Origin of the sequence: Demequina zhanjiangensis (assembly GCF_030418315.1) — a bacterium.
In the GTDB taxonomy this organism is placed as follows: Bacteria; Actinomycetota; Actinomycetes; order Actinomycetales; family Demequinaceae; genus Demequina; species Demequina zhanjiangensis.
In genome coordinates, this window is sequence record NZ_JAUHPV010000003.1 from 1 (window position 1) to 226,414 (window position 226,414).

Below are 226,414 nucleotides of genomic sequence, written 5' to 3' on the forward strand. Positions count from 1 at the left end.
TGTGTGGGGCGGCCCTTCGACGTATACCCAGGTAGATCCCCATGTCGGCCGCAAGGACAGGCCGCCACGATCAGACGCCAGACGCTCGTCCAGTCGGCGCATCCTTGGCGCCACCGGGCCTTCGGTGGAGCCTGCACACGCCACGTAGACTTGGCCCATGACCGACACCGTTGCCGCTGTGGACACCGAGACCGCCGTCCTTGACGCCTGCCGTCAGGCCAAGATCGCCTCCCGCTCCCTCGCCACGCTCACGCGTGCCGCGAAGGACCAGGCGCTCCACGCGATGGCGGACGCTCTCGTCTCGGAAGCGCCACGCATCGTCGAGGCGAACGCGATCGACGTGGAGCGCGAGCGCGCCGGCGGGATGAGCTCCGGTCTCCTCGACCGCCTCACCCTCACCGAGGATCGCGTCGCCGCCATCGCCGGAGCGCTCCGCTACGTCGCAGGCCTGCCCGACCCGGTCGGCGAGGTCCGCCGCGGATCCACGCTTCCCAACGGTCTCCGTCTTCTGCAGAAGTCGGTGCCCATGGGCGTGGTCGGCATGATCTACGAGGCACGTCCCAACGTGACAGTGGACGCCGCCGCGCTATGCCTCAAGTCAGGAAACGCCGCGGTGCTTCGCGGCGGTTCCGCTGCCCAGCACTCCAACGAGGTCATCGTGGACGTGCTCCAGGGCGCGCTCGAGTCCTGCGGGCTTCCTCGTGACGCCGTCCAGTCCATCGACGCCTACGGTCGTGAGGGCGCCAAGGTGCTCATGAATGCGCGAGGACTCGTCGACGTGCTCGTCCCCCGCGGTGGTCATGGACTCATCCAGACCGTCGTCAAGGAGTCGAGCGTCCCCACGATCGAGACCGGCGAGGGCAACTGCCACGTCTACATCGACGCGTCCGCCCCTACCGAGCGTGCGGTCGCGATCGCTGTGAACTCCAAGGCACAGCGCGTGGGAGTGTGCAACGCCGCTGAGACGCTGCTCGTGCACAAGGACGCCGCCGCCCGCGTCATGCCTGCGCTGCTCGAGGCGCTGGCCGCAGAGAGCGTCGTCCTGCACGGCGACGAGGCCACGTCGGCGCTCGCTCCCGAGACGGTGAGCATCGTCGCGGCGACCGAGGAGGACTGGGCCACCGAGTACCTCAGCCTCGACCTCGCCGTGAAGGTCGTGGACTCGCTCGAGGACGCGATCGACCACATCCAGCGCTACACGACCGGCCACACCGAGGCGATCGTCACTGACGACATCAACGCGGCCGAGGCCTTCTCAAGCCGACTCGACACCGCGGCAATCATGGTCAACGCCTCCACCCGCTTCACCGACGGCGGCGAGTTCGGGCTCGGCGCCGAGATCGGCATCTCTACACAGAAGCTCCACGCGCGCGGCCCCATGGGCCTCGGCGAGCTCACCACCACCAAGTGGATCGCCTACGGGGACGGTCACGTCCGACCTTGACATCGCTTGGGGCGCTGTACGTCGGCGCCGGGCGGTTCGCGCCTCGCCTCCGGCCCACGTGGCCCAGTCGGCTCGACCTTGTGGGGAGCGCAGCCGCAACGTCGTGGGCGTCTCTGCTCTAGCGTGACCCGACACTTGTCTGTAGGTTCCGAGATGGGGAGAAGACCACCTATCGCGAGGAACGTCATGAGTGAGCAAGACACTGCATCCAGGACTGCGTGGTGGACTTTCACCGGTGACGAAGCGCTCTCGAGACTAGGTGTCACGGCCGACGGGCTCTCCGCGGAGGGTGCCGCCACCCGGCTCGTGGACCACGGCCCCAACGAGCTGACAGCCGCGAAGTCCGCGAGCGTGTGGCAACTCGCGCTCAGGCAGCTCGTCGACCCCATGAACCTGATGCTTGTCGGCGTCTGCATCGTGTCCGCTGTGATCGCGGAGACGTCGACCGCGATCATGATCGGGCTGCTCGTGGTGGCAAACGTGTGGTCTGGAGCCGCGCAGGAGCGGAAGGCTCAGGCAAGCGTCGACGCGCTTGCCACGATGCAGGTGCCGACGGTGCGTGTGAGGCGAGGGGGCACGGTCGTCGAGGTGCCGGCGGTCGAGATCGTCCCGGGTGACGTGATCGAGCTCGAGGCGGGGGACATCGTCCCGGCCGACGCAAGAATTCTGCGATGCAGCACCTTGGAGGCCCAGGAGGCAGCGCTCACCGGAGAGAGCGCCCCGGTCGAGAAGGCGGCGGACGCCGATCTGACGGACTCCACAGGGCTCGGCGATCGGGTCACCATGCTGTACCAGAACACGTCGGTGACGCGCGGCACCGGGACGGCAGTCGTCGTCGAGACCGGCATGGGCACGGAGATGGGCGCGATCGCCACCATGCTCTCGACCGTGGAGCGGGTGCAGTCGCCGCTTCAGAAGGAGCTGGGCTCGCTCACCAAGGTGATCGGCGCCGTCGCGTGGGGTGCGGTGGCGGTGATCATCCTGCTGGGCCTTGGCAGGGGAGACTCCTTCTCCGACCTGATGTTCCTCGGCACCGCGGTCGCGATCTCGGCGATCCCCACGGGTCTTCCCACCTTCGTGCAGGGCATGCTCGGGTGGGGCTCGAGGCAGCTGTCGTCGGCCAAGGCGATCGTGGCCTCGCTGAACGACGTGGAGACCCTCGGCGCGACGAGTGCGATCTGCTCGGACAAGACCGGCACGCTCACCATGAATCAGATGACCGCACGCACCGTGTGGATCGCTGGACGGACCTTCACCGTCGACGGCGCCGGCTACTCGTTCGAAGGCACGATCAGGAGCGCAGACGGGGAGCCCGTGGAGCCAGGAGGACCGCTCGCCTACGCTCTCGCACTGCCGAACGACGCCACCGTCACCGCCGACGGCACTGTGGTCGGTGACCCGACCGAGGCGGCCTTCGTGGTGCTCGCAGAGAAGCTGGGAGTCGACGTGCCCGAAGCGCATCGGCGCTTCCCCCGCGAGGCCGAGGTGCCGTTCGATTCGGACTACAAGTTCATGGCGACGTTCCACCACGTCGAGTGGCAGGGGCAGCGTCGTCTCCTAGCCGCGGTCAAGGGCGCGCCGGACGTGCTGCTGAAGCGCTCCGAGGAAGCGGTGTGGGGCAAGCACGAGACAGTACCGGCCGCGCAGGTGACGGCGGACGTGACCCAGGAGATCGAGTACCGGTCGTCGCAGGGGCTGCGTACGCTCGCGCTCGCGGTGAAGGTCATCGACGAGAAGGACGAGGCCGCCGCGCTGGCCGATCCCATGTCCGCGATTGAAGACCTGACGTTCGTCTCGGTCGTCGGCATCGTGGATCCGCTGAGGCCGGAGGCCGCGCAGGCGGTCGCCGAGGCGTACGAGGCAGGGATCACCGTCAGGATGATCACCGGCGACCACGCGGTCACGGCGGCTGCGATCGGGCGCGAGCTCGGCCTGGAGGGAGAGGCGGTCTCGGGCGCGGAGCTCGCCGCCATGGACGACGCGACGCTCGACGGCAGACTCGCCGGGCTCTCGGTGTTCGGTCGTGTGACGCCGCAGGACAAGCTTCGGCTGGTGCAGCACCTGCAGAGCCAGGGCAAGGTGGTCGCGATGACGGGCGACGCCGTCAACGATGCGGCCGCGATCAAGCAGGCGGACATCGGTGTCGCCATGGGCAGCGGCTCAGAGGTCACCAAGCAGGCCGCGAAGCTGGTGCTGACCGATGACAACTTCGCGACGCTCGTCAGAGCGGTCAAGCTGGGGCGAATCGTCTACGGGAAGATCACGAACTATCTGACCTTCCAGATGGCACAGCTGATCGCGCTCGTCGTCCTGTTCCTCGCCGCGAGCGTGCTGAACGTGAACGGCGGAGTGGCCCTGACTCCCGTGATGACACTCGTCCTGAACTTCGCCGTGGTCCTGTTCCCGGTCATCATGATCATGACCGACCCCGCCCCTGACGGGCTCATGAAGCGGCCCCCAAGGGACACGTCTGAGGGGCTCGCAAGCCGTGCGGCCCTCATCCGCTGGTTCCTCTACGGCACGGCACTGGCGATCGCTGCGTTCCTGCCGCTCCTGGTGCTCGACGACCTGCTCGCATCCGACGGAGGTGCGTCGGTGCCGATGACCATGGCCTTCGTCATCGTGTCGTTCGCCACGGTGGGCACAGGGGTCGCACTGCGGCGTGACCCCGAGTCGGGGCTGAAGGGTCCGTGGGGTGCAGTCGGCAAGCTTGCTCCCTGGCCGATCATCGCCACGGTGGTCGCCACCGAGCTGCCGTTCCTGCAGAGCTGGCTCGATACGACCTCCCTCAGCGGCGGGCAGTGGCTGGCGGCCATCGCGCTGTCGCTCGCGGTCGTCGCGGTCGTGGAGGCCGACAAGTGGTGGCGTCGCCGTGGAGAGCCCGCCGCATCTGCTCCCGCGCACGTGACGGAGACCGTCGCGCCCGCTCGCGCCCGCTGACGCGGCCCGAGCGTCAGGAATCCCGGAACCGGGGCCGTCCATGGAATACTGAGGTCCGACGAAGAAGGAGTCATCGTGATCTTCACCGAGGTTGCCCCGGTCGCCGAGGCCGTGCACGAGTCCAGCATCAACGCGCCCGCGATCGGCGTGCTCGCGTTCGGCGCGCTGGTCGGACTGCTGCTCATCACCTACTCGTTCCGGAGCGTCGGTTCGCGCCACTGAGCGTGCCTGACCTCCGCGTCGGCGTCCTCGGAGGGACGTTCGACCCCATCCACCACGGCCATCTGGCCGCGGCAAGCGAGGTGCGCGCCGCCCTGGACCTGGACCGGGTGCTTCTGGTGCCCACCGCCGCGCAGCCCTTCAAGGACGCTCACGGGCATGCCCCCGTCGAGCACCGTCTCGCGATGTGCAGGCGCGCCGTCGCTGAGGACCCGTACCTCGAGGTGTCGACGGTCGACATCGATCGGGGCGGCACCACCTACACCGTCGACACGCTCGCGGACCTTCAGTCGCAGCAGCCCGAGGCACGGCTGTTCTTCATCGCTGGCGCGGATGCTCTCGCCCGGCTCTCCGAGTGGCGGGACGCCGATCGCCTGCTCGAGCTCGCGACGTTCGTCGCCGTGACGCGTCCTGGCCATGTGATGACCGACTCATCCGGGGCTTTCGCAGTGGTGGAGGCTCCCGCGCTCGATGTATCCTCGACGGATGTCCGGCGACGGGTCGGCGAGGGACGACCCATCCGGTATCTCGTCCCTCATGCCGTTGCCGATTACATCGAAGAGCACGATCTCTACAGCGGAGGACGGGATGACTGACGCGGGTGCGCCGCTGTCGCGGCGCGAGCGGCGCGAGCGTGAGCGACGCAACGCCGCCCCGGAGTTCGACGACCTTGCCACGGGTGAGACCGAGGCGCGCGGGGGCGAAGGCCGGACGTTGAGCAGGCGTGAGCGTCGCGCGCTCGAACGCACCATGCATCCCATGGAGACGTGGACCGCCGAAGAGGAGATGCTCGCCACCGGCCAGCTCCCGGCGATGACGCCCGACGTGATCGCCGCCGAGGAGCGCAATGCGCGCGAGCGTGCCGAGCAGGCCGCGCTCGAGGCCCAGGCGACCTCGAGCGAGCTGAGCCGTGCGGACATCGAGCGCGAGCGCGCTCGGGCGGCCGGTCAGCTGCCCGAGTCCGAGGGTCCGGAGCGGCTGTCCACTGCGCTCCCGTCCCCCTCGGCCGACACCGAGCCTGCGCCAGAGCCCGCGGCCCCGCAGGCCCCCGGCATGTCCTCACCCGCGCCGCAGAGCGAGCAGCAGTCCGCTGCGCCGGCGTTCTCCTGGCCCGAGCCGCAGTCGCCGTCTCCCGCGAACGCGCCTGCCGCCGCGACGAGCGAGCCCTTCACCTGGCCCGCCGCGCCCGAGGCACCGCAGAGCGCGCCGGGGACGTCTGAGCCCGACGTGCAGGGACAGGCTCCGGCATGGCCGACGCCCGACTCCGAGTCAGTTCTTCCGCAGCCTCCTGCGCAGGCCCCTGCGCCCGTCGTCGAGACCGAGGTCACGCCGCCGGCAGAGTCCTCGCGGCAGCGGTTCACCGGGCTGAGCCGCCCCACCCCCGAGGCGGCGACGAGCCCTGCCGAGGCGTCGTACGTCCCTGAGGCCACGCACGGTGGCGAGCAGGCCCCCGGAGCTCATGATGTCGAGTCGGCTGCTTCGGCGGAGCCCGTCGCGCCGACCACCGCGTCCCCGGGCGACGCGCCTGCGAGCCAGGAGTCCGCCGACGACCCGGCGGCCGACTCGGCCGCGCCCACGGGCGTTGCCGAAGCGGATCCAGGTGCGCTCCCGGACATCCTCAAGGACCTGTTCCCTGCGGGCTCACCGCAGGCACGCATGATGGAGGAGGGCGCCGCCTACGCGCGTGCTCAGGCCGAGCACCCGGTGGCGCGGACTCCGATCCCGCTTCCCGAGACGGCGACGCCGGCAGACTCTGAGCCCGCGCGGGACGCGCAGCCTGAGGAGCCAGTCGCCGCCGGGGAGCCCGCTGTTGCCGACGAACCCGCTGAGACGATCGCCGCGGACCCGCAGGCCGCTGTGGCTCCGCCCGAGGCCCAGCAGTCTCAGCCGACGCCGACGTCGACGCCGACGCAGGCGCCGCGCGCGGAGGACCCGGCCGCGGAGATGCGACGGCTCGCTGACGAGGCCATGGCGAACCTCATGAACGCCGGGACGTCGCTCGACTCGCACACTGTCGACGACGCGGCGCGCGCCGCTGGTGAGGCCATGGCGGAGAGCCGCGGTGAGGTGGCCCCTCACGACCGCGAGCTGCCGGAGGGCCTGTTCCACGACGCGCCCGCGACGCCGACGCCTGCAACGGCGCAGCCGTTCGTGAACCTGCACGGCGACAGCAGCACGACGCAGGTGCTGCCCCCCGTCGCACCGTTCGGTCAGTCGGCGGTGGAGCCTGCGGAGAGCGCGACCGGAACCGTCGCTCCCTCCTGGGAGCAGGGCAACCTGCAGCCGGCCACGCCTGCGGGCTTCAACCCGGACGACTACGTGCCGAGCAGCGACATCCCGCTGCCGGACCTCAGCGCGCTCGAGCAGGCGGCGCACCCGAACACGGCGTCGGGCGCGAACGGCTCGGGCGAGATCCCCTACGTGGCGGCTCCTGTGACCGACGGCATCGAGGTGCCTCGTCGCGAGGTGCCGCAGCTTCAGCCCGGCCACGGTGCGCGAGACATGCACTGGGCCCACTTCCTCGTGATCGGAGCCGTGGCTTTCGTGCTCGGACTGCTCGTCTATCAACTCGCTGGACTCGGCTCGTGACGGCGTCGTCCCGCGCCGTCTCCCTGACGGAGGCGGCCGCTCGTGCTGCGGCCGACAAGAAGGCGGAGGAGGTCGTAGCGCTGGATGTCTCCGAGCACCTGCCGCTTGCGGACATCTTCCTGATCGCGTCGGGATCGAATGAGCGGCAGGTCACCGCGATCGCCGAGAGCATCGAGGAGGCCCTGCTCGATCAGGGCGCGAAGGCGATCCGCCGTGAGGGCATGCGCGAGGGTCGGTGGGCGCTCATGGACTTCAACGACGTGATCGTCCACGTGATGCATCAGGAGGACAGGGCCTACTACGAGCTCGAGCGGCTGTGGAAGGACTGTCCGGTGGTGCCGCTCGCCGACGAGCAGTGACCCGCCTCTACGTCGTCCGGCACGGCCAGACGGACTGGAACCTCGCTAACCGGCTGCAGGGTTCGACCGACATCCCGCTCAACGACACGGGTCGCGCGCAGGCCGCGTCGGCGGCGCCCGGGCTGCTCGCGCAGCTCGGCGAGAGCCCGACCGTGGTGGCGTCCCACCTGTCGCGGGCCATCGAGACTGCGGAGATCCTGTTCGCGGGCATCGGCGCGGCGATCCACCGCGACCCTCGCATCGGTGAGCGCTCGTACGGCGTATGGGAGGGCCTGGAAGCGGATCTGCGCCAGGTGCACCACCCCGAGGACTATGACCGCTGGAAGGCCGGGCTGGAGCCTCGCATCGAGGGCTACGAGACCCACGCCGAGCTCGCCGCGCGCACGGTCGAGGCGGCGCAGGAGTGGTCCGCGAAGGTCGAGGCGGCGGGTGGAGGAGACCTCGTGTTCGTCTCTCACGGCTCCGCGGGTCGGATGCTCTTGGCAAGCCTGCTCAGGATGCCCGTCTCCGGGCGCGCGCTGGGAACGCTCGAGAACTCGTGCTGGTCGCGTCTCGTCCCGTCCGGCGACGGAGGCTGGTCGCTCGACCGGCACAACGTGGGCGCGGAGCCGGTGAGGGTCTGACATGACGACGCTGATCCTGCTGAGGCACGGGCGTACGGACTACAACGCCGACGGCCGCCTCCAGGGCAGCCTCGACGTGCCGTTGGGCGACGAGGGGCGCAGTCAGGCGCGTGCGGCTGCGCGCCATCTGCACGCCTCGTATGGTGCGCCGGACGCGCTGCTCTCGTCCCCGCTGCTGAGGGCGTTCGACACTGCACGTGAGCTCGGCGTCGTGTCCGGCGTAGAGCCCCTCGCAGACGAGAGGCTCACCCAGCGCTCGTACGGCGCCTGGGAAGGGCGAACGTGGGACGAGGTGCGGGAGCGGTGGCCCGAGCAGTACGCGGTGCGGATGCGCGGTGAGGACCCGGACATCGAGGGATGGGGACGGTCGGGAGACGTGGGAGCGCGCGTCGCTGACTGCCTTCAGGAGGCGTGCCGCGGCAGGAGCCTCGTCACGGTGGTCAGCCATGGCAGCGCCCTCATGCTGGGCGCCCTCACGTTGCTCGGCCTGCCGCCGCTCTCGACCTCGCTGGGAAAGCTCCCGCACGGGCACTGGAACGTGATGACGCGGTCCTCCACGGGCGCGTGGTCCATGGAGCGCTATGCGATCGATCCCTCTGGCGCGCGGCTGCCGCGTGGCCGGGAGTCGCAGGACGTCGATTAACACTTTGGCTCAGATCTGGGCTATGCTCTTACTCGCCCTTCGGGGCACCAGGTCGAAAGATCTTGGGGCTGTGGCGCAGCTGGTAGCGCACCTGCATGGCATGCAGGGGGTCAGGGGTTCGAGTCCCCTCAGCTCCACGTGGTGTGGAGACAGCACCGCAAAGGCCGCTCTTCGGAGCGGCTTTTCGCGTTTCTGAGCAGGTCTCCCTGGCGCAGGTAGCGCTGCCCACCGGACGGCGCGTCGCGTGATGGCTCCGTGTGCGCGTCCTCTTGTGTGGACGGGGGCAGGCGGAGACGGCGGAGCCGGCACCGCTGGTCTGCTACCCAGGGGCGTAGACGTGCGATGCCGGCTCGTGTCCGGTGCTGAAGACGGGTCAGCGCGGCTCGACGCGCAGGGTGGTGGCGCGCGCCTGGGCGTTCGTCATTCCGTCGCTGTACATGTTCCTGCCGTACTTGGCGACGTAGGCCGCGTCGATCTCGTCGTCACGGCTTGCGTCGGGGATGTAGGTGACCGGTGCCGGGTCGCCGTCCCAGGACATGAATCCCTCGCCGTGGCGCATGACGCCCTTGTACCACTGGCCGTCAGCGCCATGCCAGGAGCGCACGTAGACCTGATCGTCGACGACGACCTGCCAGATCGTGACGAGGGTGCGGGGGGAGCCGTCCTTGCGGCGTCCGGCGACCTGAACCTCGCTCTTGGAGGCGAGGCTCGCGAGATCGTCGGGGTTCCATTCAGTCATTCGAGCGTCCTTTCACGTGGATGTCCGTGGGGGGAAACGCGTGCCGAGGCGGCGCGCATTCCATCGGCGGCCGCGAGGCCGAGGGTGGGGTTCGTTCGGGTGCCGGACGTGGTCTCAGCGCAGCGACATGCCCCACGAGAGCGAGTGGGACGCGCCGGGCTCGAGCGTGATCAGGCGCTCGCCGGTGCGGAAGGCGTCGGCGATGCATGACATCGGCTCGATGGCGACGCCTGCGCGGCGCACGCCGCCCACCTCGTCGCCTGTGCAGATCTGCCATGCCGTGACCTCGGAGTCGGCCCAGATCTCGGTGACGGCGCCGTCGGCCGCGGTGAGGCGGGACCAGGAGCGGCGGTCGTCGTCGAGGATCGGGTCGACCCACGCGTCGTCGAAGGCGACCCCGGCGAGCGAGGTCGGGGTGCGCAGGTCGAAGTTGCCGTCGACCGGGACGACGCCGGTGGGGAGCAGTCGTTCGTCGACGGTGACACGCGAGGCGGCGTCGAGCTGCAGGGTGCAGCCGTCGAGCGGGCCGTCGCCGGGGGAGAACCACGGGTGGAAGCCGACGCCGTAGGGCAGCGCCTCTGGGCCTTCGTTGCGCGCGACCGTAGTCACGGTGAGCCCGTCCTCGGCGAGCGCGTACGTGGTGGTGAGCGTCAGCTGGAACGGGTAGCCGGGGCTGGCCGGGAGCTCGAGGCCGAGGGTCACCGCACTGGGGCTGACGCTGTCCACCTCCCAGCGTTCCCACGAGACGAGCCCGTGCAGGGCGGTGCCTCGGGCGGGCTCCGAGACGGCGACCTGCAGGTCCTTGCCGTCGAAGCTGTATCTGCCGTCTTGCAGGCGGTTGGGCCAGGGCGCGAGCACCATGCCGTGGAAGGCCGGCGGGATCTCCTCGGCGCCATAGGGGAGCACCACGTTGCGTCCTGCGACGGTGTGCTCGCGCAGCGCCGCGCCGACGGTGGCGATCGTGGCGACCTTGTCGCCGTGGGAGAGGGTGATCTGCTGGCCGGACCTCGGTGTCATGCCTCGACGCTACCGCTGTCGGACCAGGACGTGCGAGCGGGCCGAGGCGTGTCCTGCGGCAATGTCCGCTCTCAGCGGGTCAGCAGTCCCAGCTCGGCGAACGCGGTGGCCAGTCCGGCCTCCTCAGGGCCTGCGCACGTGCGGTCAGCGACGGCGAGGAGCTCGGGGGCGGAGCCCTCGATGGCGACCCCGATCCCGGCGAAGTCGAGCATCTCGATGTCGTTGGGCCCGTCGCCGAAGGCGAGCACATCCTCCCGGGTCATGCCCAGGTGGGCGATGACCGCGGCGATCCCCGTGGCCTTGTGGACGTCGGCCATGTAGAGCTCGCCTGCGCGGTCGCCCATGCCGGGGATCGAGCTGCTGATCGAGGCGAGGTCGGGCCCCACCTCGGCAGCGATCTCGGTCAGCGGCACGTCGGCGTGCATGATCGTGATCTTGCCGACGCGGACGTCCGAGAGGTCGGAGAGGATCGTGAGGTGCTCGAGCACCTGCGCACGGGCCCGACCATTCGTGTCGTGCTGCTTCATGTGGGCCGGCAGGTGGTCGTCGACACGGTCGAGAGTCGGCTGGCGCGCGTAGGTCGCCTCGGGAGTCTCGAGCCAGTAGACGGCGTCGTGGGCGTCGAGCGCGGCGATGGTGCGTGCAGCGAGATCCTCGGGGAAGCGCAGATCCAGCAGCGTCTCCTCGCCGATCCTCACGTGACCACCCGCCGCGGCGACGATTCCGTCGAAGCCGGCCTCGGTCATCTGCTCGAAGATGAGCGACTGCGGACGCCCCGTGCACAGGAACACGAGGTTTCCCGCGGCGCGTGCCGCGCGCACTGCCTCCTTGTGGGCCTCGGGGACCGTGCCGCGATGGGCGTAGGTGCCGTCGATGTCGAGGAAGATGGCCTTGCGGTCGGATGCTGCAGACGTATCGGTCACTTGTCGAGGGTAACGGCTCCGCGGCCGGCCCAGTGCAGGCTCCCGAGGGCGACGAGTGCGGAGACGATCATCACGACGGCCATCGGACCGGCGCTCAGGGCGCCGCCGACGCTCACCAGCGGGGCGACTGCGCCCGCGAGGATGAACTGGCCGAGTCCGAGTGCGGCAGACGCCATGCCAGGCGCGTTCCGTGCGGAGTCGAGCGCCATCGCGGTCGTCGTGCCGAACACGAGGCCGAGCGCGCCGATGGCGATCGGGAGCGGCAGGGCGAGCGACCATGCAGGCGTGCCTGCGAGCACGAGGGCGCCGAGCACTGCGGTGGCCGCGAGCGAGATCGACAGGCCGATGGTCGCGAGCCGCACGGGGGCGACGCTGTGCGCGAGTCGAGCGGAGATCGCGCTCGCGACCATGATGAACAGTGCGTTGAGTCCGAATGCGAGTCCGTAGCCGATCGTGCTGAGTCCGATCATCTCCTGATAGAGGAAGGGAGAGGCGGAGATGTAGGCCATCATCACGGCGAAGGCGAACGCGAAGGCAAGGGTGTAGCCGACGTAGCGACGGTTGCGCAGGGACGCGAGCGACTGTCCGACCTCGGTGCTGAGGCGCGGGCGCGGAGCGTCGGTCCGGGTGGGGCGGGTCTCGGGCACGATCGTGAGGACCGCGACGATGGCGGCGGCGCCGATGATGGCGAGGGTGCCGAGCAGCCCCCTCCAGCCGAGAGCCTCGGTAAGGAAGGAGCCGAGGAGCGGCGCGACGACCGGCGCGGCACCGCCGACGAGCATCAGCAGGGTCTGGGCGCGGGCGGCGGCAGCTCCGGTGGCGCGGTCCGCGATGATCGCGCGGCCGATGACCATTCCGGCGGCGCCTCCGAAGCCCTGGAGGAGGCGCAGGGCGATGAGCGCTCCGACTGACGGCGCGACGGCGGCGGCGATGGAGGTGACGAGGAACAGCGCAGTGCCCACGATCAGGGGGATGCGGCGTCCGTGTCGGTCGGAGAGGATGCCGAAGGCGACCTGTCCGACGCCTGCGCCGACCATGAATGCGGTGAGGGAGAGCTGGATCGCGGTGGACGTGGTGGTGAGGTCCACGGCCATCGAGGGGAAGGCAGGCAGGTAGAGGTCCATCGAGAGGGGCGTGAGGGCCGAGAGCAGCGCGAGGGCGCCCAGCAGTCCGGCGGTGATGGTCGCGTTGCGGTGCTGTGAGGTGGGTGCGTCGGGCTGCGTCGAGTGCTCGGTCGTGGTGCTCATCCAGGTCTCCTTCAGCGGCGAACCGCTCCCCAGTAGTTATGAAACGATAATTATCGTACTATAGACGAGAACGAGGAGGCTCCCGACCATGACCGACATTCCAGCCGCCGACGGTGCAGCCGACATCGCCGACCTCGCGGCCAACGTCCTTCTGCTCGCACGACGCCTGCACGCTGCGGAGGCCGACGTCGAGGGCATCGTCCAGCTCGGCGGCGTCGAGACCCTCGTCATGCACCACGTGGACCGCAACCCGGGCGTCTCGCCCACTGCGATGGCCACCGCCGTCGGCCTGCGCCCGAGCAACGCCAGCGCCGCGCTTCGGTCGCTTGAGCGTCACGGCATGGTCGAACGCCGCAAGGCCGCCGACGACGCGCGCCGGATCGAGTTGTGGGCGACCGCGACGGCGCACAGCAATCTGCTCGCGCTCCGGGACCACTGGCGCGACATTCTCGCCCCACACGTCGAAGACGCCGCAGCCGCGTCTGCAGCGACGCAGCTTCTCGAGTCGCTCGACCACGCCCTCGCGACCGCCTGCACAGGCACCGCGGACGCCTGACACGGCGATATTGTGACCCTCATGCATTACGCGGCAATCGGTGACAGCTTCACAGAAGGTGTAGGAGACGAGGTCGACGGGGGCGAGGTACGCGGCTGGGCCGACATGGTCGCCCTGGGCCTCGCGGCTGCATCAGACGAGACCGTCCACTACGCGAACCTCGCCATCCGGGGACGTCTGCTCGCGCCGATCGCGACCGAGCAGATCGACGCGGCGCTCGCGCTGAGCCCGCAGCCTGACCTCATCACGGTGGACGGGGGCGGGAACGACATGCTCCGCCCGGGCTGGGACCTCAACCGGATGATGGAGCTGACCCGCCGCATGGTCGACAGGTCGGGCGAGGAGGGGGTGCGCCTCATCATCCTCACCGGTGCGCCGCCGTCGTCCCTCATGCCGCGCGCCGACGCGATGTTCGGGCGCGCTCGCGAGTTCACCGACCTGGTCGGAGAGCTCGTGGAGCCTCTCGCGCATGCGAGCCTGATCGACAACCTCACCGACGACGAGATGCGACGCCCCGCCTACTGGGCGGACGACCGGCTGCACCTCAACGAGCTGGGACACTCGCGCATCGCCGCACGCGTCCTCGGCCACCTGGGAGTCGAGACGGAGCTCCCGTCCGCGCTCGATCCGGATCCGGGGAGACCTGGACTTGCGGCAGAGCTCCGGTATGCGCGCCGTCACGTGCTGCCGTGGATCGGGAGGCGCCTCACCGGCAGATCCTCAGGAGACGGACGCGTGCCCAAGCATGCGGACTGGGCGCCGGTGCCTGCGTCGATGGGCTGAGCTGACGCGAAGCCCCCGGGCTGAGGTCAGCGTGCCGCAGGTGCGGCGAGCAGCCGGGGCAGCGACCACTGGATCGCGACGGTCGCGGCACCGCGAGCCCAGCGGGTGAAGCCCTCCGGATCGATCCTCAGGTCCAGAGGCGTCGCCTCCGGGTCCCTCTCGGCGGCGAGCTGCGTGAGCAGCGCCTCCTCGGCGATGTCGCGGACGGCGAGACCGTCACCGCTGATGACGATCACGTCGACCATCGCGATGTTCGCCACCATCGCGATCAGGCGGCCGAGCGACGTTCCCGCCGCCGTGAGGATGTCGAGGGCGACAGGCTCGCCCTCCCGGGCAAGAGCGACGATCTCGTCGAAGGTGAGGTCACGGTGGAGGGCCACGGACGCCTGCGCCTCGATGCTGGGGATCGTGAGCATGGCGGTCGAGCAGCCTCGGTGGCCCAGGAAGCAGCGCGGGCCGGTGGGATCCAGCGGCACATGGCCGGCGGTTCCCAGGCCCATGTCGTGGGTGCGCACCACCCTGTCGTCACGGACGAGCCCCAGGCCCACGCCCGCGCCGATCGTCACGACCGCGAAGTCGCGTTCGCCCCGCGCGACGCCGAACCAGTGCTCGCCGGCTGTCAGCGCCGTGATGTCGTTGTCCACGACGACGGGGACCGCGACCAGCGGTTCGAGCATGTCGGCGAGCGGCACGTCCCGCCAGTCGAGGAACGGTGCACGGGTGACCGTCCGGCCGTCGACCGCCGAGCCTCCGAGCGCCACGCCGACGCACTCCAGCTCCTCCGCGCTCGCGAGCGCGTGGACCGCCTCCGCGATCGTCGCGGCGACATCGACCGGGTCGTGGCTGCGCAGCGCCATGGTGGTGTGGGCGATCTCCTGGGCGAGGAGGTCGGTGGAGACGGCGAAAACTTCGTCTCCCGTGACCTTCACGCCGACGAAGCGCTGGGCGCCGGGGGAGCCGACGAGAGGGCGTGAGGGGCGGCCGGGGCCCTCGAGCTGGTCCTCGGTCTCGAGCACCAGGCCTCGGTCGAGCAGCGGCTTGACGGCGCGCGTCATCGTGGGCTGCGAGCCTCCGAGCCGCGCCGTCAGCTCGGTCCGAGACACGGGACCATGCATCAGGATGCTGGTGAGCGCGGCGAGCGACATGTCGCTGCCGTACGAACCGTCGACCGGTGCGGTCATCGCTCCTCCTCGTCTGGCGCCAAGCATGCCACAGGCCTCCGCGCGCGAGATCAGGCGTCGACTCGAGTGAGGGAGACCAGGATCGCCTCCTCCGGCCACAGGATCGGCGGGTGGAGGCCGACGCTGGCGAGCGCTGCACCCGTGGCGGTGACGGATCGCTCGATCCAGGCCGGTTCGCGCCTCTGCACCGTGGCGGCACCGCCCAGGTCCTCGAGTCGGATCTCGTACCTCGAGTCGGGGTCGAGCCCCGGGAGGCGGAACGCGGCGGGACGGTTCGCGGGCGTCGTGGTGCACTGCACGTAGGCGAACAGCGCCTCGGACCTGTCCTGGGCGACGACGCCGTGCACGAGCGCGCTCGGGTCCGGGTGCTCGACGCGGACGCCCCGGCCGCGGTGGAGGAGGTCACGCCGGTCGCGGTACAGCGCCGTCCACCGACGCAGCGCCTCGAGCTCGTCGTCCGTCGCCTCGAGCAGGTTCCACTCGATGCCCGCGTGGCCGAACAGCGCGGTGACGGCGCGCATCTGGATGCTGTGGCGTCGTCCCGTGCCGTGGGAGTCGGTGGGGCCGATGTGGGTGCCGAGCATCTCCGGGGGGATGACGAGCGTGGTCCAGCGCTGGATCTGCTGACGTTCGAGCGCGTCGTTTTGGTCCGAGGTCCAGAAGCGGTCGGCGTGCATCGCCATGCCGAGGTCGATGCGTCCGCCACCGGAGGCGCAGGACTCGATCTCGAGGCCGGGGTTGCGGCGACGGAGCTCGTCGAAGAGGGAGTAGATGGCCTCGGTCTGTCGCCTCACTGCAGCGACGCCCAGGTGCGCGGGGTCGGTGAGGAAACGGTTGTGGTCCCACTTGATGTAGTCCACGCCTTCGGCGGACACGACGGCGTGCACCTGCTCGAGGACGTGTGCGTAGGCGTCCGGGTTGGCGAGGTCGAGCACCAGCTGGTGTCGCGCGAGCGGCGGGGTCCTGCCAGGGACCTGGAGGATCCAGTCGGGGTGCGCGCGGTAGAGGTCCGAGTCGGGGTTCACCATCTCGCCCTCGAACCACAGGCCGAACTGCATGCCGAGCTCCTTGACCCGGGAGACCAGGGGAGCGAGGCCCGTCGGCCACGCGTCGGGAGAGACCCACCAGTCGCCGAGGCCCGACCAGTCGTCGCGCCGCGAGCCGAACCAGCCGTCGTCCAGCACGAACCTCTCCACGCCGACGGAGGCGGCGCGTTCGGCCAGGGCGAGCAGCCTGTCGAGATCGTGGTCGAAGTAGACAGCCTCCCAGACGTTCAGGGTCACAGGACGAGGCGAGGAGGGATGGGTCGGCCGTGAGCGCAGCCAGGCGTGGGAGCGGGCGCTGATGCCGTCGAGGCCCTCAGCGGAGTAGAAGGCGGCGACGGTGGGCGTGCGGTACACCTGCCCGGCGGCGAGGACCTGCTCGCCGGGCTCGATGAGCTCTCCTGCGGCGAGGGCGCCGCGTCCGGCGGTGTCGCGCTCGGCGAGATGCCTGCATCCTCCGCTCCAGAGGAGGCCGAGAGCCCAGGCCTCGCCGGACTCGGTGCCCGTACGTGAGGTGAGCGCGCACTGCACGATCGTGTGGTCGTGGCCGGAGCGTCCCTCACGGCCTTCGCGCACGCGCAGGCCGGGAGCGAAGGGCAGTCGCTGGGGCTGGCGCTCCTTGAGCCACCGGCCAGTGAAGTCGAGGGTCTCGTCGGCTCGCTCCGGCACCGGCATCCAGACGTCCAGTGCGTCGAGCGTGTAGTCGTCGGTGCCGTCGTTGCGGACGGACGCGTCCACCAGAAGGACGCCTTCCGGCGTCAGCGTGAAGGTCCATGAGAGCGTCAGCTGCAGGGCCTCGTCGACGAGCACGGCGAGGCAGCGCGACCCGTTCTGGACGAGGGAGTCGACGGTGAAGAGCGGGGAGAAGCCGGTGCGGCCCCGATGCCCTCGGAGCGCGGGGGTGCAGGTGAGCCCTCGTGCGCTCTCCCGCATGAGCCCGGGTACCGCGGACTCGTCGAGGTCGCTGTGGGGGACGCCCGAGTCGGTGAGCGCCTGAAGCGCGTCATGGTCGAGGTGGCCGAGCGGTGCGCCCCAGTGGGCGATGACGAGCTGGCCGGTGGACGCGTCGATCACGACCTCGACATCGGCGGCGGTGAGGGTCGCGACGAGGGGCGCGGCGCTGGTGGGGTGGGCCATGAGAGCTCCAGTGGTGGATCGACGGGGTGCCCCGCCCCGGGGTGACGAGTCCCGGGGCGGGGCGGGTGGAGGAGAGGTCAGTTGAACAGGGCGTTGACCGACTCGTTGGCGGCCACGAGGGAGTCGGTCCCCGTCGAGCCCGACATGATCGCCTCCATGGCGGGCGCCATGATCGCGTTCACGTCCGACTTGAAGTCGGTGATCGGGAACAGGACGGTGGTGCCGGCGTCGACGTGGTCGGTGAAGGCGCTGACGCCCACTCCGTTCGCCTCGAAGGCGGCGACGGCCTTGTCGGTCGACGTCTTGATCGCGGGGAAGACGACGGCAGCGTCGGCCACCACGTCCTGGCAGTCTGCCGAGCCGAGGTACTTCACCCAGGCCCACGCGGCGTCGGGGTTGTCGGTGGTGGCGGAGATGTTGTCGGCGAGGCCGTTCAGCATCGACCAGCTCGAGCCGTCAGGGCCCACAGGCGTCTCGGCGACGGCTGGGGTGAAGGTGTCGCTCGCGGAGCCGAACACGTAGCCGGTCATCCACGAGCCGTTCGGCACGATCGCAGCCTTGCCGGCGATGAGCTGGTCGGCCCAGCTGATGCCCTCCTGAGCGGCGTACGACGGCATGTAGCCCTTCTCGACGAGCGAGTACCACCAGTCGATGGTCTCCGCGAAGCGCGGGTCGTCGAAGTGGTACTCCTCCGCCCACGCACCGTCGGTCTGCGTCCAGCCGAGCGAGGCGGTGAGGAACGACCACTGCGTCTGTCCGTCGGCGCCGCCTGCGCCTTCCATCCAGAGGCCGTAGGTGTCGACGTTGTCCTTGTCGAACCCGGGCTCGTCGCCTCGCACGCCGTTGGCGTCGATCGTGAGGTGCGCGATCGCCTGCTCGTAGGTGCCGCCGTCGTCGGGGTTCCACGTGAGGCCTGCCATGTCCTCGGCGCTGAGGCCCGCAGCCTCGGCCATCTGCTCGTTGTAGAACAGCGCGATCGTGTCGAAGTCCTTCGGGAGTCCGTACTGGACGCCGTCCGGGCTCTGCCACAGGTCGACGAGGCCGTCCTGGTAGACGGACAGGTCCACGCCGTCGGCCGCGATGTACTCGTCGAGCGGCAGCACCTGGTTGTTCTTCTGGAACTCGGGGTAGTAGGCGACGTGGCTGGTGAACACGTCGTAGTTCTCACCGGACACGAAGCCGGTGGTGATCTTGCTCCAGTAGTCGTCCCAGCCGATCTGCTCGATGTCGACCGTGTACTGCGGGTTCGCGGCGGAGAAGTCCGCGGCGCACTGCTGGTACGCGGGCAGCTGGTTGGAGTCCCAGAGGCCGTAGCTGATGGTGGTGGCGTCGCCGCCGCCGCCCTCCGAGGACGAGGATCCGTCGTCTCCGCCGGTGCATCCTGCCAGGAGGGCGAGCGATGCGGCCGCGGCGACCGGGGTGATGAGGGACTTCTTCATTGAGGTCTCCAGGTGTGTGTGATGGGTGGGTGTGTGGGTGGATGGGAAGGGGATGCGGCGTGTGGGTGGCGCGCCGCGCCGGGAGAGGGCGGGTGGCCCTACTTGACCCCGGACGACTGGATGGATCCGACGATGCGTCGGCCGAAGATGACCACGAGGATGAAGATCGGGACAGCGGCGATGAGGGAGCCGGCCATGAGGCCCGCCCAGTCGGGGCTGCCCTGCGGGGTCTGGGAGCGGAAGATGCCGAGGCCGACGGTGAGCAGCGTGGACTCGTCCGTCTGGCCGACGAGCAGCGGCCACAGGTAGTCGTTCCAGTAGAAGATGAACTGCAGGATCGAGATGGTGACGATCTGCGGCATCACGATCGGCAGCGCGATCTGTCGGAAGATGCGCCACTGGCCCGCGCCGTCGATCACGGCGGCCTCGATGAAGCTGCGGTTCACTCCGAGGAAGAACTGGCGGAGGAAGAACACGACGAACGGGGAGAAGAACATCGCAGGAAGCGCGATCCCCAGGTAGGAGTTCAGGAGGCCTAGGTCGCGCACCAGCAGGAAGTTGGGCAGCAGGGTGAACATGCCGGGCACCAGGAGGGCGATCAGGAAGATCGCGAAGACGGTGTCGCGGCCACGCCACTCGAGCAGGGCGAACGCGTAGGCGGCCATCGCGCTGAGGGCGACCTGGAACACGGTGATCAGCGTGCACACGATGATCGAGTTGATCAGGTACTGCCCGAAGGCGATGTTGCCCACGGATCCGCCCTCGGCGAGGGCGTCCGCGGTGCTCTGGAGGCCGAGCACGCGCTGGAAGGCGCCGAGCGTGGGCTCCACCGGCAGCATCGACAGCGGCTCCGAGAACATCGCCCGGTTGTTGCTGAGCGCGGTGCGGAGCATCCAGTAGAAGGGGAACAGCGTCGCGACGATGACGAGGACGATCGATGTCCAGCCGACGACCCGTCCGACCGGGCTCGTACGGGGGAGCGGGTCGCCTGAGCCCTTGTTGCGGGACTTGCGGGGCGTGGGTGCGGAGATGGACATGTCAGCGCTCCAGGTCGGACTGGTCGGCGCGGAGGACGCGCATCTGGACGAGCGCGATCACCGCGAGGATGGTCATGAGGACGACGGACAGGGCGCTGGCGTAGCCGAAGTCGAACCGGGTGAACGCGCGATCGTAGATGTAGTACGTGATGGCGTTCGTGGCGTCGACCGGCCCACCTTGGGTGGTGACGGCGATCGTGTCGAAGATCTGGAACGATCCGACGACCGTGACCACCAGCACGAAGGCGAGCACGGGGCGCAGCAGCGGGAGGGTGATGCTGCGGAAGGTCCGCCACTCACCCGCGCCGTCGACGCTCGCGGCCTCGTAGACGTCCTTGGGGATCGCCTGGAGTCCCGCGAAGATCAGCAACGTCGTGTAGCCGAGGTGGCGCCACACGTTGACGAGCGCGATGGTGGTCATCGCGATGTTCGCGTCTCCGAAGAACCCGACGCGGTCCAGACCGATCGCATCGAGCACGGAGTTGATGAGGCCCAGGTTGTAGTCGGCCAGCCAGTACCAGACGAGCGCGACCACGACGTTGGCGATCAGGTACGGCAGCATGACGACGCCGCGGATGACCATCGACCGCGTGAAGCGGTGGAGCAGGACCGCGAGCCCGAGGGCGGCGATGGTCTGCACCGTGATGTTGATGACCACGTACTGGAGCGTGACGACCATCGAGTTCCAGAACACCGGATCGCTCGCGATCGCCTGGTAGTTCTCGAGGCCCACCCAGCTCGGTGCGCTGAGCAGGTTGTAGTCCGTGAAGCTCAGGTACACGCCGCGCACGACGGGCCAGGCGAAGAAGACCCCGAAGCCGAGGATGGCGGGGAGCAGGAAGAGCAGTGCTGGGACCGCCTGTCCGCGTCGCGGCCTCGTGGGCTTGGTGCGACGTGGTGCTGCGGAGAGGGGCATCGTTGCCACTCGGATCACCTCCGAATTACTTTCAAGATGAATGTAACACGACCTGGATTGGGGCGCAAGAGGACGGTTTCGACGTCTTTCGATGGTTGATTAAGTGCACAATGAAACTAAATGACAGGTGTGAAGTGGACCCCTGAGCGCGGCGGAGGTCGATCCCAGCTCTGTCCGCGAGCGGTGTCGCGACGCCACGAACACGCAGGTAGGCGCGCCACCGGCACGCAGGTAGGTTGGATGCATGCCGACGCCAGACTTCGTCCTCGCGCTGCGCGAGAAGATCGGACACGACCTGCTGTGGCTCTCGGGGGTCACCGCCGTCGTCCTTCGGGACGCGTCCGGCGGGCGCGAGATCCTGCTCGTCAAGCGTGCCGACACCGGCGCGTGGACGCCCGTCACGGGGATCATCGACCCGGGCGAGGCGCCCGCCGTCGCCGGAGCGCGCGAGTGCCTCGAGGAGGCCGACGTGGTGGCCGAGGCGGAGGCGCTCGTGCGGGTGAAGACGCTGCCTCCCATGACGTACGCCAACGGAGACCGCTCGCAGTACCTGGACCTGGTCTTCCGCTTCCGCTACATCAGCGGAGAGCCCTACCCGGCCGACGGTGAGAACACAGACGCGCGCTGGTTCCCCATCGACGCGATGCCGGAGATGTCGGAGGACATGCTCGACAGGGTCCACGCGGCTCTCTCCGGTTCCGACGTCGCCACCTTCGAGACGTGATCGCGTCCGTCGGCATCGTCGGTGCGGGCAGGATCGGCTGCGCTCTCGCGCGGCTCGCGCTGGCCGCTGGGTCGGACGTCGTGGTTGCCGGCTCGGGCGACGCCGCCCGCACGGCCGCGACGCTCGCGCTCGAGGCGCCCGGGGCTCAGGCTGGCACCGTCGCCGAGGCGGCGCGCTGCGACGTCGTGATCCTTGCGATCCCGCTCGGCCGCTACAGCGAGCTCGACTCCGCCGTGTTCGACGGTGCGCTCGTCGTGGACGCCATGAACTACTGGTGGGAGCTCGACGGGGCGCGTCCGGACCTGGATGACGCCACCACCTCCACCTCAGAGACGGTCCAGGCGCACCTCGCGGGCGCTCGCGTGGTGAAGGCGCTCAACCACATGAGCCTGTACGAGCTCGACAACCTCGCCTTCCCCTCCGGGCATCCTGAGCGGCGCGGCGCCGCCATCGCAGGCGACCGATCCGACGACGTCGCGACCGTGTCGGCTCTCATCGATCGACTCGGCTTCGACCCGGTGCCCGCAGGCGCGCTCGCGGACGGAGTGAGGTTCGAGCCCGGGACCGAGATCTTCGGTGCCGACGAGGATGCCGAGGAGATCGCGGACATGCTTGCGCGCTTCTGGGACTCTCAGCGGGGGAGGGTCGTCGCGCGAGCGCGGGCGTCGGCTCAGTGACCGACGGGTGCGGGTGCGTCCTCGCTCGTCTCCGGTCGCTGCACGAAGAACGCGAGCACTGCGCCGATCGCGGCAATCCCTGAGGCGATGAAGAACGCCGCCTGAATGCCTGACGCCTGTGCGGCCTCGGCGGACATCGACCCGTCCGCCATGCCGGACACCGTGAGCGCGGTCATCACCGAGATGAAGAGCGCGGTGCCCGCGGCCGCGGCGACCTGCTGCAGCGTCGACACCGTCGCGGAACCGTGCGAGTAGAGCTTGCCCGGGAGTGAGCCGAGGCTCGCAGAGAAGAGCGGCGTGAAGGTCAGTGCGAGGCCCATGCTCATCACGACGTGCGAGGCGAGCATCTCCCACCACTGGCCGTCGACGCGCGCGGAGAGCGCCATGAGCAGCATCGCCGACGACACGAGGATCGTGCCGGGGATGAGCAGCGGGCGAGGACCGATGCGGTCGTAGAGGCGGCCGACGAACGGAGCCATGAGGCCGCTGACGAGTCCGCCGGGCAGCAGCATGAGGCCCGAGGCGAGCACCGTCATGCCGAGCACGCCCTGCGTGTAGAGCGGAAGCAGGATGATCGCGCCGAACAGCGACATCATCGCGGCCGCGAACATCACGACGGCGAGCGAGAAGGTGCGCGTCTTGAACGTCCGGAGGTCCAGCAGCGCGCGGTCCTCGCGCTGAAGGAGAAGCTGCCGCCAGCCGAAGAGGGCGAGCGCCACGAGTCCTACGGCGAAGGAAGCGTAGGCGAGCGTGTGGTCCTCGCCCGCGCTCTCGCCCAGCCGACTCAGGCCGAAGACGATGCCGCCGAAGGCGACGGCGGACAGCGGCACCGAGAGAAGGTCGATGCGGGCGTGGCTCGGCTCGTTGACGGTCTTCATGCGCAGGAAGCCGAGCACGAGCACGGTGATCGCGACGGGCAGCACGGCGACGAACAGGAAGCGCCAGCTCGCGACCGAGAGCACGAGGCCGGAGACGGTCGGGCCGATCGCCGGTGCCACGGAGATGACGACGGCGATGCTTCCCATGCGTCGTCCGCGCGTGGCCGGCGGCTCGAGCTCCATGACGGTCGTCATGAGGAGGGGGAACATGATCGCGGTGCCGGACGCCTGGATCACTCGCGCGACGAGCAGCACCTCGAACCCCGGGGCGATCGCGCCGAGCACGGTGCCGGCAGTGAAGAGGCCCATGGCCACGAGGTAGAGGCCACGCGTCGGGTACTTCTGCAGCAGGAAGCCCGTGGTCGGGATGACGACGGCCATGGTGAGCAGGAAGGCGGTGGTGAGCCACTGAGCGTCGCTCGCGGAGATCCCCAGGTCCGTCATGAGGTGGGGGATCGCCACACCCATGATCGTCTCGTTGAGGATCACGGTGAACGCCGCGACGATCAGCATCCAGATGACCGTCGTGTTCCGACGCGCCGTCGCTGCCGCATCGAATGCGGGGACGTCATCGATCACGTCGGTGTCGACGGCGGTGCGGGAGGTGGGCTCGGTCATGCGGCTGCGTGCGCCTTCCTGGGGAGTGGTGAGGTGCGGATGTCGCGAGGGCGACATTCGAATATACCTGTCGAAGAGACCAGGCGGAGGCGCCGAGGTGGTGGACTCAGGGCTGAGCGATGCGCGCGCCCGGTACCTCGTGCGTGGAGAGCCAGCGTGCGGTGTAGGGGCACTGCGGGACGATCACGCGGTCGCGTGCCACCGCATCGCGGACCGCCTCGCCCACGAGCGTGGATCCGAGGCCGCGGCCCTGGTAGTCGTCGTAGACCTCGGTGTGGGTGAAGACGGTCTGCTCGTCCTGGTCGACGAACTCTGCGACCCCGGCGAGCGCGCCGTCGACGTGAAGCTCGTAGCGGCCGGACTCGTCGGAGCGCGTGACCTGGATGGAGTCGGTCGTGGTGTGGGCGTCAGTCGTGTTGCTCATGATCGTGCCAACGTCACGGGCGGCGCGGTGCTTCCCGGCGCACCGCAGGGGCGTGCGATCTAGGCGGTGCGCGGGTCGAACGGGTCCTCGGAGTCGACGAGCGAACCGCCTGCGGCGAGGCGCATGAGGTCCGTGTCGGTGTCGATCCCGAGCTCGCGGCCCGCATCCGACCCGAACGTGTGCTGGTAGCGCTTCCACGACTCGTTCCGCACGGCGCGTGCGAAGCCCGACTCCATCAGCAGCACGAGCTCGTGGGCCGCACGGTCGAGGCGGCCGTTGAGCGCGTCGTCGGCCCAGTCCTCGGTCGAGGCGAAGAGGCTCGTCGGCACGGGCAGGGCCCGGAGGTAGGCGAAGAGCGAGCGCATCTCCTCGTCCACCACGAGCGCGTGACGTGCCGTGCCCGCGGTCGCCGCAAGGGCAACGGGCCTGCCGATCAGCAGGTCGTTGTCCAGCACCTGGAAGAACGAGGTGAACAGGCCGGAGGCGCCCGCCTTGTACACGGGCGCGGCGGCGATCACGCCGTCGGCCTCGGACAGGGCGTCCACGGCGCGCTGGAAGCGAGGGCCGAGCAGCTGGCTCGACAGGGCGGTCGGGAGCTCGGGGAGGAGCTCGCGAAGGTCGACGACGGTCACCGTCGTCTCGCGGCCTCGCTCCTTCGCCGCGGCGACGACGCGCGAGGTGAGGCGGTCGGCGAGCATGCGGGTGGACGACGGGTCGGAGACGCCGGCGCTGACGACGACGAGGCGGAAGGCCTCGGTGGTGTCGGTCATGAGGGGGCTCCAGGGGTGACGGGGGAGAGCTTGGAGGCGAGGGTCCGCAGCTGGGCGAGCTCGTCGTCCGTGAGGGCGTCGGTCATCGCCTGGGCGACGGAGCGGCCGTGGACGCGGCCGATGCGACGCTGCACGTCGCGGCCGGCGGCGGTGAGGCTGAGGTGGGAGGCTCGGGCGTCGGCCGGGTCGGCGCAGCGCGACACGAGACCTCGGTCGACGAGCCTGTCGACCAGGCGGGACAGGCCCGGCTGGCTCAACAGCACGTGGCGACCGAGCTCGGACAGGCGCTGCGGTCCGTCGCACTTGCTCAGCGTGTAGAGCACGTCGTACTCGCGCATCGAGGCGTCGGACCAGATGTCCTCCTCGGCGAACTCCCGCATCAGGTGGGAGTAGGCGGTGAGCACTGCCTCCCACGTCTCGTTCGCGAGCCGGGTGCGCGCGGCCCCGACCGGAGCGGTGGGGGCCGCTCCGGTCGGCGCGGGCGTGGTCTCGGCGGTCACAGCGTCGGGTAGGCGCTGACCTCCGCCTCGGAGTCCTGGTAGGGCGAGCCGCCGGTGACGTTGTCGCCACGGTTCGCGTTCGGGCGGGGCTGGCGGGGCTCGTCGTCGCCGTACTTGGCCTTGACGAGGTCGGCGTGCGAGGGCGGGTTGGCGGGCGCCTCGGGGTCGCGCTTTGCCTCAAGCTCCTTGCGCAGCACGGGCACGACGTGCTCGCCGAGCAGGTCGAGCTGCTCGAGCACGGTCTTGAGCGGCAGGCCGGCGTGGTCCATGAGGAACAGCTGACGCTGGTAGTCGCCGAACGCCTCGCGGAAGGTCAGCGTCTTGTCGATGACCTCCTGAGGCGAGCCGACGCTCAGCGGCGTCATCTCCTCGAAGTCCTCCATCGCCGGGCCGTTGCCGTAGACGGGGGCCTCGTCGAAGTAGGGGCGGAACTGGGCGTGCGCCTCCTGCGAGCTCTTCGCGATGAAGGCCTGGCCGCCGAGGCCGACGATCGCCTGCTTGCCGGTGCCGTGGCCGTAGTGCTCGAAGCGCTTGCGGTAGTAGTCGATGAGGCGGCGGTAGTGCTCCTTGGGCCAGAAGATGTTGTTGGCGAAGTAGCCGTTGCCGTAGTACGCGGCCTGCTCGGCGATCTCGGGCGTACGGATGGAGCCGTGCCAGACGAACGGGGGCACGTCGTCGAGCGGGCGCGGCGTGGAGGTGAAGCCCTGGAGCGAGGTGCGGAACTTGCCCTCCCAGTCGACGACGTCCTCGCGCCACAGGCGGTGGAGCAGGTTGTAGTTCTCGAGCGCGAGGTGGAGGCCCTGGCGGATGTCCTGGCCGAACCACGGGTAGACCGGCGCGGTGTTGCCGCGGCCCAGCATGAGGTCCATGCGGCCCTTGCTCAGGTGCTGGAGCATTGCGTACTCCTCCGCGAGGCGCACCGGGTCGTTCGTGGTGATGAGCGTCGTGGAGGTGGTGAGGATGAGCCGCTCGGTGATCGCGGCGATGTGCGCGAGCAGCGTGGTCGGCGAGGAGGAGAAGAACGGCGGGTTGTGGTGCTCGCCGATCGCGAAGACGTCGAGGCCGACCTCCTCGGCGTGCTTGGCGATCTTCACGATCGCGTCGATGCGCTCGGCCTCCGACGGTGTGTAGCCGCTGACCGGGTCGCGGGTGATGTCCGAGACGGACATGATGCCGAACTGCATGGTGACTCCTAAGCTCCGAGGGCGCTTGCTGCGTCCGATTATATGCAGATGCATGTAATCAACGCCAGTTTCTGCACGACATTCCCTCGCCGGAGATGCCGCGCGGTCTCCCGTGCTTCGACATGGTGAGATGATGAAGTCATCAAGTCATGGCTGGAGGGCTCGACGATGCACACAGGGAGACCGCTCAACGAGGTCAAGGCCGACCTGTTCAAAGGGCTCGCGCACCCCGTGCGGATCCGCGTGCTCGAGCTCCTCGCCGAGGCCGACGAGCGCACCGTCGCGGAGCTGCTCGAGCTCACCGGCATGGAAGCCTCGCATCTCTCGCAGCATCTCCGGGTCCTCCGTGGCTACAGCCTCGTGGTCTCCGAGCGGCGCGCGAGCACCGTCGCCTACCGGCTCGCCCACGAGTCGGTCGCCGGACTGCTCCAGGCCGCTCGGCTGCTGCTCAACGATGTCCTGCTGGCCCAGCAGGCCCACGCGCCAGCAGACGCCCAGGCCAAGACGAGCGTCGACGCGTGAGCGGAACCAGCTGGAGGTCCCTGCTTCCCGGCCGTGACGATGTGGCCGCGCTGCCCCGCACCTGGCGAGGCGACCTGCTCGCCGGGCTCTCCGTCGGCGTCGTCGCGCTTCCTCTCGCGCTCGCCTTCGGCGTCTCCTCAGGTGCGGGAGCCGAGGCGGGCATCGTCACGGCGATCGTCGCCGGCATCGTGGCGGCCGTCTTCGGCGGATCCCACATCCAGGTGTCGGGTCCCACCGGCGCGATGGTCGTCGTCCTCGCGCCCGTCCTCGCCGCCCACGGTGTCTCCGCCCTCGCCATCGTGACCCTCATGGCAGGAGTGCTCGTCGTGGTCGCGGGCCTCGCACGGCTCGGCAGGCTCGTCGGCCTCATCCCGTGGCCGGTGATCGAAGGCTTCACGGTCGGCATCGCGATCATCATCTTCCTCCAGCAGGTGCCGGCCGCCGTCGGGTTCGCCGCGGGGGAGAGCGGCGTCAAGGCGTGGAGGGCAGCGGTCGACGCAGTGCTCGCCGCGGACTGGAGCGTCGCCTGGCACTCGCTCGCCGTCGTGGTCGCCGTGATCGTTCTCATGCGTGTGTGGCCCCGCGTGACGACGGCGGTGCCGGGAGCGATAGTCGCTATCGTGCTCGCGACCGTCGGCGTCGTCGTGGTCGGGTCGACGATCCCCACGATCGGAGTGCTTCCGGCCGGTCTGCCCGCCCCGGCCATCCCGGCCCTGGGCCTCGAGACCGTGCGCGCCCTCGCGGGCCCTGCGGTCGCGATCGCCGCGCTCGCCGCCATCGAGTCGCTCCTCTCAGCCCGCGTGGCCCACAGCTACACCGACGTCGGCGGGTACGACGCCGACAGGGAGCTCGTAGGCCAGGGACTCGCCTCGCTCGCCTCCGGACTCTTCGGAGGCATGCCGGCGACCGGCGCGATCGCGCGCACCGCCGTCAACGTCCGCGCGGGTGCCCGGACCCGCCTCGCCGCCGTCACGCATGCGCTCGTCCTGCTCGCCGTGGTCGTCGCGGCCTCGGGCCTCGTCGCGCGGATCCCGCTCGCTGCGCTCTCCGGCGTGCTGATGGCCACGGCTGTCTCGATGGTGCGGCCGTCAGTCGTGAGATCGGTCGTCAAGGCCTCCCGGCCCGACGCGCTCCTGTTCCTCATGACAGCGCTCATCACCGTGAGCGTGGACCTCATCTACGCGATCGTGATCGGCATGGCGGTCGCGGCGCTGCTCGCGCTGCGCGCCGTCTCGCGCGCCGCGGGCGTCCACCGCGAGGAGCTGCCGGGCGATCCTGTACCCGGCGACGAGCGGATCGCGTTGCTGCGCATCGATGGAGCGCTCTTCTTCGGCACCGCGGACCGCGTGCTCGAGCGTGTGGCACGCGTGCACGGAGTGCGGGTCGTGATCCTGCGCATGTCGCAGATCAGGGTGCTCGACGCGACGGGAGCCCAGGTGCTCGGCGAGGTCGTCGCGGCGCTTGAACGCCGGAACGTCACCGTGCTCATCAAGGGCGCGCAGCGGCACCACCTCGGCCTCCTCGAGCACGCGGGCACCCTCGCCGCGCTCGCAGACGACCGACACCTCGTGGACCGGCTCGACGAGGCGGTGTCACGCGCGCGAGCCCTGGTCGCCGACGATGTGGCGCAGCCGGACGGCGCTCCCGGATCCGTCGGAGCCTAGGTCACGCCCCCCGCAGCGCGACCGCTTCGTTCGTCGAGTCGAATGCGCCCGGCATGTCCCGGACGTCCTGCCCGAGCGTGCGGGCGGTGCGGGTGCCTCCCCACGGAGCCCATCCAGGGTCCCCGTCGGTCACGAACCTGACCGCGGCGCCGTGGAGCTCGTCCGCGAGGCGCTGCGGCGGTTCGGCGCCCGCGAAGGCGTCGACGTCCGGCGCGCTGAGGCAGTCGAACAGGGATGGGAGATCGTGGCAATGCTCCGCGAGACCCGAGGCGATGCTCGGAAGCGACCACCGGTACGCCCACGTCGTCTCGGGGTCGCGGTGCTGCGCGACGAGCGGCACCACGGTCCGGAACATCGCGTCGGTCACGGCGCGTCCGGCAAGTCGCACCGCCCCTTGCGTGGCGGCGTCAGCGTTCGCCTCCGCGTAGCGGACTGCCGCGTCCGGCGTCATGCCCAGCGCCGCCAAGGCTCCGAGGTTGCCCAGGGGTTCGAGGTCGGACGCCGCGGCGCGCGCCATCGGGGAGAACTCGTCGTCGGCTGCGCCCATCATGAGCGGGACCCCGGCCCCCGCTCCGCTGGCGAAGGCGTCGAGCGGGGCGGTCGGAACCACCTCGCCGTCGACCACGGGGCTCGGGATCGCCGAGTCGGCGACCGCTTGACGAAGCACGTCGATCCCCGTGACCTCGGGGACAGCGGCGGCCTGGGCGTCGAGCAGCTGGTCCTCTGTGAGGGAGTGGAAACCCTCAAGGGTGCACGGCACTCCTGCCGCGCGCGCGACTCGCTCGGCCCGCCTGCGTCCCTCATCCGCCGAGAGTGTGCGGGTCACTCCTGACGCGGAGAGGGCGCTACGGAAGAGGCCCTGACCCGAGGCGAGGGCGAGGAGGTGCAGCACCGCTCCGCCGCCCGCGGACTGGCCCGCGATCGTCACCTTGGACGGGTCGCCTCCGAATGCCGCGATGTTGTCCTGCACCCAGCGCAGGGCCGCGAGCCAGTCGAGCACTCCGCGGTTCGCGACGGCGCCCGGCACCGTGCCGAAACCCTGGTGGCCCAGCCGGTAGGAGAGGTTGACGGTGACGACGCCGTCGCGGTTGAAGGCCGCCCCGTCGTACCAGGGGCTCGCGGGCGAGCCCGCGAGGTAGCCGCCGCCGTGGATCCACACGAGCACGGGCAGGCCGGCCGCGCCCGGATCGGGGGTGAAGACCGACACGTTGAGGATGTCATCGCCCGGCACGGACGGTTCCGGGATCGTCGTGACGTCCGCGAAGGGACGACGCTGAGGCGTCGAGCCTGGCATCGTCGCGTCGAGCACTCCGTCCCAGCGCCCACGCGGCTGAGGGGCGGCGAACCGCAGCGGACCGACCGGTGGCTCGGCGTACGGGATGCCGAGGAAGGCGAACGAGTCGAAGCCCGGAAGCTGGCGTCGCGTGCCTCGGACCTGGCCTGACGTCGTCGTGAGGAGAGCGTCCATGGTGTCCATCCTGGTCCGTGCGCGGCGTGGGTGCTGACATGGCCTCGCGCGTGTCGCTCGGTGACACCATGAAGGGACCCGCTACCAGGTGCAACATCTGTCCAGGAGCGTATGGTGGCAGGGAGTGCTCCACCGACGGAAGGACCACGATGCGCCTGACGAAGCACGTCCACGCCTGCGTCTCGATCGAGGAGAAGGGGAGGACGCTGCTGATCGATCCAGGCGTCTTCGACCCGCGCACGCCGGAGCTGCTCGAAGAGGCCGACGCAGTCCTGATCAGCCACTCCCACGTGGATCACATGAACCGGCCGGCGCTTGAGGCGGAGCTCGCCAAGCGGCCCTCGCTTCCCGTGTATGGCTTGGAGCCGGTGGTCGGCCCGCTTGCCGAGATCGGCAGCCACGTCAGCTTCGTGAAGCCGGGTGAGACGTTCACTGCCGCGGGCTTCGACATCACGACCTTCGGCGGCACCCACGCGGAGATCTATCCCCATGTGCCGCTCGACCCGTCGGTCGGGTTCCTCGTGGACAACAGGGTCTACCACCCGGGCGACTCGTACGCCCTCCCTGACCTCGCGATCACAGCCCTGCTGGTGCCCGTCAGCGGCCCGTGGACGCGCTTCGCGGACGCCGTCGCGTTCGTCAACGCGATCGCGCCTCGACGAGCGATCGTCATCCACGATGCCGCGTTCAGCGAGATAGGCCTTGGCATGGTGCGCGCACACCTCGGAGAGGGAGGGCACACCAAGGTGCCCGTCGAGCTGCTCGAGGTCGGGGAGACCACCGACATCTGAGTCTGCCGGCGCGCTCAGTGCGAGTCGAGCACCACGGCGGCCGCGCGCGCAAGCGCGAGTCCGTACATGCGGCCATGCCCCACCGCGTGGACCGCGAGCGGGTGCATCTGGTGCAGCAGCACACGGGTCCGCCAACCGGCTCGGAGCGGGGAGACCTCCTCATAGCCGGTGAGGACGTCGTCCAGGTGGGGTGCGCCGAACAGCGCGAGCATCGCGAGGTCGGTCTCCGCATGACCGCCGTGCGCCGCGGGGTCGATCATCACGGCGCCGTCCGGCCCGAAGAGCACATTGCCCGACCATAGGTCCCCGTGGATCCTCGCGGGCGGATCGTCGTCGTCGAACGCGCCCTCGGCGATCAGGTCGCACGCCTGGCGCACCAGCCGTGTCTCCCGCACCTCGAGGTTGCCTGCGGCAAGAGCGTCGTCCAGGAAGGGCAGGACGCGGCCGAAGGCGTAGAACTCGCCCCACGAGTCCGACTCGATCCGGGGCATCTGTCGTTCGCCGATGTACAGCGGGCCGTCCCACCCGTCGGGTGCTGAACCGAACCTGTCAGCCCCTGCGAGGTGCGTGCGGGCGAGCCCTCGTCCGAAGGCATACGCGGCGTCGGGCGTCGCCGTGACGGCGGGCACGCGCGCGACCGCGATGCGGCGCGCGCTCACCTCGATCACATCGACGCAGCGCGCTCCCTGCGCCTCGGCGAGCCAGCGCAGGCCCGCAGCCTCCACCTCGAAGTACCCGGGCAGAGGGGCGCCACGCTGCTTGACGACTGTCTCCACGCGTCCCATCGTGCCCGACACGAGGTCATTTGCCCAAGGGGGGCGCGCGTCAGAGGGCGCGTGCGGCGTCATCTGACAGACGGTCCGCCGTGCCGCGACGGCGTGTGGCGGGTGGCAAGCACCCCTGCGAGCGCCAGGACGAGCACCGCGGACAGCGGCATCATCAGGAGCCCGATGCGGAGGCCGAAGGCGTCGGCGATCGCCCCGACGACGGGCGGCGACAGCAGGAAGCTGGCGCGCAGGAGGCCGCCGAGGATCGTGAGCGCGCTCCCGGGCCGGAAGCCAGGAAGCTCGTCGGCGGCGTGCATGGCGCTCGGGATCAGGGTGGCGACGCCGAAGCCCGCCGCGCCGAATCCGAGGATCGTGCCCCACAGCGTCGGCCACAAAAGCGCGGAGCCCATCCCGACAAGCCCGATCACGGCGCCGACGCGGGCCACGTTCCGCTGGCCCCACCGGTCGACCATCCTGTCGCCCAGGAGCCGGCCGACGAACTGCATGCCCTGGAGCGCCACGAACCCGAGTGCGGCCACGGTCACGCCGGCCGAGAACTGGTCGGTGAGGTAGCTCGCGGCCCACGTGGCGCCCGCGTCCTCGACCCACGTGCCTGACATCGCGATCACTCCGAGTGCGAGAAGCACGAGCCAGGTGCGTGGGGTGACGATCCGCGTCACGGGCGTGCGGGGCACGGCCGCCTCGTCGGTCGCGTCGTCGACGTCCTCGGGCCGCTCCGGGCCGCCGAGCAGCAGCCGGTGCCCGGTGAGGTTGACGGCGGCCATGAGCACCGCCACCGCCACCAGGTGGACCTCGAGCGGGACGTCGAGGCCGGCCGCGGCGCCGCCCATGAGGCCACCGGCCACGGCGCCGATGCTCCAGATCGCGTGAAAGCCGTTGAGGATCGAGCGGCCGTAGAGCCGCTGCACGCGCAGCCCGTGGGCGTTCTGCGCGACGTCAGCGATCGCGTCGAGACCGCCGACGAGGAACAGCGCGCACGCGAACAGCACGACGTTCGGCGCGAGCCCCGCGAAGGCGACTCCCACCCCGAGCGCGACCATTCCCGCCGTGCCCACCGCCGCCGATCCGAATCTGCGCAGCAGGTGGCCGGAGACGAGCCCCAGCAGCAGCGCCCCGACCGCCGTCATCGAGATCGTCACGCCGTACGCCGTGTAGCTCAGTCCGAACGTGGTGCGCACCTCCGGCAGCCGCGGCACGAGGTTCGCGAAGCCGACCCCGTTCATGAGGAACAGCAGCGCGACGCCCACGCGGGCGCGCCGGACCTCGCGCGTGGGCGCGGCAGGCGACATGGAGGCGGTCATCCGGGTCCTACGAGACGTGGAAGGGCGCCGAGAGGAGGTCGGCCGGCCGCGATGACGGGCCGACGAGCAGCGCGAACTCGCCCGGCTCGACCACGCGGCGCTCGCGCGCGTCGACGATCGCGCACTCGGCGACGGGCACGGCGATCTTGACCCGTGCCTCCTCCCCGGGCTCGAGCGACACGTGAGTGACCGCCTTGAGCTCACGGTCCGCCCAGGTGGACGAGGTGTGCACGTCGCGCACATACGCCTGGACGGTCTCCAGGGTCGGGCGGCCGCCCGTGTTCGTGACGGTCACCTCGGCCTGGATCGTGCTGTCCGCCGAGACCTCCGGCGTCAGCATCCGCAGGTCCGAGTACTCGACCGTGGTGTAGGAGAGCCCCTCGCCGAACACCCAGGCAGGCTCCTGCGTCAGGTCGGCGTAGCGCACGCCGTGCTGGGCATCGATCTGGTTGTAGAACGTGGGCTGCTGTCCCACATGGCGCGCGAACGAGATCGGCAGGCGGCCGGTCGGCTCCACGTCGCCGAAGAGGATCTCGGCGAGCGCCGTACCTCCCTGCATGCCGGGGTTGGCGGCCCACACGATCGCCGCGGCCCGCTCATGGACGGAGGCGGGGAGGACGTGCGGCTTGGACGCCATCAGGACGACGACGGTCGGGGTGCCCGTCGCGAGCACGGCGTCGAGCATGGCCTGCTGGCCGCCGATCAGCTCGAGTGTGGCCGTCGACTTCGCCTCGCCCACGAGCTCGCCCCTGTCGCCCACGACGGCGATCGCGACGTCGGCAGCCTTCGCCACCGCGACAGCGTCCGCGATGAGCGCCTCGTCCGGCGCGGAGGGGACGACGATCTGCGCGCGCGGCTGCCCGTCGGCGTAGAACCCTCCTGCGGGGTCCACCTCGGTCGTGAGGATGTCGGCACCGCGGGCGTGCGCCACGTGAACCGTGTCGCCCCCCACGGCGCGAAGCCCGTCGAGTGCTGTCACGATCTGCTCGCGCGGGTGGCCCTCCATGAGCCAGTCGGCCTGACCCGAGGCGCCCGCCCAGTCGCCGAGCGTGACATCGGGATCGTCTGCATTGGGGCCCACCACGGCGAGGCGCGGTGAGGCGGCCCGGTCCAGCGGCAGCAGTCCATCGTTCGCGAGAAGCACGATCGAACGGCGGGCGACCTCGAGGTTGAGCGCGGTGTGCTCCTCGCACGCGATGACCTCCGCCTGGCGTGCGGGATCGGGGCGTCGCTGATCCTCGAACAGCCCCATGTCGAACTTCACCGTGAGGATGCGTGCCACCGCCGCGTCCACGAGCGACTCGTCGAGCAGGCCTCGCGCCACCGCCTCCTGCGCGCCGGTGAAGAAGTCAGGGGTGGTCATGATCATGTCGTTGCCGGCCTTGACGGCCGCGGCGGCCGCCTCTGCGTAGCCAGGGAACAGACGCTGCTCGCGCACCAGGTTGCCCACGTTGTCCCAGTCGGTGATCAGCATCCCGTCGTAGCCCCACTCGCCGCGAAGCACGTCGTTCAGCAGCCAGTCGTTGATCGTGATCGGGGTGCCGTCGATCGCCTGGTAGCCGAGCATGAAGGTGCGGCAGCCCTCGCGGGCCACGCGCTCGAACGGCGGCAGGAACCACGATCGAAGCTTGCGGCGCGATACATCGGCCTCGGAGGCGTCGCGCCCTCCCTGGGTCTCGGAGTACGCGGCGAAGTGCTTGGCCGTCGCGAGGATGCCCTCGCGGTCGCTCGCACCGTGACCCTGGTATCCCTGGAACAGGCCCGACGCGAGCTCCCCGATCAGCCACGGATCCTCGCCGAACGTCTCGCTCACGCGCCCCCAGCGCAGGTCGCGCGAGATGCATAGGACGGGGGAGAAGGTCCAATGGATGCCCGTGGTCGAGACCTCGCGGGCCGTCGCCCGTCCCACGCGACGCAGGAGCTCCGGGTCGAAGCTGGCCGCCATCCCGAGCTGCGTGGGGAAGATCGTCGCGCCCTTGAAGAACGAGTGGCCGTGGATGCAGTCCTCGCCGACGAGCAGAGGGATGCCGAGCCGCGAGCGGTCGGCCAGCGCATGCGCCTTCGCGAGGTTCTCTGGCGAGGCGTGCAGGATCGAGCCGACGTGCCAGTCATCGATCAGGTGGTCGACGCCCTCGTACGTGTGCATCTGCATCATCTGCCCCACCTTCTCGGGCAGGGTCATGCGAGACACGAGGTCGGCGACCCGCTCGGGCGTGGGACGGCTCGAATCGAGGTAGAGGGGTGCGGTCATGGCGCTGTCCTTGTCATGCGTCGTCGGATGTGCGGACTGTTCGGCTCGCGCCGGGGGACCGTGCCGCGCTCCCCGCAAACTATCACTCGGTATGGTGGGACAGCGGAGACGGAGGGATGCATCATGGACGATGCGCATGAGGGCCCCGCCGCGGGCCGCGCTCACTCGCGCTCAGGCACGCGCGAGACGATCCTCTCGACCGCCACCCGGCTGATCCAGGAGTCCGGGGTGCGCGCGCTGACGCTCGACAAGGTCGCGGCCGCCTGCGGCATCGCACCCTCGGCGCTCACCCATCACTTCGCCTCGAAGGACGAGCTCCTGACCGCCCTGATCGCGCGCCGTGACGAGGTGCAGGAGGCGCGCACCGTGACACGCGACATGCCTGGTCGCGAGGTGTTGCGCGCCTGGGTGGGGCTGTCCGCGCACAACGTGCAGGATCGCCACATGGTGGAGCTGTTCGCCATGGTGTCGGTGGCGGCGGGGGCCGAGGACCATCCGGCGCATGACTTCTTCGCGGCGCGGTACGTCGCGCTGACCGAGATGCTCGAAGGGTCGTTCGCGCAGGTCAAGGAGAGCGGGGGCCTCCGGGACGGTGTGGATCCTGGGGTCGCCGCCCAGCAGATCGTCGCGCTCACCGACGGTCTGCAGGTCCAGTGGATGCTCGATCCGTCGGTGGATATGCCGGCGATCCTGCGCGCCCACCTCGACGACCAGCTCGTCGACCCGCTCGGCCGCTGAGCGGTCCGGCCGGGCGGTGACGCGCGGCCGTCAGAGGCTCGCCAGCCAGTCCTCGTAGGCCCGGGTCGAATAGGGGCGTCCCAGGAAGTCCTCGCACAGCTCGGCCGCGGGACGCGTGCCGCCCGGCGCGAGGATGCGCTCACGGTAGCGGCGCGCAGGTGCCGGGTCGAGCAGGTCGTCGGGGTCGAACGCGGTGAACAGGTCGCGGCAGATCGAGAGCGACCACTGGTACGTGTAGTAGTTCGACGAGTAGTCGGTGAGGTGCCCGAAGCTCGCCCAGTCGTGCGTGCCGGGGATCGGCTCGCGCACGTCCAGCTCGCGCTCGATCGCGTCGTAGAGCGCGTCGATGTCCTCGGGGTGGTCGCGGTGCAGGCGGAAGCTGAGGTTGCCGTAGACGAGCTGGCGGCAGGTCAGCAGGCCCATGCAGGTGTCGCGTGCCGCTCGCATCGCGTCGACGAGCGCGGTGGGGATCGGCTGGCCGTCGTCGTCCGTCGCGAAGCGCTGCAGCACGGTGGCGTCCCACGCCCACTCCTCGAGCAGCTGCGAAGGTGCCTCGATGAAGTCCCACTCCCAGCGGTCGCCGAAGCCGGCGGTGCGCACGTAGGGGTGGTGGCCGCCGAAGATCGCGTGAACCAGGTGGCCGAACTCGTGGAGGAAGGTCTCGAGCTCGTCGTGGGTGAGCAGGCCGCGGGAGAAGTTGCACAGCAGAGTGGACTCGGGCAGCTGGCGTCCTGCGATGCCGGGCACGACGCCGAAGCAGGCCGCGTGGCCGAACTTGCCGTCGCGCGGGTGCATGTCCAGGCGGATCCGGCCGATCGTCGTGCCGTCGTCGATCACGTCGTACGCCTCGACGTCCGGGTGCCAGCTGACGGCGTCGACGGGCGCGAACTCGACCCCGAACAGGTGTCCCATGAGGTCGAGCACGCCGTCGCGGACCTTCTCGTAGCGGAGGTAGCGGCGGACCTCCTTGGAGTCGACGCCGTGCTCCTCGGCCTTGAGCTTCTCGGTGTAGTAGCGCGAGTCGGCGGCGGTGATCGCCTCGAGCTCGGGGTGGTCGCGCCGCGCGAGCTCGAGCAGGCGTGCCGCGTCGCGCTCGCCCGCAGGTAGCGCGGCGGTGGCCACCTGCGCGAGGAACGAATCGATGCCGTTGCCGTCGCTCATCATCATCGCGTCGGTCGCGTAGGTGGGGAAGTCGGGGAAGCCGAGCAGGCGTGCCTTGCGGTCGCGTAGCTCGAGCATCTCGCGCAGCACCGGCTCGTTCTCGGGGTAGGCGCGGTTCCGGTCGGCGATCGTGAGCGCGATCCGGGCGTCACGGTCGTCAGCCATGTCCAGGAACGGCAGCATGTCGGGGTACTCGGTGGTGATGCGGACCAGACCGTCCTCTGCGACGGGGTGGGCGTCGATGTAGTCCTGGGGGAGTCCGGAGAGCCTCTCGGGTGCGATGCGGATGTCGCCGACGGCGTCCCTGATGTGCTCGGAGAACTCGACGCTGAGCGCGGTGAGGCGTGCGTCGATCTCGGCGAGCGTGGCGCGGGTGTCCTGGTCCAGGTGGGCGCCCTGTGCGCGGAAGTCACCCCCGAGGCGCCTGGCGACCTCGGCGGCCTCCGGGGTGAGGGTGGCAGTGTCGAGCGCGCTGAGGGAGGCGTAGACGTCTGCGTCCTGGAAGCGGGAGAGCGCGAAGGTGCGGGCCTCGGTCGAGAGCGCGTCGGCGTGCGCGCGCACGTCGGCGGAGCCGTGGGCCTCGGAGATGACCGAGGAGAGCTCGAGGACGTCGGCGAGCGCGATGTCGCCCTCGTTCCAGCGCTCGATCCACGCCCGCGCGTCGGAGGTGTCGGCACTCCGGAGGGCCGTGATCGTGTCGCGTGCGGCGGCGAGCCGTGCTCCCAGGTGGGTGTCGAGGAAGGCGGGCCACTCGGCGTCGAGCGTGGGCATCGTGAGGAACGCGTCGGTCATGCGGATCAGCCTAGGGGAGGGGGGTCGGTGTGCGCGGGCAGCGCGCGATAAACCCCGGGGGGTATTTCTCCCATGGTGCCTGCTAGCGCGTCATTCTCGTATGCGGGACCTGCGTCCCGTGCGAGGTCTGGTTGACAGGTCTACCGTCGTTACCAGGTGGTCAATGACGGATCATCTATTGGCTCGAAACCGGATTCGAGGAGAACATCATGGCAGTGCACGACGAGGTCGCCACCACCTCCACCAAGGCTGGCTCCAAGTTCGGGTGGTCGATGCTCAGCATCACCCGCATCGCCCTGGGGTTCTACTTCCTGTGGGCATTCCTGGACAAGCTTCTTGGCCTCGGCTTCCAGACCTGCCGCCAGGTGCTTGAGGATGGCAGCATCCAGATCGACGCCTTCTGCGACAGCGCATGGGTCAACGGCGGCCACATCACCGAGGGCTACCTCGTGTACGGAGGCAACCCGAACAGCCCCTTCAACGAGTTCTTCGTGAACCTCGGTGCTGAGCGCTGGACCGACTGGCCCTTCATGTTCGGCCTCCTCGGCGTCGGCCTCGCGCTGATGCTCGGCATCGGCACCCGCGTCGGCGCCATCGCCGGCTCGCTCATGCTGGTCTTCATGTACATGACCCAGATGCCCGTGTCGACCAACCCGTTCCTCGACGAGCACCTCATCTACGCCCTCGCGATGCTGGCCATCGTGTGGGTTGAGCTGAGCCGCCAGTCGATCGGCCTCGGGAAGTGGTGGCGCTCCCTGCCCGTCGTTCAGAAGAACGGCTGGCTGGTCTAGAGACCTTCCCGCACGAACGGCGCCCGGATCGTCCCCTGACGGTCCGGGCGCCGACGTATGTGCAGGCGCCGACGCACGCGCCGTCAGGCAGAGCGCGCGCAGCGCTAGGCGGGCGCGTGCCGCCTGCGGCGACGGTCCTCGAGCAGCTCATGCGTGACGACCGCAGCCACCTGAGGGATGAGGTCCCGTGAGCGCTTGGCGACCCACGGCGTGCCGTGCCGGAGCAGCCACCACACGCGGTCGTGCGCGCGAGGCGAGCCGGGCGCGGGCATCGGCGTCGTCTCGTGGTCGGCGGTGCCGAGAGTCTTCAGCACGTGGCGGGCCAGCGCGCGGTGGCCCAGGGCCGACGGGTGAACCCGGTCCACGTGCCACCCGCGCGCGCCGACGCGTGCGAGCGCCGCCGCGCCGTCCACCACGATCGTCCCGGTGCCGATCGCGGCCGACCGCAGCGCGCCGTTGGCGGCACCCACCCGGCGGGCCATGACCTCGGCGATCGCCCCGCCGAGCAGGTCGAAGAGGCCGATCCTGTCGAGCGACACCAGGACGACGATCCTCCCGGGCCTCTCGAGGCGCACGAGTGCGTCGGAGACGCATGCGCGGACCTCCTCCGGGCTGAAGTCCCCTCGCAGCACGTCATTGCCTCCGATCGTGAGCAGCACCACGTCCGGAAGCTCCATGAGCGCGTGGGGCACCTGGGACTGCGCCAGATGACGCGCCCGGGCGCCGTTGCATGCGAGGTTCACGAACCGGGATGCGCCCAGCGCCCGAGCCACGTGCGCCGCCCAGCCGACCGGGATGTCGGCGGTCTCGGGCCTCTGAGTCCCATCGCCGACCCCGAACGTGATCGAGTCGCCCATCGCCACCACTACCGGTCCCCGCATCAACGCCCCCTCGCCGATCGTCGTGGCTGCGGCTCAGCCTGCGATCCGTTCCCTCGCGCCTCGATGGATCTCGAGCATCCGCTCCACGGTCACGGACCAGGGCATCTGCTCGGCGCGGGCCCTCGCCGCGTCTCGACGTTCCGAGACGGGGCGCGCGAGCGTCGCCTCGATCGCATCCGCGAAGTCCTCGGCGGTGCCGCGCGCGGCGATGCCTGCGTCGGCGACCACCTCGGGCAGCGCCGACGCGGCGTTCACCACCACGGGGGTGCCTGACGCGAGCGCCTCAAGGGCTGCGAGCCCGAAGGTCTCGATCGGACCGGGTGCGACCACCAGGTCGGCGCTCGCGAGCAGAGTCGCGAAGCGCTCGCGGCCCGAGACGAAGCCGAGGAAGTCGATCGGGGCTCCCTCGGCTCGCGCGCGCATCTGCTCCGCCAGGGCGCCGGAGCCGGCGCAGACGAGCCTCAGCCTGGTACCTCGGTCCGCGAGGATCCTGACCGCGTCGATCGCGAGCTCGGGCCGCTTCTCCGAGGACAGCCGCGAGGCCATGAGGATCAGCGACTCGTCGGGGGCGGCGAGCTCGGCACGCACGGCGTCGTCGCGGCGCGCGGGCTGGAAGGTCTCCAAGTCCACGCCGAGCGGCACGCGCTCCACCGGTACGCCGATGCGGTCGAACTCCTGCGCCGCGAAGTCGGTGGTGGAGACGATGGTCGTGAACCTGCGCGCGGTACCTCGGTTGTGCCAGTCGGCCATCGCCTCAAGCGGCAGGCGTTCGCCCAGCGCATCGGGAAGGTTGGCGGCGAGGATGCCGTCGGCCCGCTCATGGGAGAAGAAGACCGAGGGCACACCCTGCGAGGCCGCCCAACCGCCGAGCGAGCGCAGCGTCGTCCTGTCAGAGACCTCGAGCACGTCTGGTCGGAACCCGCGCAGCACTCCGCGCAGCTCGCGCAGGCGGGAGATCATCCTGTATCCGCCGCTGAGCGGGAGGACGGGGCTGCGCAGAGTGATGCGTCGGCCGAACTCGGTGAGCTCATCCGTGTCCTCAGCGCCCGGGACCACCAGGAGCACCTTGTGCCCGTGCTCCACATAGCCCTTGCCCAGGGCGTGCATCGCGGTGCGCAGGCCTCCGGACGTGGGTCCGTAGAAGTTGGCGATGTGCGCGATGCGCATCAGCGCAGCACCTCCTCGTCCTCCCAGTCCCACGGACGGTGGGGGAGCGAGGTGTGCATGCGCACGGCCTCGGCGTACAGATCCATGAGGCTGTCGCAGACCTTCTCCCAGGTGCGCCCCTCGACGGAGACCCGCGCGTGGTTGCCGAACCTGGCGCGCTGCTCGTCGTTCTGGACCAGTTCGCGCACGTAGCCGACCATCTCGTCGAGCTGGCCGGGCGTGTAGAGGTAGCCGGTCTCGCCGTGGTCCACCAGGTCGATCGGCCCGCCGCGCCGGGGGGCGACGACGGGAACGCCGGACGCGAGCGCCTCCTGGATGGTCTGGCAGAAGGTCTCCAGCTCGCCGCAGTGGACGAACAGGTCGAAGGACGCGGTCGCCTCCGCGAGCTCCTCGCCTGACAGGAATCCGGTGAAGACCGCGTCGGGGAGCATGGCTTCCAGCTTGGCTCGCGACGGGCCCTCGCCCACGATCACGACGCGGATCCCGGGGATCGCCGCGAGCCGGCCCAGATCCTCGACGCGCTTCTCCGCCGCCAGCCGGCCGACGTATCCGACGACGATCTCGCCGTGCGGCGCCCACTGCTCTCGCAGCGAGGCGGAGCGCTTCGCGGGGTTGAAGCGTGCCGCGTCAACGCCTCGCGGCCACAGACGGAGGTGGTCCACGCCCAGGTGCTCCAACTGCAGCATCGCGTAGGTGGACGGCACCAGGTTCAGGTCCGCGCGCTGATGGATGTTGCGCACGCGGTTCCAGAGGATCCCCTCGCCCCAGCCCATGCGGTACCGGTCCGCGTAGGACGGCACCTCGGTCTGATAGACCGCGACGGTGGGCAGGCCCAGCTCGTGGCAGGCCTTCACGGCGGTCCAGCCGAGCACGAACGGGCTCGCCAGGTGCACCACGTCAGGATTGAAGTCCTCGAGGATCCGCGACAGCCGACCCGTGCCGGACAGTGCGACGCGCACGTCCCGATACCCCGGCCAGCCCATCGCGGGCAGGCGCGTGATGGACGCGATCCCGTAGCGCACCGGGCCTCGCGCCCCGCGGGACTCGGGAGCGATCACCATCGCCTCGTCCCCGCGACGGGTCAGATGCTCGATGACGCGCAGCAGCGAGTTCGTCACGCCGTTGTTGTGCGGCAGGAACGACTCGGCGACCAGAGCGACCTTCATGTGGACCATTGTCGCGCCGCTGGGTGTCGGATGCGTGTGCGTCCGCTGTGTGGCGCGTGAACGGGGGATGACGAGCAGGTGTCGGCGAGGACCGTGGACAATGGAGGTATGCGTTCCCGTCTTCTCCGTCCGATCCTCGTCCTGCTTCTCGCGCTCGCGGCCGTCGTGCCTGGTACGGCTGCGTCGGCCCACACATCGCTGTCGAGCACGGATCCCGAGCAGGGTGCCGAGGTGTCCGACCTGGAGCAGGTGACGCTCACCTTCACCGGTGCGGTGCTCGACCTGGGGACGACGCTCGTGCTCGTCCAGGGTGAGGAGCGGGTCGAGCTCGAGCCCACCTTCCCCACGGAGACGACGGTCGTGGCCGACGTGCCCGAGCTCGCCTCTGGCGCGTGGTCGCTCATGTACAGGATCGTCGCCGAGGACGGCCACCCGCTCGAGGGCCAGGTGGACTTCACGGTCGCTGGTGGCGCCGCTGAGCCCACGGCCGAGGCGACGGAGACCGCTGAGGCGGCGCTCCCGAGCACATCGGCCGAGCCGGCGCCGATCTCCGCTGAGCTGCCGTCTGCCAGCGCCTCGCCGGAGGCTGTCCAGGCAGACGAGCCGCGCACGGGCGGCTGGGTGCGCTTCGCTGGCGCCGCGGTCCTGGTCGCCGTGGCCGCCGCGGTGATCGTGTGGCTCCGACGGCGCGACGCGTCGGGCCCGGCAGGTGACGACGCCGCTGAAGCGCCGCGTGGCGAAGGCGAGGCCTGAGCCGGTGACAGGTGAGCCCCGATCCTCGTCGGTCGAGGACTATCTGAAGGTCATCTGGACCGCAGGCGAGTGGACTGGCGAGCCCGCCACGACCAAGGCGATCGCCGACAGGCTTGGCATCAGCCCGTCGTCCGTGTCTCAGCGAGTCCGCCGGCTCGTCGCGGACGGCCTCGCCCGGCACGAGAGCTACGGCACTGTCGAGCTCACCGACGAGGGCGCGGCGGTCGCGCTGCAGATGGTGCGCCGCCACCGCATCATCGAGACGTTCCTCGTGGAGAGCCTCGGCTACGGCTGGGACGAGGTCCACGACGAGGCCGAGGTGCTCGAGCATGCGTGCTCGGACAGGATGATCGACGCGCTCGACGCGATGCTCGGCCACCCCACCGTCGACCCGCACGGCGACCCGATCCCCAAGCCCGGAGGCATCGCCCGCACGGTCGACGCGGTGCGCGGCACCGACGCGGCACCAGGCGCCTGGACCGTCGCCCGAGTCTCCGACTCCGACCCCGAGGCCCTGCGCGAATGCGCGCGTCTGGGACTGGTTCCCGGCGCGAGTATCGTGATACTCGACCCCGATCCCGGCGGGGCAGTCAGGTGCCGCATCGACGGCGCCGACGCGTCGTCCATCCCGCCCGCGTGCGCCAGCGCGCTGTGGCTCGTCGAGAATCGGTAGCCCATGACTGCATTGCCCCCGCTCGCGCCTTCGGGGGTGCCGCGCTGGCGCCTGCCGCGCAGCGCGCGATCGCCGCACCCCGCCGCCGTGCTGGCCGGGTTCGTCGTCGCTGGGCTCGGCATCGGCCTGAGCCAGGCGGGCGCCTCCGCCGTGATCCAGGATCAGGTGCGCACGCTCGACACCTCGGTCGACATGATCGGCTACACGATCATGGCGTACGCGCTCGGCGTCGTGGTGGGCGCGCCGCTGCTCATGGTCGGCCTCGCGGGATGGGGCCGCCGCAGGCTCCTGCTCCTGATGTCGGGCATCTTCGTCGTCACGTCCGCGCTCACTGCGATCGCTCCCGACGTGTGGAGCCTGCTCGTCGTCCGCTTCCTCGCCGGGCTCCCGCACGGCGCTCTCCTCGGCACCGCCAGCTACGTCGCGATGCTGGCGGTCGGCCGCGAACGGCGCGGCATGGCGATCGCGACCATCATGTACGGGCTCACGGCCGCCACCGTGGTCGGTGTCCCCGCCATGCAGTGGGGATCCGAGGCGTTCGGATGGCGCTGGATGTACTGGGCCGTCACCGCAGTCGGCGTCGGCGGGCTGCTCCTCATCTGGGCGTACACGCCCCGCGTCGCGGGAACCAAGGGAACCTCGTTCACGCGAGAGATGTCCACGCTCACCGGCCGCCCGCTCTGGATGGCGATCCTCACCATCACCACGGGCTTCGCCGGTCTCGGTGCCGTCCAGTCGTACATGGTCCCCCTGCTCGAGGAGACGAACGGCTTCACCTCCGGCGCCGTGACCGTCACTCTCGTGCTCTTCGGAGTCGGCATGACGATCGGTGCGACGGCAGGAGGCAGGCTCACCGACCGAGGCCCTGCGCTCGCGGCGCGCGTCGGGCTCTCGGGCGTCGTCGTCTCGCTCGCCCTGCTCGGGCTGTTCGGCGACTCGGGCTGGCCCACCGTGATCTTCCTGGTCTCGCTCGGCGCCTTCGTGCAGGTCTTCAGCCAGTCGGCGCAGACGCGGCTCATGGACGTCATCCACTCCTCGCCTTCGCTCGGTGCCGCTCTCTCACATTCGGCGCTCAATGCCGCGACGGTGCTCGGCTCCGGCCTGGGTGCCGTCGTGATCGCGTTCGGGTTCGGGTTCCTCGCGCCCGCATGGCTCGCGCTCGTCGGTGCGATCGCCGCGCTGGTGCTGGTCGCCTGGGGGCCCGGCTACCGCGACGCCGAGTGAGCGGCCAGGGCGAGGCATCGTCGTCGGACGTGGGACGATAGAGGGATGCATCTGAGACTCGGCACCCGCGGCAGCGCGCTCGCCACCACGCAGTCTCAGCACGTCGCCGATGCCCTCGCAGCGGTCGCTGCCGAACGAGGCATCGATGCGCAGGTGGTCCTGGAGATCGTCACCACCCACGGCGACGTCTCACGCACCTCGCTCGTCGGCCTCTCCACCACCGGGGTCTTCGTCAACGCGCTGCGCGACCACCTTCTGGCCGGCGACTGCGATCTGCTGGTGCACTCGCTCAAGGACATCCCCGTGGAGCCGCACCCCGAGCTCGACATCGCCGCGATCCCCGCGCGTGAGGACGTCCGCGACGCGCTCTGCACCACCGGCACCTCGCTCCTCACGCTCCCGGAGGGCGCCAAGATCGGCACCGGGTCGCCGCGCCGCGCCGCCCAGCTGCGCAAGGCGCGCCCCGACCTGGAGGTCGTGGACATTCGCGGCAACGTGGACACCCGGCTGGGTCGCGTGGGCTCTGACCTGGACGGCGTGGTGCTGGCAGCCGCGGGCCTCAGCCGCCTCGGCAGGATCGGGGAGGCCACCGAGCTCATTCCCGTGGACGTCATGGTCCCCGCGCCGGGCCAGGGTGCGCTCGCCGTCGAGATCCGCCAGGACGCCGACCCGCAGCTGCGCGAGCTCGTGCACGCGCTCGACGACCCCGCGACCCGAGCGGGCGTCACCGCCGAGCGCACGGCGCTCGCCGTGCTTGAGGCGGGCTGCTCGGCGCCCGTCGGCGCCTACGCCACGGTCGCCGACGGCGAGCTGAGGCTCCACCTCCGAGTCACCGACGCCTCGGGAAGCCTCCAGCTGAACGAGATGGCGCGCGGACCCTTGCGCGAGGCTGCGTCGATCGGCCGTGCAGCGGCGTATGCGCTCCTGGGACGAGGTGCGGCCCGGCTGATGGGGGCACGATGACGTCGACGTCCTTCCAGGGCGTGCGCGTGATCGTTCCTGTCACGGAACGTCGCCGCGCGCTGGCGGAGCGCCTCCTGGCTGAGGGAGCGGTGGTGCACGAGGTGCAGTTCATCGCCATCGACGGTCCCGAGGACCCCGCGCCGTTGACGCAGGCGGTGCTCGACTGGTGCGACGGGCGCTACGACTGGCTCGCGGTGACGAGCCGCAACGCCGTCCTGCAGATGCGCGCTGTCGCCGAAGCGCACGGGCGCTCCCTCGCTGAGCCGCAGCCGCGTGCGCGCGTCGCGACGGTGGGGGAGGCGACGCAGCAGATCTGTGCGGAGTCCGGGCTTGAGGTCGCCCTGGTGCCCGAGGGTCGCCAGACGGCGCTTGGCATCGCGAAGGAGTTCCCCGAAGGAGAGGGCCGCGTGCTCGCGCCGGTCGGGAACTTGGCGGCTCCGACGCTCGAGCGGGGTATCGCGCGCAAGGGCTGGACGGTCGATTCCATCGAGGCGTACAGGACCGTCGACGGTCCCGGTGCCTCGCCCGAGGTCGCGGCCCAGGTGCGTGCTGGAGAAGTCGATGCCGTGCTGCTGACCTCCGGCTCCGTCGCCGAGCGCTTCGCCTCACAGTGCGCGCCGGTGCCCGAATCCACGATGATGGTGGCGATCGGGGAGACGACGGCCGCAGCCGCCCGCCAGGCGGGACTGCGCGTGGACGCCGTCTCCGCCGCGCCGAGTTACGACGGCATCGCGGACGCCCTTGCGTCGGTGATCGCCTCGAAGGGAGACCGATGAGCCTGAGCCGCAGGCCTCGAAGGCTGAGGACGACGCCTGCGATGCGTCGACTGGTGCGTGAGGTGCGTCCGCATGCCGCGCAGCTCGTGCTGCCGCTGTTCGTGCACGAGGACCTGGATGCGCCGCGTCCGATCACGTCGCTGCCCGGCGTGGAGCAGCTTCCGCTCAGCGGGGTGCGCGCCGCGGTGGAGGCCGCCGCGGAGGCGGGGATCGGCGGCGTCATGCTGTTCGCGATCCCGTCCGTGCGCGATGCCGAGGGCAGCGCCGCGTGCGAGAGCGACGGCATCCTCAACCTGGCGATCGCCGAGGCTGTCGCTGCCGCGGGCGACCAGGTGGTCGTCATGGCCGACCTGTGCCTGGACGAGTTCACCGACCATGGCCACTGCGGGGTGCTCGATGCGCGCGGGAACGTGCACAACGACGCGACCGTGCTCGTCTATCAGCGCATGGCGCTCGCGCAGGCGCGCGCCGGTGCCCACGTGCTCGGGCTCAGCGGCATGATGGACGGCCAGGTCGCCGCGATCCGCGATGCGCTCGATGAGGAGGGCTTCGAGAGTGTCTCGCTCCTCGCGTACGCCGCGAAGTACGCCTCGGCGTTCTACGGGCCGTTCCGTGAGGCCGTGGACAGCCAGCTCCAGGGAGACCGCAGGACCTACCAGATGGACCCCGCCAACCGTCGGGAGGGTGCCCTTGAGGCCGCGCTCGACGAGGCCGAGGGTGCGGACATCGTCATGGTGAAGCCTGCGCTCCCGTACCTCGACGTCGTCGCCGACGTCGCTGCCCAGTCCTCCGTGCCGGTGGCCGCGTATCACGTCTCGGGCGAGTACGCCCAGATCGAGGCCGCCGCCGCGAACGGCTGGATCGACCGTCGCGCCTCGCACCTCGAGGCGCTCACGTCGATGGTCCGCGCAGGCGCGGACATCGTCGTCACCTATGCCGCTCTGGATCTTGCGGCCTGGCTGAAGGAGGACGCATGAAGCCCATCTCGTCGACCCTGAAGACGAAGGTGCAGCGCCTGGGACTGCGCACCCTGCGCGGTGAGAAGGCGTGGGAGGAGCGCGCGGCTGACATCATGCCGGGCGGCGTCAACAGCCCCGTGCGCGCCTGGAACGGTGTGGGAGGCCACCCGCTGCCGATCGCATCCGCGAAGGGCGCCACCATCACCGACGGAGCCGGCCGCGAGTACCTGGACCTTGTCGACTCCTGGGGAGCGGGCATCGTCGGTCACGCCCACCCGCAGGTGGTCGCCGCCGTGCGCGCGGCCGCGTCGCGAGGCCTCAGCTTCGGCGCGACGACCGAGGCCGAGGTGGAGCTCGCGGAGCTGATCCGCGAGCGCTACGAGCCCGCGCAGAAGGTGCGCCTCGTATCCACGGGCACCGAGGCGACCATGACCGCGCTGCGCATCGCCCGCGCCGCCACGGGCCGCGACGTGATCATCAAGTTCGCGGGCTGCTACCACGGCCACTCGGACGGCCTCCTCGTCGCTGCAGGCTCGGGCCTCGCGACGTCTGGCGTCCCGGACTCGGCGGGAGTGACCGCCTCGGTCGCGAAGGACACCATGGTCCTTCCGTACGGAGACGTGGATGCGCTCACCGACGCCTTCGCCGAGCACGGTTCCCGCATCGCGGCCGTGATCACCGAGGCGGTGCCCGCGAACATGGGCGTCGTCGCGCCTCCCGCCGGCTTCCACCGTCTCGTGTCGGAGCTGTGCCGCAACGAGGGCGCTGTCTTCATCGTCGACGAGGTGCTCTCGGGCTTCCGTGCCGGACCCGCTGGAGGATGGGGACTCGAGCGCGACGCGGACATCGCCGCGGGCCGTGAGCCTTGGACCCCGGACCTCGTGACGTTCGGCAAGGTCATCGGTGGCGGGCTTCCCGTCGCAGCGGTGGCAGGTCGCGCCGATCTCATGGACCAGCTCGCACCCGTCGGTGCCGTCTATCAGGCGGGCACGCTGTCGGGTAACCCGGTGGCGGTCGCCGCCGGGCTCACCACCATGCGCCTGCTCGACGACGACGCGTACACCCACCTCGACCGCATCTCGACGCGGCTCCGGACGGGAGTTAGCGCCGAGCTCGACGCCGCAGGCATCACGCACGCCGTCGGGCATGCGGGCACGCTCTTCTCCGTGTTCCTGGGCCTCGACAAGGCGCCCGTCACGTTCGATGAGGTGTCCGACCAGGACGCGCTCGCGTACTCCGACATGTTCCACTCGTTCCGCTCGAGCGGGATCGCGCTGCCCCCGAGCGCGTACGAGGCGTGGTTCGTGTCGCTCGCGCACACCGACGAGCACGTGACGCGGATCGTCGAGGCAGTGAAGACCTGGGGCGGTCGCGAGGCCAAGCAGCCGTGAGCATGCTGCTGTCGCTCGACGTCGCCGACCGCGAGGTCGTCGTCGCGGGCGGCGGCGCCGTGGCCGCACGGCGCGTCCGTGCGCTGCTCGACTCGGGCGCACGGGTGACCGTCATCAGCCCTGAGGCGGGCGACGACGTCACGCGTCTCGCCTCCCACGGGGACATCCGCTGGGAGCGGCGTCGAGTCCGTCCCGAGGACCTTGACGGCGTGTGGCTCGCGATCGCTGCGACCGACGACCCCGACGTGAACCTCATGGTCGCGCGCTGGGCGTCCGACCGGCGCGTGTGGTGCGTCAACTCGTCCGACGGCTTCTCCACGTCGGCGCGCGTCGCTGCCGTGTCGAGGCACGGCGACCTGGCCGTCGGCGTCGTCTCCGAAGGGGCGCCTGACCCGTCCCGCGTGGCCCGGGTGCGCGACTCCCTCGGTGCGCTGCTGGACGAGGGTCAGGTGGATCTGCGGCGTGTGCGCGGGCGTCGTGGTCGTGTGGTCCTGGTGGGCTCCGGCCCGGGAAGCTCGGACCTCATCACCGTGCGCGGCGCCCGCCTTCTCGCGGAGGCCGACGTGGTCGTCACCGACCGGCTGGGCGCCACCGGACTGCTCGCTGCGCTCCCCGAGACGGTCGAGGTCATCAACGTCGGCAAGTCGCCCGACAACCACCCCGTCCCGCAGCACGAGATCAACGACATCCTCGTGGACCGCGCGCGCAAGGGCCTCACCGTCATCCGCCTCAAGGGCGGGGACCCTTTCGTGTTCGGCAGGGGAGGCGAGGAGGTGCACGCGTGCGTCGAGGCGGACATCCCCGTCGAGGTGGTGCCAGGCATCACCTCGGCGCTGTCGGCGCCCGCGCTCGCCGGCATCCCGCCCACGCAGCGCGGCATCGCCGCCTCGGTGCTCATCACGTCGGGCCACGCGGGGCCTGAGCCCGCGGTGCGCGCCGCGCTCGGGCACGGCGTCACCGTCATCGTCCTCATGGGAGTCGCGGCCCTTCCCGCGTTCGTGGAGGCGGCGCTGGAGGAGGGCGCTGACCCCTCCACACCCGTCGCGATCCTCGAGTCCGCGACCACCGCACGCGAGCGTGTCACGCACGGAACCGTTTCGGACATTGTTCGTATCGCCGGGGAAATGGCGGTGAAACCTCCCGCGGTTATCGTCATCGGCAAGGTCGCTGAGCCGGAGCTTCTCGCCTCGGCTCTCGCAGCGACTCCGCGCCCGTGATGCATGACCTGGAGGTCCGCCGATGACGTCGCCGATCCTGATCGGTTGTGCCCATGGCACTCGGAGCGAGGCAGGCCGTGAGGTCGTGCGGGAGCTTCTGCAGGAGGTGCGGGCCGCGCTGCCGGACGTGGACGTGCGCGAGGCCTACGTGGACGTCCACGGCCCTGATCTGAACGACGTCGTGGCGGAGATCGAGCAGGGCGAGGGCCTTCAGGCCGTCGTCGTCCCGCTGCTGCTGGCGGGCGGCTATCACGTGTATCACGACATCGCGAACGCGGTCGCTGACAGGCCCGACGTGGTCGCCACGTCGGCGCTCGGGCCCGACTCGCGGCTCGTGAAGCTGCTCATGGCGAGGCTCGCTGAGGCGGGCGTCCCTGAGGATGCGACCGTCGTGCTTGCGCCCGCGGGATCCTCGGACGAGCGCTCGCAGGCAGACACCGAGAAGACGGCGGAGATGCTGCGCACCGCCTGGCACGGGCCGGTGCGTGTGGGCTTCGCCGCTGACTTCACACCGACCGTCTCGGAGGCCGTCGCGACGGCGCGTGACTTCGGCGAGGACGGGGCGGTGGCCGTCGCGTCGTATCTGCTCGCGCCTGGAGTGTTCCAGGATCGGCTCGCGGAGTCGGGGGCCGACTGCGTCACGAAGCCGCTCGCGCCGCACCGTGTCCTCGTGGACATCGTCGTGGGTCGGTATCGTGAGGCGTGTGGTGTCTGACCCCTTCCTTCGTCAGCGCATCGTCCCTGGTATCGGAGATGAGGGGCAGGCGCGTCTGCGAGGCGCGCGCGTCGCGATCGTGGGCGTGGGCGGTCTCGGATGCCCCGCCGCGCAGTATCTCGCCGCCGCGGGCGTAGGGTCGCTGACGCTCATCGACTCCGACTCGGTGCAGACTTCCAACCTTCACCGTCAGATCCTCTTCGGCACGCCCGACGTGGGGCGCCCCAAGGTGGAGGCCGCCGCAGACTCCCTGGCCGCGTCGTCCCCGTGGTGCGAGGTCGTTCCCGTGCGCGAGCGCCTCGCGGACGGTGGGGTCGACCTGCTTGCCGACCACGACGTCGTGCTCGACGCGACCGACAGCTGGGTCTCGCGGCGGGACGTCGCACGTGCTGCGTCGGCCGTGGGTGCGCCGCTCGTCTGGGGCGCTGTGCAGGGCTGGCACGGTCAGCTCACTGTGTTCGACCGGGCTGTCGCGCTCGACGACGTGTTCCCAGACCGCGGCGATGACCCGCTCGACGGCTGCGAGGGCCAGGGCGCGGTGGGTGTCACCTGCGGTCTCGTGGGGGTCGCGATGGCGGGCCAGGCGATGGCGGTCCTGCTCGGTCTCGGCACGCTCGAAGGAACTCTGAACGTCGTGGACGGTCGCACGGGACGCTGGCGCGAGGCGCCGCTGCGGTCCCGCGCGGGTGCCCGTGCGTAGCGCCACCGACCACGTCGCCCAGGCACTGGCGCTCGTGGAGCCGTTGGGCGTGGAGCGGGTGCCGCTCGCGTCGGCTTTGGGCCGTGCCCTCGCGGAGCCCGTGCGGGCCGCTGCTGACGCCCCGCCCTTCCGGACGACGTCCATGGACGGCTACGCGGTCCGCTCCAACGAGGGCGCGCCTGGCCTCTGGGAGGTGAGTGCCGACGTTCCCGCGGGCATTGCGCCCGCGCCTCTGGCTGCCGGCACGGTCGCCCGCGTCATGACCGGCGCACCCATGCCCGACGGGGCCGACGCCGTGGTGCCCGTCGAGGACACCGATCGCGGCGTCGACCGGGTGGAGATCCACCGCTGGCCGGCCGCTGGTGCCTTCGTGCGCGAGGCGGGGGAGGACCTGCATCGCGGGGACGAGGTGTTGGGAGGCGCCCGACTGCTCAGGGCCGTTGACCTGGCCGCGTCCGCCGCCGCGGGCGCCCCGGACGTGTCCGTGGTGCGGCGGCCCCGCGTCGGCGTGCTGATCACGGGTGACGAGGTGCGGCCTCCCGGCTCCGCCCTCGAGCCCGGCCAGATCTTCGATGCGAGCTCCACCACGCTCCCCGCGCTCGTCGAGGAATGGGGCGGCGAATGCGTAGGCGTGCGGGTCGTGGGTGATACCGACCAAGCCGTCGTGGACGCGCTCGACTCGCTCGAGGCCGACCTGCTGATCACCGCAGGCGGCGTGAGCGCGGGCGCCTACGACGTCGTGAAGTCGGCCCTGGTGCCGCACGGCGTCTGGTTCGGGCCCGTGGCGATGCAGCCCGGCAAGCCACAAGGTCTCGGACTCTGGCGAGGGGTGCCGATCGTCTGCATGCCCGGCAACCCGGTCTCCGTCGTCGCCACCTTCCTGGTGGTCGTCGCGCCGATGATGCGCGAGATGCTGCGGTTGCCCTCGCCCGCCGTCGGCACCGCGGTGGCAGGCGTCGGATGGCGCTGCCCTCCCGGCCGCGCGCAGCTCATGCCGGTGAGGTTCGAGGGCGTCCGCGTCGTACCCGCGACGGCCGGCGGCTCCGGCTCTCACCTCATCGGCTCGCTCGCCCAGGCCGAGGCCTTCGCCGTCATCGCGGCCGACGTCTCCGAGGTGCTGCCCGGCGATACTGTGGGCCTCATGGGGATCACGCCATGACCGACTTCACGCACCTCGACTCCTCCGGGCACGCCCGCATGGTGGACGTCACCGCGAAGCAGCCGACGGTGAGGGCCGCCACCGCGTCGGCCTTCGTCTCGTGCTCCGCGACGGTGGTCGCCGCCCTGCGCGACGGCGCGGTGCCCAAAGGCGACGTGCTCGCCGTCGCCCGCGTCGCGGGGATCGCCGCTGCCAAGCGAACGCCCGAGCTGCTGCCGCTCGCCCACGTGATCGGCGTGCACGGCTGCACCGTCGACCTGACCGTGGAGGACGACGGGGTCGCGATCGAGGTGACTGTCTCGACGGCCGACCGCACCGGCGTCGAGATGGAAGCCCTCACCGCGGCATCCGTCGCCGCGCTCAACGTGGTCGACATGGTCAAGGGGCTCGACCGCGCCACCTCCATCCGCGAGGTGAAGCTGCTCAAGAAGAGCGGCGGCCGGTCCGGCGAATGGGTGCGCGCATGAGCGTCGCCGTGCGGCTGTTCGCCGGCGCCGCCGAGGCCGCCGGCGTCGAGGCGACCACCGCGTCGGCCACGACAGAGGATGCGCTGCGCACCGAGCTCGCCCTTCGCTTCGGCGAGGGTTTCGGTCCCGTGCTCGCCAAATGCTCGCTGATGGCCGACGGAGAGCTGCTCGAGCCCGGGGAGGCGCTTCCGCCCGGGGCGACAGTCGACGTGCTGCCACCGTTCGCGGGCGGATGACATGGCCGACTTCGACAGCGTCGTCGTGGGGGCAGGGGTTGCGGGGCTGACGGCCGCGCGCTTGCTGGCGCGCGCGGGTAGATCCGTGGTCGTGCTGGAGGCGCGCCGACGCATCGGCGGGCGCGTGGTGACCGACCGGTCCGACGGGTACGTCACCGACCGCGGCGCCTCATGGATCCATGGCATTGACGAGTCGCCCGTGGCCGAGGCTGCGCGCGCCTTCGGGATGCGGATGCAGGAGTTCACCGTCGGCGGGTATCAGGTCGATAGCAGGCCGATCGCGTACTACGGACCCGACTGTGAGCGCCTCTCGGCCGGGGAGGCCGCTGCGTTCGCCGCAGACGTGCACGCCGTCGACGAGGCGCTCGTGGCGGTCGTCGAGGCGTCCGCGCCCGACGCGTCGTACCGCGACGTGACCGACGCGGCCCTTGCGTCGTTCGGCTGGGAGCCGGCGCGGGCCGCGCGGGTGCGTGAGTACCTGGAGCACCGCAGCGAGGAGCAGTACGGCGCATGGATCGAGGACCTCGCGGCCCACGGGCTCGACGATGACCAGATCGAAGGCGACGAGGTCGTGTTCCCCGACGGGTACGACGTGCTGCCCGCGAGACTCGCCGAGGGGTTGGACGTGCGGCTCGGCGCGGTCGTGTCACGAGTGACCTGGGACGAATCGGGGGTGACCGTCGCGTCGTCCGGTGGGGTGGTGCGGGCCACCCACGCGGTGGTGACGGTGCCGGTCGGTGTGCTGCAGAGCGGGGCCTTCGAGTTCGATCCGCCATTGCCGGCTGAGGTCGCCGAACCGCTCGCCCGGCTCAGGATGAACGCGTTCGAGAAGGTGTTCCTGCGCTTCGACGAGCGGTTCTGGGACAGCGACGTGTACGCGATCCGGCAGCTCGGGCCCGAGGCCCATTGGTGGCACTCCTGGTACGACCTCACCGGGCTCGACGGCATGCCGACGCTGCTCACGTTCGCCGCTGGCCCGGCCGCCGTCGAGACGGCGAACTGGACCGATGAGGAGGTGGCCGCGTCGATCATGGCGCAGCTGCGTCGGCTGTATGGCGCGGATGTGCCGGATCCGGTGCGCGTCGACCGGACCGACTGGCAGGGCGACTACTTCTCGCGGGGCTCGTACGCGTACATGACGCTCGGCTCGTCGACGTCGGATCACGACGCGCTCGCGACGCCGGTCGGGGGAGTACTGCACCTCGCGGGCGAGGCGACCTGGACTGACGACCCCGCGACCGTCACGGCGGCCCTCATGTCAGGGCACCGCGCGGCGTGCCGCATCGTCGGCCAAGATCTGCCTATTGACGGACTCTGGAGGTAGCGGGATGGCGCGGGTGCAGTGGAGGTTCATCGGTCTGGCGGTGGGGTTCCTCGGCGTAGGAATCGCGCTCCTCATGGCGCAGTCGCGGTACTCGTGTGCCGCAGGCGGCGGTGAGGAATGCGGGCCGATCGCTGTCGACTACGTCGGGTCTGCGGTGATCGTGCTCGCGACGCTCGGGCTGGTCGCGTACTCGCTCGTCAGGGCGTTCCGGCCGCGCCAGTAGGTGCTCGGCGTCAGCGCGACTGGAACGCGAGGCGGCCCGCGAGCAACACATACGTGCCCGCGAACGTCCGGCGCATCCACGCCATCACCCTCGGTCGCGTGATCACCTGGTCGCGCATCACCGACGCGAACAGGCCATAGATCGCGAACACCAGGAACGTCGCCGCCATGAACACCAGGCTCAGGTAGGCCATCTCGAGCGTCGCATGCGCTGCCCCCGCTGGGACGAACTGCGGCAGGAACGCGAAGAAGAAGATCGTCAGCTTCGGATTCAGCAGGTTGATCAGCACAGCGGTGCCGACCACCTTGCGGGCCGAGACCTCGCGCTTCGACTCATCGACCTGGATCGCCGAACGATCGCGCCACGTCTGCCACGCCAGATAGAGCAGATAGGCGACGCCCAGCCACTTCACAGTCTGGAACGCCACGGCCGACGCGTTCAGCACCGCCGCGAGGCCCGTGATGGCCGCCAGCATGTGGGGCACGACGCCCAACGTGCAGCCGAACGCCGCGATCATGCCCGCACGGGCGCCACGAGTCAGGCCCGCCGAGATCGTGTACACGGCGCCGGTGCCAGGCGTGGCCACCACCACCAACGTCGTCAACAGAAACGCGATGCCCAACAGGGGCCTCCTCCGGGTAGGTGCCTCGCACGCTACTGAGTGTCACGAAATGGGGCAAGTGTCCGATGCGGGGCGCGCGCCAGGTGGTGCCGCGGGAGGTGAAGTGGCTCCGGAGCAGGCGTCGGACCAGGGGTGTTGGTGCGGTCGCGGGAGCGCGGAGGGCTGGGGTGCGCGCTCGCCGTGCACAACTGACTGAGAACCGGACCCGCGTGATTCTGGGACCTGCGGGTTTGTTGACTCCGTGTCGCTGCGTCAGTCAGTTCTGCACGCGGGAGCTGAGTGGACTCGGCAAGCCCGCTGGTTGTTAATCCACCCCGTGGTGACCTAATCATGTGAGGTCTCTCGTGTGGACTCGGAGCTCGCCCATACGATGGTGCGGTGGGGACCGTCTCAGATGAACTCGATCCAGTCTCGTTTGAACTCAATGAACGCTGCGTGATGCCGTTCTATGGGGATCTCATGGGTAAGAATGCGACTCGGCTGCAGTTCGATCTCGACCTGTTCTCCCGTGTCGCTGCTGAAACCACCGATGACGAAGTGATCGGGCTGCTGTCGGCTGATTGGCGGCCAAGGGCGGTGGGGGCATGGCTTGCGATCGGTCGCTCGAGTGAAGCGGTGGATCAGGCGTTGCTTGACAGCGTCGAGTCGTCAGAGGGTGCCTATTCGGCACTGCCGCTTGCGGTGGCCGCTGCTTTCGCCGTGCCTGATCGAGCGATTGCCTCACTGCTGCGCTACCGGGAGAAGGATCGTCGCGAGCAGGGTGGAGCCGCGGCGTTCGTGGAGGCCGCTGTGGCGTACCTCGGCGGTCCGATCGACTCCATCAGCGTCGTACCGGATGCTCGGGCCGACTTCGAGCAGATGCTCGCGGTCGCCGTAGAGGTTGCGGGGCGTGTCCGACCCCGTCAACAGTGAGTCGCATGTCGGGACAATGCTCGGCAAGCCCGCTGCGCGCCAATCCACCCTCTCGTTGAGGTGGCGGCAAACCGGCAGTTCGAAGGCGATGTCAGGCGGCGATGTGTTGGCTGGCCTCGTACTGAGAGATCCCGAGCCCGTGGCTCAAGGCAGCGAGGTGGCGAGGACGATCGGGAGAAGGAGGAGCAGCGGAGCGATGTCCCTCACGCGCGGACGAATCCATGTACGGACGATCGGCGTCTCAGAGGTCGCGTGCTCTGCTTCCGGGGCGCTGAGGAGCAGATTCTTGAGGTCTGCTGCGCGTTCACGGTGGCGCGCGCGGGTCGTTTTCGGTACCAGGATGGATCCGGAATAGGGCATCTCCCAACGAAGTGGTGGCTTCGCGTGGACCCGGACGGAGTCGTTGGTCTGGAAGTACTCGACGTTCTCAACGCGCGACGCGGGAACCTTGGTCTCCATGAATAGGCCGAAGACGCGTAGTTCGCCGGGCTGGACGACCCACCGGCTGGTGTCCATGCGCGCTATGGCGTAGGCGCCAACGAGCATTGGTAGCCACAGTAGGAATTCGCCCCACCACGGTCCTTTCTCGAACGAGGTCACGCCGACAACCGCCAGCATCGCGGGGACAATCGCAACGCGCCAGAAGGCGGTGCTCCACTTGGGGTGCTGCATCTCAATGACATCGAGGTCGCACGACGCGCTCACAGGCACCTCCTTCCGACCGCCCTGCCACTTTGGTCCGAACTTGTCCGTCATCGGTTGGCCGTGAAGAGTGGCGCGGCCATTGGTGGGCGTCCGCGAGCAGGCTATCGCAGCGATCTCTTCACCTGGGTCGGCAAGCCCGCCTGACTCCCGCCCCAGGGGCACTCACTCACTCCTCAGATGCGCCGAGTTCTCAGATCGGGCACTCACTCACCCGAACGGCCTGTTTACCGCCGGTTGACCGTGATGTCGCACGGTGGCCTCGACAGAGCGTCAGCAGAGTCGGGGGAGGCGAGCATGAGCGCTGTCGAACGGAGCATCGCGACCGAGCGAACCGTGGAGGTGGCCCGGGGGGATAGGCGTGCGGTCGCCATCGTCGGGACATGGCGGCTGACCGCCGGGGCGGTGATCGCCATCGCCCTGGTGGCTGACGCGCTGACGGTGATCTCCGAGGGAGGTTTCGTCTTCTGGGACTACTTCGGCTACTTCTCGGTCCAGACGATGGGTCTCGGAGCGGTCGTGCTGCTCGGCATGACGGGGCTCACCGGGAGGTCGCGTCCGGCACTCGTCGAGCACATGCGGCTAGCAGTGACCGCGTATCTCCTGCTCTCAGCCGCCTTCTACTGGGCGCTCATCTACCCCGTGCAGGCTGCGTCGTCCCCCTGGATCAACATCGTGATGCACGGTGGTGCGTCTGTCGTGCTTCTCGTCGACTGGCTTGTGGAGGGCCCACGCAGAGCGCCGAGCCGGACGGCTCTCTGGACTGGAATGATCTATCCGATCGTGTGGATGGTCGTGTTCCTCGTCCGTGGCGCGACCGACGGATGGACGCCTTACGAAGCCCTTGACCCGGTCAACGGCTATGCCATGGTCGCGGTCCAACTGGGCGGAAGCTTCCTCGCCATCCTCATCGCGCTGGTCGTGCTGCGGAATCTGACCCGGTGGCGGTGGGTGGACCCCGAAGCCGCGAAACGGCGCTGAAAGCGACGGTGAGTGACCCGAAACGAGGGGTCAGCCGCCTATGGCGCTCATCGGGCGGGTCGGCTGGAGGAACGTCGGGTCGTCGATGTCGTGTCCCGCCTTCTTGCCGAACAGGCAGCGGCGGATCGCGGCGTCCACGTCGGCGTCGGAGCCTCCCGAGCGGAGCACGGCGCGCACGTCGGTCTCGGTGCGCGCGAACAGGCACGCGCGCACCTGGCCGTCGGCGGTGAGGCGGAGTCTGTCGCAGTCGCCGCAGAACGGCCTGGTCACTGAGGCGATGACACCAACGCTCGCGGGGCCGTCGTCCAGCAGCCACGTCTGCGCCGGCGCGGCACCGCGGCCGGGACGCTCGGTGAGCGTCCACTCGCTCCGCAGGGTCGAGAGGATCTCGTCCGCGGTCACCATCTGCTCGCGCTTCCACGTGTGCCCGGCGTCGAGCGGCATCTGCTCGATGAACCGCAGGTGCAGTCCGCGGTCGGCGGCGAAGCGCGCGAGGTCCACGATCTCGTCGTCGTTCACCCCGCGCATCGCGACGGTGTTGATCTTCACGGGAGCGAGCCCGGCGGCTTCGGCCGCGGCGATGCCCGCAAGCGTGTCGTCGAGCCGGTCGCGGCGGGTGAGGTCCTTGAAGCGCTCGGGCCGCAGGGTGTCGAGCGAGATGTTCACGCGGTCGAGTCCCGCTTCGCGCAGCGGCTCCGCCAGCTCGGGAAGCTTGAGCGCGTTCGTGGTCAACGAGAGCTCGGGTCTGCCTGCAGGGCCTTCGAGCGCGGCCATGCGTGCCACGACATCCACGACGTCCGGGCGCAGCAACGGCTCCCCGCCGGTGAGCCTGATCGAGGAGACGCCCGCCTCGACGGCCACGCGCGCCACGCGCACGAGCTCGTCGGTGCTCAGCAGGCTGTCCTTCTGCAACCACGGCACGCCGTCCGCGGGCATGCAGTAGGTGCAGCGCAGCGAGCAGCGGTCGGTGAGCGAGATGCGGAGGTCGCGGTGCACGCGTCCGAACGTGTCGGTCAGCGGAGCGGGCGCCGTCATAGGCCCACCCAGGTGTGCGAGCCGTCGGCGAGGATCTCGCGCTTCCACACGGGCAGCTCTGCCTTGACGTGCTCGACGAGCGCGCGGCACGCGTCGAAGGCCTCGGCACGATGCGCGGATCCGGCGGTCGCGACGATCGCCGCGTCGCCCACGGCGAGCAGGCCGACGCGATGGGTCACCGCGAGCGCGACGTCAGGGTGGTCGGCGGCGACCGACTCGGTGATCCGGGTGAGGAACGCTGCGGCGTAGGGGTGGGCGCTGTACTCCAGGTGCGTCACCTCGCCGACGACGGACGGGTCGTGGTCGCGGACCACCCCCACGAACGTCGCGACGGCCCCGTGCGACGCCGAGGAGACGGCAGCGACGTGCGCGGCAAGGTCAAGGGGCTCGGCCGAGATGCCGAGCATGGCGACGCTCATGCGCCCTCGCCGCGCGGCGCGTGGTCGTCGCCGCGCACCTGGCCGAGCGCGTGGGGGAGGAGGCGTCCGAGCACGTCGGCGCCCGTGCGTGCCGCACCCACGGAGCCGGGCAGGTTCACGATCAGCACGCGCTCCGCGGTGAGCCCCGCGAGACCACGCGACAATGCTGCGGCGGGTACCCCGGCGTCGGCCGCGCGCACGGCCTCGGGGATGCCGGGCAGGAGGGTCTCGAGAAGCGGCGCGGTGGCCTCCGGGGTCACGTCGCGAGGCGAGATCCCGGTCCCACCGGTGGTGACGACGGCGTCGGACGACTCCACTGCCTCAAGCAGCGCCTCCCGCACGGGGACCACACCGTCGGGCACCAGGACGCGTGTCACATGAGCGTCGAGCGCCTCGAACGCGTCGGCGAGGATCGGACCCGACAGGTCCTCCGCCTCGCCCGCCGAGCAGCGGTCGGACACCGTGATCACGGTGAGCCGTGAGCCTTCCAGGGACATGTCCGCCAGTGTAGGCACGCCACGTTGCGCGGAGGTTGCCCGGACGTCAGGTAGCGGCGACGGGCTGCCGCAGGATCGTGCGCAGCTTCTCGGGCGCGGTGCGGCGCATGTCGCTCAGGTAGATCTCGTGATGCTTGCCCGTCATGGTCAGCCCTTGCGAGGGGACGAAGTCGTGGTGGAGCGCGTGAAGCACCGGCGCTTCGGCATCGAATGGGCCCACGTGCAGGGTCTGGACCGCAGACCCTTCGGACAAGGTCTCGAGCCGCACGAGGGGCAGTGCCGCCGGATCGCTCTTCGCTGCCACGGCGTCGCGCGCCGTCTCGACGTGCTCCGCGGTGATCCAGTCGGGCGTCATGATCATGGCAGTCCAGTCCCACAGCGACTTGTCGCGCGCCGACGTGAAGGTCTCCATGTCGTCGGCCCACCACAGGCCCTCGAGCGGCATGACCGTGTAGTCGCGGTCGAGCTCCTTCTTGCTGAAGAACTTGAGCCAGTAGGCCAGGGGGAACAGTGCCTCGATCGCGTCGCCGAACGGGCCGTCGGTGTTCGGGTCGCCGTGCCCGTCGATCATGAGGAACTGCAGGTCCGGGACGTCCACGAGCTCGAATCGTCCCCGGGGTGCCTTGTAGGTGGGGATGGTCTTCTTGAAGTCTGTCTTCATCGCGTGCCCCCGCCCTGTGGTGACCCCCGTCAGGTGACAGCGTAGGCGCGTGGCGGGTCGCCTGCCGGGGCAAGGTGGATCCTCGCGCCGGGCACAAGGCCGACGGCCTGCTCGGGGTCCACGTCGGTGGCGAGTCGCTCTCCGTGGATCCGCACGCCGTCGCCGTGAGGCTCGACGGCGCGGACGCGGTCAGGGATCGCTCCGGGCGTGGGCTCGGACACCAATCGAAGCTCTCGGGGCCGGGGCGCGATCGCGGCGGGCTCGCCCTCGCGCGGCTTCTCCTCGGAACCGGCCGACGCGGGCACGGAGTCTCCCTCGGGCGTCACCAGCGCGTGCCCCGTCCACGTGCCGACGAGCAGCGAACGTCCCGCCATGCGCGCGGCGAAGGCCGTCCGGGGCCGGGTGAGCACCCGCTCCGTGGGCCCGTGCTCGACGACCCGTCCCGAGTCGAGCACCGCCACGTCCTGGGCGAGGGCGAACGCGTCGAGCACCTCGTGAGTCGCGAGTACGGCGGTCCGCTCGGCAAGCACCGATCCGACGAGAGACCGCATCGCCGTTGCTACCTCCAGGTCCAGCGCGGCGAACGGCTCGTCAAGGAGCAACAGGTCGGGGGTCGCGGCGAGGGCGCGGGCCAGCGCGACCCTGCGCGCCTGCCCGCCCGAGAGCGAGTCGACGGTCCGGGCAGCGAGGTCCGTCGCGTCCACTCGTGTGAGCCAGCGATCCGCCTCGGTCCGCGACGCTTCCCGCGTCATGCCGGATGCTCGCGGCCCGAAGCCGACGTTGTCGCGCACCGTGAGCGACGGCAGCAGCGCGGAGTCCTGCGTGACGATGCCGATGCGGCGACGATGCGACGGGACCGGTCGAGGGCCGCCCAGCAGGAGCCGGTCTCCCAGAGCGATCCGGCCCTCGGCGGCGACCATCCCTGCGAGCGCCTCCAGGACCGTGGACTTGCCAGCGCCGTTCGGGCCGAGCAGCGCAAGCGTCGTCCCGTCGGGCACGGACAGGGTGACGTCCACGCCTCGCGCGGCGACGGTCAGGGCGGCCTCAAGCCTCATGCGGCCACCCCCTGGCGAGCGCGGCGGAACGTGAGCGCCACGACCGCCACGGCGACGATGACGAGCACGAGCCCGAGCGCGACCGCGGCGTCGGGGTCGGCCTCGCGCGCCAGGTAGATCTTGAGCGGGGCCGTCCGGGTGACGCCCTCAAGGCTGCCCGCGAAGGTCAGGGTCGCGCCGAACTCGCCGAGCGCCCGCGCGAACGCGAGCACGGTCCCCGTGACGAGCGCAGGGATGAGCGCGGGAAGGGTCACGCGGCGGAACACCAGCCACGGCCCGGCGCCGAGCGTCCCTGCGGTTGCCTCATGCCGGCCCGACCGCGAGGCGAGCGCCGTCTCGACCGCGAGCACCATGAACGGCAGCGCGACGAACGTCTGCGCGATCACGACGGCCGCGGTCGTGAAGGCGACCTCGATCCCGAGCACCTCGAGCGTGCCGCCCAGCAGGCCGCGTCGTCCGAAGGCGTAGACGAGAGCGAGGCCGCCGACCACCGGTGGCAGCACGAGCGGGGCGAGCACGAACGCCCGCACCACGGAGATGCCGTGGAAGCGCGCGCGGTGCAGTGCCAGTCCCAACGGCACGCCCAGCACCAGGCACAGCGCCGCGGCGACGCCTGCGGTGCGAAGCGACAGCCCGAACGCCGCCACCGCCGACGGCGAGGTCACCAGCGGGACGAAGTTCGCCCAGTCGACGCGCGACGCCAGCGCCACGAGCGGCACTGCCACGAGCAGCGCGCCGAGCACGGCGAGCGGCAGGAGGCGCCGGGGGTACGTCACGGCGTCGTGAACCCTGCCGACTCGAGCACCTCTCGGCCCGCGTCCGAGAGCACGGCGGCGACGAACTCGTCGGCCAGCATGGAGGGGCTCTGGCCCACCCGAGGGAGTGCGGCGATGGGGTAGAGGTTCACCGCAAGGTCGGCGCCCTCGAGCGGCACCTGCTGCACGCCGTCGGCGCGGGCGATGTCGGTGACGTAGACGATGCCGGCGTCGGCCTGCCCGGAGGCGACCTTGCCGAGCACGTCGGTGACGTTCGACTCCTCGGAGACGGGCGAGAAGGACGTGCGGGTGGCCTCCTCGACGAGCTGCGTCGCCGCGCCGCACGGCACCTGAGGCGCGCACACCACGAGCCGCACGTCGGGACGCGTGAGATCGGTGATGCCGGTGATCCCGGCAGGATTGCCCTCCGGCACCGCGATGGTCAGCGTGTTGGACGCGAAGATCAGAGGCTCGATCCCGATCTCCTCCGACACCTGCGCCATCGTCGCCTCGTTCGCGGTGGCGAGCACGTCCGCAGGGGCACCCTCGAGAACCTGCTGCGCAAGCGTCGAGGACCCGGCGAACGACAGCGAGACGGTGACCCCTGGATGTGAGGCCTCGAACTCGTCGGCGATCTCGGTGAAGACGTCGGTGAGCGAGGCCGCCGCCAGCACCGTCACGGTCCTGTCCTCAGGCTCCCCGTCGGGCACCGCCGCGCACGCCGCCAGGCTCACGGCGACAGCGGCCGCCAGAGCGGTCAGCGACGCGCGGAACCGGGGTCGGGGCATGAGGGCGATGCTATTGCCCTCGGACGGGGTCAGCGTTCGTCGTCGCCCTCGAGGGCATCGTTGAGCAGCTCGTACAGCCGCGCATGCACCCTCTCGACGTTCGGGATGTCATCGAACGACAGCGGATCGTCGGAGGCGGACTCGATGATGAGCGTGCCCGTCTTGAACATCTGATCGATCAGCCCATGCCGGAACTGGACCGTGTTGATCCGCGCGAGCGGGATGTCGATGCCGCTCTTCGTGAGGATCCCCGTGCGGTAGATCACGCGCCGATCCGTGATGACGAAGTGCGTGGTCGCCCAGCGGATGTACGGGGTCACGGCGAGCCACACGACGAGGATCACGAGCACGACCGCCACGGCGATCCCGATCCCGTTCTCGACCCCGGCGCTCCACTCGACCGAGTCCATCCACCACCATGCGAGCACGCCCAGCGCGATCGCGAGCACGCTGCTCAGCACGGCGCCGACGAGCGCCTTCCAATGCGGATGCGCGTCGATGACGATCTCCTCGTCAGGCGCCAGAAGATCCCGTGGGTATGCCATGGCTCGAGCGTATCGGCGTCGTCCCCGTCGCGGTAGGGCGGACCAGGGGAGACGCGTGCACGAGGACCGCCGCGGAGACGCGATCGACACGCATGCGAAACACGTCATGACTATGTTGGAGGGCATGAGCGACGACAGGTCGACCCCGTGGACCGGGTATGCACCGGTCCAGGCCTGGGACGAGGCGATGGACGTGCACGGCGAGGTGCGCGAGCCCTACCAGCGCGTGTACGCCGAGATCGATCGGATGTCCGGTGACGATCTCTACTCACGAGCGGAGGCCCTCGCGTCCAGCTATCTGGCGCAGGGCGTCACGTTCGACCACGCGGGCGAGGAGCGGCCGTTCCCGCTCGACATCGTGCCCCGCGTGGTCGGCGCCGACGAGTGGGATGTCATCGCGCCCGGCATCGCCCAGCGCGTCCGCACGCTGGAGGCGTTCCTGGCCGACGTGTACGGCTCGCAGCACTGCGTGACCGACGGCGTGATCCCGCGCGCGCTGATCGCGTCCTCCAAGTACTTCTACCGGGCCGTCCACGGCGTCGACCCCGCCAACGGCGTGCGCGTCCACGTGTCGGGAATCGACCTGGTGCGGGACCAGCACAACATCTGGCGCGTGCTCGAGGACAACGTGCGCGTCCCGTCAGGCGTCAGCTACGTGCTGTCCAACCGCCGCGCGATGAGCCAGATGTACCCCGACATGTTCGGCGCGATGGGCGTGCGGCCCGTGCTCGAGTACTCGCAGCGGCTGCGCGCCGCGCTCGCGAAGGCCGCCCCCGACGGCGTCGACGACCCGACGATCGTGGTCCTCACGCCCGGTGTGTTCAACTCCGCGTACTACGAGCACTCGCTGCTCGCCCGCACCATGGGCGTCCAGCTGGTCGAGGGGCGCGACCTCGAGACGCTCAACGGACGCGTCTACATGCGCACCACCGCCGGCCGCCGCCGCGTGGATGTCATCTACCGTCGCGTGGACGACGACTACCTGGACCCGGTGCAGTTCCGGCCCGACAGCGCGCTCGGTGCGCCGGGCATCGTCACCGCCGCGCGTCTGGGCAACGTCACCATCGCCAACGCGATCGGCAACGGCGTGGCCGACGACAAGCTCATCTACACGTACATGCCCGACCTCACCCGCTACTACCTGGGCGAGGAGCCGATCCTGCCGATCGTCGACACCTGGAGGCTCGAGGAGAAGGACGCACGCGAGGAGGTCATGGACCGCCTGCACGAGCTCGTCGTCAAGCCCGTCGATGGCTCCGGCGGCAAGGGCGTCGTGATCGGCAGCAAGGCCTCGCCCGAGGAGCTCGACGCGACTCGCCGGCAGATCCTCGAGGATCCGCGCGGCTGGATCGCGCAGCCGATCATCCAGCTCTCCACGGTGCCGACCCTCACCGACGGCGGCCTCGAGCCCCGTCACGTGGACCTGCGGCCCTTCGCCATCAACGACGGGGACGACGTCTGGGTCCTCCCAGGCGGTCTCACCCGCGTGGCGCTCCAGAAGGGCCAGCTGATCGTCAACTCGTCCCAGGGTGGAGGCTCCAAGGACACCTGGGTGCTCGGCGGAGTGCGGCATCGAGGCGCCGCCGCACCGCCCCCCGAGGCGAAGGTCGAGCTCGAAGGCGTCGACGCCGTCCCGCAGGACGCGCACCCCGAGGACTGGTCGCACGGCCAGCAGCAGCAACAGCAGCAACAGCAGCACGACGGCGGGGAGGTGAGCGGCTCATGATGCTCAGCCGGATCGCCGAGTCCCTGTTCTGGATCGGACGCTACGTGGAGCGCGCCGACAACACCGCCCGCGTGCTCGACGTGCACCTCAACGTGCTGCTCGAGGACCAGTGGGTGGACGAGCCGAGCGCCAACGCGTCGCTGCTCACCGTGATGAGCGTGCCGTGGGAGGCTCCCGTGACCCGCGGGGATGTGATCCACGCGCTCGCGTTCCAGCCGGACTCGCCGTCGTCCATCGCAGGCACCCTGGCCGCGGCCCGCGAGAACGCGCGCCGCGCTCGCGAGGTCATCTCGACCGAGGTGTGGGAGTCGCTCAACACCACGCACATGCAGCTCGGCCGCTGGTCCCGCGCCCCGAGGCCGCACGACTACTTCGTGTGGGTCAGAGAGCGCGCCGCTGTCGTCTGGGGGCTGATGTCCGCCACGACGACGCGCGATGACGCCTGGTACTTCATGGAGCTGGGCCGCTCGCTCGAGCGGGCCGACATGATCGCCCGCCTCCTCATGACGAGAAACCTCGAGGGAACGACCGGCCCCAACTGGACGACGCTGCTGCGCTCCTGCTCGGCACACGAGGCGTATCTGCGAACCGTGCGCGCGCTCGTCACCGAGGACAGGGCCGCCGAGTTCCTGCTCGTCGACCGACTCTTCCCGCGCTCGATCGCCTACAACCTGGAGCGCGCCGAGACGATCCTCCAGCAGATCGAGGGAAGCGAGCAGGGAAGGGCGCTGTCCCACAAGGCGCGCCTCGCGCTCGGACGCGCCCGCACCAACCTCGAGTATCGCGACGTCCGCGAGATCCTCACCGACCTCACAGGTCAGATGCAGGAGGTGCAGCGCGCCTGCGCCACCGCCTCCAACCTGATCCGTGACCGCTACTTCCTCCCAGCGTCCACGACGCTGTGGAGTCAGGAGGCGCTGTGAGCACCCTGCGCATCGAGCACCGCACCCGCTTCACCTATGCGAGCGAGATCGTCAGCTCGTACAACGAGGCCCGACTCACCCCCGCCTGGCTCCCACGTCAGCGCGTGCTCGACTCCAAGGTGGAGATCGAGCCCGCCACGTGGCGCTCCACCTACCGCGACTACTGGGAGACGGACGTGGTCGCGTTCGAGGTGCTGCAGCCGCACAAGGCGCTCACCGTCGTCGGCACCTCGATCGTGGAGGTGTCGCCCCTGCGCCAGCGCGATGAGCGCGTCGGCTGGTCCGAGATCCAGGGGCCGCGCTTCCAGGATCTGCTGTGCGAGTACCTGGGCAACACCGAGACCACGGAGCCGACGGACGAGCTCAAGCAGATCGCGGAGGACGCCGCCGCCAGGCTCAGTCCCGACCTCACGGCCCGCGCCATCTGTGACGTGCTCCACGAGCGCATGGACTACGTGCCGGGATCGACCACGGTGCATACGCCCGCGATCGATGCGTGGGAGGCGAACTCGGGCGTCTGCCAAGACTTCGCGCACCTCGCGATCGGCGCGCTGCGCCACGTCGGCATCCCCGCCCGCTACGTGTCCGGCTATCTGCACCCCAAGCGCGACGCTGAGATCGGTGAGTCCGTCGCAGGCGAGTCCCACGCGTGGATCGAGTGGTGGACCGGCGACTGGCACGGCTTCGACCCCACGAACGACCGCGAGGTGGCGGACCACCACGTCGTTGTGGGTCGCGGCCGCGAGTACCGCGATGTGCCGCCGCTCACCGGCGTCGTCGCGGGGGAGACGACGTCGCTGGACGTGCGTGTCACCGTCACGCAGACCGCCTGACCATCGCCCGGCGCGGGCTCGTGCCTCGTGCGGCGCGCGCCTCGGTAGAATCCTCGGGTGACCACGCCTGCTGAGACTTCCGACGAGAACCGCTACGACTTCCGCGCGCTCGAGGAGCGCTGGCAGCCGGTGTGGGAGGAGCGACAGCCCTTCCGCTCGGGCCGCGAGGGCGACGACCGCCCCACGAAGTACGTGCTCGACATGTTCCCGTACCCCTCGGGCGACCTCCACATGGGTCACGCCGAGGCGTACGCGCTCGGAGACGTGATCGCCCGCCACTGGGTCCAGAAGGGCTTCAACGTCCTCCACCCGATCGGCTGGGACTCGTTCGGCCTGCCCGCGGAGAACGCCGCCATCAAGCGCGGCATCGACCCGTACGGCTGGACCGAGGACAACATCGCGCAGCAGAAGGCGTCGATGAAGCGCTACGCGTGCTCCTTCGACTGGGACCGCGTGCTGATGACGCACCGCCCCGACTACTACCGCTGGAACCAGTGGCTGTTCACGCGCCTGTTCGAGCGCGGCCTCGCCTACCGCAAGCCCAGCCAGGTCAACTGGTGCCCCCACGACCAGACCGTGCTCGCCAACGAGCAGGTGGTCGGAGGACTGTGCGAGCGGTGCGACACCCCCGTCACCAAGAAGAAGCTCACGCAGTGGTACTTCAAGGTCACCGACTACGCCGATGAGCTGCTGGACGACCTGGAGAAGCTGCGCGACACGTGGCCGTCCAAGGTCATCGCGATGCAGCGCAACTGGATCGGCCGCTCCTACGGCGCCGACGTGACGTTCAAGATCGAGGGCCGCGACGAGCCCATCGACATCTACACGACGCGTCCCGACACCCTGTACGGCGCGACCTTCATGGTCGTCGCCGCGGACTCCGACCTGGCCACCGAGCTGGCCAACGGCGCCGACGGTGAGGTGCGCGAGGAGTTCGACCGCTACGTCGAGTCCGTCAAGAACGCGTCCGAGATCGACCGCCTGTCCACCGAGCGGCCCAAGACCGGCGTGTTCCTCAAGCGCTACGGCATCAACCCCGTCAACGGCGAGCGCCTGCCCATCTGGGCGTCCGACTACGTCCTGGCCGACTACGGCCACGGCGCGATCATGGCCGTGCCCGCGCACGACCAGCGCGACCTCGACTTCGCGCGCGCCATGGAGCTGCCGGTGCGCGTGGTCGTCGATGTGCTCGACGAGGACGGTGTCTCGCTGCCCGACCCGAACGAGTCCGGCATCGCCACCACGGGCGAGGGCACCATGGTGAACTCCGGCTCGCTGAACGGTCTGGGCAAGACCGAGGCGATCGACAAGGTCATCGAGGAGCTCGCGGCTGACGACGCGGGCGCCAAGTCCGTGAACTACCGCCTGCGCGACTGGCTGATCTCGCGCCAGCGCTACTGGGGCACGCCCATCCCGATCGTCCACTGCGATGCCTGCGGCGAGGTCCCGGTCCCCGACGACCAGCTGCCCATCACCCTGCCCCCGGCCGAGGGCCTCGACCTCAAGCCCAAGGGACAGTCGCCGCTGGCGGCCGCCACCGACTGGGTCAACACCACCTGCCCCCGGTGCGACGCGCCCGCCAAGCGGGACACCGACACCATGGACACCTTCGTCGACTCGTCCTGGTACTACCTGCGCTACCTGTCCGTCGGCAACACCGAGGCACCGTTCGAGAAGGCCGACGTGGCCAAGTGGGCGCCGATCGACCAGTACGTCGGCGGAGTCACCCACGCGATCCTCCACCTGCTGTACTCGCGCTTCTTCACCAAGGCGCTGCGCGACATGGGCATGCTGGACTTCGACGAGCCGTTCTCCGCGCTGCTCAACCAGGGCATGGTCCAGATGGACGGCTCCGCGATGTCCAAGTCGCGCGGCAACCTGGTGCGCCTGTCCGAGCAGCTCGACGAGTTCGGCGTGGACGCCGTCCGTCTCACCATGGCGTTCGCCGGCCCGCCCGAGGACGACATCGACTGGGCCGACGTCTCGCCCGCCGGCTCCGCGAAGTTCCTGGCACGCGCCTGGCGCCTCGCCCGCGACGTCACCAGCGAGCCCGGCGTGGACCCCGCGACCGGCGACCAGGAGCTGCGTGCCCACACGCACCGCACGCTCAAGGAGTCGCAGGAGCTCGTCGAGGGCTTCCGCTTCAACGTGGTCGTCGCCAAGGTCATGGAGCTCGTCAACGTCACCCGCAAGGCCATCGACTCGGGCGCAGGCCCGGCCGACCCCGCCGTGCGCGAGGCAGCCGAGACGGTGTCCATCCTGCTGAGCCTCTTCGCCCCCTACGCGGCCGAGGACATGTGGGCCATGCTCGGGCACCAGGACGTGGCGCTCGCCACCTACCCGGCCGTCGACGAGTCGCTGCTCGTCGAGGAGACCGTCACCTGCATCGTCCAGGTGAAGGGCAAGGTGCGCGACCGCCTCGAGGTGCCGCCGAGCATCGGCGAGGACGAGCTCAAGGAGCTCGCGCTCGCGTCCGACGGTGCCAAGCGCGCGATCGGCGACGCGGGCATCCGCACGGTCATCGTGCGCGCGCCCAAGCTCGTCAACATCGTCACCGCGTAGTCGCTGAGCCCGCCACCGAGCCTGGGTTTCTCCACAGGCTCGGTGGCGGGCTCACGCGCGCCCTGGGTACCGTCGTCCGGTCGAGGTATCGCTGTGGCCGCCCGCGGCGACCGTCGACGCGGCTGACAGGTGCCCGCACGTCGCGGGTTCCGCGCCGCCTCGCACACCGGGGGAGTCCATGGCAGAGCGGACCGTCGCCGTCGTCGCCGACTCGTCAGTGGGACTGGACCTGCTCGTGGCCGCGCACTTCGGCGTGTGCGTCGTCCCGCTCCGCATCGTGATCGGTGAGGAGACCTACGGCGACACCGCGCTCACGCCCGCCGAGGTGCGCGGCGCTGTCGCCTCGAAGGACCCGGTGCGCGTCGAGGCGCCTCATCCTCTCGCCTTCCTCACGGCCTTCAAGGACGCCGACGAGGCCGGTGCGACCGAGATCGTCGCCGTCGTCTCGCGATCGCAGGTCTGCGACGTCGTCACCGCCGCCGAGGCAGCCGCCGACGGCTCGCCCATCCCCGTCACCGTGGTCGACGCGGGCGAGGCCTGGCTTGCGCTCGGACTTGCGGCGGTCGCGGCGGGTGCCGTCTCGCTTGAAGGGGGAGACGCCTCAGAGGTCGCCGACGCAGCTCGTGGCGTCGCGCTCTCCGCCCGGCTGTGGTGCACGGTCGACAGCCTCAAGCCCCTCCGACGCTCGAGATGCCTTCCCGAGCTGGTCGACTCGTTCGACGGGCTCAAGGGGGCGCGGCCGATCATCGAGGTGTCCCACGACTCCGCCGTCGACGCGGGCCGCGCCGACGGCACCAAGGCGGCCCGCGCCGCAGTGCTCTCTCACGTGGACAAGGCTGCGCGTCGACTGGAGGCGCCCGCGGTCGCGCTCGCCGCCGCGAAGGGCAGCCTTGAGCGGGTCAGGCTTCCCGCCGCGCCCGATCTGCCCGTGCTCCGCGCGCGGCCTCCTGCCTCGCACGTGCTCAGCCTCGGCCCCACGCTGTTCCACGCGGTCACCGCCGAGATGCCCCGCGAGTTCTTCGCCGTGCATGAGACTCTCGCTGAAGGTGTCCAAGAGATGGAGCGGTCGCTAGCCTTGGCGTCATGACGCAACGGGTGGCGGTGGTGACCGACTCAGCCGCCTCCCTTCCCGCTTCCGTGCGCGGCCTTCGTGAGCTGACCGTCGTCCCTCTCACGATCGTCGTCGGCGACCTCGCCTCCTCCGAAGGTGAGGGCATCTCGCCCGACGACGTCGCCGCCGCCCTCGACTCGCGCGTGCGCGTGACCACCTCGCAGCCAGGCGTCGAGGCGTTCGCTGAGGCACTCGCCGACGCTGCGGTGCGGGGAGCTGATGCCGCTGTCATCGTGACGCTGTCACGCCATCTCTCCGGAACCTTCGAGTCGGCGAGGCTCGCTGCACGAGATGCTGAGATCCCTGTGGAGGTCGTGGACTCCGGCACCGTCGCGATGGCACAGGGCTTCGCCGCTCTCGCCGCTGCCGACCGGGCGGCGCACGGTGGCACTCTTGCTGAGTGCGCGCGGAGCGCGCGTCAGGTGGCCACCTCCTCGACCTGCGTGTTCACCGTCGACTCGCTCGAGCCGCTGCGACGCGGCGGACGGCTCTCCGCCGCTGCTGCCGCGGTCGGCACCGCGCTCGCAGTGCGCCCGCTCCTGGAGGTGCACGACGGCGAGATCGTCGTCGGCTCCAGGGAACGCACCACGCGTCGCGCCCGCGCGGCGCTCGTCGCGCAGGCGGTCCGCGCGAGCGGCGCCGCGCCGCGCCATGAGTGGGAGCGGGACGCGCTGCCGGTCGCCGCCGTGCTGGGCCTTCAGCGAGAGTCCGTGGAGCACGTGCGCACTCTCCTCACGGGCTCGGATCCGGACGTGGTCGTGGTCGACGGACCCATCTCCGCGGCCCTGGCCGCCCACGCAGGCAGCGGCGCCGTCGCGATCGCCACGGCGCGCGTGCCTCGTACGCTCGCTGACGCTCTGCGCACGTCGTAGCTCGTCGAGTTCGCCCGGCTCTCGAGCCGCGCCTCGCCCTTGGTGCCTGCCCCGCTTCACGGTCGCCATACGTCGCAGGAGGCGTCGTCCAGGCGCCGTCGTCCCCAGGACTCGGGCGGCCGGTGGGTCTCCCATGGTTCGCCCGGCTGGCCGTTGCGTGCTCGGAGACCTTCCTAGCCTCGGCCCATGAGCACGCCTCCGACCGGAACCGAGAATGAGGACGTCCGCGCGCGTTGGAAGGACTCGCTCGCGCATGCGGCCGAGTCCGCGTACAGGCGCGCGAGCGCCGACGAGATCCCCACCGAAGCGCGCCGGATGCGCTGGCGGGTCGATCGTCGCACGGCCGTCTCCGCCGCCTTCATCCTCGGCGTCGTCGGGCTGATCGGGTGGGCGATGCTGACCGGCGATTCCGAAGCGACCGAGGAGCCGACGACGCCGACGCCAAAGCCCTCGGTCGTCGCGGCGGCTCCCGTGCCCGTCGTGGTGCATGTCGCGGGAGCGGTCGCACATCCGGGACTCATCGAGCTGGCTTCCGGGCAGCGGGTGGGAGATGCGATCACGGCCGCGGGCGGCGCGCTGGAGGACGCGGATCTCTCCGCGGTGAACCTCGCGCGGGTGCCACAGGATGGTGAGCAGATCCGAGTGCCCGTGGTCGGGGAGCAGGCCGTTGACGGTGGGGCCGGGCTGATCAGTCTCTCGACGGCCGACTCCTCCGCGCTCGAGCAGCTGCCGGGCATCGGGCCAGCGCTCGCACAACGGATCATCGCGGACCGCGAGGAGAACGGTCCGTACGCGACGCTCGAGGACCTCGCGCGAGTCTCCGGCATCGGCGAGTCCCTGGTGGGTGGACTCGATGGCCTCGCGGTGCCGTGACACCTCGCCACGACCTCCGGCTGCTGCCCGCCGCACTCTGCGCGTGGCTGTGCGCCGCGGCGCTCGTCCTGGGGCTGGAGCGATTCGCGCTGCTCGCATGCGGCGTGCTCATGCTCGCCGTCGTCGCGGCATGGGGGAGCCGAAGCGGTGCGGCAGCAATGCTCCTGCTGCCGCTCGCGGCGAGCGCCTCGGTACTGCTGATCGGCCACGCGAGCCTTGAGTCGGAGGAGGGACTGGAGGAGCTCGCGCTGGCAGGAGGCGGCACCGTCACAGCCACCCTCGCGGCGGACCCACGCGAGCGGGAACCCGACGTGTTCACCGGCGAGCCGCAGGTCATGCTCACGCTCTCCGTCCACGAAGCCGCTGCCCCGGGTCAGCCGACCCGCAGCGTCGGCGGTGAGGCGATCGTGATCGCTCCCGCCTCGTGGGGCGGTGCGCTGTCACTCGGCGAGCGAGTGACGCTCGAGGCGACGTGGACGCCCGCTGGCAGCGGTCGCGCCGTCGTGCTCGGCTTCGACCCGACGCTGCTCGAGCGATCTCCGCCTTCCGGCGCGCTCGCCGTCGTCGCCCATACCCGTGCTGCCTTTCGCGATGCCACCGAAGGGCTCAGCGACCAGACGCGTGGGCTCGTGCGGGGCATGGTGATCGGCGACCGCTCCGAGATGCCCGAGGAGCAGGCAGACGATATGAAGACGGTCGGCCTCACTCATCTCACCGCGGTGTCCGGGACGCATCTATCGATCGTTGCGGGCCTGCTCGCGCTCGCACTTCGATCGCTCCGGTTGAGGCGAGGGGCCAGGGTGCTCGGCCTCGCCACAGGGATGATCGCGTTCGCCGCGCTCGTGCTCCCGCAGCCGTCCGTCTTGAGGGCGCTCGCCATGGCGCTCGTGGGCGGGCTCGGTGCGCTGTGGGGGCGCCCGGCTCAGGCGATGCCTGCCCTCTTCACGGCGATCATCGTCCTCGTGGCCATCGACCCGCATCTGGCTCTCGAACCAGGCATGATGCTCTCCGCGAGCGCGGTAGTCGGCATCGTGCTGCTCGCGCCGGCCATTCGACGTCGGCTCACGCCCATGCTCGGAGGCATGGCAGCCACCGGGATCAGCATCCCCTTGGCTGCGCAGGTGGCATGCGCTCCCATCCTCGTCATCCTCGCGCCCTCGGTGTCCTTGTGGACCGTGCCGGCCAACATCGCAGCGGTGCCCTTCGCTGCGCCCGTCGTCGGACTCGGCGCCGTGACGGTGCTCAGCACTGCGCTGGGACTCCCAGGGGCGTCTGCTCTCGTCGCCGTCCTCGGCCTGGCCGCAGCCCCGATCGCGAGGATCGCTCACGCTCTCGCCGGGCTCCCGGGCGCGACGCTGGCCTTGCCCGAGGGGGTGTGGGGCGTCCTCCTCGCGCTCGCGGTGCTGGCAGGAACGGCGGGAGCGGTGAGCGCCCTGCCCTCGGCTCTGAGGCTGGCGAGTGTCGGGCTCGCGCTCGTCGCGCTTGTCGTGGGCATCAGGGCCGGATCGCCCGCCTCGTCCACGCCGATCCCCGAGGGGTGGCGGATCGCGAGCTGCGACGTCGGGCAGGGCGACATGACAGTGGTGCGCGCGAGCCTGCACTCCGCGGTCGTGATCGACACGGGCCCTGGCGGGGGCGCCGCCGAGTGTCTCGCCGCACTCAGGGTCACGCACATCCCCCTGCTGATCCTCAGCCACCCGCACGCCGACCACGACGGCGCGATCGCTGAGCTCGCTCAGGTGGCGACCATCGACGAGGCGTGGTGGTCCGCAGCGAGCGAAGGCGAGGCGGGGAGCCGGGCCAGCGTGGCGCTCGTCCGACTCGGCATCAGTGCAGAGGTACCTGCAACGGGGGATCGGGCGAGCGTCGGCGACGCAGTGATCACGGTGCTCCCGACGCCAGGAACGCGAGGACATGGAGCCGCGACGGCCGGCGACGAGTCCGCGGTGAACGACCAGAGCCTCGCGCTCGTGGTCGAGTCCGGCGGTGTGTCGGCGCTGCTGCTCGGAGATCTCGAAGAGCGGGCGCAGGAGGCGCTCGCCTCGGCCATGGGAGAGCTCCGCGTCGACGCGGTCAAGGTCGCGCACCACGGCTCCTCAAGTCAGAGCGCCGACCTCGCCGCGCACATCGACGCGGCCGTCGCTCTCGTCTCCGTCGGAGCGGGCAACACGTACGGTCACCCGACCGCACGCGCCCTCGCGCTCTACTCTGACCCCGGCACCGCCATCGTCAGGACCGACGAATGCGGCACGATCGCGCTCTACCGAGACGGAGGGCTCGGCGTGGCCTCGCGCTGTCCCACGCCCATGGCAGGCTAGGCACATGCCTCCCGCCCGCTCCTCCTCGGACCGTCCCTGGCACGCCGCGGCGCCCGCTCCGATCGTGCTGATCTCCGGGCCCGAGCAACTGCTCGCGGGACGTGCCGTCGAGCGCATCGGAGCGGCCCTGCGCCGCGCAGGAGCCACCGTTGCGACCACCACTCTCGATGCCGGTACGTACACCAAGGGGGCGCTCATCGCGGCGGCCAGCCCATCGCTCTTCGACGACCCGGGTCTGGTGGTCGTCGAAGGTGCGGAGCGGATGAACGACGAGTTCCTCGCGGACGCTCTCGCCTACGCGCAGTCGCCCGACCCGGACGTGACCGTCGTCATCCGGCACGGGGGAGGGGTGCGAGGGAAGAAGCTGCTCGACACCCTCAAGAAGGCCGACGTGCCCATCTACTCATGCCCGGCCATCAAGAAGGACTCCGAGGTCGTCGAGTTCGCGATGGGCGAGTTCGCGCGCGCCTCGCGGCCGATCGCCGCGCGCGCAGTGCGCGCGCTCGTCGACGCTGTCGGCACCGACGTCGCCGAGGTCGCCGCCGCATGCAGGCAGCTCATGAACGACGTGGACGGCTCGCTCACCGAGGAGCACGTCACCCGCTACTACGGCAGCCGCGTGAACGCGACCGGGTTCGCTGTTGCCGACGCGGCGATCGCCGGGAAGACGGGCGACGCGCTTGCGCTCGTGCGTCATGCCGTCTCCACCGGCACCGACCCGGTCCCGCTCGTGGCAGCCATGGCGATGAAGCTGCGGACCCTCGCCAAGGTCGGCGCGGCACGCGGCCGTCGGCTTGACCCCGTGAAGGACCTGTCCATGGCTCCGTGGCAGGTGGACCGCGCCAAGAAGGACCTGCGCATGTGGGACGCAGACCGCCTTGCCTCCGCGATCGAGGCCGTCGCGGCCGCCGACGCCGAGATCAAGGGCGCGTCACGCGCCCCGCACTTCGCGCTCGAGCGAGCGGTCCGCATCGTCTCCGAGCTCGCCCGCGGCTGACGCGACGAGAGGCCAAGCAGGCGCGTCATCAGCGCTCGCTGCATCCGTCGGACCGAGTCGCGACACCACGCAGCACTGTTCCACCTCGCACAGCGAAGCCCCAGCGCGCAGCCAGACCCGGCGGACAGTCAACTCCCCGTGCACAGCAAAGCGCCCCGTGCCAGAAGGCACGGGGCGCTGAAGTCTGCTGGAACGCTTAGAGCGCCGCGACCTGCTTCGCGAGAGCCGACTTGCGGTTCGCGGCCTGGTTCTTGTGGATGACGCCCTTGGAGACGGCCTTGTCGAGCTTCACCGACGCGGTCGACAGAGCGGCCTCGGCCTTCTCCTTGTCACCGGCGGCGATGGCCTCGCGGACCTTGCGCACGTTGGTCTTGAGCTCCGACTTCACGGCGACGTTGCGCAGGCGGGCCTTCTCGTTGGTGCCAATGCGCTTGATCTTCGACTTGATGTTAGCCACGGGTATCCTCGGGTAGTTGGACTAGAAGTTCAGGGGCGGCGCGTACGACTCGCGCGCGCACGGCCTCCCACTCTACCACCGATGCCGCTCGGATAGCGAACGTGAGACCTCGTCGAACTGACGCCTGTTGAGCGTGGCGCCCTCACGGCGCACCGCGCCGGGATCGACCCTCACGATTCTATCCAGCCGTACCTGGCTCGGACGACCACGGCGGTCCCAGGGGCCTGAGCCGATGTCGAGCCAGCGTCGGCCCCTCTGCGCCACATGACGCGGGTCCTCGACGTGCTCCTGCGAGCTCAGCTGAAGTCCGAGCAGCCACCGGCCGTCGCGTCCGATGAGCAGCACCGGCCGGTCCTTGCCTCGGGAGTGATCCTCCTCGAACGGCACCCACGTCCACACGACCTCGCCAGGGTCGGGCGCACCGTCGGGGCGGGGCGCGTAGTGGATGTCGACCTTGCCTCGGTAGTCGCCCGGGTAGCGTGCCGGGCGTGTGGTGGGGCGAGGGGCCGTGCGAGACGACGTGCGGCGCTGCAGCCCCAGCGCCACGGCGATCTCATGCCAGAGGCGGGAGAGCAGGCTTCTGCGGGGTCGCGACATGGACGTGAGCCTGCCACACGTGGCATCGCGATCCGATGGGACTCGCGCAGGGCCTCGTCAGCGGTGGAGGTCGAACCCGCTCGGGTCGATCCCGTTGCGGTGCATCCAGGCGAAGGGGTCGCGATCGTGCTCGATCGACATGAAGGCGCCCCCGGCGCCGTGCCGTGCCGAGCCCGGCCCGGAGGCCGCGCCCGCATCCGTGCGGGGGACAGGGCCGAGTCCCGCGTCGTTCCGCGGCTCGACGGCGCGCTCCCGGGGAGGGGTGGGCGTCGGGTCGGTCAGCGGGCGCGGGGTGGGGGTCTCGGGGCGCATCGTCGGCGGGTGGCCGGCGGCAAGGGCGGCGCTCCGCTCGCCGCTCGGCACCTGCGCGGATCCGTCGGGCGAGAAGATGATCTCGTGAGCGGGCGTCGGGTGCCCGAAGAGGTAGCCCTGGCCGTACGTCCAGCCGTGGCGACGCGCGACGGAGTACTGCGCCTCCGTCTCGATGCCCTCGATCACGCCGTACATGTCGAGCGAGAGCGTCAACGTCGCCATCGCGAGGGAGATGCGGTCGCCGGTCGAGCGGTCGCCGAGCCGCAGAGTGAACTCGCGTGCCAGCTTGAGGCCGGACACGGGGTTCAAGAGGATCGAGGACAGCGCGGAGTAGCCGGTCCCGAAGTCGTCGACCACCAGGTCGATGCCGAGTGCGGTCAGCGCCTCCAGGTCCGACTTCGCGGCGTGGGACGCCATGAGCATGCCCGTCTCCGTGATCTCGAGGCCGAGCCGCGACGGATCGATGCCGGACTCCGAAAGGGCGGAGCGCACCACTCGCGTGAGGTCGGCCGCGCCGATCTGCTTCGTGGAGACGTTCACGAGCACGCGGCCATTGAACTCGGGGTGCTCTGCGATGAACGCGCACGCCTGGTGGATCACGTGCGCGCCGAGCGGCACGATCAGGTTCGAGTCCTCGGCCACGCCGATGAACTCGTCGGGCTGCAGCAGCCCGCGAGACGGGTGGTGCCAGCGGACGAGCGCCTCGAACGCGATGATGCGGCGCGTAGGGAGGTCCACGATCGGCTGGTAGTAGACGTCCAGCTGGTCGTCGCGGATCGCGGTGCGCAGCTCCGCCTCGACGGAGAGCTTCGACATCGCGTCGCGTCGCATGCGGGGGTGGTACGCGGCGACGCGCGCGCGGCCCTCCTCCTTGGCGGCGGACATCGCGGTGTCGGCGGCGCGCACCAGGCCCTCCGCGGACGAGTCCTCGTCGGCCATCGCAAGGCCGATCGAGACGGTCGGCACCAGCTCGTGCGTCTCCAGCAGGATCGGCGACTGCACCGCCTCGGTGATCGCGGTGATGACGCCCTCCGCGACGGCGCGGCTGCGGATGTTCTCGAGCACGACGACGAACTCGTCGCCGCCGAGCCGAGCGACCGTGTCTCCCGGACGCACCGAGTCCTGGATGCGTCGTGCGATCTCCACGAGCATGATGTCGCCGGCCTCGTGGCCGAGCGAGTCGTTGACCACCTTGAAATGGTCCACGTCCAGGAACAGGCACGCGACGGTCGAGATGCGGTCGCGATGCGAGTCGATCGACAGTGCGAGGCGATCAAGCAGGAGGGTGCGGTTCGCGAGCCCCGTGAGGTGGTCGTAGTGAGTGCGCTGGGTCAGCAGGTCCTTCGCGCGGCGCTCCTCGGTCACGTCCTCCACCTGGACGACGAGCCGGTGGCGCGGGTCCGCGTGCGATCCCGGGGCGTCGGACACCGTGATGCGCGCCCAGATGGTGTCGCCGGAAGCGCTGCGGTAGCGCTTGAGCAGCTTCGCAGAAGGAGCGGCGCCCGAGCGGATGCGGGCGAGCGCCTCATGCGACTGCGCCAGGTCATCGGGGTGGGTGAAGTCGGTGAACGAGCGGCCCAGCACGTCCTTCAGGCTCAGCCCGAGCGTGGACGCGAAGGCGGCGTTCACCTCTTCGTAGCGACCGGCGTCGTCCAGGATCGCCATGCCGATCGGCGATTCCTGGAAGGCCTGCCGGAACAGATTCTCGGTGCGAGACACGTTTCCCTCCAGCTTGCGAACCTCGGGGGTGTGAGGTTTGCCACACTGGATATCGGCAGGATCGCCCAGTGCATGAGCACCGAAAAACGTGGGAACATTGAGAACCTGCCCCTGGATATCTCCGACGAGGACGCCTTCACACTGTGACCGACACCCGCATCGAGCCTGCCGCCACTGCGCCTGAGCTGATCCGCAACTTCTGCATCATCGCGCACATCGACCACGGCAAGTCGACCCTCGCCGACCGCATGCTCCAGCTCACGGGCGTCGTGGAGCCGCGTCAGATGAAGGCGCAGTACCTGGACCGCATGGACATCGAGCGGGAGCGCGGCATCACCATCAAGTCGCAGGCCGTGCGCATGCCGTGGGAGGTCGCGGGCGAGCCGTTCGCGCTCAACATGATCGACACCCCAGGGCACGTGGACTTCACCTACGAGGTGTCGCGCTCGCTCGCCGCATGCGAGGGCGCGATCCTGCTGGTCGACGCTGCGCAGGGCATCGAGGCGCAGACCCTCGCCAACCTGTACCTGGCGATGGAGAACGACCTCACGATCATCCCGGTGCTCAACAAGATCGACCTCCCGTCCGCGGAGCCCGAGCGGTATGCGGCCGAGCTCGCGCAGCTGATCGGCTGCGAGCCCGACGATGTGCTGCGGGTGAGCGGGAAGACGGGCGAGGGCGTGGACGCGCTGCTGGACCGCGTCGTCCGCGAGATCCCCGCCCCGGTCGGTGACGCGTCGGCCCCCACGCGAGCCATGATCTTCGACTCCGTGTACGACACGTACCGCGGCGTCGTCACCTATGTGCGCGTGGTCGACGGCTCCCTCAAGCCGCGCGAGCGCATCACCATGATGTCCACGCTCGCGAGCCACGACCTGCTCGAGATCGGCGTCATCAGCCCCGAGCCGAAGCCCACCAAGGGGCTCGGCGTGGGCGAGGTCGGCTATCTGATCACCGGCGTGAAGGACGTCCGCCAGTCGAAGGTGGGTGACACCGTCACCCTGGCCTCGCGTCGTGCGGAGAAGTCCCTGGGCGGCTATCGCGACCCCAAGCCGATGGTCTACTCGGGCCTGTTCCCCGTGGACGGCTCGGACTTCCCGGTGCTGCGCGACGCGCTCGACAAGCTCCAGCTCAACGACGCCTCGCTCGTCTACGAGCCCGAGAGCTCCGTCGCGCTCGGCTTCGGCTTCCGATGCGGCTACCTCGGCCTGCTCCACCTCGAGATCGTGCGCGACCGCCTCGAGCGCGAGTTCGGGCTGGACCTCATCTCGACGGCGCCGAACGTCGTCTACGAGGTCGAGATGGAGGACGGCAGCGTCGTCACTGTGACGAACCCCTCCGAGTTCCCCGGCGGCAAGATCCGCGAGGTGCGCGAGCCCGTCGTCAAGGCGTCCATCCTCGTGCCCAGCGAGTTCATCGGCACCGTCATGGAGCTGTGCCAGGAGCGCCGCGGCACCATGGGCACCATGAACTACCTGTCCGACACGCGCGTCGAGATGCACTACACGCTGCCGCTCGCCGAGGTCGTGTTCGACTTCTTCGACCAGCTCAAGTCCCGCACCCGTGGCTACGGCTCGCTCGACTACGAGCCCGCAGGCGACCAGGCGGCGGACCTCGTGAAGGTCGACATCCTCCTCCAGGGCGAGCAGGTCGACGCGTTCTCCGCCGTGGTCCACAAGGACAAGGCGTACTCGTACGGCGTGATGATGGTCGGCAAGCTCAAGAACCTCATCGACCGCCAGCAGTTCGAGATCCCCGTCCAGGCGGCGATCGGCTCCCGCGTGATCGCGCGCGAGACCATCCGCGCCATCCGCAAGGACGTGCTCGCCAAGTGCTACGGCGGTGACATCTCGCGTAAGCGCAAGCTGCTCGAGAAGCAGAAGGCCGGTAAGAAGCGCATGAAGAACATCGGCTCGGTCGAGGTGCCGCCGGAGGCGTTCATCGCCGCGCTGTCCACGTCGGACGACGGCTCGGACAAGGGCAAGAAGAAGTAGCGGTGCCCGCGCCCGCGTCGTCCCCGACCGCCGCGTCCTCCGACGCCGGAACCCGGCCCGCGAGCCCGCGCGACCTGGGCGTCTACATCCACGTGCCGTTCTGCCGCGTCCGCTGCGGCTACTGCGACTTCAACACGTACGCGCCCTCCGAGGTGGGCGGCGCGACCCGCGAGGGGTACGTCGAGTCCGCGCTCAAGGAGATGGCGCTCGCGGGGCAGGTGATGGCCGGCGACGGGCGGGAGGTCTCCACCGTCTTCCTGGGGGGCGGCACCCCCACCATGCTCGACGCCGACGCGCTCGCGGCCCTGCTTGACGGCGTGCGGACCACCTGGGGTCTCGCTGCCGACGCAGAGGTCACTACCGAGGCGAACCCGGACTCGGTCTCGCGCGCCTCTCTGAGCCGACTTGCCGACGCTGGCTTCACGCGGGTCTCCTTCGGGATGCAGTCGGCGGTGCCGCACGTGCTCGCGACCCTCGAGCGCACGCACGACCCGGAGAATGTGGCCCGCGCCGTCGCGTGGGCGCGCGAGGCGGGGCTCGACGTGAGCCTCGACCTCATCTACGGCACGCCTGGCGAGTCCCTCGAGGACTGGCAGGCGAGCCTCGACGCGGCGATCTCGCTCGAGCCCGACCACGTGTCGGCGTACGCGCTCGTGATCGAGCCGGGCACGCGGATGGGCGCTCAGCTGAAGCGCGGCCAGATCGAGGCCGTCGACCTGGACACTCAGGCCGAGATGTACGAGCTGGCCGACGCTCGGCTCTCCGCCGCAGGGTACGGCTGGTACGAGGTGTCGAACTGGGCGCGCGGCCGCGAGCACGCCTGCCGCCACAACATCGCCTACTGGCGCAGCCAGGACTGGTGGGGTGTCGGGCCGGGCGCGCACTCGTACCTGGGGCCGCGCATCGGGGCCTCGGGGGAGGCGGTCGGGGCCGAGCGCTGGTGGAACGTCAAGCACCCGCGCGCCTACGCTGACCGGCTCGCGTCAGGCGAGGACCCGGCGGCCGAGCGCGAGCCGCTGACCGAGGACGACCTCGCGCTCGAAGCCGTGATGCTGCGGCTGCGGCTCGCTGACGGCATGCCGGTGGGGGATCTGCCGGAGCGTCGGGCGCCGCAGATCGCGCGCCTCGTGGCCGACGGCATCCTCGACGGCCGAGCCGCGATCGGCGGGACGCTCCTTCTCACCCTCAAGGGTCGGCTGCTGGCCGACGCGGCGGTGCGCGACCTCACCTGAGGCGCACGCGTCGTCGGCTGCGCCCACCCGCTGGGAGGCCCGAACCGATCGCGAACCCGCTCGCTTGAGCCGACCCCGTTGGCTCGAACCGACCCCGCCGCCGCGAGCCGCTCCGTCGACCCGAGCTGCTCCGTCGGCCCGAACCGACCCCGCCTGCCCGCCGGCCGACCCCGCCGACCCCGCCGCCGCGAGCCGCTCCGTCGACCCGAGCTGCTCCGTCGGCCCGAACCGACCCCGCCTGCCCGCCGGCCGACCCCGCCGACCCCGCCGCCGCGAGCCGACCCCGCCTGCCCGCCCGCCGACCCCGCCGCGGCCGGTTGCCTCCTGGCATCGCATGAGTGCCGATTTCGTGCCCTCTTTCGGCACTCATGCGATGCCAGGGCGCGTCGGGTCTCCACAGCGTCGGTCCAGGCTCCGGGCCCTCCACACATCCGTCGGGTGCTCGGCCCGGACTCAACGGTGGTGGTCGAATCCCACCATGCGAATCCTGCTGGGGCTCACCGGGCTTGACCTTCCTCTCGCGGAGTTCCTCGACGTCAACCGGCGCGCATTCAGCCGCAGGGAGATGCTCGAGCGGGGGAGCCGCTATGCGCTTGACTCGGCACTCGCAGGCGGCTCGGCGATCAGGCTGCTTCCCGGCGTCTACTGCGGGGCGGCTCACTCGACCGTTCCGGCCGTGCTCGGGGAGGCCCTCAACTTGTGGGCGCCGCGGACCCTCGTCACGGGCCGGCTCGCCCTGCACCTCAGCACGAGCATGCTGCCAGCGCCGACGGTCGCGGACCTGGTGGCGGGCAACGGTCGCGCGCTGCGCCCGCCGCCGTGGGTCCGTGTGCACCAGAATGCGGTGCCGCGCACTGCGACGAAGCTTGACGGCGTGAACTGTGTCACCGCGCCACGCGCGCTGCTCGACGCCTGGCGCTTCGCGCCCTCGAACGAACGCCGCGACATCCTGTGGGAGTCCCTCTGGGCGCGCGTGTGCACCTGGCGGCAGCTGAAGATCGAACTCGACCGGGCCCCTCGGGTGGCGGGTCGGCGCGACCTGGAACGGATGCTCGGATGGTTCGCGGAGGGTGCGACGACGCCACTGGAAGTGCGCGCGAAGCACGAGGTCTTCACGGGGGCTCGGTTCACGGAGTTCGAGTGGCAGGTGGAGCTCGTCCTTCCGGCGCGCAGGTCCACGGTGGACATCTTGCATCGACGAGCGAAGGTGGTCGTCGAGCTGGACGGCGACACCTATCACTCGACCCGGATGGCCCGCGATGAGGACCGCAACCGCCAGACGGATCTGACCGCGGCGGGCTTCGCCGTGATCCGATTCGGTTGGCGCGACATCGTGGACCGACCCGCGTGGTGCCGCGAGCGAGTGCTCACCACGGTCGCTGGCCGTCTGAGGCGTCCTGTCATCGCCTGAGTGCTGGAATCGCGGCGCTCTTCGGCACTCATGCGATGCCAGCGCGCACTCGTCGGCTGCTGCCGGGTCGGCGCGCACGTGCATGACCGAAGTCGGCGGTCAGGAGTCGTCTGCGCGCACCGAGGCCACGAGCGGGCCCGCGACCCAACGCTCCACCTCGCGCTGGGAGCGCAGGCGCACGATCGCGAGGTCCGGATGCTCGGGCGGCAGCGTGGGGATGAGCGTTCGGTAGTAGCCGCGTCGCGACCACGCCCAGCGGACGATGTGCTCGCGGTCGGTGAGGATCGTAGGGAACGGGCGCTCGATGTTGCCGCTCCACAGCTCCTCGCGTCGGAGTCTGCGCCTCACGGTCCGCCTGATCACACGTGGCAGCGTCACGGTGAGGAACGGCAGGTCGAGCCAGATGAGGAGGTCCGCCCGCTCGGCCAGCAGCGGCCTCGCTTCGCGGTACTGCCACTCGGTGATCCACGCGTCGGCGGAGGCGAGTGCCCGCACGTCGTCCATGAACTCGTCCCGCCTGGTCCACTCGGGTCCGTGGAACAGGGCGTCGATCTCGGTATGCGGAAGCCCGACGATCGGGGAGAGCCTCCCGGCGAGCGTCGTCTTGCCGGTCCCCGAGACTCCGGCGATGAGCACCCGCTGAGGGCGCCGGGGCAGGGGGTCGGCGAAGGTCAGCACGCAAGCGATCGTATCGACCGCGGACTATCGCGACGCCGGGCTTCCTGTGAGGTGCGGAGAGCTCGTGAAGTGACTCTCGCGTCGTCCCTGCGTGGGGTCTGAGGCGTCCTGGCATCACATGAGTGCCGAAAGAGGGCACGAGATCGGCACTCAAGTGATGCCAGGGCGCGATCAACGTGGATGACGGCGAGCGTCCACCGGCGCTCGCGCCCAGGCGAGCGGACGCCTCCGCCCGGACACGCCGATGCCCCACGACCGGGTACGGAGCGGTCGCGGGGCATCGGGTGAGGTGCGCTGGGCTGCGGGTGCGGCGAGAGGGGTGTCGCACCCGCGAGCGGGTCAGCGCAGGAACGGGATGATCAGGGGGATCCTGTAGTACTCGCCGTTGCTTGCCTTCACTCCGGCGACGAACGAGATCACGATCGCGTAGAGCACGTACACGCCCCACAGCGGCAGGGTGACGGCGAGGCCGACGACGAACAGCATCAGGCCGAGCACGACTGCGGCGACGCCGCTGACGAGGATCGTGAGCTGCAGGTTGAGGTTCTGCTTGCCGTGGTGGTCGATCAGCGCCGAGCGCTCACGGAAGACGAGCCACACGACGAGCGGCACGAGCCACGAGATGGTGCCGGCCGAGAGGAGCACGGCGACCGCGGCGATCATGTGGATCGCCATGGACCAGTTGCGGGCCTCGGATTCGAGCATGCGGGTGGGCCCGGCGTAGGGCGGGACCTGGCCCGTCGGCGCGGTGCCCGCGGGGGGAACTGTGCCTCCGGGAGGGATGGTGCCCTCGGCGGGTGGCACGTAGCCACCGGGCTCGGGCTGGGGGATGGACTCCGGTGCAGGAGAGGTGGCGGACGGCCCGGCCTCGAGGGCGGGGGCCTGGCCGGCGTCGCCGACGGTCGGCGCGGCGGCGTCCTGAGTGGCGTCATCGGGCGTCGTGTCGACGCCCTCGGTGCGGTCGGTGTCGTTCATGGCTTCACCGTCCCATGACGCGTCAGGGCCCCGCATCCCTCTACGGAAGGAGCGGGGCCCTGATTGTGCGGTCGGGGTTGACCCTGACTGCTACTTGATGATGCGCCAGTTGAACGGGTACTGGTAGTCCAGCCCCTTGTTCACGGCCATCGCGGCCTGGATGCAGAACACGAGCGAGATCACAAGCACCGCGAACCAGGTCACGAAGCCGATGAGCACGACCATCAGCAGCGACGAGACGACGTAGCCGATCGTGATCAGGATCGAGAAGTTCAGCGCCTCCTTGCCCTGGCGGTCCACGTAGGCCGACTTGTCCTTGCCGATGAGCCAGATGATCAGCGGCGGCAGGAAGCCGAAGAGGATGATGCCGGCGTGCGCGAGCGTCGCGTAGAGGCGCTCATCGCTCTGCGACATGGAGCCGGAGGGCTGAGGCGCCGGCGATGCGGGCGGCGGCGGGGGAGGAGGGGTCTGGGACATTCGAATCACCACTTCGTGTGTTGGGACATAGCGTGGTGTCGCGGCTCCGCGGACACGCGCCGAGGGCGTGCCCCCCGGCCGTCGATGCGTTGCACGACGTACCCAATGTAGTCACTTGGTGCGCCCTTTTGTCAGATTCTGTGGACTTCCGCGTGGTTGGTCCTGTCGCGCCTGAGGGGAGAGGTTGCCACCGACGCTAGAATTGGCACTCACGAGTGCCGAGTGCCAATGTCGATCGGGAGGTGGAACGGCATGACCGAGGAGCGCAGGCGGGCCGTGCTGCGCGCGATCGTGGAGGGCTACGTCGAGACGTCGGAGCCGATCGGGTCCAAGGCCCTGGCGGCCAGGACCGGCCTGGGCGTCTCGCCCGCGACGATCCGCAACGACATGGCGATCCTCGAGGAGGAGGGGCTTATCACCCAGCCCCACACGTCGGCCGGGCGCATCCCCACGGACAAGGGCTACCGCTCGTTCGTGGACTACCTCGCGCGAGCCGCACTCCCTGACAGCCACAAGCGCGCCATCACGACGTTCCTGTCGGACGCCGTGGACCTCAACGACGTGATCGAGCGTTCGGTGCGCATGCTCAGCCAGCTCACGCGTCAGGTGGCGGTAGTGCAGTACCCGTCGTTGCGCGAGAGTGCGGTGCAGCGTGTGGAGCTCGTCGCGCTCGGCATGGATCGCATCCTCGTGGTCGTGATCAGCGCCGACGCGCGGGTCGAGCAGACCACCGTCGTCCTCACCAGCCCGGTCTCCCAGGAGGAGCTCGCGCGGGCGGTGCGTGAGGTCAACGAGATCACCGTGAACCGCACCCCGACCGTGCTCGAGCCGCCCTTGCGCGCGTGGGCCGAGCGTGCCAACCAGCCGGTGTGGGTGGGTGCTGTCGCCGAAGCCGTCATCCAGGCGGCGAGGGGCGGCACCGTGCAGCGCGTCGTCTTCGCCGGAGCGTCGAACCTGGCCCGTGGCAGCGACCTTGAGGCCGACGCGATCGGTCCCGTCCTCGACGCGCTCGAGGAACAAGTCGTGCTCCTCCGACTGTTGCATGAGATGACCGCGGGCGACTCGGACGTGGCGGTCCGCATCGGACATGAGACTCAGAACGAGGCGCTCGCTCGCACCTCGATCGTGGCCGCCGGCTACGGCAGCGGCCCTTCCGTATCCCTGCTGGGGGCCCTCGGCCCCACCCGCATGGACTATCCCTCGACGATGGCCGCCGTTCGCGCGGTGGCCCGATACCTCTCCAAGGTGGTTGATTCTTGAAGGACTATTACGACGTGCTCGGCGTCTCCCGGAACGCCAGCGAGGCCGAGATCAAGAAGGCCTATCGCAAGCTTGCACGTGAACTTCACCCTGACGTCGCCGGACCGGAAGGCGAGGAGCGCTTCAAGGAGGTCGGCGCGGCCTACGAGGTGCTGTCCAATCCTGACAAGAAGGCGATGTACGACCGCGGCGTGGACCCGCGCGCGGCCTCTGGCTCCCAGGGCGGTGCGCAGGGCTTCGGCTTCGAGGACATCTTCGAGTCCTTCTTCGGTGGCGGCAGCCCGTTCGGCGGCCAGCAGCGCGGGCCCGCGTCCAGGACCCAGCGCGGAGGCGACCAGCTCGTCGCGGCCGAGGTGAGCCTCGAGGAGGCGGTCTTCGGCGTGAACCGGGAGGTCGTGGTCGACCTGGCCGACGTGTGCGCCACCTGCTCCGGTTCGTGCTGCGCGCCGGGCACGCAGCCGGTCACGTGCGGTAACTGTCGCGGCTCCGGCTCGGTCCAGCGCGTCGCACGCTCGCTGCTGGGCAACGTGATGACGACGTCGCCGTGCCCCGAGTGCGGAGGCTTCGGCACGATCATCCAGTCGCCCTGCACCGATTGCGCCGGTCGTGGGCGCACGCACTCGCGCCACACGATCAAGGTGGACATCCCCGCGGGTGTCGAGACCGGCACGCGCATCCGCCTGCCCCACATGGGCGACGCGGGTGTCGGCGGCGGCCCCAAGGGCGACCTGTACGTCGAGATCCGGGAGAAGGCCCACAAGACGTTCGAGCGCCGCGGCGACGACCTTCACTGCACGCTTGAGGTGCCCATGACGGCGGCCGCGCTCGGCACCGTGCTCGGGGTCGAGACCTTCGACGGCGAGCAGGAGGTGGACGTCCCCCGCGGCACCCACGCGGGCCACACGATCCGCCTCAAGGGGCTCGGCGTCGGCAAGCTGCAGCGTGCCGGGCGTGGCGACCTGTACGTCCACCTGGACGTCCAGACGCCCACGGAGCTCACGGACGAGCAGCAGGAGCTGCTCGAGAAGCTCGCCTCGCTGCGTGGCGAGGAGATGCCGCAGGCGCGCCTCGCGCCGATCGGCGGGGGCGTGTTCTCGCGCCTCAGGGATGCGTTCAAGGGTCGCTAGGCGCGGATGACGTCCGTGCGTGCTCTTGGTGGTCAGGCGAGGGAGGCCGGCAGGCTGGTCCTCGCGAGCTTCCGGACGTGGCTCACGGACCCGAAGGCGATGCTGATCGGCGCGCTTCCCGCCGTCGTGGCGGGCGCCATCATCGCCGCCCTGATCGCTGTGCTGCTGGTCGCCTCGCCGAGCGTGGAGGACGCGATCCTGGAGGCCACCGGCCTCGAGGGATCGCTGGGCCGCACAGTGTCCGTGCTCCTCACCGTGCTCGTGGTCGTCGCCGGCTCCGTTGCGGCGGTGCTGATGTTCACCACCCTCGCGCTGATGATCGGACAGCCCTTCTTCGAGCACCTGTCACGGCACCTGGACGAGCGCGACGGGATCGAGACGGTGGGCGCCGACGAGGCGTGGACCAGGTCTGTCCGCAGGGGAGTGACGGAGGGGCTCGTCACGCTCGCCACGTCGGTCGGGATCCTTCTGCTCGCCGCGCTCCTTGGACTCATCCCTGTGGCCGGGACCGTCGCGGCATTCCTCGCCTCGGCGATCCTGGGAGGGCGCATGCTGGCGATCGAGCTCACCGCGTACCCCATGGCGTGCAGGGGAGTGATCGCGCGTCGGGACCGCATCGCATCGCTGCGCCCCGTGCGAGCCACCGCGTACCTGTTCGGCACCTTCGTGTTCCTGATCTTCATGATCCCGTTGGGCACGCTCCTCGCCATGCCCGTGGCGGTCGTGGGTGCGAACATGCTCACGCGCCGCGCGATCGAGCCTCAGCTGGAGGGTGCGTCGTCCTAGCGTCGGCACGGCTGCACGCGCTCGGACTGTAGATTCGTGTGATGTGACAGCACCCGTCTTCCTGTGCCCGGCGGCCGCCGACGCGGCGGTCGGCGATCTCGTCCCCCTTGACGGTCCCGAGGCGCGCCACGCGCTCACCGTCCAACGTCGCGGTGTGGGTGAGGTCATCGACCTGGCGGACGGTCACGGTCGACGCGCGGGCGGCCCCATCCACGAGATCGGCGATGGCTGGCTCAAGGTCCAGGTCCAGCAGGTGTCCGACGATGCCGACCCGTCGGTGACGCTCGTGCAGGCGCTCGCGAAGGGTGGGCGCGACGAGCAGGCGGTCGAGTCCTGCGTGGAGCTGGGCGTCACGGGCGTGGTGCCCTGGCAGGCGGATCGTTCGATCGTGCAGTGGCGCGGCCCCAAGGCGGAGAAGGCGCGCGCCAAGTGGGAGTCCCTCGTGCTGGCGGCGATGAAGCAGAGCCGGCGGGCCTTCCTTCCCGAGGTCGACTCAGTCGTGACGACGGGCGAGCTCGTCTCGCTCGTGAAGGCGTCCGTCGCCGCAGGAGAACGGGTGCTTGTGCTGCACGAGGTCGCCGCTCAGCCTCTCACCCGTCTCGCCTGGGAAGGGCCGACGCAGCCGATCACCATCATCGTCGGGCCCGAGGGCGGAGTCTCCGACGCGGAGATCTCGCGCCTCACGGAGGTCGGTGCCGAGCCCGTGCTGCTCGGCCCACACGTGCTGCGCGCAGCCAACGCCGGTCCCGCCGCCGTCGCCGCGCTCGCGGCGCTGCGTTCCACCTGGTGACGCGGTGAAGCGATCAGTCCTCGTACGCAATACCCTGGAGTCATGACCGACTGCCTGTTCTGCCGCATCGTCGCAGGCGAGATCCCTGCGGACATCGTCGCCGAGACCGATACCGTGATCGCCTTCAGGGACATCGCCCCGAAGGCGCCTCTGCACGTGCTTGTCGTGCCGCGCAGCCACCTGGAGAACGTCGCCGAGGTGGCTGCTGCCGACCCGAAGCTGCTCGCCGACATGGCTGCGCTTGCGCAGGGCATCGCCGATACCGAATGCGGCGGCCAGTACCGGTGGATCTTCAACACCGGCGCGGAGGCGGGCCAGAGCGTCTTCCACGCGCACGGACACGTCCTGGGCGGCGCGCCGCTCGGCTGGGAGCCTGCGTGACAGCGAATCGCGAGATCCTCATCGAGGACGCCTCGACCATGCCTGAGCTTCTCGGCACCGGTGACTCCGTGATCCGGGAGGTCGAGAGCGCGTACCCCGAGGTGGACATCCACGTGCGCGGCAACCGCATCATGCTGAGCGGTGACGAGGCGCAGGTGGCGGCCGCCGCGACGGCCGTCGACGAGCTCCGTTCGGTGCTCGCCGCCGGAGTCCCGCTGACGCCAGACATCGCTCGCGAGTCAGTGCGGATGCTGCGCGGCGTGCAAGGCGTGGCCTCAGCTGCTGCGGCTGCCGCCGGAGGCTCGGGTGCCTCGGATCGCCCGACCCAGGTGCTGTCACGCTCGATCCTGTCCTCCCGTGGCCGCACCATCCGCCCGCGTACTGAGGGCCAGGCGGCGTACGTGGCCGCCATCGAGCAGCACACGATCACGTTCGGCATCGGCCCCGCTGGCACGGGAAAGACGTATCTGGCGATGGCTCAGGCCGTCGCCGCGCTGCAGGCGAAGCGCGTCAACCGCATCGTCCTCACCCGACCGGCCGTCGAGGCGGGGGAGAGGCTTGGCTTCCTGCCCGGCACGCTCAACGAGAAGATCGATCCGTATCTGCGGCCGCTCTACGACGCGCTGCACGACATGATCGACCCCGAGTCGATCCCGCGCCTCATGGAGGCCGGCACGATCGAGGTGGCGCCGCTCGCCTACATGCGCGGACGTACCCTGAACGACGCGTTCATCATCCTCGACGAGGCGCAGAACACCACGCGCGAGCAGATGAAGATGTTCCTCACCCGCCTGGGCTTCGGCGCGACGATGGTGGTGACCGGAGACGTGACTCAGGTGGATCTGCCAGGGGGGACGCAGTCGGGCTTGCGCGCCGCGAGCGGCATCCTCGAGGGCGTGGACGACATCGCGTTCTGCCGGCTCGGCGCCGACGACGTGGTCCGCCACCGCCTGGTGAGCGACATCATCAACGCCTACTCCGCGAACGAGCAGCGCCCAGAAGGCGAGCGCCCGATGGGTCAGCAGCGTCGCTTCGAGCGTCGAGACAGCCACGACCGCCACGGACGCGAGCACCGCGACCGCCCGGCCCGCACGCAGGAGGACGACGAGTGATCGAGGTCAACAACGAGACCGACGCGACGATCGACGAGGTCGAGTTCGCCGAGCTCGCCAAGTTCGTGCTGCGCGAGATGCACGTGGCGGAGGAGGCCGAGCTCGCGATCCTGTTCGTGGACGAGCCGGCGATGGAGCAGCTCCACATCCAGTGGATGGACGAGCCGGGACCGACCGACGTGCTGAGCTTCCCCATGGATGAGCTGCGTCCGGGAACCGCCGACGAGCCGACTCCCGCCGGGCTGCTCGGTGACATCGTCGTGTGCCCCACGGTCGCGGCGGCCCAGGCGGTGAAGGCCGGCCACACGGCTGAGGAGGAGATGCTCCTGCTCACGACTCACGGCATCCTGCACCTGCTCGGCTACGACCACGTGGAGCCTGAGGAGGAGAAGGTCATGTTCGCGCTGCAGCGCAAGCTCCTCCTCACCTTCCTGGCGAACCGCGGCGAATGACCGCGCGACCGGCCTGACGTATGGAGTCATTCCCCTGGGCGACGCTGATCCTGCTTGCAGGCGTCTCCGCTGTCGGCGCGGGCGTGATGCACGCTGTCGTCGCCGCTTTCGAGCAGGTGCCGTACGCGCGTGAGCGGGAGATCGAGGCGGCACGTCGTCCCGACGGTCGTCCCACGTCGGCCGCGAGGCTGGCGGCGCTTCCCGACCATGCCGACGCCGCGTCGTCCGTCGTCTACTCGCTGCTGGAGGCACTGGCTCTGGTGAGCTGGGCCTTCATCGCGTGGGAGCTCGCGGACGGCCTGGGGTGGAGCTGGGGCTGGATGGTCGCCGGGGCCGCAGGCATCGGCGCAGCGCTGTCGCTGCTGGTGGTGAGGGCGCTGCCGCGCGGCGTCGCGCGTGCCCACCCGGAGAACACGCTGAGGGCGCTCGCACCGGTCGCCTGGTCCCTGATCTGGCTGACGACGCCGATCCGTGCCGTCATCCCCGCGCTCAGCTATCCCGAGCTCACCGAGGCCGAGGACCTCGTGGAGCAGGCCGAGGACGCACTCGAGGCCGACGAGGCCGAGCTGCTGCGCTCGATCGTGAACCTGGGCGACACGCTCGTGCGCGAGGTCATGGTGCCCCGCACCGACATGATCACCATCCAAGCCGGAGTGCCGGTACGCAAGGCGATGGTGCTGTTCCTGCGGTCCGGCTACTCGCGCATCCCGGTGGTGGGCGACGGGACCGACGACGTGCGCGGCGTGATCTACCTCAAGGACTGCGTGCGCGACACATGGGACCGCTCGGAGCGTCTCGAGGAGCCCGTCGACGCGCTGATGCGCGAGCCCGAGTTCGTGCCCGAGTCCGTGCCCGCCGACGACCTGCTGCGCCGCATGCAGGACGAGGTGTTCCACATGGGGATCGTGGTCGACGAGTTCGGCGGCGTCGCCGGGCTCGTGACCATCGAGGACGCGCTCGAGGAGATCGTGGGCGAGGTGGTCGACGAGCATGACCGCACCGCACCCGAGGCCGAGGAGCTGTCCGGGGGCGCCTATCGGGTGCCCGCCCGCATGGGCTTGGACGAGCTCGCCGAGCTGTTCGACGTGGAGATCGACGACGAGGACGTCGAGACCGTCGCGGGCCTGCTCGCCAAGGCGCTCGGGAAGGTGCCGATCCCCGGCGCCCACGCGAAGGTGCACGGACTCGAGCTGCTCGCAGACCGAGCCGAGGGCCGACGCCGACGCCTCACCTCCGTCGTCGTGCGGCGCGAGGACCCGCCGGAGGACACTGATACGGGAGAGCGCCGCACGGTGCGCGCGGGCCGGTCCCGCAGGAAGGACCATGACGATGACTGACACCACCGAGGGCCACCGTTCAGGCTTCGCCTGCTTCGTCGGCCGCCCGAACGCGGGCAAGTCGACGCTGATGAACGCCCTAGTAGGGGAGAAGGTCGCGATCATGTCGTCGCGTCCGCAGACCACCCGCCGCGCGATCCGCGGCATCGTGAACCGGGACGACGCGCAGCTCGTCGTGGTCGACACCCCCGGGCTTCACCGGCCGCGCACGCTGCTGGGAGAGCGGCTCAACGACCTTGTGCGCGAGACCTTCGCCGAGGTCGACGTGATCGGTTTCTGCCTGCCTGCCGATGAGAAGATCGGCCCCGGCGACAAGTGGATCGCCCGCGAGCTGTCCGAGGCGCGCGCGCCCGTGATCGCGATCGTCACCAAGGTCGACAAGGTCCCGCGTGACAAGGTCGCCGAGCACCTCCTCGCCGTCTCGCAGCTGGGTGACTGGGCCGACGTCGTGCCCGTCTCGTCGGTCAAGGACATCCAGGTGGATGTGCTCACCGACGTGCTTGTGGGCCACCTGCCGCAGGGACCGGCGCTGTACCCGTCCGGCGAGGTCACCGACGAGCCCGAGGACGTGATGGTCGCCGAGCTCATCCGTGAGGCCGCTCTCGAGGGCGTCCGCGACGAGCTGCCCCACTCGCTGGCCGTGGTCGTCGAGGAGATGATCGAGCCCGGCGACGAGACCTCCACGAAGGACGTGCTCGAGATCCGCGCCCACGTGTTCGTCGAGCGCGACTCCCAGAAGGGCATCGTGATCGGCAAGGCCGGGTCACGTCTCAAGGAGGTCGGCGCCACGGCCCGCCAGGGCATCGAGCGGCTACTCGGACGCAAGGTCTACCTGGACCTTCACGTCAAGGTCGCCAAGGAGTGGCAGCGCGACCCGAAGCAGCTGGGACGCCTGGGGTTCTGACGGTCTGACCAGCGCCCGGCCGCGGAACTGCTCGGTCCCGCGTCGCTCCGTCTGCTCCGACCGTGCCCGCAGGTTCGAGAATGGATCGGTTTCGGGATGGCTCCGGTGGGTCCCGGGCTTGATCGCTCGCGTGCGTGAGGTTTCGTCCCGAAAGTCTGGTCCGAAATGCTGGTGGCCCGTTACTGTGGAGTGACCGTTTCTGGTCCCGATGTGGCGGGTATGCGGGGGAGTGGGGGGAGTGGCGTGATGGGCAATGTGATCGGGTATGCGCGGGTGTCGACGCGTGAGCAGAATCCGCAGTCGCAGGAGGCGGAGCTTGAGGCTGCGGGTGCGGTGCGGGTGTTTGTCGATCATGGTGAGTCGAGTCGGATGGCGTCGCGTCCGCAGTGGGATGCGTGCCTTGACTATCTGCGCGGGGGTGACACGTTGCTGGTGCGGGCCTTGGATCGTGTGGCGGGCTCGGAGAGGCTGGCGATCGAGATCATCCGGGACCTTGGTGCGCGTGGGATCCGTCTGCGCAGCTTGACGGAGCCGTTCCTGGATGTCGACACGTCGACGCCGATGGGTGAGGCGATCGTGGGGATCATGGCGGTGCTTGCTCAGTTGCGGGTGGCGACGATTCGGGAGAACACGATGCGTGGTCTGGCTCATGCCCGTTCCCAGGGTCGTGTCGGGGGGCGTCCCACGGTGATGACTCCCGAACGTGTCGCTGCCGCGAAGAAGATGCGTAGTGGCGGGCAGTCGCTGGCGCACATCGCGGCGGTGTTGGGGGTGGGAAAGTCGTCGGTGTCCCGCGCGCTGTCACGCGATCCCGAGTGAGGTCGCCTGCTCCAAGCCGGGCTGTCGGCGAAAGGGCAGCAGCAGCCGGCTTGGTGTCGGCGATGGGCGCTCGGTCGCGCCGATACGCGGTGGGGTGTGTCGCATCTGGCTTGCGTTTTCGGTTCTGGTTCTGCTAAATATCTGCCAGCCCACGAGCGGGAGTGTTGCCGATGTTGGCGGCTACGGGGCGGCGGTTGGCGGGGTGCCAGTTCCGCTGTGTCGGACGCGCATGCGCGTTCCTGGGGGCTGTGGGGCTGGATCGCTGTGGCGTTCTCTCTTTCTTCCGCATACATCAACGGCGGCTGGACGCGCGGGGTGCGCACGGCCGCGATCACTGTGGTGGCCGCGTTCGCCGCGCTTGGCGTGAGCGAGGGTGGCGCTTTCGCCGCGGAGGGCGCAGACGAGGTCGACTGGACCGAGCAGGGCGCTTGGAACGGCTTGACGGCTCCCGATGCGATCTCCGCATCCATGCTCGCGGTGCTGAAGGACGAGGCTGTCGAGGATCTGTCGCAGCGCACCGAGACGTCGCAGACGTTCGCGCTACCCGACGGGCTGTGGCGCAGTGAGATGTTCGCCGGTCCCGAGTGGGTCGCCACCGGTGAGGACCCCACCACGGAAGAGGGTTGGGAGGCTCTCGATACCGAGCTGGTGTCGTGGTCGGACGGTTCGTACAGGCCTGGCGCGCATCCGGCAAACCTGATCTTCTCCGGTGCAAGCAAGGGCCACACCGCACTGGTGACCGGCACCGATGCCGAAGGCGGCGAGTTCACCCTGTGGTGGGACGGCACGCTTCCCGACCCGATCGCCGCGGACGACGCGATCCGCTATGTCGACGTGGAGCCGGGAATCGACCTCGTGTTCTACGTCACCGCCACCGGCTATGAGCAGTTCTTCGTCGCCAAGACCGCAGCGGCCCTGGACCGCGCCGAGACGCTGTCGCTGCAGTTCGACTCCGAGGATGTCGATCTGACGACTGACGGTGAGACGTTGACGGGCACCAGTGAGGACGGCGAGGAACTCGTCCAGGTGTCCGAGGTGCTTGCCTGGGACGCTGACAACGACGCGCTTCGCACCGTGCCGGTGGCGCAGATGGCTCCCGAGCCCGAGGTCGGCGCTTCGGCGTCTGCCCCACCATCACCGTCAGCATCGCCATCGGGTTCGCCGTCGCTGGCGGACGTGAACGCGCTGCCTGTCGAGGTGGAGGTGCCCGCCCAGTTCGATGTGGCCGGCGATGCCGGCACGGTCTCGATTGACGCCGACGATGTGCCATTCGATTCTGGTGACGTGTTCCCCGTCGTGATCGACCCGTCGGTGAACCTCTCTTTGTCGTTCGACACGTATCTGTCCACCGCGTGGGACACGGACCGTTCAACGCAGACGGATCTGCTGATCGGCACGTGGGATTCGGGAACGTCGAAGTACCGGTCCTACATCAACGCGAACGTGATGCCGATCCTGGGCACTGAGGTGATCTCCGCAGAGTTGAAGCTGTGGAACTTCCACTCGTGGTCGTGCACGGCAAGGTCGTGGGAGGTGTGGTCGACGTCGTTGACGTCCTCGTCGACGCGGTGGGACACCAAGCCGAGCTTCTACGACAGGTACGCGACCGTGTCGACCACGAAGGGCTACTCGTCGTCGTGTGCCGACGGCTGGGTCAGCGCGGACGTGACGACGTTGGCCGCGAACTGGGCCAAGGGCACCACCACGGGCAAGGGCATCGGCATCAAGGCGAGCTCGGAGACCGACAACACGTATTGGAAGAAGTTCAACTCCGGCAACGCGGCAACTAACAAGCCGGTGCTGAAGGTGGTGTACAACCGCTATCCCAGCAAGCCGTCGACGCTCCAGGTCAACGGTGTCACGCCCGCGTCGGGCACGACGTACTACATCAACGACACCACGCCGATCCTGTCTGCGAAGGTGTCGGACCCTGACGGCGGCCTGGTGAAGGCCCGCTTCACGATCATGCAGGGATCCACGACCTTCAAGTCGCTGGCGTCGGGCTCGTCGGTCAAGTCTGGTCTGCGGTCGGAATACGAGTCGCCGGCATTGACGAACGACAAGACGTACTCGGTCTCAGCGGTCGCCAACGACGGCTCCGTGGACTCCAAGTCCGCCAACGAACCCACCTGGACCATCGTGGTCGATACCGATCCGCCCGGCGTGACGGCGATCGACACGACAGGTGTCACCGAGGACCAGTGGATCGAGACGCCACCAGCCAACGCGTCCGCGACGCTGACCGCAACCGATGCTGTCAGCTTCGAGTACACGATCGATGGGGGAGCGACGCAGACGGTGACCGCAGTGGCGGGCACCGCGTCGATCGCGCTACCTGTGACCAAGGGCGGCCACCAGGTGTGGGCCCGCGCGATCGACCGCGCCGGCAACCCCGGTTCCGAGGACGAGGCCGAGTACGGCGTGGGATCAGTGGGGATCTCCGCACCGAACGCGAACTACACCACGACAGGCAACGCACCGGTCGTAGCCACCGCCCCCAAGGGCACCGAGGGCTCGGTCGAGCGCACCGTGTATGCGCGCGTGGCAGGAACCGACGTCGATGTGGACTACACCGACGGCACTGGCGTGAACACCGACTGGATCGAGGTCGAGCAGCTCGACCCCGTAGCGGCTGGCGTCGACCCGAAGGTCGAGTACACGTGGGCGGCCTCGGCGTCAGTACCGGCCGGCAAGGAACGCGTCCCCAACCGCATCGACGTGCAGGTGTGCTTCACCTACCTCGACGGCGATGACAACCCGTTGACGACGCGATGCACCTGGCAGGACGACGACACGCACACCTCCGTAATCGTGATCCCGCACGCCTTCGGCGGCGGCTTCCCCACCGCGACGGCAGGGCCTGGCCAGGTGGCGTTGTGGACTGGCGAGTTCAACACCGCCGTCACCGACCTCGAGGTGCCGGCCTACACCGGCACGATGTCCCTGTCGCGCAGCTACAACTCCTTCGCAGGCGGCACCGAGACCTCCGTGTTCGGTCCGGGCTGGACGGCATCGTTCGAGGGCTCGGATCTGGGACAGGCGGGCTTGACGGTGGTGGACTCCACCGGCGACGACGGCGTGCTCGCCTTCCAAGACGTCGACGGCTCCTACCTGCTGTACGTCCAGCCAGGCGGCGGCAACACCGCACAGATGAACGGGACCTATGAGCCGTTCGACGACGACACCGCCGCATTGGGCTTCACAGTGTCGATCACCGGTCAGGGCACTGATGCGGTGCTGACGATGGTCGACGACCTGGGCGTGACCACCACCTGGGAACACCTCGAGGCAGGGAAGTGGGTCGCCAAGTCGATCACCGAGCCTGCCGCGTCAGGCAAGACGACGTTCTCCCACGACGAACAGGGCCGCATCACGCAGATCCTCGCCCCCGTACCCGAGGGCGTCACCTGCTCGGCCACACCGGTCGAGGCAGGATGCCGGTACCTCACCATCGACTACTACACCGCCACGAATGCTGCCACCAACGCATACGCAGGTCGTGTCAGCGAAGCGACGTTCCACACCTGGGACACCGCCGCGGAGGCGATGGATGACACCGTCGTCGCCCGCTACGGCTACAACAGCGACGGCTACCTCACCTCCGTCACCGACCCCCGCTCAGGGCTGAACGTCGTCTACGGCTACGGCGACCTCACCGATGCCGGCGTTCCGACGCTCACGTCGGTCACTCCAGCCGGGCTTGCCGCATGGGGCATCTCCTACGGCACGTCGAGCCAAGGCAACGACTCGGTGCTGGCCGTCACCCGTGAAGGCGCGACCGACAATGCCGCCACCACGGTCGTGTCACGCTTCGTGTACGGCCTGGATGCGACCGCCATGCCGTCGGGAAGCCCCGACGTGGCAGCCGCACAGCACGCGTGGGGCCAGTCCCGCACCCCGACACGAGGGTTTGCGGTCTTCGCCCAAGGCGACGACCCCGGCAGCTCCGACCCGGCCACGGTCAATGCCGCCCAGTGGCTGGACGGAGACTTCCAGTTCACCGACGACGAGGGCTACACCGTCAACACCGCCAGCTACGGCGCCGGCGCATGGCAGTACACCGCCGACGAGTACGACGACGGCGGACGGATCGTGCGCAGCCTCGATCCGGCAGCGACCGCCTACCTCATCGACCAGTCCGCCCTCATCGACGGACAGACGGTGCCAGCCGCAGAGGTCAACGCTGTCGCGACCCTCACCAACTACAACGCCACCGACATCACCGCCACCACGGACCTGACGTGGGATGACGGCTCCGAGAGCGGCGCTACCATCACCGCGGGCACCGTGCTGGTGCCGGCAGGCACCCTCGTGACGGACACGTGGGCGCCGGCCGAGGACGGTGAGGACGGGCAGCGCACCCGTATCCACACCCAGTACACGTACGACGAGGACGCCCCCAACGGCGGCATCAACCCCCGCACCGGACAGAAGTTCAACCTCGTCACCACCGTGACCGAAACCGAAGCGGCCGCCACAGACGGCGGCTGGGGCATCGTCTCGCCCGACATCGCCGGCGAGACGCTGCTGTCGCGTACCGAGACCGGCTACGACCCGATCGACGCCGCCACGGCGACGTCGGACACGTCGGGCTGGATCCTGTCCGCAGCCACCACCACCACGACCGTGATGGACTCGCCGGCAGACAACATCACCACCCTCACCCGCTACGACAGCCTGGGCCGCATCGTCGAGACCCGCCAACCCGGATCCGACGGCACTGACGCGGGCACCGAGCTGACCGTGTACTACACGGCAGGGGCCAACACCGACGACGCCGCCTGCGGCAACACGCCGCAGTGGGCTGGACTGACCTGTGTCATCAAGACCGCAGAGGCGGACCCGGCGGTCCCAGAGGCGCGCACCACCGCGTACTCGATGCTGCTGGCAGCCAAGACAACCGTCGAGACCCTCGACGCGGTCACCCGCACCACCGACACGACCTACACCGCCGACGGACGGATCCTCACGTCCTCGACCGCCACGACGGGCCTTGCTGACTCGCAGCCGCTCGAGACGACCACGTACGTCTACGACGAGACGACGGGGCTGCTGACCGACACCCACGCCGTGGACGCGACCGACACCATCACCTCGACCGTGTCGACCGGCTACGACCTGTGGGGTCGCACCGTGACCTACACCGACACCGACGGCGCCGTCACCACCACCACCTACGACTCGCACGGCCGTACCGGCACCGTCGACGACGGCGTGCAACGCACCGAGTACACGTACGACGGCACCGACGCGGCAGGAAACGACGAACATCGCGGCCTTCCCACCGCGATGACGATCACGTCGGACACGTTCGACGAGACCACCGGCACCTACCCGACCTACACGTTCACCGCAGCGTTCGACGCGGGCGGGAACATGACCGTGCAGACCATGCCCGGCAACCTGACCCAGACCACCACGTACACCCGCACCGGACACACGATCGGGCTGGCGTACTCCGGTGTCGACACCGCTGGCGAGACCGTCCCGCTGATCGCGTGGAGTCAGCAGCTGGACCTGTATGGGCGCGTGGTCGCCGAATCCACTCCCAGCGCGGGCGTGAGTCCCGAGGCCGTGTCGGAGTACAACCGCACCTACAGTTACGACATGGCAGGACGGCTCGTCGAGGTCACGGACCGCACCGCCGGCATCGGCGCCAGCGTCAACACCGACCCCGAGGCCGGCGACGTCACCGCCTGCGCCACCCGCGCCTACACGTTCGATAAGCGCGGCAACCGTCTTGCCCGCACCACCGGGATCTCCGGCACCGACGGCGCGTGTGTCAGCGCCGGCACCGGCGAGACAGACGCGTGGGTGTACGACGACGCGGACCGCATCCAGTACGCCGCGAACACGACCGACGCATACGTGTACGACGCACTCGGCCGGCAGACGCTCATCCCCGCCGCCGACACCCCCGCAGGAGCCGCGGCAGGCGACCTGCAGATCGGCTACTACGACAACGACCTCGCCGCATCCCTGACCCAAAACGGTGTCACCACCAGCTACAGCCTGGACGCCCTGCAACGGCGTGCGACCGCGACGACCACGTCGAGCTCGGGCACGACCACCCTGGTGCGCCACTACACCGACAGCTCAGACAACCCAGCCTGGGCCATCTCCACCGACACCACCGGCGAGCAGACCACCTCCTGGTACGGATCGTCGCTCGGAGGCGACCTCGGAATCACCATCACCAACGGCATCGCGCAGATCCAACTGTCCGACATCCACGGCGACATCGCACTACCCCTCACAGTCGCTTCGGACGACACGATCGAGGCCATCGGCGGCTACTCCGACTTCGACGAATACGGCAACCCACTCACCGGGATGACCGACCCCGACACCGGAGCCATCACCTACGGATGGATCGGCGCCAAGGAACGCGCCACCGACACCACCGGACTCATGCTCATGGGAGTCCGCCTGTACAACCCCGTCACCGGACAATTCACCTCCGTCGACCCCGTCCCCGGCGGCAACACCACCGCCTACACCTACCCCCAAGACCCCATCAACAAATACGACACCTCAGGCAAATCCTGGTGGTCCAAGATCAAGAAGGGCGCAAAGGCGGTCTGGAAGGCCACCGGAACTGCCTCGAAATGGTTGACCGATAGCAAATGGGGCAAGCGAATTGGGGCGGCGTGTTCACTCGCGTGGGGCATCGTCGGCAACGTGTGCAACGGCGTATATGCGGCCGCTTACGCGCGTCAGGGGAGGTGGAAGGAAGCGGCCGTCACGGCGGTCGCAGCAGTTGCCGGGGGTGTTGCAGGAAAGCTGGCCAAGACTGCCGTTCTGCGGGGCGCTGCAGGCTTTCGAGGATCGTTCTCGCGTGCAATCGTGCGGAATGGGATCGGCAGCCGAAGGTACATGACGCGCTACGATCGAACGTTTAGGAGCGTTGCGTGGAAGGCTGACTTAGTTGTCGGCTACAGCGTCAGCGAGAGGGTCAACTGGTAGGACTAGGGTGATTTCAATTCTACGAAGTGCTCACCTCGTGCGCACCGGCCCAATCGGTTGGGCGTTTGTGGCGATGCTCGCAATGATCGGGCTCGCCTGCGCGGGCGGAGTGATCGAAACCGATGCCTGGCCCGGCTGGTTCGTCGTTGCGATTGGATGCTCGGCTGCGGTGATCGGACGTGGCGCGGTCGGGGGTGTTTGGCGTGACCGCAGCGGTCAACTTGTCGTCCGTGACTGGCTTCGTACGCGGAAGTATGACGTGGAATCTGATCTAAGCATCGCGTACATTCCCTACGACGGATTCGTGAACACATACCAGGACTCACGGGTGTGGGCGACATTGACGTTCGCAAGCTCAGGCCGGCGCGGCCGTCCCTGCAGGTTGACAGTGGCTTCATACGCAACGACCAAGCGTCGCGTCCGCATGCTCAGAAGCCTCCTCGAGCTCCCCTCGGGACCCGGGCGCCTGGACTGAGGCGAGGAGTTTCCTTCGACGTGAACTGGCCCGAGTCTCGTTCCGCCTGGTCGACAAGGGTGGAACCCATGACTCGTTGCACCCCGGAGATGCGTGAGCGCGCGCATCGACGAAACGCCGATAATTGAGAATATGTCCGCCTCGCAGCGCTTGCGGGCACGGGGCAGCGAGCCCCCCCAGCCGCCCGAAGCACTGAGGTCCGGGAGCGCACCCATCGATGACGGGGTAGCGCTCCGCATCCAGTGCGCTATGGTGGCCGTATGCGTGCACGCTCGCTGCTTCTTAGCTGCCGCGACGAGGCCTAGAACAGGCTGGCTCCTCGTCGCGGCGGTTCGTGTGCCGGCCCACCGACGAGTCGAGACCCTGAGAGAAGCGACATGACAAGCGAGCAGACCACTTCTGAGCATTACACCGGCGGCGACCAGAAGGCGTCGCGGATGCCGATCCACAAGTATCAGCCGTTCCACGAGCAGATCCGTGTGGACATGCCCGACCGTACGTGGCCGTCCAACGTGATCGACAAGGCGCCGCGGTGGTGCGCCGTCGACCTGCGCGACGGCAACCAGGCGCTGATCGAGCCGATGAACGCCGAGCGCAAGCTCCGCATGTTCGACCTGTTGGTCCGCATGGGCTACAAGGAGATCGAGGTCGGCTTCCCGTCGGCCAGCCAGACCGACTTCGACTTCGTGCGCAAGCTGATCGAAGAGGACCGGATCCCCGACGACGTCACGATCCAGGTCCTCACCCAGGCGCGAGAGCACCTGATCGAGCGCACCTACGAGTCCATCAAGGGCGCGAAGCAGGCGATCGTCCACCTGTACAACTCCACGTCGATCCTGCAGCGCGAGGTCGTCTTCCGGGCGAACGAGGACGAGATCCTCGACATCGCGACGCACGGCGCGATGCTGTGCCAGAAGTACGAGGAGACCATCCCGGAGACGAAGGTCTTCTACGAGTACAGCCCCGAGTCGTACACGGGTACCGAGCTCGAGTACGCGGTCCGCGTCTCCAACGCGGTGCTGGACGTGTGGAAGCCGACGCCCGACCGCAAGGTGATCATCAACCTGCCCGCCACCGTCGAGATGGCGACTCCGAACGTGTATGCCGACTCGATCGAGTGGATGAACCGCCACCTGGACTACCGCGACTCGGTGGTGCTGAGCCTGCACCCGCACAACGACCGCGGCACCGCGATCGCGGCAGCCGAGCTGGGCTACATGGCCGGTGCGGATCGCATCGAGGGCTGCCTGTTCGGCAACGGCGAGCGCACCGGCAACGTGGACCTGGTGACGCTCGGCATGAACCTGTTCAGCCAGGGCATCGACCCGGAGATCGACTTCTCGGACATCGACGAGGTACGCCGCACCGTCGAGTACTGCAACCAGATCGACGTGCACCCCCGCCACCCGTGGGGCGGCGACCTGGTCTTCACCGCCTTCTCCGGCTCCCACCAGGACGCCATCAAGAAGGGCCTCGAGGCGATGGAGGACAAGGCGGCCAAGAAGGGCGTGGGAGTCGACGACCTGGTCTGGGCCGTGCCGTACCTGCCGATCGATCCGAAGGACGTGGGCCGCTCGTACGAGGCCGTCATCCGCGTCAACTCGCAGTCGGGCAAGGGCGGCGTCGCGTACCTGCTCAAGTCGGAGCGTCATCTCGACCTCCCGCGCCGCCTGCAGATCGAGTTCTCCCGCGTCGTCCAGCACCACGCTGACGAGCTCGGCGTCGAGATGACCGCCGACGCGCTGTGGAAGATCTTCGAGGACGAGTATCTGCCGTCGCCCGATCCCGAGAGCCAGTGGGGCCGGTTCGCGCTCCAGGGCACCCGGACGTCGTCGTCCGACGCCGGTCCCGACACCCTCGCTGCCGACGTCGTGGACAACGGCGACGAGGTGACGATCGAGGGCGACGGCAACGGGCCCGTCGACGCGTTCGTCTCCGCGCTCGGAACCCGCGGCGTCAAGGTCGAGGTGCTCGACTACGCCGAGCACGCGCTCACCGCCGGCGGCGACGCCCGCGCGGCTGCCTACGTGGAGTGCCACATCGGCGATGAGATCTTCTGGGGCGTCGGCATCGACCCCTCCATCACCACGGCCACGCTGAAGGCCATCATCTCCGCGGTGAACCGCCAGGCGCGGTAACGCTGCGGCGTCCCGGCCGAGCCACGCCAGCCTGTCGACCACAGGGGACGCGGGGTCGGGACCGGACGCGCCGGGGGTGACCATCGACCATGGTGGAACCCGGCGCGTCCTCATTCCTCTTCTCCGCTCGTCGCGCTGCGCGCCACCTCCCGCGGCGCCCGCCGGCCTGAAGCGCCCTGGCATCGCATGAGTGCCGATATCGGCATCAAGACCGGCACCCATGCGATGCCAGGGCGCACGGCGCGCAGCAGAACGCCCCGTCGACCCTCAAGAAGAGGGCCGACGGGGCGCTGTCGTCTCCGCGTCAGGCGGCGACGAGCTCCGGCTCCTTGCCGGGGAGGGTGGCCACCGTCCGCGGTGCGCGGACCAGGAGCCAGATCGTGAACCACACCTCGGTGACGATGGATGCCGTGGCGACGATCGCGAGGAACGCGCCGCCGAAGTCGGCGTAGTTGGCCATCAGGAGGTGGGCGAAGGTGTCGGCGATGTAGGCGCCGCCCGCGATCCACAGGCCGATGCCGAGCGGGCGCGGTCCGATGCGCGAGGCGACAAGGATGCGGCCCAGGACGATCAGGTGCAGGCCGAACGCCACGAGCGCGAGCAGCCACGTGATGTCGAAGGCCTCCATGGCGAGCCCGGTCCACGCCTCCCTCTGGCCTGCGTCGAGCCCGGCCACGGCGTCGCCGCCGACCGAGAGCTGAAGCGCGAGGACCATGAAGGTGATCGCCGGGATGAACGCCACCGTGTAGGCGACGCGCAGCCACGCGGCGAGGAGCGAGCGGCGCTCACCGGTGCCCCGCAGCAGGACGTGGAGCGCCCAGGCGATGCCGATGTCGATCATGGCGATCGCCGCGAAGCCTGCGATCCCGAAGCGGAAGGTGGTCGCGTTCTCCGCGATGTTGCTCATGGTCATGGCCGGGTCGTCGGGGATGACGAGCTGGTTGCGGACCAGGAAGTTGGCGCTCATCGCGAGCAGCACGATGGCGATGTAGCCGACGCCGGCGAGGCGCGCGGCCGTGGCGGGGGCGAGTTCGTTGCGAGTGGTCATGAGAGGTTCTCCAGTGTGGGGACGATGCTGTGGTCTGTAGGTCTTGTGCCTGCTGTGGCGGTCAGTGGGCGTCGCGGACGGTGACGACGGCCTTGCCGGCGACGCGGCCGTCGGCCAGGTCGGAGACGGCGTCCGACGCGCGGTCGAGCGGGTAGGTGCGGTGGATGGCGGCGCGCACGTCTCCCTGCTCGACGAGCGCGGCGAGACGGTTGAGGCGCACCGCGGTGGTGGCGGACATGAGGCCCATGAGGCGCTGCTTGCTGAACAGCGAGACGAGCGGCGCGACGAGCGAGCGGCCGGAGCCGCCGATCAGGGAGTCGCCGCCCTCGCCGCCGACGATCACGAGCGCGCCGGTGGGGGAGAGGATGCGGCGCAGCCGACGCAGCGGGGTGAGGCCGCCGGTGTCGATGATGACGTCGAACTCCTCCTGAAGCGTGGTGACGTCCGTGGTGCGGTAGTCGAGGACGCGCTCGGCGCCGAGCTCCGTCACCAGGTCGGCCTTCGCTGCTGACGCGACACCGGTGACGTGGGCGCCTGCCGCGACGGCGATCTGCACGGCGTACGAGCCGACGCCGCCTGAGGCACCGAGGACGAGCACGCGCTGGCCGGCCTCGACCTGCGCAGAGTCCACGACCGCCTGCATGGCGGTGACGCCGGAGACGGGCAGCGCGCTCGCCTCGACCATCGAGGTGCGTGTGGGCTTCGCCGCGAGGCGCTCCTCCTTGGCGACTGCGAACTCGGCGAACGTGCCGTCGGCGCTGCCGAAGACCCCGTCGCCGACGGCGAAGCGCGTGACGCCCGCACCGATGGCCTTGACGACGCCCGCGACGTCCGAGCCCTGGACGGGCTGCTTGGGCCGACGGAGGCCGAAGCCGATCATGCGGATGACGAACGGACGGCCGGTGGCCAGGTGCCACACGCCGCGGTCGACGCCGGCGGCGTGGACCTCGAGCAGGACCTCGCCCTCACCGGGCTGGGGCATCGGGACGGTGTCGAGGTGGATCTGCTCGGGACCGGTGTAGGCGCGCTGGACTGCGGCGCGCATGGTCGCGGTCGGAGTGCGGTCGGTGGAGCCGTGCGAGGCGGATGCCGCGGCGGCGATCGATGCGGCCGAGGTGGCTGCGGTGGCGGTGGTGCTGGCGTTCATGGTTCCCTCCCCGGGATCTGGTGTTGTCGTACTTAGTACGTCTGCCACGATGAACGCTAGGCGTACTTAGTACGATAGTCAAGCCGAATCGCAGAAATAGACATTCTGCCAGGGGTGTTGACAGTCGTACTTAGTACGTCTAGCCTCGATGTCGTACTAAGTACCACTCACTGAAGGAGAACGCACATGTCCAGCACCGCCACCCAGTCCATCGCCGCCGCTCCCGCGCAGAAGAAGGAGTACCCCTGGTACGCGATCCCCGCGATCCTCTCCATGCTGATGCTCAGCTCGGGCGGGATGGTCGCTCTCCTCGGATACGGCATCGCCGCGATGTCCTCCGCCACGTACTGAGCGGGCCGGCTGCCGTCCGACACGCACTCGACCGACGGCAGCCGCCGCCCCTCCATCTGTGAGACTTGATCAGATCCACCGCCCGCGACCGACCGAAGGAGCCGTCATGGCCGCCGACCCAGCGCCCCGCGCGAAGCTGTCCAAGGAGCGCATCATCGATGCGGCCATGGAGCTCGCAGATCGGGACGGCGTCGAGGCGCTCACCATGCGCGCGCTCGCGTCGGAGCTCGGCAGCAAGCCCATGACGCTCTACCACCACGTCGACGGCAAGGAGACGCTGCTCGATCTCATGGTCGAGCGAGTGTTCTCCGAGATGGCGCTCCCGCCCGAGGACCTCGAGTGGCGTGAGGCGATCCGCACGCGCTGCCGCTCCGCGCGCACCGTCCTGGTGAAGCATCCCTGGGCCGTGCCACTGCTTGAATCGAGGAGGTCGCCGGGGCCAGAGCTGCTCCGGCATCATGAGGCGATGCTCGCCACGCTCGACCGCGGCGGGCTGCCGCTCCCGTTCATGGCCCACGGCTACGCGATCCTCGACAGCTACGTCTACGGATTCGCCATCGAGGAGGCCAGCCTGCCCGGCCAGGGGGAGCAGGAGGGGCTCGCGGAGGTGGCCGAGGAGATCGCGCACGTCTTCGCGTCCGGCGAGTACCCGCAGATGACGAGGCTTGCGATGGAGCACGTCGCGCAACCCGACTACTCGTTCGGGGCGTCGTTCGACGTGGGGCTCGACATGATCCTCGACGGGCTCGAGGATGCCGTCGCCTCACCTTCAGAGTAGCCGCCGTAGGGGGACTTGCCGCAAGGCCCCCGTCCGGAGGGACAATCGCATGCTCCCGCCGCCCGACGGGATGCCGCCAAGACCCCCGGAGCGTACGTGTCAGCACCGATCTTCGACCTCGAGTCCCATCCTGCTCACAAGGCCGACCCCGCTGCCGTCGAGGCTGACGAAGCCCACCTTGTGAAGGTGCGCGACGCGCTCGACTGGCATGTCGCGGACTTGCGGTCGCGTCTCGCCGCCGAGTTCGAGCAGGGTGGAGGCGCATGGCAGGGCGCCGTCGAGCGCGAGCAGACGGTGCAGTACCTGGGGCGTCGTCTCCGCGCGCTCGAGCGGTACGGCGCCGAGCTGTGCCTCGGGCGCTTCACGACCGACGACGGTGGCGCCGTCTACATCGGCCGCCTGGGCCTGACCGATGCCCAGGGTGCCCGCCTTCTCTACGACTGGCGGTCGGGCGCGGCCGAACCGTTCTTCGGCGCGACGGCCGCGCACCCCATGGGGGTGGTGACCCGGCGTCGCTTCCGGTGGAGGGGCGGCCGCATCGTCGACCACTGGGACGAGGCCGTCAACGGCACTGCCGTCGCGGACGACGCGGCTCTCGACGACGATTCGGCGCTCCTCGCCTCACTGGGCGAGAGCCGCACGACGCGGATGCGCGACGTCCTTGCGACCATCCAGTCGGATCAGGACGCCATCGTCAGGGCAGACTCCAGCGGAGTCCTCGTCGTCGACGGCGGGCCCGGCACGGGCAAGACCGTGGTCGCTCTGCACCGCGCCGCCTTCCTCAACTACTCCGACGCGCGCCTCAGGGCGCAGGGCGGCAAGGTGCTGGTGGTCGGCCCGCATCGGCCGTACCTCGAGTTCATCGCCGACGTGCTGCCCAGCCTCGGCGAGGAGTCGGTCCAGACGTGCACCTACAGGGACCTGGTGGTCGAGGGTGCCGACGCGGTGCCGGAGGAGCAGGAGGCCGTGCGGCTCAAGGCGGACCTGGACCTCGCGATCGACGCTGCAGTGCGCCTCTACGAGGAGCCGCCGACGGATTCGCTCGTGGTCGACGCAGGGGAGACGGAGGTGCGGATCGTCGCCCCCGACTGGGCCGAGGCCTTCGAGGCCCCCACGGGGGAGCTGCCCCACAACGCTGCGCGCGAGGAGGTGTGGACCGCCCTGCTCGACATCGTCGCGCGCGCGGTGCTCGGAGAGGACCTCGACGATCACGAGGACGCCGACGAGTTCGACGCCTACGGGCTCTCGGTCACGAGCCGTGCCGCGGAGATCAGGCGGGCTGCGGGTCGCGATCAGGGTCTGCGGGACGCGCTCGGGAAAGCGTGGCCGATCCTCGACCCGCAGGAGGTCGTCGGTGACCTCCTCTCGGTGCCCGCCTATCTGCGCATGTGCGCGCCCTGGCTCACTCCGGACCAGGTCGCGTCCCTCCAGCGTGACGAACCGGCGCGGTGGACCGACGGAGACCTGCCCGTGCTCGATGCGGCACGTGCGCGCATCGGCGACCCCCACGAGCCCGCGCGCAAGGCACGTCAGCGCGCCGCGCGCGCCGCCGAGCGTGCCCGCATGGACGACGTCGTGGCGGACCTCGTCGATCAGGACGACTCCGAGATGGGCGTGATGTCGATGCTTCGCGGCCAGGACCTGATGAGCGTGCTCGACACTGACGAGGGTGGGCCAGGCCTCGGCGACCTCTCCGGACCTTTCGCGCACGTCATCGTGGACGAGGCGCAGGAGCTCACCGACGGTCAGTGGCGCAGCCTCATGCGGCGATGCCCGTCGGGAAGCTTCACCGTGGTCGGCGATCGTGCCCAGGCGCGTGCCGGCTTCCCCGAGGCCTGGGAGGACAGGCTTTCCCGCGTCGGCCTCACGAAGGTGCGGCGTGTGCCGCTCACCGTGAACTACCGCACGCCCGAGGAGGTGATGGCGGAGGCTGCCCCCGTGATCCAAGCGGTGCTGCCCGACGCGAACGTCCCCGTCTCGGTGCGTGCCGGTGGGCATCCGGTCGTGCACGGCTCCCGCGCTGACCTCGACGGAATCGTCGACGGCTGGCTGCAGGAGAACTCGAGGGGGGTGGCGTGCGTCATCGGCGACCCCGCCTACGCGCCCAGGCCCCGGGTCAGCTCGCTGAGCCCCGCGCTCGCGAAGGGCCTGGAGTTCGACCTGGTGGTGCTCGTGGATCCCGCCGCCTTCGGGGACGACGTCGCGGGTGCTGTCGACAGGTACGTCGCGATGACCCGCAGCACCAGCCGGCTCGTCGTGCTCGACGCCTGACACGACGCGACGCGCCTGCGACTTCGTGTCGGACGGAGGAGGAGAATAGGCGGGTGCCCCTCTATCGTGACGATGCCATCGTCCTCCGCACCCACAAGCTGGGTGAGGCGGACCGCATCGTCACGCTGCTGACCCGTCACCACGGGAAGGTGCGCGCCGTCGCGAAGGGCGTCCGGCGCACGTCGTCCCGGCTGGGCGCTCGCGTGGAGCCGTTCATGCTCGCGGACATCCAGTTCTACGAGGGCCGGAACCTGGACATCATCAGCCAGGTGGAGACCAAGGAGCCGTACGCGCGGCGCATCGCCGAGGACTACGCGCTGTACACCGCGGCGACGGCCATGGTCGAGACGGCGGACAAGCTCGTCGACCACGAGAAGGAGCCGGCGTACCCGCAGTACCGGCTGCTGCATGGTGCTCTCGGGTCGCTGAGCCGGCGGGAGCATGAGGCGGGCATGGTGCTCGACTCGTTCCTGCTCCGCTCGCTCGCGATCGCGGGCTATGCGCCGAGCTTCGATGACTGCGCGTCCTGCGGCCGGCCCGGACCTCACCGCGCGTTCGCCGTCGCTGAAGGTGGCGCGACGTGCGAGGAGTGCAGGCCGTCCGGCGCTGCCGCGCCGTCCGAGGAAGCGTTCGTCCTGCTCTCGTCGCTGCTCTCTGGCGACTGGGCGGTGGCCGACGCCTCCGAGCAGCGCGCGCGGCGCGAGTCCGCCGGGCTGATCGCCGCGTACGCGCAGTTCCACCTGGAGCGCAAGGTCCGCTCGCTGGGCCTCGTCGACCGCGCCTGAGCGCCAGCCGGGGGCGCGTGACGCCTCTTCACGCACCTGTGACTCGCGTGACTGCAGCGCGCCATGTGGTTCCGCTCCAGGCGCACGCGCCTCATGGGTCACAGGTGCGTGAAGCTCTGCACGCGGGTCGACCCCGTGGCGCGCCGTCCTGTGCCCGGCGCCGCGCGCCGCGCTGACTCCGACACTTCGCACCACTCCGGTTCGCGACACCCCGGCGACACTCCGTGAGGGGCGGCGACACGCTGGCGTGTCGCCGTCGGGATTGGTTCGGACTGTCGGGAGCCGCGCGGTGGAGCGCCCTCCGTCCCGAGTCGCGGCCGTCGGCGTCGGGATTGGTTCGGACTGTCCGATGCCGCGCGGTGGAGCGGCACTCAGGGGCGCCCATGAAACACAGTGTTCTTCTGATGTTCACCTGTTCGTGGCCCATCCGTCCATATCGCTCGCATAGTCTGGACGCGTCGTCCACGAGGGGCGGCGGGAAAGGACCAGATGCGCCCCACCGTGATCTTCGACTTCGACGGCACTCTCGCCTTGGGTGACGGTCCTCTATGGGCCTACGCACGCGGCGTCGCCGAGGCCGCAGGGATCCCCGAGATCGTCGCCGCCTCAGAGGAGGCTGTCGCGAGGTTCGAGGCGGGGGATGAGGAGCGCATCGACGGGTACGACGCCGTCCGTGCCGCGGCAGTCGAGCTCGGCGCCGACGACGAGGCGCTCTCGGCCGGCTACATGGCCAGCCGCGCTGAGCTCGCGACCGACTCCGCTCCGATCGCGGCGCCCGAGGGCCTCGAGGACTTCCTGACGAGGCTCGCCGAGTACGCGGATCTGCTGCTCGTCACCAACTCGCCCGACGTGCGCATCACCGAGGCTCTCGAGGCGCTCGGCGCCTCAGCGATCACCAGCCGCGTGTGCTCCGCGCGCAAGCCTGCCGGCCTCGGCCCCGTGATCGATGAGATGCTCACGCGCGGCCCAGTCATGAGCGTCGGCGACGTGTACGTCAACGACCTCGAGCCGGCCATCGCCCGGGGAGCCGCGACGGCCCTCGTCGGCGCCACCTGGGAGGCACACGCGAGCCAGGTCACCATGGCCGCCGCGACCCTCCCCGAGCTCTACCCCTCACTCGAAGCGTGGGCGGCCGCTGAGGCGACCGCTCCTCAGATGCCAACCGGCACCGGAACCACTCAGGAAAGGCAGCAGTAGCATGCGCAAGACCCTTACGACGACCGGACTGGTCGGCGTCGCGCTCCTCGCCCTGGTCGGCTGCAGCACCGCCGACGGCGACACCACCGCCACCACCGACGGCTCGGCCCCGGCCGACGCTCAGGCCGACTGGCCCTCCGAGATCACCCTCGCGCTGATCCCCAACGAGCAGGTCAACGACCTGGTCACCTCCGTGTCGCCGCTCACCGACTACCTCACCGAGGAGCTCGGCATCGAGGTCACCGGCGTCGTCACCAAGGACTACCAGGCCGCCGTCGAGGCGATCGGCTCGGGTCAGGCGCAGATCGCCATCGCCGACGCCGGCTCGCTCGCCGCGGCCGAGGACCTGTACGGCGCGCACGCCGTGCTGCAGGACGTTCGCTTCGGAGCCTCGTCCTACGCGTCGCAGTTCTTCACGAACATCGACAACGCCGACAAGTACTGCGCCGACGAGCCCGTCGAGGCCACCTACGCCGCGAGCGGTCAGACGTTCCTGTACTGCAACGGCGTCGCCTCCGGCGAGGAGAACACCGGCGTCGGACCCGTCTCTGTCGATGCGCTCGGTGCCATCGAGCCCGGCACGAAGGTCGCGTTCGGCAACACCACGTCGCCGGCCGGCTATCAGCTGCCCGTCCTCATGCTCGAGGAGCTCGGCACCAGCATCGACGACCTGGAGCAGGTGCCCGTCACCGGCAACGACACCCTGATCATGGCCGTCTACAACGGCGACGCCGAGGTCGGCTTCTCCTACTGGGATGCCCGCAGCTCGATCGACGAGTCCGAGGTGCCCGACCTCGCCGAGAAGATCGTCGTCTTCGGCCTGTCGGAGATGTACCCCAACGGCGGCGTCGTCCTCTCCGACGACCTTCCCGAGGACCTGCGTGCCGAGATCACCGACCTGATGGACGGCTACGCGGACGTGGACCCCGACACGCTCAGCAACATCTTCGGCCAGACCGACTGGGTGCCCGCCGACGCGGCCGCGATCGACCTGGCCCGCCAGGTCAACGCCCGCTTCAGCGGACAGTAAGGACACTCCTCACATGCGTCAGCACACGACGCAGCCGGAGGCCGAGGGCGCCACGCCCTCGGCCTCCGTGCCGTGGCCCATCGCGCTCGACCAGGTGACCGTCCGCTATCCGAACGGCGTGGTCGCGCTCAAGGACGTCTCCCTGCGCGTCGAGCCGGGCGAGATGATCTCCGTCGTCGGACTCTCGGGCTCCGGCAAGTCGACGATGATCCGGACGATCAACGGCCTGGTGCCCGCCACGAGCGGCACGGTGACGGTCGGCCCGCACACGGTGACGGGCCTGTCGGGTCGTCAGCTGCGCCAGCTTCGCGGCCACGTCGGCATGATCTTCCAGCACTTCAACCTGGCCGATCGCGCGAGCGTCTACCAGAACGTGCTCGTCGGCCGCTTCTCCCACACGCCCACGTGGCGCACCCTCCTGGGCTCGGCACGCCCCGCGGACCGTGACATCGCGATGCGTGCGCTCGACTCGGTCGGGATGCTGGAGAAGGTGTGGCAGCGGGGCGGCGCCCTGTCCGGTGGTCAGAAGCAGCGCGTCGCGATCGCCCGCGCGCTCAGCCAGGAGCCGGCAGTGATGCTCGCCGACGAACCCGTCGCGAGCCTCGACCCGCCCACCGCGCACTCCGTCATGGCGGACCTGCAGCGCATCAACCAGGAGCGCGGCCTCACGGTGCTGGTCAACCTGCACCTCATGGACCTCGCGCGCCAGTACACGACGCGCATGATCGGCCTGCGCGAAGGACGGCTCGTCTACGACGGCCCCGCCGCCGACGCGACCGACGCCGACTTCGAGGAGATCTACGGGCGTCCGATCCAGGTGAAGGACCGGCTGGACCGATGACGACCGCGCCGCAGCTCGACATCCCGCCACGGCCGCGCACCTGGCCGCGCCGCGCGCTGATCGCCGGCGCCGTGCTCGTCGTGACGGTGCTGACCACCACGCCCGCACTCGGCGGCGTCGAGATCGACCTCGACTCGATCGCCCGCAACTGGGGCAACGGTGCGTCGCGGATCGCGATGCTGTTCCAGCCTGACTGGTCGATCCTGCCGCGCACGTGGGAGCCGATGCTCGAGACGCTCGAGATGGCCCTGATCGGTACGGCGGTCTCCGCGGCGCTCGCGATCCCGCTGTCGCTCTGGGCGGCGCGCCCCACGAACCCCGGCAATCCGCTGCGCATGGCGGTGCGCTTCGTCCTCAACGTGGTGCGCGCGGTGCCCGACCTGGTCTACGCCACGATCCTCGTCGCCATGGTCGGAGTCGGGGCGCTGCCCGGCATCATCACGCTCGTGCTCTTCGACCTGGGCATCGTCGTCAAGCTCGTGTCCGAGGCGATCGACTCCTCCGACTCCTCCTACATGGAAGCGGGACGCGCAGCCGGCGGCACGCAGACCCAGATCAACCGCGTGACGGCACTGCCGCAGGCGTGGCCCGCCTTCGCGAGCCAGGTGCTCTACTCGCTCGAGCTGAACGTGCGCGTCTCCGCGATCCTCGGCCTCGTGGGCGCGGGAGGCATCGGCCGACTGATCGACGAGGTGCGTGGCTTCTACCGCTACGACGCGCTGTCGACGATCATCCTGCTGCTGCTCGTGGTGGTGATCCTCATCGAGGTCGCCTCGAACTACCTCAGGAAGAGGCTGCGATGACGGCGACCACCACCACCCGTGCCGCGACCGGCGCGCTGCAGATCCCGGTCCGGCCGCGCTCCTGGCCAGTACGGCTCGCGTGGGCCGCCGTCGCGGTCGCGATCGTCGCGGCGTTCTGGGATCTCGGCATCGAATGGTCCAAGCTCGCCTCCCTCCCGTCGGACCTGGCGCACTACACGCGCCTCATGTTCTCGGACCCCGACTGGTCCAAGCTGCCCGAGGCGCTCTATCAGACGTGGCGCTCGGTCGCGATGGCGTGGACGGGCGCGCTGCTGGGCGTCGTCCTGTCGACTCTGCTCGGCATCCCCGCCGCTCAGGGGGTAGGTCCGCTGTGGGTCCGCCTGCCGCTCAGGTGGGTCTTCGCCGTGATCCGCGCCGTGCCTGAGGTGGTGATCGCGATCATCATCCTGACCGTCACCGGCCTCACGCCGTTCACGGGGGCGCTCGCGCTCGCGATCGGCGGCATCGGCACCCACGCCAAGTGGACCTACGAGACCATCGAGTCCGTCCCGCAGGGAACCTCTGAGGCGGTGCGCGCGAGTGGAGGCAACGTGCTCGAGGTCGCGCGCTGGGGCCTGTGGCCTGCAGCCTCTCCCGAGCTCATGTCGCTCGGGCTCTACAGGTTCGAGATCAACGTGCGCACGTCGGCCATCCTGGGGCTCATCGGAGTGGGCGGAATCGGTGACATGCTCACCGGCTACACCCAGTATCGGGAGTGGGATACCGTGGGCGTCCTCATCATCGTGGTGATCGTCGTCACGATGAGCATCGACGCAGTGTCCGGCCGGATCCGCCGTCGGATCATGGAGGGGGCGAAGGCTCGTGACCTGGACAGGAGCGCCTGACGCGCCTCCCACCGCACGGATCGCGGCGCTCGCCCCGTCGCTCCAGCCGAGCGAGCGGAGGGTCGCCGAGGCCATCGCGGCCGACGTGGCGCGCGCCGTCGACATGACCGCGCAGGAGCTCGCCGAGGCGGCGGGCGTCGGCCGGGCCTCGGTGGTGCGCACCGCCCAGTCGCTCGGGTACGACGGGTATCCCCAGCTCCGCGTGGCCCTCGCCAGGGAAGGCGCGTCCGACGCGGTGGCGGCAGAGAGCGTCGGCGGCAGCCTGGGCGTGGTCCAGTCCGCGCTCGACCGCTTCGGGCGGGCGCTGCCCGCGACGGCGTCGGGCCTCACGCATGAGTCCGTCGACGCGTTCGTGGCCGCGCTCGACGAGGGAGGTCGCGTGGTCGTCACCGCGAACGGGCTCTCCGCGCCGCTGGGGTACGACGTCGCGCTACGCCTCGCCAGCGCCGGCCGGCCCGTGGAGTACATGCCCGACGCGTTGGCGCAGCAGATCGCGGCCGGCCAGCTGCGCGAGGGCGACGTGCTCCTCGCGATCTCCGGATCGGGTGCCAGCCGCGCGACGCTCGCCGCCGTCGAGGCCGCGCTCGCGGGCGGGGCGACCGTGTTGGGCCTCACGGCCTTCTCTCGCTCCGCGCTCGTGGAGCGCTCCACTCTCTCGCTGGTGGTGCCTTCCGCGGGCCAGTCCTTCCAGAACGAGCTGCTCCAGACCTCTCGGGCGGGCATGGCCCTCGTGATCGAAGGCCTCGTGGAGGCGCTCGTGACACATCGGGGTCCGCGCGCCCGCGACGCTCGCGCGGCTACCCTTGGGGCGGTCTCCGACAGCCTCCGCGAGTAGCGGCGCCGCGCCAGTAGGCTTGCCTGCGTGAGTCCGACGAAGCCCTTCCCGCACGCCGGCGGTGCGACCGCGCCCGACCTTCCGAAGGGCGCGGTTCCCAAGCACGTGGCCGTCGTCATGGACGGCAACGGACGCTGGGCCAAGGAGCGCGGCCTTCCGCGTACGGAGGGTCACACCAGGGGAGAGGCCTCCCTTCTGGACGTCGTGGCCGGTGCGATCGAGGTGGGCGTCGAGCACATCAGCGCCTACGCGTTCAGCACCGAGAACTGGAAGCGCAGTCCCGAGGAGGTGCGCTTCCTCATGGGCTTCAACCGCGATGTCATCCGCCGCAGGCGCGACGAGATGCACTCGTGGGGCGTGAGGGTCCGCTGGGCCGGGCGCAGGCCCAAGCTGTGGAAGTCGGTCATCACCGAGCTGGAGAAGGCCGAGGAGATGACGCAGGACAACAAGGTCCTCACCCTCACCATGTGCGTGAACTACGGGGGGCGTGCGGAGATCGCCGACGCCGCGCGAGAGATCGCGCGCAAGGTCGCGGCGGGACAGCTCGACCCGGAGAAGGTCACGGAGAAGACCCTCGCCGCGCACCTCGACGAGCCCGACATGCCGGACGTGGACCTCTTCTGGCGGTCAAGCGGCGAGCAGCGCTCCAGCAACTTCCTTCCGTGGCAGGCCGCCTACGCCGAGTACGTGTTCAGCGACGTGCTGTGGCCCGATGTGGACCGCACCCACCTGTGGGCGGCTATCGAGGAGTACGCGCGTCGGAACCGACGCTTCGGCGCAGCCTAGTCAGACCCCACGCGAGGGCGACCACGCCCACGAGGATGCCCGCGCCGAGCCACGGCGAGCGCGCGAACGCATCGAGCAGGCTGAGGCCCAGCAGCGAGTAGATGATCGCCCAGGCGATGCAGCCGGGGATCATCGCGACCGTGTAGAGGTCCCATCGCATCCGCGTATACCCCGCGGCCGCGTTGACCATCGTCTGGAAGCCGATGGTCAGGAAGGACAGGGGCACTCCGACGAAGCCCCACCGATCGAGGAAGCCTTGCGCGCGTTCCCACGACGGGCCGGACAGGTGCTGCGCGAACCGCGCGCGTCGGCCGTGCACCTCGTCGTGGGCGGTTGCCTCGGCTCCGCGGCGCACCCAGCGACCGGCCCAGTAGGTGCCCTGCGCGCGCAGCAGGACCACGCAGAACAGGAACGCGAACAGGCCCAGCCACGGCCCGTCCGAGATGAAGGACGGCACACCTGCCATCAGTGCTGCGCCTTCGCCGCGCAGCTGCTGCACACGCCGGTCAGCTCCACCACGTGCTCAAGCTCGATGAAGCCGTGCTCGGCGCCGATGCGCGCGGAGACCTCCTCGAGGTCGGGGATGTCGATGTCCTCGGCGGCACCGCAGACTCGGCAGCGCAGGTGGTGGTGGTGCACCTCGGGCGTCTCGCAGCGCCGGTAGAGCGTCTCCCCGCCCTCGGTCACCACGGAGTCGACGTCCCCCGACTCGGACAGCGCCTGCAGCGTGCGGTAGACGGTCGCGAGGCCGATGTTGGAGCCGTCGTGGCGCAGCAGGTCGTGCCACGACTGGGCGGAGCGGAACCCTCCCTGGTCGAGCGCGTCAAGCACGGCGGCGCGCTGCTTCGTCATCCGGGGTCGGGGAGCGGTGGCGTCGTTCATGAGCGGGGCCTCCTGGTGAACGAGGTGGCGGCGGCGACGATCACGTAGAGGATCACGCCGAGCACGACGATGAGCGATCCCGGCTGCAGGTCCTGGAACACGGTGATCCAGATGCCGGTCAGGGTGAGCGCGGCGCCAAGGCCCATCGCCAGGTACATCGTCCGCGAGAAGGACCGGGTGAGCAGCTGCGCGATCGCGACGGGCACGATCATGAGCGCGCTGACGAGCAGGACGCCGACCACCCGCATCGCGACGGTGATCGTGATGGCGGCGAGCACGGCGACGACCATGTTGAGCAGCTCGACCGGCAGACCCGTCGACCGCGCGAACTCCTGGTCGTGCGTGACGGCGAAGAGCGCCGACCGCAGTCCGAGACCGACGATCAGGATCAGCGCCGCGAGCCCCACGCTCATCCAGACGTCCATCCAGGTGACCGTGGAGATCGACCCGAACAGGTAGCCGAGCAGGTTCGCGTTGGAGCCGCCGGCGAAGCCGATCAGCAGCACACCTGACGCGATTCCGCCGTAGAAGAGGATCGCCATGACGACGTCGGCACCCGTGCCTCGCGCACGCATGCGCTCGATGATCACGGCGCCCGCGATCGCGAAGACCACGGCGCCTGGGATGGCAAGGGCGTCCTGCTGCGCGAATCCGGCGGCGGATCCTGCGAGCCAGCCGGCAGCGACACCGGCGAGGGCCACGTGACCGATGCCGTCGCCCAGCAGCGCCATCCTGCGCTGGACCAGGTAGGTGCCCATCACGGGAGCGGCGAGTCCGACGAGCAGGCCGACGAGCAGCATCCGCTGGATGAGCGGTTCGGAGAGCAGGCTGATCATGGCCCCTCCAATCCGAGCGCGCCACCATCCGGAGGCGGCGGGTCCTCGTGCGGGTGTTCGTGGTCGTGGCCGGGGAGCGCGTGCACGCCCAGGTCCTTGGGCGGCGGGCCGTCGTACGTGACGCAGCCCTGCTCGAGCACGACGGCGCGGTCGATCAGGCGGGCAAGCGGTCCGATCTCGTGGAGCACGATGACGACGCCGACGCCGTGCTCCTTGAGGTGGCCGATCGTGTGCGCGAACTGCACCTGCGATTCGAGGTCCACTCCTGCCATCGGCTCGTCGAGGAACAGCAGCTCGGGATCGCGCACGAGCGCGCGGGCGATGAGCACGCGCTGCTGCTGGCCACCCGACATGCGTGCGCAGTCGCGCGTGGCGAGGTCGGGGATGCCGACGGACTCGAGGGCCTTGAGCGCGCGTTCCTTGCGGTCGCGCGGCGGGACGAGGCCGCGGATCCTGCCCGCGACTCCGGCACTGTCGCCCCGGCTGCCGAGCAGTCCGGACATCACGACCTCGAGCGCGGTGGCGGCGACGCCTCCAGAGGCGGTGAGCCTCTGAGGCACGTAGCCGAGCCGGGCGCGCGCCTGCGCGGTGGCGGGAGCGCCGAAGAGCTCGATGGCGCCGGCCGATGCGGGGATCGCTCCGACGAGCGTGCGCACGAAGGTGGACTTTCCGGAGCCGTTGCCGCCCATGAGCGCGACGACCTCTCCATGCGCCGCGCTGAGCGAGACGCCGTGGAGGATCTCGGTGCCTTGCAGGGAGACGCGGACGTCCCGCGCCTCGACGAGCGAGGGCGGGACGTCGCGTGGGGCTGTCGGCTCAGGCACAGCCGAGCGCAGCCTGAAGGGCTGAGAGGTTTCGGGTCATGACAGCAATGTAGTCGTCTCCGTCGGCCACGTTCTCGACCGGGTCGAGCACTGCGGTGTCGACGCCGGTGTCGGAGGCGAGCGCCTCGGCGACGGAGCTGCTCACCGCGGACTCCGTGAAGATGGTGGTGGCGCCCGTCTCGGCGATGATGTCCTGGATCTCGAGGATTCGCGCGGGCGACGGCTCGCTCTCGGGGTCGAGCCCGGCGATGCCTTCCTGGTGGAGGCCGTAGGCGTCAGCGAGGTAGCCGAAGGCTTCGTGGCTGGTGACGATCGTGTCGCGCTCGCACTGGGCGAGGCCGTCGTTGAACGAGGTGTCGAGCGCCTCGAGCTCGCTGCGAAGGGTCGCGGCGTTGGCGGTGTAGGTGTCGGCGTTGGCCGGGTCGGCGGTCGCGAAGGCCTCGCCGACGGCGTCGCCGAAGTCAGCGAGGAGCGTGGGGTCGAGCCAGAAGTGCGGGTCGGAGGAGCCGTGGTCATGCTCGTCCTCCGAGTGCTCGTCCTCGTCGGCGTGCTCGGCGTGCTCCTCCTCGGTCTCGCCCTCCGAGCGCTCATCGGCCTCGTGGAGCGCGACGGTGCTCGCTGCGTCGAGCGAGTCGACACCCGTCGTGTCGATCGCGTCGTCGACCGCGGGCTGGAAGTCCGACAGGTAGAGGGCGAGATCGGCGTTGCCAAGCTCGCGGACGGTCGAGGGGGACAGTTCGACGTCGTGCGCCTCGACGCCCGGCGGGGTGAGAGAGACGATCGAGATGAGGTCGCCGCCGACCGCGCTCGCGACGAACTCCAGGGGGTAGAAGGACGCCGCCACGCTCAGTGCGGCGTCGTCGGAGGAGGTGCCGTCGGCGGCGTCGGTCGAGCATGCCGCGAGGGTCAGCGCGCCGGCACCGGCAAGCGCGGCGAGGGTGAAGGTCTTCGTTCGCATGCCGACAAAGTTAGTCATAATGAGAATCATTGTCAATTGCGGTGAGTGACGGCTCGCCGCCGCTGGACCGCGAGAAGCACGATCGCAGTGCCGAGCGCGAGCCTTCGCCGGGCACGGGCAAGGTGCGCGCGCTTATAGACTGACTCGAGCACTTCCCGACCCTCTGAGGAGCCTCACGTGGCCGCACCAAGCCGTCTCGACAACGTCATCTCGCTCGCGAAGCGTCGCGGGTTCGTCTTCCCCTGCAGCGAGATCTACGGCGGTACCCGCTCGGCGTGGGACTACGGACCCCTGGGAGTCGAGCTCAAGGAGAACATCAAGCGCCAGTGGTGGCGTGCGATGGTTACCAGCCGCGACGACATCGTCGGCCTCGACTCCTCCGTGATCCTGGCCCCGCAGGTGTGGGAGGCATCGGGTCACATCAAGGCGTTCGTCGACCCGCTGGTCGAGTGCCTCAGCTGCCACAAGCGCTACCGCGAGGACCACCTCCTCGAGGAGTTCGAGGAGAAGAAGGGCCGCGCTCCCGAGGGCGGACTCGCCGAGATCGCGTGCGCCAACTGCGGCACGCGCGGCCAGTTCACCGAGCCCAAGATGTTCAACGGACTGCTCCGCACCTACCTGGGCGCCGCGTCCGACGACTCGGGCCTCCACTACCTGCGCCCCGAGACCGCGCAGGGCATCTTCGTGAACTTCGAGAACGTCATGCGCGCCTCGCGCGTGAAGCCCCCGTTCGGCATCGCCCAGGTCGGCAAGTCGTTCCGCAACGAGATCACGCCGGGAAACTTCATCTTCCGCACCCGCGAGTTCGAGCAGATGGAGATGGAGTTCTTCGTGGTGCCCGGCACCGACGAGGAGTGGCACCAGACCTGGATCGACACGCGTCACGCCTGGTACACCGACCTCGGCATCGCTGCCGACAACCTGCGCCTGTTCGAGCACCCGCAGGAGAAGCTCTCGCACTACTCCAAGCGCACCGTGGACATCGAGTACCGCTTCGGCTTCCAGGGCTCCGAGTGGGGCGAGCTCGAGGGCATCGCGAACCGTACGGACTTCGACCTCAAGACGCACTCCGAGCACTCCGGCAAGGACCTCAGCTACCTGGATCCCGCCACGAACGAGCGCTTCACCCCGTACGTCATCGAGCCCGCCGCCGGACTCTCCCGCAGCCTCATGGCGTTCCTCGTCGAGGCCTACGAGGAGGAGGAGGTCCCGACCGCCAAGGGCGGCACCGAGACCCGCACCGTCCTGCGCCTGGACCGTCGCCTCGCGCCCGTCAAGGCCGCGGTGCTCCCGCTGTCCAAGTCCGAGGAGCTCGTGCCCACCGCCAAGAAGCTGGCGGACGAGCTGCGTGCCCACTGGAACGTCGAGCTCGACGTCACCCAGTCCATCGGCAAGCGCTACCGCCGCCAGGACGAGGTCGGCACGCCGTTCTGCATCACCGTCGACTTCGACACGAAGGACGACCAGGCGGTGACCATCCGCGACCGCGACACCATGCAGCAGGAGCGCGTCTCCCTCGACAAGGTCGCGGAGTACCTCGCACCCAAGCTGCTCGGCGCCTGAGCCTATGGGCGCCGGCCACACCCACGTCGAGCTCGACGGGCCGGCGCCCCGCGCGAGCGAGCGCGCGTCGATCGTGCTCGGCTCGTGCGTCGCCGCGGTCCTGTTCCTCACCATCGTCGGCGCGATGGTCGTCTGGCCCTCGAGCTGGGACATGCTCGGATCCGAGCCGACCGTCGATCCGAGCTCGCGCTGGGTGACCGCCGAGGTGACCTCCGAGCGCGCCGATGGCACCTACGGCGCCGTCATCCAGGGCGAGGAGGACGCGGGCGAGGTGACCCTCCTCGAGACCGGCGACCCGACCCTCGTGGTCGAGGTGGGCGATGTCGTGCGCGCGCTCGAGCTTCCCGAGGGCGAGCTCGTCTTCTCCGACTTCGAGCGCGGTTCGCCCGTGCTGCTGCTCTTCGTCGTCTACGCGCTGCTCGTGGTCGCGATCGCGCGCTGGCGCGGTCTCGGCGCGCTTCTGGGGCTCGTCGCCGCATTCGGGATCATCATCTTCTTCACGACGCCGGCGCTGCTGTCCGGCGGCGACCCGTTGATCATCGGCCTCGTGACCGGGTCGGGGGCGCTGTTCGTGCTGCTCTACCTGGCGCACGGGGTGAATGCGCGCACCACGACCGCCTATCTGGGCACCCTGGCCGGTCTCTCGATCACCGCGCTGCTCGCCTGGTGGGCCGTCGACGCCTCGAAGCTCACGGGCATCTGGAGCGAGGAGGGCGTGCACCTCGAGTTCTGGACGCGAGGGGTCTCTCTGTCGGGGCTGGTGCTGTGCGGCATCATCCTTGCCGGACTGGGGGTGCTGAACGATGTGACGATCACCCAGGCCTCCGCGCTGTGGGAGCTGCGCCGGGCCCGCCCGGACATGAGCCGGCTCGAGCTGTTCCGCCGCACCATGCGGATCGGCCGCGACCACATCGCGTCGACCGTCTACACGATCGCCTTCGCCTATGTGGGGGCCGCGCTACCGACGATCCTGTTCGTGAGCCTGTACGACCAGAGCGTCGGCAGGACGCTGACGAGCGCGGACATCGCGGAGGAGGTCGTGCGCACGCTCGTCAGCTCGATCGGCCTGGTGCTCGCGGTCCCGCTCACCACCGCGATCGGTGCGGCAGTGGTCGGCAAGGACGCGGTCGTGGAGCCGATGGTGGAGAAGGCGGACGAGGACGCAGACGGGTCCGAGTCGGTTGATCTCGATGGCGCCCCGGACGCCGAGGAGGGGGACGCGCGCAGGCACGGTGGGACGTCAGGGACAATGGAGACATGACGTCCAGCCCCACCACCGCACAGCGCCTGCTGCCTCCGCTGCGCCTCGGGCCGCTCGAGGTCGACACCCCCGTGATCCTCGCGCCCATGGCGGGTGTGACCAACGCGGCCTTCCGACGCCTGTGCCGAGAGCACGGCGGCGGCCTCTACGTGGCCGAGATGGTGACCTCGCGTGCCCTCGTCGAGCGAACCCCTGAGAGCCTCAGGATCATCCACCACGAGCCTGACGAGACTCCGCGCTCAGTGCAGGTCTACGGCGTGGATCCCGCGACCATCGGAGCGGCGGTCAAGATGATCGTGGACGAGGACCGTGCCGACCACATCGACATGAACTTCGGCTGCCCGGTGCCCAAGGTGACTCGCAAGGGCGGGGGAGCGGTGCTCCCCTGGAAGCGGGACCTGTTCAGGGACATCGTTCGCGCAGCGGTCCGCGAGGCCTCGCGCAAGGACATCCCTGTGACCGTGAAGATGCGCAAGGGTGTCGACGAGGACCACCTCACCTATCTTGAAGCCGCCCGCACCGCCGAGAAGGAGGGCGTCGCCGCCGTGGGGCTTCACGCCCGCACCGCTGCCGACTACTACTCGGGCACCGCCGACTGGAGCGCCATCTCGCGCCTCAAGGACGCGATCAAGACGATCCCGGTGCTTGGCAACGGCGACATCTGGGCCGCCGAGGACGCCGTGCGCATGGTCGAGGAGACGGGCTGCGACGGCGTGGTCGTCGGTCGCGGCTGCATGGGCCGCCCGTGGCTGTTCGCAGACCTGCAGGCGGCCTTCGAGGGCCGCGAGGATCGGGTGCGCCCCGGTCTCCGGGTCGTGGCCGACACGATCTACCGTCACGGTGAGCTCATGGTCGACACCTTCGGTGGTGACGAGGGAAAGGCGATGCGTGAGATCCGCAAGCACATGGCCTGGTACCTCAAGGGATATCCGGTAGGCGGCGACGTCCGACGCTCTCTCGGGCTCGTCGAGACGCTTGGCGAGCTCCGGTCCCACCTGGACTCGATGGATCTTGATCTGCCGTACCCGGGGGCTGACGCCGAGGGCGCGCGGGGTCGACAGGGAAGCCCCCGGCAGCCCGCGTGCCCCGAGGGATGGCTCGACACCCAGGACATCACCCCGGACCTGGAGCTCAAGCTGCGCGAGGCCGAGCTCTCGGTATCGGGCGGCTGATCCACACCGGCACGTCACGTTCGCCGTCGCGCGCCCGAGTGCCGCTAGGTTGGGGTCCCATGGACCACCCCGACGGCGCCAAGCGCTTCCCTGTGGACGGCGAGCTCGGCCAGCATGAGCCCGAGGCGCTGCCCGAGTACGCGGAGATCGTGGCGTTCTTCGGCCACATCGCGTACGTGATGCCGCCGCTGCGCGAGGTGCTCGCGGAGCACCTGCGCGTGGCGGAGGGCGAGATGCTGCCGATCCTGCTCATGGAGGACGTCACCGCGTGGCTTCTGGAGACGTTCCGCACGACGGGTCCCGACGGCAGGACGCTTCAGCTCCTGTCGATCCTGGACGCCGGCTATCACGAGGCGTCGGATCAGCTGCGCTCGGTGATCCTGCTCGGATTCCTCGAGCGGATCCCAGGCTTCGCGGGCCAGACGACCGACGCCGACGGGGCGGGCATGCTCGTCCGCTCCGGGCTCGGGCCCACCCTCTCAGCGGTGCTCGCGGAGGTCGAGAGCTGGCGCGACGATAGCATCGGTACGTGAGCGATGTGAGCGCGGGCTATACCGAGTCCGACAAGGAACGGCTGGTACCTGAGCCCGCGAAGACGGCGAACCGCACGTCGTTCGCCCGCGACCGCGCCAGGATCGTCCACTCGAGCGCCCTCCGCAGGCTCGGCGCGAAGACGCAGATCCTCGGCGCAGGCAGCGGCGATTTCGTCCGCACCAGGCTGACCCATTCGCTCGAGGTGGCCCAGGTGGGTCGCGAGCTGGGCAAGGCGCTCGGATGCGATCCCGATGTGGTCGACGCGGCCTGCCTGGCCCACGACCTGGGCCACCCGCCGTTCGGACACAATGGCGAGCGCGCGCTCGACGAGGCCGTGCGGCACGTCGGGGGCTTCGAGGGCAACGCGCAGACCCTGCGGGTCCTCACCAGGCTCGAGCCCAAGACGGTCCACCCGGAGACGGGGGAGAGCATCGGACTCAACCTCACGCGCGCCGTGCTGGACGCGACCGTGAAGTACCCGTGGGGCGAGCAGGAGCTCAAGCTGGACGCCCACGGGCGCCCGATCCGCAAGTTCAACGTCTACGAGGACGATCGGGCGGTCTACGACTGGCTGCGCGCCGACGCGCCGGAGCGTCAGCCCAGCTTCGAGGCGCAGGTCATGGACCTCGCCGACGACATCTCCTACTCGGTGCACGACGTCGAGGACTCCGTGGTGCACAAGGGCGTCTCGCTGTCGGTGCTGCAGGACCCGGGGACTGCGCGCGACGTCGCCGCGCGCGCACGTGACTGGTACGGCTGGGAGGACGAGGAGGGGCTGCTGCAGGCTCTCGAGCGGCTCCGCACCTTCGGGTGGTGGGCCGACGAGTACGACGGATCGCGCAAGGCGCTCGCCGCGCTCAAGGACATGACCAGCCAGCTCATCGGTCGCATGTGCACCGACACGATCGCGGCGACGCGGGCCGTCCACGGCGAGGGGCCCTTGACGCGCTACAACGCGAGCCTGGTGCTCCCGCAGGAGACGCATGCTGAGATCGTCCTGCTCAAGGGGATCGCCGTGCACTTCCTCATGGCCCCGCGTGAGGCGTCGCCCTCGTACGCGAAGCAGCGGCGCGTGCTCAAGCAGCTCGTCGCGGCGCTCGCCGACCGGGGGCCCGAAGCCTTCGAGCCGCAGTTCGCCGCTGACTATCTCGCGGCCTCGGACGACGCCGGCCGGTTGAGAGCCGCGGTGGACCAGGTGGCGTCGCTCACCGACAAGTCGGCGTACGACTGGCACCACAGGCTCGTGGTGAGCCCCCGACGCCACCGCGGCGACGCCTGAGCCGCGTCAGCGCGCGTCGGCCTCCACACGGCGCGCCCGCAGAAGCGCGACAAGCGCGAGGATCGGGAGCACGAGCGGCACCCAGCCGTAGGCGGAGCCGAATCCGGTCCACACCGTCTCGTCGGGCCACCACGAGGACTCGACGTAGCCGAGCGTTCCCACGAGCAGCACGCCCGCCAGCTCGACGGCCGAGCCGATGACGGCGGTGCGGCGCCAGCCTCGCCACAGCGCGAGAGCGATGACTCCGTACAGCACCGCGGAGACCGCGGAGATCGCGTACGGGAGCGGGGCCTCGGAGAACTTGGTGGAGATCTGGTAGACGGACCGTCCGGTGGCGGCGAGGCACAGCACCGCATACACGGCGATCAGCGAGATGCGGGCGACCGGGTTCACGACCCGGCGCTCGTCGCTCACGCGGCCCCCATGATCACGGCGACGCGCCAGGCGACCACGGCGATCGCGATGCCGATGATGATCGCCGCGATGGCGTCCAGGCGCATGATCTGGTCAGGGCGCAGCACCGGTCGATCGGGGTCGACCGTCTCACCCGGTGCGGGCGGCTCGCCCAGGCGTCCGATTCCCAGCAGGGGCAGGAGCGCCACGGAGGCGAGCAGGTAGCCGAGCGTGAGGACGACTCCGGCATCGTTCCCGCTCAGCAGCGCGACGACGACGGTGATCAGGTGGACCGCCGTGGCGATCCATGCGGCCGTGACCACCGCCTTGAGCAGCCTGTGCCCTCGACCCGAGATGAGGACCGCGAGCCCGACGACGACGAGCGCGCCCGACACGATCAGCACCGCCGGGTAGGCGATGACCGCGTAGAAGTCCATCAGGCCTGCGGGGCCTGCTGCACGCGCATGGGAAGGCGGGCAGCCTCCTCGCCGTCGATCGTGATCAGCCAGGAGAACATGCCGGCCTCGTTGAAGCGGAGGCCGTCGAACGGGAAGGCGAAGGGGGCGACCTGCTCGTCGCCGTCGACCAGGTGAGCGGGGCGGCCGAGCGTGAACTCGCCGCCGACGCCGAACACCGGCACAGGCTTGCCGTCCTCGCCCATGCGCAGGCCGATGGGGTGGTCCTTGCCGTCCTCGGTGAGGAGCTTGACCTCGAACCGGTGGGCGGTGCCCGTCGCAGTGAAGGGGACGTGCACGGTGGCAGCGAGCGTGAGGCGGCGGTGCACCGCAGGGAAGCTGCGGACGTTGATGGCGTTCCAGCCGGCGCCCAGGGCGTAGATCTTGCCCTGCACCACCTCGGCGGAGTCGCACAGGAAGGAGTTGACGCGCACGGGGAAGTCCTTTCGTCGTTGACCGCAGACCAGCCTACCCACGTCCGGCGCGGCTGCGGACAGTTGGCTCCCGGTGCCGTGACGGTCATACCGGCCGCGCGCCGGTATCGTGAAGCCGTGGCGGGCACAATCAACAGGGAAGACATCGCGGCTGTCCGTGAGCGCGCCCCCCTGGAGGACATCGTCGGCCAGCATGTGGCGCTCAAGCCCGCCGGCGTCGGCTCGCTCAAAGGCCTGTGCCCCTTCCATGACGAGCGCAGCCCGTCGTTCCATGTGCGGCCGCAGGCCGGCCGCTGGCATTGCTTCGGCTGCGGCGAGGGCGGCGACGTCATCGAGTTCGTGATGCGGATGGACGGGCTCACGTTCGTCGACGCGGTCGAGTACCTGGCGGAGCGTGCGGGCGTCACCCTGCGCTACGAGCAGGGCGCGGCGCCCCGCAAGGAGGGCACTGCGGGCCAGCGCAAGCGGCTGCTGGACGCCCATCGTGTGGCTGCGGAGTTCTTCGTGGCGCAGCTCGCGACGCCCGAGGCGAAGACCGGGCGCGACTTCCTGATGGAGCGCGGTTTCGGCCGGGAGGCGGCGGCGCAGTTCGGCGTCGGCTATGCGCCCCAGGGATGGCAGGCGCTCACCGACCACCTGCGTCGGAACGGCTTCACCGACGCGGAGCTGAGGACGTCCGGCCTCGTGTCCGAAGGGTCGCGCGGCGTCTATGACAGGTTCAGGGGTCGCCTGGTGTGGCCCATCCGCGACGTCACCGGCGAGGTGATCGGGTTCGGCGCGCGCCGGCTCTACGAGGATGACCAGGGCCCCAAGTACCTCAACACGCCGGAGACCCCGCTCTACAAGAAGGCGCAGGTGCTCTACGGCCTTGACCTCGCGAAGGGCACGATCCGCTCCGAGCGGACCGTCGTGGTCGTCGAGGGCTACACCGACGTGATGGCGTGCCATCTCGCGGGCGTCACCAACGCCGTCGCCACCTGCGGCACCGCCTTCGGCGAGGACCACGTGAAGGTGGTCCGGCGCCTCATGGGGGACACGGGCGGCGCCCAGCTCAAGATCGGCTCGACCGGCTCCAAGGTGATCTTCACGTTCGACGGGGACGAGGCGGGCCAGAACGCTGCGCTCAAGGCGTTCTCGCTCGACCAGCAGTTCCTCGCGCAGACGTTCGTCGCGGTGGACGCCGACGGGCAGGACCCCTGCGAGATCCGCCAGCATCGGGGCGACGAGGCGGTGCGTGCGCTCATGGAGTCGCGCGTGCCGCTGTTCGAGTTCGTGCTGAAGACGACCCTGGCGACGCACGACCTGAACACCATCGAGGGTCGGGTCGCCGCGCTGAGGGCTGCTGCGCCCGTCGTGGCAGGCATCCGCGACCGTGTCCTGCAGCCCGAGTACGCGCGCAGGCTCGCCGGCTGGCTGGGCATGGACGTGCAGCCGGTGCGCGATGCCGTCTCCGCCGCCGCGCGTTCGGGGGCGGGCCGCCAGCAGGTCTCGCGGCCGCACCAGCAGACGCGTCAAGGAGCGCCGCAGCAGGGCCGCCCGACGGCGCAGGGCGGGGGAGGCCAGTCCCCCCAGGAGCCCTACGACGACGGTCCGCCGCCGATCGACCCCGAGACCGGCGCGGTCATGCAGGTGGTCGCCGGACCCGCGCGCCCGTCCCGCCGGGACCCCGTGGTGCGGCAGGAGGCGCTGTCGCTCGGCGTCCTGCTGCAGCTGGCGGGCGCGATCACGCGCGATTCGACGGCGGCGCGCGTGCACCGCGAGCTGGCGCCCGATGCCTTCACCGTCCCCCAGTACCGCGCCGTGTTCGAGGCGATGATGGCGGCGGGCGGCCCCACGCCGTCGGCCGACTGGGTCGATGCCGTCGTCGAGCAGGCAGGACCCGAGCTCGCCCCCACGATCTCCGAGCTGGCCGTCACCCCGCTGCCGCACGAAGGCGGCGACGACGGCCCCTACGCGGCCTCCGTGCTCGCGCGGCTGCTCGATTTCGCGCTCACGCGACGCATCGCCGAGACCCGCGGCGCGATGCAGCGGGCGGGGGAGGGCAGCGACGCAGCACAGGAGGCGTTCGCCCGGCTGCTCGCGCTCGAGAGCCAGCGCCGCGCGCTGCGCGGAGAGTGATGGCCCGGCGCCTCGCCGTGTCCGAATCGCGCCGCTTGGCCGGTTCGGACACGATTCGGTGAAGGCCAGGTAACCGTCACGTTAAATCTCGCCCGTGTTGTTAGCGAGAGCAACATCGTCGGATAGCGTCGAGGGGTCGCCCAGCGACTGCCGCCGCCCGGGGGGGTTGCGCGCATTTCGAAGAAGATGCAGAGGTAGAAACGTGATTCAGTTCCCCAAGCGCTTTGCGGTCCCGGCACTCGTCGGCGCCAGCGCGCTGCTCCTGGCCGCCTGCTCGTCCGGCGGCGACACCGAGGCCACCGACTCGGCCGCCCCCACGACCGACACCGAGGCCGGCGCTGACCTGCCCGACTCGCTCACCCTCGCGCTCGTCCCGTCGGACGACGTGGAGCAGATCACGACCGACGGTGAGGCGCTCGCCGCCGCGCTGTCCGACGAGATCGGCATCCCCGTCGAGGTCTTCGTGCCCGACAGCTACAACGCCGTCGTCGTCGCGCTCCAGACCGGCCAGGCCGACATCGGCTTCCTCGGCCCGATCGCCATGTGGCAGGCCCACGAGGAGGCTGGCGCCGAGATCGTGCTGCAGGCCGTCCGCTACGGCTCGTCCGAGTACGTCGGCCAGTGGTTCACCAACGACCCCGACACGTACTGCCTCGACGACGTCACCACCGAGGCCGACGACGAGGGCATCAACTACTCGTACTGCAACGGCGCCACCGGCTACTCCGGCCCGCAGGGTGAGGACGCGCTCGCGCTCGTCCCGGCCGACGCCTCGATCGCGTGGGTCGACGCCACCTCCGCGTCGGGCTACTACTTCCCGGCCACGCAGCTGAGCGGCCTGCTCGGCATCGAGGACCCGATCACCGGGTTCCCGAACGGCACCTTCGCAGGCGGTCACCCGCAGGCCGTCCAGGCCGTGTACGACGGTGACGCCACCATCGGCCTGTCCTACAACGACGCCCGCGGCAACCTCGCAGAGGAGTTCTCCGACGTCGGCGAGCAGGTCGTCGTCTTCGCCTACACCGAGAACATCCCGAACGACGGTGTGGTCCTCAACGGCGAGCTGTCGGCCGACGCCCAGCAGACCCTGACCGACGCGCTCCTCGCGCTCGCCGGCACCGACGAGGGCCTCGCCGCTCTCGACGCCGTCTACGAGATCGAGGGCCTCGAGGCCGCGAACCTCGGCGCCTTCGAGGGCATCGTCGCCTCGACCTACGCGAACTTCGGCTCCGAGTAAGCCAGAAGCACTCCGAAGGACATCCGCACCGGCGGCCAGCTCCCGTGGCTGGCCGCCGGTGCCATTCCCCTGGTAGGCAAGGAACATGATCGAGCTCAAGGACGTCACCGTCCGCTACCCCAACGGCGTCGTCGGACTCGACAACGTCTCCCTCACCATCCCTGACGGCCAGTTCGTGGTCGTCGTGGGACTCTCCGGCGCCGGAAAGTCGACGCTCATCCGCACCATCAACGGGCTCGTGCCCGTCACCGACGGCAGCCTCGTGGTGGACGGCGTCGAGGTCGCAGGCGCCTCCGACCGCAAGCTGCGCGAGGTCCGCTCCGACATCGGCATGATCTTCCAGTCGTTCAACCTGGTGAAGCGCACCTCCGTGATGAACAACGTGATGGTCGGCCAGATGCACGACATCCCGCTGTACCGGTCGCTCTTCGGCGCCTGGACGGCGGAGGAGAAGGAGCGCGCCTACCAGTCGCTCGAGCGCGTCGGCATCGTCGAGAAGGCATGGACCCGCGCCTCGCAGCTCTCGGGAGGCCAGCAGCAGCGCGTCGCGATCGCGCGTGCGCTCGCGCAGGACCCCAAGGTGATGCTGGCCGACGAGCCCGTCGCCTCGCTCGACCCGCCCACGGCACAGATGGTCATGAAGGACCTGCAGCGCATCAACCGTGACCTGGGCATCACGACGCTCGTGAACCTTCACTTCCTGGACCTCGCCCGGCAGTTCGGCGACCGCGTGATCGGCATGCGTGCCGGCAAGGTCGTGTTCGACGGCACCGGCGCCGAGGCGGACGACTCGGTCTTCGAGGACATCTACGGCCGCTCGCTCACCGCGGACGACGTGCTGCCGGGGCAGGCATGACGGTCGCGTCACCTGCCCCCGCCGGGGTCGCACGTCCCAAGAAGCCGGCGCCCAGCCGGTTCCTGATCGCGGGCTTGGCGGTCACCGCCGCCATCACCGTGTGGGCGGCCTGGGAGATCGACTTCACGCTCGGCCCGCTGTTCGAGAACTTCGCGAACGGCTGGGTCGTCGTCGAGCAGTTCCTGCGGCCCAACTGGGGCTACCTGGACAACGCGTGGACCGCGTGGCTCGAGACCATCTCCATCGCGATCGTCGCGAGCTTCTTCGGCGTCGCCGTGGGCCTCATCTTCGCCTACATGGCGTCGAACGTGACCAACAGGTCCACGAGGCTGTACCGGCTCACCAAGTGGTTCCTGTCGGTGCTGCGCTCCCTGCCCGACGTGGCGTACGTGCTGATCTTCGTCGCACTTGTCGGCGTCGGTTCGCTCGCGGGAATCCTCGCCCTGTTCATCTTCAACATCGGCATCGCCGCGAAGCTCACGTCGGAGACGATCGACGCGGTCGACCCGGGCCCGCTCGAGGCGGCGGACGCTGCAGGCAACGGCACCTTCTCGCGCGCCCGCTGGGCCGTGCAGCCGCAGATCCTGCCGAACTTCCTCTCGTACGCGCTGTACATCTTCGAGCTCAACATCCGCTCGTCGGTCGTCATCGGATATGCGGGCGGTGGCGGTATCGGCTACCTGATCCAGGTGCAGTTCGCGCGGTTCAACTACGAGAACGTCTCGGCGATCGTCATCAGCATGTTCCTCGTGGTGCTGCTGATCGACCAGCTGTCCCAGTACCTGCGAAGGAGGCTCGTGTGAGCGCCGAGACCACCGCGTCCACGACGCGCACCGCACGCCCGCAGGAGCCGGGCAAGGCCCGCGCCACGATCGGCGCGATCGTCCTCGTCGTCCTCGTGATCGGCGGAGGCTTCTTCTCCAACGCCCAGTGGTCCAAGTTCCCGGATATCTTCACCGAGGGCGGGCGGTACTTCTACCTGATGCTGCGCGGCATCGTGCAGAACCCGTTCTCCGAGCCTTACAGCGAGTACTGGGTGCAGGCCTTCAACGGCATGCTCGAGTCCATCTCGATGGCGTGGATCGGCACGATGATCGGCGCCGCGATCTCCATCCCGATGGGATTCCTCGCGGCGCGCAACGTCTCGCACCCCGCTCTGGTGCAGGTGACGCGAGTGATCCTGAACGCGATCCGCACGCTCCCTGAGCTGATCTTCGCGATCATCCTGCTGCTGCCGATCTTCGGCTTCGGCCCGAACGCGGGCGCGCTGGCGCTCGGCATCGGCGCGGTCGGCACGCTCGGCAAGCTGACGGCGGAGGCGCTCGAGGGCATCGATCCTGGACCCGTGGAGGCGGCGCGCGCTGCGGGAGCGCCTCGCAGCGCGATCCTGCGCTGGACGTACTGGTCGCAGGTGCTGCCCGAGGTGCTGGCCTTCTGGCTGTACCGCTTCGAGATCAACATCCGTGCCTCGGCGATCCTCGGTGTGATCGGCGCGGGCGGTATCGGATCGGTCCTCTCGCAGGCGTTCCGCTACCGCGAGTGGGACTTCATCGGCATCCTGCTGTTCGTGATCATCGTGGTCACCGTGGTCGTCGACTCGGTCTCGGGCGCGGTCCGGCACCGCATCATCGCGGGCACCGGCAAGACGGACAAGGACATCGACACGGAGCCCGTCGGACTCTGACGCTCCCGAACGACGTGAGGCGCGGAACCGGGAGACCGGGGCCGCGCCTCACGTGCGTGTGGGTTTGGGGTCGCGCTGCCTCGGGTGTGTCTCGGGTCGGGGCTGGCGCCGCCTCGCGGCAGGTTCACCCGACACTGCGAACCAATCCGGGCGGCTTCGCGTCGGCGTGTCCGCGGACGGGTGGTCTCTCTGCGGCGTGTCGGATCCGGGATGGTTCGCACTGTCGGAGACGGATGGGGGTGGGCCAGGCGGGACTTGAACCCGCGACCGATGGATTATGAGTCCACTGCTCTAACCGGCTGAGCTACTGGCCCGTGCGTCGCGCCGCGACGCGCCACACAGCCTAGCGGCCCCGCGACCGTGGCCTCTGTCACTTTCGGAGGCTCAAGAGTCGAAAGTGGTTCAAACCAGCCTCTGGGATCGTGTAGAGTTCTACAGCGCGATCCTCCGTAGCTCAATTGGCAGAGCAGCCGACTGTTAATCGGCAGGTTACTGGTTCGAGTCCAGTCGGGGGAGCCACACAGAAGGCCTTCTACCAGCGGAAACGCGGGTGGGAGGCCTTTCTGCTTCTCTATGGCATGCGTCACCGGGAACGCGGTTCCTGCGGCGTCGCCATCTCTGTGCGACGCTCGGCCGCTTCCGTCTTGCCGCATGCAGTGTCCGACGCTCGGTGTACGTTCGAGCGATGGCGCACTTCACCTTCGACGCTGACCTCTACCTCTGGGAGGCGCGTCAGCAGACCTGGGTCTTCGCGGACCTGCCGCACGATGCGGCGGACGCCATCGAGGACGCGCAGCGTGGGCCTCGGCGCGGCTTCGGCGCCGTCAAGGTGGAGGTCACGCTCGGTGAGACGGTGTGGCGCACGAGCATCTTCCCGTCGAAGGATCGCGGCACGTACATCGTGCCGGTGAAACGCGCGGTGCTGGACGCGGAGGGCGTGAAGCCGCCCGAGACCGTCACCCTGCGCGTGGAGACCGTCTGAACGCCGGCTGAGCGGTCGTCAGGCGGACTTCAGGAGCCGGACGGCCCGAGGAATGGCCACGGCGACGTCCAGGGCAGTCACGGGGCCGCCAGAGCCGTCGGGCCGCTCGGGGTCGTCGCCTGAGGCGAGCGCCGCCGCCCTCGCGTGCACCCACGCGGCGCAGACGCCTGCGTCCGCTGCGTCGAGCCCCGAGGCGAGGAGCGCGCCAGCGATACCTGCCAGGACGTCGCCGGAACCGGCGGTCGCGAGCCAGGGGGTCGCCATCGGGAGCGTGCGCGTCTGCCCACCCGGCGCGACGACGACGGTCTGCGACCCCTTGAGGAGCACCGTCGCGCGAGTCGTCTCGGCGAGCAGCCGTGCATGACCCTCGCGGTCCGCCTGCAGGTCGGCCCGAGTCACGTCGTGCCCGATCGCGGCCAACGCGCGGATCAGCTCACCCTCGTGCGGGGTCATGAGGACGCGGTCGGGCGGGGTGGCGCGGTAGCCGGCCTGTCGTGCCCTCGCGAGGTCCTGCAGGGCTCCCGCGTCGACGACGCAGGGCGCGCCGCTGTCGAGCACCGCGCCGATGACGGCGTCCTGGCCGGGCTGATCGGCAACGCCGGAGCCCATCGTCCAGGCGGAGGCACGCGGCAGCCGGTCGATGGCGTCGGAATCTGCATGGACCACTGTCTCGGGCCGCGCGGCGAGCACCAGATCCTGGGCTCGGCGCGGGCCCACGTAGCGCACCATCCCCGCGCCGGCACGCGCCGCGCCCGAGACGCAGAGCACCGCTGCGCCGGGGTAGGCGTCGGATCCCGCGACCACGCCGACGACCCCTCGTGAGTACTTGTCGTCGTCAGGAACGGGTCGGCGCCACAGCGACGCGACCATCGCAAGATCGACGTTGCGCTCTGTGCCCATATGCCCAGCCTGGCACAGCCCGAGTCGTGGAAGAATAGCGGCATGGCCATGCGAGAGATCCGAGTCACAGGCGACCCTGTGCTGCGTACGCCCTGCGACCCCATCACCGAGATCGACGACAAGGTGCGAACTCTCGTCGAAGACCTCCTCGAGACGGTGGACTACGAGGGCCGTGCGGGCCTTGCGGCGCCGCAGATCGGCGTGAGCCTGCGGGCGTTCTCATGGAACATCGACGGGGACATCGGCTACATCCTCAACCCGGTCATCACCGAGAACTCCGACGAGCTGCAGGAGCTGGGGGAGGAGGGCTGCCTCTCGGTCCCCGGTCTCTGGTACCCGTGCGAGCGCCCGGCGTTCGCGCGTGCGGAGGGCACCGACCTCGACGGCAACGTGGTCGTGGTCGAGGGTGAGGAGATCTGGGCGCGCCTCATCAACCACGAGTGCGACCACCTGGACGGGAAGCTGTACCTGGACCGGCTTGAGAAGGGCGTGCGCAAGAAGGCGATGCGCGAGCTGCGCGAGTCGCTCGAGAAGGCCTGATCCGTCACCTCTGACGCCCGGCTGCGGATGCCCCTCAGGCGCTGCGCCACCCCAGGTCGATCCCTACGTCGGCGATCACGACGTTCCCAGCCGCAGCGGCGGCCGGTTGCTCCAACAGGCACCGCTTGGGAGCCGTGAACGTCACAGTGGACGTCGCGCGCACGTGCGGTGCGTCGGCCGTGGGTGAGTCGGCCTCGAGCCCGCTCGGCAGGTCGACCGACACGACCGGAACCGAGCGCGGGATCAGAGGCACCAGCGAGAGGGCCGGCTCGCGAAGCCCGGGTCGTCCCCCCAGGCCCACGATGCCGTCGATGATCAGGTCCGCCCCCGCGACCAGCACGGGACCGGCCGACGCCTCGGTCCGGACGCCGCCCGCGGCGCTCAGCCTGGCCGCTCCACGCTCGTGCAGCCGATCCGTGCAGGGCACCACCCTCACGAGCGCCCCGGCCTCAGCGAGCAGCGCCCCCGCGAGAAGCGCGTCGCCACCGTTGTTGCCGCTGCCTGCGAGCACGACGACCGCCGCGCCCTCCACGCCTGCCTCACGCGACTCGAGGAGTCGAAGGCACTCGCCGGCGACCTCCACGGCTGCCCGATCCATCAGATCTGACTCAGGGACCGTCATCATCGTCCAGTCCTCGGCGTCACGGATCTGTGCTGCGGAGAGCGGCTCGTCGGTGATGGCCATGCCCTCAGAGTCGCACACCCGTGCGGCGCGTCTGCGAGCCACTGCGGGGCTTGCTGGCATTTCTCCCGGTATTGGGGCACGATAGAGACACACCCGGTTCAGCCGGATCGCCTTCGAGGTCGTAGGGGAAGACGCACCTCACAGGAAGGAAGGGTCATGGCTGCCATCACCCGTGGTGTTCTTTTCGTGCACTCGGCCACACGCGCGATGTGCCCGCACATCGAGTGGGCGGCGCAGGGAGTGCTGGGTCCGCGCGCCCATTTCGAGTGGACCGATCAGCCCGCCGGCCATCGCATGTTCCGTGCGGAGGTCGCGTGGCAGGGGCGCCCCGGCACCGGGGCCTCGCTCGCCTCCGCCCTGCGCGGGTGGGAGCACGTCCGCTACGAGGTGACCGAGGACCCGTCCTTCGGCTGCGACGGCGGGCGCTGGATGCACACTCCTTCGCTCGGCATCTTCCACGCGGTCACCGACGTGCACGGCAACATCGTGGTCCCTGAGGACCGCATCCGCTCGGTCATGGAGGCCGGCGGTACCGCGGCCGACTTCTCGCGCGCGATGAACCTCGCCCTGGGGAGCGCGTGGGATGAGGAGCTCGAGCCGTTCCGCTACGCCGGCCACGGCGCGCCAGTGCGCTGGCTGCACCGCGTGGGGTGATGGTGGAGATCCCTCGGGACGACGTGCTGCTCCTCCAGGCGATGGAGGAGGCCATGTGGCGGCCTGAGACGCGCTTCGACCGCGCCTACATGGAAGCGGTGCTCGCACCGGAGTTCGTGGAGATCGGCCAGTCGGGACGCATCTGGGCACGCGAGGAGATCGTCGGAACACCGTTCCAGGAGATCGACGTGGTGCTTCCCCTCACGGACTTCCATGTCCAGGGCGTGTGCGAGCACGGGGCGCTCGTGAGGTACACCTCCATGCCGGCGCACGGTTCGCGGGGAGCCGCACACCGGAGCTCCGTATGGACGCGCACCGACCGGTGGCGGCTGAGCTTTCACCAGGGCACGCCTGTCGCGCTGTAGCCGCGGCTGCCCGGACAGCCGTAGGGCCGGACCCCGCCGGGGTCCGGCCCTACGGCGTATGTCGGATCAGACGGTGGTGAACACCAGCGCCACGTTGTGGCCGCCGAATCCGAAGGAGTTGTTGATCGCGGCGAGGTCTCCCTCAGCAGGAAGGGCGCGCGGCGTGTCGCGCACCAGGTCCACCTGGAGCTCCGGGTCCGGCTCGGTCACGTTGATCGTGGGGGGAGCCGTGCGGGTCTCGAGCGCCTTCACGGTGAAGACCGACTCGAGCGCTCCGGCACCACCGAGCAGGTGGCCGGTCATCGACTTCGTGGCGGAGAGCAGCACGTCGTCCGCGTGGGAGCCGAGCAGTGCGCGGATGCCACGCGCCTCGATCATGTCGCCGACGGGGGTGGACGTGGCGTGTGCGTTGACGTGCACCACGTCGGCAGTGGTGAGGCCGGAGGACTCGAGCGCGAGCTCCATGGCACGCGTCTGGCCGGCGCCGTTGGGCTCGGGCGCCGCGATGTGATGCGCGTCGGCGGTCATGCCGCGGCCCATGAGGCGCGCGTAGATGCGGGCGCCACGTGCCTTGGCGTGCTCCTCGGACTCGAGGATGACGACGCCGGCGCCCTCGCCCAGGACGAAGCCGTCGCGGCTCACATCGTAGGGACGCGAGGCCCCGGCCGGATCGTCGTTGCGCTTGGACAGCGCCTGCATGGACGCGAACGCGGAGATGGGGAGCGGGTGGATCGCCGCCTCGGTTCCTCCTGCGATCACGATGTCGGCACGGCCCGACTCGATCATCTCGAGTCCCATGCCGATCGCCTCGGCGCCGGATGCGCACGCCGAGACGGGGGAGTGTGCGCCCGCGCGTGCCTTGAACTCGAGCGACACGTAGGCCGTGGGGGAGTTGGGCATCAGCATGGGCACGGTGAGGGGAAGCACGCGGCCTGCGCCCTTCTCCTTCACCGTGTCCCATGCCGAGAGCAGCGTCCACACCCCGCCGATGCCCGAGGAGACGATCGAGCCGAGACGCTCCGAGTCGACCTCGGGCGAGCCCGCGTCGGCCCAGGCTTCGCGCGCCGCCACGATGGCCATCTGGGCCGACGGGTCCATGCGCTTGGTCTCCGGACGGCTCAGGACCTCCTCGGGGCGCACCGCGAGCTGGCCTGCGAAGTGGACGGGAACCCCGTACTTCTCGGCCCAGTCGTTGTCGAGCGTGCGCACGCCGGAGCGTCCGGCGAGCGCGGCCTCCCAGGTGCTGGCCACGTCCCCGCCGAGCGGGGACGTCGTGCCGAGTCCGGTGACGACGACGGTCATGGTGTGCCTTTCTGGTGGGGAACTGCGGTGCGGTGCGTCAGAGCCTGAAGGTCAGGCCTGCGCGCCCGTGATGTAGGTGACGGCGTCGCCGACGGTGACCAGGTTCTTGACGTCCTCGTCGGGGATGCGGACGTCGAACTTCTCCTCGGCGAGGGTGACGATGGTCATCATCGACAGCGAGTCGATGTCGAGGTCGTCGGTGAACGACTTCTCGAGCGTGACCTCGGCGGCGTCGATGCCGGTCTCGTCGACGACGATCTCGGCCAGGCCCTCAAGGACCTCGTTCTCAGACAGAGCCATGTTTCTCTCCTTGTTCGTCGGTGCCGGGGCGGCACCGTGCTCGTGGGTGAACTCTTGAAGACTAGTGGTGGCGCTCTACGGCAGGGCGATGACCTGCGCGGCGTAGACCAGACCGGCGCCGAAGCCGATCTGGAGCGCCAGATCGCCCGACTTGGCGTCGCCGTCGCGCAGCAGGCGCTCGGTGGCCAACGGGATCGATGCGGCGGACGTGTTGCCCGAGTCGACGATGTCCTTGGCGATCGCGACGTGCTTCGGGAGCCCGATCTGCTTGACCATCTGGTCGATGATCCTGACGTTCGCCTGGTGGGGGATGAAGGCCTTGATGTCTGCCGGGGTGACGCCCGCCGCCTCGATCGCCTCGAGTGCGATCTTGGGCATCTTGAACGAGGCCCACTTGAAGACGCTCGGCCCCTCCTGTCGGAGCGTGGGGAACGGTGTCTCGCGGTCGTCGCGGATGTCGAGCCAGGACGACGTCTGGTAGATCAGGTTCGCACCGTCGCCTTCCGAACCCCACACCGTCGGGCCGATGCCAGGCGTGTCGGACGCGCCGATCACCACGGCGCCTGCACCGTCGCCGAGCAGGTAGGAGATGGAGCGGTCGGCCGGGTCCACCCAGTCGCTGAGCTTCTCCGCGCCGATCACGAGCGTGTACTTGGAGGCGCCCGAGCGGACGAGCGCGTCGCCCTGCCCGATGCCGTAGCAGTAGCCCGCGCATGCGGCGGAGATGTCGAACGCCGCAGCGTGCGTCGCGCCGAGGCGGTCGGCGAGGATCGGTGCGCCACCGGGAGTGATGTGGGGGTAGGAGATGGTCGACAGGATGACGGCATCGATCTCGGACGGGTCGATGCCGGCCTGTGCGATCGCGTCGCGTGCGGCCCGTTCCGAGAGGTCGAGCACCGAGGTGTCCTGGTCCGCGCGCACGCGCGTCACGATGCCCGTCATCTTGCGGATCCACTCGTCGGAGGAGTTGATCGGCTCGATCAGGTCATCGTTGGGGACGGCGTTCTCGCCGCGGGCGACGCCGAGGCCGAGGATGCGGGTGTACTCGGGTCCTCGACGGACGTTCATGGTGGTCACGCGTGCGCCTCCAGCAGCTCTCGTGCGGCCGGCAGATCGTCTGGCGTCTTGAGGGCGACTGCCGGGACGCCCTTCATGCCGCGCTTGGCGAGACCGGTGAGGACCCCGCCGGGCGCTACCTCAAGGATGCCCGTCACTCCGAGCTCGAGCATCCGCTCCATGCACAGATCCCAGCGCACGGGGCTTGCGACCTGCGACACCAGGCGCGCGAGCACCTCGTCGCCGGAGTCGACGGCGGTGCCGTCGGCGTTGGACAGGAGGGTGGCCGTCGGGCGGGTGCGGGCCACGCCTGAGGCGGCGTCGGCGAGGATTTCGACAGCCGGCGCCATGTACGAGGTGTGGAAGGCGCCGGCGACCTGGAGCTCGACGACGCGAGCGCGGGCGGGCGGCTCCGCGACGAGGGCATCGATCGCGGACTTCGCGCCGGCGGCGACGACCTGGCCGCCGCCGTTGGCGTTCGCGGGGGTGAGACCGAGCGACTCGAGCTTCTCGGCGACCTCCTCAGCGACGCCACCGAGCACGGCTGCCATCGAGGTGGGCTCGGACTGTGCGGCTGCCTGGGCCATGGCCCGGCCGCGGACGGTCACGAGCGAGACGGCGTCGGCGTCGGCGAGCGTGCCCGCAAGTGCGGCCGCGGCGAACTCGCCCACGCTGTGGCCCGCGACGACTCCAGGCGTGAGCCCCGCGAGGGCCTCCCGGCCGGTGGCGATCGCGGTCGCGACGAGCAGGGGCTGCGCGATCGCGGTGTCGCGGATCGTGTCAGCGTCGGACGTGGTGCCGTGCGCGATCAGGTCGACCTCTGTGGCATTCGACAAAGCGTGAAGCCTCTGAGCGACCGAGTCTAGCTCGAGCCAAGGAAGGAGCATTCCGGGCGTTTGGGCGCCCTGACCGGGGCACAGAACAGCAAGCATGCCTCTAGCGTGCCCCACTTTCGGGGTCTCGAAGTTCAGGCGCGACGAAGAAAGCGGCGCAATGTTTTGTGGATGTCCTACAAGGATGGCGGGGTGGACTCACGAAGGCGCCCGAGAGCGAGCGCGGTGTGAAGCACATGGGCGTCGCGCGTGTGCAGGACATCCCACCCGGTGATCTCGGCGACCTTCTTGAGGCGATACCGCACGGTGTTCGCGTGCACGAACATGGTGCGCGCCGTGAGCTCGAGAGACCTCCCGCAGTCCAGGAAGGTGGCGACGGTCTCCTGCAGGGACCCCCCGGCACGTTGGATCGGGTCGTACGCCACGTCCAGCAGCCGGTCGCGCGCGTGCGGATCGCCGACGAGCACGCGCTCGGGGAGGAGGTCGTCGGCGTGCACCGGGCGCGGCGCGAGCGCCCATGCGGGAGCGGCAGTCGCTCCCGCGATCGCCGCGCGCGTCGCGCGCGCGACCTCCTGGAGCGTCGCCGCGGGAGGCCCGAGCACCACGGGGCCGGGACCGAACACCTGGAGCAGCTGCTGCGCGATCGCCTCGTGGTCCTCATCCGACCGTGCGACCACCACGAGGTCGTCGCCGTGGATGCCCACGAGCGCGTTCCCCGCGGCACGCCGGATCGCGCGGCGCACCTCCGCGGACTCGACCTCACCCAGAGTGCTGCCCGTGGTGCCGACCATGACGAGGGTGGGTCCCGGCTTCCAACCCAGAGCTGCAGCGCGGGACGGGATCGCGTCATCCACCTCTCCGCGCACCAGGGCGTCGACCACGAGCGCCTCGATCCTGGCGTCCCATGCGCCGCGGGACTCGGCGGCGCGCGCATAGACCTCGGCGGCCGAGAAGGCGATCTCGCGCGAGTAGCGCAGCACAGCCTCGCGGAGAAGCTGCTCCGCGCCGGGTGCGGCGAAGTCGTCGGCGTGGCCCTCCACGACCTTCACCGCGGTGCGCACGATCGCGAGGGCGTGCTGGAGCGAGATCACACGCGTCAGCTCGGGCGGCGCCGCGGCGAACACCTCCATGGCGGACCGGGTCGTCTCGGACCTGTCGGCGAACCACGTGACGAAGGAGTCGATGCCCGCCTGGGCGACGATTCCCACCCAGGAGCGCTCGCGCGCGGGAAGCTCGCGGAACCAGTGATAGTCGGCGTCGAGAGACTTGAGCGCTGCGGTGGCGAGCTGTCCGCTGCCTGCCCTCAGCCGGCGCAGCGTCTCCGCACGGGGATCGGTCGAGGACATGACGACGATCCTAGACCCGACTTGTGCGGACCCCACAAGTCGGTGCCCCCCATTTGGGGGGAAAACTTGTGGCGGGTGACACGAAGTGCCTGGTCTGGGGACTGCGCTTTCCCCAGGATGCTGTGGAAACCACCAAGTCTGGAGGTCCGGTCGCCTGTCCTCGGGACGCATCGGGTGCGGCACCGCCGTCGTCCGTCTAGCGTGGGCTCTGACGGAGGTGGTGCGATGCGAGCGCGGCCCAAGCCCTGGGTGGGCGCGACCCTGGGTCTGCTGCTCGCGCTGACCGGCGTCGCGTTGCTCAGCGTGCTCGGCGTGTACCCCGCCGAGCGGGTGCTCGTCTGGGGTGCCTCGGCCGTCGGCGTGCTGCTGGGAGGCCTGTTGCTGACCCAGCGCCCGTCGCTCGCACGGCGCAGGATGCTCGTGGTCACAGTGGTCGCTGGAGTCGCCGCCTCGGTGGCCGTCACCGGCGCCTCCGCGGCGACGCAGGGCGGGGCGATCGCCGACGGATGCACGCTCACGGCGACCTCGAACCTCGAGAGGGAGCCGGTATCGCCGTCCGACACGACGGCGCTCGATCCGTTCGAGGTCGCGCCCGACGGGTGGATCGCCTGGGAGGCAGGGTCGCAGACTGTGCTCACGGACGCGGCGACAAGCATCGGCCTGCGCGTGGGGGGTTTCGACATCACGCTCTGGGAGGGCGCCTACGAGAACACGGAGCAGGTCACCGAGCTCTCAGGGACCGAGCTGGTGCAGCGCCGCATGTCGGCGTTCTACGACCGCTTCGGCGTCCCCTTCAGCGGCGTGTACCGGGCCGTCGGCACGCTCGACGCGAGGCAGGGGTCGTGCGAGACCGACCTGTATCTGCGCGTCGCGCCGGAGACGCCGCTCAGCGGATGGTTGCTGCTGAGCCTGTGGGCGGGCCTCGCTGCGGTGGCGCTCGCGCTCCTGGTGCTCACCTGGGATGTGCGCAGCTCGATCCGCGACGCCGACGCGTACGAGCGGGCAGCGCACGGGCCGGGCGACGCGGAGAGCGCGCCTTCGGGAGTCTGGCCTGAGCTCGACGAGGGCGACTGAGCGCACCGCAGGTGGGAACGGCGCTCCGGACGCATGGTGACGCGGGAGTGCACGGGCACCTACGACGGGAGCCCCGCCGCGCTGTGCGCTGACGGGGCTCCCGAGGTGTGACGTGAGGTCAGGCGTCGCCGCCCGAGTTGCCGGACGTGCCCTTCGTGACGTCGTGCAGCTCGTAGCGTGCGATGGCCTGGCCCACCAGGGCCGGGTCGATCTCGCCGCGGCGAGCGAGCTGCTGCAGGACCTTGACCGCCGTGGACGGGCCGTCGATCTTGAAGTAGCGACGCGCCGCCGCACGGGTGTCCGAGAAGCCGAAGCCGTCGGCGCCGAGCGTGGCGTACGTGCCGGGGATCCAGGCGCGCACCTGGTCGGGGACCAGGTGGTCGTAGTCCGTCGTGGCGACGAACGGGCCGTTCGCGCCGGCGAGCTTCTGCGTGAGGTAGGGCGTGCGGGGCGTGGCCTCGGGGTGCAGGAACGCCTGCTCCTCGGCCTCGAGCGCCTCACGACGCAGCTCGCTCCACGACGTGACCGACCACACCGAGGCGCGGACGCCCCAGTGCGCGGCGAGCAGCTCCTGAGCCTCGAGAGCCCACGGGACGGCGACGCCGGACGCGAGGATCTGCGCCTCCGGGCCGGTGCCCTCAGGAGCGTCGGCGAACTTGTAGATGCCCTTAAGGATTCCCTCGATGTCCACGTTCTCCGGCTCGGCCGGCTGCTGGATCGGCTCGTTGTAGACCGTCAGGTAGTACATGACGTTCTTGTCGCGGCCGTCCTCCGGGCCGTACATCCGCGCGATTCCGTCCTTGACGATGTGGCGGATCTCGTAGCCGAACGCGGGATCGTACTGCACGATCGCGCGGTTGGTGCCTGCGAGGAGCGGGGAGTGCCCGTCGGCGTGCTGGAGGCCCTCACCGGTCAGCGTGGTGCGTCCCGCGGTGGCGCCGATGATGAACCCGCGCGTGAGCTGGTCGCCTGCGGCCCAGAACTGGTCGCCGGTGCGCTGGAAGCCGAACATCGAGTAGAAGATGTAGAACGGCACGAGCGGCTCGCCGTGCGTGGCGTAGGAGGTGCCGACGGCCTGGAACGCGGCGGCGGAACCGGCCTCGTTGATGCCCGTGTGCATGATCTGCCCGGAGGTGGACTCCTTGTAGGACAGCATCAGCTCGCGATCCACCGGCAGGTAGTTCTGGCCCTGCGTGTTGAAGATCTTCGCCGACGGGAAGATGGCGTCGAGCCCGAAGGTGCGCGCCTCGTCGGGGATGATCGGCACCAGACGGTCACCGAACTGCTTGTCCTTGACCAGGTCCTTGAACAGGCGCACGAGCGCCATGGTGGTGGCGACCTCCTGCTTGCCGGAGCCCTTCGCGAGCAGCTCGTAGGCCTTGTCGTCGGGCAGAGCGACCTGCTTGCCGGGGTCGCGCCGCTCGGGCACCCAGCCGCCGAGCTCGCGACGGCGCTCCAGCATGTACTGGATCGCGGGGTCGTCGGCGCCCGGGTGGTAGTACGGCGGGTTGTACGGGTCAGCCTCGAGCTGCTCGTCCGTGAACGGGATGTCGAAGGTGTCGCGCAGGACCTTGAGGTCCGCCATCGCGAGCTTCTTCATCTGGTGCGTCGAGTTGCGCGCGGCGAAGTTGGAGCCGAGGCCGTAGCCCTTGATGGTCTTCGCGATGATGACCGTCGGCTTGCCGTTCTTCTCCTGCGTGGCGCGCGCGTAGGCGGCGTACAGCTTCTGATAGTCGTGGCCACCGCGCTTGAGCGCCCAGATCTCGTCGTCCGTCATGTCCTTGACGAGCTCCTTGGCGCGCGGGTCGCCGCCGAAGAACTGGTCGCGGATGAACGCGCCGGACTCGGCGCGGAACGTCTGGAAGTCACCGTCGGGGACGGTGTTCATCAGGTTGACGAGCGCGCCGTCGTGGTCCTGCTGGAGCAGCGGGTCCCACCCACGGCCCCAGATGACCTTGATGACGTTCCAGCCGGCGCCGCGGAAGTACGCCTCGAGCTCCTGGATGATCTTGCCGTTTCCGCGCACCGGGCCGTCGAGGCGCTGCAGGTTCGCGTTGACCACGAACGTGAGGTTGTCGAGACCCTGGTTGGCGGCGAGCTGCAGCATGCCGCGCGACTCCGGCTCGTCCATCTCACCGTCGCCGAGGAATGCCCACACGTGCTGCTGCGAGGTGTCCTTGATGCCACGGTGCTGCAGGTAGCGGTTGGTCCACGCCTGGTAGATCGCGGATGCAGGGCCAAGGCCCATCGACACGGTGGGGAACTCCCACAGGTCGGGCATGAGGCGCGGGTGAGGGTAGGACGAAAGGCCACGGCCCGGGCCGGACTTCTCCTGGCGGAACGAGTCGAGGTCGTCCTCGCTGAAGCGTCCTTCGACGAGCCCGCGTGCGTACACGCCCGGGGCAGCGTGGCCCTGGAAGTAGACCTGGTCGCCGCCGCCGGGGTGGTCCTTGCCCTTGAAGAAGTGGTTGAGGCCCACCTCGTACAGGGTCGCCACGGAGGCGTAGGACGAGATGTGGCCGCCGACGCCCTTGCCTGCCGCCTGCGCGCGCGTGACCATGACGGCCGCGTTCCAGCGGATCCAGCCGCGGTAGCGACGCTCAAGCGCCTCGTCGCCCGGGAACTCGGGCTCGTCGTCGGCGTGGATGGTGTTGACGTACGGGGTGTTGAGGCTCAGCGGGACGGACAGCTGACGCTTCGCCGCGTGATCGACCATGCGATCGATCACGTACTCCGCACGGCTCTCGCCACCATGCTCGATCATGTCGTCGATCGATTCGAGCCATTCCGCGGTCTCGTTCGGGTCCTTGTCGATAGCGCCGTGCTCTGTCACGGGTCCTCTTCCTGTCGCGGGCGCGGGGTGCTGCGCCGCCGTGTATCGGGGAATGCGGGTATAGCCGCTCTCCGAGCCATTCTGGTCATCTTCGGTCGCGTTGTCACGCCGGGCCAGGGCCGGAGGGTCGTGCGGGGACCGACGCACAGTATCACCGTTGGGCCCTTGGTCCCGTACCCGCTGATTGCACGCCTCGGGCGCTGACCTCTACGCTGTCCTGAAGACGCGTCGGACGGCGCGGCTTCGACGAGGAAGGGAGCGCCGCCACCGTGGCGACACAGGAGGACGCGACGGCTGCTGACAGCAGCGTCGCCGCAAGGCTGGGCCTGAAGCACGGCCATGTCATCCAGGAGTTCGGCTACGACGACGACGTCGACTCGAATCTGCGCGAAGCGATCGAGAAGGTCACCGGCGAGTCGCTCGCCGACGAGGACTACGGGGACGTCACCGACGGTGCCCTCGTGTGGTTCCGCGACGGCGACGACGACCTCGCGGACCTGCTCATGGACGTTCAGTCGTTGCTTGACGACGGACGTCCCGTCTGGCTGCTGACGCCCAAGGCGGGCAGCGCTGGCGCGGTGGAGCCGCGCGACGTCGAGGAGTCCTCGTCGCTCGCAGGGCTTCACGCCACCTCGACCTTCGTGGTCGGATCCGGCTGGTGGTGCACCCAGCTCGTCGAGAAGGGTCGCAGCAAGTGACGAACCCGCTCGTCGGCCATCCCGCCCCGGCCTTCGAGCTCACGGACCAGAACGGGCGCACCGTCACGCTCGCGAGCCTCAAGGGTCGCGCCGTGCTGCTCGTGTTCGTGCCGTTCGCCTTCTCGGACACGTGCACGAACGAGCTCGTGGATCTGCGAGACGCAACGGACCTGCGCGAGCGAGACGACCTCGAGGTGCTGGTCGTGTCCTGCGACTCGATGTATTCGCTGAAGGCGTGGGCCGACACCCACGGCTACCGGAGCCTGCTGCTGAGCGACTTCTGGCCCCACGGCGACGCCTCGCGCGACTACGGGGTGTTCAACCCGCGTAAGGGCCTCGCGACCCGCGGCACCTTCCTCATCGACGCCGAGGGCGTGGTCCGCTGGGCCGTGGTCAACCCCACCGGCGAGGCGAGGGACGTGGACGACTACCGCCGAGAGGTGGCCGCGCTGCTCGACTAGCGTGCGGTGCGGGCGGCACCTCCATCGCCGTCCGCGATAGGGGACAATAGGTCCCCGCGGGCCCTTAGCTCAGTTGGTTAGAGCACTGCGTTTACACCGCAGGTGTCGTCGGTTCGAGTCCGGCAGGGCCCACTGCATTCATCTCCCACATGCCGTAGCGCAGCGTTCTGCGCGCCGGCGTGTGAGATATCTGCGATTCAGTGACATTCGGCGCCGTGCTGCCGAAGGGAACACCGCTATGGGTTCTCACGACACGGCCAGGCGCCGCACCGCACCGAAGTCCCCGCACGTCCGCGGCATCGTGTCCGCGCGCGTGCCCGTCCTGCGACGCGCGCGTCCCGCGATCAGCGCCGCTCTCGCTCTCGCGCTCGCGTCCGCGGGGCTGGCGACGGCTTCCGCAGACACCTGGGACGGTTCCGTCTCGGGCGAGCTGCTGGAGGTCATCATCGAGACCGACGGCTCCCCGACCGAGGAGCACGTGGTCGTCGCCGACGACGGTGAGGTCTCGCGGGTGCAGGGAGAGGTCCTCGACCAGATCGACCCAGGCTCCACCGTCGAGGTGACGGTGTCCGGCGCCGACGTCGAATCGGCGACCGTGCTCGGACCCGCGTCCGAGACTGTGGCGCTCAGCGCTCACCACGCCTATGTGGTGGCCATCGACGATCCGAGCGCCTCGGGTGACGTCGCGCTCTCGAGCGCGGTGGCGAACACCGAGTACGCCGCCGACTACTGGGTGCGAGAGGCGCGTGGAGCGATCACGGGCTTCGACGTCGCCGACTCCACCACGCTCACGTGGAGCGGCTCGTGCTCGGCCACGTACTCGCAGCTGTGGAGCACTGCGGCCGCCGAGTTCCCTGGGGTGAGCTTCTCAGGTTCCGGGAATCACCTGATCGTGTACACCCCTAGCGCCTGCTCGTACAGCTATGCGGGCGTCGCGACAGTCGGGTCGATGCCCGCCGGCGGCTATGTTCACATCTCCTCGCTCAGCCCGTCGACCACGGTCCACGAGCTCGGGCACAACCTCGGCCTGGGCCACTCCAACGCTCTGTGGGGCGACCCCTACGGCGCGTACGGCTTCGCTGAGTACTACGGCGTGTACGGGCCGCAGGCCGGATCGATCGGCTCCCTCCAGCCGGGTGCGCTGGACGCCGCGTACCGCGCCTTCCTCGACCTGCCGGGCTGGCAGTCCCAGACCGAGACCGTGACGGTCGACCCCGAGCTCCGGGAGGAACGCACCCTCACGCTGACGGAGACCACGTCCGGCACGGGCATCACTGCGATCACGCTCGTCGACGACTCCGACGGTTCGCGGTACTTCCTCGACTTCCGCAGCGGCCAGGGGGTCGACTCCGGCGCGTTCTACCCGCTGTCCTACTCGAAGCTCAGCGTGCAGGGCCTGCTGGCGGACTACTCGCCCGGAGTGGTGGTCACGTGGGTGCCGGGCGGCCGGGACGTCGAGATCGTCGGCGTGGCCGACGGATCCGACCTGTGGACGTCGTTCCAGGTCGGTGACACCTACACCGCCCCCGACGGTCTGTTCTCGATGACGGTGACCTCCGCCACCGCGAGCACCGCCACCGTCGAGGTCGTCACCAGCCCCGGCGCGATCCCGACAGTGCCGTCCACCACGACCGTGACCGTCCCTCCCGTGTATGCCGGAAGCGCGCCGCAGGCGTCGGTGACGGTGAGCTCGGACGAGGTCCCCACCGGGACCGTCGACATCTATGTGGACGGCGTGCTCCGCAGGTCCGGCACCCTCGTGGCCGGCGAGGCGACGCTGTCCCTGCCGACCACGCTCACGGTCGGCGACCACGCCGTCCGGGCCGTGTACTCCGGGGCGCCAGGCATCGCCGCGTCCGAGTCGACCGCCACCGCGACCGTGCAGGCGCGTCCGACCCTGTCCGTCGCGGCGAGCGCACGGCCCTCGTGGGAGGGCAGAGGGATGCGCGTCGAGATCTCAGTGTCCGGCACGCAGGGCAAGGGCGGCGTCGTGACCGTCTCCCACGGAGGTCGGTCGTGGAGCGGCAGCGTCGACGTGGACGGCAACGCTCTCGTGACGCTGCCGAAGACCTGGACCGCCGGTATCCGGCCGCTGACCGTCGTCTACAAAGGCCCGTCCTCCGTCGGTTCCGCCCAGACCTCGCTCGTGGGCATCACGCTGCAGGTGAACCGACCCGTGGTGCTCGACAAGGTGCGCGGGCCGGCGCCGTCCCAGGACCTGTCCGCGACCAGCGACGGCTCAGATCAGGCTGGCACGTGGCAGGACGAGGCGATCGCGTCCGACGCGGCTGCGGGCCGGAGCACGGATCTGTACGGCGAGGTCGAGCCGACCACGGCGCCTTCGGATCTCACGGCGGAGGGTGCCCAGTCGTTCCCGGAGGCCGTGTCCGCCGCCCTGTGCACGACCGAGGCGGGCTGCGCCGACGCACGTGATTACACGATGCGGTTCATCCTCCGCTAGTCGCGCGAGAGATCAGTCCTGGAGGCTCGGAGCGGGGCGTGACGCCTCGTGGCTCACCACGTCGAAGCCATGCGGCGGGCGGCTCTTCGCGATGTAGAGGGCCATCGCCGCGGGGTACGCGAGTCCGCACGTGCCGAGCACGACAGCGAGGACGCTGAGGCGTGCGTCGCCTGGCTCCACCACGGCGGCCACGGCGATGGCTCCGATCACTCCGATCGCCGCCGCCGCGAGGGACGGGGCGAGCTCGGTGGTCCAGAAGCGGGCGTGATCGCGTACGTTCCATCGGCGCACGGACAGGGTCACTACCGACTCGGACGTCATCGCGAGGGCTCCAGTCTGCGGCATCGTGCCGCGTCGTTCGCTGCCTCCCTGGCCGGGAGGCGGGTACCCCGCCCATCGGCACGCGGCGCTCCGATGCAAGTGAAAAAGCCAGGCACATTCATGCGAAGCGGCACCGGCTCGGATCGCCTTCCCCGCCGCTGGGCCTGAGGAACGCTAGCCTCGGTGGAGACGGCCGACGCGGGAGGGACCGATGGCGCTGAACCAGCTCAGCGAGCTGACGAGCGGAAGCAAGTACGAGGCGTACGCGCGTCGGTTCGACCCCGCGATGGCGGCCCTGGCCCTGGTCTTCCTCGGCGTGTGGTCGGCCAGGATCATCGCCTACGAGGTGCTTCCCCACAGCGTGCGGGTCACTTTGCTGGCGGTCCAGGGGTGGATCTGGATCGTCTTCCTCGTCGACCTGATCATCCGCACCGTCCTGTCGGAGAAGTCCTGGCGCTACCTCTGGACCCACCCGCTGGACGTGATCGCGGTGCTCCTGCCCGCCGCGCGGCCGCTCAAGATCCTCTCCGTGTTCACGCAGGGCACGTCGATCCTCTCCTCTCAGGGGCGGATGAAGACCATGCAGGCGGTCGTGCTCTCCACGATCCTGCTGCTCTGGATCGGCTCCGTGTGGGTGCTGTCCGCCGAGCGCGAGGTGGCGGACTCGGCGATCAACACTTTCGGCGATGCGCTGTGGTGGGCCTTCGTGACGGTGACCACCGTCGGCTACGGCGACTACGCACCGGTGAGCGTCACCGGTCGCATGGTCGCCGGAGGGATGATGCTGCTTGGCATCGCCCTCATCGGTGTGGTGACGGCCTCGGTCGCCGCCTGGTTCGTCTCGGTCACCTCCGGGGACGAGGAGGAGAAGCGGGATGCCGAGGAGGCCGACCGGGACATGGAGGCTCTCCAGATCGCTGAGGAGCGCCAGGCCGAGATGCTCGGTCGCATTCAGACGCTCGAGGCGAAGATCGACGTGCTGCTCGCCCACGGAGAGCACCCCGACGCCATCCGCGGTACGCGGTCCGCCGGCTCGACCTCCGCCGGCGCCTCACCCGAGGCCCCGAAGGAGGGCGAGGGGCAGTAGCGTGGAGCCATGGTCCAGGTATCCGACGTCATCGCCGCACTCGACCAGCGCTACCCGCCCCGGCTTCAGGAGTCGTGGGACCGCAACGGTCTTGTCGTCGGCCGGCCCGACGCCGTGGTCGAGAAGGTGCTCCTTGCCGTCGACCCGGTGATCGCGATCGTCGAGGAGGCCGTGGACGAGGACTGCGACCTCATCTTCACCCACCACCCCCTGCTGCTGCGAGGCGTCACCTCCGTGCGGGCCGACACGTCCAAGGGCGCGGTCGTGCACGAGCTGATCGAGCGGGGGATCGCGCTCTTCAACGCGCACACCAACGCCGACGCCGCCGCCGGGGGAGTGGCCGACGCGCTCGCGGCGGACCTGGGCGTCACGGACACCGTGCCTCTCGTGCCCGACGCGGAGGACCCCTCGCTCGGCTCGGGTCGCCTCGGCCGGCTCGTGGAGCCCATGACGCTGCACCAGTTCGTCGAGCGGGCGGCGAACGTGCTGCCGCCCACCGCGCACGGCGTGCGCGTCGCAGGCGACCTGACCGCGACGGTCGAGACGGTCGCGGTGCTCGGCGGAAGCGGAGACTCGTTCCTCGACCTGGTGAGGACCACCGGGGCCGATGTCTACGTCACTGCGGACCTGCGACACCACCCCGCCTCGGAGGCGCGCGAGGAGGCGCTGCTGGGCGATGGTCGGCCGTTCCTCGTGGATGTGGCACACTCCGCCTCGGAGTGGTCGTGGCTCAAGGACGCGGCCACGTATCTCGAGGAGACGCTCGGCATCGAGACCTGCGTCAGCACCGTGACCACCGACCCGTGGACCGCCCGCTTCGGCGCGACCGGTTCCTGAACCTGAAGGAGACCCATCGTGGCCACCGCCCCCGTAGCCGATCAGCGTCGGCTGCTCGACGTCCAGGACGCCGACCTGCGAGCGCAGCAGCTCAGGCACAAGCGGGACACCCTCCCGCAGCTCGCACAGCTCGAGGAGCTCGCGGCACGACTCGCCGACCTGCACGAGGAGCGCATCGCCCGCACGGCCGAGGTCGGGGACCTCAAGCGGGCCGTGACCAAGGCGGAGGACGACGTGCAGTCGGTGCGAGCGCGTGAGGAGCGCGACCAGCAGCGGCTCAACTCGGGTGCGGGCTCCGCGAAGGACCTGCAGGCGCTCCAGGGCGAGCTCGAGGTGCTGGCGAAGCGTCGCAGCGACCTCGAGGACGTCGAGCTGGAGGCCATGGAGCGTCTGGAGGCCGCGGAGGCGACACTCGCGTCGGCGACGGAGCAGACCGAGGCGCTCGAGACGCAGGTCGCCGAGGTGACCGCTGACCGCGACGCTGCGGTGCGCGAGATCGATGAGCAGCTCGTCGCGATTCACGACGAGCGCGGGACGGCCGCACGTGACCTCGATGCCGCGCTCCTGGCGCTGTACGACAAGCTCCGCGAGCAGCACGGCGGCGTGGGTGCCGCCTCGCTCGTGGGGGGCGCCTGCCAGGGCTGTCACATGACGCTCAACGCGGGTGACCTCGCTGCGATCCTGAACGCCCCAGCGGACCAGATCGTCCGCTGCGAGGAGTGCGGGCGCATCCTCGTGCGCGGCGCCTGACCCATGGCGGGATCACACGCGTCAGGGGGCGCTGCGGCGTTCGCGCCGTCCGGAAGGCAGGACCTCGTGGCACCGCTCACGCTGGTGATGGTGCGCCACGGCGTGACGCCGATGACGCTCGAGCATCGCTTCTCGGGCTCGGGAGTGCCCGGGCCGTCCCTGACCTCGGCCGGCCGTGTGCAGGCCGCCAAGGCGGCTGACGCCGTCTATCAGATCGGCCGCCGCTCCTGGCAGGACCTTCCCTCCGTGGATCGCGTGCTCGCGTCGCCGATGACCCGCACCCAGGAGACGGGCGGAGCCATCGGCCGTCGCCTCGGCGCGCACGTGTCGACCGACGCGCGTCTCAAGGAGGTCGACTTCGGCGCCTGGGAGGGGCTCTCGGCGCAGGAGATCGTCGCGCGCGACGGTGACGGCCTCGTACGGTGGCGCGACGGTGAGATCGCGCCCCCTGGCGGTGAGTCGCTGGACGACGTGGCGGACCGGGTCGAGTCCCTGGTGGTCGACATCGCGGGCACGCACGCCCGCGAATGCGTCGCCGGTCCTGATGCGGCGAGGTCGGTCGCGCTCGCCTCGCACGCGGTCGCGATCAAGTCCTTGGTGGGTCGCTCCCTGGAGGCCCCGCCGGCACGCTGGTCCAGGCTCTGGCCTTCGCCTGCGTCGCTCACGATCCTGCAGCTGCGCGTGTCGCAGGAGGGGGAGATCGTGGAACGGCATCTGCTGTGCGTGGGGGCACCCACGAGCTGATCCGGCGCGGTGCTGGGCGGCCCCTCCTCACGCGTTCTCACTCGGAAGAATTGCCCTTGACGGGGAACTAGGATGGTCCGTGCGACGTTCCGCTCGTGACACCCCCAACACCTTGGAGCGAATGATGCCCGATGCCGCCATGCCCGCCTCCGACAGCACCCTCGCTGCGTTGCAGGGAGCGCGAATCCTGGTGGTCGGTGGGACGTCGGGATTCGGCCTGGAGGTGGCTCGCTCCGCGGCGACCGCCGGTGCACGCGTCGTCCTCGTCGGACGTGATCGGGGCCGGCTGGAGGGCGCCGTGTCCGCGCTCCGCGCGATCGGTGCGGCGGCGGGCGGCGCCACCTTCGACGCCACCGCCCCCGGCGCGCTCGAGCAGCTCGGCGAGCAGCTGGGAGAGATCGACCACGTGGTCTCCACGCTCGGCGGCGCGATGGGCGGCGGTTTCCTTGACGCCGACCCCGCGCTGATCCGCGACACGATCGAGGGCAAGCTGTTCGCGAACCTTCATGTCGCGCGTGCGCTCGCGCCCCGCGTTGCTGCGGGCGGATCGATCACCTTCACCGCGGGATCAGGAGGATCCCCCTCCACGTCCTCGGGCGCCACCATCGGCAACGAGGCGATCGAGACGATGGTCAAGGGCCTCGCGGTCGAGCTCGCCCCTCAGGTGCGAGTGAACGCTGTCGCCCCGACGTGGACGGAGACCGGACTCTGGCGCGCGCTCGACTCGCAGGCGCTCGAGGAGACGCGCACCTCGATGGCGAACGCCATCCCTCTCGGGCGCACCGCAGAGATCCGCGAGGTCGCGCAGGCCTACCTGTTCCTCATGACCTGCGGCTTCGTCACCGGACAGACCATCGCGGTCGACGGCGGCGTCTCGCTCGTCTGACCGGCTCCAGGGCTCTCAGCCCGCGATGACGAGCGTGAGCTCGGCGGGGCCCTTCGCCTTCGCGGCGAGCGTCACATCGACGAGGCCCTCTCCGATCATGCCGGCCGCGGCGTCGGCGAGGTCCTGAGGCGTCTCCGGCGTCGCATCCGAACGCACCAGGTGAGCCGTCAGCAGGCCGCGCGTGTGCTTCGCCATGTGGCTCACCACAGCCCGCTTGCCGTCGAGCTCTCGCATCACCTTCACCGCGACCCACGGGCCTGTCGGCCGGTAGGCGGCGACATACGAGGCGCTGCGGCAGTCGACCACGAGGCCGCCGTCGGCGAGCGAGTCGAGCTCGGGTGAGAGACGTCCGCGCCAGAACGTCGCGAGACCGCCGAGCCGCCCCAGCGTCGTCCCCATGGACAGGCGATACGCCGGGATGCGGTCGGCGGGGGAGACGGCGCCCCAGAGTGCGGAGACCACCCTCACGCGATCCTGCGCCCTTCCGAGCAGCGCGTCGTCCCAGCCAGCCATGCCCGCGGCGTCGTACAGGACCCCCGTGTAGATGCGGGCGGCGGCGTCGGCCGGGTTGTCCCACACGGTCCGATTCCGCGCGACCTCGCCTGCGAGGCTCGCGCCCACGTCGAGCACCTCCAAGGCGTTGCGCTGCCCGCTCACCTTGGCGAGCGTGTCCGCGACCCGGCGGCGCGCGTCGGCCAGCACGGGGTGGGACAGCGAGTCCAGGTCGACGGGGGCGCCGGACGACGGCGCGGTCTTGCCTTCGGAAGGGGGGAGGAGGACGAGCACGCAGACAGGCTAGCGGTGGTCAGGCCCGTCTCCGCACGGCGCGGACGCCTCAGCCGTCCTAGCCTGAGGCGATGACGGAGCATGCCGAAGCCTCGGCCTGGCGTGCCGCACCCGCAGACGCCGACATGGTGGCGCGGCTGCTGCACGACTTCAACACCGAGTACGACGCCGCGAGCCCGGGCGTGCAGGTGCTGTCCGAACGGCTCGCGCACCTGCTCGCAGGGGACACCACGCTGGCCTACCTGGTCGGAGAACCCGCGACAGGCGTCGCGCTGCTGACGCTCCATACGAACGTCTGGCTGTCGGGGCGCGTCGCGCTGCTCGACGAGCTCTACGTGCAGGCCCCGCGCAGAGGTCACGGGCTCGGCACGGCGCTCATCCGACGGATCCTCGACGACGCTCCGGCGCTGGGCATCGAGTCGATCGAGATCCACGTCGACGCGCCCGACGTTGACGCGCAACGCTTCTACGAGCGCCACGGCTTCCGCGGGCTCATGCCGGACACGGGGGAGCGGGCCTACTACTACGTCCAGGACCTGTGACCGCGACCGCGACCGCGCCGTGACTGACGACGCGCCCGGCGCTGCCCAGGCACCCGGTACCCTTGAGACGCGGATGAGCTGGCCAGGCGGCCGCGTGATCTTCGGATCCCGAGGAACGTCCGGGCTCCACAGGGCAGGGTGATGGCTAACGGCCACCCGGGGTGACCCGCGGGACAGTGCCACAGAGAGAAGACCGCCCTCGCCTCACGGCGAGGGTAAGGGTGAAAGGGTGAGGTAAGAGCTCACCGCGCGACCGGTGACGGAAGCGGCAAGGTAAACCCCACCCGGAGCAAGGCCAGACAGGAAGCGCTTGAGGGCTGCCCGCCCGATGCTTCCGGGTAGGCTGCTCGAGCCCTGGAGCAATCCAGGGCCTAGATGGATGGCCGCCCCTCGCGCCTCGGCGCGAGAGACAGAACCCGGCGTATCGGCCAGCTCATCCGCCTCAGCCGGCCGTGCGGCCGCGTGGCTACGCGTGCGCGTTCTCCGCGATGTTCTCGATCACTGCGGGGATCATCGCCATCGGTCCGGGACGCGCCAGCAGGTAGCCCTGCCCGTAGGCGCATCCGGTGGCGCGTACCTCGGCGAGCTGCGACTGCGTCTCGATGCCCTCCGCGACCGGGGTGAGGCTCAGCGTGCGGACGAGCCCGATCAGTGCGCCGAGGAAGTCCCTGTCGCTGTCGCTCGAGTCCGCGAGGCCGACGAAGGCCTGGTCGATCTTGATCATGTCGACCGGCAGATCGCGCAGGTAGCTGAGCGAGGAGTAGCCCGTGCCGAAGTCGTCGATGGCCACTCGGATCCCTCCCGCGCGGAGAGTCGCCAGAGTGTCCCGACTGCACTCCTCGAGGAGGAGTCCCTCCGTCACCTCGAGGATGAGGCTCGCAGGCTCGAGCCCGCGATCCTCCAGCACCGTCATGACGAACTCGGGGAACAGCTCGTCCTCGAACTGCAGGGGGGAGACGTTCACCGTCACGAACGCGACGTTCCCGGTCATGTCGCGCCATTGGACGAGCTCGGTGCACGCGCGGACCAGCACCTGGCGGCCCAGCTCGTGGATCAGCCCCGCCTGCTCAGCGGCAGGGATGAAGACCGACGGTGGCACGACGCCCAGGTTCGCGTCGTACCAGCGGGCGAGCGCCTCGACGCCGACCACGCGGCCCGTGCCGAGATCGGCGATCGGTTGGAAGGCGAGCGAGATGGTGCCTGCAGCGACAGCGAGTTGAAGCGCCTCGTCGAGCTTGAACTGCGCCACTGCGCCCTGATGCATGTCGGACTCGTACGTCACGTGGCGACCGCGTCCTCGCGCCTTCGCCTGGTACATCGCGAGGTCTGCGTTGCGCAGCAGCGTCTCGGTCGTCTCTCCGTGCTCTGCGATGGCGATGCCGATGCTCGCGCCGACGAGCGCGGTGCCTCCGCTGAACGCGATCGGGGAGCCCTGGAGCCCGTTCAGGATCCTGTTCGCGAGCGCCTCCGCCTCCTCGGCGGTGGAGTGCGTGAGCATGACCGCGAACTCGTCGCCGCCGAGCCGTGCCGCGATGTCGTTCTCGCGGGCGCTTGAGCGGATGCGCCTGGCCGCGGCGACCACCACCTCGTCGCCTGTGGCGTGGCCGAACGTGTCGTTGACCGCCTTGAAGTTGTCGAGGTCGATGAAGAGCACCACTGTGCGGTGCTCGCCGCGGACGGGTTCTGAGAGCGCCTCAGCCACCCGGTCGCGGAACAGGGTCCTGTTCGGGAGCCCCGTCAAGGCGTCGTGGTAGGCGTCATGCCCGAGCTTCGCCTCGAGCGCCTTCTCCTGGGTGACGTCCACGATGACCCCTTGGATCATGGGTCGTCCCGCCTGGTCGTAGAGGACGATCGAGTCGTCCCTCACCCACAGCGGCGTGCCGTCGCGCCTGAACATCCGGTAGGTGTCGCCTCGGCGCTCGCTCCGGGGGCCTTCGGCGAGCATGGCCGCCTCGGTCTCCATCAGCCGATCGCGGTCGGCGGGGTCCACCTGGTTCCACCACAGCTCGGGATCCGCGATCCATTCCTGAGCCGTGAATCCGAGCATCTCCTCGATCTGGGGGCTCACGTAGTGCCATCTGCCCCTCTGGCCCGGCTCGGCGGAGTACACGACGGCCGGGACCCGTTCGACGAGCATCCGGTAGCGCTCCTCAGCGGCCCGGAGCTCGCTCTCGAGCCGCTTGCGCTCGGTGATGTCAGTGGTCATGCCGATCTCGTAGGCGGGGGTTCCGTCCTCCTTGCGCACCAGGGAGACCGTGAGAGCGGTCCAGACCCAGCCCCCGTCCTTGCGTCGGAATCGCTTCTCCATCTCGAACGTCTCGATCTCGCCTGCGGCGAGCTGACGCGAGAACTCAGCGTTCGTCTCGACGTCGTCCGGGTGCGTGTAGTCGGCCCACGACAGGCTCGCGAACTCCTCGGGCGTGTAGCCGAGCATGCGGTGCAGGGCGCCGTTCGTCATGGTGGTGCGTCCGTGGGAGTCGACCAGGCCGATGCCGACGGGTGCGAGCTGGAGGATCGCCTCGAGCTGCGCAAGGCGCGAGGCAGCGTCGTCGGCGTCGTGCGCCGGCGTGCTGGCGTGCGGCTCGCTCACGAGATCCCTCCTCCTCCGTGAACTGGGAACCCCATCGTCCCCTGTGCGGCCTTTGTGAGCTCATCGGCGCGCCCCATCTCACATTCTCGCGGGAGTGAGAACGCTCCGCAGGCGCGAACCGGCGAGACTCCGCGGTCAGCGGGATGCTGGAGGCGTGGAGAACGTGGACGGCGTGACGCTCGCGGTGCTCGCAGCCCTGCTCACCGGGTGGGCGCTCGTAGGGCGTCGCGCCGAGGCATGGGGGATCACGGCGCCGATCGTGTTCCTCGTGTCCGGCATCGTCCTCGCCGAGTCCGTGGGAGCGGACCCGGGCGCGCCGACGGTGCACGCGCTCGCAGAGGCCACCCTGGTGCTCGTGCTCTTCCACGACGCCAGCACGGTGCGCTTCCGCGAGCTGCGGCATGACCCCTGGGTGGCGGTCAGGCTGCTCGCGGTCGGATTCCCCGTGGCCGTGCTCATGACCGCGGGTGTCTCGTGGTGGCTGCTGCCGAGCCTCGGCTTCGCGGGGGCGCTGCTCGTCGGCGCGGCGCTGAGCGCGACGGACGCGAGCCTGGGAGCTCCGACCGTCCTCAACCCTGCGGTGCCGGTGCGCGTCAGGCGTGCGTTGAATGTGGAGAGCGGGCTCAACGACGGGCTCGCGACGCCGTTGGTGATCGTGGCGATCGGAGCGCTCGCCGCGAACGCCGACAGCGCCGACGGGGTGGCGGAGTCCGTGGCGCTCGAGCTGCCGTCGGGCGTGCTCGGCGTGGCGGTGGGCATCGCGATCGGGCTCGTCGCGGCGATCGCCTTCGATGCGACCCGCGCGTGGGGTCTCAGCGACCGGCGTGCGCGAAGCGTCGGCGTTCTCGCCCTGCCGCTGGTGACGTTCGGGCTGGCGGAGATCGCGGGCGCGAATGTGTTCCTCGCGGCGTTCCTGGGCGGGTTGGCCTTCGGCCGCTTCAGCCGGACGGTCCACGAGGAGGAGCAGGTGACGGAGCCGCTCGAGATCGCTGCGGACGTGCTGGGCGTCGTGCTGTGGTTCCTTGCAGGCGGAATGGCGGTCCGGGTCCTGCGGGAGGGGTTCAAGGTGGAGTGGCTGGTGATAGCGCTGCTCGCTGTCACGGTGCTGCGGCTCGTGCCCGTCGCTCTCGCCTTGCTGCGATCGGGGCTCGCATGGCCGACGCGTCTCTTCCTGGGGTGGTTCGGACCACGTGGCGTGGCGACGATCGTCTTCGGGCTGCTCACCTTCGAGGCGCTGCCTGCCGACGGTCGGACGTTCGACATCGTGGGGGTGTTCACGCTGACGGTGATGCTGAGCGTGGTGGCGCATGGGCTCACCGCTGCGCCGTGGGCCGAGCGCTACGGTCGATGGGCGGGCGCAGCCTCACCCAGGGCGGATCGCGCCTGACAGCGGAGCCGGCGCGGCTCGCCCATCAATACCACTGACCCGGCGCGAAGCGTTCGCGCGCGAGCTCGATGAGAGCGGAGAGCGGCGGCTGGGCCCGGTCTGCTCGACACGCGAGGTCCACCTGCAGCGGCGGCACGTCGGAGACACGGGCGTATGCCATCCCGACGGGGGCGTAGAGCTGGGTGAACGCCTCGATGGTGATCGTGGCGCCGACGCCTGCGCGAATGCCCTCCACCATTCCTTCGATCGTCGCCTGGGCCGGACCGTTCAGAGGCGGGGCACCGCCTCGAACGTCGTCCAGCCGCCACGCCCGATCCCAGACCTGGTCGCTCGCCTCGATCGGGATCCAGCCGACGGCGTCCACCTCGGCAAGGCTCACGGTGTCGCGGTGCGCGGGCAGAGCGCCTTCGGGAAGGAGTGCAAGCCGTGCGATGGTGCCGAGCGGGACCCGATGGATCTGGTGGTCGGCGCTCGTGGGGCCGACAAGCACCGCGATGTCCACCTCGTCGGTCCGCAGCCCGCACGAGGGCTCGGTCCAGTCGTAGACGCGAGCGACAGCGAGCAGGGGTTCCTGTGCTGAGTGCTGCGCGACGACTTGGCGCATGAGTCGTGCTCCGAGCCCGTAGAGGGTGCCGATCGTGATCTGGTGTGCGCCGCTGAGCCTTTCCGCGAGCTGCTCGAGCTCGTCGTGCGCGCACAGCAGCGCGCGGGCCGCGGGCAGGAGTGCTTGGCCGAATGCCGTGAGCTCCACGGAGCGGGGATCGCGGTCGAACAGGCGACGACCGTAGTGACGTTCGAGTAACTTGATCGTCTCGCTGACGCTGGGCGTCCCCAGCGCGAGGCGGTCGCCGGCGCGGGTGAAGCTCAGCTCCTCTGCGACCGCGATGAACACGCGAGCCTCGCGCAGCTCCATGATGGCGCCCCGTTCTCGTGACCTTGTGGGGAGACAGGCGATGAGCAGTATTCGGGGATTCCGAACACAGCATTCGGAAATCGACGCGTTGACGGGTCAAGCCTTCCACGCAAATGTGGATATGTCACATTGTTCGGGGAAATTCTTCGACCGATGGCGCGATGTGGCATCCCGGAAGCCTCGCAAGGGAGCGCAGCTCCTTGCGGGGCGCGACAAAGGAGTCCCCACATGATCCACTCACACATGAATGGTCACGGAACGCGCCGAGGACTGCGCGCTGCCGTCGTCGCCGCAGCCACCGCGCTGCTCCTGCTCGGATCCGCAGGAGCCGTCTCCGCCTCGCCTCCCCAGGGGTATGACCTGGAGGACGTCGGGGTCGGACGCTTCTACGGAGGCTGGGACTACGGCGTCCTGCTGTTCACCCATGACCCGGTCGACGAGATCTGCATGGGAGCTCCCGAGCCGATCGAGAGCGCGAAGATGTTCACGCGCGCCGATGGGAGCCTCGACTTCATGATCAGCGCCCTCCAGGTGCCGATCTACCTCTACCACTCGAACATGGATGCATTTGATTTCCTCGACATGAACTGTGCCGCAATTCTTGACGGAGATCCCACCACCGTTCCCGACGACTATTTCGCAAGTGGTGAAGCCAATTTCAAGGAGCGCGTCACCATTCACCCGAATGGCGACGAGGAGCATTTCAACGGTGTCAACGGCTTCGCCACTGACATGGATGGTCAGTCATGGAAGGTGCGCACCTGGGCGGACTTCGAGATCATCGACGGTGACTTCATCGGCCATCCGTCGGAGTTCCAGGGACTGATCATTCACAAGATCCGCCGCTGAACGAGTGGCGAGCGGCGTCACCGGCGCGAGTCAGGCCCGTGCCGGTGACGCCCCTCCGCGCGCGCGGCAGGTCATCGCTCCCGTGCGTAGACCTCGACGCCTTCGATGAAGGTGTGGTCGACGACGGCCTGGCCGATCTCCTCGGGAGGAACGGTGAGCAGGTCGCGGTCCAGGACGATCAGGTCGGCGGCCGCCCCGACGCGGAGGGAGCCTGTGGTCTCCTCAGCGCGGTTCAGCCAGGCCGAGCCAGCCGTGTACGCCTTGAGCGCGGTCAGGAGCGGTATGTCCTGACTCGACCCCAGAGGACGGACACTCTGGTCCGCTCCCACGGCGCGACGGTTCACGGCGACGTGGATCGCCGCCAGCGGGTCCGGGGTGGACACCGGCCAGTCGCTTCCCATCGCCAAGGGCGCGCCCGTGCGGAGCAGCTCCCCGAACGGGTACATCCGCTCCGCACGCTCCTCGCCGACGTACGGCGCGGTGAGGGCATCGGTCTGAGGATCGTGCACCGCCCAGAGCGCCTGGATGTTCGCTGTCGCGCGGAGCTCAGCGAAGCGCGGCACGTCATCCGGATCGACGAACTGCAGATGCACCAGGTGATGCCGCAGGTCGCGGTCGCCATGCGCGGCGCGCGCGGCCTCGAGCGCGTCCAGGCAGTCACGCACCGCGCGATCGCCGAGCGCGTGAAGATGGATCTGGAATCCCGCCGCGTCCAGCGCCGCCACGACCTTCGTGAGCAGCTCCGGCTCCAGGAAGGAGATCCCGGTGTTGGCAGTCGGTGCGCCGTCCTCTCCCAGGTACGGCTCGAGCATCGCGGCGGTGTACGTCTCCGCGACACCGTCCTGCATGATCTTCACCGCATTGATGCCGTAGCGGCCGCCCGCACGGTTCGTCTCCTCGCGGATCTCGGCCAGCCTCGCGACCTCTGCCGCGATCCCCTCAGCGGGCACCGTGGGATCCCACCAGAGCGCGGCACGGACTCGGGCGTGCAGCGCGCCCTCGGCATCCGCGCTCCGGTACGCCTGGTGCGGTCCTGGCTCCGCGTCCACGGTCTTCAGATAGACCTCCTGCCAGCCGACGATGCCGAGCGAGGTCAGGTACTCCGACGCGGTGCGAAGGCCTGCGTCGTACTCGTCCTGAGTGGTCGTGGGCATCACCGCCTGAACCAGGCCCATCGCATGCTCATGAAGCATGCCGGTGGGCTCCCCGTCAGGGTCCCGCTCGATGCGCCCGCCGGGCGGATCCGGGGTGCCCTGGTCGATGCCGGCGGCGCGCAGCGCCGCCGAGCTCACCCATGCCGAGTGGTGGTCCTTGTTCGGCAGGAATGCCGGCCGATCGCCGACGAGCTCGTCGAGCGTCTCCCTGCGGGCGAGCCCGTTCGGGAACGCCTCCATCGCCCACCCGCCACCGACGAGCCATCCCTCAGGGTGGTCGACGTGGTACCGGCGGATGATGTCCTCGTACGCCTCAGCGGTGAGCGCGGATGTGAGGTCGCACGCATTGCGCTCGAGTCCGCCCTGGTAGGCGTGGACGTGGGCGTCCACGAAGCCCGGCATGAGCAGGCGGCCTTCGAGGTCGATCACGCGGTCGGCGCCGTCGAGGTGGGCCTCTGCCGTGTCCTCCTGCCCGATCGCGGCGATCACGCCGTCCTCGACCACCAGCGCCGACGGCGGCTGCTCCAGGGTGCCGTCGAGCACCGCCTCTGACAGGACCTTCCCATTGCGGAAGATGAGGGTCGTCACGTCCACGGTTCCTTTCGTCTGAGGGCAAACCAATCGCAGCCCGAGGGTGCTGTCAACGGAACGCGCGGTCAGGGCATGACAAAGGCGGTGGTGACAGGCCCTCGCCTCTCACCACCGCCTTCGCACACCGTCAGGAGACCGGCACAGGCGTGGCGCGGTGGATCCTCACCGAGGGGGCGATGGGGGGCAGAGTGTCGGCGCGGCCGGCCGGTTCCGGCCTTCGATGGTCCGCGCGAGCCTCAGAGCTCGTGCGCGCTGTCCCGTCTGACGACCTCGTCAGCGCCGAGCGCTCGCACGAGGGCGGCCGTCTCGAGGTTGCGCAGGAAGTAGCGCGTTCCCTGCAGCGCTCGAAGGAGGCCGACGGCGAGGAGGCCGAGTCCGAGGATCACGCCGACGGTGACGAGCGAGGGCTGGACGAACATGGAGACGATCGCGATCACCGCGTAGATCAGCGGTGCCCCGACGAAGGCGAGCAGCAACCCCTGGATGATCTCGTCTGCACCGCGCTTGAGATGTGACATGGGGCCTCCTCATGGCCTCGACGGACCCCGTTGTCCGCCTTCCTCACGATGTTACAGATATGTGGCGCAGTTATCACGATTTGATAACGGCGAGGCTCTCGACTTGCGTTGTCGAATCCATTCGACTTACTGTCGTGGCCGTTCAGTCGAATCCATTCGACAGTGTTCGACAGCGAAGGAGCTGAGGCGAACGATGGTGACCATCGGGGACGTGGCGAAGGCCGCAGGCGTGTCGCGCAGCACCGCCTCCTACGCACTCAGCGGCAAGCGCTCCATCTCGCCCGAGGTCACCCAGCGTGTGCTCGATGCGGTCGCCGAGCTCGGCTACACGCCCAACGCCGGCGCCCGAGCCCTCCGTACTTCGCAGACCAGGGTTCTCGCCCTCTTCGCGCAGTTCGTCGAGGACGAGTTCGCACCCGCCATGCTCGAGTACATCAAGGGCGTCACGGACACCGCACGTGAGCTCGGCTACGACACCCTTCTCGTCTCGGACGACGACGGAGTCGGCGCGGTCCAGCGCCTCGCCCGCTCCCGCATGGTCGACGGCTTCGTGCTCCTCAACGTCGCCGAGGACGACGACCGCCTCGAGCCGCTCCGCCAGGTTCCCCAGCCCGGCGCGCTCGTCGGTCTCCCTGGCGACCCCTCAGGACTCGACGTGTTCGACCTGGACTTCGAGGCGTCGGGACGCATGATGGTCGACGAGATGCACGCGCTCGGGCATCGCGAGATGATCCTCGTCTCCCAGCCCGAGGACGTCGTCGAGCGCGGCGGTGCCTATGTCTGGCGCCTCGCCGACGCGGCCAAGGACCGCGCGGCCTCGCTCGGCATCGAGCTGCACCACTACTTCGCCGCCTCGAGCCAGCCGCAGATCGGGGAGGACCTCCACAGGTTCCTCGATGCGCACCCCGGCGCGACGGCGCTCCTGCTCAACAACGAGGGTGCGGCGGCCGCGCTGCCGGCCGTCCTCCACGCTCGCGGGCTGTCCGCGCCCGAAGACCTCTCCGTCGTCGGTCGCTACTCGGACGTCTTCGCCCGCACCTTCTCACTTCCGTTCTCGGCGATCGACAGCGCCGCGGATCGGCTCGGACGACACGCTGTGCACCAGCTGGTCGGTCGAATCGAGGGGAGCCTCGACAAGGCCTCGCCTCACACTGTCGAGCTCATCGCCCCGGAGGTCCACGACCGGGGCTCGATGGCGGCACCACCCGCCGCCTGACGGGGTCCAGCCACTTCCCGCAGCCCCGGCGGGTCAACGTTCAAGGAGGAACGATGAACTTCACGCACAAGCGGACGACGGTGGCCTTCGCCACCGCGGCCATCGCAGTGGGCGCCCTCGCAGGCTGCTCGACTTCCGACGGTGGCGAGAACGCCTCGGGCTCGGCCGACGCGCCCGGCGGCACCTACACCTGGTGGGACCCGTACCCCCAGCACACCGAGGGCTCCGACTGGCAGAACCGCGTGCAGGCGTGCGGCGACGAGGCAGGCGTGACGATCGAGCGCACCGCGTACGACACGACCGCGCTGACCAACCAGCTTCTGCTGTCGGCTCAGGAGGGCACGTCGCCCGACGTCGTCCTGCTGGACAACCCGGCCGTGTCCACGCTCGCCGAGACCGGTGCGATCACCTCGATGGACGAGCTCGGATTCGACACGTCGAACATCGACGAGAACCTGCTCGCGGCAGGCGTCGTGGACGGGACGGCGTACGGCATCCCGATCGGTGCGAACACGCTCGCGCTCTACTACAACGCCGAGATCCTCGACGCTGCGGGCGTCGACCCGTCGACCATCACCGACTGGGACTCGCTCAACGCCGCACTCGAGGCGATCGACGCCGCGGGCAGCCGTGCGATCACCTTCGCCGGCATCGGCACCGAGGAGGGCTCCTTCCAGTTCCTTCCCTGGTTCTGGGGCGCAGGGGCCGACCTCACCGAGCTCAACTCGCCTGAGGCCGTCGAGGCCGTGCAGCTGTGGGTCGACTGGCTCGACAACGGCTGGGCGCCCCAGTCCGCGATCCAGAACTCGCAGAACACCGCCTGGGAGGAGTTCCTCGACGGTCAGACCGGTTTCGTGGAGAACGGCACCTGGCAGGTCAACTCGGCAGCCGAGGCCGGCTTCGAGACCGGATACATCACCCTGCCCGCCAAGGACGGGGGAGCGGCTCCCGCTCCCACCGGCGGCGAGTTCGTGATGGCCCCTGTCCAGAGCGACACCGCGCGCTACGACGTGACCAGCCAGATCGTCGAGTGCATGACCACTCCCGAAGGCTTCGTGGAGACCGCGAACACGTTCGCGTACTACATCCCGCCGACGGCCGACGGCCAGGAGGCGTTCCTCGAGGAGCACCCCGAGCTGTCCGTGTGGGTCGACGCGGTCCGCGCTGCCAAGGGTCGCACCAGCGACAACCTGGGCACCGACTACCCGCTGATCTCCGAGCAGCTCTGGACCGCGGTCCAGGCGGCGATGTCCGGCGCGATGTCCGCGCAGGACGCCATGGACGCGGCGCAGGACGCCGCGGTCGCCGCCACCGGCGAGTGACGCTCCGCTGACCGGCGGGTGCGGGGCACCCTCTCCAGTCCCGCACCCGCCCCAGCGGGCAGCACGCCATCCACACCTTCTGCACGTTCGAGGAACCACGCATGACAACGACTGAGCTGGACGCCGTCAGCACGACGGAGGACCAGGCGCCCACCCCGCGCACGCGGCGGAGCTGGCAGCGCACGATCCACGGATCGCCGTGGACCGCGATCGCCTTCGCGGCGCCGCTGGTGATCTACCTGGTGGCGTTCTACGCGTACCCGCTGATGAGGAGCGTGGACCTCTCCGTCCACGACTACAACATCCGGGCCTTCGTGCAGGGGGATGCCGAGTTCGTCGGGCTCGCCAACTACGTCGATGTCATCACCTCGGACCTGTTCCAGCCCGCGCTGTGGAACACGTTCCTGTTCGTCGGGGTCTCGATCCTGTTCCAGTACGGGATCGGCCTGGCCCTCGCGGTCTTCTTCCGCAACAACTTCCGCCTCTCCGGCGTGCTGCGGGCGCTGTTCCTGGTGCCGTGGCTGCTGCCGCTGATCGTCTCCGCGTCCACGTGGGCGTGGATGATGAACTCCGACTCGGGCATCGTCAACGCCTTCCTGCTCGCCGTCGGCATGGACCCGATCAACTGGCTGACCTCGCCCGACTGGTCGCTCACGGCCGTGATCATCGCCAACATCTGGCTCGGCATCCCGTTCAACCTGGTGATCCTGTACTCGGGCCTTCAGAACATCCCCGGCGACGTGTACGAGGCGGCCTCGCTCGACGGTGCGGGAGCCTGGAAGACCTTCTGGCGCATCACCTTCCCGCTGCTCAGGCCGGTGTCCGCCATCACGATCCTGCTGGGCCTCGTCTACACCCTCAAGGTCGTGGACATCATCTGGATCATGACGAAGGGTGGGCCCGCCAACAGCTCCCTCATCCTGTCCGTCTGGTCCTACCGCGAAGCCTTCGGCACCGGCCAGCCCGCCTTCTCGCCAGCGTCCGCGATCGGAAACCTGCTGATCCTGATCGCCCTGGTGTTCGGCCTGATCTACGTCCGGCTCCAGAGCCGAGAGGAGCACTGACATGGCGCACGAGACTGCTGCGAAGAAGCGCAGCACCTGGTGGAAGACCGCGCTCGGAGTCGTGTTCACGGCGCTCATGCTCTTCCCCGTCTACTGGATGGTGAACGTCTCGCTCACCCAGCGCGGCGATCTGAGGCAGAACCCGCCCTCGCTGTTCCCCACGGATCCCACCCTTGAGGGCTACCGAGCCGTCGTCGAGCAGCAGCTGCCCGCGCTCGGCGTGAGCCTGCTCGTGGGGCTCGGCTGCGTGGTCCTCACCGTCGCTCTCGCGGCGCCGGCAGGCTACGCGATCGCGCTGCTCAAGATGCGCGGTGGCCGCTCGCTCAACTTCATCCTCCTCGTCGCCCAGATGATCCCCGCCGTCGTCATGTCGATGGGCTTCTATGCGATCTACGTGAGGCTGGGCCTCCTCAACTCGCTGTGGGGCCTGATCCTCGCGGACTCCACGATCGCGGTGCCGTTCGGCGTGCTGCTGTTCACCGCCTTCATGAGCGGCATCCCTCGCGAGCTGCTCCAGGCGGCACGGGTCGACGGCGCGAGCGCCTGGCGGACCTTCCGCTCCGTCGTGATGCCGATCAGTCGCAACTCCGCGATCACGGTCTCGCTCTTCGCCTTCCTGTGGGCCTGGTCGGACTTCATCTTCGCGTCGACCCTGGCGCGCAACGCCGAGTTCGTGCCCGTGACCCTCAGCATCTACGCGTACATCGGCAACAACACCACGCAATGGAACGCGATCATGGCCACCGCCGTGGTCGCCTCGGTCCCCGCCGCAGTGCTCCTCGTGTTCGCCCAGCGCTACGTCGCCGCCGGAGTCACCGCCGGCGCAGTGAAGGACTGATCCATGACCGACAGCCTCCGGGTCAGCCCCACGGCCGACCCCGCCGATCACGCACTCACCACGTCGCCGCTCGCGCGCCCGGTGATCCCTGCTGAAGGCCCGCGCCGCGGTGCGGGCATCGGCGAGGTCAGCTGGAGCCCCGACAGCTTCTGGGGTCGCCGCCAGCAGGTCAACGCCGACGCGACGCTCATGCACTGCGAGACGTGGATCGAGCGCCTCGGCTGGCTCGGGAACTTCGACCGTGTCGCCCGCGCCGAGGTCACTGAGGAGCACGCGGGCTGGCAGTTCGCCGACTCCGAGGTCTACAAGATGCTCGAGGGGATGGCCTGGGAGCTCGCGCGCTCCACCGATGAGACCCTCCTTACCCGCTTCGAGTCCGTCGTCGCACGCGTGGCCGCCGCGCAGGACGACGACGGCTACCTGTGCACCGCGTACGGGCACCCCGGACTGCCACCGCGATACTCCGACATGTCGATGGGTCATGAGCTCTACAACGTCGGGCATCTCCTCCAAGCTGCGGTGGCACGGCTGCGCACCGGGCACGATGACCTCCTGGTCGACGTCGCCCGGCGCGCAGCCGACCATGTGTGCCGCGAGTTCGGCCCCGACGGACGGGACACCCTGTGCGGGCATCCCGAGATCGAGGTGGGGCTCGCGGAGTTCGGCCGTGCGACCGGCGACGAGCGCTACATCACGCAGGCGGAGCTCTTCCTCACGCGTCGCGGCCACGGCACCCTCGCGGTCCCTCCGCTGCTGTCCTCCGAGTACTTCCAGGACGACACCCCGATCCGCGACGCCGAGGCGTTCCGCGGACATGCTGTGCGCGCCCTCTACCTCACTGCAGGCGCCGTGGATGTGGCGGTCGACCATGGCGACGCCGAGATGCTGTCCATCCTCGAGGCGCAGTGGCAGCGCACCGTCGAGCGTCGTACGTATCTGACGGGTGGCATGGGATCGCGCCACCAGGACGAGGGGTTCGGTGAGGACTGGGAGCTGCCGCCGGATCGTGCCTACTGCGAGACCTGTGCGGGAGTCGCGTCGAACATGGTGTCGTGGCGGCTCCTGCTGGCGACGGGCGACGCGAAGTATGGGGACCTCATGGAGCGGACCCTGTTCAACGTGATCGCAGCCTCGCCCGACGCGGCGGGCACCGCCTTCTTCTACTCGAACCCGCTCCAGGTGCGGGTCGCCGGTGGCGAGTACTCGGGCGACGGCGTGAACATGAGGGCCGAGGGAGGGGTGAGGGCTCCGTGGTTCGACGTGTCCTGCTGCCCGAACAACGTGGCTCGCACGCTCGCGTCTCTGCACACGTACACGGCTCTGGTCGAGGGCGACGAGGTGTCGCTCGTGCTGTACAACGAGGGCGTGATCGACGTCCAGACGGACGGCGGCAGGCTGACGGCACGGATCGACACGCGTTACCCCGACGAGGGTGCGATCGCCGTGACCGTTCTCGAGGCCGCACCGGAGTCCACGTTGCGGCTCCGGGTGCCCTCCTGGGCGGGCGATGCCCGCGTCACCGGGCCCGGGGGCGCAGGATCGGTCGAGCCCGGCTGGTGGGACGCGGGACGCGTCCAGGCGGGCGACGTCCTCACCCTCGAGCTCGACCTCAGCCCCAGGCTGACGTGGCCCGACAGGCGCATCGACGCGATGCGTGGCACCGTCGCCGTCGAGAGGGGGCCGCTCGTGCTCTGTCTCGAATCGACCGACCTGCCCGACGGAGCGGTGATCGACGACGTCGCCCTCGCGAGCGACGGCCCGGTGACGCCCGAGGGGGATGGGGCGACGGTCACGCTTCGCCTCGGCGACTCGACCGGTGGCTTCGCTGGCCGTCCGCCCTATACGGCGGCCGCGTCAGCACCTGAGACCACACGCGACGCCCGCGTCGCGCTCGTGCCGTACCACCGGTGGGGCGAGAGGGCGCCCTCCCAGATGCGGGTGATGATCCCCGCGTCCGGGGGTGCATGACGCACCTCCCACCACACGTGCGGCCGTCGTCTCGCTGACCGCCGCGTGAACCCGGTGCCGCCCCGGTCGCCGGTGAACCCACATGAGACAAGGGGGTCTCGAGCATGCGAGAGAGAACACAGGTACGCCCGCCGACGATGAGGGGTGCGGCGCTGGCCGTGCTCGCCGCCGTCGGCTTCGCAGGAGTCGTCACGGCTGCTCCTGCACACGCGGAGGAGGCGCCAGCGCCTGACCTCCACTACTCGATGGACGGCGTGGCGGGCACCTCGGTGCCGGACTCGTCCGGCAACGGCTGGGACGGCACCATCTCCGGATCGACCGCGATCGTCGCGGGCGAAGGCGGGGATGCGCTCGACCTCACCGGCGGCACCGTCGCGGTGCCTCGCGCCGCGCTCGACGGCGCGACCGACCTGACGGTGTCGACGCGCATGCGCTGGGACGGCGGTCCGTCGTGGCAGTGGCTGTTCGGCCTCGGGACGAACACGACGCGGTACGTCTTCTGGACTCCGTCGAACTCCGACGGCGTGATGCGCACGGCGATCACGACCAACGGGCCCGGCTCAGAGGTGCAGCACACCGGCGCCGAGTCGCTGCGCACGGGGGAGTGGGCCACGCTCACCGTGGTGCTCGACACCACGGCTGACACGCTCACCACCTACCTGAACGGGGTGGCACTCCAGTCCGAGCCCACCACGATCGCCGCGGGGGACCTCCTCAGCTCCACCGCTGCGATCGCGGGTCGGATCGGCGGCTCCTTCTACCCGGATCCGGCGTTCGACGGTGCCGTGGACGACTTCCAGATCTTCAGGTCAGCGCTGACCGCCGCACAGGTGGAGTCGATGCAGGCGGGGGGCCTCGCCACGTTGGACGCGCTGCCTGAGTCCAGCTTCGAGGTGCGCACCCACGTGGGCGACGCCCCGACGCTGCCCACGTCGATCGACGCCGTCTACAGCGATGGCTACACACGGCACGTGCCGGTCGTGTGGGATCCGATCGCGCCTGAGCTGTATGCCGGGTCCGGCCAGTTCACCGTCGACGGCGTGGCGGGCGACCTGCCCGTGACCGCCGAGGTGACGGTGCACCGGGGTGAGATCCGCATCGACGCGGGTCGGACCACCGGCGACTTCCTGGGCGGCGCCACCGGCGTCCTCTACGGACTCTACGGAGACGGCATGCCGAGCGAGAACCTGCTCGAAGGCTTCAACGTGAGGTCGGTGGCCACGAAGGCCCAGGACGGGTCGCAGCACCCTGGCTCCGATGCGCTCGAGGTGCTTCCGACGCTCGCCGAGACGACGGGCGGTGACGTGTACCTGCGCGTGACCGACTGGTACCGGGGCTTCCCGTACCAGTGGCCGGGCAGCACGCCTGAGCAGAAGCTCGACTCGTATCGCGGTGTGCTTGCGGACCAGCTCGACATGATCGCCGAGATCCCTGACGGGCAGCGCGCGCATCTGGTCATCGAGCCGTTCAATGAGCCCGAGGGCAACATGTTCGGCACCGGTTCATGGAGCCTCGACCGCACGTCCTGGCTGAACGACCCGACCGACTACTTCGCGATGTGGGACGAGACGTACCGCACGATCAAGGCCGCATTCCCCGACATTCGCATCGCGGGTCCGGGCACGTCCCAGCTCTTCGGGCAGGTCGAGGGCTTCCTCGAGCACGCCGTCGCGGAGGACACGGTTCCCGACATCATCACGTGGCACGAGCTCTCCCACCCTGAGGCGATCCGCGACTCCGTGGAGCGCTTCCGTGGCTGGGAGGACGAGGTCTTCGCCGGCACCGCCTACGAGGGCACCGAGCTCCCGATCAACATCAATGAGTACGCGTTCAACTACCACACGTCGGTCCCCGGCCAGATGATCCAGTGGATCTCCGCGATCGAGGACTCGAAGGTGGACGCGATGATCGCGTTCTGGAACATCAACGGCAACCTGTCCGACTCGGCGGTCCAGCAGAACCGTGCGAACGGTCAGTGGTGGCTCTACAACTCCTACTCGCAGATGAGCGGTCAGACGGTGGACGTCACGCCGCCGTACCCCGGCCAGAACTACACGCTCCAGGGCGTCGCGACCCTCGACGAGGACCGCGACCAGCTGCGTGCGCTGATCGGTGGCGCCTCAGGCGAGGCCCCCGTGGACCTCGTCAACCTGCCTGGGGACGTGTTCGGCAAGGACGTCCGCGTCTGGGTCAAGGAGATCGACTGGACCGGCCAGCTGGGAGACTCGGCACAGCCCGAGGTCATCTTCGAACAGGTCCGCGACGTGGTCGACGGCGCCGTCACGCTCGACTTCGACGGCGAGGAGTTGCCGCTCCTCAAGGAGTCGTCGGCCTACGAGATCATCGTGACCCCTGCCGGCTCCTCGCAGCCGGGCGAGGTCACGGCGCCGTGGACCGCGTCGTACGAGGCCGAGGACGCCACCTACACCGGTGGCGGCTACAGCCGCAACGGCCCGGAGGGGACGCCGTCGGACGTCAGCAAGTTCTACACGTCCGGCACGTACAACGTCGGCGGGCTCCGCACCGGCTCCGACGGGGTGCTGTCGTTCGACGTCTCAGTGCCCGAGGACGGCACCTACGACCTCTCGGTCTTCGCCAACAGCCTCAACACCTACGGATTGGTCGCGGACCAGGGCCCCACGAACGTGTTCCTCACGGTCGACGGGCAGGACGAGCAGGAGATCTACCTCCCGCTCGGCTACAAGTGGGTGGTCTGGGACCACAGCGACACCACCGTCGAGCTCACGGCAGGCGAGCACACGATCGCACTGTCGGCGAACAGCCTCGACGGCAGCGGTGCCACCCAGGGTGACGCGATCATCGACCGCCTCACCCTCACCCGCGCTGCGTCCGCAGAGGCGGCGACCGTGTATGAGGCCGAGCTGGCCGACACCACCGCGCGGATCCAGTACCGCAACAACGCGTCGGGATCCGGCATCGTCCGTCTGGACAAGGACGAGTCCGCGACGTTCTGGGTCTACGCCGACCACGACGGCGAGCACTCGCTTGCCGTCGACACGTCCGGTCGCGGCCACGGCACCGTCGAGGTCAACGGATACCCGGTGCTCGACCTTCACGAGGCGGCCAGCGGCACCGTGCACCTCATGGGCGGCATCAACAAGGTGGTCATCACGGGGAAGGCGAAGGTCGACAGGCTGCTCGTCTCCGCGTCGGACGGGGCCCTGGCCTCAGTCGACTACCAGGCGGAGGACGCGGCCCTCAGCGGCGGGGCGCAGGTCATGGACCTGAGCCTTGCCGAGGGTGGTCAGGCGGTCTCGGGGCTCGGCGGTGAGCCGGGCAACGACAGCACGGTCTCCTTCACGGTGCAGGCCGAGCAGGCAGGGCCGCACGCGGTCGTCGTCAGGTTCTCCAACCCGGAGCAGGTGCCAGCGACGCACTACAACCCGAACCCGATGGCGCGACGCGCGCTGGTCTCCGTCAACGACGGCGACCCGGACTCGGTGCTGTTCGTGCCCACGTTCCATGAGAACAACTTCTGGGAGCGCACCCTGGTGCTCGACCTGGAGGCGGGGACGAACACGATCACGATCGGCTCCGAGGAGCAGCCGAACTTCGACGGCGAGACCTACGCCGACGAGAACTGGCCGGGCATCCCGCTGCGTGCGGATGAGGCTCCGATCATCGACCGGATCACGGTGTCGCCGCTGAGCGATCAGCAGTAGCCGCGTTCCAGAGGTCCCGCAGGAGAGAGGTCTTCTCCTGCGGGACCTCGTCGTCTCCAGGGGCGCATGTCCGCGGCGCCTCGTGCCCAGTTCCTGAGTACATTGGCGGACATGGCCTCTCTTGCAGGCAGGTTGCCCCTTCCTCCGACGCAGCGAGGGCGCGATGCGCTCGGTGCGGGCGTGGTGCTGATCCTGGTGGTGTGGGCTGCTCTGCCGCTCGAGGCCTCAAGCGGCGGGTGGTGGTTCAAGCTCGTCGCCTCGATCGCCGCGAGCGTTGCCCTTGTGTGGAGGCGCGACGCGCCGCTGCTGGTGCTTGCCGTCAGCTGGGTCGCCTTCGCGTTGCCGCTCGTGATCCTCCACGACTTTGGAAACGCCTATACGCCGTTCCTGATCGCGGTCTACACGGCGGTGTCCCGATCAGGGGGAGTGCGGCGGGCGCTCCTCGTCGGCCTCATCGGAACGCTTGCAGCGGGTGCGCCCGTGGTGGTGAGTCGCGGCTGGAACCCCTGGGACGTCGAGGTGATCCTCGCCGGAGTCCTCGCGGGCCTGGTTGCCGCGCTCGGACTCGCGATGGCGATGTACCGGCGCGCACTTGCTCAGGAGCGCGCGCGAGCCGTCGAGGCCGAGGAGACCAAGGAGGCGCTCGCGGAGACCCGCGTCGCCCAGGAACGCCTTCGGATCGCGCGCGAGCTGCACGACGCCGTCGGTCACCACATCGCCGTCATGAACGTCCAGGCGGGGGTGGCTGAAGCCCTCCTCGAATCCGACAAGGAGCGCGCCGCCGACGCGCTCGCCAACGTGCAGGAGGCCGGGGCTCGAGCGCTCGAGGAGCTGCCTCTCATGCTGCGAGTGCTCCGCCAGGATGGCGACGACGATGAGCGGCCAGGTGTCGGTCTCGCGCAGCTCGACGAGCTCGTCGCGCATGCGCGAGAGGCAGGGCTGGATGTCGTGCTGGACCGCCGCGGTGCTGAGGCCGTGCTCCCGACAGGGGTGGACCAGGCCGCCTACCGCATCGTCCAGGAGGCGCTCACCAATGCGCAGAAGCATGGGGTGGGGACCGCTGCGGTGACTGTCGAGGCGACGGCCGACGAGGTGCGGATCGAGGTCGGCAATCGCGTCGCTGAAGGGGCGAGCGTGGCGCCGGCCTCGGGCTTCGGGCTCGTCGGGATGAAGGAGCGTGCGACCGCCGTCGGGGGAGCGGTGACCGCCGCGCGGGAGGGCGACAGCTTCGTCGTGTGCGCCCGGCTGCCCATGAAGGTCGACCAGGAGAGGGGAACACGATGACTATCCGAGTGGTGGTCGTAGACGACCAGGACCTGATCCGTGGAGGCTTCGTCGCGATCCTCGGCACGACAGAGGACATCGAGGTGGTGGGGGAGGCCGATGACGGAGAGGCCGCCGTCGCGCTCATCTCCGAGGTAAGGCCGGACGTGGTGCTGATGGATATCCGCATGCCCGGGATGGACGGCCTCGCAGCGACCGAGGCGATCGCGGCCGATCCCGAGCTGGGAGACGTCAAGGTGGTCGTGCTCACCACGTTCGAGGAGGAGGGCTACGTCCTGCGAGCGCTGAAGGCCGGTGCGAGCGGGTTCCTCGGCAAGGGTGTCCGTCCGGCCGAGCTGATCGGCGCGGTGCGAACCATCGCCGAGGGCGAGTCGCTGCTGTCGCCGGCGGCCACGCGGGCCGTCATCGCGCATGTCGCTCAGGACACGATCCAGCCTGCGGCCGACGGCGAGACGTTCACGTACCTCACCGAGCGCGAGCGTGAGGTGGTGCTGCTGGTCGCGCAGGGGCTCAGCAACGACGAGATCGCTGCGCAGCTCTTCATCACTCCCTTGACCGCGAAGACCCACGTGGTGCGTGCGATGCACAAGGTGGGTGCGCGCGACCGCGCGCAGCTGGTCGTAGCCGCCTACCAGGCTGGATTCGCGACCCCCTGACGTTCACGGCCGCCTCGTACTGCATGCGTAGCAGGCGGAAGTGTCTACATCTGTGCGATGTGCGGCGAGCCTTGCGCTGCGACTCTTGAGTGGTCGGCCGGCGAGGGTGCCCGCAGGGATGAGGAGGGGCGGCCCCGGCGGCCTCTCTCCCCGTCGGTGCCACCGTGTTCAACTCGCCGGTCGACTCTCGGTCCGCGTCGCAGGGCACGCCCCCATGCTCCACGACGCGGGCCGACGACCACGCTCTCGCCTTCTCGTCTCCGAAGGGACGGATCCATGTCCACGCGTCTTTCCTGGCAGGCCACCGTGCTCGCGCTGGTGGCATTCACCGCCGGTCTGCTCACAGTGCCGCTCGCCTCACACGCGGCACACCCCGCGGTCTCTCACGCACAGCCGACTGCGGACGCGGTCGTCGCGCCGGTGCGTGCGGCCGATGCGCTGCCCGCCGAGATTGCGCCCGGCGTCGCGCAGGGCCTCGTCGTCGTGCGGTCGCACGACTGAACGGTCGACTCGCGGCGACGTCAGGACGTCGGCTGCGCGTCGAGCTCCGCGACAGCGTCGGCTCCGTGAAGCGAGACCAGCGCCGCCGTCTCCACGTTGCGCAGGTAGATGCGGGCGCCGCGTGCGGCACGCGCACAGCCATACGCGAACGTGGCGAACCCGAGCGCGAGGCCCACGAAGACGACGACGGGAGCCGCGCTGATCGTTCCCGGGATGGCGAAGAGCCCGTAGATGATCGGGCCGCCGAGCACCGCGATCAGGGCGCCCTCGACCGCTTCGCCGGCGCCGCGCTTCGGCTCGTCCATGTTCTTTCCCCCTTGTATCCATTCAGGACCGCCCCCCGGCGGTCTGACCAGACGCTACTCGCCATTCTCCTCCAGCGGTGGCACGCCTCACCTGGGAGGGAGCGAGTCGAGCCAGCGGCCCAGGCGATCGATGCCCTCCACGATGTCCTCGCGCGACGACGCGTAGGACAGGCGCACGTGCGTGTCTCCGTGCGTCTCCCCGAAGTCCTTACCAGGAGTGAGCGCCACGTGCGCCTCGGTGAGCGCACGCTCGCAGAAGGTCCAGGCGTCCATCCCGGTGGGGGAGACGTCAGGGTACGCGTAGAACGCTCCGTCAGGCTCCGAGTCGACGGGCAGTCCGATGCGCGCGAGCCCCTCCACCATGAGCTGCCGCCGTGCGACCAGCTCCACACGCCGGGCCTCCGCCTCTGCGAGAGCCTCGGGCTCGAAGCAGGCGAGCGCGGCGATCTGCGCTGGGGTCGAGGCGCTGAGGAAGAAGTCCATGGCGAGCGTCTCGGCGGGCTTCACGAGCGACTCGGGCAGCACCACCCATCCGAGCCTCCACCCCGTCATGCCGAAGTACTTGGAGAAGCTGTTGACGACGATCGCCTCCGCGTCGTGCGCCAGCACGGTCTGCGGGGGCGTGCCATCCGCGTCGGGGTCGGCGAGGTCCAGGTAGATCTCGTCGACGATCCGCCACGCGCCGCGCGCCTTGGCCAGGTCGCATACGGCAGCGAGCTCATCGGTGGGCAGCGACGTCCCGGTCGGGTTCGACGGGGTGGCGACCATGACCGCCTGCGTCCGGTCGGTCCACGCGTCCTCGAGCATCTGCGCGGTCAGCTGGTAGCGGGTCGCCGGGCTGGTGGGGATGGCGACGACGTTGCCGCCGAACGACGTGACGATCTCGCGGTTGCACGGGTACGACGGGTCCGCGAGAAGGACGTCTGCGCCCGGGTCCACCGTCGCGGCGGTGACGAGGAGCAGCGCTGAGGACGCGCCTGACGTGATGGCGATGCGCGCAGGGTCCACGTCGACGCCGTGGCGCTCCTTGTAGAACCACGAGATCCGCTCCCGCAGCGCAGGCATGCCGAGCGCGAAGCTGTAGGGCAACGGCCGCCCGTCCATCGCGTCGACCATCGCCTTCCGCACAGACTCCGGTGCGCCGAAGGACGGCTCCCCGATGTTGAGGCGGATCACGCGGTGTCCTGCCTGCTCGATCGCGGTGGCGTTCTGGATCAGCGCCATCGCGTGGAACGGTTCGGCGTCGAGTGCGCGCTGGGCGATGCGCATCATCCCTCCTCGGGTCGGAGCGCTCCGAGAAGCGCGAGGATCATCGTGTTCACAGGGACGTCCATGCCGTGCCGGGCGGCGAGACGGACGATGGCGCCCGTGAGTGCGTCATGCTCGATCGGTCGGCCCGCCATCACATCCTCGCGCATCGAGGAGGTGTTGTTCGCTGGGGCGGCGGCCTGCAGCCAGGCGACCACAGCGTCGGCGTCGGCATCCGTGAGTCGCGCACCCTCCGCGCGGGCGACCGACGCGACCTCGCGGGTGATGCTGCGCGCGACCTCGGCGACCGCAGGGTCCAGCAGCACGGGGGCGCGGCGGCGTGTCAGCGCCGTGAGGCTGTTGCCCGCGCAGTTGATCATCATCTTGGTCCAGAGCACGTCGAGGAAGTCCTCGGCGGCGTTCATGCGCATGCGCCCGGTGGCGAGGATCTCTGCGATCTCCCTCCCGGCGGGTGTCGCGGGGAGAGCGATGTCGTGCTCTCCGACGCGTCGCAGGGTCGCGGTGCCGGGCGCGGTGCGCTCGACGTTGAGATAGACGATCGCGGGCACGGCCTCCGCGTCGCCGACATGAGGCGCGACCCGACCCACCTGCTCGACGCCGTTCTGGGCCACCAGGATCGTCGCGCCAGCCGCCGCGCCCGCCCGCAGCCATGCGGACATCGCATCCGTCGCATACGCCTTGACTGCGAGCACCATGACATCGACGCCGCCGAGCTCGGACGGATCGTCGACGTGCCGTGCGCGCCAGGTCTCAGGGGCGCCGTCCTCGACGATCGTGATGCTCTCGACGGGTGTCCTGCCACCGCACAGCGTGACGTCGCTGCCTGCACGCGCGAAGGCGGATCCGATCGCGAGCCCGATCGCGCCTGCTCCGACGATGGCGACCTTGGGCGATGCGGGCACGGCAGACCTCCTGAGGGATTCTTCGGGGCTCCCCAGCAACCTACTGCCGTGCCGCTGAAATGTGCTCCCAAAACCTCCACGAGAGTAGGTCTCGGATGGGAGAATCTGCTGCATGGATGCAATCGACAGGGAGATCCTTGCCATCGTGCAGTCGGAGGGCAGAATCAGCGCCACCGAGCTCGCACAGCGCATCGGACTCAGCCTCACGCCGTGCCACCGCAGGCTGCGCGCGCTCGAGGACTCGGGGGTGATCCGTGGCTACCGTGCCGAGGTCGATCCCCACCAGGTGGACCTGACCTTCGCCACCGTCGTCTCGGTCACCCTGCAGAACGTCGCGCCGGGCGACTTCCTCGACTTCGAGCAGGCCGTGGTCGACCTGCCGGAGGTGGTGCAGGCGCAGCGGCTCTTCGGCAACCCCGACTACATGCTCCAGGTCGTGTGCAGGGACCTCAAGGCTTTCCAGGAGCTGTTCGACACCAGGCTCTCCGCTCTGCCCGGGGTGCAGCGGCTCGAGTCGACTCTCGTGATGAAGGACATCGTGCCGCACCGAGGGTTGCCGATCTGAGGTGTGAGGGGGGCTGACGCAGCCTCCCGAGACGTCACGTCGGCACCTACGGTGGAACCCACACCGCCAGACCTGAGCCGACCCGGACCCCACCAGAGGAGCCCTGACCCATGCAGATCGAGTTCGCGATCCCTGACAAGACCTTCACCGTCACCTTGGACGACGGCGCCGCAGCCCAGTCGCTCGTGGATCAGCTTCCCCTCACGCTCTCCATGCGTGACTTCCATGGCATCGAGAAGGTCGCGGATCTGCCCGCACGGCTGTCCACGAAGGGCGCCCCTGACGGGATGAAGCCCAGCGTCGGCGCCCTGACCTACTACGCCCCCTGGGGCAACCTCGCCTTCTTCTACAAGCCGTTCGGATTCGCCGACGGGCTTGTCGCCTTGGGGACCGTGGATGGGGACCCCGCCGTGCTCCAGAGGATCTCCGACGGCGACCAGGCCTCCGTCACCCTCGTCTCCTAGCGCTGGATGCGACTGAGCCCCGCCATCCCTCACAGGAGGCGGGGCTCAGTCGTCGGGATCGGGCAGGTCAGCCGCGGTTGGAGCTGAAGATCATCTTGAAGATCGTGCCCAGGTTCATCTTGCCGCCGTAGACGGGCATCATGTTCGCGTCGCCGTAGTCGGTCACGGGCTCGACGTTGTTGAGCGTCTCCATGTCCTCATCCGAGATGACGAAGTCGAGCTCGGCGTTGCTCTTCATGTGCGCCGGGTTCGCGGTCTTCGGCAGCGGCAGAAGGCCCAGCTGAAGGCAGTAGCGGATGGACAGCTGCGGCACCGAGACGTCGTACTTCGCGGCGATCGCCTTCACTGCCTCGTTGTTCAGCAGGGCGCCGTGCGCCACGGGGGAGTAGGCCTCGACGAGGATGCCCTTGCTCTGCGTGTACTCGATCAGCTCGAACGGCGTGTTGCCGATGTGCGCGAGCACCTGGTTGACGGCAGGCTGCACCGTCGCGACCTCGAGGATGTTGTCCAGGTCGTCCTTCTCGAAGTTCGACAGGCCGATCGCGCGGACCTTGCCTGCCTTGGTCGCGTCCTCCAGCGCGCGCCACACCTCACGGTTCTCGTCGAAGAAGCGCTTCTCGCCACGGAAGGACGTCCAAGGCTGCGGCGAGTGGATGATCATCATGTCGATGTAGTCCAGTCCCGTCGCCTTGAGGGTGCGGTCGATCGACTTCGCGGCACGGGCGTACGACTTCGCGCCCGCGTCGACCTTCGAGGTGACGAAGATGTCCTCGCGCTTCGCGCCGCTCGCGCGGACGCCTTCGCCGACGCCGGCCTCGTTGCGGTAGGCCTGCGCGGTGTCGATGTGGCGGTAGCCGAGGTCGATCGCCGACTTCACGGCGCCGACGACGTTCGTGTTGTTGATGAACCAGGTGCCGAGGCCGAGCTTCGGAATCTCGACCCCGTTGTTCAGGGTGTAGTTTTCCTCGAGGACCATCGTCCTCCTCCTTCGATGGGTGGGTGGGGGGGTAGGTGAGTGGTGGTTGTCAGTGCTGTGCTGAGATCTCGGGCGCGCCCGGCAGCGGCTCGGCCCGCTCGAGAAGCTCCTGGACCGCGCGGCGAAGACGCGCGAGACCGTCGTCCAGCCGTGCCCGCGGGCACGCGAGGTTCATGCGCAGATGCGTGCGATTCGAGGGGTCGTACTCGTGGCCGTCCGACAGGACGAGTCCCGTCGTGCGCCGGATGTGCTCCACGAGCGTCGTGCTGTCCACGTCGAGCGCTGAGGCGTCTATCCACAGCAGGTAGGTCGCCTCTCCCCGCTCGGGGACGAGTCCAGGGATCTCTGAGATCGCCTCCTCCGCACGTCGGCGGTTCTGTGCAAGGTAGTCGCGCAGCTCATCGAGCCACGTCTCGCCCTCGGTGAAGGCAGCGATCGTCGCCTCGACAGCGATCACGTTCGGCTCTGCGACCTCGTCCCGGTTGAAGCCCTTGACCACGCGGGCGCGAAGCTCCTCGTCGGGGATCACGACGGCCGCCGTCTGCAGGCCCGCCAGATTGAAGGCCTTGCTCGGCGACACGCAGGTGACGCTGATGGCCGCGCACGTGTCAGAGGCGGAGGCGAACGGCGTGTACTCGAGCCCTGGCGAGGTGAGGTCGCAGTGCACCTCGTCCGACAGGACCGTGACACCGTGCTGCGCGCACAGGTCTCCGAGGCGCGCGAGGGTCTCGCGGCTCCAGATCGTGCCCGTGGGGTTCTGCGGGTTGCACAGGATCATCAGCGACGCCTTGGGGTCCGCGAGACGCGCCTCGAGGTCCTCCCAGTCGATGACGTAGCCCTCCGGCGTGCGCACCAGGCCGCTGGCCGATATCTGCCTGCCGCTGTTGCGCGCCGACGCGAAGAACACGTTGTACACGGGGGTGAGCATCACGACGTTGTCACCAGGCTCCGTGACGGAGCGGACAGTCGAGGACACCGCCGGGACAGTTCCCGTGGTGATCGTGATCCACTCCGGCTGCATGGTGAACCCGTGGCGCCGTGACCACCAATCGGAAACGGCCTCCGCGTACTCCGCAGGCGCCTCGGTGTAGCCGAGCACGCCGACGTCGATCTTCCTGCGAATCGCTTCCAGGATGGGAGGGGCGGCCTTGAAGTCCATGTCGGCGACCCACATCGGCAGCTCGCCCTCCGCGACATCCCACTTCATCGAGTGGGTGCCGCGTCGGTCGATCAGCGCATCGAAGTCGTACGTCATGGTCTGGCCGCTCACTCGCCGAACGTGAGGATGATGCGACCGCGCAGGTGGCCTTCGTCCAGGCGCTGGTGGGCGGCCACGGCGTCGGACGCGGCGAACGTGTGCGCGACGCGCATGGCGAGCATGCCCGACTCGACCTGCTCACGCAGGCGCGTGATCGCGTCGATGTCAGTCGCGCGCTGACGGACGTTGACATGCTCGACCGTGATGCCTCGACCAGGGTCCTCGTCCCAGAAGCGCAGGTCGATCAGCGTGCCGTCATCCTTCACCGCAGGGATGATCTCCGCGTAGAGGGTGGCGCCGTCGATCACGGCGTCCACGCCGCCGGGAGCAGCCTCAAGGATCGCCTCGATCGAGCCGTCGCCGCGCGGCACGAACACGTCGGCGCCCAGGGCGAGCACGTCCGCCTCGTCCTCGGCCGAGGCGGTGGCGATGACGCGCAGGCCCTCGCTCTTGGCGAGCGGGATGGAGTAGCCGCCCACCGCGCCTGCGGCACCGGTGACGAGAATGGTCGCGCTGGCGGGCAGAGCGAGGGTGTCCAGTGCGTTGCGGGCGGTGAGCGCGTTCATGAGCCACGACGCGGCGTGCGGCATGTCGGAGCCCTGCGGGGCGGCGGTCACCGAGGTCGCGGGCAGCGTGACGTACTCGCTGTAGCCGCCGTAGTTGCCGGTGTTGTCCACGATGCCGACCACGGCCTGGCCGATCTCGAGCCCGAGCTCGGGCTCGACGCCGGGGCCGAGCTCGTCGATCACGCCGGCGATGTCCATGCCGGGGATGTACGGACGCTCAAGGCCCTCGTAGATCGCAGCCAGCAGGCCCTCGCGCAGCATCACGTCCGCAGGGTTGAGGCCGGCAGCCTTGACGCTGACGCGCACCTCGCCTTCAGCGGCGTGGGGCTCAGGCAGCTCCACCTGGGTCAGGACCTCGGGGCCGCCGTACTCGTTCAGACCGATCGCCTTCATCAGGGACTCTCCTTTCGGGAGGATGGGGTTGTCAGGAAGCGGAGAGCGACTCGTCGATGACGACGGTGGTCGCAGAGGGGTCGATGCGCTCGGGATCGAGCGTGAGCTCCCCGATGCCGGGGGCACGAATGATGCCTGCGGTGGGGTTGAGGACGGAGTCGATGCGGGTGACCGACTCGACGTCCACCGTCGAGTACTCGAAGGCCAGGCTCGTGTCGATCAGGCGACAGCTCCTGAGGGTGAGGTTCTCGATGTAGCACATGCCCTGCAGGCTCGTGATGGTGCAGTTCTCGAAGGTGAGGTGTGAGGAGTTCCAGCCCAGGTACTCGCCGACGATCACCGAGTCGCGGACCACCACGTTCGAGGAGTTCCAGAAGGCGTCCTTCGACAGGATCCTGGCGTCGCTGATCTCGATGTCGCTCGCGCCGTCGAACGCGTAGTTGCCGCTGATCCGCAGGTTCTTCGCACGGATGCCGGCGGAGTTCATCGCGAAGTAGTCTCCGCGGGCGCTCACGTCCAGCAGCTCGATCTCGCTGCAGTTCCAGAGGGTCTCCTGCGCGTTCGGGAGGTCCACGTGGGCGAGGCTGATCCCGTGGGAACGGCGGAACGTCTTCGGAGCGGCGATGGTCGAGTCGGTGATCCTGACGTCGCTCGCGTACCAGAGGCCCGAGCGGCCGTTGACTGACAGCACCGAGTCACGAGCGGTCACGTCGGTCGCGTACCAGAGGGGGTACTTCCAGTCGAACTGCGTGCGGTCGATCTCGACCCCGGTGCTCTCCTTGAGGGGTGACTCGCCATCGGCGAAGACCGAGTCCTCGACGTGGATGTCCTGCGCGTGAAACAACGCACGCTCGCCGGTGAGTCGACGCTGGCTGACGCTCTCCTGGGTGCGGATGATGGCCTCGGTCATGTCTGACCCTCCTTGACGTGAGTGAAGCGAAGCGTGCGGTTGCGGGCCCTCCTCAGGTATGCCGCAGTGCCGCGATGCCTCCATGCTCACACCGACAATCCTGGGTGCAGAGTGCGCGTCAAGAGGGGTTCTGCCAGGGCACCCCAGGGCCGTTCCACGGAGCGCAGGCCGGTCGGCATCCGGCGTGACGCGCGCCCCATTGCGGTGGTGCGACGCCGCTGCGGGGTGCTCGTGAGAGTGCTACTGGCAGAACCTGGCACGGGCGCGCCGACGGGAGTTGACTCTCCGATCAGAGAACGTCAGGCGCGCATCCCACGCGGTGCCGGCATCGAGCTGAGAGGAGGGTCGCATGCGTGCGACCAGCCACGAGACACCCGTCATGCTGACGGTCGGATCCACGAAGATCCCTGCCACGTTGAACGACACCCGCACGGCGCAGGGCTTCCTGCAGAAGCTGCCTTTCACCATCAGCCTGCAGCGCTACGAGGTGGACTACTGCGCGCCCACCGCGCCCCTCGACACCGACCAGAAGGAGACACAGCATGGGTGGAGCAACGGCGACATCGGTCTCTTCGGCGGATGGTTCACGCTGCTGTTCGACGGCGAGGAGAGCTCGGTGAACACACCGGGTGTCATGGTGATCGGGCACATCGATCAGCCTCACCTCGATCGAGTCAAGCAGCTGGGCGACGCGATCACGCTCACCGTGGAGCGCGTCTGATGTCCGGTTGGGGCCGCATGCACCCGCGGATCGACCCGATCCGGCACGGCGAGGTATCGCTCGCGGCACGATGGCGGCTCCCTGCCGCAGCCGACGACGGGCAGGTTCCGCTTGTCATCCTGATGCACGGTCTGCTCGACAGCATGGAGGCCCCGGTGATCCGCGCGCTCGCCGACTCGCTCGCCGAGCGAGGCATCGCGTCCCTGCGCTTCGACTTCCACGGACACGGCCGCAGCAGCGGACGCTTCGAGGACATGACCGTACCCGCAGAGGTCGACGACGCGCTCACGGTGCTCGACCTCGCACAGTCCGACGCCCGCTTCTCGACGATCAGCGTCGTCGGTCACTCCCAAGGCGGTGTCGTCGCGTCACTGCTCGGAGGCCGCGTGGGTGACCGGATCGCCAGCATGGTGCTCCTCGCGCCGCCCCATGGCGTGGCCGGTGCAGCGCTGCGAGGCGACATCCTCGGCAACCGTTTCGACCCCACGGACCCGCCCGATTCCCTCGTGCTCCACCCATGGGGCGGAGCCAGGCTCGGCCGTGAGTACCTCGTGACGACGCAATCGCTCGACATCGACGCCGCGCTCGCGCGCTTTCCCGGGCCGGTCTGCATCATCCAGGGGACCAGGGACGAGATCGTCGATCCGGGTTCGGCCGAGGCATACGCCGCCGTCGCCCAGGACGCCGAGGTCCACATGGTGTCGGGCCAGGACCACGAGTTCCTCGCCGGTCCGAAGTGGATCGCAGAGATCGCGGCCGACTTCCTCGCGCGTCACGCCTGAGCCACCGCTCCAGAGCCGGTGAGAGCTCGACCCTGCCGCGTCCTCGCGCGAGGACGGCGCCGAGCAGCTGCCCGCGCACGACACGAGGGCCCGCACCGGCATGGTGCGGGCCCTCGTTCAGTTCTCGTGCGATGTCAGCTGTGGAGGAAGACGTTCTTCTCCTGCTCCACGGTCTCCGATGCCCACCAGCTCGCCAGCAGCGAGAGCTTCTCGTAGGACTCGGACTCCGGTGCGGCTGTGTACACGGTCAGGCCCAGGTCCTCGTCGCCCGGGAGGGCGAGCGTGTTGTACTCGAGCTCGAGCATGCCGACCGCCGGGTGCCGGACGCGCTTGATGCCCTCGATGTGAAGGCGGACGTCATGCCGTGCCCAGCGCGTACGGAACTCCTCGGATCGAGTGGACAGCTCACCGACGAGGTCCGTCACCTGACGGTCGAACGGGTTGCGTCCCGCGACCGTGCGCAGGCTCGCGACCGCGCCGTCGGCGATCTCGTCCCAGTCGGGGTAGAACTGCCTGGCGCTGGGGTCGAAGAAGATGAAGCGCGAGTAGTTGACGGTGTCGCCGAGTGCGCGGAAGAGCGGGTCGTACATCGCCCTCGCCAGCGCGTTCGTCGCGATGATCGTGGAACGCCTGTCGCCGAGCACAGCCGCGCCATCGGAGATCGACGCCACGAGGTGCAGCAGACTGGGGCGCACGCCGGTACGCGGGGCCGGGCGCTTGCGCGCGCGGGATCCCGCGTTCGCGGCGCGCGCCAGGTCGAACAGATGCATCCGCTCGGCCTCGGTGAAGCGCAGCGCGGAGGCGATGGCCTCCAGCACCTCATCAGAGACGCCGCGAAGGTCGCCTCGCTCGAGCTTCGTGTAGTACTCGACGCTCACTCCTGCGAGCACCGCGACCTCGCCGCGGCGCAGGCCGGGCACACGTCGGTTGCCTGCCGCGGGCAGGCCTGCCATCTCTGGTGTCACCTTGGCGCGGCGGGTCACGAGGAACTCGCGCACCTCTTCCTTGGAGTTGCTCATGGCACCACGGTAAGCGTCGCGTCGTAGCCGAGGGAGACATTGGCGGTACCACTCACGGCGTGGACCCCTCGGCGGGCCGCGCCTCCGCAGTTCTGCGCGCGCCGCCGATCGCGACCATCGCCACGATCGCCGACAGGACTCCGAGCGCGCTGTAGCCCAGCAGGATCTGACCGGATGCGAGGTCCCCGGCGACGCGGCCCGAGATCAGCCCGGGAAGTGCGGCGCCCGAGTAGGACATCAGGTAGACGCTCGCCAGCAGGCCCGCACGCTCGTGCTGCTCCAATCCGGTGACGAGAGCGCGCATCGCCGAGGTGGAGGCGATGCCCTGCGCGATGCCCACCACGAGCGTCGCCGTCATGAACGGGATGATCGCGCCCGCGTCGAGCGTGAGGATGATCCCCGTCAGCGCGACCATGTAGATGCCCATGCCGAGGCGCACGCCGACACGAGGGGACAGCTTGCCTGCGAGCGGTCCGCCCACAGGGTTGAGGATCATCATCGCCGAGAAGACGCATGCGGCGATCAGCGCGTCGTCCGTGCCCAGATACTCCGACGCGACCGTCGGCGCGAACGCCTGGAAGAACGCGCCCAGCGACCAGGTCGCGATCGCTGCGGTGCCGGTCGCCAGCAGCACACGCCCCCTGCCAGCCGGCACGTGGAGTCGAGGCGCCAGCGAGGCGACGGCGCCGCGGCTGCGCGGCATGGTCTCCCCGCACAGCAGCACCAGCACGATCATGAGGAGCGTGAGCGCGACGAGTGTGATCGAGACGATCGCGCGCGGGTGGGGGAGCAGGTCCACGACAAGCCCCGCCGAGATGGCGCCCAATGGGATACCCAGCATCGGCGTGCTGCCCGTGACGAGTGCGGGAAGCCAGCGGGGTCGTTCCGGAGCCGTGTCGATCGCGAAGGCGCCGATCGCGCTCGGCGCGATTCCCGCGGCGAGTCCCTGCAGGACGCGCGCGACGATCAGCAGCGAGGGTTGATCGATGAACGCGAGGGTTCCAGCGCCGATCCCCGCCGACGCCAGAGCGGCGATCGCCACCGGACGTCGGCCCAGATGGTTCGACAGCCTCCCCAGAAGGAGGAGCGAGGTGACCGCCGCCACGAAGTAGCCGGCCGACGCGAAGGCGAAGTCGCCATCCGTCAGCCCGTTGTCCTCGCGGTACAGGTGGTACATCGGGATCGGCGCCCCCGCCGACGCGAATACCAGGGCGAACGATGCTGTGGCGACGATGAAGGGCGCTCGTTCCGGCAGCGTCGGGCGGCGAGAGGCGATGCGGGTGGTGTCCTGCGCGGTCACGGGCGCACCTCAGCGTGAGACATATGTCGGGGGCTCCTTTCGACGCGGCGCATGAGGCGTCAGCGCGTCACTCACCGAACGGTATTCCCGGATCGCGCCTCCTAACCAGGTACCAACAGAGGTACCTCTGACAGCACCTGGTGACGCGTCGGCGTGAGAGATTTGATGAAGACGTCGCCGGCTCATGCCGGGCCGGCGGACCGGTTCGAAAGATCAAGTGGAAGGAACGAGAGATGGCAGACGACCAGACTCCGATGCAGAAGATGATGGGCGACTTCGCCCCCACGTTCGTGGAGCTCACCGACGAGGTGCTGTTCGGAAAGGTGTGGGCCCGCACCGACGCGCTCTCGCCCCGTGACCGCAGCCTCGTCACCATCACGAGCCTCGTGACCGCAGGCAACATCGAGCAGCTCAACGCGCACATCCCCATGGGCCTTGCGAATGGGCTCACCGAGGACGAGATCAAGGAGGCGATCACCCACGTCGCCTTCTACGCCGGATGGCCCCGCGCCGTCTCCGCGCTCACGCTCGCGCAGAAACTGTTCGCGAAGTAACCCCCCCACCTCTCTGACTCAAGGAGCATCCGCATGGCAATGAGCATCCTCAAGACCCCGGGCACCATCAAGAACCCGCCGGAGCAGTTCGCCGGCGACGTATGGGTGGACATGCTCGCCTACCCGATGAGCGAGGCGCAGCGCGCCGTCATGGCGAAGGTCCGCTTCGCACCCGGCGCCCGCACCGCCTGGCACCACCACGCACGCGGCCAGTACCTCCACGTGACCGAGGGCGTCGCCTACTTCGGCGACCGCGACGGCAACGTCATCGAGGTCAAGGCCGGCGAGACGCTCTACACGCCCCCGGGCGAGGAGCACTACCACTACGCCTCCCCGAAGACCTTCATGGAGCACATCGCGCTCCTCGAGGGTGAGGACCCCAAGACGTCGACCGTGTGGCTCGAGCACGTCGAGGACAAGGACCTCCCCACCGTCGAGTGACCCTCAAGTAGAGGATCCTCGCCGATCCAACCTTCAGCGTGTCTCCCCGCCGTTCCCGGCAGGGAGACACGCTGCTGTGGCGTCCGCACACCTGCGCGGAGCCACCTCTCTCAGCACCTATCCCCAAGGAGACCCTCACCCATGAAGGCCACCCTCATGTACGGCGCCGGCGACGTCCGCGTCGAGAACGTCGCCGACCCCGTCATCCAGGAGCCGACCGACGCGATCCTCCGCGTGGTCCGCACCTGCATCTGCGGATCCGACCTGCACCCGTTCCACGGCCTGCCCGAGATGGAGCACGGCGTCCACACCGGCCACGAGGCCATCGGAGTGGTCGAGGAGGTCGGCTCGGCCGTCAAGGACATCAAGGTCGGCGACTTCGTCGTCGCGCCCTTCGCCTTCTCCGACAACACCTGCGAGATCTGCCAGGCCGGCTTCCAGACCGCCTGCCCCCACGGCGGCTTCTACGGCAACCCCGGTGACCGCGGCGCCTTCCAGGCCGAGCTCTCCGTCGTGCCCCAGGCCGACGGCTCGCTCGTCAAGGTCCCCGGCGTGGACCCCGAGACCGCCTCCGAGGAGCTTCTTGCCTCGCTCCTGACCCTGTCCGACGTGTACCTCACCGGCTACCACGCCGCCTACATGGCCGAGATCAAGCCCGGCCAGTCCGTCACCGTGGTCGGCGACGGCGCCGTCGGACTGTCCGCCGTGCTCGCCGCCAAGCAGATGGGTGCCGAGCAGATCATCCTCATGGGCCGCCACCAGGCACGCACCGACCTGGGCCGCGAGTTCGGTGCCACCCACGTGGTGTCCGAGCGCGGCGAGGAGGGCATCGCGAAGGTCCTCGAGCTCACCGGCGGCTTCGGCTCGCACGCAGTGCTCGAGGCCGTCGGCCACATGCCTGCGTACACCCAGTCCGTGGGCGTCGTCCGACCCGGCGGAATCATCTCCCGCGTCGGCGTGCCGCAGTACGAGGAGGCCCCCGTCGGCTTCATGTCGCTGTTCGGCAAGAACGCTCGCCTCGCCGGAGGACCCGCGCCCGTGCGCCAGTACCTCGAGCAGGCCATCCAGGACGTGCTCGACCGCAAGATCAACCCCGGCAAGGTGTTCGACCGCACCATCGCCCTCGACGACGTCCCGGCCGGCTACAAGGCCATGGACGACCGCGAGGCGCTCAAGGTCATGGTGAACCCCGCGCTGTAAGGCTCATTCGGCGAAGGCCCGGCATCCCGCGAACGTGCGGGGCGCCGGGCCTTCGTGCTGCGCCGTGTAGCGTGGAGATTGAGCGATGCGCCTGAGCAGAATGGTGCATGAGGGGTGGGGAACCGGTGTCAATCGAGTCGGGCCAACGTCGGAAGCCGCGTCCTTCCATCGTCGTCACGGAACGGATGAAAGGCGTGGGCGTCGGCATTGTCGGTCCGCTAACGATCGCCGCGCTGCCGCAACTCACGCCGTTCGCCTTCAGGGCACATGCCATGCCCCTTGTCGCAGCGGCGCTGGTCGTAGCCGCCGTGCTGACCGCAGCGTGGAGTCGCACGATCGCGCTCACCGCCGCGGTGACCGTCATCGTCATCAATGCACTTGCCTTTGTCGCTCAGCTTGCGATCGGACTCTCGGGAATCGTGCCCACCGACGGCACGCTCTCGCCTGCTGCGACCGCATGGCTTGGAGTGGTCATCGCACTGGGAACCTCCTACCTGGTCACAGTCCTCGCGGCAGCGTTCTTCGGCGGCTGGGCGCTTCGCAGAACTCTTGAAACCCGCTGAAGGCTCTACGCCCAACCCGCCCTTTTGCTCGCGTGTGCCCTCGCGCCGCTCGGTGCGGTCCACTCCGTTCACAACCGACTGAGAATCGAACCCGAGTGAGTCAGTGACCTGCGAGTTCGATCGCTCCACGTCGTCCCAACAGTCAGTTCTGCACGCTGCAGGAGAGGCGGGGGAGTCGGCAAGCCCGCTAGTTCTGAATCCATCCGGTAGAGGTCCGACTCGGCCTCGATCTCATCCAGACCCTGGACGCGGTGCGGACTGAGGAATCGCAGGAAGACGGATCTGATTCAGCGGCTTGAGAGAACAGCTTCGAGAGCAGCCGTGCCCTCATCCGTGAGCCTGACTCGTCGCCAATGAGGGAAGCGCGGGTGCTGATCACCCACGACTATGAGCGATTCCCGCAGCAGCCAGCCGAGTGAGCGCCCGTCCGTCTTCCGGAGTGTCTCGGTGTGGTTCCAGCGACAGGTCCCTTCGCGCCCCACGGTCCAGGCGATTCTGCCTGCCCAGACCTCTGTGAGCATGAGCTGCCGTCGCGGAGTCAACTCACCGGGCATGGACGCGCCCCCACTGCTGCTGAACTGTCCGGCCAGGCACCGGCGGTTGCCGATGCCTCTCGCAAGAACTTTTCCCCCATAGCGCTACCTTGCCATGCAAGTGAGGCGGACAGAACCCCAGGCAAGCAGGCCTACGTCATGCCCCAGGGGCACTGATCTACCTCTCAGATGCGCGCACTTCTCAGAACGGGCACTGGCTTACCCGAAACAGTCGACGCGGGGTGGTGACGCGACGGTGGGTGACCCCGAAGGAGCGAAACGGCGCTGAAAGCGACGGTGAGTGACCCGCTTCGGGGGAACGGTACGTGGAGGGGTGGCGGCTACTTGTCCTCGGGGGCGTCGGTGGTCCGCACGTCCGTGGACGAGTCCGCGGTCGACACATCAGTCGAGTCGTCCACCGCGTCAGCGGCACCCTCGGCCGATTGCACGCTCTCGCCCTCGACGAGCGGGGGCGTGAACTGCGGGCCCCGACGGCTCTGGCGGCGCAGGAACTTGCGGTCGTCGTTCGCGTACGCGTAGTAGTAGCCGATCAGCAGCCCGCCGCCGATGAAGTTGCCCACCAGGACGATGCCCAGGTTGCCGAGTGCGAGGCCGATGTCGATGCCGTCCTTCAGTCCGACGATGGTGAACAGCACGGTGTTGGCCACCGAGTGCTCGAAGCCGACGAAGGCGAACACGAACACGCTCATGATCATGACGAGCGACTTAGTGAAGTCGTCCTTGATGAGGCCGTTGTAGACCAGCAGCATCGCCAGGTTGATCATGAAGTTGCACAGCACGGCGCGCAGGAACAGGTCGGACCAGCCGCTGAGTCCCTCCGCCACGTACTCGAGCTTGTGGTCCGCTCCCGCCTGCAGCTGCTCGCCGACGGCGCCGTCACCCAGGCTGGACCCGAGCACGATCAGGGCCACGCCCAGCCCTCCGATGATGTTGCCGCCGTAGCACATGAGCAAGATCCGGGTGGAGCGCCAGAACGTGGTGCGACGGTAATACGCGCCGATCGCGACGATCATCATGTTGGACGTCAGCAGCTCGGACTTCGAGTAGTAGATGAACACGAGCGCGAAGCCGAACACCAACGCGCCCACGATCTTCCCGATGTCCACCAGGGAGCCATCGCCGACGCCTGCGAAGGCCGCGAGGATGGTGTAGTTCGTGAGGTACATGATTCCGATCAGGCCACCCGCCATGGCGGCCCTCATCAGGTACACGCGCGCGAGGCCCCCGCTCATGGCCGTCTTGGTCTCCAGCGCGTCAAGCACCGTGGAGATGAAGTGCTTGCCGGGGAACAGCTGGCTCTGATCCGTCATGGCACCAAGGTACCCACCTCGGTGCGGTCCAGTCAGGACGTCTGGCCGTCCGCGTCGGAGCTGGGAGGGTCCGTCTCCGCTGGTGGTGACGGGTTCCGGCGGAGCGCGAGGCGCCACCAGCCGACGGCGAGCGCGCCGAGCAGCAGCGCGCCGCCGAACGTGACAGCGCGCCACACGATCACGCCGGCGAGCAGGGTCGACTCGAGCTGCTCGCCTGTCGCCGTGATCCAGCCCGAGATGAGGACTGCATCCAGGACGCCGAGCCCGAACATCGGCAGCATCGTGAGCGGGTAGACCATGAAGAAGCCGCCGAGAATCTCGGCGGCGCTGAGGTCGCCGGGGGAGACACCCACGAAGCGCAGGCTCGCGAACAGGATCAGGCCCTCGAGGACGATGCCGGCACCGAGCGCGGCAAGCGCCGGCAGCAGATGCTCCTTGAGAGTGCCCTCGACGCGTTCACGGAACGACACGACCGCCCGCACCCACGCCTCCTCGTTCACATCGCGACGGACGGCGCGGGCGACTCGCGCAGCCCATCGTCCGAGCAGCATGGCCCAGCCTTGCGAGCGCACGACGAGCACCAGCCCGGTCAGCAGCGCCAGCGCGAGGACACCCGACACCGTCGCGACGATCCACTGCCGCCGGTCGATCCCGACGAAGGCGAGCAGCATGAGCCCGAGCACGGGGGAGAGCAGGCGCGCCCCGTAGAACACGAACGACGTGAGGGTGACGCCAGCCATGCCGTCGACAGGATCCACTCGCCACGACCTGAACATGGCGATGCGGATCACCACGTCGCCCGGGGGTGGGGTGAGGTGGCCGACGAGATTGGCCGCGAGGTCGTTGAGGACGGCCCTGGGCCGGCTGAGCCCGCGGACGAAGCGGGACACCGGCGTCGCGTTGATGATCTGGCGGACGACGAGCAGCACGATGAGGACGCCCACCTGCCACCACGCCAGGCGCGATACCGCCTGGCCCACGGACTCCCAGTCGATCCGCTGCCCGAGCTCGAGCGCGGCCCAGCCGATCACGACGGAGACGATCACGATGATCGTCGCCCTGAGGATCCGTCTGCGGAGCACGTCGCGACCCTATCGCCCAGCCCGATGCGGGGGCCGGTCTAGAACTCGATCATCACCTTGAGGGACCGGCGCTCGTCCATCGCCGCGTACCCGGCAGGGGTGTCTTCGAGGCCGATCGTCGTGTCGAACACCTTGCCCGGGTCGATCACGCCATCGAGCACGTCTTGGATGGCGTCGTCCAGGTAGGCGCGCACAGGCGCGACCCCGCCGGTGAGGGTGAGGTTGCGGGCGAAGAGCGACGACCAGCCCACTCCGGCGTCGGCGTACTGGGGCACGCCCACGCGGGAGATCACGCCTCCGGTGCGGGCGATCGAATACGACTGGGTGTACGCGGGCATCAGGCCGACGGCCTCGAGGACCACATGCGCACCGAGACCGTCGGTGAGGTCCAGCACCTTCGCGACGCCCTCCTCTCCGCGTTCGGCGATGACGTCGGTCGCGCCCCACTCGACGCCCAGGTCCGTGCGGTCCCGGTGCCGGCCCATGAGGATGATCCGCTCGGCACCCATGCGCTTCGCCGCGAGCACGGCGGACAGGCCGACGGCGCCGTCACCCACGACCGCCACCGTCTTGCCAGGAGCGACGTCACCCATGAAGGCGGCGTGATACCCGGTGAGATACACGTCGGAGAGTGTGAGCAACGACTTCAGCAGCGCGTCGTCCGCCGACGCCGCATCGATCCCGGGCACCTTCACGAGCGTGCCCGACGCCTGCGGGATCCGCGCGTACTCGGCCTGCAGGCCGCCCACGCCGTCGGACCCGTAGTACCCGCCGTGCGGGCAGGCGGTGTGGAAGCCGTCCACGCAGGTGGGGCACGTGTTGTCCGCGTACGCGAACGGGACGACGACGAAGTCTCCGGGCGCGACGCCCGTCACCTCCGAGCCGACCTCCTCGACGACGGCGATCTGCTCATGCCCCATCGCCTTCGCCGGGCTGTCGGCGGGCTTCGAATGGAAGGGATGCAGATCTGAGCCGCAGATGCATGCCCGCACGGCCCGCACGATCGCGTCGGTGGGTGCGACGATCGTCGGATCCGGCACCGTCTCCACCCGCACGTCCCCGGCCTGGTACATCACTGCAGCGCGCACTCGCGTTCCTTCCGTCGTGACGGGGTTGCCCGCCGAGATGAACGCTACTCGCGGAGGCATGTGCGGTGGCGCGGCGCACCGGCACGATCTTGCGGCGACGCGCGCGAACCGGTGGAAGGATGCAGGGGAGGAGGAGAGTGATGCCGAAGGACTCGGGTGCAGCGCCCCAGAGGTTCCCCCGCCACGTCTATCGCGCGGGCGACGAGCCCGACGCACGCTTCTCCATGGCGAACGAGCGCACCTTCCTCGCGTGGATCAGGACCGCGCTCGCGCTGATCGCGGCCGGGCTCGCGCTTGAGGCGTTCGAGGTGCCCATCGCGCCGGGCCTCCGCGCAGGAGCGGCGCTCGGACTGCTGCTGCTCGGCATTCTCGCCGCGCTTCAAGCCTGGGTGGGGTGGGTCCGCACCGAGAGGGCGATGCGCGAAGGTCGACCGCTCGAGCCCCCACGACTCGCCGTCGTCCTCGTGATCGGGCTGATCGCGGCCGCTGTCGCCGTGGCCGTCGGGCTCGCGCTGTGACCGACACCGACGACACGGGGGCGCCGCGCGAGCGCACCTTGCTGGCCTGGCATCGCACGTCGCTCGCGATCGTCATCGGTTCCGTGGCGCTCGCGCGCTACGGAGCCGAGGTGGTCGGCCCGCAGGTCGCGTTGGCGGCAGCGCCGGGCCTCGTGCTTGCCGTGGTGGCGTCGGTCCTGGCGCTCGTCGCGTACCGGGTGCCCCACGGGGGGCGCGCGAGCCGACGGCCGATCGGAGGCGACGGGCGTCGGTTCGTCGTCCTCGCCGCGGCGGTCGTGAGCGTCGGCGCCGCCTGCGTGCTGCTGGTCGTCTCGCGGATCCTGTGAGAAGCCTCCGCTAGCGGGGGCGGGCGCCCCTGATCTGGCTGTGGAGCCGCTCCATCTTCGCGTCCATCTCCGCCGCGGTGGCGGCCGCCTCCTGCAGCTCCGCGATGAGCGTCTCCGGCACCGCCTTGTCGTACTTGTAGTAGATCTTGTGCTCCAGGCTCGCCCAGAAGTCCATGGCGATCGTCCTGAACTGCACCTCGACGGGCACCTCGACGGGACCCGACGAGAGGAACACCGGCACCGTGACGATCGCGTGCAGGCTCTGATAGCCGTTCGCCTTCGGCGCCGCGATGTAGTCCTTGACCGTCTGGACCGTCACGTCGTCCTGCCTGGTCAGGAGGTCGAAGAGCCGATACACGTCCGACGTGAAGGCGCAGGTGACGCGGATGCCCGCGATATCGGTGATGCTGGTGCGGATCGCGTCGAGATCGTGCGCGACGCCCTTGCGGTCGATCTTCTCGATCAGGCTCTCGGGCGACTTCACCCTGCTGGAGACGTGCTCGATCGGGTTGTAGTCGTGGAGCTCGAGGAACTCATCCCTGAGGATCGACAGCTTCGTGTCGATCTCACGCAGCCCGAACTCGTACTGGAGCAGGAACCGCTGCATCTCGCGACGCCACGCCCTCACCTGTGCAGGTGCCGCGATCTGCCCGGCGGGGCTCTCCACGAGTGCGAGCGCGTCGGGAGGGGTCTGCGTCATGACGTCCTTCATCGGAGTGGTCGGGGCCCTACGCATGGAGGACGACCGGCGGGGTGCCGGGGTTCCCCACAGCGGCGCCCGTCGTGGTCTGCCACGGTACCCGCTGCGGGGACTAGGGTGGTGGAGGGGGCATCGCCGCACCAGCAACGATGCGGTCGCGCGCCCAGACCACACCGCAGTCGTCCCTTTGGAGCGTCATGACAGTCCGTCCCATCCGCATCGCCGTCCAGGTCCAGCCGCAGCACGCGCCCTACGAGAAGATCCGTGACGTCGCCGCCGAGCTTGAGGACATGGGCGTCGACGTGCTGTTCAACTGGGACCACTTCTTCCCGCTGTACGGGGAGAAGGACGGTCTCCACTTCGAGTCCTGGACCATGCTCGCCGCGCTCGCCGAGCAGACCAGCCGCGTCGAGATCGGCGCGCTCGTGAACTGCAACAGCTACCGCAACGCCGACCTGCAGGCGGACATGGCCCGCACGATCGACCACATCAGTGCGAAGGGCGGCACCGGCCGCTTCATCTTCGGCACGGGTTCCGGCTGGTTCGAGCGCGACTACGACGAGTATGGCTACGAGTTCGGTACCGTCGGCTCGCGGCTGAACGACCTGGGCGACGCGCTGCCGCGCATCGAGGCGCGCTGGGAGAAGCTCAACCCGGCACCCACGCGCAAGATCCCCGTGCTGATCGGGGGCGGCGGAGAGAAGAAGACGCTCCGCCTCGTCGCCAAGCACGCCGACATCTGGCACAGCTTCTCCGACGGTCCCACGCTCGAGCGCAAGCTCGGCATCCTGGCGCAGCACGGCGAGGCCGTCGGCCGCGACGTCTCCGAGGTGGAGATCTCCACGGAGATCGGCAACCGCTCGCTCGAGGAGGTCGAGGAGCAGGTCGCGCTGGGTGCGTCGCTCTTCACGATCGGCATCGGCGGCCCGGACTACGACCTGTCCGGCATCGCCGAGTGGCTGTCGTGGCGCGACGACAAGAACGCGAGCCGCTGAGCCGCAGCGTTCTCACACCTTCCGAGGGACGGCGCCGGTCATCTGCAGCATCCGGCACATGAACCGGTGGCCGCCGTCGGAGGTATCGCCGAACATCAGCGGGCACCCACCCTCGAGGACCGTCATGCCCTGGGCCCGGCCGTACTCTGCGGCCTCGTGGTCGACGCTGCCTGCCCCGAAGGCGCGATGCATCCACACGTGGGAGATGCCGAGCCGGGCCGCCTCCTCGACCGTGGCGCGCGCGTGAGCGGGTCGGGTGCCGATCACGACGGCGCCCACGCCGCCCGGAACCTCGGACAGGCTGGCATACGCCTGATCCCCCTCGACGACGGGGGAGTTCGGGTTGATCGCGACGGGTCCGCGGCCCAGCTCGCGCAGTCGCACGTACACGGCGTTCGATCCGTGGCCCTCTGGCTTGCTCGACACCCCGGTCACGGCGATCCGCTCGTGTGACAGGAAGTCCTTCGCTGCGTCGGCGATCGTGGTCATCGCACGCTCCTGCTCCTTGGGGAACGGGGACCCGCTCACCATCGTGCGCCCGGCAAGGCCCGCCCGCAAGCGGCACGTGGGAGCAGACGCCGCGTGGGAACCCGGTGCCGTCGCTCGCTCGCGGTACGGTCGCCACGTGGACAGGCCTGAGGGAGACGGACGACGCGGAGCCGGCGGCGAGCCTGGTGCGCGTCGACCCTCGCCCCCCTCGATCCAGCCGCGGGGCCGCGAGCAGCGGCCCGGCGCGTCTCCTGCACCGGAGCGCCGATCCACACGTCCGGCTCCCAAGAAGCCCGCTGAGGCGGCGGGTTCCGGGCGGGTGAACAGGCCGACGGCGCCGCCCTCGGTCAAGCCGGGGAGCGGAGGCCGGCCTGTTCAGCCAGGTTCGAGCAGGCCGACCCCGGCGCAGCAGGCGCGCGGCGATGCCGCCTACCGGGCGTCCCAAGGCTCCGGCACCCCCGCCTCGTCGGCATCTCGGCCGGTGAGGACCAGGGGGCCGCGCAGACGCAAGCGCCACGTGTTCCGCAACACGGTCATCACTCTGCTGCTCATCCTCATGCTCGCCCTCGGGGGCGTGTGGTGGTGGGTCGAGTCCAGGCTCATCCATGTGGACGCCTTGAGCGGGGCCTCCGACACGCCGGGTACCACCTACCTGATCGTCGGCTCGGATTCGCGTGAAGGGTGGGGCTACGACGGCACCGAAGGCGCCCGCACCGACACGATCATGCTTCTCCACCAGCCTGAAGACGGACCCGTCGCGCTCATCAGCATTCCGCGCGACGCATACGTGGACATCCCGGGGAACGAGGCCAGCAAGATCAACGCGGCCTTCGCCTGGGGCGGGCCTCAGCTGCTGGTCGAGACGGTCGAGGACCTCTCCGGGCTCACCATCGACCACTACGTCGAGGTCGGCTTCAACGGGGTCGTGGATCTCGTGGACGCCGTCGGCGGCGTCGAGCTCTGCTACGGCGACGACGTGAACGACGAGAAGAGCGGCATGGTCTGGGAGGCCGGATGCCACGTCGCCACCGGGGACGAGGCGCTCGCCTTCTCACGTATGCGCTACAGCGATCCGACGGGCGACATCGGACGTACCGAGCGCCAGCAGCAGGTGGTCGGTGCCGTGGCGCAGGAGATCCTCGCACCCTCGACGATCCTGAACCCTTTCCAGGCCCATCGCGTGGCTGACGCGGGGCTCGACTCCTTCAGGGTGGACGACGACACCCATGCCCTGGATCTGGCGCAGGCGGCGCTCGTCTTCAGGGATGCGCTCGGTGGTGACGCCGTCACGGGTACGCCGCCGCTCGCGAGCCTCAACCACCGTGTCAACGGGCAGTCCACGGTGCTGCTCGACCCTGACCTGATCGACCAGTTCTGGATCGATATCGCGAACGGCGCCCTGGAGGCTGGCGCCGAGGTGGGCGGAGCGCCCTAGACCTGGACGGCGTCCGGAACGACCGCCTCCGCCTCGGCTGACGAGGCGAAGCGCTGGATCGGAGGCTGGTCGGCTGGCCGCGGACCGAGCGAGATCAGCTCGCGCTCGTCGTACGCGTCGAAGTCGGCGCGCACCGCAGCCTGGTGCTCGCGGAACAGGTCGCGTGTGAGGCCCCACACGAGGCGCTGGACGCCCGCGGGGAGCCCCGAGAGCTGGTGGCCCGTGATGCCCATGGTCACGCGCGCGCCCTGCGCGAAGTGGTAGAGCCTGCCCATCCACGGCGCCGCAGTCGCGTCCTTCGGCGTGAACTGGAACGACCCGGTGAGGTAGGGGTAGGCGGCGAGGCCCAGGTGCTCCTTGCCCGACGGCGGCGTGTACCGGTCGCCCCACAGAGCGACGTGGTCGACGAACGCGGACAGCTCGCCGCGCATGCGAAGGTCGACGGCGACGCCAGTGCCGGCGATCACGTAGTCGAAGCGGTGCTCCACCCCCGCGACATCCACGACGACCTCCTCACCGTCCACGCGCGTGGACAGCCACGGGGACCCGAGCGAGAACGAGTAGTTCATGTGCTCGAAGCAGCGCCAGATGCTCGACTGCGTCGAAGGCTGATCGATCTCGAGGACCTTGCGCATGAAGTCCCATTTGTCGGCGTCGTCCCAGTCGCAGAAATGCTCCACGAAGGACGCGTACTCCATCCAGCGCAGGGGGTTGACAGCGGGCATCTCCGTGCGGCGCATGAAGTGCGCGACGCTCCCGGCCCCGTGCTCCAGGGCGGTGCCGGCCACGTCGAATGCGCTCGCACCTCCGCCGAGCACTCCGATCCGCTTGCCGCGCATCGCTTCGAAGTCGAGCATGTGGCTCGTGTGACCCCACCGATCCTGCGGCAGGTGGCCGAAGAGGTGGGCCGGCGCCGCGATGCCGCCCGCGCCCTCGAGCCCGGTGGCGAAGATCACCCGCTGGGCGAGCCGTGTGGTCTCACCCTGGGGACCGGAGAGCGTCACGGTGAACGGACCGTCGGGGTGCGTGGGCGGGACGACGCCCGTCACCGCGGTCTCGTTGATCACGTCGATCCCCGTGACCTCGCGATAGAACTGCAGGTACTCCTGCCAGTCGAGGCGCGGGATGTAGCGGATCGCGTCCCAGCGCTCCTGACCGTACGTGGCGACGAACCACTCGCGCGGGGACAGGGCCGGCACGTCGTTGTCGGGGCCCTTGAGCATCTTGGGGGTGCGCAGCGTCCGCATGCGTGCCTGAGTGCTCCAGGGGCCCTCGAGTCCTGCGGGAGCGCCGTCGACGACGAGCACGCGCCGCACGTCCTTGCGCGCGAGCGCGAACGACAGCGCCTGACCCGCGTGCCCGCCTCCGACGATCAGCACGTCGAGCACGCCGTCGCCGGGGGAGGGGACCCAGTCGCGCCCGCCGTAGTTCAGCAGGTCCAGCTCGTCGTGGATCCGCGTGCGCAGGGCGTCGAGGCGTGCTGCGCGGTCGGACGGGTTGGCGGGGACGGCGGTCATGAGGACTCCTGAGCTCGGGCGGGCTGGCCGATCGCGGGCGCGATCAACCCCGCTCCGGGGAGAAACCCTCATGTCAACGCATTACCCGGGGCGTGACGCGAGGCTAGCGCGACGATGTTTCATCCAGGTCACGCGAGTGGTGCGTCGGCTCGTCGATCGTGGACGCGCGTCTGTCTGCCGAGCCCATCATCCAGCGGATGCCGTGCGTGGCGAGGCCTCCTGCCACCGGGCCGAAGGTGCGTGCGGACCAGGTGTCGAGTCCGAGCTCCTCGCGGGCCCACTGCGGAAGGAGCGCCACGGAGCCGGCGGCGAGCAGGCTGTAGGGAGCGCGCACCGCCAGGGGCAGCGGCGGCTCCTTGAGCAGGAACTGAGCCGTGTCGAGCGCAGCGGGCGTCGCGGCCAGCTCCGGGCGGTAGCGGTCGAAGGCCTGCGCGAGCTCTGCGGTCGTCCGCGGCACGTCGACTGCCCCGAGTCGCCGTGCCACCTCGCCTGACTGGGCGACGTACTCGTCGGCCTCCTCGGGCGTGAGGCGGCGTTCGCCGTACCTCTGATGCGCGCTGAGGAACGAGTCCGCCTCGGCGATGTGGACCCAGGTGAGCAGGTGCGGGTCACCTGCGAAGTACTCGCGCCCGTCGGGGGCTGTGCCGCGCACCTTCTCATGAGCGTTCCGGACGATGTCCACCATGCGTTGTGCGTCCTGCTCCGCGCCGAACGTGGTGAAGGCGAGATAGGTGGAGGTGCGGGCGAGCCGGCCCCACGGGTCGCCTCGATAGCCCGAGTGGCCCGCGACTCCGGCCATCGCGAGCGGATGAAGCGACTGGAGGAGCAGTGCGCGAAGTCCGCCGACGAACGTGGTGACGTCGGCGTGCACCTGCCGGATCGGGCTGCCCGGTGGGAACCAGCGGGGGCCAGGGGTGTCATGCACGCGCACTCGCGCCGCGTCGCCGTCGGGTCCGGCGACCTTGAGGAACACGGCATGGCCGAGCCGACGGCGCAGTCGGTCGATCGGGTGGGAGGAGGTGCTCATCGTGATCGTGACAACGCGGAGCATGCCGCGGCTGTTCCGCTTGGCGGGTCTACCAGGGGTGAGGGTGTACGAGGGCGGCTGACGCGGGTGTGGAGCAGGCACGGGCTCGTGTTTCACAAGTGTTAATTACCTGTAAAGAGTGATCGATCTCGTAGATCGGCCCGAACACTTCGGGTTAGCGTTTCGGTCAGTAATCCTGAACGTCTACCCCATCGGAGGTGATCGACATGAGCGCCGGGCACTCGGAAGCAACCGGTTCGACGATGTACCAGGTCGATCTCCAGGGCGAATGGGGAGAGATCTGGCCTTCCGTCGACGAGGTGCTCGTCGCACTGGAGGATCACGGCGTCGTGGGAGTCGAGCGGCTGCGCGTCATGGCCAGCGAGGATGACCTCACGTTCCTTGCCGATGCGGCCGAGGGTTCCGTTGCGGTGAAGATCGCACTCACGGAACGCGGCCACGTGCAGCTGCAGGCGACTCTGCTCGATCACGTCTCCGGCTCGGAGTGGACCGTGCCGGTCCCGTCCGTGCTGCGACGTGTGTCAGACAAGTGTCTCACATCGCAGCTGGGAAGCGCCAGCATGCTCGTGACCGCCTTCTGCGACGGCGTGCCGCTCGAGTCGGTCGAGCCGACGGCGGACCTCGTTGACGCTCTCGCCCGCACCCAGGGCGACCTGCTCGCCTCGCTCGCAGACCTCGACGCCAGCGTGCCCTCGACGAACCTGTGGTCGATCGCCTCGTTCCCCGACACCTACGACGCACTGCACAGCGAGCTGCCCGGCGATCTGGCCCCGACCGTGGCGCGACTCCGCCGCGAGTGGGACGACGCGATCGCACCGGCCCTCGCCGCGTCGCCCGTCCAGGTGCTCCACGCGGACCTCAACCTGTCCAACGTGCTCGTCGCCGGCGAGACGATCTCGGGCGTGCTCGACTTCGGAGACGCGATCCGCGCTCCCCGCGTGCTCGACGTCGCCGTCACCGCCTGCTATCTGGGGCTCGCGATGCACGACCTGGACCACCCTCTCGTGCACCGCTTCATGAACCGGATCGTCGACGCCGGCGCGCTGACCAGAGCCGAGGCGCGAGCGGTTCCCGCGCTCGCCGCCTGCCGTGCAGCGATGGTCCTGATGCTCGGGCGTTCCAGCGCACGCACCTCGCGGCACCCCGACTACGCCTTGCGCTACGACGCCCACGCGGCGGCGGCGCTCGCGCGTCTCGCAGATCGCACCTCGGCCTACGCCGGGGCGACCGCGCCGACGCACCCCATCCAGACTTCCGACGAGAGGACACCCGTGCAGCAGGTCGACGCACCATCCGAGGCCCCGGCCACCGAGAACACGATGATCAACAGGTTCGACCCGGCGTCGACCGCGGGGATGAGCGCAGAGGACGCCGCCCTCCTTGCACGCCGTCGGCGCGTGCTCGGCGACATCTACCCGCTGTTCTACTCGAAGCCCGTGCACGTGGTGCGAGGCGAGGGTGCCCGGCTCTACGACAACGAGGGCCGCGAGTACCTCGACGCCTACAACAACGTGCTCGCAGTCGGGCACGCCAACCCGCGCATCGCGGATGCGGTCGACGCCCAGCTCCGCAAGATGAACACCCACACGCGGTACCTGCAGGACGGTGTCGTCGACTACGCCGAGCGCTTCGTCGCCACCCACCCCGAGGCGCTCGACCGCGTGATCTTCACAAACTCGGGCTCCGAGGCGAACGACCTGGCCCTCGCGATCGCACGGTGGCGCACCGGCGCCCAGGGCGTGATCGTGACCCACAACGCGTACCACGGCACGACCCAGGTCCTCGCCGGAGTCTCCCCGGAGAACGGCGTCGCCATGCCGCTCCACCCCTACGTCCGCACGGTCGACGCTCCCGACACCTACCGCTACGGCGACCAGGCCGGCGCGGTGTTCGCCGCCTCAGTGCGGGAGGCGATCGCCGACCTGCAGCGCCACGGCTGGGGAGTCTCGGCCCTGCTGCTCGACACGATCATGTCGACCGATGGGATCTTCGCCGGCGAGCCCGGAATGCTCCGCGAGGGCTTCCGCGCGGTGCAGGAGGCCGGCGGGCTCGTGATCGCGGACGAGGTGCAGCCCGGCGTGGGCCGTCTCGGCGAGTCGATGTGGGGCTTCCAGCGTCACACCGACGACGTCGACATGGCGACCTGCGGCAAGCCGCTTGCCGGCGGTCTTCCGATCGGCACCCTCGCGCTGTCCAGCGAGCTGAGCGACGGCTACGCCTCAAGCCACCGCTACTTCAACACGTTCGGAGGCAATCCCGCCTCGATCGCCGCCGCAGGTGCGGTCCTCGACGAGGTCGAGGACAGGGGGCTCATCGCCTCCGCGCACGCCGTCGGTGAGGCGCTCGCCCAGGGCATCCGTGACGCCTCCGCTCCGCACGGCTGGGTCAAGGACGTGCGAGGAGCCGGCCTGTTCATCGGCGTCGAGATGGGTGCGGACGGCGACGTCCCCGGGTCCAGCCTCGCCGCCGCGGTCGTCAACGGCCTTCGCGAGCGGCGCGTGCTGATCAGCGCGGTCGCGGACGACGGTCGGGTCCTCAAGGTGCGGCCCCCGCTCGTGTTCACCCACGACGACGTCGCGCTGTTCCTGCACCACTACTCGGAGGTGCTCTCCGAGATCGAGACGAAGGGAGTGCAGCGATGACCACGGACGTCCTCGAGATCCGCGACGTCGGCAAGAGCTTCGGCGCCGTCACCGCGCTGCGCGAGGTCAACCTCACCGTGCGCAAGGGCGAGATCATCGCCCTCCTGGGAGACAACGGCGCCGGCAAGTCGACCCTGATGAACATCATCTGTGGCTCCAATCCGCCCGATCGCGGTGCGGTCATGGTCGACGGTCAGCGCCTCGACAGCGTGGACGCCGCCCAGCGGCTCGGCGTCGGCGTGGTCTACCAGGACCTCGCGCTCGCACCCCACCTCGACCTGGCCGAGAACATGTTCCTCGGCAACGAGATCACCACGGGTCCGTTCAAGATGCTGGACCGCGCCCGCATGCGCCGCGAGGCCGAGGAAGCGATCCAGGGACTTGGCATCTCGACCCTCAAGGACGTGAGGCTCCCCGTCGGCCGACTGTCCGGAGGTCAGCGGCAGGTGCTCGCCGTGGCGCGCGCCATCAAGTGGGCCAGCCAGCTGATCCTGCTCGACGAGCCGACCGCCGCGCTCGGACCCAAGCAGGTCGACATCGTGCTCGACTCCATCAGGACCGCAGCCGCCCAGGGACTCGGCGTGATCCTCGTGTCGCACGACATCCCGAACGTCCTCAAGCTCGCCGACCGGATCGTGATCCTGCGCCACGGCACCATCGTGGCAGACCGATCCCCGGAAGGCATGACCGTATCCGACGTGATGACCGTGATGGTGGGAGACGACGCATGACCACGACCCTTGCCCGTGAGGAGACCCAGGCGCCGTCCATGCCGACGGGCCTCCACCAGCTCAAGAAGATCCTGTCGATCCGCGCGGTCCAGATCATCCTCGTCGAGATCGTCGTCATCGCGTTCTTCTTCGCGATGTCTCCCGAGGGAGCGTTCCTCAACGCGGCGAACGTCCGAGGCATGCTGCTCACCGCCTCCCAGGTGCTGCTGCTCGCGATCGGCCAGGCGATCCTCATGTCCGCAGGCAAGATCGACATCTCGCAGGGCGCGGTGCTGATCCTGGCCTCCGTCGCCTCCGGACAGGTGATGGTCGCGCTGCAGGGCTCCATGAGCCCGGCCGCCACCCTCATCGTCGGACTCGCGGTCGCACTCCTGATCGGAGCGGTGCTCGGCGCGGCGATCGGCATCCTCGTCGGCGTCGTCGGCATCAACTCGCTGGTGGCGACGCTTGGAATGCTCTCCATCGCGACGGGTGTGGCGCAGGTCGCGACCGGCGGCGTGAACATCTTCGGGATGCCAGGGGAGCTGTCCGACTGGTTCGGCTCTGTCCGCTTCGGGGCCATCCCGCTGCCCGTGATCCTCAGCCTCGCGGTCATCGGAGTCATCTGGGCCGTCTACCGGCTGACGCCGTGGGGCACGCACACCCTCGCCACCGGCTCCAACGCCCTCGCGGCTCGCCGTGTCGGCATCAAGACGGTGCGCAACACGATCGGCATCTTCATCGTGTCGTCCACGCTCGCGGGCCTCGCCGGCTACATCGACCTCGCCCGCTACTCGACGACGAACATCTCGGGTCACCTGAACGACTCGATGGCGGCGATCGCCGCGGCACTCATCGGCGGCACCGCGCTGACCGGCGGACGCATCAGCTTCCTGGGAGCGATCGTCGGTGCGCTGCTCGCGATCCTGCTCCAGTCGGGCCTCGTGATCATCAACCTGTCGCCCTTCTACCAGACCATCGCGGTCGGAGCGATGCTCCTGATCGCCGTGAGCTTGGACAACGCCAACCGCGAACGCCCGGGATCCAGTTGACCGGTCGGCGTCCAGGACGGCTCGGCCCCCTGAGCCTGAACCACCACCCAGAGGAGAGAGAACCCATGAAGCACGGCAACCCCATGAAGAAGGCGGTGAGCGCCGCCGCGGCGCTGTCGCTGACCGCACTGCTCGCGGCCTGCTCGACCGGCGAGGCCTCGGAGCCCACCACGAGCTCCGCCGCGGAGACCGACGCCTCCGACCTCACGGTCGCGCTGGTCACCCCCGAGAGCACCGGTGAGTACTACGGCGCAATGTACTGCGGCGCGCAGGCGGCCGCTGACGAGTTCGGCATCACGCTCAACATCCAGGGCACGCCCGAGACCACGGTCGAGGCCGAGATGCAGGTCCTGCAGTCCGTGCTCGCGACCGAGCCTGACGGCCTGTCGCTCACCGTGTGGGACAACACCGCGTTCAACGAGATCGTGGGCGAGTACACCGACGCGGGCCACCCGCTGGTGATGCCCGACTCGTACCTCACGAACGACGAGTTCCTCCAGTCCGTGCGCACCGACGGCTACCAGTCGTCGTACGACGCGGCGCTCGCCACCATCGAGGAGTTCGGCATCGAGTCCGGTTCCGCGCTGGTCCTGACCGACGCGCCTGGCAACGCCTTCCAGCTCGCCCGTGCCGAGGGCTTCCGCGACGCGATCATCGAGAACACGGACCTCGAGATGCTCGAGTTCCAGTACATCGGCGGTGACGCCGCAGAGGCCTCGCAGGCGACCTCGTCCGCGATCGCCGCGAACGGCGACCTCGCCCTGGTGTTCTCCACGAACATCGGCGCCGGCACCGGTGCTGCGAACGGTATCGACACCTCTGACTCCGAGGCGATCCTGCTCGGATACGACACCTCCGCCGCGCAGGTCGACAGCCTCCGCAACGGCGAGTACGACGCCCTCGTCGGCCAGAGCCCCTACCTCATGGGCTACACCGCGATCTCGACGATCTCCGAGGTCCTCCTCGGTGAGACCGCAGCCGAGGACGTCACCGAGCAGGTCGTGTGGGCCCCCTGGGCGCTCGTGACCGCGGAGAACGTGGACACTCCCGAGATCTCCGAGTACCTCTACACCACCGACTGCGCAGCCATCGGCTAGCAGCAGCGAACCCGGTGCGGGGCGGCAGATGGCGCCGCCCCGCACCACCTCGCCCCGACGCCCGACAGGGCGCCCCCAGACCACCCTGGCGCCACGCGGCGCCCCTCGCCTAGGAGACCGACATGACCGACACCCCCATCCACTGGCGCACCGCCACCGAGCTTCGCGAGCAGCTGGGCTCCGGCGAGATCAGCGCCGTCGAGCTGATGGAGTCGAGCCTCGACCGCATGGACGCGCTCGATGGCGACGTCAACGTCATGGCGTACCGGATGCCCCGGTCCGAGGCGCTGGCCCTGGCCGAGGAGGCGGACCGCAAGCGCGCCGCAGGTGAGGATCTCGGCCCGCTGCACGGCATGCCGATCGCCATCAAGGACCTCGTCGACGTCGCAGGGATGCCGACCTCCCGCGGGTCCCGCGCCTTCGATGGCCGCGGACCGCAGGCGGAGGATGTCCCGCACGTCGCCCTGCTGCGCGAGGCAGGTGCGCTCATCATCGGCAAGACCAACGCGCCGGAGTTCGGCGTGGGCACGGTCACCTTCAACGACGTCCACGGGACCACCAGGAACCCGTGGGACCTGAGCCGCCACTCCGGTGGCTCGACGGGCGGCGGCGCGGCCGTCGCCGCCGGCATGCTGCCCTTCGTGGACGGCTCTGACTCCGGCGGCAGCCTGCGCTACCCGGCCTCGTTCATGAACATCGTGGGACTGCGCACCTCTCCCGGTGTGGTCCCGGCGGTCGCGGGCGGCTCCTCGTGGGAGCCTCACTCCGTGAACGGGCCGATGGCGCGCAACAGCCGCGACGCCGCCCTCCTTCTGTCCGGCATGAGCGGCCGCAGCGCGCTCGCGCCGCTGTCCGAGTTCTCGTCGGCGACCGCGCCGATGGGCGAGGTCGAGCCTTCCGCCATCCGCATCGCGTGGAGCGACGACCTGGGTCTTCCCGTGTCGCCCGAGGTCCGTGCGGCGCTCGCCGGGGCTCGCGCGACGCTTGAGGCCGCTGGCGTGCAGATCATCGACGTCGAGCTGGACTTCGAGGGCGTGGACGAGGCATGGCAGACCATCGAGATGTTCGGATGGTTCTCGCTGCTGGGCGACGACCCGATCGAGCGTCCCGAGATGTACCGCGACGACGTGGTGCGCAACGTCACGGAGGCGTCCGGGTACACGTCGTCTCAGCTGCGCGCGGCGTTCGCCCGCCGCTACCAGCAGTTCGAGATGTTCGTCGAGCTGCTCTCCGACGTCGACGGCTTCGTCTGCCCGGGAGCGCCCGTGGTCGCTCCGCCGGCCGACCAGCCGTGGGTGTCAGAGATCGATGGCACCACCTTCGACCGCTACTTCCAGTGGCAGCGGATGGCCTGCCGCCTCGTGCCGGGCAGCCACCCGGTGCTCGCCATGGGCGCAGCCTTCGCTGACGGCCTGCCCGTCGGCATCCAGGTGGTCGGCAAGTCCGGGCGCGACGAGGAGCTGCTGCTGCTGGGCGACCGGCTCGAGGCGATTCTGGGAGTCAGCGACCAGCACGCGGCCCTGTGAGCCACGTCATGCGCGTGGCCGCGGCTACCGTGGTGCCTCGAAAGGGGGCGATGTGAGCGCCAAGAGAGACATGCGGCTCCAGAAGATCGTGGAGCTGCTGGAGGAGCGCGGGAAGCTGGAGAACGCCGCGCTGAGCCAGGAGCTCGGCGTCGCGGAGCTCACCATCCGACGCGACATCGAGCACCTCGACGCCCAGGGCATGATCCGGCGCGTCTACGGTGGAGCGGTGCTCGCCTCGGGGCGCAGCTTCGAGCCTCCGTTCCAGATGAGGCTGCGGACCAGGGTCGCCCAGAAGCAGGCCATCGCGAAGGCCGCCGTGGACCTGGTGCCTCGGGGTGCGAACGTCGCGATCGACTTCGGGACGAAGGCGTACTACGTCGCGTGTGAGATGCGCGACCGCAACCTTCAGGCGCTCGTCGCTCCCACGAGCCTGCAGGTGCTGGAGGTGCTCGGGCAGCGCTCTGACATCCGGGTGCTGGTCCCCGGCGGCGAGCTGAAGCATGGCGAGCTCAGCTTCTACGGCTCACGCACCGAGCTGTTCTTCCGGCGTCACCGATGGGACCTCGCGATCGTGTCCGTCGCTGGCGTCAGCGTGGACCCCGAGATCATCAGCGACTACAACGAGGACGACGCGAGGCTGAAGAACGCCATGGTGGAGAGCTCGGATCGGGTCGTGCTGCTCGTCGAGGAGCACCACCTGGGTGCCGTGTCGTTCTCGCCAGTGGCCTCCACCGAGGCCGTGACCACCATCATCACCGACGCGCCGCGTGACAACTCCGTGGCGCAGGACCTGGCCGAACGCGGGATCGAGATGATTCACGTGACGGCCGAGGAAGAGCAGTCATGAGCACCTCGACCCCGACAGCCCGTGAGGCTGTGGAGCAGGCGTATGCGCGCATCGCCGAGGCGGACCGGCCGGAGCTGTGGATCGCCCTGCGCGACCAGGAGGAGGCAGGGCGCGCCGCTGCTGCCGTCGACGCGGCGGTGGCGGCGGGCGCCGCGAAGCCGCTGGCGGGCCTCACCGTCGCGGTGAAGGACAACGTCGACGTGGCGGGCCTGCCGACGACGGCCGGTGCGCCTCGCGTGCTGCGTCAGCCCGAGCACAGCGCGGGCATCGTCGCGGCGCTCGAGTCCGCTGGCGCGGTGGTGATCGGCAAGACGACACTGGATCAGTTCGCCACCGGGCTCGTCGGCACCCGCACGCCGTACGGCGTGCCTGGGGCCGCTCATGACCGTTCGCTCGTCTCGGGCGGATCGAGCTCGGGCTCCGCCGTGGCTGTCGCGCTCGGACTCGTGGACCTGGGTATCGGCACCGACACGGCCGGCTCCGGGCGCGTGCCCGCGGCCTTCAACTCCCTCATCGGGGTGAAGCCGACCCTGGGCCTCGTGTCCTCGGACGGCGTGTTTCCCGCGAGCCCCAGCTACGACACGGCGTCGATCTTCGCAAGGACGATGACCGTGGCGTCGGCCGCGATGGACGTCGTTGCACGGACAGGGGCGCGTACGGTGCCCACCGACGTCCCCGTCGCGCCTCGCGTGCATCGGGTCGGGTGCCTGGTCGAGGAGCAGCTCGCCAACGTCGACCCGGCGTGGCGTGAGGCCTACCGCGCCTCGGTCGACGCGCTGATCTCCGCCGGCTTCGAGGTGGTGCCCTTCGACGTGCAGCCGCTGCTCGATGCGGCGCTGCTCCTCTACGAAGGCGCACTGCTGGCGGAGCGCGCCGCGTCGTTCGGGCACGACCTCGAGATGCTCGGGGACGAGGCCGATCCCACTGTCGCCGGTATCGTGCGGCCCGCCTCGGAGTTCATGGCTGTGGATCTGGTCCGTGACCAGCAGGCGCTCGAGCAGGCGAAGAGGGAGCTGCCTGCGCTGTGGGAGCGGGTCGACGCGATCCTGCTTCCGTCCGTGCCCGGCCACCCGACGATCGCCGAGGTGCAGGCTGAGCCCGTGCGTGCGAACGCGCGCCTGGGCACGTACACGAACTTCGTGAACCTGCTGGACCTGTCCGCTCTCGCAGTGCCCGCCGCGGGCAGCGGGCCCGCGGCACCGCGGGGCGTCACGTTCGTGGGGCCCGCGTTCGCCGACCTCGTGCTCGCCCGCGTGGCCGCAGGGGCCGGACTCGTGGGGGAGGTGCCCACGGACGCCTCGTGGGGCATGCCCACGGTCGACGTCGTCGTGTTCGGCGCGCATCGCGCGGGCCAGCCGCTGCACGAGCAGCTGGCGAGCCGCGGCGCGCACGCGCGCGGGATCGTGAGGACGGCGCCGTGCTACCGCATGGTGAGGCTCGACACCGTGCCGCCGAAGCCCGGCGTGTGGCGTGACGAGAATGTGGGAGGGACGATCGTGGGCGAGCGCTGGTCGCTGTCGCCCGCCGCGTTCGCCTCGTTCCTTGGCGACCTGGCGTGGCCGATGGCTGTCGGCCCGGTGGAGCTGGATTCTGGCGAGACCGTGCTCGGCTTCACCTGCGAGCCGGGCGCGGCCGCTGGAGCGGAGGACCTCACCGTCGTCGGAGACTGGCTCGCGGCTCCCGTCGGCTAGCGCCGGGGTGCGGTGCGGGCCTCGAGCCCGAGCCGCACCGCCGGCCACTCCGAGTCGAGGATCGAGAACACGACGGTGTCGCGCAGCGTGCCGTCCGTCCAGATCTGGTGGTTGCGGAGCACGCCGTCCTGCTTGGCGCCGAGCCGTGCGATCGCGGCTCGCGACTGGTGGTTGTGCCAGTGCGTGCGGAACTCGACGGCGATGCATCCGAGCTCGTCGAAGGCGCGGGTGAGCAGCAGGAGCTTCGCCGCCGGGTTGATCCCGGTGCCCTGCGCGCGTCGGCCGAGCCAGGTGGAGCCGATCTCCAGCCGCCTGTTGCGCTCGTCGAGGTTCATGTAGGTGGTCATGCCCACGGCGCGTCCGTCGGCGGGGCCGATGACCGCCCACGGCGCCATCGTGCCCTCGAACTGGAGCGAGAGCCTGCGCTCGATCTCCTTGGCCATCTGGTCCGGGCCGGGGACCGTCGTGTACCAGGCGGTCTCAGGCAGCGCCCCTGCCGCCTCGCACAGGTCGTCGTGGTGGCGCTGCGACAGCGGCTCGAGCGTCACCAGCGGGTGCGAGAGCGTCGGCGTCTCGGCGAAGGTCATGACTCGAGCCTAGGCCCGTCAGCGCACCTCGCCGTAGATGGAGGCGATCACGTCGGCGAAGTGGTCCTCCACCTGTGTGCGGCGCACCTTCATGGAGGCGGAGAGCTCCTCGTACCGTTCGCTGAGCTCGCGAGGCAGCACCCTCCATTCGCGGATCGCCTCGGCCCGTGAGACGAGGAGGTTGGCCTGGTCGACGATCTGCTGGAGGTGCTCCTTGACGAAGGGGTGGTCGGCGGCCTCGCGGACCGACATGGAGGGCAGCCCCTTGGTCTTGAGCCACGAGGGCAGCATGGTCTCGTCAAGGGAGAGCAGGGCGCCGATGAACGGCTTTCCATCGCCGACGACCACCACCTCCTGCACGAGGGGGTAGGGGCGGATCGCGTCCTCGAGCGCGGCAGGCTGGACGTTCTTGCCGCCGGCGGTGACGAGGATCTCCTTCTTGCGGCCCGTGATGCTCAGGTAGCCGTCCTCGTCGATGCTGCCAAGGTCGCCGGTGTGGAACCAGCCGTCTGTCATGACCTGCTCGGTGGCCTCCGGGTTGCGGAAGTAGCCGACGAACAGGTTGGAGCCCCGGGCGAGGATCTCTCCGTCGTCCGCGATCCTCACCGCGCCACCCGGGTACGGGCGGCCGACGGTGCCGACCTTCACATGCGACGGCGGGTTGCACGTCATCGGACCTGCGAGCTCGGTGGAGCCGTAGCCCTCCATCACGTGGATCGCGAGCCCCCCGTAGAAATGGGAGATCCTCTCGGACAGGCGCGCGCCTCCGCACACGATGTACTTGAGGTTGCCGCCGAGCGCGTGCTGCACCTTGTTCAGCACGAGGCGCTTGGCGACCCACGCCCGCACGTGCAGCCCCAGGCTGCGCTTGCCGGTCTGGCGGGTGCGATCGATGTCTCGCGAGACCTCCGCCGCCCACCGGAAGAGTCGCTGACGCATCGGCCCTCCGGCGCGCGAGTCGACCACGTTGTAGAAGGTCTCGAGCACGCGCGGAACCGCCATGATCCACGTGGGCCTGAACGAGGCGAGATCCTTGGCGAGCGTCCTCGGATTCGGCGCGAGTCCGAGGACCGCGCCGCAATGGAGGGCGAGGAACTCGACGTGCCGTGCGAGCACGTGTGCGAGGGGCAGGAACAGCAGCAGGCGAGCGTCTCCGTCGGCGAGGGTGCCGAAGTCGTGATCCGCGGCGCCGTTGACGGGCCATTCCACGAAGGCGCGGTGGGGGAGCGCGACGCCCTTCGGGCGGCCGGTCGTGCCGGAGGTGTAGACGATCGTGGCGATGTCGTCCTTGGTGATGCCCTCGATGCGCGCGGCGAGCTCGTCGTCGCTCACGTGCACGCCGGCGGCGATCAGCGTGGCGACGGCGGGGCTCTCCTCGTCATCGATGACGAGCACGCGCGGTGCGCCTTCGACGGCGCGTGCGTGCTCGGCCTGAGCCGCGTCCTCGACGAGCAGGAGGGAAAGCTCGGCATCGTTGACGATGCCTTCGACCTGGTAGCGCGACGAGGTCGGGTAGATGGGCACGGTGATCGCGCCGGCGGCCTGGATGGCGAAGTCGAGCAGGACCCACTCGAAGCGCGTGTTCGCCTGAAGCCCCACGGTCGCGCCCTTGTCCACGCCCATGATCATGAGCCCCTTGGCGGCCGCCTCGACCTGGTCGAGGAAGTCGCCGAGCGTGACCGGGACCCATGCGTCCGACGCGTCCTTGTGCTCGCAGTAGACGTGTGCGGGTGATGCTGCGGCGCGTTCTCGGAGGAGGCCGATGAAGGTGAGGTCGGCTGGGGTGTCCACTGCGAGGGGGATCGCGGTCGTGCGGGAGGACATGTCGGTCATGTCTCAGAGTCTAGAACGTTACCTACGGAACCGTAAGTTACGCGGCCGTAGCTGCAGCGATTCTGCGGAAACCCTGCGCTGATCGATGCGAGGACCAGGCCCTTCGTCCCGACTCGAAGGCGTCAGTCCTTCGTGGACCCCTTCGCGCCGCGCTTCGCAGCCTTCTTCGCCTGCTTCTCAGCCTGCTTCGCCTGCTCCTTCGCGCGTGCCTTCTCCTTGGCGCACTCGGCATGCGCGGCGGCGGCGGCGCCGACGATCCCCGCGCCGTTGAGCAGCTCTGCCGGGATGATCGGCGCTCGGAGCGTCAGCCTCGGCAGGAACATGTGGCTCGACTTCGAGACCCCGCCGCCCACGATGATCATGTCCGGCCAGAAGAGCCGCTCGACCTCCGAGAAGTAGCGCTGGAGGTGAGGGATCCATCCGTCCCAGTCCAGATCATGGCGAGCACGGGCCGACTCTGCCGCGTAGTCCTCCGCATCGTGGCCGTCGATCTCCAGGTGGCCGAGCTCGAGGTTCGGCACCAGGGTGCCGTCCACGATCATCGCGGTGCCCACGCCGGTGCCCAGCGTCGCGAGGAAGATCGAGCCGTCCTGCCCGTGCGCCGCGCCATACCTGTACTCGCCGAAGCCGGCGGCATCCGCGTCGTTGAGGACGTGCACGTCGTGGCCCGCGTAGTCACGGATCAGCTCGCGCAGGTTCACGCCGATCCACGAGTCATCCACGTTGGCCGCCGTCTTGACGACACCGTGCTGGATCACGCCGGGGAACGCGACCCCGATCGGGGTCTTGCGCGACGGCTCGAACCGCGAGATGCACTTCGCGACCGTCTTGCCGACCGCCTCAGGCGTCGCCGGCTGCGGCGTGGGGATCCTGTAGCGCTCGTCGGTGAACTTGCCGTTCTTGAGGTTCACCGGCGCGGCCTTGATGCCGGACCCGCCGATGTCCACGCCGATCGCGATGTTCTTGCTCATGGCTTCGTCAACACCTCCGGGCCGTCCTCGGTGATGAGGATCGTGTTCTCGAACTGGGCCACCCAGCCGCCGTCGTTCGTGACGACGGTCCAGCCGTCGTCCCACTCGTGGTTCGCCTCGGACCCGTCCACCAGCATCGGCTCCACGGTGAAGACCATGCCGGCCTGGATCACGTCGTCGTGATGGGGCGCGGCGTCGTAGTGGGGGATCACCAGGCCGGTGTGGAACGCCGGACCGACGCCGTGTCCCGTGTAGCTGCGCACCGACTCGTAGCCGAAGCGGGCCGCGTACTTCTCGATCACGCGGCCGATCACGTTGACCTCGCGGCCCGGTATCGCGGCCTTGATGCCGCGCATCATCGCCTCGTGCGTCACCTCGACGAGCTTCTGTGCTCGCTCCGAGCCTTCGCCCGCGATGAAGGAGCCGCAGTTGTCCCCGTGCACACCGTTCTTGAAGGCGGTGATGTCCACCTTCACGATGTCGCCTTCCTCGACGACCGTGGAGTCGGGGATGCCGTGACAGATGACCTCGTTCACCGAGGTGCAGATCGACTTGGGGAACGGGGGTCGGCCAGCCGCACCCGGGTAGCCCAGCGTCGACGGGTAGGCGCCGTGATCGAGCACGTACTCGTGCCCGATCCTGTCCAGCTCGTCAGTGGTCACACCGGGACGGACCGCCTTGCCGATCTCCGCGAGCGCCTGCGCCGCGATGCGGCCCGACTCGCGGATCCGTGCGACGGTCTCCGCGTCGTAGACGTCGCCTCCCGTCCATCGGGGTGCGCGCTTCGCCCCGACGTACGGGGGACGCTCGATGCTGCGGGGCACGTCGCGCAACGGCGACACGACCCCCTTGACGATGTTCTCGCGGACCGGGCCCATACCTGGCAGTCTATTCACGGAGGCGATGCAGATGTCCAACGATGGTCTCGGCCAGGTCGAGTACTTCTACAACACCCGCACGCGCATGGTGGAGAAGGGGCGTCTCAGCTCCTGGGAGGACCTCATGGGGCCGTACTCCACGCGCGAGGAGGCCGAGCAGGCGCTCGAGACCGCCAAGAAGCGGTCGGCCTCCTGGGACGAGGACGACGCGGAGTGGAAGGGCGAGCGCTGACGGACAGCGGGCCGCCAACGCTGCGCGACGGCGTCGGGTTCTGGTTCCGGATCGCGCTCCTCGGGCTGCTCGTCGCTGGAACAGCCGACGCGCTGCTGCTGCTCGTGCCCGACGGGATCATCGCCTTCGTGTCCAGCGCCGGCGGGGGAGGAGTCGTCTTCACGGCCGGCTATCTGCTCGCGCTCTGCCTCACGCCCACGGTGCTCGGGCTCGCGGCTCTGCTTGTCCGCAGCCTTCGAGGCTGGACCCTCGCGCGACGCGACGATCCGGGATACCTCGCGTCCCCAGGCACAGCCGGATGGCGTGCGGTGGCCGTCGCGCTCGCCCTCGCCAACACGCTCGCGCTGGTCCCGTTCCTCGTCGTCGCGTCCGCTGGACCTCTCGACCCGGTCCGTTCGTGGTCCGCGGTCGCATGCGCGGTCTCCAACGTCTGGGTGTGCCTCTACTACCGTCCGGCGCGCCGCTGGGACGGCGCGCGAGCCCCGGACGCAGGGGCCCGCGTCACCCCCGACCTCTGAGGTTCCCGGTGGCGGCGTCTGCGTCCCGGAGGGACGATTGAAGGCAGGAGGCATCGCCATGAGCATCCCCGTCACAGTCGACAACTTCGTCCGCGCAGAGTCCGACCGCATGCTGGTCGACATCCAACGTCAGGCCGGCGGTGTCAACCGCCTGGGCCATCGACGCGCCCCCACGCCGATCTCGCAGCAGACCGTCATCCGGATGAACCGCGACACGCTCTACAGCTTCGCCACGGTGGACCTGCAGCATGGCGTGGACCTCACGCTGCCTGAGGCGGGCGGCCGGTACCTGTCAGCGATGCTCGTCAACAACGACCATCTGGTCCCGCTCGTGCTGCACCGTCCCGGGCACTACAGGCTGACGCGCACCGAGGCAGGCACCCGGTACGCGCTGGTGGCGATCCGGATCCTCGTGGATCCCACCGATCCGGAGGACGTGGCGAAGGTCGTCGCGCTTCAGGACGCGATCCAGATCTCTGGCGAGGGCGGCGAGGATCTGGTCATGCCCGACTACGACAGGGCCACCTTCGACGCCACACGACAGGCGCTGCTCACGCTTGCCGCGGGCATGGCCTCCTTCGACAAGGCTTTCGGATCGGCAGCCGAGGTGGACCGCATCCACCACCTGCTGGGCACCGCCGCCGGATGGGGAGGGCTGCCACGCGCCGAAGCCACGTACGTCTCGATGATGCCGCCGTCCCTCGACGCCGACTGTCACCTGGACCTGACCGATGTGCCCGTCGACGCGTTCTGGTCGGTCTCGGTGTACGACGATCGCGGGTTCTTCGTGGAGAACCCGTACGACCGCTATTCGGTGAACAGTGTCACGGCGGTACGCGAGCCCGATGGCGGGGTTCTCATCCGGTTCGTGCACGGCGAGCCCGTGGGTCCCAACGACATTCCAGTACCCGAACGTTGGGGTACCGTGCTTCGCCTGTACCGCCCCCGCAACGAGGTCCTCGACGGTCGGTGGACGGCGCCGCCGATCCTCACGTCGGCCGCGGGCGCGCAGGCTGCCTGAGCAAGGCGCGCCCGCGGGGGGCCTCGGTCCGCTCAGCCCTCCACGTGGTGCCGCCACGAGTGCTGAGGCTCATAGCCCAGGATCGCGCGCGCCTTGTCGATCGAGAGCAGCGTCTCGTGCTCGCCGAGCTCCTTGGTCACCGTCACGCCCGGGAACTGCTCCGCGACGAGCTCCGCGCTCGAACGTGACATCACCGTGTCGGCGTTCGCGATGACGAAGCGCTCGAAGCCCAGCGACTCGTGCGCGAGCGCCTTCGACACCGCCTGAGCGCCGTCCCTCGCGTCGATGTAGCCCCACAGGTTCCACCTGCGCAGCGTCGCATCGGAGTCGAACGCAGGGAAGTCGACGTACTCCTCCTCGTAGATCACGTTGGAGAAGCGCAGTGCCGTGATCGACAGATCCTGGTGCCAGCGGCACAGCTGGATCGCCATCTGCTCCTCGAGGTGCTTCACGAGCGAGTAGTTCGACTCGGGACGCGCGTCGTAGTCCTCGTCCACAGGGATGTAGGGCGGGTCGATCGTGAAGGGCAGGCCGAGCACCGTCTCGGAGGACGCGTAGACGATCTTGCGGATGCCCGCGCGCAACGCCCCCTGGAACACGTGGGAGGTGGCGAGCATGTTGTTGTCGAACGTGGCGACGTCAGCGGCCTGGCCCGGCGCGGGGATCGCCGCCAGGTGGACCACGGCGTCGACGCCGTCATAGCGGTCCTGCACGCCGAACATCGCGTCGACCGTCTGTCCGTAGTCGGTCAGGTCCACCCTCGTGTAGTCGAACGACGGGGGAGCGGGCGCCGCGTCGATCCCGTGGACCTCGTGCCCCTCCTCGGCCAGGATCCGCGCCACGACGCGCCCCAGCTTGCCCTTGCTTCCGGTCACGATGATGCTCGCCATCGAGCACTCCTTCCAGCGGCGACGCCCCTCAGGCGCGCCTGTCGATCGTCTCTGCCGTCGACGCGTGTCAGTCGTCGAACGTGTGCTCCGCCGCGGGGAACTCGACGTCCTTCACGGCCTTCACGTAGCCGGACGCGGCGTTCGTCATCTCGGCGCCCACCTGGCCGAACTGCCGTGAGAACCTCGGGTGCCAGTCTCCGACCCCCGCCATGTCGAGCCACACGAGCACCTGGCCGTCCGTGCCCGACCCGGCCCCGATGCCGATGGTCGGGATGTCCAGCGCCTTCGTGACCGCCTCCGCGGCAGGCGCCACGACCATCTCGAGCACCACGGCGAAGGCTCCGGCCTCCTGCAGCGCGAGCGCGTCGTCCACGAGGTCCTGGATGCCCTGCTCGCCGCGGCCTTGGATGCGTCGGCCGCCCAGCGCGTTCTCGCTCTGCGGCGTGAAGCCCAGATGGCCGCAGAAGGGGATGCCCGCGTCGGTCACGGCCTTCACCTGGCGGGCGATGCGGCGGCCGCCCTCGAACTTGATCGCCTGCGCGCCGGAGAGCTTCATCATGCGGATCGAGGACTCGACGGCCTGCTCGGGAGACACCTCGTAGGTGCCGAACGGGAGGTCGGCGACCACGAACGAGCGCTCCGCAGCGCGTGCGACGGCACGGGCGAAGGGGATCATCTCGTCGATCGTCAGCGGCACCGTGGAGTCATAGCCGAGCATGTTGTCGCCCAAGGAGTCGCCTACCAGGAGCATGTCCACGCCCGCGGCGTCGAACGCTTTCGCGGTGGGGTAGTCGTAGGCCGTCAGCATGGTGATCTTCTCACCGCGCTGCTTCATCTCCTTGAAATGGTGGATGCGCACCTTCTTGGTCATGCCAACACTGTCTCATGACCGGGCCAAGGTCGCCGACGCGACGCGTGCCCGACACGACGCGGGGGAACAGCGCCGCCCCGCGCCCCGTTCCACCCTTGGATACCAGGCCGGAGGAGGACTCATGACGCACAACACCTACGACTTCGCGGGCAAGACGGTGATCGTCACCGGCGGCGGCACGGGGATCGGGCGTGCGATCGTCAGGGCGTTCGGTGAGAACGGCGCGAACGTCGTCACCGCGGGCCGGCGCGCAGCGCCCCTCGACGACGCGCTCTCCGACATCTCGAAGGAGCGCCGGCTGGCTGTCCCCGCGGACGTCTCCGATCCGTTCCAGGCACGCGAGCTCGTGCGCGCCGCCGTGGACGAGTTCGGCGCGATCGACGTGGTGGTCCCGAACGCGGCGATCTTCCTCGGAGGAAGCTTCCACGAGCAGGACCTGTCGGACTGGGACAGGATCCGCTCCGTCAACACCGACGGCTTCGTGCACACCGTCCACGCCGCGCTGCCCGAGCTGCTTCGCACGCAGGGGAACGTGGTCGCCCTCAGCTCGGTCTCGGGCCTGCGCGGCGACTGGGTGCAGGCGATGTACAACGCGACCAAGGCCGCAGTGGCCAACTTCGTCCAGTCGCTCGCGCTCGAGTACGGGGACCGCGGCGTCAGGTTCAACTCGGTGTCGCCCGCCGAGACCGCGACGGAGATGAACACCGATGCGGGACGGCCGGCGCACGAGATCCCTCAGAAGATCGAGCGGGTCGCGCTCGGCCGCACCGGGGTGCCCGAGGACATCGCACCCGCCGTGCTGTTCCTCGCGAGCGCTGACGCCGGCTACATCACAGGTGCGAACCTCGTGGTGGACGGAGGGACCTCGGCGAGCACGGGTCAGGCGCGGCCCGTCTGAGACGCTCCGCGGGATCCCGCCGCCTTGCCTACTCCGCGCGCTCGCGCCATCGCGACGTGACGGGGAGCCTGCGGTCGCGGCCGAACGCGAGCGCGGTCACCTTGGGGCCGAGCGGGTACTGCCTGCGCTTCCACTCGGCACGGTCGACGAGCGAGAGCACCTTCTCGACCACCGCCTCGTCGAAGCCTCGCGCGAGCAGCTCCTCGCGGCCCTCCGCGTGCTCCACATACGCGTCGAGCACCTCGTCCAGCAGCGCGTAGTCGGGGAGCGAGTCCTGGTCGGTCTGGCCGGGGCGCAGCTCGGCGCTCGGTGGCTTCTCGATCGAGTTGACGGGGATCGGCTCGACCTCTCCAAGGAGCCGTGCCTGGGCGTTGCGCCAGCGCGCGAGGTCCCACACGCGGGTCTTGTCCAGGTCCTTGAGAGGCGCGAAGCCGCCGATGCTCCCGGCGTCGTAGATCGTCGCGTAGCCGGTCGCGAGCTCGGACTTGTTGCCGGGCGCGATCACCAGGTGGTTCTCGCGGTTCGAGATGGCCATGAGCACGACGCCGCGCACGCGCGCCTGAAGGTTCTCCTCGGCGACGCCGGTCAGCGCGAGCTGCGCCTGGAAGGCGTCCACGAGAGGTGCGATCGGCTGCACGCGGTAGTCGGCGCCGAGGCGCTTGCACAGGTCGGCGGCGTCGTCCTTGGAGTGCTCCGAGGAGAACTCGGACGGCATCGAGACGCCGACGACGTTCTCGCCCCCGATCGCGTCCGCGGCGATCGCAGCCGTGAGCGCCGAGTCGATCCCGCCTGACACGCCGAGCACGATCGACTGGAAGCCGTTCTTCACCACGTAGTCCCGCAGGCCCGTGACAACGGCGCGGTAGACCTGCTCGTCATCGGAGGCGAAGTCGACGACCTCGCTCTGCACCGGCGCACCGTCGCCGGTCGGCACGTCCCAGGTGACGAGCGCATCCTCGAAGCCGGGCGCGTTCGCCATCCAGGCACCGTCGGCGGCGACGATGAACGAGTGTCCGTCGAACACCAGGTCGTCCTGACCGCCCCACATGTTCACGTACACGAGCGGCGCGCCGACCTCCGCGGCGCGCTTGCGCGCGAGCTCGGTGCGGACGATCCCCTTGCCCTCCTCGAAGGGCGAGCCGTTGAGGACGAGCAGGACGTCGAGCGCCTCGCCGGCCATGGCCGCGACGGGTCCGCCGTCCTGCCAGATGTCCTCGCAGACGACGACGCCGATGCGCGCGCCGTCCACGGTGAGCACGCACGGGTCCTCGCCCGGCGCGAAGATGCGGCGCTCGTCGAACACGCCGTAGTTCGGGAGGTGGTGCTTGGCGTAGCGCGAGACGACCTCGCCTCCTCGCAGCACGACGGCCTCGTTGGTGGGCCGTCCGTCCGCGTTGGTGCCCAGGGTGCCGAGCACGACGGTGAGGTCGCCGAGGCCGTCCGTCACGAGGTCGGCCGCGATCGCGTGCACCGCCCGCTCGGCGGCGCGCTGGAAGCTCGCACGCAGGGCGAGGTCCTCGATCGGGTAGCCGGTCGTGGTCATCTCGGGGAAGACCACCAGGCGTGCGCCGCGCTCCGCGGCGGCGCGGGAGCGCTCTCTCACCAGTGCCGCGTTACCAGGGATGTCTCCCACGCAGGTATTGATCTGAGCCATCGCGATGCGCAGGTCCGTCATGGAGCCAGATTACGGGGTGGTGGCATGCTGGGATGGACACACGATCGTCACATGAGTAGGGCAGGATGTGCCTATGGACAAGCAGCAGGAATTCGTGCTCCGCACCGTCGAGGAGCGTGACATCCGGTTCGTGCGACTCTGGTTCACCGATGTGCTCGGGGTGCTGAAGTCGGTCGCGATCGCACCGGCCGAGCTCGAGAACGCCTTCAACGAGGGCATCGGGTTCGATGGATCGGCCGTCGAGGGGCTCACCCGGGTCTACGAGGCGGACATGATCGCCCGGCCCGATCCCACGACCTTCCAGGTGCTGCCGTGGCGCGGCGAGCGGCAGGGGGCCGCCCGCATGTTCTGCGACATCGAGACGCCGGACGGCGCCTCGGCGCTGTCGGACCCGCGCAACGTGCTCAAGCGCACGCTCGACCGTGCGAGCGAGAAGGGCTTCACCTTCTACACGCACCCGGAGATCGAGTTCTACCTCTTCGAGTCGCTCGAGCAGGGAAAGCTCCCCGTCCCGGTGGACCAGGCGGGCTACTTCGACAACGTGCCGCGCGGCGCCGCCCACAGCTTCCGTCGTGACGCGATCACGATGCTCGAGGCGATGGGGATCTCCGTCGAGTTCTCGCACCACGAGATCGGTCCGGGTCAGAACGAGATCGACCTGCGCTATGCGGACGCGCTCACCATGGCCGACAACATCATGACCTTCCGGTCGGTCATCAAGGAGGTGGCGCTCCAGCAGGGCGTCTTCGCCTCCTTCATGCCCAAGCCGCTGGTGGACGCGCCCGGATCGGGCATGCACACGCACCTCAGCCTGTTCGAGGGTGACCGCAACGCGTTCTACGAGGCCGGCAGCGACTACGACCTGTCGCCGGTCGCACGTCAGTTCGTGGCAGGCCTGCTCACGCACGCGCCGGAGATCACGCTCATCACCAACCAGTACGTGAACTCGTACAAGCGTCTGTGGGGCGGCGCCGAGGCGCCCAGCTACGTGTGCTGGGGCTCCAACAACCGCTCCGCGCTCGTGCGCATCCCGGTGCACAAGCCTGGAAAGAGCCAGTCGACCCGCATCGAGTACCGCGGCCTCGACTCCGCCACGAACCCGTACCTCGCGTTCTCGGTGATGCTCGCCGCCGGCCTCAAGGGCATCGAGGAGGGCTACGAGCTTCCCCCCGGTGCGGAGGACGACGTGTGGGAGCTCTCGGAGGCCGAGCGGAAGGCGATGGGCTACGAGCCGTTGCCGCAGTCGCTCAACGCAGCGATCACGGCGATGGAGCGCTCGGAGCTCGTCGCGGAGACGCTCGGAGAGCGCGTGTTCGACTTCGTGCTGCGCAACAAGCGCGCCGAGTGGCAGGCGTACCGCGAGCAGGTCACTCCGTACGAGCTCGAGAACAACCTCCCGGTCCTCTGACCGGCCGGGCGGGAGCTGACCGATGAGCTCACGCGAGGTCTCGTTCACCACCCAGCTGCGACGCGCCGGGGTCGTCGACTCGGCGCGGGCCCAGCAGCTGATCGAGGAGATCGCCGACGTCTCGGGTTTCCGCTTCGTCGACCCTGCGCTGTCCCTGTCGTACTACGCGGACCCCGACACGGGTCTGCTGCAGCTGCTGCGCGTCTGTGAGGCGGCCCAGCAGGCAGGCGTGGTCCAGACCGTGCACGATGTGCTGCGCTCGCCCGCGGGAAGGCGGCTGGGCGTGGTGCTCGGCGGCTCGGTCGCGCTGGGAGACTTCCTCGTGCGCCGCCCTGATCTGGTGAGCGACTTCCTCGAGTGGGAGGATGACGACCCCGTCGACGAGGTCGATGTGCGTGCACGGCTGCTGGAGGCCGTGGGCGCCGACCCAGGCTCGACCGCCCCCGTCGCCACCGTCATCGGTGACGAGGGGATCGTGGCGATGCGGGTCGCGTACCGCAGGGAACTGCTGCGTGTCGCTGCCATCGATCTGATGCAGTCGGACCCGATCACCGTGATGCCCGCGGTCGGCGCGGTCCTGGCCGACCTCGCCGGGGCCGCTCTCGAGGCCGGGCTCGCGATCGCTCGCGCCGCGGAGAAGGACCATGCCTTGACGCGGCTGGCGATCCTCGGCATGGGCAAGTGCGGCGCGCGGGAGCTCAACTACGTCTCGGACGTGGATGTCATCTATGCGGCCGAGCCGGCGGAGGGGGCTGACGAGCAGGCGTCGCTGCGGGTGGCCACGCGCCTCGCCGCCGCGGCTGCGAGGGCATGCGACCGCTTCGCCGCAGAGCCTCCGCTGTGGCAGGTGGACGCGAACCTGCGGCCGGAGGGCAAGGACGGTGCGCTGGTGCGCGGGCTCTCGTCCCACCTGGCCTACTACGAGCGGTGGGCACAGAGCTGGGAGTTCCAGGCGCTGCTCAAGGCCCGCCCGATCGCGGGCGACCCCGAGATCGGCGAGCGGTACGTTCAGATGCTCCAGCCCCTCGTCTGGTCGGCGGTGGAACGGGAGAACTTCGTGGAGGCGGCGCAGGCGATGCGTCGTCGGGTCGAGCAGTATGTGCCCGCCAATGAGGCCGATCGTCAGATCAAGCTGGGACCCGGCGGCCTCCGTGACGTCGAGTTCACGATCCAGCTCCTGCAGCTCGTCCACGGGCGAGCCGACGAGTCGTTGCGCGAGCGCTCCACCCTCACGGCTCTCGCCGCGCTGCGTGCAGGCGGGTACGTCGGACGTCCCGAGGCCGCGGCGATGGATCGCGCCTACCGACAGCTGCGCGTGTGGGAGCACAGGCTTCAGCTGCGGAAGCTGTCGCGCACCCACCTGATGCCGGAGCAGGCGGAGGACCGCAGGATCCTGGCCCGTGCGTCGGGATTCGCGACCGTCGAGTACATGGACGAGGTGTGGCACGACATCCGGCGGCGCGTGCGCGCGATGCACCTCGAGATGTTCTACCGTCCCATCCTTCCCGTGGTGGCGCGGCTCAGCACCGGGGAGGCGAGCCTCGACACGGCGGCGGCGCGCGATCGCCTCTCCGCAGTGGGGTTCAAGGATGCCGACGCTGCGCTGAGGCACATCGTCGCGCTCACCGGAGGGGTGTCGCGGTCCGCGGCGATCCGTCAGCAGCTTCTGCCCGCGATGATCGGCTGGTTCGCCGAGGGGCCCGAGCCGGATGCAGGCCTCCTCGCCTTCCGCCAGCTCTCGGAGCAGCTCGGGTCCACACAGTGGTTCCTCAAGCTGCTGCGCGACTCGGGAACGGCGGCGGAGCGATTGGCGCGCCTTCTGTCCACCTCCGGCTATGTGACGAAGGCGCTGCTCGCCACCGCGGAGCAGGTGCGGTGGCTCGACTCCGACGAGGACCTGAAGCCGCGTCCGTACGAGCGGCTCTGGCGCGAGGCCGACTCGATCCTCACCAGGAGCGACAACCCCGAGCAGGCGATCACCGCGATGCGGGGTCTTCGCCGTCGCGAGCTCGCCCGCGTCGCCGCCGCTGACACGCTGGGCCTCGTCAACGCGTCCGCAGCGGCGGGCGCTGTGACCGACACGGCCGACATGCTGATCGAGGGAGCGTTGCGCGTCGCGATCCACACGGTTCGCGAGGAGGTGGGTGAAGAGCCGCCTCGCCTCCTCGTCGTCGCGATGGGCCGTTACGGCGGGCGCGAGATGGGCTACTCCTCGGACGCCGACGTGCAGTTCATCTTCGAGGGTGGGGGAGAGCGGGCCGGGGCGCATGCGCAGCGGCTTGCGACGGTGCTGCGCAACCTTCTTCAGAAGGTGGGCCCGCAGCCGTCGCTCGAGATCGACGCCGATCTGCGGCCGGAGGGGCGCAACGGTCCTCTTGCGCGGTCCTTCGAGTCGACGGTCGGCTACTACGCCCGCTGGTCGGACCCGTGGGAGGCGCAGGCCCTGCTACGGGCACGGCCGTGCGCGGGGGACCCGGACCTGCGAGCGCGGTTCGTCGAGGCTGTCTCTCCGGTGCGCTATCCCGAGGTGCTGAAGGACGAGGCGCTCGCCCAGATGCGACGGCTCAAGGCGCGCATGGAGGCGGAGAGGCTTCCGCGCGGCGTGGACCCCAGGCGCCATCTCAAGCTGGGCCCGGGCGGGCTCTCGGACGTGGAGTGGACCGTTCAGCTGCTGCAGCTTCAGCATGCGCATCGGATTCCCGAGCTGCGTACCACCGAGACCATCGCCGCGCTCGACGTGGCGGCTGACGCTGGACTGCTCGACGCCGAGGACGCTGCCACGCTTCGGGAGGCGTGGACGCTCGCGACCGACCTGCGCGGTGCGATCGCGCTGCGTGGGCGCCAGGGGGACCCGGACGTCCTGCCTGTCGACGCGCGCGAGCTCAAGGTTCTTGCCGAGATCATGGGCACCGGCGACACGGGGCCTGAGCTCGACGACCGCTTCGTGCGGGCGGCTCGCCACGCCCGCGCCGTGTGCGAGCGGGTGTTCTTCGGCTGGGAAGAGGAGTGACGATGAGGCTGCTGCGGACCATCATCTCGGCGCTGTGCATCCTTGCGGGTGCACTGTCGATCGTCGGCTGGGCGATCAGCTCGGTCGCGGTCGATGCGGTGGAGGACGGCTCGGCTGTCATCGGTTTCACGGACCGTGCGCTCGACTCCGAGGCGGTCCAGGACACGATC

Annotated in this window: 215 protein-coding genes, 4 tRNA genes and 1 other RNA gene (1 of these 220 cut by a window edge); 134 read left to right on the forward strand and 86 right to left on the reverse strand. The window is 69.7% G+C overall.

The annotated features are described in order from the left end of the window. Positions 1-157: 157 nt before the first annotated feature. The 9 genes from QQX04_RS05320 (at position 158) to QQX04_RS05360 (ending at position 8,954) form a co-directional block, all read left to right on the forward strand. Entirely contained in the window at positions 158-1,444 is a 1,287-nt protein-coding gene (locus QQX04_RS05320; RefSeq protein WP_301126965.1) for a glutamate-5-semialdehyde dehydrogenase, read from the forward strand. A gap of 186 nt (positions 1,445-1,630) precedes the next feature. Then, positions 1,631-4,384 (forward strand): cation-translocating P-type ATPase, encoded by a 2,754-nt coding sequence (locus QQX04_RS05325; protein ID WP_301126967.1) that lies wholly within the window; start codon positions 1,631-1,633, stop codon positions 4,382-4,384. A 75-nt stretch (positions 4,385-4,459) separates the two neighbouring features. Next, the gene (locus QQX04_RS05330) at positions 4,460-4,606 is read left to right on the forward strand and encodes a hypothetical protein (protein WP_301126969.1); all 147 of its coding nucleotides are present in this window, start codon (positions 4,460-4,462) and stop codon (positions 4,604-4,606) included. Positions 4,607-4,608: 2 nt separating this feature from the next. Then, positions 4,609-5,199, forward strand: a complete 591-nt coding sequence (nadD, locus tag QQX04_RS05335) for a nicotinate-nucleotide adenylyltransferase (protein WP_301126971.1) — start codon at positions 4,609-4,611, stop codon at positions 5,197-5,199. Continuing rightward, on the forward strand, positions 5,192-7,192 hold the full coding sequence (locus QQX04_RS05340; RefSeq protein WP_301126972.1) for a hypothetical protein: 2,001 nt from the start codon (positions 5,192-5,194) through the stop codon (positions 7,190-7,192). Before nadD ends, QQX04_RS05340 begins: the two co-directional genes overlap by 8 nt. Continuing rightward, positions 7,189-7,551 (forward strand): ribosome silencing factor, encoded by a 363-nt coding sequence (gene rsfS, locus QQX04_RS05345; RefSeq protein ID WP_301126974.1) that lies wholly within the window; start codon positions 7,189-7,191, stop codon positions 7,549-7,551. The genes QQX04_RS05340 and rsfS overlap by 4 nt, the downstream gene beginning before the upstream one ends. Further along, complete coding sequence (locus QQX04_RS05350; protein ID WP_301126976.1) at positions 7,548-8,174, forward strand: histidine phosphatase family protein; 627 nt, start codon at positions 7,548-7,550, stop codon at positions 8,172-8,174. Before rsfS ends, QQX04_RS05350 begins: the two co-directional genes overlap by 4 nt. A gap of 1 nt (position 8,175) precedes the next feature. Further along, on the forward strand, positions 8,176-8,817 hold the full coding sequence (locus QQX04_RS05355) for a histidine phosphatase family protein (protein ID WP_301126977.1): 642 nt from the start codon (positions 8,176-8,178) through the stop codon (positions 8,815-8,817). A gap of 64 nt (positions 8,818-8,881) precedes the next feature. After that, positions 8,882-8,954, forward strand: a tRNA-Ala gene (locus QQX04_RS05360). A gap of 236 nt (positions 8,955-9,190) precedes the next feature. Here the strand turns inward: QQX04_RS05360 and QQX04_RS05365 are convergent. The 4 genes from QQX04_RS05365 to QQX04_RS05380 all read right to left on the reverse strand — a co-directional run bounded on the left by QQX04_RS05365 (position 9,191) and on the right by QQX04_RS05380 (position 12,743). Then, on the reverse strand, positions 9,191-9,556 hold the full coding sequence (locus QQX04_RS05365; RefSeq protein WP_301126978.1) for a DUF2255 family protein: 366 nt from the start codon (positions 9,554-9,556) through the stop codon (positions 9,191-9,193). Positions 9,557-9,670: 114 nt separating this feature from the next. Beyond that, positions 9,671-10,573, reverse strand: coding sequence for an aldose 1-epimerase family protein (locus QQX04_RS05370; RefSeq protein WP_301126979.1), 903 nt, complete (start codon positions 10,571-10,573; stop codon positions 9,671-9,673). Between the two features lie 71 nt (positions 10,574-10,644). Then, entirely contained in the window at positions 10,645-11,496 is an 852-nt protein-coding gene (locus QQX04_RS05375) for an HAD-IIB family hydrolase (protein WP_301126981.1), read from the reverse strand. Then, positions 11,493-12,743 (reverse strand): multidrug effflux MFS transporter, encoded by a 1,251-nt coding sequence (locus QQX04_RS05380; RefSeq protein WP_301126982.1) that lies wholly within the window; start codon positions 12,741-12,743, stop codon positions 11,493-11,495. Before QQX04_RS05380 ends, QQX04_RS05375 begins: the two co-directional genes overlap by 4 nt. A gap of 88 nt (positions 12,744-12,831) precedes the next feature. On the opposite strand from QQX04_RS05380, the gene QQX04_RS05385 reads away from it, so the two are divergent. Together QQX04_RS05385 and QQX04_RS05390 are read left to right on the forward strand one after the other, a co-directional pair. After that, positions 12,832-13,299, forward strand: a complete 468-nt coding sequence (locus QQX04_RS05385; protein WP_301126984.1) for a MarR family winged helix-turn-helix transcriptional regulator — start codon at positions 12,832-12,834, stop codon at positions 13,297-13,299. A gap of 21 nt (positions 13,300-13,320) precedes the next feature. Further along, positions 13,321-14,082, forward strand: a complete 762-nt coding sequence (locus QQX04_RS05390; RefSeq protein ID WP_301126985.1) for an SGNH/GDSL hydrolase family protein — start codon at positions 13,321-13,323, stop codon at positions 14,080-14,082. A 26-nt stretch (positions 14,083-14,108) separates the two neighbouring features. On the opposite strand, the gene QQX04_RS05395 is transcribed toward QQX04_RS05390, so the two are convergent. The 5 genes from QQX04_RS05395 to QQX04_RS05415 form a co-directional block, all read right to left on the reverse strand. Next, positions 14,109-15,263: an ROK family transcriptional regulator gene (locus tag QQX04_RS05395; protein ID WP_301126986.1), complete on the reverse strand. Its 1,155-nt coding sequence runs from the start codon at positions 15,261-15,263 to the stop codon at positions 14,109-14,111. 50 nt (positions 15,264-15,313) lie between these two features. Further along, on the reverse strand, positions 15,314-17,443 hold the full coding sequence (locus tag QQX04_RS05400; protein ID WP_301126988.1) for an alpha-galactosidase: 2,130 nt from the start codon (positions 17,441-17,443) through the stop codon (positions 15,314-15,316). Between the two features lie 77 nt (positions 17,444-17,520). After that, positions 17,521-18,882 carry an ABC transporter substrate-binding protein gene (locus QQX04_RS05405; protein ID WP_301126989.1) on the reverse strand — a complete coding sequence of 454 codons (1,362 nt, stop codon included), beginning with the start codon at positions 18,880-18,882 and terminating at the stop codon, positions 17,521-17,523. A 98-nt stretch (positions 18,883-18,980) separates the two neighbouring features. Next, positions 18,981-19,919 (reverse strand): carbohydrate ABC transporter permease, encoded by a 939-nt coding sequence (locus tag QQX04_RS05410; protein ID WP_301126993.1) that lies wholly within the window; start codon positions 19,917-19,919, stop codon positions 18,981-18,983. A gap of 1 nt (position 19,920) precedes the next feature. Next, positions 19,921-20,835 (reverse strand): carbohydrate ABC transporter permease, encoded by a 915-nt coding sequence (locus QQX04_RS05415; protein ID WP_301127671.1) that lies wholly within the window; start codon positions 20,833-20,835, stop codon positions 19,921-19,923. Between the two features lie 244 nt (positions 20,836-21,079). Between QQX04_RS05415 and QQX04_RS05420 the strand changes: the two genes are divergently transcribed. Both QQX04_RS05420 and QQX04_RS05425 read left to right on the forward strand, forming a co-directional pair. Beyond that, positions 21,080-21,559, forward strand: a complete 480-nt coding sequence (locus tag QQX04_RS05420; RefSeq protein WP_301126995.1) for an NUDIX hydrolase — start codon at positions 21,080-21,082, stop codon at positions 21,557-21,559. Further along, a complete protein-coding gene (locus QQX04_RS05425; RefSeq protein WP_301126997.1) occupies positions 21,556-22,236 on the forward strand; it encodes an NADPH-dependent F420 reductase in 681 nt (226 codons plus the stop codon). The genes QQX04_RS05420 and QQX04_RS05425 overlap by 4 nt, the downstream gene beginning before the upstream one ends. On the opposite strand, the gene QQX04_RS05430 is transcribed toward QQX04_RS05425, so the two are convergent. The 5 genes from QQX04_RS05430 to QQX04_RS05450 all read right to left on the reverse strand — a co-directional run bounded on the left by QQX04_RS05430 (position 22,230) and on the right by QQX04_RS05450 (position 26,610). Beyond that, complete coding sequence (locus QQX04_RS05430) at positions 22,230-23,732, reverse strand: MDR family MFS transporter (protein ID WP_301126999.1); 1,503 nt, start codon at positions 23,730-23,732, stop codon at positions 22,230-22,232. The two genes, QQX04_RS05425 and QQX04_RS05430, sit on opposite strands and share 7 nt — an antisense overlap. Before the next feature lie 106 nt (positions 23,733-23,838). Then, positions 23,839-24,156: a GNAT family N-acetyltransferase gene (locus tag QQX04_RS05435; protein ID WP_301127001.1), complete on the reverse strand. Its 318-nt coding sequence runs from the start codon at positions 24,154-24,156 to the stop codon at positions 23,839-23,841. A 59-nt stretch (positions 24,157-24,215) separates the two neighbouring features. Beyond that, on the reverse strand, positions 24,216-24,926 hold the full coding sequence (locus QQX04_RS05440; RefSeq protein ID WP_301127002.1) for a CE1759 family FMN reductase: 711 nt from the start codon (positions 24,924-24,926) through the stop codon (positions 24,216-24,218). Then, the gene (locus QQX04_RS05445; RefSeq protein ID WP_301127004.1) at positions 24,923-25,426 is read right to left on the reverse strand and encodes a MarR family winged helix-turn-helix transcriptional regulator; all 504 of its coding nucleotides are present in this window, start codon (positions 25,424-25,426) and stop codon (positions 24,923-24,925) included. The genes QQX04_RS05440 and QQX04_RS05445 overlap by 4 nt, the downstream gene beginning before the upstream one ends. Then, on the reverse strand, positions 25,423-26,610 hold the full coding sequence (locus QQX04_RS05450; protein WP_301127006.1) for an LLM class flavin-dependent oxidoreductase: 1,188 nt from the start codon (positions 26,608-26,610) through the stop codon (positions 25,423-25,425). Before QQX04_RS05450 ends, QQX04_RS05445 begins: the two co-directional genes overlap by 4 nt. A gap of 168 nt (positions 26,611-26,778) precedes the next feature. Between QQX04_RS05450 and QQX04_RS05455 the strand changes: the two genes are divergently transcribed. Then, positions 26,779-27,132 (forward strand): ArsR/SmtB family transcription factor, encoded by a 354-nt coding sequence (locus tag QQX04_RS05455; protein ID WP_301127008.1) that lies wholly within the window; start codon positions 26,779-26,781, stop codon positions 27,130-27,132. Beyond that, positions 27,129-28,796, forward strand: a complete 1,668-nt coding sequence (locus QQX04_RS05460) for a SulP family inorganic anion transporter (RefSeq protein ID WP_301127010.1) — start codon at positions 27,129-27,131, stop codon at positions 28,794-28,796. Before QQX04_RS05455 ends, QQX04_RS05460 begins: the two co-directional genes overlap by 4 nt. Position 28,797: 1 nt before the next feature. Here the strand turns inward: QQX04_RS05460 and QQX04_RS05465 are convergent, their stop codons facing one another. Beyond that, entirely contained in the window at positions 28,798-30,264 is a 1,467-nt protein-coding gene (locus QQX04_RS05465; RefSeq protein ID WP_301127012.1) for a carboxylesterase/lipase family protein, read from the reverse strand. Between the two features lie 149 nt (positions 30,265-30,413). Between QQX04_RS05465 and QQX04_RS05470 the strand changes: the two genes are divergently transcribed. After that, positions 30,414-31,055: an MBL fold metallo-hydrolase gene (locus tag QQX04_RS05470; protein WP_301127014.1), complete on the forward strand. Its 642-nt coding sequence runs from the start codon at positions 30,414-30,416 to the stop codon at positions 31,053-31,055. A 14-nt stretch (positions 31,056-31,069) separates the two neighbouring features. Here QQX04_RS05470 and QQX04_RS05475 read toward each other — a convergent pair whose 3' ends face one another. From QQX04_RS05475 to QQX04_RS05485, 3 genes are read right to left on the reverse strand one after another with little or no spacing between them, the layout of a single operon-like run. After that, positions 31,070-31,840 (reverse strand): fructosamine kinase family protein, encoded by a 771-nt coding sequence (locus QQX04_RS05475; RefSeq protein ID WP_436968466.1) that lies wholly within the window; start codon positions 31,838-31,840, stop codon positions 31,070-31,072. 59 nt (positions 31,841-31,899) lie between these two features. Next, positions 31,900-33,144 carry an MFS transporter gene (locus tag QQX04_RS05480; RefSeq protein ID WP_301127018.1) on the reverse strand — a complete coding sequence of 415 codons (1,245 nt, stop codon included), beginning with the start codon at positions 33,142-33,144 and terminating at the stop codon, positions 31,900-31,902. Positions 33,145-33,151: 7 nt separating this feature from the next. Beyond that, the gene (locus QQX04_RS05485; RefSeq protein WP_301127020.1) at positions 33,152-35,395 is read right to left on the reverse strand and encodes a glycoside hydrolase family 3 N-terminal domain-containing protein; all 2,244 of its coding nucleotides are present in this window, start codon (positions 35,393-35,395) and stop codon (positions 33,152-33,154) included. A 123-nt stretch (positions 35,396-35,518) separates the two neighbouring features. Between QQX04_RS05485 and QQX04_RS05490 the strand changes: the two genes are divergently transcribed. Continuing rightward, on the forward strand, positions 35,519-36,133 hold the full coding sequence (locus QQX04_RS05490) for a TetR/AcrR family transcriptional regulator (RefSeq protein ID WP_301127022.1): 615 nt from the start codon (positions 35,519-35,521) through the stop codon (positions 36,131-36,133). 30 nt (positions 36,134-36,163) lie between these two features. On the opposite strand, the gene QQX04_RS05495 is transcribed toward QQX04_RS05490, so the two are convergent. Next, positions 36,164-38,086, reverse strand: coding sequence for a M3 family metallopeptidase (locus QQX04_RS05495; RefSeq protein WP_301127023.1), 1,923 nt, complete (start codon positions 38,084-38,086; stop codon positions 36,164-36,166). Positions 38,087-38,295: 209 nt separating this feature from the next. On the opposite strand from QQX04_RS05495, the gene QQX04_RS05500 reads away from it, so the two are divergent. Beyond that, complete coding sequence (locus QQX04_RS05500; protein ID WP_301127025.1) at positions 38,296-38,877, forward strand: DoxX family protein; 582 nt, start codon at positions 38,296-38,298, stop codon at positions 38,875-38,877. Between the two features lie 104 nt (positions 38,878-38,981). On the opposite strand, the gene QQX04_RS05505 is transcribed toward QQX04_RS05500, so the two are convergent. From QQX04_RS05505 to QQX04_RS05515, 3 genes are read right to left on the reverse strand one after another with little or no spacing between them, the layout of a single operon-like run. Further along, on the reverse strand, positions 38,982-39,758 hold the full coding sequence (locus QQX04_RS05505) for an SGNH/GDSL hydrolase family protein (protein WP_301127026.1): 777 nt from the start codon (positions 39,756-39,758) through the stop codon (positions 38,982-38,984). Positions 39,759-39,791: 33 nt separating this feature from the next. Beyond that, complete coding sequence (locus QQX04_RS05510) at positions 39,792-40,925, reverse strand: glycosyltransferase (RefSeq protein ID WP_301127028.1); 1,134 nt, start codon at positions 40,923-40,925, stop codon at positions 39,792-39,794. Further along, positions 40,925-42,091, reverse strand: coding sequence for a glycosyltransferase family 4 protein (locus QQX04_RS05515; RefSeq protein WP_301127031.1), 1,167 nt, complete (start codon positions 42,089-42,091; stop codon positions 40,925-40,927). Before QQX04_RS05515 ends, QQX04_RS05510 begins: the two co-directional genes overlap by 1 nt. Before the next feature lie 108 nt (positions 42,092-42,199). Here QQX04_RS05515 and QQX04_RS05520 point away from each other — a divergent pair, with 108 nt between their 5' ends. The 15 genes from QQX04_RS05520 to QQX04_RS05590 are packed head-to-tail and all read left to right on the forward strand — an operon-like array spanning position 42,200 to position 54,871. Then, positions 42,200-42,844 carry a copper resistance CopC family protein gene (locus QQX04_RS05520; RefSeq protein ID WP_301127037.1) on the forward strand — a complete coding sequence of 215 codons (645 nt, stop codon included), beginning with the start codon at positions 42,200-42,202 and terminating at the stop codon, positions 42,842-42,844. A 4-nt stretch (positions 42,845-42,848) separates the two neighbouring features. After that, entirely contained in the window at positions 42,849-43,517 is a 669-nt protein-coding gene (locus QQX04_RS05525; RefSeq protein WP_301127039.1) for a metal-dependent transcriptional regulator, read from the forward strand. Between the two features lie 3 nt (positions 43,518-43,520). Further along, the gene (locus QQX04_RS05530; protein WP_301127041.1) at positions 43,521-44,741 is read left to right on the forward strand and encodes an MFS transporter; all 1,221 of its coding nucleotides are present in this window, start codon (positions 43,521-43,523) and stop codon (positions 44,739-44,741) included. Between the two features lie 45 nt (positions 44,742-44,786). Beyond that, on the forward strand, positions 44,787-45,704 hold the full coding sequence (gene hemC, locus QQX04_RS05535) for a hydroxymethylbilane synthase (RefSeq protein WP_301127042.1): 918 nt from the start codon (positions 44,787-44,789) through the stop codon (positions 45,702-45,704). After that, positions 45,701-46,480 carry a uroporphyrinogen-III synthase gene (locus QQX04_RS05540; RefSeq protein ID WP_301127044.1) on the forward strand — a complete coding sequence of 260 codons (780 nt, stop codon included), beginning with the start codon at positions 45,701-45,703 and terminating at the stop codon, positions 46,478-46,480. The genes hemC and QQX04_RS05540 overlap by 4 nt, the downstream gene beginning before the upstream one ends. Further along, the gene (gene hemB, locus QQX04_RS05545; protein ID WP_301127046.1) at positions 46,477-47,457 is read left to right on the forward strand and encodes a porphobilinogen synthase; all 981 of its coding nucleotides are present in this window, start codon (positions 46,477-46,479) and stop codon (positions 47,455-47,457) included. Before QQX04_RS05540 ends, hemB begins: the two co-directional genes overlap by 4 nt. After that, positions 47,454-48,830 carry a glutamate-1-semialdehyde 2,1-aminomutase gene (locus QQX04_RS05550; RefSeq protein WP_301127048.1) on the forward strand — a complete coding sequence of 459 codons (1,377 nt, stop codon included), beginning with the start codon at positions 47,454-47,456 and terminating at the stop codon, positions 48,828-48,830. The genes hemB and QQX04_RS05550 overlap by 4 nt, the downstream gene beginning before the upstream one ends. A 2-nt stretch (positions 48,831-48,832) precedes the next feature. Further along, entirely contained in the window at positions 48,833-50,047 is a 1,215-nt protein-coding gene (gene cobA / locus QQX04_RS05555; RefSeq protein WP_301127673.1) for a uroporphyrinogen-III C-methyltransferase, read from the forward strand. Between the two features lie 22 nt (positions 50,048-50,069). Then, positions 50,070-50,762, forward strand: a complete 693-nt coding sequence (locus QQX04_RS05560) for a sirohydrochlorin chelatase (protein WP_301127050.1) — start codon at positions 50,070-50,072, stop codon at positions 50,760-50,762. Next, on the forward strand, positions 50,755-51,462 hold the full coding sequence (locus tag QQX04_RS05565; protein ID WP_301127052.1) for a HesA/MoeB/ThiF family protein: 708 nt from the start codon (positions 50,755-50,757) through the stop codon (positions 51,460-51,462). The genes QQX04_RS05560 and QQX04_RS05565 overlap by 8 nt, the downstream gene beginning before the upstream one ends. Beyond that, complete coding sequence (locus tag QQX04_RS05570; protein ID WP_301127054.1) at positions 51,455-52,621, forward strand: molybdopterin molybdotransferase MoeA; 1,167 nt, start codon at positions 51,455-51,457, stop codon at positions 52,619-52,621. The genes QQX04_RS05565 and QQX04_RS05570 overlap by 8 nt, the downstream gene beginning before the upstream one ends. After that, positions 52,618-53,088, forward strand: coding sequence for a cyclic pyranopterin monophosphate synthase MoaC (gene moaC / locus QQX04_RS05575; protein WP_301127056.1), 471 nt, complete (start codon positions 52,618-52,620; stop codon positions 53,086-53,088). The genes QQX04_RS05570 and moaC overlap by 4 nt, the downstream gene beginning before the upstream one ends. After that, positions 53,085-53,324 (forward strand): MoaD/ThiS family protein, encoded by a 240-nt coding sequence (locus QQX04_RS05580; protein ID WP_301127058.1) that lies wholly within the window; start codon positions 53,085-53,087, stop codon positions 53,322-53,324. Before moaC ends, QQX04_RS05580 begins: the two co-directional genes overlap by 4 nt. Before the next feature lies 1 nt (position 53,325). After that, complete coding sequence (locus tag QQX04_RS05585; RefSeq protein WP_301127060.1) at positions 53,326-54,648, forward strand: flavin monoamine oxidase family protein; 1,323 nt, start codon at positions 53,326-53,328, stop codon at positions 54,646-54,648. A gap of 4 nt (positions 54,649-54,652) precedes the next feature. Further along, complete coding sequence (locus QQX04_RS05590; RefSeq protein WP_301127062.1) at positions 54,653-54,871, forward strand: hypothetical protein; 219 nt, start codon at positions 54,653-54,655, stop codon at positions 54,869-54,871. A 10-nt stretch (positions 54,872-54,881) separates the two neighbouring features. On the opposite strand, the gene QQX04_RS05595 is transcribed toward QQX04_RS05590, so the two are convergent. After that, positions 54,882-55,493 carry a LysE family translocator gene (locus QQX04_RS05595; protein ID WP_301127064.1) on the reverse strand — a complete coding sequence of 204 codons (612 nt, stop codon included), beginning with the start codon at positions 55,491-55,493 and terminating at the stop codon, positions 54,882-54,884. Positions 55,494-55,871: 378 nt separating this feature from the next. Between QQX04_RS05595 and QQX04_RS05600 the strand changes: the two genes are divergently transcribed. Then, positions 55,872-56,405 carry a DUF6000 family protein gene (locus tag QQX04_RS05600; protein WP_301127066.1) on the forward strand — a complete coding sequence of 178 codons (534 nt, stop codon included), beginning with the start codon at positions 55,872-55,874 and terminating at the stop codon, positions 56,403-56,405. 144 nt (positions 56,406-56,549) lie between these two features. Here QQX04_RS05600 and QQX04_RS05605 read toward each other — a convergent pair whose 3' ends face one another. Further along, positions 56,550-57,161 (reverse strand): hypothetical protein, encoded by a 612-nt coding sequence (locus tag QQX04_RS05605; RefSeq protein WP_301127068.1) that lies wholly within the window; start codon positions 57,159-57,161, stop codon positions 56,550-56,552. A 243-nt stretch (positions 57,162-57,404) separates the two neighbouring features. Here QQX04_RS05605 and QQX04_RS05610 point away from each other — a divergent pair, with 243 nt between their 5' ends. Beyond that, on the forward strand, positions 57,405-58,088 hold the full coding sequence (locus QQX04_RS05610) for a Pr6Pr family membrane protein (RefSeq protein WP_301127069.1): 684 nt from the start codon (positions 57,405-57,407) through the stop codon (positions 58,086-58,088). A gap of 30 nt (positions 58,089-58,118) precedes the next feature. Here the strand turns inward: QQX04_RS05610 and moaA are convergent, their stop codons facing one another. Genes moaA through QQX04_RS05650 form a run of 8 tightly spaced genes read right to left on the reverse strand, consistent with a single transcriptional unit; the run spans position 58,119 to position 63,843 of the window. Then, positions 58,119-59,123 (reverse strand): GTP 3',8-cyclase MoaA, encoded by a 1,005-nt coding sequence (gene moaA, locus QQX04_RS05615; RefSeq protein WP_301127071.1) that lies wholly within the window; start codon positions 59,121-59,123, stop codon positions 58,119-58,121. Next, complete coding sequence (locus QQX04_RS05620) at positions 59,120-59,542, reverse strand: molybdenum cofactor biosynthesis protein MoaE (RefSeq protein WP_301127077.1); 423 nt, start codon at positions 59,540-59,542, stop codon at positions 59,120-59,122. The genes moaA and QQX04_RS05620 overlap by 4 nt, the downstream gene beginning before the upstream one ends. Further along, the gene (locus QQX04_RS05625) at positions 59,539-60,039 is read right to left on the reverse strand and encodes a MogA/MoaB family molybdenum cofactor biosynthesis protein (RefSeq protein ID WP_301127079.1); all 501 of its coding nucleotides are present in this window, start codon (positions 60,037-60,039) and stop codon (positions 59,539-59,541) included. Before QQX04_RS05625 ends, QQX04_RS05620 begins: the two co-directional genes overlap by 4 nt. A gap of 46 nt (positions 60,040-60,085) precedes the next feature. Continuing rightward, positions 60,086-60,700 (reverse strand): GyrI-like domain-containing protein, encoded by a 615-nt coding sequence (locus tag QQX04_RS05630; protein WP_301127081.1) that lies wholly within the window; start codon positions 60,698-60,700, stop codon positions 60,086-60,088. A 29-nt stretch (positions 60,701-60,729) separates the two neighbouring features. Continuing rightward, complete coding sequence (locus QQX04_RS05635) at positions 60,730-61,755, reverse strand: ABC transporter ATP-binding protein (RefSeq protein ID WP_301127083.1); 1,026 nt, start codon at positions 61,753-61,755, stop codon at positions 60,730-60,732. After that, on the reverse strand, positions 61,752-62,531 hold the full coding sequence (locus tag QQX04_RS05640; protein WP_301127085.1) for an ABC transporter permease: 780 nt from the start codon (positions 62,529-62,531) through the stop codon (positions 61,752-61,754). The genes QQX04_RS05635 and QQX04_RS05640 overlap by 4 nt, the downstream gene beginning before the upstream one ends. Next, complete coding sequence (gene modA / locus QQX04_RS05645) at positions 62,528-63,298, reverse strand: molybdate ABC transporter substrate-binding protein (RefSeq protein WP_301127086.1); 771 nt, start codon at positions 63,296-63,298, stop codon at positions 62,528-62,530. Before modA ends, QQX04_RS05640 begins: the two co-directional genes overlap by 4 nt. A gap of 29 nt (positions 63,299-63,327) precedes the next feature. Next, complete coding sequence (locus QQX04_RS05650; protein WP_301127088.1) at positions 63,328-63,843, reverse strand: PH domain-containing protein; 516 nt, start codon at positions 63,841-63,843, stop codon at positions 63,328-63,330. A 124-nt stretch (positions 63,844-63,967) separates the two neighbouring features. Here QQX04_RS05650 and QQX04_RS05655 point away from each other — a divergent pair, with 124 nt between their 5' ends. The 9 genes from QQX04_RS05655 to holA all read left to right on the forward strand — a co-directional run bounded on the left by QQX04_RS05655 (position 63,968) and on the right by holA (position 76,058). After that, positions 63,968-65,569 (forward strand): circularly permuted type 2 ATP-grasp protein, encoded by a 1,602-nt coding sequence (locus tag QQX04_RS05655; RefSeq protein ID WP_436968462.1) that lies wholly within the window; start codon positions 63,968-63,970, stop codon positions 65,567-65,569. Beyond that, positions 65,569-66,492, forward strand: coding sequence for an alpha-E domain-containing protein (locus QQX04_RS05660; protein WP_301127676.1), 924 nt, complete (start codon positions 65,569-65,571; stop codon positions 66,490-66,492). Before QQX04_RS05655 ends, QQX04_RS05660 begins: the two co-directional genes overlap by 1 nt. Further along, positions 66,489-67,325 (forward strand): transglutaminase family protein, encoded by an 837-nt coding sequence (locus tag QQX04_RS05665; RefSeq protein ID WP_301127090.1) that lies wholly within the window; start codon positions 66,489-66,491, stop codon positions 67,323-67,325. Before QQX04_RS05660 ends, QQX04_RS05665 begins: the two co-directional genes overlap by 4 nt. Before the next feature lie 57 nt (positions 67,326-67,382). Further along, complete coding sequence (gene leuS, locus QQX04_RS05670) at positions 67,383-69,887, forward strand: leucine--tRNA ligase (RefSeq protein WP_301127096.1); 2,505 nt, start codon at positions 67,383-67,385, stop codon at positions 69,885-69,887. 178 nt (positions 69,888-70,065) lie between these two features. Continuing rightward, on the forward strand, positions 70,066-70,974 hold the full coding sequence (locus QQX04_RS05675; protein WP_301127098.1) for a DegV family protein: 909 nt from the start codon (positions 70,066-70,068) through the stop codon (positions 70,972-70,974). After that, positions 70,971-71,870: a DegV family protein gene (locus QQX04_RS05680; RefSeq protein WP_301127100.1), complete on the forward strand. Its 900-nt coding sequence runs from the start codon at positions 70,971-70,973 to the stop codon at positions 71,868-71,870. The genes QQX04_RS05675 and QQX04_RS05680 overlap by 4 nt, the downstream gene beginning before the upstream one ends. Positions 71,871-72,056: 186 nt before the next feature. Beyond that, a complete protein-coding gene (locus QQX04_RS05685; RefSeq protein ID WP_301127101.1) occupies positions 72,057-72,743 on the forward strand; it encodes a ComEA family DNA-binding protein in 687 nt (228 codons plus the stop codon). Beyond that, positions 72,740-75,061: a ComEC/Rec2 family competence protein gene (locus tag QQX04_RS05690; RefSeq protein WP_301127103.1), complete on the forward strand. Its 2,322-nt coding sequence runs from the start codon at positions 72,740-72,742 to the stop codon at positions 75,059-75,061. The genes QQX04_RS05685 and QQX04_RS05690 overlap by 4 nt, the downstream gene beginning before the upstream one ends. Positions 75,062-75,065: 4 nt before the next feature. Beyond that, on the forward strand, positions 75,066-76,058 hold the full coding sequence (gene holA, locus QQX04_RS05695; protein WP_301127105.1) for a DNA polymerase III subunit delta: 993 nt from the start codon (positions 75,066-75,068) through the stop codon (positions 76,056-76,058). 196 nt (positions 76,059-76,254) lie between these two features. Here holA and rpsT read toward each other — a convergent pair whose 3' ends face one another. From rpsT to QQX04_RS05710, 3 genes are all read right to left on the reverse strand, one after another. Beyond that, on the reverse strand, positions 76,255-76,515 hold the full coding sequence (gene rpsT / locus QQX04_RS05700; RefSeq protein WP_301127106.1) for a 30S ribosomal protein S20: 261 nt from the start codon (positions 76,513-76,515) through the stop codon (positions 76,255-76,257). A gap of 72 nt (positions 76,516-76,587) precedes the next feature. After that, positions 76,588-77,112: a type II toxin-antitoxin system PemK/MazF family toxin gene (locus QQX04_RS05705; RefSeq protein WP_301127108.1), complete on the reverse strand. Its 525-nt coding sequence runs from the start codon at positions 77,110-77,112 to the stop codon at positions 76,588-76,590. Positions 77,113-77,169: 57 nt separating this feature from the next. Then, a complete protein-coding gene (locus QQX04_RS05710) occupies positions 77,170-79,143 on the reverse strand; it encodes a putative bifunctional diguanylate cyclase/phosphodiesterase (protein WP_301127109.1) in 1,974 nt (657 codons plus the stop codon). Positions 79,144-79,286: 143 nt separating this feature from the next. Between QQX04_RS05710 and lepA the strand changes: the two genes are divergently transcribed. The 3 genes from lepA (at position 79,287) to QQX04_RS05725 (ending at position 83,780) form a co-directional block, all read left to right on the forward strand. After that, on the forward strand, positions 79,287-81,137 hold the full coding sequence (gene lepA, locus QQX04_RS05715; protein ID WP_301127110.1) for a translation elongation factor 4: 1,851 nt from the start codon (positions 79,287-79,289) through the stop codon (positions 81,135-81,137). A 2-nt stretch (positions 81,138-81,139) separates the two neighbouring features. Then, positions 81,140-82,369: a radical SAM family heme chaperone HemW gene (gene hemW / locus QQX04_RS05720; RefSeq protein ID WP_301127111.1), complete on the forward strand. Its 1,230-nt coding sequence runs from the start codon at positions 81,140-81,142 to the stop codon at positions 82,367-82,369. A 478-nt stretch (positions 82,370-82,847) separates the two neighbouring features. Continuing rightward, positions 82,848-83,780 (forward strand): endonuclease domain-containing protein, encoded by a 933-nt coding sequence (locus QQX04_RS05725; protein ID WP_301127113.1) that lies wholly within the window; start codon positions 82,848-82,850, stop codon positions 83,778-83,780. Between the two features lie 99 nt (positions 83,781-83,879). Here QQX04_RS05725 and QQX04_RS05730 read toward each other — a convergent pair whose 3' ends face one another. The 3 genes from QQX04_RS05730 to QQX04_RS05740 form a co-directional block, all read right to left on the reverse strand. Further along, the gene (locus tag QQX04_RS05730) at positions 83,880-84,458 is read right to left on the reverse strand and encodes a P-loop NTPase family protein (RefSeq protein WP_301127114.1); all 579 of its coding nucleotides are present in this window, start codon (positions 84,456-84,458) and stop codon (positions 83,880-83,882) included. Positions 84,459-84,797: 339 nt separating this feature from the next. Beyond that, entirely contained in the window at positions 84,798-85,433 is a 636-nt protein-coding gene (locus tag QQX04_RS05735; RefSeq protein ID WP_301127116.1) for a DUF4870 domain-containing protein, read from the reverse strand. 90 nt (positions 85,434-85,523) lie between these two features. Continuing rightward, positions 85,524-85,847, reverse strand: coding sequence for a DUF4870 domain-containing protein (locus QQX04_RS05740; RefSeq protein WP_301127118.1), 324 nt, complete (start codon positions 85,845-85,847; stop codon positions 85,524-85,526). Between the two features lie 315 nt (positions 85,848-86,162). On the opposite strand from QQX04_RS05740, the gene hrcA reads away from it, so the two are divergent. The 12 genes from hrcA (at position 86,163) to leuA (ending at position 104,457) form a co-directional block, all read left to right on the forward strand. Further along, positions 86,163-87,170 carry a heat-inducible transcriptional repressor HrcA gene (hrcA, locus tag QQX04_RS05745; RefSeq protein ID WP_301127119.1) on the forward strand — a complete coding sequence of 336 codons (1,008 nt, stop codon included), beginning with the start codon at positions 86,163-86,165 and terminating at the stop codon, positions 87,168-87,170. Beyond that, positions 87,167-88,297 (forward strand): molecular chaperone DnaJ, encoded by a 1,131-nt coding sequence (dnaJ, locus tag QQX04_RS05750; RefSeq protein ID WP_301127120.1) that lies wholly within the window; start codon positions 87,167-87,169, stop codon positions 88,295-88,297. The genes hrcA and dnaJ overlap by 4 nt, the downstream gene beginning before the upstream one ends. 6 nt (positions 88,298-88,303) lie before the next feature. Then, complete coding sequence (locus QQX04_RS05755; RefSeq protein ID WP_301127121.1) at positions 88,304-89,083, forward strand: EI24 domain-containing protein; 780 nt, start codon at positions 88,304-88,306, stop codon at positions 89,081-89,083. A gap of 43 nt (positions 89,084-89,126) precedes the next feature. Next, positions 89,127-89,873, forward strand: a complete 747-nt coding sequence (locus QQX04_RS05760) for a 16S rRNA (uracil(1498)-N(3))-methyltransferase (protein ID WP_301127123.1) — start codon at positions 89,127-89,129, stop codon at positions 89,871-89,873. A gap of 42 nt (positions 89,874-89,915) precedes the next feature. Further along, on the forward strand, positions 89,916-90,254 hold the full coding sequence (locus QQX04_RS05765; protein WP_301127125.1) for a histidine triad nucleotide-binding protein: 339 nt from the start codon (positions 89,916-89,918) through the stop codon (positions 90,252-90,254). A 38-nt stretch (positions 90,255-90,292) separates the two neighbouring features. Further along, complete coding sequence (locus tag QQX04_RS05770) at positions 90,293-91,366, forward strand: PhoH family protein (protein ID WP_301127678.1); 1,074 nt, start codon at positions 90,293-90,295, stop codon at positions 91,364-91,366. Continuing rightward, positions 91,363-91,818: an rRNA maturation RNase YbeY gene (ybeY, locus tag QQX04_RS05775; protein ID WP_301127127.1), complete on the forward strand. Its 456-nt coding sequence runs from the start codon at positions 91,363-91,365 to the stop codon at positions 91,816-91,818. The genes QQX04_RS05770 and ybeY overlap by 4 nt, the downstream gene beginning before the upstream one ends. Positions 91,819-91,838: 20 nt before the next feature. After that, on the forward strand, positions 91,839-93,155 hold the full coding sequence (locus tag QQX04_RS05780; RefSeq protein WP_301127129.1) for a hemolysin family protein: 1,317 nt from the start codon (positions 91,839-91,841) through the stop codon (positions 93,153-93,155). Further along, positions 93,142-94,059: a GTPase Era gene (era, locus tag QQX04_RS05785; protein ID WP_301127133.1), complete on the forward strand. Its 918-nt coding sequence runs from the start codon at positions 93,142-93,144 to the stop codon at positions 94,057-94,059. Before QQX04_RS05780 ends, era begins: the two co-directional genes overlap by 14 nt. 246 nt (positions 94,060-94,305) lie before the next feature. Beyond that, positions 94,306-94,878 carry a recombinase family protein gene (locus tag QQX04_RS05790; RefSeq protein WP_301127136.1) on the forward strand — a complete coding sequence of 191 codons (573 nt, stop codon included), beginning with the start codon at positions 94,306-94,308 and terminating at the stop codon, positions 94,876-94,878. 216 nt (positions 94,879-95,094) lie between these two features. Beyond that, complete coding sequence (locus tag QQX04_RS05795) at positions 95,095-101,844, forward strand: DNRLRE domain-containing protein (protein ID WP_301127138.1); 6,750 nt, start codon at positions 95,095-95,097, stop codon at positions 101,842-101,844. 852 nt (positions 101,845-102,696) lie between these two features. Next, positions 102,697-104,457, forward strand: coding sequence for a 2-isopropylmalate synthase (leuA, locus tag QQX04_RS05800; protein WP_301127139.1), 1,761 nt, complete (start codon positions 102,697-102,699; stop codon positions 104,455-104,457). A gap of 304 nt (positions 104,458-104,761) precedes the next feature. Here the strand turns inward: leuA and QQX04_RS05805 are convergent, their stop codons facing one another. Both QQX04_RS05805 and QQX04_RS05810 read right to left on the reverse strand, forming a co-directional pair. Beyond that, positions 104,762-105,505, reverse strand: a complete 744-nt coding sequence (locus tag QQX04_RS05805; protein ID WP_301127141.1) for a DUF4386 domain-containing protein — start codon at positions 105,503-105,505, stop codon at positions 104,762-104,764. Positions 105,506-105,566: 61 nt separating this feature from the next. Continuing rightward, positions 105,567-106,652 carry an NAD(P)-dependent alcohol dehydrogenase gene (locus QQX04_RS05810; protein ID WP_301127143.1) on the reverse strand — a complete coding sequence of 362 codons (1,086 nt, stop codon included), beginning with the start codon at positions 106,650-106,652 and terminating at the stop codon, positions 105,567-105,569. Positions 106,653-106,838: 186 nt separating this feature from the next. On the opposite strand from QQX04_RS05810, the gene QQX04_RS05815 reads away from it, so the two are divergent. The 11 genes from QQX04_RS05815 to QQX04_RS05865 all read left to right on the forward strand — a co-directional run bounded on the left by QQX04_RS05815 (position 106,839) and on the right by QQX04_RS05865 (position 117,174). Next, positions 106,839-107,003: a hypothetical protein gene (locus QQX04_RS05815; protein WP_301127145.1), complete on the forward strand. Its 165-nt coding sequence runs from the start codon at positions 106,839-106,841 to the stop codon at positions 107,001-107,003. Between the two features lie 106 nt (positions 107,004-107,109). Further along, positions 107,110-107,781, forward strand: coding sequence for a TetR/AcrR family transcriptional regulator (locus QQX04_RS05820; RefSeq protein WP_301127147.1), 672 nt, complete (start codon positions 107,110-107,112; stop codon positions 107,779-107,781). Between the two features lie 96 nt (positions 107,782-107,877). Next, a complete protein-coding gene (gene helR / locus QQX04_RS05825; protein ID WP_301127149.1) occupies positions 107,878-110,052 on the forward strand; it encodes an RNA polymerase recycling motor ATPase HelR in 2,175 nt (724 codons plus the stop codon). Positions 110,053-110,105: 53 nt separating this feature from the next. Beyond that, a complete protein-coding gene (gene recO, locus QQX04_RS05830; RefSeq protein WP_301127151.1) occupies positions 110,106-110,837 on the forward strand; it encodes a DNA repair protein RecO in 732 nt (243 codons plus the stop codon). A gap of 489 nt (positions 110,838-111,326) precedes the next feature. Beyond that, the gene (locus tag QQX04_RS05835) at positions 111,327-112,034 is read left to right on the forward strand and encodes an HAD family hydrolase (protein ID WP_301127153.1); all 708 of its coding nucleotides are present in this window, start codon (positions 111,327-111,329) and stop codon (positions 112,032-112,034) included. A 1-nt stretch (position 112,035) separates the two neighbouring features. Continuing rightward, positions 112,036-113,064: a phosphate/phosphite/phosphonate ABC transporter substrate-binding protein gene (locus QQX04_RS05840; protein ID WP_301127155.1), complete on the forward strand. Its 1,029-nt coding sequence runs from the start codon at positions 112,036-112,038 to the stop codon at positions 113,062-113,064. A gap of 13 nt (positions 113,065-113,077) precedes the next feature. Then, entirely contained in the window at positions 113,078-113,905 is an 828-nt protein-coding gene (phnC, locus tag QQX04_RS05845) for a phosphonate ABC transporter ATP-binding protein (protein WP_301127157.1), read from the forward strand. Next, positions 113,902-114,708, forward strand: a complete 807-nt coding sequence (gene phnE, locus QQX04_RS05850) for a phosphonate ABC transporter, permease protein PhnE (protein ID WP_301127159.1) — start codon at positions 113,902-113,904, stop codon at positions 114,706-114,708. The genes phnC (QQX04_RS05845) and phnE (QQX04_RS05850) overlap by 4 nt, the downstream gene beginning before the upstream one ends. Beyond that, on the forward strand, positions 114,705-115,553 hold the full coding sequence (phnE, locus tag QQX04_RS05855; RefSeq protein WP_301127161.1) for a phosphonate ABC transporter, permease protein PhnE: 849 nt from the start codon (positions 114,705-114,707) through the stop codon (positions 115,551-115,553). Before phnE (QQX04_RS05850) ends, phnE (QQX04_RS05855) begins: the two co-directional genes overlap by 4 nt. After that, on the forward strand, positions 115,531-116,388 hold the full coding sequence (locus QQX04_RS05860; RefSeq protein WP_301127163.1) for a MurR/RpiR family transcriptional regulator: 858 nt from the start codon (positions 115,531-115,533) through the stop codon (positions 116,386-116,388). Before phnE (QQX04_RS05855) ends, QQX04_RS05860 begins: the two co-directional genes overlap by 23 nt. 27 nt (positions 116,389-116,415) lie before the next feature. Continuing rightward, positions 116,416-117,174: an isoprenyl transferase gene (locus QQX04_RS05865; protein ID WP_301127164.1), complete on the forward strand. Its 759-nt coding sequence runs from the start codon at positions 116,416-116,418 to the stop codon at positions 117,172-117,174. On the opposite strand, the gene QQX04_RS05870 is transcribed toward QQX04_RS05865, so the two are convergent. The 5 genes from QQX04_RS05870 to QQX04_RS05890 are packed head-to-tail and all read right to left on the reverse strand — an operon-like array spanning position 117,128 to position 120,674. Beyond that, positions 117,128-117,640: a DedA family protein gene (locus tag QQX04_RS05870; protein WP_301127166.1), complete on the reverse strand. Its 513-nt coding sequence runs from the start codon at positions 117,638-117,640 to the stop codon at positions 117,128-117,130. The two genes, QQX04_RS05865 and QQX04_RS05870, sit on opposite strands and share 47 nt — an antisense overlap. Then, entirely contained in the window at positions 117,640-118,056 is a 417-nt protein-coding gene (locus tag QQX04_RS05875; RefSeq protein WP_301127168.1) for a Fur family transcriptional regulator, read from the reverse strand. The genes QQX04_RS05870 and QQX04_RS05875 overlap by 1 nt, the downstream gene beginning before the upstream one ends. After that, positions 118,053-118,892: a metal ABC transporter permease gene (locus QQX04_RS05880; protein ID WP_301127170.1), complete on the reverse strand. Its 840-nt coding sequence runs from the start codon at positions 118,890-118,892 to the stop codon at positions 118,053-118,055. The genes QQX04_RS05875 and QQX04_RS05880 overlap by 4 nt, the downstream gene beginning before the upstream one ends. Continuing rightward, positions 118,889-119,716 (reverse strand): metal ABC transporter ATP-binding protein, encoded by an 828-nt coding sequence (locus QQX04_RS05885; protein ID WP_301127171.1) that lies wholly within the window; start codon positions 119,714-119,716, stop codon positions 118,889-118,891. Before QQX04_RS05885 ends, QQX04_RS05880 begins: the two co-directional genes overlap by 4 nt. Further along, positions 119,709-120,674, reverse strand: a complete 966-nt coding sequence (locus QQX04_RS05890; protein ID WP_301127173.1) for a metal ABC transporter substrate-binding protein — start codon at positions 120,672-120,674, stop codon at positions 119,709-119,711. The genes QQX04_RS05885 and QQX04_RS05890 overlap by 8 nt, the downstream gene beginning before the upstream one ends. A 177-nt stretch (positions 120,675-120,851) precedes the next feature. Here QQX04_RS05890 and QQX04_RS05895 point away from each other — a divergent pair, with 177 nt between their 5' ends. The 5 genes from QQX04_RS05895 to QQX04_RS05915 are packed head-to-tail and all read left to right on the forward strand — an operon-like array spanning position 120,852 to position 126,483. Further along, complete coding sequence (locus tag QQX04_RS05895; RefSeq protein ID WP_301127175.1) at positions 120,852-122,237, forward strand: glycine--tRNA ligase; 1,386 nt, start codon at positions 120,852-120,854, stop codon at positions 122,235-122,237. Between the two features lie 4 nt (positions 122,238-122,241). After that, a complete protein-coding gene (locus tag QQX04_RS05900) occupies positions 122,242-123,498 on the forward strand; it encodes a YibE/F family protein (protein ID WP_301127176.1) in 1,257 nt (418 codons plus the stop codon). Then, complete coding sequence (gene dusB, locus QQX04_RS05905; RefSeq protein ID WP_301127178.1) at positions 123,495-124,670, forward strand: tRNA dihydrouridine synthase DusB; 1,176 nt, start codon at positions 123,495-123,497, stop codon at positions 124,668-124,670. Before QQX04_RS05900 ends, dusB begins: the two co-directional genes overlap by 4 nt. A gap of 59 nt (positions 124,671-124,729) precedes the next feature. Next, complete coding sequence (locus QQX04_RS05910; RefSeq protein WP_301127179.1) at positions 124,730-125,203, forward strand: hypothetical protein; 474 nt, start codon at positions 124,730-124,732, stop codon at positions 125,201-125,203. Next, positions 125,200-126,483 (forward strand): deoxyguanosinetriphosphate triphosphohydrolase, encoded by a 1,284-nt coding sequence (locus QQX04_RS05915; RefSeq protein ID WP_301127181.1) that lies wholly within the window; start codon positions 125,200-125,202, stop codon positions 126,481-126,483. The genes QQX04_RS05910 and QQX04_RS05915 overlap by 4 nt, the downstream gene beginning before the upstream one ends. A gap of 6 nt (positions 126,484-126,489) precedes the next feature. Here the strand turns inward: QQX04_RS05915 and QQX04_RS05920 are convergent, their stop codons facing one another. From QQX04_RS05920 to QQX04_RS05930, 3 genes are read right to left on the reverse strand one after another with little or no spacing between them, the layout of a single operon-like run. Continuing rightward, positions 126,490-126,897: a hypothetical protein gene (locus QQX04_RS05920; protein ID WP_301127182.1), complete on the reverse strand. Its 408-nt coding sequence runs from the start codon at positions 126,895-126,897 to the stop codon at positions 126,490-126,492. Then, the gene (locus QQX04_RS05925; protein WP_301127184.1) at positions 126,894-127,313 is read right to left on the reverse strand and encodes a hypothetical protein; all 420 of its coding nucleotides are present in this window, start codon (positions 127,311-127,313) and stop codon (positions 126,894-126,896) included. Before QQX04_RS05925 ends, QQX04_RS05920 begins: the two co-directional genes overlap by 4 nt. Beyond that, entirely contained in the window at positions 127,313-127,765 is a 453-nt protein-coding gene (locus tag QQX04_RS05930; protein ID WP_301127186.1) for a DUF6941 family protein, read from the reverse strand. The genes QQX04_RS05925 and QQX04_RS05930 overlap by 1 nt, the downstream gene beginning before the upstream one ends. 117 nt (positions 127,766-127,882) lie before the next feature. On the opposite strand from QQX04_RS05930, the gene dnaG reads away from it, so the two are divergent. From dnaG to phnE (QQX04_RS05955), 5 genes are all read left to right on the forward strand, one after another. After that, positions 127,883-129,883, forward strand: coding sequence for a DNA primase (dnaG, locus tag QQX04_RS05935; RefSeq protein ID WP_301127187.1), 2,001 nt, complete (start codon positions 127,883-127,885; stop codon positions 129,881-129,883). Between the two features lie 202 nt (positions 129,884-130,085). Further along, entirely contained in the window at positions 130,086-131,120 is a 1,035-nt protein-coding gene (phnD, locus tag QQX04_RS05940; protein WP_301127189.1) for a phosphate/phosphite/phosphonate ABC transporter substrate-binding protein, read from the forward strand. Between the two features lie 85 nt (positions 131,121-131,205). Further along, complete coding sequence (phnC, locus tag QQX04_RS05945; protein ID WP_301127190.1) at positions 131,206-131,976, forward strand: phosphonate ABC transporter ATP-binding protein; 771 nt, start codon at positions 131,206-131,208, stop codon at positions 131,974-131,976. Continuing rightward, on the forward strand, positions 131,973-132,779 hold the full coding sequence (phnE, locus tag QQX04_RS05950; RefSeq protein ID WP_301127192.1) for a phosphonate ABC transporter, permease protein PhnE: 807 nt from the start codon (positions 131,973-131,975) through the stop codon (positions 132,777-132,779). Before phnC (QQX04_RS05945) ends, phnE (QQX04_RS05950) begins: the two co-directional genes overlap by 4 nt. Further along, on the forward strand, positions 132,776-133,660 hold the full coding sequence (gene phnE, locus QQX04_RS05955) for a phosphonate ABC transporter, permease protein PhnE (protein WP_301127194.1): 885 nt from the start codon (positions 132,776-132,778) through the stop codon (positions 133,658-133,660). The genes phnE (QQX04_RS05950) and phnE (QQX04_RS05955) overlap by 4 nt, the downstream gene beginning before the upstream one ends. 240 nt (positions 133,661-133,900) lie before the next feature. Here the strand turns inward: phnE (QQX04_RS05955) and QQX04_RS05960 are convergent. After that, a tRNA-Ile gene (locus tag QQX04_RS05960) sits at positions 133,901-133,974 on the reverse strand. A 129-nt stretch (positions 133,975-134,103) separates the two neighbouring features. Here QQX04_RS05960 and QQX04_RS05965 point away from each other — a divergent pair. Next, a tRNA-Asn gene (locus QQX04_RS05965) sits at positions 134,104-134,179 on the forward strand. A gap of 166 nt (positions 134,180-134,345) precedes the next feature. Further along, the gene (locus QQX04_RS05970; protein ID WP_301127196.1) at positions 134,346-134,642 is read left to right on the forward strand and encodes a DUF1905 domain-containing protein; all 297 of its coding nucleotides are present in this window, start codon (positions 134,346-134,348) and stop codon (positions 134,640-134,642) included. A gap of 18 nt (positions 134,643-134,660) precedes the next feature. Here the strand turns inward: QQX04_RS05970 and QQX04_RS05975 are convergent, their stop codons facing one another. Next, the gene (locus tag QQX04_RS05975) at positions 134,661-135,542 is read right to left on the reverse strand and encodes an NAD(P)H-hydrate dehydratase (RefSeq protein WP_301127198.1); all 882 of its coding nucleotides are present in this window, start codon (positions 135,540-135,542) and stop codon (positions 134,661-134,663) included. Positions 135,543-135,584: 42 nt separating this feature from the next. Between QQX04_RS05975 and def the strand changes: the two genes are divergently transcribed. Continuing rightward, entirely contained in the window at positions 135,585-136,082 is a 498-nt protein-coding gene (gene def / locus QQX04_RS05980) for a peptide deformylase (RefSeq protein WP_301127200.1), read from the forward strand. A 34-nt stretch (positions 136,083-136,116) separates the two neighbouring features. On the opposite strand, the gene QQX04_RS05985 is transcribed toward def, so the two are convergent. Next, positions 136,117-136,767 (reverse strand): NAD(P)H-hydrate epimerase, encoded by a 651-nt coding sequence (locus QQX04_RS05985; protein ID WP_301127201.1) that lies wholly within the window; start codon positions 136,765-136,767, stop codon positions 136,117-136,119. 156 nt (positions 136,768-136,923) lie between these two features. Between QQX04_RS05985 and QQX04_RS05990 the strand changes: the two genes are divergently transcribed. Together QQX04_RS05990 and QQX04_RS05995 are read left to right on the forward strand one after the other, a co-directional pair. Continuing rightward, positions 136,924-137,421 (forward strand): DUF3145 domain-containing protein, encoded by a 498-nt coding sequence (locus QQX04_RS05990; RefSeq protein WP_301127202.1) that lies wholly within the window; start codon positions 136,924-136,926, stop codon positions 137,419-137,421. Beyond that, positions 137,421-137,786 (forward strand): nuclear transport factor 2 family protein, encoded by a 366-nt coding sequence (locus QQX04_RS05995; RefSeq protein ID WP_301127204.1) that lies wholly within the window; start codon positions 137,421-137,423, stop codon positions 137,784-137,786. Before QQX04_RS05990 ends, QQX04_RS05995 begins: the two co-directional genes overlap by 1 nt. A gap of 66 nt (positions 137,787-137,852) precedes the next feature. On the opposite strand, the gene fabF is transcribed toward QQX04_RS05995, so the two are convergent. From fabF to QQX04_RS06020, 5 genes are all read right to left on the reverse strand, one after another. Beyond that, positions 137,853-139,088, reverse strand: a complete 1,236-nt coding sequence (gene fabF, locus QQX04_RS06000; RefSeq protein WP_301127206.1) for a beta-ketoacyl-ACP synthase II — start codon at positions 139,086-139,088, stop codon at positions 137,853-137,855. Positions 139,089-139,139: 51 nt separating this feature from the next. Beyond that, positions 139,140-139,388, reverse strand: coding sequence for an acyl carrier protein (locus tag QQX04_RS06005; protein ID WP_301127208.1), 249 nt, complete (start codon positions 139,386-139,388; stop codon positions 139,140-139,142). A 75-nt stretch (positions 139,389-139,463) separates the two neighbouring features. Continuing rightward, positions 139,464-140,456: a beta-ketoacyl-ACP synthase III gene (locus QQX04_RS06010; RefSeq protein ID WP_301127680.1), complete on the reverse strand. Its 993-nt coding sequence runs from the start codon at positions 140,454-140,456 to the stop codon at positions 139,464-139,466. Positions 140,457-140,461: 5 nt separating this feature from the next. Then, complete coding sequence (locus QQX04_RS06015; RefSeq protein ID WP_301127210.1) at positions 140,462-141,376, reverse strand: ACP S-malonyltransferase; 915 nt, start codon at positions 141,374-141,376, stop codon at positions 140,462-140,464. Positions 141,377-141,453: 77 nt separating this feature from the next. After that, complete coding sequence (locus QQX04_RS06020) at positions 141,454-142,623, reverse strand: PucR family transcriptional regulator (RefSeq protein ID WP_301127211.1); 1,170 nt, start codon at positions 142,621-142,623, stop codon at positions 141,454-141,456. A 225-nt stretch (positions 142,624-142,848) separates the two neighbouring features. Between QQX04_RS06020 and QQX04_RS06025 the strand changes: the two genes are divergently transcribed. Beyond that, positions 142,849-143,697, forward strand: coding sequence for a hypothetical protein (locus QQX04_RS06025; RefSeq protein ID WP_301127212.1), 849 nt, complete (start codon positions 142,849-142,851; stop codon positions 143,695-143,697). 118 nt (positions 143,698-143,815) lie between these two features. Here QQX04_RS06025 and aceE read toward each other — a convergent pair whose 3' ends face one another. Further along, complete coding sequence (gene aceE, locus QQX04_RS06030; protein ID WP_301127214.1) at positions 143,816-146,530, reverse strand: pyruvate dehydrogenase (acetyl-transferring), homodimeric type; 2,715 nt, start codon at positions 146,528-146,530, stop codon at positions 143,816-143,818. 269 nt (positions 146,531-146,799) lie between these two features. Between aceE and QQX04_RS06035 the strand changes: the two genes are divergently transcribed. From QQX04_RS06035 to QQX04_RS06050, 4 genes are all read left to right on the forward strand, one after another. Further along, on the forward strand, positions 146,800-147,228 hold the full coding sequence (locus tag QQX04_RS06035; RefSeq protein ID WP_301127216.1) for a DUF3052 domain-containing protein: 429 nt from the start codon (positions 146,800-146,802) through the stop codon (positions 147,226-147,228). Beyond that, complete coding sequence (locus QQX04_RS06040) at positions 147,225-147,689, forward strand: peroxiredoxin (RefSeq protein WP_301127218.1); 465 nt, start codon at positions 147,225-147,227, stop codon at positions 147,687-147,689. The genes QQX04_RS06035 and QQX04_RS06040 overlap by 4 nt, the downstream gene beginning before the upstream one ends. Positions 147,690-147,747: 58 nt before the next feature. After that, positions 147,748-147,821 (forward strand) — tRNA-Val (locus QQX04_RS06045). A gap of 106 nt (positions 147,822-147,927) precedes the next feature. After that, the gene (locus QQX04_RS06050; protein ID WP_301127220.1) at positions 147,928-150,150 is read left to right on the forward strand and encodes an Ig-like domain repeat protein; all 2,223 of its coding nucleotides are present in this window, start codon (positions 147,928-147,930) and stop codon (positions 150,148-150,150) included. Positions 150,151-150,162: 12 nt separating this feature from the next. Here QQX04_RS06050 and QQX04_RS06055 read toward each other — a convergent pair whose 3' ends face one another. After that, positions 150,163-150,495, reverse strand: a complete 333-nt coding sequence (locus QQX04_RS06055; RefSeq protein WP_301127222.1) for a hypothetical protein — start codon at positions 150,493-150,495, stop codon at positions 150,163-150,165. 187 nt (positions 150,496-150,682) lie between these two features. On the opposite strand from QQX04_RS06055, the gene QQX04_RS06060 reads away from it, so the two are divergent. The 5 genes from QQX04_RS06060 to QQX04_RS06080 all read left to right on the forward strand — a co-directional run bounded on the left by QQX04_RS06060 (position 150,683) and on the right by QQX04_RS06080 (position 154,775). Next, positions 150,683-151,558, forward strand: coding sequence for a potassium channel family protein (locus QQX04_RS06060; RefSeq protein ID WP_301127224.1), 876 nt, complete (start codon positions 150,683-150,685; stop codon positions 151,556-151,558). 9 nt (positions 151,559-151,567) lie between these two features. Then, on the forward strand, positions 151,568-152,395 hold the full coding sequence (locus QQX04_RS06065) for a Nif3-like dinuclear metal center hexameric protein (protein WP_301127226.1): 828 nt from the start codon (positions 151,568-151,570) through the stop codon (positions 152,393-152,395). 18 nt (positions 152,396-152,413) lie between these two features. Then, positions 152,414-153,145, forward strand: a complete 732-nt coding sequence (locus QQX04_RS06070; protein ID WP_301127228.1) for a zinc ribbon domain-containing protein — start codon at positions 152,414-152,416, stop codon at positions 153,143-153,145. Between the two features lie 66 nt (positions 153,146-153,211). Then, entirely contained in the window at positions 153,212-153,889 is a 678-nt protein-coding gene (locus QQX04_RS06075; protein ID WP_301127230.1) for a histidine phosphatase family protein, read from the forward strand. A gap of 79 nt (positions 153,890-153,968) precedes the next feature. Further along, a complete protein-coding gene (locus QQX04_RS06080) occupies positions 153,969-154,775 on the forward strand; it encodes an SDR family oxidoreductase (protein ID WP_301127232.1) in 807 nt (268 codons plus the stop codon). Positions 154,776-154,790: 15 nt separating this feature from the next. Here the strand turns inward: QQX04_RS06080 and QQX04_RS06085 are convergent, their stop codons facing one another. After that, positions 154,791-155,561, reverse strand: coding sequence for a YaaA family protein (locus tag QQX04_RS06085; protein WP_301127234.1), 771 nt, complete (start codon positions 155,559-155,561; stop codon positions 154,791-154,793). A gap of 71 nt (positions 155,562-155,632) precedes the next feature. On the opposite strand from QQX04_RS06085, the gene QQX04_RS06090 reads away from it, so the two are divergent. Next, complete coding sequence (locus tag QQX04_RS06090) at positions 155,633-156,103, forward strand: GNAT family N-acetyltransferase (RefSeq protein ID WP_301127236.1); 471 nt, start codon at positions 155,633-155,635, stop codon at positions 156,101-156,103. A 74-nt stretch (positions 156,104-156,177) separates the two neighbouring features. After that, positions 156,178-156,543: RNase P RNA component class A (gene rnpB / locus QQX04_RS06095), an RNA gene on the forward strand. A gap of 26 nt (positions 156,544-156,569) precedes the next feature. On the opposite strand, the gene QQX04_RS06100 is transcribed toward rnpB, so the two are convergent. Next, positions 156,570-158,693, reverse strand: coding sequence for a sensor domain-containing protein (locus tag QQX04_RS06100; RefSeq protein ID WP_301127237.1), 2,124 nt, complete (start codon positions 158,691-158,693; stop codon positions 156,570-156,572). Positions 158,694-158,847: 154 nt separating this feature from the next. On the opposite strand from QQX04_RS06100, the gene QQX04_RS06105 reads away from it, so the two are divergent. Then, positions 158,848-160,080, forward strand: coding sequence for a cation:proton antiporter (locus QQX04_RS06105; protein WP_301127238.1), 1,233 nt, complete (start codon positions 158,848-158,850; stop codon positions 160,078-160,080). Positions 160,081-160,105: 25 nt separating this feature from the next. On the opposite strand, the gene QQX04_RS06110 is transcribed toward QQX04_RS06105, so the two are convergent. Then, positions 160,106-160,993, reverse strand: a complete 888-nt coding sequence (locus tag QQX04_RS06110; RefSeq protein WP_301127240.1) for a LysR family transcriptional regulator — start codon at positions 160,991-160,993, stop codon at positions 160,106-160,108. A 228-nt stretch (positions 160,994-161,221) separates the two neighbouring features. On the opposite strand from QQX04_RS06110, the gene QQX04_RS06115 reads away from it, so the two are divergent. Continuing rightward, on the forward strand, positions 161,222-161,842 hold the full coding sequence (locus QQX04_RS06115) for a hypothetical protein (RefSeq protein ID WP_301127242.1): 621 nt from the start codon (positions 161,222-161,224) through the stop codon (positions 161,840-161,842). A gap of 71 nt (positions 161,843-161,913) precedes the next feature. Here the strand turns inward: QQX04_RS06115 and QQX04_RS06120 are convergent, their stop codons facing one another. Both QQX04_RS06120 and QQX04_RS06125 read right to left on the reverse strand, forming a co-directional pair. Continuing rightward, entirely contained in the window at positions 161,914-163,584 is a 1,671-nt protein-coding gene (locus QQX04_RS06120; protein WP_301127243.1) for an amidohydrolase, read from the reverse strand. 239 nt (positions 163,585-163,823) lie between these two features. Further along, entirely contained in the window at positions 163,824-164,105 is a 282-nt protein-coding gene (locus QQX04_RS06125) for a hypothetical protein (protein WP_301127245.1), read from the reverse strand. Between the two features lie 193 nt (positions 164,106-164,298). Here QQX04_RS06125 and QQX04_RS06130 point away from each other — a divergent pair, with 193 nt between their 5' ends. The 9 genes from QQX04_RS06130 to QQX04_RS06170 all read left to right on the forward strand — a co-directional run bounded on the left by QQX04_RS06130 (position 164,299) and on the right by QQX04_RS06170 (position 176,637). Then, positions 164,299-165,321 carry a LacI family DNA-binding transcriptional regulator gene (locus QQX04_RS06130; RefSeq protein WP_301127247.1) on the forward strand — a complete coding sequence of 341 codons (1,023 nt, stop codon included), beginning with the start codon at positions 164,299-164,301 and terminating at the stop codon, positions 165,319-165,321. A 53-nt stretch (positions 165,322-165,374) separates the two neighbouring features. Continuing rightward, a complete protein-coding gene (locus tag QQX04_RS06135; protein WP_301127249.1) occupies positions 165,375-166,643 on the forward strand; it encodes a sugar ABC transporter substrate-binding protein in 1,269 nt (422 codons plus the stop codon). A 101-nt stretch (positions 166,644-166,744) separates the two neighbouring features. Further along, positions 166,745-167,707 (forward strand): carbohydrate ABC transporter permease, encoded by a 963-nt coding sequence (locus QQX04_RS06140; RefSeq protein WP_301127251.1) that lies wholly within the window; start codon positions 166,745-166,747, stop codon positions 167,705-167,707. Between the two features lies 1 nt (position 167,708). Next, positions 167,709-168,545, forward strand: a complete 837-nt coding sequence (locus QQX04_RS06145; RefSeq protein WP_301127253.1) for a carbohydrate ABC transporter permease — start codon at positions 167,709-167,711, stop codon at positions 168,543-168,545. Between the two features lie 3 nt (positions 168,546-168,548). Next, positions 168,549-170,513, forward strand: a complete 1,965-nt coding sequence (locus QQX04_RS06150) for a glycoside hydrolase family 127 protein (RefSeq protein WP_301127255.1) — start codon at positions 168,549-168,551, stop codon at positions 170,511-170,513. Between the two features lie 137 nt (positions 170,514-170,650). Beyond that, complete coding sequence (locus tag QQX04_RS06155; protein WP_301127257.1) at positions 170,651-174,196, forward strand: LamG-like jellyroll fold domain-containing protein; 3,546 nt, start codon at positions 170,651-170,653, stop codon at positions 174,194-174,196. 111 nt (positions 174,197-174,307) lie between these two features. Continuing rightward, on the forward strand, positions 174,308-175,480 hold the full coding sequence (locus QQX04_RS06160; RefSeq protein WP_301127259.1) for a sensor histidine kinase: 1,173 nt from the start codon (positions 174,308-174,310) through the stop codon (positions 175,478-175,480). Beyond that, positions 175,477-176,136: a response regulator transcription factor gene (locus tag QQX04_RS06165; protein WP_301127261.1), complete on the forward strand. Its 660-nt coding sequence runs from the start codon at positions 175,477-175,479 to the stop codon at positions 176,134-176,136. Before QQX04_RS06160 ends, QQX04_RS06165 begins: the two co-directional genes overlap by 4 nt. A 276-nt stretch (positions 176,137-176,412) precedes the next feature. After that, positions 176,413-176,637 carry a hypothetical protein gene (locus QQX04_RS06170; protein WP_301127263.1) on the forward strand — a complete coding sequence of 75 codons (225 nt, stop codon included), beginning with the start codon at positions 176,413-176,415 and terminating at the stop codon, positions 176,635-176,637. 20 nt (positions 176,638-176,657) lie between these two features. On the opposite strand, the gene QQX04_RS06175 is transcribed toward QQX04_RS06170, so the two are convergent. The 3 genes from QQX04_RS06175 to QQX04_RS06185 all read right to left on the reverse strand — a co-directional run bounded on the left by QQX04_RS06175 (position 176,658) and on the right by QQX04_RS06185 (position 179,113). Next, positions 176,658-176,942, reverse strand: a complete 285-nt coding sequence (locus QQX04_RS06175) for a hypothetical protein (protein ID WP_301127265.1) — start codon at positions 176,940-176,942, stop codon at positions 176,658-176,660. 87 nt (positions 176,943-177,029) lie between these two features. Beyond that, positions 177,030-178,211: an aminotransferase class I/II-fold pyridoxal phosphate-dependent enzyme gene (locus tag QQX04_RS06180; RefSeq protein ID WP_301127267.1), complete on the reverse strand. Its 1,182-nt coding sequence runs from the start codon at positions 178,209-178,211 to the stop codon at positions 177,030-177,032. Next, entirely contained in the window at positions 178,211-179,113 is a 903-nt protein-coding gene (locus tag QQX04_RS06185; protein ID WP_301127269.1) for a 2-dehydropantoate 2-reductase, read from the reverse strand. Before QQX04_RS06185 ends, QQX04_RS06180 begins: the two co-directional genes overlap by 1 nt. A 112-nt stretch (positions 179,114-179,225) precedes the next feature. On the opposite strand from QQX04_RS06185, the gene QQX04_RS06190 reads away from it, so the two are divergent. Both QQX04_RS06190 and QQX04_RS06195 read left to right on the forward strand, forming a co-directional pair. Continuing rightward, positions 179,226-179,678 (forward strand): Lrp/AsnC family transcriptional regulator, encoded by a 453-nt coding sequence (locus QQX04_RS06190; RefSeq protein ID WP_301127271.1) that lies wholly within the window; start codon positions 179,226-179,228, stop codon positions 179,676-179,678. A gap of 110 nt (positions 179,679-179,788) precedes the next feature. Beyond that, positions 179,789-180,142, forward strand: coding sequence for a cyclophilin-like fold protein (locus tag QQX04_RS06195; protein WP_301127272.1), 354 nt, complete (start codon positions 179,789-179,791; stop codon positions 180,140-180,142). 67 nt (positions 180,143-180,209) lie between these two features. Here QQX04_RS06195 and QQX04_RS06200 read toward each other — a convergent pair whose 3' ends face one another. From QQX04_RS06200 to QQX04_RS06215, 4 genes are read right to left on the reverse strand one after another with little or no spacing between them, the layout of a single operon-like run. Then, the gene (locus QQX04_RS06200) at positions 180,210-181,118 is read right to left on the reverse strand and encodes an aldo/keto reductase (protein ID WP_301127274.1); all 909 of its coding nucleotides are present in this window, start codon (positions 181,116-181,118) and stop codon (positions 180,210-180,212) included. Between the two features lie 49 nt (positions 181,119-181,167). Next, positions 181,168-182,388 carry a MalY/PatB family protein gene (locus QQX04_RS06205; protein ID WP_301127276.1) on the reverse strand — a complete coding sequence of 407 codons (1,221 nt, stop codon included), beginning with the start codon at positions 182,386-182,388 and terminating at the stop codon, positions 181,168-181,170. Beyond that, complete coding sequence (locus tag QQX04_RS06210) at positions 182,385-183,335, reverse strand: NADP-dependent oxidoreductase (protein WP_301127278.1); 951 nt, start codon at positions 183,333-183,335, stop codon at positions 182,385-182,387. The genes QQX04_RS06205 and QQX04_RS06210 overlap by 4 nt, the downstream gene beginning before the upstream one ends. 31 nt (positions 183,336-183,366) lie before the next feature. Then, a complete protein-coding gene (locus QQX04_RS06215; RefSeq protein ID WP_301127279.1) occupies positions 183,367-184,245 on the reverse strand; it encodes a DUF3737 family protein in 879 nt (292 codons plus the stop codon). A 349-nt stretch (positions 184,246-184,594) separates the two neighbouring features. Here QQX04_RS06215 and QQX04_RS06220 point away from each other — a divergent pair, with 349 nt between their 5' ends. After that, the gene (locus QQX04_RS06220) at positions 184,595-184,966 is read left to right on the forward strand and encodes a cyclophilin-like fold protein (protein WP_301127281.1); all 372 of its coding nucleotides are present in this window, start codon (positions 184,595-184,597) and stop codon (positions 184,964-184,966) included. Further along, positions 184,966-185,748 (forward strand): alpha/beta hydrolase family protein, encoded by a 783-nt coding sequence (locus QQX04_RS06225; protein WP_301127282.1) that lies wholly within the window; start codon positions 184,966-184,968, stop codon positions 185,746-185,748. Before QQX04_RS06220 ends, QQX04_RS06225 begins: the two co-directional genes overlap by 1 nt. Positions 185,749-185,882: 134 nt before the next feature. Here the strand turns inward: QQX04_RS06225 and QQX04_RS06230 are convergent, their stop codons facing one another. Next, the gene (locus QQX04_RS06230) at positions 185,883-186,767 is read right to left on the reverse strand and encodes a helix-turn-helix transcriptional regulator (protein ID WP_301127284.1); all 885 of its coding nucleotides are present in this window, start codon (positions 186,765-186,767) and stop codon (positions 185,883-185,885) included. Positions 186,768-186,819: 52 nt separating this feature from the next. Beyond that, positions 186,820-188,067: an MFS transporter gene (locus QQX04_RS06235; RefSeq protein WP_301127285.1), complete on the reverse strand. Its 1,248-nt coding sequence runs from the start codon at positions 188,065-188,067 to the stop codon at positions 186,820-186,822. 233 nt (positions 188,068-188,300) lie between these two features. Here QQX04_RS06235 and QQX04_RS06240 point away from each other — a divergent pair, with 233 nt between their 5' ends. The 4 genes from QQX04_RS06240 to QQX04_RS06255 all read left to right on the forward strand — a co-directional run bounded on the left by QQX04_RS06240 (position 188,301) and on the right by QQX04_RS06255 (position 190,825). After that, entirely contained in the window at positions 188,301-188,621 is a 321-nt protein-coding gene (locus QQX04_RS06240) for a carboxymuconolactone decarboxylase family protein (protein ID WP_301127287.1), read from the forward strand. 39 nt (positions 188,622-188,660) lie between these two features. Beyond that, positions 188,661-189,062: a cupin domain-containing protein gene (locus tag QQX04_RS06245; RefSeq protein ID WP_301127682.1), complete on the forward strand. Its 402-nt coding sequence runs from the start codon at positions 188,661-188,663 to the stop codon at positions 189,060-189,062. 141 nt (positions 189,063-189,203) lie between these two features. Continuing rightward, positions 189,204-190,262: a zinc-binding dehydrogenase gene (locus tag QQX04_RS06250; RefSeq protein ID WP_301127288.1), complete on the forward strand. Its 1,059-nt coding sequence runs from the start codon at positions 189,204-189,206 to the stop codon at positions 190,260-190,262. A gap of 125 nt (positions 190,263-190,387) precedes the next feature. Continuing rightward, the gene (locus QQX04_RS06255; RefSeq protein WP_301127289.1) at positions 190,388-190,825 is read left to right on the forward strand and encodes a hypothetical protein; all 438 of its coding nucleotides are present in this window, start codon (positions 190,388-190,390) and stop codon (positions 190,823-190,825) included. An 874-nt stretch (positions 190,826-191,699) separates the two neighbouring features. Here the strand turns inward: QQX04_RS06255 and QQX04_RS06260 are convergent. Genes QQX04_RS06260 through QQX04_RS06270 form a run of 3 tightly spaced genes read right to left on the reverse strand, consistent with a single transcriptional unit; the run spans position 191,700 to position 194,859 of the window. After that, the gene (locus QQX04_RS06260) at positions 191,700-192,689 is read right to left on the reverse strand and encodes a formate/nitrite transporter family protein (RefSeq protein ID WP_301127290.1); all 990 of its coding nucleotides are present in this window, start codon (positions 192,687-192,689) and stop codon (positions 191,700-191,702) included. Positions 192,690-192,721: 32 nt separating this feature from the next. Then, positions 192,722-193,771 carry a lysylphosphatidylglycerol synthase domain-containing protein gene (locus QQX04_RS06265; protein ID WP_301127292.1) on the reverse strand — a complete coding sequence of 350 codons (1,050 nt, stop codon included), beginning with the start codon at positions 193,769-193,771 and terminating at the stop codon, positions 192,722-192,724. A 38-nt stretch (positions 193,772-193,809) separates the two neighbouring features. Further along, positions 193,810-194,859: a zinc-binding dehydrogenase gene (locus QQX04_RS06270; RefSeq protein WP_301127294.1), complete on the reverse strand. Its 1,050-nt coding sequence runs from the start codon at positions 194,857-194,859 to the stop codon at positions 193,810-193,812. Between the two features lie 140 nt (positions 194,860-194,999). Between QQX04_RS06270 and QQX04_RS06275 the strand changes: the two genes are divergently transcribed. Together QQX04_RS06275 and QQX04_RS06280 are read left to right on the forward strand one after the other, a co-directional pair. Continuing rightward, positions 195,000-195,377, forward strand: coding sequence for a YidH family protein (locus QQX04_RS06275; protein WP_301127296.1), 378 nt, complete (start codon positions 195,000-195,002; stop codon positions 195,375-195,377). Continuing rightward, the gene (locus QQX04_RS06280; protein WP_301127298.1) at positions 195,374-195,703 is read left to right on the forward strand and encodes a DUF202 domain-containing protein; all 330 of its coding nucleotides are present in this window, start codon (positions 195,374-195,376) and stop codon (positions 195,701-195,703) included. The genes QQX04_RS06275 and QQX04_RS06280 overlap by 4 nt, the downstream gene beginning before the upstream one ends. A 10-nt stretch (positions 195,704-195,713) precedes the next feature. Here the strand turns inward: QQX04_RS06280 and QQX04_RS06285 are convergent, their stop codons facing one another. Further along, positions 195,714-196,310, reverse strand: coding sequence for a GTP pyrophosphokinase (locus QQX04_RS06285; RefSeq protein WP_301127684.1), 597 nt, complete (start codon positions 196,308-196,310; stop codon positions 195,714-195,716). A gap of 290 nt (positions 196,311-196,600) precedes the next feature. Between QQX04_RS06285 and QQX04_RS06290 the strand changes: the two genes are divergently transcribed. Next, positions 196,601-197,398 carry an LLM class F420-dependent oxidoreductase gene (locus tag QQX04_RS06290; protein WP_301127299.1) on the forward strand — a complete coding sequence of 266 codons (798 nt, stop codon included), beginning with the start codon at positions 196,601-196,603 and terminating at the stop codon, positions 197,396-197,398. A gap of 12 nt (positions 197,399-197,410) precedes the next feature. Here the strand turns inward: QQX04_RS06290 and QQX04_RS06295 are convergent, their stop codons facing one another. Next, positions 197,411-197,887, reverse strand: coding sequence for a CoA-binding protein (locus QQX04_RS06295; protein WP_301127301.1), 477 nt, complete (start codon positions 197,885-197,887; stop codon positions 197,411-197,413). 517 nt (positions 197,888-198,404) lie between these two features. Between QQX04_RS06295 and QQX04_RS06300 the strand changes: the two genes are divergently transcribed. Then, positions 198,405-199,322: an LCP family protein gene (locus QQX04_RS06300; protein WP_301127302.1), complete on the forward strand. Its 918-nt coding sequence runs from the start codon at positions 198,405-198,407 to the stop codon at positions 199,320-199,322. Here QQX04_RS06300 and QQX04_RS06305 read toward each other — a convergent pair. Further along, on the reverse strand, positions 199,319-200,839 hold the full coding sequence (locus QQX04_RS06305; RefSeq protein WP_301127304.1) for an FAD-dependent oxidoreductase: 1,521 nt from the start codon (positions 200,837-200,839) through the stop codon (positions 199,319-199,321). The two genes, QQX04_RS06300 and QQX04_RS06305, sit on opposite strands and share 4 nt — an antisense overlap. 103 nt (positions 200,840-200,942) lie before the next feature. Further along, positions 200,943-201,866, reverse strand: coding sequence for an oxygenase MpaB family protein (locus QQX04_RS06310; protein WP_301127306.1), 924 nt, complete (start codon positions 201,864-201,866; stop codon positions 200,943-200,945). A gap of 227 nt (positions 201,867-202,093) precedes the next feature. On the opposite strand from QQX04_RS06310, the gene QQX04_RS06315 reads away from it, so the two are divergent. The 7 genes from QQX04_RS06315 to atzF all read left to right on the forward strand — a co-directional run bounded on the left by QQX04_RS06315 (position 202,094) and on the right by atzF (position 211,452). After that, complete coding sequence (locus tag QQX04_RS06315) at positions 202,094-204,529, forward strand: aminotransferase class III-fold pyridoxal phosphate-dependent enzyme (protein WP_301127307.1); 2,436 nt, start codon at positions 202,094-202,096, stop codon at positions 204,527-204,529. Beyond that, complete coding sequence (locus tag QQX04_RS06320; RefSeq protein WP_301127309.1) at positions 204,526-205,260, forward strand: ATP-binding cassette domain-containing protein; 735 nt, start codon at positions 204,526-204,528, stop codon at positions 205,258-205,260. The genes QQX04_RS06315 and QQX04_RS06320 overlap by 4 nt, the downstream gene beginning before the upstream one ends. Beyond that, positions 205,257-206,291 carry an ABC transporter permease gene (locus QQX04_RS06325; protein WP_301127311.1) on the forward strand — a complete coding sequence of 345 codons (1,035 nt, stop codon included), beginning with the start codon at positions 205,257-205,259 and terminating at the stop codon, positions 206,289-206,291. The genes QQX04_RS06320 and QQX04_RS06325 overlap by 4 nt, the downstream gene beginning before the upstream one ends. 65 nt (positions 206,292-206,356) lie before the next feature. Continuing rightward, entirely contained in the window at positions 206,357-207,388 is a 1,032-nt protein-coding gene (locus tag QQX04_RS06330) for a substrate-binding domain-containing protein (RefSeq protein ID WP_301127313.1), read from the forward strand. Between the two features lie 122 nt (positions 207,389-207,510). Continuing rightward, a complete protein-coding gene (locus tag QQX04_RS06335; RefSeq protein ID WP_301127315.1) occupies positions 207,511-208,914 on the forward strand; it encodes an amidase in 1,404 nt (467 codons plus the stop codon). 52 nt (positions 208,915-208,966) lie between these two features. Beyond that, entirely contained in the window at positions 208,967-209,761 is a 795-nt protein-coding gene (locus QQX04_RS06340) for a DeoR/GlpR family DNA-binding transcription regulator (protein WP_301127317.1), read from the forward strand. Next, the gene (gene atzF / locus QQX04_RS06345; RefSeq protein ID WP_301127319.1) at positions 209,758-211,452 is read left to right on the forward strand and encodes an allophanate hydrolase; all 1,695 of its coding nucleotides are present in this window, start codon (positions 209,758-209,760) and stop codon (positions 211,450-211,452) included. The genes QQX04_RS06340 and atzF overlap by 4 nt, the downstream gene beginning before the upstream one ends. Here the strand turns inward: atzF and QQX04_RS06350 are convergent. The 4 genes from QQX04_RS06350 to map form a co-directional block, all read right to left on the reverse strand. Beyond that, positions 211,449-212,039, reverse strand: coding sequence for a GNAT family N-acetyltransferase (locus tag QQX04_RS06350; protein ID WP_301127320.1), 591 nt, complete (start codon positions 212,037-212,039; stop codon positions 211,449-211,451). The genes atzF and QQX04_RS06350 overlap by 4 nt on opposite strands. A gap of 18 nt (positions 212,040-212,057) precedes the next feature. Further along, complete coding sequence (locus tag QQX04_RS06355) at positions 212,058-213,872, reverse strand: AMP-dependent synthetase/ligase (RefSeq protein ID WP_301127322.1); 1,815 nt, start codon at positions 213,870-213,872, stop codon at positions 212,058-212,060. A 122-nt stretch (positions 213,873-213,994) separates the two neighbouring features. Continuing rightward, positions 213,995-214,843, reverse strand: a complete 849-nt coding sequence (gene ppgK / locus QQX04_RS06360) for a polyphosphate--glucose phosphotransferase (RefSeq protein WP_301127324.1) — start codon at positions 214,841-214,843, stop codon at positions 213,995-213,997. After that, complete coding sequence (map, locus tag QQX04_RS06365; RefSeq protein ID WP_301127326.1) at positions 214,840-215,721, reverse strand: type I methionyl aminopeptidase; 882 nt, start codon at positions 215,719-215,721, stop codon at positions 214,840-214,842. The genes ppgK and map overlap by 4 nt, the downstream gene beginning before the upstream one ends. Before the next feature lie 31 nt (positions 215,722-215,752). Between map and QQX04_RS06370 the strand changes: the two genes are divergently transcribed. Genes QQX04_RS06370 through QQX04_RS06380 form a run of 3 tightly spaced genes read left to right on the forward strand, consistent with a single transcriptional unit; the run spans position 215,753 to position 217,492 of the window. Next, positions 215,753-215,953 (forward strand): SPOR domain-containing protein, encoded by a 201-nt coding sequence (locus tag QQX04_RS06370; RefSeq protein ID WP_301127327.1) that lies wholly within the window; start codon positions 215,753-215,755, stop codon positions 215,951-215,953. Then, entirely contained in the window at positions 215,935-216,471 is a 537-nt protein-coding gene (locus tag QQX04_RS06375; RefSeq protein ID WP_301127329.1) for a hypothetical protein, read from the forward strand. The genes QQX04_RS06370 and QQX04_RS06375 overlap by 19 nt, the downstream gene beginning before the upstream one ends. A gap of 58 nt (positions 216,472-216,529) precedes the next feature. Continuing rightward, positions 216,530-217,492, forward strand: coding sequence for a DUF1214 domain-containing protein (locus QQX04_RS06380; protein ID WP_301127331.1), 963 nt, complete (start codon positions 216,530-216,532; stop codon positions 217,490-217,492). A 32-nt stretch (positions 217,493-217,524) separates the two neighbouring features. On the opposite strand, the gene QQX04_RS06385 is transcribed toward QQX04_RS06380, so the two are convergent. Together QQX04_RS06385 and panB are read right to left on the reverse strand one after the other, a co-directional pair. Beyond that, the gene (locus QQX04_RS06385) at positions 217,525-218,382 is read right to left on the reverse strand and encodes an NAD-dependent epimerase/dehydratase family protein (RefSeq protein WP_301127333.1); all 858 of its coding nucleotides are present in this window, start codon (positions 218,380-218,382) and stop codon (positions 217,525-217,527) included. Positions 218,383-218,449: 67 nt separating this feature from the next. Next, the gene (gene panB / locus QQX04_RS06390; protein ID WP_301127335.1) at positions 218,450-219,253 is read right to left on the reverse strand and encodes a 3-methyl-2-oxobutanoate hydroxymethyltransferase; all 804 of its coding nucleotides are present in this window, start codon (positions 219,251-219,253) and stop codon (positions 218,450-218,452) included. A gap of 121 nt (positions 219,254-219,374) precedes the next feature. Between panB and budC the strand changes: the two genes are divergently transcribed. Beyond that, complete coding sequence (gene budC, locus QQX04_RS06395; protein WP_301127336.1) at positions 219,375-220,151, forward strand: meso-2,3-butanediol dehydrogenase; 777 nt, start codon at positions 219,375-219,377, stop codon at positions 220,149-220,151. A gap of 28 nt (positions 220,152-220,179) precedes the next feature. On the opposite strand, the gene QQX04_RS06400 is transcribed toward budC, so the two are convergent. Then, the gene (locus tag QQX04_RS06400) at positions 220,180-221,826 is read right to left on the reverse strand and encodes an NAD+ synthase (protein ID WP_301127338.1); all 1,647 of its coding nucleotides are present in this window, start codon (positions 221,824-221,826) and stop codon (positions 220,180-220,182) included. A 73-nt stretch (positions 221,827-221,899) separates the two neighbouring features. Here QQX04_RS06400 and QQX04_RS06405 point away from each other — a divergent pair, with 73 nt between their 5' ends. The 3 genes in view from QQX04_RS06405 to QQX04_RS06415 are tightly spaced (at most 22 nt apart) and all read left to right on the forward strand, a layout consistent with a single transcriptional unit that may run on beyond the window. Next, complete coding sequence (locus QQX04_RS06405; RefSeq protein ID WP_301127340.1) at positions 221,900-223,234, forward strand: glutamine synthetase family protein; 1,335 nt, start codon at positions 221,900-221,902, stop codon at positions 223,232-223,234. Positions 223,235-223,256: 22 nt separating this feature from the next. Then, entirely contained in the window at positions 223,257-226,244 is a 2,988-nt protein-coding gene (locus QQX04_RS06410; RefSeq protein WP_301127342.1) for a bifunctional [glutamine synthetase] adenylyltransferase/[glutamine synthetase]-adenylyl-L-tyrosine phosphorylase, read from the forward strand. Positions 226,245-226,246: 2 nt separating this feature from the next. After that, positions 226,247-226,414, forward strand: partial view of a hypothetical protein gene (locus QQX04_RS06415; RefSeq protein ID WP_301127344.1) — the 5' end (the start) only. It continues 705 nt past the right edge of the window; only the first 168 of its 873 coding nucleotides appear in the window; it begins with the start codon at positions 226,247-226,249; the stop codon falls past the right edge of the window.

Coding starts and splice junctions, on each gene's coding strand:
- QQX04_RS05320 (WP_301126965.1), top strand. CDS start 158: ATGACCGACACCGTTGCCGCTGTGGACACCGAGACCGCCGTCCTTGAC.
- QQX04_RS05325 (WP_301126967.1), top strand. CDS start 1,631: ATGAGTGAGCAAGACACTGCATCCAGGACTGCGTGGTGGACTTTCACC.
- QQX04_RS05340 (WP_301126972.1), top strand. CDS start 5,192: ATGACTGACGCGGGTGCGCCGCTGTCGCGGCGCGAGCGGCGCGAGCGT.
- QQX04_RS05355 (WP_301126977.1), top strand. CDS start 8,176: ATGACGACGCTGATCCTGCTGAGGCACGGGCGTACGGACTACAACGCC.
- QQX04_RS05365 (WP_301126978.1), bottom strand. CDS start 9,556: ATGACTGAATGGAACCCCGACGATCTCGCGAGCCTCGCCTCCAAGAGC.
- QQX04_RS05370 (WP_301126979.1), bottom strand. CDS start 10,573: ATGACACCGAGGTCCGGCCAGCAGATCACCCTCTCCCACGGCGACAAG.
- QQX04_RS05380 (WP_301126982.1), bottom strand. CDS start 12,743: ATGAGCACCACGACCGAGCACTCGACGCAGCCCGACGCACCCACCTCA.
- QQX04_RS05385 (WP_301126984.1), top strand. CDS start 12,832: ATGACCGACATTCCAGCCGCCGACGGTGCAGCCGACATCGCCGACCTC.
- QQX04_RS05390 (WP_301126985.1), top strand. CDS start 13,321: ATGCATTACGCGGCAATCGGTGACAGCTTCACAGAAGGTGTAGGAGAC.
- QQX04_RS05395 (WP_301126986.1), bottom strand. CDS start 15,263: ATGACCGCACCGGTCGACGGTTCGTACGGCAGCGACATGTCGCTCGCC.
- QQX04_RS05400 (WP_301126988.1), bottom strand. CDS start 17,443: ATGGCCCACCCCACCAGCGCCGCGCCCCTCGTCGCGACCCTCACCGCC.
- QQX04_RS05405 (WP_301126989.1), bottom strand. CDS start 18,882: ATGAAGAAGTCCCTCATCACCCCGGTCGCCGCGGCCGCATCGCTCGCC.
- QQX04_RS05410 (WP_301126993.1), bottom strand. CDS start 19,919: ATGTCCATCTCCGCACCCACGCCCCGCAAGTCCCGCAACAAGGGCTCA.
- QQX04_RS05415 (WP_301127671.1), bottom strand. CDS start 20,835: ATGCCCCTCTCCGCAGCACCACGTCGCACCAAGCCCACGAGGCCGCGA.
- QQX04_RS05420 (WP_301126995.1), top strand. CDS start 21,080: ATGCCGACGCCAGACTTCGTCCTCGCGCTGCGCGAGAAGATCGGACAC.
- QQX04_RS05430 (WP_301126999.1), bottom strand. CDS start 23,732: ATGACCGAGCCCACCTCCCGCACCGCCGTCGACACCGACGTGATCGAT.
- QQX04_RS05435 (WP_301127001.1), bottom strand. CDS start 24,156: ATGAGCAACACGACTGACGCCCACACCACGACCGACTCCATCCAGGTC.
- QQX04_RS05440 (WP_301127002.1), bottom strand. CDS start 24,926: ATGACCGACACCACCGAGGCCTTCCGCCTCGTCGTCGTCAGCGCCGGC.
- QQX04_RS05450 (WP_301127006.1), bottom strand. CDS start 26,610: ATGCAGTTCGGCATCATGTCCGTCTCGGACATCACCCGCGACCCGGTC.
- QQX04_RS05455 (WP_301127008.1), top strand. CDS start 26,779: ATGCACACAGGGAGACCGCTCAACGAGGTCAAGGCCGACCTGTTCAAA.
- QQX04_RS05465 (WP_301127012.1), bottom strand. CDS start 30,264: ATGGACGCTCTCCTCACGACGACGTCAGGCCAGGTCCGAGGCACGCGA.
- QQX04_RS05470 (WP_301127014.1), top strand. CDS start 30,414: ATGCGCCTGACGAAGCACGTCCACGCCTGCGTCTCGATCGAGGAGAAG.
- QQX04_RS05475 (WP_436968466.1), bottom strand. CDS start 31,840: ATGGGACGCGTGGAGACAGTCGTCAAGCAGCGTGGCGCCCCTCTGCCC.
- QQX04_RS05480 (WP_301127018.1), bottom strand. CDS start 33,144: ATGACCGCCTCCATGTCGCCTGCCGCGCCCACGCGCGAGGTCCGGCGC.
- QQX04_RS05485 (WP_301127020.1), bottom strand. CDS start 35,395: ATGACCGCACCCCTCTACCTCGATTCGAGCCGTCCCACGCCCGAGCGG.
- QQX04_RS05490 (WP_301127022.1), top strand. CDS start 35,519: ATGGACGATGCGCATGAGGGCCCCGCCGCGGGCCGCGCTCACTCGCGC.
- QQX04_RS05495 (WP_301127023.1), bottom strand. CDS start 38,086: ATGACCGACGCGTTCCTCACGATGCCCACGCTCGACGCCGAGTGGCCC.
- QQX04_RS05500 (WP_301127025.1), top strand. CDS start 38,296: ATGGCAGTGCACGACGAGGTCGCCACCACCTCCACCAAGGCTGGCTCC.
- QQX04_RS05505 (WP_301127026.1), bottom strand. CDS start 39,758: ATGCGGGGACCGGTAGTGGTGGCGATGGGCGACTCGATCACGTTCGGG.
- QQX04_RS05510 (WP_301127028.1), bottom strand. CDS start 40,925: ATGCGCATCGCGCACATCGCCAACTTCTACGGACCCACGTCCGGAGGC.
- QQX04_RS05515 (WP_301127031.1), bottom strand. CDS start 42,091: ATGAAGGTCGCTCTGGTCGCCGAGTCGTTCCTGCCGCACAACAACGGC.
- QQX04_RS05520 (WP_301127037.1), top strand. CDS start 42,200: ATGCGTTCCCGTCTTCTCCGTCCGATCCTCGTCCTGCTTCTCGCGCTC.
- QQX04_RS05530 (WP_301127041.1), top strand. CDS start 43,521: ATGACTGCATTGCCCCCGCTCGCGCCTTCGGGGGTGCCGCGCTGGCGC.
- hemC (WP_301127042.1), top strand. CDS start 44,787: ATGCATCTGAGACTCGGCACCCGCGGCAGCGCGCTCGCCACCACGCAG.
- QQX04_RS05540 (WP_301127044.1), top strand. CDS start 45,701: ATGACGTCGACGTCCTTCCAGGGCGTGCGCGTGATCGTTCCTGTCACG.
- hemB (WP_301127046.1), top strand. CDS start 46,477: ATGAGCCTGAGCCGCAGGCCTCGAAGGCTGAGGACGACGCCTGCGATG.
- QQX04_RS05550 (WP_301127048.1), top strand. CDS start 47,454: ATGAAGCCCATCTCGTCGACCCTGAAGACGAAGGTGCAGCGCCTGGGA.
- cobA (WP_301127673.1), top strand. CDS start 48,833: ATGCTGCTGTCGCTCGACGTCGCCGACCGCGAGGTCGTCGTCGCGGGC.
- QQX04_RS05560 (WP_301127050.1), top strand. CDS start 50,070: ATGACGTCGCCGATCCTGATCGGTTGTGCCCATGGCACTCGGAGCGAG.
- moaC (WP_301127056.1), top strand. CDS start 52,618: ATGACCGACTTCACGCACCTCGACTCCTCCGGGCACGCCCGCATGGTG.
- QQX04_RS05580 (WP_301127058.1), top strand. CDS start 53,085: ATGAGCGTCGCCGTGCGGCTGTTCGCCGGCGCCGCCGAGGCCGCCGGC.
- QQX04_RS05585 (WP_301127060.1), top strand. CDS start 53,326: ATGGCCGACTTCGACAGCGTCGTCGTGGGGGCAGGGGTTGCGGGGCTG.
- QQX04_RS05590 (WP_301127062.1), top strand. CDS start 54,653: ATGGCGCGGGTGCAGTGGAGGTTCATCGGTCTGGCGGTGGGGTTCCTC.
- QQX04_RS05605 (WP_301127068.1), bottom strand. CDS start 57,161: ATGACGGACAAGTTCGGACCAAAGTGGCAGGGCGGTCGGAAGGAGGTG.
- QQX04_RS05610 (WP_301127069.1), top strand. CDS start 57,405: ATGAGCGCTGTCGAACGGAGCATCGCGACCGAGCGAACCGTGGAGGTG.
- moaA (WP_301127071.1), bottom strand. CDS start 59,123: ATGACGGCGCCCGCTCCGCTGACCGACACGTTCGGACGCGTGCACCGC.
- QQX04_RS05620 (WP_301127077.1), bottom strand. CDS start 59,542: ATGAGCGTCGCCATGCTCGGCATCTCGGCCGAGCCCCTTGACCTTGCC.
- QQX04_RS05625 (WP_301127079.1), bottom strand. CDS start 60,039: ATGTCCCTGGAAGGCTCACGGCTCACCGTGATCACGGTGTCCGACCGC.
- QQX04_RS05630 (WP_301127081.1), bottom strand. CDS start 60,700: ATGAAGACAGACTTCAAGAAGACCATCCCCACCTACAAGGCACCCCGG.
- QQX04_RS05635 (WP_301127083.1), bottom strand. CDS start 61,755: ATGAGGCTTGAGGCCGCCCTGACCGTCGCCGCGCGAGGCGTGGACGTC.
- modA (WP_301127086.1), bottom strand. CDS start 63,298: ATGCCCCGACCCCGGTTCCGCGCGTCGCTGACCGCTCTGGCGGCCGCT.
- QQX04_RS05650 (WP_301127088.1), bottom strand. CDS start 63,843: ATGGCATACCCACGGGATCTTCTGGCGCCTGACGAGGAGATCGTCATC.
- QQX04_RS05655 (WP_436968462.1), top strand. CDS start 63,968: ATGAGCGACGACAGGTCGACCCCGTGGACCGGGTATGCACCGGTCCAG.
- QQX04_RS05660 (WP_301127676.1), top strand. CDS start 65,569: ATGCTCAGCCGGATCGCCGAGTCCCTGTTCTGGATCGGACGCTACGTG.
- QQX04_RS05675 (WP_301127098.1), top strand. CDS start 70,066: ATGGCAGAGCGGACCGTCGCCGTCGTCGCCGACTCGTCAGTGGGACTG.
- QQX04_RS05680 (WP_301127100.1), top strand. CDS start 70,971: ATGACGCAACGGGTGGCGGTGGTGACCGACTCAGCCGCCTCCCTTCCC.
- QQX04_RS05685 (WP_301127101.1), top strand. CDS start 72,057: ATGAGCACGCCTCCGACCGGAACCGAGAATGAGGACGTCCGCGCGCGT.
- holA (WP_301127105.1), top strand. CDS start 75,066: ATGCCTCCCGCCCGCTCCTCCTCGGACCGTCCCTGGCACGCCGCGGCG.
- QQX04_RS05705 (WP_301127108.1), bottom strand. CDS start 77,112: ATGTCGCGACCCCGCAGAAGCCTGCTCTCCCGCCTCTGGCATGAGATC.
- QQX04_RS05725 (WP_301127113.1), top strand. CDS start 82,848: ATGCGAATCCTGCTGGGGCTCACCGGGCTTGACCTTCCTCTCGCGGAG.
- QQX04_RS05735 (WP_301127116.1), bottom strand. CDS start 85,433: ATGAACGACACCGACCGCACCGAGGGCGTCGACACGACGCCCGATGAC.
- QQX04_RS05740 (WP_301127118.1), bottom strand. CDS start 85,847: ATGTCGCAGAGCGATGAGCGCCTCTACGCGACGCTCGCGCACGCCGGC.
- hrcA (WP_301127119.1), top strand. CDS start 86,163: ATGACCGAGGAGCGCAGGCGGGCCGTGCTGCGCGCGATCGTGGAGGGC.
- QQX04_RS05755 (WP_301127121.1), top strand. CDS start 88,304: ATGACGTCCGTGCGTGCTCTTGGTGGTCAGGCGAGGGAGGCCGGCAGG.
- QQX04_RS05765 (WP_301127125.1), top strand. CDS start 89,916: ATGACCGACTGCCTGTTCTGCCGCATCGTCGCAGGCGAGATCCCTGCG.
- QQX04_RS05770 (WP_301127678.1), top strand. CDS start 90,293: ATGCCTGAGCTTCTCGGCACCGGTGACTCCGTGATCCGGGAGGTCGAG.
- QQX04_RS05780 (WP_301127129.1), top strand. CDS start 91,839: ATGGAGTCATTCCCCTGGGCGACGCTGATCCTGCTTGCAGGCGTCTCC.
- era (WP_301127133.1), top strand. CDS start 93,142: ATGACGATGACTGACACCACCGAGGGCCACCGTTCAGGCTTCGCCTGC.
- QQX04_RS05790 (WP_301127136.1), top strand. CDS start 94,306: ATGGGCAATGTGATCGGGTATGCGCGGGTGTCGACGCGTGAGCAGAAT.
- leuA (WP_301127139.1), top strand. CDS start 102,697: ATGACAAGCGAGCAGACCACTTCTGAGCATTACACCGGCGGCGACCAG.
- QQX04_RS05805 (WP_301127141.1), bottom strand. CDS start 105,505: ATGACCACTCGCAACGAACTCGCCCCCGCCACGGCCGCGCGCCTCGCC.
- QQX04_RS05810 (WP_301127143.1), bottom strand. CDS start 106,652: ATGAACGCCAGCACCACCGCCACCGCAGCCACCTCGGCCGCATCGATC.
- QQX04_RS05815 (WP_301127145.1), top strand. CDS start 106,839: ATGTCCAGCACCGCCACCCAGTCCATCGCCGCCGCTCCCGCGCAGAAG.
- QQX04_RS05820 (WP_301127147.1), top strand. CDS start 107,110: ATGGCCGCCGACCCAGCGCCCCGCGCGAAGCTGTCCAAGGAGCGCATC.
- QQX04_RS05835 (WP_301127153.1), top strand. CDS start 111,327: ATGCGCCCCACCGTGATCTTCGACTTCGACGGCACTCTCGCCTTGGGT.
- QQX04_RS05840 (WP_301127155.1), top strand. CDS start 112,036: ATGCGCAAGACCCTTACGACGACCGGACTGGTCGGCGTCGCGCTCCTC.
- phnC (WP_301127157.1), top strand. CDS start 113,078: ATGCGTCAGCACACGACGCAGCCGGAGGCCGAGGGCGCCACGCCCTCG.
- phnE (WP_301127159.1), top strand. CDS start 113,902: ATGACGACCGCGCCGCAGCTCGACATCCCGCCACGGCCGCGCACCTGG.
- phnE (WP_301127161.1), top strand. CDS start 114,705: ATGACGGCGACCACCACCACCCGTGCCGCGACCGGCGCGCTGCAGATC.
- QQX04_RS05870 (WP_301127166.1), bottom strand. CDS start 117,640: ATGGCAGGTGTGCCGTCCTTCATCTCGGACGGGCCGTGGCTGGGCCTG.
- QQX04_RS05875 (WP_301127168.1), bottom strand. CDS start 118,056: ATGAACGACGCCACCGCTCCCCGACCCCGGATGACGAAGCAGCGCGCC.
- QQX04_RS05880 (WP_301127170.1), bottom strand. CDS start 118,892: ATGATCAGCCTGCTCTCCGAACCGCTCATCCAGCGGATGCTGCTCGTC.
- QQX04_RS05890 (WP_301127173.1), bottom strand. CDS start 120,674: ATGCGAACGAAGACCTTCACCCTCGCCGCGCTTGCCGGTGCCGGCGCG.
- QQX04_RS05900 (WP_301127176.1), top strand. CDS start 122,242: ATGGGCGCCGGCCACACCCACGTCGAGCTCGACGGGCCGGCGCCCCGC.
- dusB (WP_301127178.1), top strand. CDS start 123,495: ATGACGTCCAGCCCCACCACCGCACAGCGCCTGCTGCCTCCGCTGCGC.
- QQX04_RS05910 (WP_301127179.1), top strand. CDS start 124,730: ATGGACCACCCCGACGGCGCCAAGCGCTTCCCTGTGGACGGCGAGCTC.
- QQX04_RS05925 (WP_301127184.1), bottom strand. CDS start 127,313: ATGGACTTCTACGCGGTCATCGCCTACCCGGCGGTGCTGATCGTGTCG.
- phnC (WP_301127190.1), top strand. CDS start 131,206: ATGATCGAGCTCAAGGACGTCACCGTCCGCTACCCCAACGGCGTCGTC.
- phnE (WP_301127192.1), top strand. CDS start 131,973: ATGACGGTCGCGTCACCTGCCCCCGCCGGGGTCGCACGTCCCAAGAAG.
- QQX04_RS05970 (WP_301127196.1), top strand. CDS start 134,346: ATGGCGCACTTCACCTTCGACGCTGACCTCTACCTCTGGGAGGCGCGT.
- QQX04_RS05975 (WP_301127198.1), bottom strand. CDS start 135,542: ATGGGCACAGAGCGCAACGTCGATCTTGCGATGGTCGCGTCGCTGTGG.
- def (WP_301127200.1), top strand. CDS start 135,585: ATGGCCATGCGAGAGATCCGAGTCACAGGCGACCCTGTGCTGCGTACG.
- QQX04_RS05985 (WP_301127201.1), bottom strand. CDS start 136,767: ATGGCCATCACCGACGAGCCGCTCTCCGCAGCACAGATCCGTGACGCC.
- QQX04_RS05990 (WP_301127202.1), top strand. CDS start 136,924: ATGGCTGCCATCACCCGTGGTGTTCTTTTCGTGCACTCGGCCACACGC.
- QQX04_RS05995 (WP_301127204.1), top strand. CDS start 137,421: ATGGTGGAGATCCCTCGGGACGACGTGCTGCTCCTCCAGGCGATGGAG.
- fabF (WP_301127206.1), bottom strand. CDS start 139,088: ATGACCGTCGTCGTCACCGGACTCGGCACGACGTCCCCGCTCGGCGGG.
- QQX04_RS06005 (WP_301127208.1), bottom strand. CDS start 139,388: ATGGCTCTGTCTGAGAACGAGGTCCTTGAGGGCCTGGCCGAGATCGTC.
- QQX04_RS06010 (WP_301127680.1), bottom strand. CDS start 140,456: ATGAACGTCCGTCGAGGACCCGAGTACACCCGCATCCTCGGCCTCGGC.
- QQX04_RS06015 (WP_301127210.1), bottom strand. CDS start 141,376: ATGCTTGCTGTTCTGTGCCCCGGTCAGGGCGCCCAAACGCCCGGAATG.
- QQX04_RS06020 (WP_301127211.1), bottom strand. CDS start 142,623: ATGTCCTCGACCGATCCCCGTGCGGAGACGCTGCGCCGGCTGAGGGCA.
- QQX04_RS06025 (WP_301127212.1), top strand. CDS start 142,849: ATGCGAGCGCGGCCCAAGCCCTGGGTGGGCGCGACCCTGGGTCTGCTG.
- QQX04_RS06050 (WP_301127220.1), top strand. CDS start 147,928: ATGGGTTCTCACGACACGGCCAGGCGCCGCACCGCACCGAAGTCCCCG.
- QQX04_RS06055 (WP_301127222.1), bottom strand. CDS start 150,495: ATGCCGCAGACTGGAGCCCTCGCGATGACGTCCGAGTCGGTAGTGACC.
- QQX04_RS06060 (WP_301127224.1), top strand. CDS start 150,683: ATGGCGCTGAACCAGCTCAGCGAGCTGACGAGCGGAAGCAAGTACGAG.
- QQX04_RS06065 (WP_301127226.1), top strand. CDS start 151,568: ATGGTCCAGGTATCCGACGTCATCGCCGCACTCGACCAGCGCTACCCG.
- QQX04_RS06090 (WP_301127236.1), top strand. CDS start 155,633: ATGACGGAGCATGCCGAAGCCTCGGCCTGGCGTGCCGCACCCGCAGAC.
- QQX04_RS06110 (WP_301127240.1), bottom strand. CDS start 160,993: ATGGAGCTGCGCGAGGCTCGCGTGTTCATCGCGGTCGCAGAGGAGCTG.
- QQX04_RS06115 (WP_301127242.1), top strand. CDS start 161,222: ATGATCCACTCACACATGAATGGTCACGGAACGCGCCGAGGACTGCGC.
- QQX04_RS06125 (WP_301127245.1), bottom strand. CDS start 164,105: ATGTCACATCTCAAGCGCGGTGCAGACGAGATCATCCAGGGGTTGCTG.
- QQX04_RS06130 (WP_301127247.1), top strand. CDS start 164,299: ATGGTGACCATCGGGGACGTGGCGAAGGCCGCAGGCGTGTCGCGCAGC.
- QQX04_RS06135 (WP_301127249.1), top strand. CDS start 165,375: ATGAACTTCACGCACAAGCGGACGACGGTGGCCTTCGCCACCGCGGCC.
- QQX04_RS06140 (WP_301127251.1), top strand. CDS start 166,745: ATGACAACGACTGAGCTGGACGCCGTCAGCACGACGGAGGACCAGGCG.
- QQX04_RS06145 (WP_301127253.1), top strand. CDS start 167,709: ATGGCGCACGAGACTGCTGCGAAGAAGCGCAGCACCTGGTGGAAGACC.
- QQX04_RS06150 (WP_301127255.1), top strand. CDS start 168,549: ATGACCGACAGCCTCCGGGTCAGCCCCACGGCCGACCCCGCCGATCAC.
- QQX04_RS06155 (WP_301127257.1), top strand. CDS start 170,651: ATGAGGGGTGCGGCGCTGGCCGTGCTCGCCGCCGTCGGCTTCGCAGGA.
- QQX04_RS06160 (WP_301127259.1), top strand. CDS start 174,308: ATGGCCTCTCTTGCAGGCAGGTTGCCCCTTCCTCCGACGCAGCGAGGG.
- QQX04_RS06165 (WP_301127261.1), top strand. CDS start 175,477: ATGACTATCCGAGTGGTGGTCGTAGACGACCAGGACCTGATCCGTGGA.
- QQX04_RS06170 (WP_301127263.1), top strand. CDS start 176,413: ATGTCCACGCGTCTTTCCTGGCAGGCCACCGTGCTCGCGCTGGTGGCA.
- QQX04_RS06175 (WP_301127265.1), bottom strand. CDS start 176,942: ATGGACGAGCCGAAGCGCGGCGCCGGCGAAGCGGTCGAGGGCGCCCTG.
- QQX04_RS06180 (WP_301127267.1), bottom strand. CDS start 178,211: ATGCGCATCGCCCAGCGCGCACTCGACGCCGAACCGTTCCACGCGATG.
- QQX04_RS06190 (WP_301127271.1), top strand. CDS start 179,226: ATGGATGCAATCGACAGGGAGATCCTTGCCATCGTGCAGTCGGAGGGC.
- QQX04_RS06195 (WP_301127272.1), top strand. CDS start 179,789: ATGCAGATCGAGTTCGCGATCCCTGACAAGACCTTCACCGTCACCTTG.
- QQX04_RS06200 (WP_301127274.1), bottom strand. CDS start 181,118: ATGGTCCTCGAGGAAAACTACACCCTGAACAACGGGGTCGAGATTCCG.
- QQX04_RS06210 (WP_301127278.1), bottom strand. CDS start 183,335: ATGAAGGCGATCGGTCTGAACGAGTACGGCGGCCCCGAGGTCCTGACC.
- QQX04_RS06215 (WP_301127279.1), bottom strand. CDS start 184,245: ATGACCGAGGCCATCATCCGCACCCAGGAGAGCGTCAGCCAGCGTCGA.
- QQX04_RS06220 (WP_301127281.1), top strand. CDS start 184,595: ATGCGTGCGACCAGCCACGAGACACCCGTCATGCTGACGGTCGGATCC.
- QQX04_RS06225 (WP_301127282.1), top strand. CDS start 184,966: ATGTCCGGTTGGGGCCGCATGCACCCGCGGATCGACCCGATCCGGCAC.
- QQX04_RS06230 (WP_301127284.1), bottom strand. CDS start 186,767: ATGAGCAACTCCAAGGAAGAGGTGCGCGAGTTCCTCGTGACCCGCCGC.
- QQX04_RS06240 (WP_301127287.1), top strand. CDS start 188,301: ATGGCAGACGACCAGACTCCGATGCAGAAGATGATGGGCGACTTCGCC.
- QQX04_RS06245 (WP_301127682.1), top strand. CDS start 188,661: ATGAGCATCCTCAAGACCCCGGGCACCATCAAGAACCCGCCGGAGCAG.
- QQX04_RS06250 (WP_301127288.1), top strand. CDS start 189,204: ATGAAGGCCACCCTCATGTACGGCGCCGGCGACGTCCGCGTCGAGAAC.
- QQX04_RS06260 (WP_301127290.1), bottom strand. CDS start 192,689: ATGACGGATCAGAGCCAGCTGTTCCCCGGCAAGCACTTCATCTCCACG.
- QQX04_RS06275 (WP_301127296.1), top strand. CDS start 195,000: ATGCCGAAGGACTCGGGTGCAGCGCCCCAGAGGTTCCCCCGCCACGTC.
- QQX04_RS06285 (WP_301127684.1), bottom strand. CDS start 196,310: ATGCAGCGGTTCCTGCTCCAGTACGAGTTCGGGCTGCGTGAGATCGAC.
- QQX04_RS06290 (WP_301127299.1), top strand. CDS start 196,601: ATGACAGTCCGTCCCATCCGCATCGCCGTCCAGGTCCAGCCGCAGCAC.
- QQX04_RS06295 (WP_301127301.1), bottom strand. CDS start 197,887: ATGACCACGATCGCCGACGCAGCGAAGGACTTCCTGTCACACGAGCGG.
- QQX04_RS06305 (WP_301127304.1), bottom strand. CDS start 200,839: ATGACCGCCGTCCCCGCCAACCCGTCCGACCGCGCAGCACGCCTCGAC.
- QQX04_RS06310 (WP_301127306.1), bottom strand. CDS start 201,866: ATGAGCACCTCCTCCCACCCGATCGACCGACTGCGCCGTCGGCTCGGC.
- QQX04_RS06315 (WP_301127307.1), top strand. CDS start 202,094: ATGAGCGCCGGGCACTCGGAAGCAACCGGTTCGACGATGTACCAGGTC.
- QQX04_RS06320 (WP_301127309.1), top strand. CDS start 204,526: ATGACCACGGACGTCCTCGAGATCCGCGACGTCGGCAAGAGCTTCGGC.
- QQX04_RS06325 (WP_301127311.1), top strand. CDS start 205,257: ATGACCACGACCCTTGCCCGTGAGGAGACCCAGGCGCCGTCCATGCCG.
- QQX04_RS06330 (WP_301127313.1), top strand. CDS start 206,357: ATGAAGCACGGCAACCCCATGAAGAAGGCGGTGAGCGCCGCCGCGGCG.
- QQX04_RS06335 (WP_301127315.1), top strand. CDS start 207,511: ATGACCGACACCCCCATCCACTGGCGCACCGCCACCGAGCTTCGCGAG.
- atzF (WP_301127319.1), top strand. CDS start 209,758: ATGAGCACCTCGACCCCGACAGCCCGTGAGGCTGTGGAGCAGGCGTAT.
- QQX04_RS06350 (WP_301127320.1), bottom strand. CDS start 212,039: ATGACCTTCGCCGAGACGCCGACGCTCTCGCACCCGCTGGTGACGCTC.
- QQX04_RS06355 (WP_301127322.1), bottom strand. CDS start 213,872: ATGACCGACATGTCCTCCCGCACGACCGCGATCCCCCTCGCAGTGGAC.
- ppgK (WP_301127324.1), bottom strand. CDS start 214,843: ATGAGCAAGAACATCGCGATCGGCGTGGACATCGGCGGGTCCGGCATC.
- map (WP_301127326.1), bottom strand. CDS start 215,721: ATGGGCCCGGTCCGCGAGAACATCGTCAAGGGGGTCGTGTCGCCGTTG.
- QQX04_RS06370 (WP_301127327.1), top strand. CDS start 215,753: ATGTCCAACGATGGTCTCGGCCAGGTCGAGTACTTCTACAACACCCGC.
- QQX04_RS06380 (WP_301127331.1), top strand. CDS start 216,530: ATGAGCATCCCCGTCACAGTCGACAACTTCGTCCGCGCAGAGTCCGAC.
- QQX04_RS06385 (WP_301127333.1), bottom strand. CDS start 218,382: ATGGCGAGCATCATCGTGACCGGAAGCAAGGGCAAGCTGGGGCGCGTC.
- panB (WP_301127335.1), bottom strand. CDS start 219,253: ATGACCAAGAAGGTGCGCATCCACCATTTCAAGGAGATGAAGCAGCGC.
- budC (WP_301127336.1), top strand. CDS start 219,375: ATGACGCACAACACCTACGACTTCGCGGGCAAGACGGTGATCGTCACC.
- QQX04_RS06400 (WP_301127338.1), bottom strand. CDS start 221,826: ATGACGGACCTGCGCATCGCGATGGCTCAGATCAATACCTGCGTGGGA.
- QQX04_RS06405 (WP_301127340.1), top strand. CDS start 221,900: ATGGACAAGCAGCAGGAATTCGTGCTCCGCACCGTCGAGGAGCGTGAC.
- QQX04_RS06410 (WP_301127342.1), top strand. CDS start 223,257: ATGAGCTCACGCGAGGTCTCGTTCACCACCCAGCTGCGACGCGCCGGG.